Annotated in this window: 184 protein-coding genes, 4 tRNA genes, 22 pseudogenes and 2 riboswitches (2 of these 212 only partly in view); of the genes and pseudogenes, 110 read left to right on the top strand and 100 right to left on the bottom strand. The window is 62.5% G+C overall.

Annotated elements, in window-relative coordinates; all coding sequences use genetic code 11:
• On the top strand, positions 1-412 hold the end of the coding sequence (gene lldD / locus ACHMW6_RS15690; protein ID WP_395407995.1) for an FMN-dependent L-lactate dehydrogenase LldD. Its footprint begins 722 nt before the window's first position; only the last 412 of its 1,134 coding nucleotides appear in the window; its start codon lies off the left edge, out of view; it ends in the stop codon at positions 410-412.
• A gap of 136 nt (positions 413-548) precedes the next feature.
• Positions 549-1,457, top strand: a complete 909-nt coding sequence (locus ACHMW6_RS15695; RefSeq protein ID WP_395407997.1) for a hypothetical protein — start codon at positions 549-551, stop codon at positions 1,455-1,457.
• Between the two features lie 53 nt (positions 1,458-1,510).
• On the opposite strand, the gene ACHMW6_RS15700 is transcribed toward ACHMW6_RS15695, so the two are convergent.
• On the bottom strand, positions 1,511-1,765 hold the full coding sequence (locus tag ACHMW6_RS15700; protein WP_395407998.1) for a hypothetical protein: 255 nt from the start codon (positions 1,763-1,765) through the stop codon (positions 1,511-1,513).
• Positions 1,766-2,259: 494 nt separating this feature from the next.
• Here ACHMW6_RS15700 and tagH point away from each other — a divergent pair, with 494 nt between their 5' ends.
• From tagH to ACHMW6_RS15715, 3 genes are all read left to right on the top strand, one after another.
• On the top strand, positions 2,260-3,423 hold the full coding sequence (tagH, locus tag ACHMW6_RS15705; protein WP_395407999.1) for a type VI secretion system-associated FHA domain protein TagH: 1,164 nt from the start codon (positions 2,260-2,262) through the stop codon (positions 3,421-3,423).
• A gap of 29 nt (positions 3,424-3,452) precedes the next feature.
• Positions 3,453-4,187, top strand: coding sequence for a PP2C family protein-serine/threonine phosphatase (locus tag ACHMW6_RS15710; protein ID WP_395408000.1), 735 nt, complete (start codon positions 3,453-3,455; stop codon positions 4,185-4,187).
• 66 nt (positions 4,188-4,253) lie between these two features.
• Positions 4,254-4,796, top strand: a complete 543-nt coding sequence (locus ACHMW6_RS15715) for an OmpA family protein (RefSeq protein WP_395408001.1) — start codon at positions 4,254-4,256, stop codon at positions 4,794-4,796.
• Positions 4,797-4,803: 7 nt separating this feature from the next.
• On the opposite strand, the gene ACHMW6_RS15720 is transcribed toward ACHMW6_RS15715, so the two are convergent.
• The 4 genes from ACHMW6_RS15720 to ACHMW6_RS15735 form a co-directional block, all read right to left on the bottom strand.
• Entirely contained in the window at positions 4,804-5,226 is a 423-nt protein-coding gene (locus ACHMW6_RS15720) for a DUF4384 domain-containing protein (RefSeq protein WP_395408002.1), read from the bottom strand.
• Positions 5,108-6,472, bottom strand: a complete 1,365-nt coding sequence (locus ACHMW6_RS15725; RefSeq protein WP_395408003.1) for a serine/threonine-protein kinase — start codon at positions 6,470-6,472, stop codon at positions 5,108-5,110. Before ACHMW6_RS15725 ends, ACHMW6_RS15720 begins: the two co-directional genes overlap by 119 nt.
• A 134-nt stretch (positions 6,473-6,606) precedes the next feature.
• Positions 6,607-7,263 (bottom strand): hypothetical protein, encoded by a 657-nt coding sequence (locus ACHMW6_RS15730; protein WP_395408004.1) that lies wholly within the window; start codon positions 7,261-7,263, stop codon positions 6,607-6,609.
• Positions 7,264-7,500: 237 nt separating this feature from the next.
• The gene (locus ACHMW6_RS15735; protein WP_395408005.1) at positions 7,501-8,709 is read right to left on the bottom strand and encodes a caspase family protein; all 1,209 of its coding nucleotides are present in this window, start codon (positions 8,707-8,709) and stop codon (positions 7,501-7,503) included.
• Positions 8,710-9,004: 295 nt separating this feature from the next.
• Here ACHMW6_RS15735 and ACHMW6_RS15740 point away from each other — a divergent pair.
• The 3 genes and pseudogenes from ACHMW6_RS15740 (at position 9,005) to ACHMW6_RS15750 (ending at position 12,041) form a co-directional block, all read left to right on the top strand.
• Positions 9,005-9,983: pseudogene (locus ACHMW6_RS15740) on the top strand (tripartite tricarboxylate transporter substrate binding protein BugD).
• 78 nt (positions 9,984-10,061) lie between these two features.
• On the top strand, positions 10,062-10,523 hold the full coding sequence (locus ACHMW6_RS15745) for a tripartite tricarboxylate transporter TctB family protein (RefSeq protein WP_395408006.1): 462 nt from the start codon (positions 10,062-10,064) through the stop codon (positions 10,521-10,523).
• A 12-nt stretch (positions 10,524-10,535) separates the two neighbouring features.
• On the top strand, positions 10,536-12,041 hold the full coding sequence (locus tag ACHMW6_RS15750) for a tripartite tricarboxylate transporter permease (RefSeq protein WP_395408007.1): 1,506 nt from the start codon (positions 10,536-10,538) through the stop codon (positions 12,039-12,041).
• A 3-nt stretch (positions 12,042-12,044) separates the two neighbouring features.
• On the opposite strand, the gene ACHMW6_RS15755 is transcribed toward ACHMW6_RS15750, so the two are convergent.
• A complete protein-coding gene (locus ACHMW6_RS15755; RefSeq protein ID WP_395408008.1) occupies positions 12,045-13,811 on the bottom strand; it encodes a phospholipase D-like domain-containing protein in 1,767 nt (588 codons plus the stop codon).
• A 131-nt stretch (positions 13,812-13,942) separates the two neighbouring features.
• The gene (locus tag ACHMW6_RS15760; protein ID WP_395408009.1) at positions 13,943-17,062 is read right to left on the bottom strand and encodes a TonB-dependent receptor; all 3,120 of its coding nucleotides are present in this window, start codon (positions 17,060-17,062) and stop codon (positions 13,943-13,945) included.
• Between the two features lie 317 nt (positions 17,063-17,379).
• Here ACHMW6_RS15760 and ACHMW6_RS15765 point away from each other — a divergent pair, with 317 nt between their 5' ends.
• Both ACHMW6_RS15765 and ACHMW6_RS15770 read left to right on the top strand, forming a co-directional pair.
• Positions 17,380-19,254 (top strand): glycoside hydrolase 43 family protein, encoded by a 1,875-nt coding sequence (locus ACHMW6_RS15765; RefSeq protein WP_395408011.1) that lies wholly within the window; start codon positions 17,380-17,382, stop codon positions 19,252-19,254.
• Positions 19,255-19,316: 62 nt separating this feature from the next.
• The gene (locus tag ACHMW6_RS15770; RefSeq protein WP_395408013.1) at positions 19,317-19,748 is read left to right on the top strand and encodes an Hsp20/alpha crystallin family protein; all 432 of its coding nucleotides are present in this window, start codon (positions 19,317-19,319) and stop codon (positions 19,746-19,748) included.
• A gap of 26 nt (positions 19,749-19,774) precedes the next feature.
• Here ACHMW6_RS15770 and ACHMW6_RS15775 read toward each other — a convergent pair whose 3' ends face one another.
• Positions 19,775-21,736 (bottom strand): ATP-binding protein, encoded by a 1,962-nt coding sequence (locus tag ACHMW6_RS15775; RefSeq protein WP_395408014.1) that lies wholly within the window; start codon positions 21,734-21,736, stop codon positions 19,775-19,777.
• Positions 21,733-22,269 (bottom strand): YfiR family protein, encoded by a 537-nt coding sequence (locus tag ACHMW6_RS15780; RefSeq protein ID WP_395408015.1) that lies wholly within the window; start codon positions 22,267-22,269, stop codon positions 21,733-21,735. Before ACHMW6_RS15780 ends, ACHMW6_RS15775 begins: the two co-directional genes overlap by 4 nt.
• A 184-nt stretch (positions 22,270-22,453) precedes the next feature.
• Here ACHMW6_RS15780 and ACHMW6_RS15785 point away from each other — a divergent pair, with 184 nt between their 5' ends.
• From ACHMW6_RS15785 to fnr, 4 genes are all read left to right on the top strand, one after another.
• Positions 22,454-23,881: a hypothetical protein gene (locus ACHMW6_RS15785; RefSeq protein WP_395408016.1), complete on the top strand. Its 1,428-nt coding sequence runs from the start codon at positions 22,454-22,456 to the stop codon at positions 23,879-23,881.
• A 52-nt stretch (positions 23,882-23,933) separates the two neighbouring features.
• Complete coding sequence (locus ACHMW6_RS15790; protein ID WP_395408017.1) at positions 23,934-25,364, top strand: PAS domain S-box protein; 1,431 nt, start codon at positions 23,934-23,936, stop codon at positions 25,362-25,364.
• Positions 25,357-25,992, top strand: a complete 636-nt coding sequence (locus ACHMW6_RS15795) for a response regulator (RefSeq protein WP_395408018.1) — start codon at positions 25,357-25,359, stop codon at positions 25,990-25,992. Before ACHMW6_RS15790 ends, ACHMW6_RS15795 begins: the two co-directional genes overlap by 8 nt.
• A gap of 99 nt (positions 25,993-26,091) precedes the next feature.
• The gene (fnr, locus tag ACHMW6_RS15800) at positions 26,092-26,826 is read left to right on the top strand and encodes a fumarate/nitrate reduction transcriptional regulator Fnr (RefSeq protein ID WP_395408019.1); all 735 of its coding nucleotides are present in this window, start codon (positions 26,092-26,094) and stop codon (positions 26,824-26,826) included.
• On the opposite strand, the gene ACHMW6_RS15805 is transcribed toward fnr, so the two are convergent.
• Both ACHMW6_RS15805 and ACHMW6_RS15810 read right to left on the bottom strand, forming a co-directional pair.
• On the bottom strand, positions 26,823-27,185 hold the full coding sequence (locus ACHMW6_RS15805) for a bacteriohemerythrin (RefSeq protein WP_395408020.1): 363 nt from the start codon (positions 27,183-27,185) through the stop codon (positions 26,823-26,825). The genes fnr and ACHMW6_RS15805 overlap by 4 nt on opposite strands.
• Positions 27,186-27,235: 50 nt before the next feature.
• Positions 27,236-28,129 (bottom strand): LysR family transcriptional regulator, encoded by an 894-nt coding sequence (locus ACHMW6_RS15810; protein ID WP_395408021.1) that lies wholly within the window; start codon positions 28,127-28,129, stop codon positions 27,236-27,238.
• A gap of 96 nt (positions 28,130-28,225) precedes the next feature.
• On the opposite strand from ACHMW6_RS15810, the gene ACHMW6_RS15815 reads away from it, so the two are divergent.
• Entirely contained in the window at positions 28,226-29,167 is a 942-nt protein-coding gene (locus ACHMW6_RS15815) for a PhzF family isomerase (protein WP_395408022.1), read from the top strand.
• Positions 29,168-29,242: 75 nt separating this feature from the next.
• Here ACHMW6_RS15815 and ACHMW6_RS15820 read toward each other — a convergent pair whose 3' ends face one another.
• Positions 29,243-29,713: a DUF1854 domain-containing protein gene (locus ACHMW6_RS15820; protein ID WP_395408023.1), complete on the bottom strand. Its 471-nt coding sequence runs from the start codon at positions 29,711-29,713 to the stop codon at positions 29,243-29,245.
• Positions 29,700-31,986 (bottom strand): annotated as a pseudogene (locus ACHMW6_RS15825) (ABC transporter ATP-binding protein). Before ACHMW6_RS15825 ends, ACHMW6_RS15820 begins: the two are co-directional and overlap by 14 nt.
• A gap of 106 nt (positions 31,987-32,092) precedes the next feature.
• On the opposite strand from ACHMW6_RS15825, the gene cphA (ACHMW6_RS15830) reads away from it, so the two are divergent.
• Entirely contained in the window at positions 32,093-34,270 is a 2,178-nt protein-coding gene (gene cphA, locus ACHMW6_RS15830; RefSeq protein WP_395408024.1) for a cyanophycin synthetase, read from the top strand.
• 16 nt (positions 34,271-34,286) lie between these two features.
• Positions 34,287-36,860 (top strand): cyanophycin synthetase, encoded by a 2,574-nt coding sequence (gene cphA, locus ACHMW6_RS15835; protein WP_395408025.1) that lies wholly within the window; start codon positions 34,287-34,289, stop codon positions 36,858-36,860.
• A gap of 129 nt (positions 36,861-36,989) precedes the next feature.
• Here cphA (ACHMW6_RS15835) and ACHMW6_RS15840 read toward each other — a convergent pair whose 3' ends face one another.
• The gene (locus tag ACHMW6_RS15840) at positions 36,990-38,009 is read right to left on the bottom strand and encodes a LacI family DNA-binding transcriptional regulator (RefSeq protein ID WP_395408026.1); all 1,020 of its coding nucleotides are present in this window, start codon (positions 38,007-38,009) and stop codon (positions 36,990-36,992) included.
• Between the two features lie 231 nt (positions 38,010-38,240).
• Here ACHMW6_RS15840 and ACHMW6_RS15845 point away from each other — a divergent pair, with 231 nt between their 5' ends.
• From ACHMW6_RS15845 to ACHMW6_RS15880, 8 genes and pseudogenes are all read left to right on the top strand, one after another.
• Positions 38,241-39,491, top strand: coding sequence for an Hsp70 family protein (locus tag ACHMW6_RS15845; protein ID WP_395408027.1), 1,251 nt, complete (start codon positions 38,241-38,243; stop codon positions 39,489-39,491).
• 10 nt (positions 39,492-39,501) lie between these two features.
• Positions 39,502-40,134: a PolC-type DNA polymerase III gene (locus ACHMW6_RS15850; protein ID WP_395408028.1), complete on the top strand. Its 633-nt coding sequence runs from the start codon at positions 39,502-39,504 to the stop codon at positions 40,132-40,134.
• Positions 40,135-40,164: 30 nt separating this feature from the next.
• Entirely contained in the window at positions 40,165-40,509 is a 345-nt protein-coding gene (locus ACHMW6_RS15855; RefSeq protein ID WP_395408029.1) for a hypothetical protein, read from the top strand.
• Positions 40,510-40,601: 92 nt separating this feature from the next.
• Complete coding sequence (locus tag ACHMW6_RS15860) at positions 40,602-42,650, top strand: TonB-dependent receptor (RefSeq protein ID WP_395408031.1); 2,049 nt, start codon at positions 40,602-40,604, stop codon at positions 42,648-42,650.
• A 31-nt stretch (positions 42,651-42,681) separates the two neighbouring features.
• Positions 42,682-42,783, top strand: a pseudogene (locus ACHMW6_RS15865) (sel1 repeat family protein); the annotation flags it as partial.
• A gap of 77 nt (positions 42,784-42,860) precedes the next feature.
• Complete coding sequence (locus ACHMW6_RS15870) at positions 42,861-43,628, top strand: tetratricopeptide repeat protein (RefSeq protein WP_395408033.1); 768 nt, start codon at positions 42,861-42,863, stop codon at positions 43,626-43,628.
• Positions 43,629-44,190: 562 nt separating this feature from the next.
• The gene (locus ACHMW6_RS15875; RefSeq protein ID WP_395408035.1) at positions 44,191-44,469 is read left to right on the top strand and encodes a hypothetical protein; all 279 of its coding nucleotides are present in this window, start codon (positions 44,191-44,193) and stop codon (positions 44,467-44,469) included.
• Between the two features lie 137 nt (positions 44,470-44,606).
• On the top strand, positions 44,607-45,644 hold the full coding sequence (locus tag ACHMW6_RS15880; RefSeq protein WP_395408037.1) for a GGDEF domain-containing protein: 1,038 nt from the start codon (positions 44,607-44,609) through the stop codon (positions 45,642-45,644).
• Here the strand turns inward: ACHMW6_RS15880 and ACHMW6_RS15885 are convergent.
• The 3 genes and pseudogenes from ACHMW6_RS15885 to ACHMW6_RS15895 all read right to left on the bottom strand — a co-directional run bounded on the left by ACHMW6_RS15885 (position 45,641) and on the right by ACHMW6_RS15895 (position 46,984).
• On the bottom strand, positions 45,641-45,994 hold the full coding sequence (locus tag ACHMW6_RS15885) for a hypothetical protein (RefSeq protein ID WP_395408038.1): 354 nt from the start codon (positions 45,992-45,994) through the stop codon (positions 45,641-45,643). The two genes, ACHMW6_RS15880 and ACHMW6_RS15885, sit on opposite strands and share 4 nt — an antisense overlap.
• Before the next feature lie 65 nt (positions 45,995-46,059).
• Positions 46,060-46,582: pseudogene (locus ACHMW6_RS15890) on the bottom strand (L-lactate dehydrogenase); the annotation flags it as partial.
• Positions 46,583-46,984: a universal stress protein gene (locus ACHMW6_RS15895; RefSeq protein WP_395408040.1), complete on the bottom strand. Its 402-nt coding sequence runs from the start codon at positions 46,982-46,984 to the stop codon at positions 46,583-46,585.
• A gap of 55 nt (positions 46,985-47,039) precedes the next feature.
• Here ACHMW6_RS15895 and ACHMW6_RS15900 point away from each other — a divergent pair, with 55 nt between their 5' ends.
• The 8 genes from ACHMW6_RS15900 to ACHMW6_RS15935 all read left to right on the top strand — a co-directional run bounded on the left by ACHMW6_RS15900 (position 47,040) and on the right by ACHMW6_RS15935 (position 57,987).
• Positions 47,040-47,459 carry a hypothetical protein gene (locus tag ACHMW6_RS15900; RefSeq protein ID WP_395408041.1) on the top strand — a complete coding sequence of 140 codons (420 nt, stop codon included), beginning with the start codon at positions 47,040-47,042 and terminating at the stop codon, positions 47,457-47,459.
• A 78-nt stretch (positions 47,460-47,537) separates the two neighbouring features.
• The gene (locus ACHMW6_RS15905; RefSeq protein ID WP_395408042.1) at positions 47,538-48,350 is read left to right on the top strand and encodes a hypothetical protein; all 813 of its coding nucleotides are present in this window, start codon (positions 47,538-47,540) and stop codon (positions 48,348-48,350) included.
• Positions 48,351-48,493: 143 nt separating this feature from the next.
• Entirely contained in the window at positions 48,494-51,139 is a 2,646-nt protein-coding gene (locus ACHMW6_RS15910; protein WP_395408043.1) for a TonB-dependent receptor plug domain-containing protein, read from the top strand.
• A 26-nt stretch (positions 51,140-51,165) separates the two neighbouring features.
• Entirely contained in the window at positions 51,166-51,330 is a 165-nt protein-coding gene (locus ACHMW6_RS15915; RefSeq protein ID WP_395408044.1) for a hypothetical protein, read from the top strand.
• Between the two features lie 17 nt (positions 51,331-51,347).
• On the top strand, positions 51,348-54,062 hold the full coding sequence (locus ACHMW6_RS15920) for a heparinase II/III family protein (RefSeq protein ID WP_395408045.1): 2,715 nt from the start codon (positions 51,348-51,350) through the stop codon (positions 54,060-54,062).
• Positions 54,063-54,101: 39 nt separating this feature from the next.
• Entirely contained in the window at positions 54,102-55,184 is a 1,083-nt protein-coding gene (locus ACHMW6_RS15925) for a LacI family DNA-binding transcriptional regulator (protein WP_395408046.1), read from the top strand.
• A 60-nt stretch (positions 55,185-55,244) separates the two neighbouring features.
• Entirely contained in the window at positions 55,245-57,581 is a 2,337-nt protein-coding gene (locus tag ACHMW6_RS15930; RefSeq protein WP_395408047.1) for a hypothetical protein, read from the top strand.
• 49 nt (positions 57,582-57,630) lie between these two features.
• Positions 57,631-57,987 (top strand): hypothetical protein, encoded by a 357-nt coding sequence (locus tag ACHMW6_RS15935; protein WP_395408048.1) that lies wholly within the window; start codon positions 57,631-57,633, stop codon positions 57,985-57,987.
• On the opposite strand, the gene ACHMW6_RS15940 is transcribed toward ACHMW6_RS15935, so the two are convergent.
• Entirely contained in the window at positions 57,984-59,813 is a 1,830-nt protein-coding gene (locus ACHMW6_RS15940) for a GGDEF domain-containing protein (RefSeq protein ID WP_395408049.1), read from the bottom strand. The two genes, ACHMW6_RS15935 and ACHMW6_RS15940, sit on opposite strands and share 4 nt — an antisense overlap.
• 126 nt (positions 59,814-59,939) lie before the next feature.
• Between ACHMW6_RS15940 and ACHMW6_RS15945 the strand changes: the two genes are divergently transcribed.
• From ACHMW6_RS15945 to ACHMW6_RS15960, 4 genes and pseudogenes are all read left to right on the top strand, one after another.
• Positions 59,940-60,566, top strand: a complete 627-nt coding sequence (locus ACHMW6_RS15945; RefSeq protein WP_395408050.1) for a methylamine utilization protein — start codon at positions 59,940-59,942, stop codon at positions 60,564-60,566.
• Between the two features lie 8 nt (positions 60,567-60,574).
• On the top strand, positions 60,575-62,959 hold the full coding sequence (locus ACHMW6_RS15950; protein WP_395408051.1) for a putative bifunctional diguanylate cyclase/phosphodiesterase: 2,385 nt from the start codon (positions 60,575-60,577) through the stop codon (positions 62,957-62,959).
• A gap of 113 nt (positions 62,960-63,072) precedes the next feature.
• Positions 63,073-65,280, top strand: coding sequence for a prolyl oligopeptidase family protein (locus ACHMW6_RS15955; protein ID WP_395408052.1), 2,208 nt, complete (start codon positions 63,073-63,075; stop codon positions 65,278-65,280).
• Positions 65,281-65,384: 104 nt separating this feature from the next.
• A pseudogene (locus ACHMW6_RS15960) lies at positions 65,385-67,436 on the top strand (zinc-dependent metalloprotease); the annotation flags it as partial.
• Between the two features lie 417 nt (positions 67,437-67,853).
• On the opposite strand, the pseudogene ACHMW6_RS15965 reads toward ACHMW6_RS15960, so the two are convergent.
• A pseudogene (locus tag ACHMW6_RS15965) lies at positions 67,854-68,430 on the bottom strand (helix-turn-helix domain-containing protein).
• Positions 68,431-68,566: 136 nt separating this feature from the next.
• Between ACHMW6_RS15965 and ACHMW6_RS15970 the strand changes: the two are divergent.
• The 6 genes from ACHMW6_RS15970 to moaD all read left to right on the top strand — a co-directional run bounded on the left by ACHMW6_RS15970 (position 68,567) and on the right by moaD (position 75,410).
• Positions 68,567-69,769 (top strand): glycine C-acetyltransferase, encoded by a 1,203-nt coding sequence (locus ACHMW6_RS15970; RefSeq protein WP_395408053.1) that lies wholly within the window; start codon positions 68,567-68,569, stop codon positions 69,767-69,769.
• A gap of 21 nt (positions 69,770-69,790) precedes the next feature.
• Positions 69,791-70,753, top strand: coding sequence for an NAD-dependent epimerase/dehydratase family protein (locus ACHMW6_RS15975; protein ID WP_395408054.1), 963 nt, complete (start codon positions 69,791-69,793; stop codon positions 70,751-70,753).
• A 156-nt stretch (positions 70,754-70,909) separates the two neighbouring features.
• On the top strand, positions 70,910-72,289 hold the full coding sequence (locus tag ACHMW6_RS15980) for an L-serine ammonia-lyase (protein WP_395408055.1): 1,380 nt from the start codon (positions 70,910-70,912) through the stop codon (positions 72,287-72,289).
• A 161-nt stretch (positions 72,290-72,450) separates the two neighbouring features.
• The gene (gene thrC / locus ACHMW6_RS15985) at positions 72,451-73,926 is read left to right on the top strand and encodes a threonine synthase (RefSeq protein ID WP_395408056.1); all 1,476 of its coding nucleotides are present in this window, start codon (positions 72,451-72,453) and stop codon (positions 73,924-73,926) included.
• 4 nt (positions 73,927-73,930) lie between these two features.
• Positions 73,931-75,151 carry a gephyrin-like molybdotransferase Glp gene (gene glp / locus ACHMW6_RS15990; protein WP_395408057.1) on the top strand — a complete coding sequence of 407 codons (1,221 nt, stop codon included), beginning with the start codon at positions 73,931-73,933 and terminating at the stop codon, positions 75,149-75,151.
• A gap of 1 nt (position 75,152) precedes the next feature.
• Positions 75,153-75,410 carry a molybdopterin converting factor subunit 1 gene (gene moaD / locus ACHMW6_RS15995; RefSeq protein ID WP_395408058.1) on the top strand — a complete coding sequence of 86 codons (258 nt, stop codon included), beginning with the start codon at positions 75,153-75,155 and terminating at the stop codon, positions 75,408-75,410.
• Here moaD and ACHMW6_RS16000 read toward each other — a convergent pair.
• A complete protein-coding gene (locus ACHMW6_RS16000) occupies positions 75,407-75,640 on the bottom strand; it encodes a hypothetical protein (RefSeq protein ID WP_395408059.1) in 234 nt (77 codons plus the stop codon). The genes moaD and ACHMW6_RS16000 overlap by 4 nt on opposite strands.
• Positions 75,641-75,681: 41 nt before the next feature.
• Between ACHMW6_RS16000 and ACHMW6_RS16005 the strand changes: the two genes are divergently transcribed.
• Positions 75,682-76,890, top strand: coding sequence for a TIGR03862 family flavoprotein (locus tag ACHMW6_RS16005; protein ID WP_395408060.1), 1,209 nt, complete (start codon positions 75,682-75,684; stop codon positions 76,888-76,890).
• Between the two features lie 80 nt (positions 76,891-76,970).
• Here ACHMW6_RS16005 and ACHMW6_RS16010 read toward each other — a convergent pair whose 3' ends face one another.
• From ACHMW6_RS16010 to hpnC, 5 genes are all read right to left on the bottom strand, one after another.
• A complete protein-coding gene (locus ACHMW6_RS16010) occupies positions 76,971-77,786 on the bottom strand; it encodes a head GIN domain-containing protein (RefSeq protein ID WP_395408061.1) in 816 nt (271 codons plus the stop codon).
• Positions 77,783-78,574: a DUF1700 domain-containing protein gene (locus tag ACHMW6_RS16015; RefSeq protein WP_395408062.1), complete on the bottom strand. Its 792-nt coding sequence runs from the start codon at positions 78,572-78,574 to the stop codon at positions 77,783-77,785. Before ACHMW6_RS16015 ends, ACHMW6_RS16010 begins: the two co-directional genes overlap by 4 nt.
• 127 nt (positions 78,575-78,701) lie before the next feature.
• Positions 78,702-80,072 (bottom strand): hydroxysqualene dehydroxylase HpnE, encoded by a 1,371-nt coding sequence (hpnE, locus tag ACHMW6_RS16020; RefSeq protein ID WP_395408063.1) that lies wholly within the window; start codon positions 80,070-80,072, stop codon positions 78,702-78,704.
• Positions 80,065-80,898 carry a presqualene diphosphate synthase HpnD gene (gene hpnD, locus ACHMW6_RS16025; protein ID WP_395408064.1) on the bottom strand — a complete coding sequence of 278 codons (834 nt, stop codon included), beginning with the start codon at positions 80,896-80,898 and terminating at the stop codon, positions 80,065-80,067. Before hpnD ends, hpnE begins: the two co-directional genes overlap by 8 nt.
• Positions 80,899-80,930: 32 nt before the next feature.
• Positions 80,931-81,755: a squalene synthase HpnC gene (gene hpnC, locus ACHMW6_RS16030; RefSeq protein ID WP_395408065.1), complete on the bottom strand. Its 825-nt coding sequence runs from the start codon at positions 81,753-81,755 to the stop codon at positions 80,931-80,933.
• 158 nt (positions 81,756-81,913) lie between these two features.
• Between hpnC and ACHMW6_RS16035 the strand changes: the two genes are divergently transcribed.
• The 12 genes and pseudogenes from ACHMW6_RS16035 (at position 81,914) to ACHMW6_RS16090 (ending at position 95,483) form a co-directional block, all read left to right on the top strand.
• Positions 81,914-82,990 (top strand): efflux RND transporter periplasmic adaptor subunit, encoded by a 1,077-nt coding sequence (locus ACHMW6_RS16035; RefSeq protein WP_395408066.1) that lies wholly within the window; start codon positions 81,914-81,916, stop codon positions 82,988-82,990.
• Positions 82,987-86,073, top strand: a pseudogene (locus ACHMW6_RS16040) (efflux RND transporter permease subunit). The gene ACHMW6_RS16035 and the pseudogene ACHMW6_RS16040 overlap by 4 nt, the downstream one beginning before the upstream one ends.
• Before the next feature lie 227 nt (positions 86,074-86,300).
• Positions 86,301-86,387: transfer RNA gene (locus tag ACHMW6_RS16045), tRNA-Leu, on the top strand.
• Positions 86,388-86,422: 35 nt separating this feature from the next.
• A complete protein-coding gene (gene tig, locus ACHMW6_RS16050; protein ID WP_395408067.1) occupies positions 86,423-87,763 on the top strand; it encodes a trigger factor in 1,341 nt (446 codons plus the stop codon).
• 135 nt (positions 87,764-87,898) lie between these two features.
• Positions 87,899-88,516, top strand: a complete 618-nt coding sequence (clpP, locus tag ACHMW6_RS16055; RefSeq protein WP_395408068.1) for an ATP-dependent Clp endopeptidase proteolytic subunit ClpP — start codon at positions 87,899-87,901, stop codon at positions 88,514-88,516.
• Between the two features lie 137 nt (positions 88,517-88,653).
• A complete protein-coding gene (gene clpX / locus ACHMW6_RS16060; RefSeq protein WP_395408069.1) occupies positions 88,654-89,922 on the top strand; it encodes an ATP-dependent Clp protease ATP-binding subunit ClpX in 1,269 nt (422 codons plus the stop codon).
• 250 nt (positions 89,923-90,172) lie between these two features.
• Positions 90,173-92,581 (top strand): endopeptidase La, encoded by a 2,409-nt coding sequence (gene lon, locus ACHMW6_RS16065; protein WP_395408070.1) that lies wholly within the window; start codon positions 90,173-90,175, stop codon positions 92,579-92,581.
• Between the two features lie 271 nt (positions 92,582-92,852).
• The gene (locus ACHMW6_RS16070) at positions 92,853-93,125 is read left to right on the top strand and encodes an HU family DNA-binding protein (protein ID WP_055927923.1); all 273 of its coding nucleotides are present in this window, start codon (positions 92,853-92,855) and stop codon (positions 93,123-93,125) included.
• A gap of 41 nt (positions 93,126-93,166) precedes the next feature.
• Positions 93,167-93,242: transfer RNA gene (locus ACHMW6_RS16075), tRNA-Val, on the top strand.
• Positions 93,243-93,276: 34 nt separating this feature from the next.
• A tRNA-Asp gene (locus tag ACHMW6_RS16080) sits at positions 93,277-93,353 on the top strand.
• A gap of 20 nt (positions 93,354-93,373) precedes the next feature.
• Positions 93,374-93,450, top strand: a tRNA-Asp gene (locus ACHMW6_RS16085).
• 167 nt (positions 93,451-93,617) lie between these two features.
• Positions 93,618-95,483, top strand: coding sequence for a SurA N-terminal domain-containing protein (locus ACHMW6_RS16090; protein ID WP_395408071.1), 1,866 nt, complete (start codon positions 93,618-93,620; stop codon positions 95,481-95,483).
• 102 nt (positions 95,484-95,585) lie between these two features.
• Here the strand turns inward: ACHMW6_RS16090 and mnmH are convergent, their stop codons facing one another.
• Both mnmH and ACHMW6_RS16100 read right to left on the bottom strand, forming a co-directional pair.
• The gene (gene mnmH / locus ACHMW6_RS16095) at positions 95,586-96,641 is read right to left on the bottom strand and encodes a tRNA 2-selenouridine(34) synthase MnmH (RefSeq protein WP_395408072.1); all 1,056 of its coding nucleotides are present in this window, start codon (positions 96,639-96,641) and stop codon (positions 95,586-95,588) included.
• On the bottom strand, positions 96,638-97,270 hold the full coding sequence (locus tag ACHMW6_RS16100) for an arylesterase (RefSeq protein WP_395408073.1): 633 nt from the start codon (positions 97,268-97,270) through the stop codon (positions 96,638-96,640). Before ACHMW6_RS16100 ends, mnmH begins: the two co-directional genes overlap by 4 nt.
• Positions 97,271-97,322: 52 nt before the next feature.
• On the opposite strand from ACHMW6_RS16100, the gene ACHMW6_RS16105 reads away from it, so the two are divergent.
• On the top strand, positions 97,323-98,015 hold the full coding sequence (locus ACHMW6_RS16105) for an ABC transporter ATP-binding protein (protein ID WP_395408074.1): 693 nt from the start codon (positions 97,323-97,325) through the stop codon (positions 98,013-98,015).
• A 63-nt stretch (positions 98,016-98,078) separates the two neighbouring features.
• Here the strand turns inward: ACHMW6_RS16105 and ACHMW6_RS16110 are convergent, their stop codons facing one another.
• Complete coding sequence (locus ACHMW6_RS16110) at positions 98,079-99,581, bottom strand: NAD(P)H-hydrate dehydratase (protein WP_395408075.1); 1,503 nt, start codon at positions 99,579-99,581, stop codon at positions 98,079-98,081.
• Positions 99,582-99,665: 84 nt separating this feature from the next.
• Between ACHMW6_RS16110 and ACHMW6_RS16115 the strand changes: the two are divergent.
• A pseudogene (locus ACHMW6_RS16115) lies at positions 99,666-103,275 on the top strand (hydantoinase B/oxoprolinase family protein).
• A gap of 13 nt (positions 103,276-103,288) precedes the next feature.
• Here ACHMW6_RS16115 and ACHMW6_RS16120 read toward each other — a convergent pair.
• The 3 genes and pseudogenes from ACHMW6_RS16120 to ACHMW6_RS16130 all read right to left on the bottom strand — a co-directional run.
• Complete coding sequence (locus ACHMW6_RS16120) at positions 103,289-104,926, bottom strand: tetratricopeptide repeat protein (RefSeq protein WP_395408076.1); 1,638 nt, start codon at positions 104,924-104,926, stop codon at positions 103,289-103,291.
• 5 nt (positions 104,927-104,931) lie between these two features.
• Positions 104,932-106,026, bottom strand: coding sequence for a tetratricopeptide repeat protein (locus ACHMW6_RS16125; RefSeq protein ID WP_395408077.1), 1,095 nt, complete (start codon positions 106,024-106,026; stop codon positions 104,932-104,934).
• A 232-nt stretch (positions 106,027-106,258) separates the two neighbouring features.
• Positions 106,259-106,576, bottom strand: a pseudogene (locus ACHMW6_RS16130) (response regulator); the annotation flags it as partial.
• A gap of 379 nt (positions 106,577-106,955) precedes the next feature.
• Between ACHMW6_RS16130 and purL the strand changes: the two are divergent.
• Positions 106,956-111,000: pseudogene (purL, locus tag ACHMW6_RS16135) on the top strand (phosphoribosylformylglycinamidine synthase).
• Here the strand turns inward: purL and ACHMW6_RS16140 are convergent.
• The 8 genes and pseudogenes from ACHMW6_RS16140 to ACHMW6_RS16175 form a co-directional block, all read right to left on the bottom strand.
• Positions 110,990-111,367 (bottom strand): VOC family protein, encoded by a 378-nt coding sequence (locus tag ACHMW6_RS16140; RefSeq protein WP_395408078.1) that lies wholly within the window; start codon positions 111,365-111,367, stop codon positions 110,990-110,992. The pseudogene purL and the gene ACHMW6_RS16140 overlap by 11 nt on opposite strands.
• 9 nt (positions 111,368-111,376) lie before the next feature.
• On the bottom strand, positions 111,377-112,036 hold the full coding sequence (locus ACHMW6_RS16145) for a DNA alkylation repair protein (RefSeq protein WP_395408079.1): 660 nt from the start codon (positions 112,034-112,036) through the stop codon (positions 111,377-111,379).
• 104 nt (positions 112,037-112,140) lie between these two features.
• Complete coding sequence (locus ACHMW6_RS16150; RefSeq protein WP_395408080.1) at positions 112,141-112,914, bottom strand: peptidyl-prolyl cis-trans isomerase; 774 nt, start codon at positions 112,912-112,914, stop codon at positions 112,141-112,143.
• Positions 112,915-112,984: 70 nt separating this feature from the next.
• Positions 112,985-113,764: a peptidyl-prolyl cis-trans isomerase gene (locus tag ACHMW6_RS16155; RefSeq protein WP_395408081.1), complete on the bottom strand. Its 780-nt coding sequence runs from the start codon at positions 113,762-113,764 to the stop codon at positions 112,985-112,987.
• Between the two features lie 125 nt (positions 113,765-113,889).
• Positions 113,890-114,162: a BolA family protein gene (locus ACHMW6_RS16160; RefSeq protein ID WP_395408082.1), complete on the bottom strand. Its 273-nt coding sequence runs from the start codon at positions 114,160-114,162 to the stop codon at positions 113,890-113,892.
• Positions 114,159-114,788, bottom strand: a complete 630-nt coding sequence (locus ACHMW6_RS16165) for a septation protein A (protein ID WP_395408083.1) — start codon at positions 114,786-114,788, stop codon at positions 114,159-114,161. The genes ACHMW6_RS16160 and ACHMW6_RS16165 overlap by 4 nt, the downstream gene beginning before the upstream one ends.
• Positions 114,785-115,192 (bottom strand): peptide-methionine (R)-S-oxide reductase MsrB, encoded by a 408-nt coding sequence (msrB, locus tag ACHMW6_RS16170; RefSeq protein ID WP_395408084.1) that lies wholly within the window; start codon positions 115,190-115,192, stop codon positions 114,785-114,787. Before msrB ends, ACHMW6_RS16165 begins: the two co-directional genes overlap by 4 nt.
• A gap of 9 nt (positions 115,193-115,201) precedes the next feature.
• Positions 115,202-116,594, bottom strand: a pseudogene (locus ACHMW6_RS16175) (YdiU family protein).
• Positions 116,595-116,804: 210 nt separating this feature from the next.
• On the opposite strand from ACHMW6_RS16175, the pseudogene ACHMW6_RS16180 reads away from it, so the two are divergent.
• Positions 116,805-118,459 (top strand): annotated as a pseudogene (locus ACHMW6_RS16180) (3-(methylthio)propionyl-CoA ligase).
• A 34-nt stretch (positions 118,460-118,493) separates the two neighbouring features.
• Here ACHMW6_RS16180 and ACHMW6_RS16185 read toward each other — a convergent pair.
• Positions 118,494-120,323 (bottom strand): S8 family serine peptidase, encoded by a 1,830-nt coding sequence (locus tag ACHMW6_RS16185; protein ID WP_395408085.1) that lies wholly within the window; start codon positions 120,321-120,323, stop codon positions 118,494-118,496.
• A gap of 394 nt (positions 120,324-120,717) precedes the next feature.
• Between ACHMW6_RS16185 and ACHMW6_RS16190 the strand changes: the two genes are divergently transcribed.
• Positions 120,718-121,599 (top strand): PEP-CTERM sorting domain-containing protein, encoded by an 882-nt coding sequence (locus tag ACHMW6_RS16190; RefSeq protein ID WP_395408086.1) that lies wholly within the window; start codon positions 120,718-120,720, stop codon positions 121,597-121,599.
• Positions 121,600-121,656: 57 nt separating this feature from the next.
• Here ACHMW6_RS16190 and ACHMW6_RS16195 read toward each other — a convergent pair whose 3' ends face one another.
• From ACHMW6_RS16195 to ACHMW6_RS16205, 3 genes are all read right to left on the bottom strand, one after another.
• Positions 121,657-123,477, bottom strand: a complete 1,821-nt coding sequence (locus ACHMW6_RS16195; protein WP_395408087.1) for a S8 family serine peptidase — start codon at positions 123,475-123,477, stop codon at positions 121,657-121,659.
• Positions 123,478-123,581: 104 nt separating this feature from the next.
• Positions 123,582-123,670, bottom strand: a riboswitch (cyclic di-GMP riboswitch).
• 258 nt (positions 123,671-123,928) lie between these two features.
• Positions 123,929-125,326 carry a S8 family serine peptidase gene (locus ACHMW6_RS16200; protein WP_395408088.1) on the bottom strand — a complete coding sequence of 466 codons (1,398 nt, stop codon included), beginning with the start codon at positions 125,324-125,326 and terminating at the stop codon, positions 123,929-123,931.
• A gap of 1 nt (position 125,327) precedes the next feature.
• Positions 125,328-125,705, bottom strand: a complete 378-nt coding sequence (locus ACHMW6_RS16205; RefSeq protein WP_395408089.1) for a hypothetical protein — start codon at positions 125,703-125,705, stop codon at positions 125,328-125,330.
• A gap of 123 nt (positions 125,706-125,828) precedes the next feature.
• A riboswitch (cyclic di-GMP riboswitch) is annotated at positions 125,829-125,915 on the bottom strand.
• Between the two features lie 244 nt (positions 125,916-126,159).
• Here ACHMW6_RS16205 and ACHMW6_RS16210 point away from each other — a divergent pair.
• Complete coding sequence (locus tag ACHMW6_RS16210; protein WP_395408090.1) at positions 126,160-128,247, top strand: 3-hydroxyacyl-CoA dehydrogenase NAD-binding domain-containing protein; 2,088 nt, start codon at positions 126,160-126,162, stop codon at positions 128,245-128,247.
• Between the two features lie 43 nt (positions 128,248-128,290).
• On the opposite strand, the gene ACHMW6_RS16215 is transcribed toward ACHMW6_RS16210, so the two are convergent.
• Positions 128,291-128,797, bottom strand: a complete 507-nt coding sequence (locus ACHMW6_RS16215; RefSeq protein WP_395408091.1) for a GNAT family N-acetyltransferase — start codon at positions 128,795-128,797, stop codon at positions 128,291-128,293.
• A 37-nt stretch (positions 128,798-128,834) separates the two neighbouring features.
• Here ACHMW6_RS16215 and ACHMW6_RS16220 point away from each other — a divergent pair.
• Positions 128,835-129,074 (top strand): annotated as a pseudogene (locus ACHMW6_RS16220) (ABC transporter substrate-binding protein); the annotation flags it as partial.
• Positions 129,075-129,150: 76 nt separating this feature from the next.
• Positions 129,151-129,576: a hypothetical protein gene (locus ACHMW6_RS16225; protein ID WP_395408818.1), complete on the top strand. Its 426-nt coding sequence runs from the start codon at positions 129,151-129,153 to the stop codon at positions 129,574-129,576.
• A 110-nt stretch (positions 129,577-129,686) separates the two neighbouring features.
• Here the strand turns inward: ACHMW6_RS16225 and nadB are convergent, their stop codons facing one another.
• Positions 129,687-131,294, bottom strand: a complete 1,608-nt coding sequence (nadB, locus tag ACHMW6_RS16230) for an L-aspartate oxidase (protein WP_395408092.1) — start codon at positions 131,292-131,294, stop codon at positions 129,687-129,689.
• A gap of 130 nt (positions 131,295-131,424) precedes the next feature.
• Between nadB and prsR the strand changes: the two genes are divergently transcribed.
• Positions 131,425-132,768, top strand: coding sequence for a PEP-CTERM-box response regulator transcription factor (prsR, locus tag ACHMW6_RS16235; protein WP_395408093.1), 1,344 nt, complete (start codon positions 131,425-131,427; stop codon positions 132,766-132,768).
• A gap of 41 nt (positions 132,769-132,809) precedes the next feature.
• On the opposite strand, the gene ACHMW6_RS16240 is transcribed toward prsR, so the two are convergent.
• Together ACHMW6_RS16240 and ACHMW6_RS16245 are read right to left on the bottom strand one after the other, a co-directional pair.
• A complete protein-coding gene (locus ACHMW6_RS16240; RefSeq protein ID WP_395408094.1) occupies positions 132,810-133,199 on the bottom strand; it encodes a PEP-CTERM sorting domain-containing protein in 390 nt (129 codons plus the stop codon).
• Positions 133,200-133,554: 355 nt separating this feature from the next.
• A complete protein-coding gene (locus tag ACHMW6_RS16245; RefSeq protein WP_395408095.1) occupies positions 133,555-133,746 on the bottom strand; it encodes a hypothetical protein in 192 nt (63 codons plus the stop codon).
• A 431-nt stretch (positions 133,747-134,177) separates the two neighbouring features.
• Here ACHMW6_RS16245 and ACHMW6_RS16250 point away from each other — a divergent pair, with 431 nt between their 5' ends.
• From ACHMW6_RS16250 to ACHMW6_RS16260, 3 genes are all read left to right on the top strand, one after another.
• The gene (locus tag ACHMW6_RS16250; protein WP_395408096.1) at positions 134,178-134,678 is read left to right on the top strand and encodes an N-acyl amino acid synthase FeeM domain-containing protein; all 501 of its coding nucleotides are present in this window, start codon (positions 134,178-134,180) and stop codon (positions 134,676-134,678) included.
• A gap of 264 nt (positions 134,679-134,942) precedes the next feature.
• Positions 134,943-135,803 carry an FAD-binding oxidoreductase gene (locus ACHMW6_RS16255; RefSeq protein ID WP_395408097.1) on the top strand — a complete coding sequence of 287 codons (861 nt, stop codon included), beginning with the start codon at positions 134,943-134,945 and terminating at the stop codon, positions 135,801-135,803.
• The gene (locus tag ACHMW6_RS16260; protein WP_395408098.1) at positions 135,800-136,039 is read left to right on the top strand and encodes a hypothetical protein; all 240 of its coding nucleotides are present in this window, start codon (positions 135,800-135,802) and stop codon (positions 136,037-136,039) included. Before ACHMW6_RS16255 ends, ACHMW6_RS16260 begins: the two co-directional genes overlap by 4 nt.
• Before the next feature lie 221 nt (positions 136,040-136,260).
• On the opposite strand, the gene prsT is transcribed toward ACHMW6_RS16260, so the two are convergent.
• The 7 genes and pseudogenes from prsT to ACHMW6_RS16295 all read right to left on the bottom strand — a co-directional run bounded on the left by prsT (position 136,261) and on the right by ACHMW6_RS16295 (position 142,829).
• Positions 136,261-138,756 (bottom strand): XrtA/PEP-CTERM system TPR-repeat protein PrsT, encoded by a 2,496-nt coding sequence (prsT, locus tag ACHMW6_RS16265; RefSeq protein WP_395408099.1) that lies wholly within the window; start codon positions 138,754-138,756, stop codon positions 136,261-136,263.
• Positions 138,757-138,817: 61 nt separating this feature from the next.
• Positions 138,818-139,030, bottom strand: a pseudogene (locus ACHMW6_RS16270) (hypothetical protein); the annotation flags it as partial.
• A gap of 89 nt (positions 139,031-139,119) precedes the next feature.
• Positions 139,120-140,025, bottom strand: coding sequence for a LysR family transcriptional regulator (locus tag ACHMW6_RS16275; RefSeq protein WP_395408100.1), 906 nt, complete (start codon positions 140,023-140,025; stop codon positions 139,120-139,122).
• A 9-nt stretch (positions 140,026-140,034) separates the two neighbouring features.
• Entirely contained in the window at positions 140,035-140,544 is a 510-nt protein-coding gene (locus tag ACHMW6_RS16280) for a tetratricopeptide repeat protein (protein ID WP_395408101.1), read from the bottom strand.
• 253 nt (positions 140,545-140,797) lie between these two features.
• Positions 140,798-141,163 carry an Hpt domain-containing protein gene (locus ACHMW6_RS16285; protein ID WP_395408102.1) on the bottom strand — a complete coding sequence of 122 codons (366 nt, stop codon included), beginning with the start codon at positions 141,161-141,163 and terminating at the stop codon, positions 140,798-140,800.
• Between the two features lie 10 nt (positions 141,164-141,173).
• Positions 141,174-142,463 (bottom strand): alpha/beta hydrolase, encoded by a 1,290-nt coding sequence (locus tag ACHMW6_RS16290; protein WP_395408103.1) that lies wholly within the window; start codon positions 142,461-142,463, stop codon positions 141,174-141,176.
• Positions 142,464-142,532: 69 nt separating this feature from the next.
• Positions 142,533-142,829: a hypothetical protein gene (locus ACHMW6_RS16295; protein ID WP_395408104.1), complete on the bottom strand. Its 297-nt coding sequence runs from the start codon at positions 142,827-142,829 to the stop codon at positions 142,533-142,535.
• Between the two features lie 262 nt (positions 142,830-143,091).
• On the opposite strand from ACHMW6_RS16295, the gene ACHMW6_RS16300 reads away from it, so the two are divergent.
• Positions 143,092-145,230 carry a hypothetical protein gene (locus tag ACHMW6_RS16300; protein ID WP_395408105.1) on the top strand — a complete coding sequence of 713 codons (2,139 nt, stop codon included), beginning with the start codon at positions 143,092-143,094 and terminating at the stop codon, positions 145,228-145,230.
• Between the two features lie 86 nt (positions 145,231-145,316).
• Here the strand turns inward: ACHMW6_RS16300 and ACHMW6_RS16305 are convergent.
• The 5 genes and pseudogenes from ACHMW6_RS16305 to cynR form a co-directional block, all read right to left on the bottom strand.
• Positions 145,317-146,159: pseudogene (locus tag ACHMW6_RS16305) on the bottom strand (peptidase).
• A 40-nt stretch (positions 146,160-146,199) separates the two neighbouring features.
• A complete protein-coding gene (locus ACHMW6_RS16310; RefSeq protein ID WP_395408106.1) occupies positions 146,200-147,003 on the bottom strand; it encodes a transglutaminase N-terminal domain-containing protein in 804 nt (267 codons plus the stop codon).
• Between the two features lie 9 nt (positions 147,004-147,012).
• On the bottom strand, positions 147,013-147,945 hold the full coding sequence (locus ACHMW6_RS16315) for an alpha-E domain-containing protein (protein WP_395408107.1): 933 nt from the start codon (positions 147,943-147,945) through the stop codon (positions 147,013-147,015).
• 10 nt (positions 147,946-147,955) lie between these two features.
• Positions 147,956-149,365: a circularly permuted type 2 ATP-grasp protein gene (locus ACHMW6_RS16320; RefSeq protein ID WP_395408108.1), complete on the bottom strand. Its 1,410-nt coding sequence runs from the start codon at positions 149,363-149,365 to the stop codon at positions 147,956-147,958.
• 79 nt (positions 149,366-149,444) lie between these two features.
• The gene (gene cynR / locus ACHMW6_RS16325; RefSeq protein WP_395408109.1) at positions 149,445-150,326 is read right to left on the bottom strand and encodes a transcriptional regulator CynR; all 882 of its coding nucleotides are present in this window, start codon (positions 150,324-150,326) and stop codon (positions 149,445-149,447) included.
• A 106-nt stretch (positions 150,327-150,432) separates the two neighbouring features.
• On the opposite strand from cynR, the pseudogene ACHMW6_RS16330 reads away from it, so the two are divergent.
• The 3 genes and pseudogenes from ACHMW6_RS16330 to ACHMW6_RS16340 all read left to right on the top strand — a co-directional run bounded on the left by ACHMW6_RS16330 (position 150,433) and on the right by ACHMW6_RS16340 (position 152,599).
• Positions 150,433-151,094: pseudogene (locus tag ACHMW6_RS16330) on the top strand (carbonic anhydrase).
• Positions 151,095-151,125: 31 nt separating this feature from the next.
• Positions 151,126-151,596: a cyanase gene (cynS, locus tag ACHMW6_RS16335; protein ID WP_395408621.1), complete on the top strand. Its 471-nt coding sequence runs from the start codon at positions 151,126-151,128 to the stop codon at positions 151,594-151,596.
• Between the two features lie 103 nt (positions 151,597-151,699).
• Entirely contained in the window at positions 151,700-152,599 is a 900-nt protein-coding gene (locus tag ACHMW6_RS16340; protein WP_395408110.1) for a GAF domain-containing protein, read from the top strand.
• A 24-nt stretch (positions 152,600-152,623) separates the two neighbouring features.
• Here ACHMW6_RS16340 and ACHMW6_RS16345 read toward each other — a convergent pair whose 3' ends face one another.
• The 5 genes from ACHMW6_RS16345 to ACHMW6_RS16365 all read right to left on the bottom strand — a co-directional run bounded on the left by ACHMW6_RS16345 (position 152,624) and on the right by ACHMW6_RS16365 (position 155,928).
• Positions 152,624-152,974, bottom strand: a complete 351-nt coding sequence (locus ACHMW6_RS16345) for a CzcE family metal-binding protein (RefSeq protein ID WP_395408111.1) — start codon at positions 152,972-152,974, stop codon at positions 152,624-152,626.
• A 92-nt stretch (positions 152,975-153,066) separates the two neighbouring features.
• On the bottom strand, positions 153,067-153,360 hold the full coding sequence (locus ACHMW6_RS16350) for an ATP-binding protein (protein ID WP_395408112.1): 294 nt from the start codon (positions 153,358-153,360) through the stop codon (positions 153,067-153,069).
• On the bottom strand, positions 153,344-154,465 hold the full coding sequence (locus ACHMW6_RS16355; protein ID WP_395408113.1) for a histidine kinase dimerization/phospho-acceptor domain-containing protein: 1,122 nt from the start codon (positions 154,463-154,465) through the stop codon (positions 153,344-153,346). The genes ACHMW6_RS16350 and ACHMW6_RS16355 overlap by 17 nt, the downstream gene beginning before the upstream one ends.
• Complete coding sequence (locus ACHMW6_RS16360) at positions 154,462-155,133, bottom strand: heavy metal response regulator transcription factor (protein ID WP_395408114.1); 672 nt, start codon at positions 155,131-155,133, stop codon at positions 154,462-154,464. Before ACHMW6_RS16360 ends, ACHMW6_RS16355 begins: the two co-directional genes overlap by 4 nt.
• 45 nt (positions 155,134-155,178) lie before the next feature.
• Positions 155,179-155,928, bottom strand: a complete 750-nt coding sequence (locus ACHMW6_RS16365) for an alpha/beta hydrolase (protein WP_395408115.1) — start codon at positions 155,926-155,928, stop codon at positions 155,179-155,181.
• A gap of 173 nt (positions 155,929-156,101) precedes the next feature.
• Between ACHMW6_RS16365 and ACHMW6_RS16370 the strand changes: the two genes are divergently transcribed.
• Genes ACHMW6_RS16370 through ACHMW6_RS16380 form a run of 3 tightly spaced genes read left to right on the top strand, consistent with a single transcriptional unit; the run spans position 156,102 to position 157,884 of the window.
• Entirely contained in the window at positions 156,102-156,845 is a 744-nt protein-coding gene (locus ACHMW6_RS16370; protein WP_395408116.1) for a 3-oxoacyl-ACP reductase family protein, read from the top strand.
• 20 nt (positions 156,846-156,865) lie between these two features.
• Positions 156,866-157,444, top strand: coding sequence for a TetR/AcrR family transcriptional regulator (locus tag ACHMW6_RS16375; RefSeq protein WP_395408117.1), 579 nt, complete (start codon positions 156,866-156,868; stop codon positions 157,442-157,444).
• Positions 157,441-157,884, top strand: a complete 444-nt coding sequence (locus ACHMW6_RS16380; protein WP_395408119.1) for a GNAT family N-acetyltransferase — start codon at positions 157,441-157,443, stop codon at positions 157,882-157,884. The genes ACHMW6_RS16375 and ACHMW6_RS16380 overlap by 4 nt, the downstream gene beginning before the upstream one ends.
• On the opposite strand, the gene ACHMW6_RS16385 is transcribed toward ACHMW6_RS16380, so the two are convergent.
• Entirely contained in the window at positions 157,868-158,293 is a 426-nt protein-coding gene (locus tag ACHMW6_RS16385; RefSeq protein WP_395408120.1) for a DUF411 domain-containing protein, read from the bottom strand. The genes ACHMW6_RS16380 and ACHMW6_RS16385 overlap by 17 nt on opposite strands.
• 91 nt (positions 158,294-158,384) lie before the next feature.
• Between ACHMW6_RS16385 and ACHMW6_RS16390 the strand changes: the two genes are divergently transcribed.
• The 6 genes from ACHMW6_RS16390 (at position 158,385) to ACHMW6_RS16415 (ending at position 164,815) form a co-directional block, all read left to right on the top strand.
• On the top strand, positions 158,385-158,771 hold the full coding sequence (locus tag ACHMW6_RS16390; RefSeq protein WP_395408121.1) for a hypothetical protein: 387 nt from the start codon (positions 158,385-158,387) through the stop codon (positions 158,769-158,771).
• A gap of 75 nt (positions 158,772-158,846) precedes the next feature.
• Positions 158,847-159,608 (top strand): TolC family protein, encoded by a 762-nt coding sequence (locus tag ACHMW6_RS16395; RefSeq protein ID WP_395408122.1) that lies wholly within the window; start codon positions 158,847-158,849, stop codon positions 159,606-159,608.
• Positions 159,550-160,083 carry a TolC family protein gene (locus ACHMW6_RS16400; protein ID WP_395408124.1) on the top strand — a complete coding sequence of 178 codons (534 nt, stop codon included), beginning with the start codon at positions 159,550-159,552 and terminating at the stop codon, positions 160,081-160,083. Before ACHMW6_RS16395 ends, ACHMW6_RS16400 begins: the two co-directional genes overlap by 59 nt.
• Positions 160,080-161,333 carry an efflux RND transporter periplasmic adaptor subunit gene (locus ACHMW6_RS16405; protein ID WP_395408125.1) on the top strand — a complete coding sequence of 418 codons (1,254 nt, stop codon included), beginning with the start codon at positions 160,080-160,082 and terminating at the stop codon, positions 161,331-161,333. The genes ACHMW6_RS16400 and ACHMW6_RS16405 overlap by 4 nt, the downstream gene beginning before the upstream one ends.
• Complete coding sequence (locus ACHMW6_RS16410) at positions 161,330-164,455, top strand: efflux RND transporter permease subunit (RefSeq protein ID WP_395408126.1); 3,126 nt, start codon at positions 161,330-161,332, stop codon at positions 164,453-164,455. Before ACHMW6_RS16405 ends, ACHMW6_RS16410 begins: the two co-directional genes overlap by 4 nt.
• Positions 164,456-164,473: 18 nt before the next feature.
• Entirely contained in the window at positions 164,474-164,815 is a 342-nt protein-coding gene (locus ACHMW6_RS16415) for a YnfA family protein (protein WP_395408127.1), read from the top strand.
• Here the strand turns inward: ACHMW6_RS16415 and ACHMW6_RS16420 are convergent.
• On the bottom strand, positions 164,807-165,217 hold the full coding sequence (locus ACHMW6_RS16420) for a response regulator (RefSeq protein WP_395408129.1): 411 nt from the start codon (positions 165,215-165,217) through the stop codon (positions 164,807-164,809). The two genes, ACHMW6_RS16415 and ACHMW6_RS16420, sit on opposite strands and share 9 nt — an antisense overlap.
• A gap of 276 nt (positions 165,218-165,493) precedes the next feature.
• On the opposite strand from ACHMW6_RS16420, the gene ACHMW6_RS16425 reads away from it, so the two are divergent.
• The 4 genes from ACHMW6_RS16425 (at position 165,494) to ACHMW6_RS16440 (ending at position 169,003) form a co-directional block, all read left to right on the top strand.
• Positions 165,494-165,991: a DUF4157 domain-containing protein gene (locus ACHMW6_RS16425; RefSeq protein ID WP_395408131.1), complete on the top strand. Its 498-nt coding sequence runs from the start codon at positions 165,494-165,496 to the stop codon at positions 165,989-165,991.
• 50 nt (positions 165,992-166,041) lie between these two features.
• Positions 166,042-167,208, top strand: a complete 1,167-nt coding sequence (locus ACHMW6_RS16430) for a pyridoxal phosphate-dependent aminotransferase (RefSeq protein WP_395408132.1) — start codon at positions 166,042-166,044, stop codon at positions 167,206-167,208.
• Between the two features lie 317 nt (positions 167,209-167,525).
• Positions 167,526-168,506 carry a poly(3-hydroxybutyrate) depolymerase gene (locus ACHMW6_RS16435; RefSeq protein ID WP_395408133.1) on the top strand — a complete coding sequence of 327 codons (981 nt, stop codon included), beginning with the start codon at positions 167,526-167,528 and terminating at the stop codon, positions 168,504-168,506.
• A 20-nt stretch (positions 168,507-168,526) separates the two neighbouring features.
• Positions 168,527-169,003, top strand: a complete 477-nt coding sequence (locus ACHMW6_RS16440) for a hypothetical protein (RefSeq protein ID WP_395408134.1) — start codon at positions 168,527-168,529, stop codon at positions 169,001-169,003.
• A gap of 3 nt (positions 169,004-169,006) precedes the next feature.
• Here the strand turns inward: ACHMW6_RS16440 and ACHMW6_RS16445 are convergent, their stop codons facing one another.
• Positions 169,007-169,567, bottom strand: coding sequence for a TetR/AcrR family transcriptional regulator (locus ACHMW6_RS16445; protein WP_395408135.1), 561 nt, complete (start codon positions 169,565-169,567; stop codon positions 169,007-169,009).
• A gap of 88 nt (positions 169,568-169,655) precedes the next feature.
• On the opposite strand from ACHMW6_RS16445, the gene ACHMW6_RS16450 reads away from it, so the two are divergent.
• Positions 169,656-169,949, top strand: coding sequence for a DUF1330 domain-containing protein (locus ACHMW6_RS16450; RefSeq protein WP_395408136.1), 294 nt, complete (start codon positions 169,656-169,658; stop codon positions 169,947-169,949).
• A 2-nt stretch (positions 169,950-169,951) separates the two neighbouring features.
• Here ACHMW6_RS16450 and ACHMW6_RS16455 read toward each other — a convergent pair whose 3' ends face one another.
• Positions 169,952-170,452, bottom strand: a complete 501-nt coding sequence (locus ACHMW6_RS16455; RefSeq protein ID WP_395408137.1) for an Ohr family peroxiredoxin — start codon at positions 170,450-170,452, stop codon at positions 169,952-169,954.
• A gap of 194 nt (positions 170,453-170,646) precedes the next feature.
• Here ACHMW6_RS16455 and ACHMW6_RS16460 point away from each other — a divergent pair, with 194 nt between their 5' ends.
• From ACHMW6_RS16460 to ACHMW6_RS16475, 4 genes are all read left to right on the top strand, one after another.
• Positions 170,647-171,639 (top strand): LysR family transcriptional regulator, encoded by a 993-nt coding sequence (locus ACHMW6_RS16460; protein ID WP_395408622.1) that lies wholly within the window; start codon positions 170,647-170,649, stop codon positions 171,637-171,639.
• A 32-nt stretch (positions 171,640-171,671) separates the two neighbouring features.
• Complete coding sequence (locus ACHMW6_RS16465; protein WP_395408138.1) at positions 171,672-172,259, top strand: DedA family protein; 588 nt, start codon at positions 171,672-171,674, stop codon at positions 172,257-172,259.
• 111 nt (positions 172,260-172,370) lie between these two features.
• A complete protein-coding gene (locus ACHMW6_RS16470; protein WP_395408140.1) occupies positions 172,371-172,850 on the top strand; it encodes a carboxymuconolactone decarboxylase family protein in 480 nt (159 codons plus the stop codon).
• Positions 172,851-172,913: 63 nt separating this feature from the next.
• Entirely contained in the window at positions 172,914-173,573 is a 660-nt protein-coding gene (locus ACHMW6_RS16475; RefSeq protein WP_395408141.1) for a substrate binding domain-containing protein, read from the top strand.
• Between the two features lie 49 nt (positions 173,574-173,622).
• Here ACHMW6_RS16475 and ACHMW6_RS16480 read toward each other — a convergent pair whose 3' ends face one another.
• Entirely contained in the window at positions 173,623-174,615 is a 993-nt protein-coding gene (locus tag ACHMW6_RS16480) for an alginate lyase family protein (protein ID WP_395408142.1), read from the bottom strand.
• Between the two features lie 121 nt (positions 174,616-174,736).
• On the opposite strand from ACHMW6_RS16480, the gene ACHMW6_RS16485 reads away from it, so the two are divergent.
• Both ACHMW6_RS16485 and ACHMW6_RS16490 read left to right on the top strand, forming a co-directional pair.
• The gene (locus ACHMW6_RS16485) at positions 174,737-175,732 is read left to right on the top strand and encodes a LacI family DNA-binding transcriptional regulator (protein ID WP_395408144.1); all 996 of its coding nucleotides are present in this window, start codon (positions 174,737-174,739) and stop codon (positions 175,730-175,732) included.
• A gap of 190 nt (positions 175,733-175,922) precedes the next feature.
• A complete protein-coding gene (locus ACHMW6_RS16490; protein ID WP_395408146.1) occupies positions 175,923-178,412 on the top strand; it encodes a TonB-dependent receptor in 2,490 nt (829 codons plus the stop codon).
• Between the two features lie 91 nt (positions 178,413-178,503).
• On the opposite strand, the gene ACHMW6_RS16495 is transcribed toward ACHMW6_RS16490, so the two are convergent.
• Both ACHMW6_RS16495 and ACHMW6_RS16500 read right to left on the bottom strand, forming a co-directional pair.
• A complete protein-coding gene (locus ACHMW6_RS16495; RefSeq protein ID WP_395408148.1) occupies positions 178,504-180,072 on the bottom strand; it encodes a family 43 glycosylhydrolase in 1,569 nt (522 codons plus the stop codon).
• Positions 180,073-180,165: 93 nt separating this feature from the next.
• On the bottom strand, positions 180,166-180,807 hold the full coding sequence (locus ACHMW6_RS16500; RefSeq protein ID WP_395408149.1) for an HD domain-containing protein: 642 nt from the start codon (positions 180,805-180,807) through the stop codon (positions 180,166-180,168).
• Between the two features lie 53 nt (positions 180,808-180,860).
• Here ACHMW6_RS16500 and ACHMW6_RS16505 point away from each other — a divergent pair, with 53 nt between their 5' ends.
• The 3 genes from ACHMW6_RS16505 (at position 180,861) to ybgF (ending at position 184,193) form a co-directional block, all read left to right on the top strand.
• Positions 180,861-181,934 carry a GlxA family transcriptional regulator gene (locus tag ACHMW6_RS16505; protein WP_395408150.1) on the top strand — a complete coding sequence of 358 codons (1,074 nt, stop codon included), beginning with the start codon at positions 180,861-180,863 and terminating at the stop codon, positions 181,932-181,934.
• Positions 181,935-182,065: 131 nt separating this feature from the next.
• Positions 182,066-183,331 carry an epoxide hydrolase family protein gene (locus tag ACHMW6_RS16510; RefSeq protein ID WP_395408623.1) on the top strand — a complete coding sequence of 422 codons (1,266 nt, stop codon included), beginning with the start codon at positions 182,066-182,068 and terminating at the stop codon, positions 183,329-183,331.
• A gap of 253 nt (positions 183,332-183,584) precedes the next feature.
• Positions 183,585-184,193: a tol-pal system protein YbgF gene (ybgF, locus tag ACHMW6_RS16515; protein WP_395408151.1), complete on the top strand. Its 609-nt coding sequence runs from the start codon at positions 183,585-183,587 to the stop codon at positions 184,191-184,193.
• Between the two features lie 240 nt (positions 184,194-184,433).
• On the opposite strand, the gene ACHMW6_RS16520 is transcribed toward ybgF, so the two are convergent.
• The 5 genes from ACHMW6_RS16520 to ACHMW6_RS16540 all read right to left on the bottom strand — a co-directional run bounded on the left by ACHMW6_RS16520 (position 184,434) and on the right by ACHMW6_RS16540 (position 190,760).
• Complete coding sequence (locus ACHMW6_RS16520) at positions 184,434-185,021, bottom strand: hypothetical protein (protein WP_395408152.1); 588 nt, start codon at positions 185,019-185,021, stop codon at positions 184,434-184,436.
• 9 nt (positions 185,022-185,030) lie between these two features.
• Positions 185,031-186,218, bottom strand: coding sequence for a zinc-dependent alcohol dehydrogenase (locus ACHMW6_RS16525; protein WP_395408154.1), 1,188 nt, complete (start codon positions 186,216-186,218; stop codon positions 185,031-185,033).
• 66 nt (positions 186,219-186,284) lie between these two features.
• Positions 186,285-187,433 (bottom strand): glutathione-independent formaldehyde dehydrogenase, encoded by a 1,149-nt coding sequence (locus ACHMW6_RS16530; protein WP_395408155.1) that lies wholly within the window; start codon positions 187,431-187,433, stop codon positions 186,285-186,287.
• Between the two features lie 402 nt (positions 187,434-187,835).
• Entirely contained in the window at positions 187,836-190,028 is a 2,193-nt protein-coding gene (locus ACHMW6_RS16535) for an OsmC domain/YcaO domain-containing protein (protein ID WP_395408156.1), read from the bottom strand.
• A gap of 102 nt (positions 190,029-190,130) precedes the next feature.
• Positions 190,131-190,760, bottom strand: a complete 630-nt coding sequence (locus ACHMW6_RS16540) for a dihydrofolate reductase family protein (RefSeq protein ID WP_395408157.1) — start codon at positions 190,758-190,760, stop codon at positions 190,131-190,133.
• A 258-nt stretch (positions 190,761-191,018) separates the two neighbouring features.
• Between ACHMW6_RS16540 and ACHMW6_RS16545 the strand changes: the two genes are divergently transcribed.
• Positions 191,019-191,204 (top strand): hypothetical protein, encoded by a 186-nt coding sequence (locus ACHMW6_RS16545; RefSeq protein ID WP_395408158.1) that lies wholly within the window; start codon positions 191,019-191,021, stop codon positions 191,202-191,204.
• 120 nt (positions 191,205-191,324) lie between these two features.
• Here the strand turns inward: ACHMW6_RS16545 and ACHMW6_RS16550 are convergent, their stop codons facing one another.
• Positions 191,325-191,483, bottom strand: a complete 159-nt coding sequence (locus tag ACHMW6_RS16550) for a hypothetical protein (RefSeq protein WP_395408159.1) — start codon at positions 191,481-191,483, stop codon at positions 191,325-191,327.
• A 480-nt stretch (positions 191,484-191,963) separates the two neighbouring features.
• On the opposite strand from ACHMW6_RS16550, the gene ACHMW6_RS16555 reads away from it, so the two are divergent.
• Entirely contained in the window at positions 191,964-195,167 is a 3,204-nt protein-coding gene (locus ACHMW6_RS16555; protein WP_395408624.1) for a di-heme oxidoredictase family protein, read from the top strand.
• 30 nt (positions 195,168-195,197) lie between these two features.
• On the opposite strand, the gene ACHMW6_RS16560 is transcribed toward ACHMW6_RS16555, so the two are convergent.
• The 5 genes from ACHMW6_RS16560 to ACHMW6_RS16580 form a co-directional block, all read right to left on the bottom strand.
• On the bottom strand, positions 195,198-195,377 hold the full coding sequence (locus tag ACHMW6_RS16560; protein ID WP_395408160.1) for a hypothetical protein: 180 nt from the start codon (positions 195,375-195,377) through the stop codon (positions 195,198-195,200).
• 238 nt (positions 195,378-195,615) lie between these two features.
• Complete coding sequence (locus ACHMW6_RS16565; protein WP_395408161.1) at positions 195,616-195,846, bottom strand: hypothetical protein; 231 nt, start codon at positions 195,844-195,846, stop codon at positions 195,616-195,618.
• A 66-nt stretch (positions 195,847-195,912) separates the two neighbouring features.
• A complete protein-coding gene (locus tag ACHMW6_RS16570) occupies positions 195,913-196,728 on the bottom strand; it encodes a TonB-dependent receptor domain-containing protein (RefSeq protein ID WP_395408162.1) in 816 nt (271 codons plus the stop codon).
• Positions 196,643-196,996, bottom strand: coding sequence for a TonB-dependent receptor domain-containing protein (locus ACHMW6_RS16575; protein WP_395408625.1), 354 nt, complete (start codon positions 196,994-196,996; stop codon positions 196,643-196,645). The genes ACHMW6_RS16570 and ACHMW6_RS16575 overlap by 86 nt, the downstream gene beginning before the upstream one ends.
• Positions 196,935-198,080, bottom strand: a complete 1,146-nt coding sequence (locus ACHMW6_RS16580; protein ID WP_395408163.1) for a TonB-dependent receptor plug domain-containing protein — start codon at positions 198,078-198,080, stop codon at positions 196,935-196,937. Before ACHMW6_RS16580 ends, ACHMW6_RS16575 begins: the two co-directional genes overlap by 62 nt.
• A gap of 161 nt (positions 198,081-198,241) precedes the next feature.
• On the opposite strand from ACHMW6_RS16580, the pseudogene ACHMW6_RS16585 reads away from it, so the two are divergent.
• The 8 genes and pseudogenes from ACHMW6_RS16585 (at position 198,242) to ACHMW6_RS16620 (ending at position 210,036) form a co-directional block, all read left to right on the top strand.
• A pseudogene (locus tag ACHMW6_RS16585) lies at positions 198,242-200,213 on the top strand (U32 family peptidase).
• A gap of 128 nt (positions 200,214-200,341) precedes the next feature.
• Entirely contained in the window at positions 200,342-201,664 is a 1,323-nt protein-coding gene (locus ACHMW6_RS16590; protein WP_395408164.1) for an MASE1 domain-containing protein, read from the top strand.
• Entirely contained in the window at positions 201,600-204,515 is a 2,916-nt protein-coding gene (locus tag ACHMW6_RS16595; protein ID WP_395408165.1) for an ATP-binding protein, read from the top strand. The genes ACHMW6_RS16590 and ACHMW6_RS16595 overlap by 65 nt, the downstream gene beginning before the upstream one ends.
• 11 nt (positions 204,516-204,526) lie before the next feature.
• The gene (locus ACHMW6_RS16600) at positions 204,527-205,438 is read left to right on the top strand and encodes a diguanylate cyclase domain-containing protein (protein WP_395408166.1); all 912 of its coding nucleotides are present in this window, start codon (positions 204,527-204,529) and stop codon (positions 205,436-205,438) included.
• A gap of 181 nt (positions 205,439-205,619) precedes the next feature.
• Positions 205,620-207,089, top strand: a complete 1,470-nt coding sequence (locus ACHMW6_RS16605; protein ID WP_395408168.1) for an Hpt domain-containing protein — start codon at positions 205,620-205,622, stop codon at positions 207,087-207,089.
• Positions 207,090-207,179: 90 nt separating this feature from the next.
• Positions 207,180-207,662 carry a hypothetical protein gene (locus ACHMW6_RS16610; protein ID WP_395408170.1) on the top strand — a complete coding sequence of 161 codons (483 nt, stop codon included), beginning with the start codon at positions 207,180-207,182 and terminating at the stop codon, positions 207,660-207,662.
• Entirely contained in the window at positions 207,662-208,609 is a 948-nt protein-coding gene (locus ACHMW6_RS16615; protein WP_395408171.1) for a PAS domain-containing protein, read from the top strand. Before ACHMW6_RS16610 ends, ACHMW6_RS16615 begins: the two co-directional genes overlap by 1 nt.
• The gene (locus tag ACHMW6_RS16620; RefSeq protein ID WP_395408172.1) at positions 208,546-210,036 is read left to right on the top strand and encodes an EAL domain-containing protein; all 1,491 of its coding nucleotides are present in this window, start codon (positions 208,546-208,548) and stop codon (positions 210,034-210,036) included. Before ACHMW6_RS16615 ends, ACHMW6_RS16620 begins: the two co-directional genes overlap by 64 nt.
• 104 nt (positions 210,037-210,140) lie before the next feature.
• Here ACHMW6_RS16620 and fusA read toward each other — a convergent pair.
• From fusA to mltG, 10 genes and pseudogenes are all read right to left on the bottom strand, one after another.
• Positions 210,141-212,251 (bottom strand): annotated as a pseudogene (gene fusA, locus ACHMW6_RS16625) (elongation factor G).
• Between the two features lie 153 nt (positions 212,252-212,404).
• A complete protein-coding gene (locus ACHMW6_RS16630) occupies positions 212,405-213,763 on the bottom strand; it encodes a DUF2799 domain-containing protein (protein ID WP_395408173.1) in 1,359 nt (452 codons plus the stop codon).
• A 19-nt stretch (positions 213,764-213,782) separates the two neighbouring features.
• A complete protein-coding gene (locus tag ACHMW6_RS16635) occupies positions 213,783-213,977 on the bottom strand; it encodes a hypothetical protein (RefSeq protein WP_395408174.1) in 195 nt (64 codons plus the stop codon).
• Between the two features lie 123 nt (positions 213,978-214,100).
• Entirely contained in the window at positions 214,101-215,003 is a 903-nt protein-coding gene (locus ACHMW6_RS16640) for a methyltransferase domain-containing protein (protein ID WP_395408176.1), read from the bottom strand.
• 88 nt (positions 215,004-215,091) lie between these two features.
• On the bottom strand, positions 215,092-215,793 hold the full coding sequence (locus tag ACHMW6_RS16645; RefSeq protein ID WP_395408178.1) for an ankyrin repeat domain-containing protein: 702 nt from the start codon (positions 215,791-215,793) through the stop codon (positions 215,092-215,094).
• A gap of 16 nt (positions 215,794-215,809) precedes the next feature.
• Positions 215,810-216,590, bottom strand: a pseudogene (locus ACHMW6_RS16650) (TatD family hydrolase).
• Positions 216,591-216,613: 23 nt separating this feature from the next.
• Positions 216,614-216,992 (bottom strand): annotated as a pseudogene (locus ACHMW6_RS16655) (PilZ domain-containing protein).
• 9 nt (positions 216,993-217,001) lie between these two features.
• Complete coding sequence (locus tag ACHMW6_RS16660; RefSeq protein ID WP_395408179.1) at positions 217,002-218,018, bottom strand: DNA polymerase III subunit delta'; 1,017 nt, start codon at positions 218,016-218,018, stop codon at positions 217,002-217,004.
• Positions 218,015-218,630: pseudogene (tmk, locus tag ACHMW6_RS16665) on the bottom strand (dTMP kinase). Before tmk ends, ACHMW6_RS16660 begins: the two are co-directional and overlap by 4 nt.
• Positions 218,627-219,616, bottom strand: a complete 990-nt coding sequence (mltG, locus tag ACHMW6_RS16670; RefSeq protein ID WP_395408180.1) for an endolytic transglycosylase MltG — start codon at positions 219,614-219,616, stop codon at positions 218,627-218,629. The pseudogene tmk and the gene mltG overlap by 4 nt, the downstream one beginning before the upstream one ends.
• Before the next feature lie 155 nt (positions 219,617-219,771).
• On the opposite strand from mltG, the gene ACHMW6_RS16675 reads away from it, so the two are divergent.
• From ACHMW6_RS16675 to ACHMW6_RS16690, 4 genes are read left to right on the top strand one after another with little or no spacing between them, the layout of a single operon-like run.
• A complete protein-coding gene (locus ACHMW6_RS16675) occupies positions 219,772-220,779 on the top strand; it encodes a YgfZ/GcvT domain-containing protein (protein ID WP_395408181.1) in 1,008 nt (335 codons plus the stop codon).
• Between the two features lie 2 nt (positions 220,780-220,781).
• A complete protein-coding gene (locus ACHMW6_RS16680) occupies positions 220,782-221,075 on the top strand; it encodes a DUF4936 family protein (RefSeq protein WP_395408182.1) in 294 nt (97 codons plus the stop codon).
• Positions 221,066-221,317, top strand: a complete 252-nt coding sequence (locus tag ACHMW6_RS16685) for an NRDE family protein (RefSeq protein ID WP_395408183.1) — start codon at positions 221,066-221,068, stop codon at positions 221,315-221,317. Before ACHMW6_RS16680 ends, ACHMW6_RS16685 begins: the two co-directional genes overlap by 10 nt.
• Positions 221,259-221,918 carry an NRDE family protein gene (locus tag ACHMW6_RS16690; protein WP_395408184.1) on the top strand — a complete coding sequence of 220 codons (660 nt, stop codon included), beginning with the start codon at positions 221,259-221,261 and terminating at the stop codon, positions 221,916-221,918. The genes ACHMW6_RS16685 and ACHMW6_RS16690 overlap by 59 nt, the downstream gene beginning before the upstream one ends.
• Here the strand turns inward: ACHMW6_RS16690 and ACHMW6_RS16695 are convergent.
• The 8 genes from ACHMW6_RS16695 to ACHMW6_RS16730 are packed head-to-tail and all read right to left on the bottom strand — an operon-like array spanning position 221,915 to position 228,626.
• Positions 221,915-222,163: a hypothetical protein gene (locus ACHMW6_RS16695; protein ID WP_395408185.1), complete on the bottom strand. Its 249-nt coding sequence runs from the start codon at positions 222,161-222,163 to the stop codon at positions 221,915-221,917. The genes ACHMW6_RS16690 and ACHMW6_RS16695 overlap by 4 nt on opposite strands.
• Positions 222,164-222,175: 12 nt before the next feature.
• Positions 222,176-222,601 carry a GNAT family N-acetyltransferase gene (locus ACHMW6_RS16700; protein WP_395408186.1) on the bottom strand — a complete coding sequence of 142 codons (426 nt, stop codon included), beginning with the start codon at positions 222,599-222,601 and terminating at the stop codon, positions 222,176-222,178.
• Between the two features lie 21 nt (positions 222,602-222,622).
• On the bottom strand, positions 222,623-223,528 hold the full coding sequence (locus tag ACHMW6_RS16705) for an SDR family oxidoreductase (protein ID WP_395408187.1): 906 nt from the start codon (positions 223,526-223,528) through the stop codon (positions 222,623-222,625).
• Positions 223,528-224,517 carry an NADP-dependent oxidoreductase gene (locus ACHMW6_RS16710; RefSeq protein ID WP_395408188.1) on the bottom strand — a complete coding sequence of 330 codons (990 nt, stop codon included), beginning with the start codon at positions 224,515-224,517 and terminating at the stop codon, positions 223,528-223,530. Before ACHMW6_RS16710 ends, ACHMW6_RS16705 begins: the two co-directional genes overlap by 1 nt.
• 9 nt (positions 224,518-224,526) lie before the next feature.
• Positions 224,527-225,309: an SDR family oxidoreductase gene (locus ACHMW6_RS16715; RefSeq protein ID WP_395408189.1), complete on the bottom strand. Its 783-nt coding sequence runs from the start codon at positions 225,307-225,309 to the stop codon at positions 224,527-224,529.
• Between the two features lie 9 nt (positions 225,310-225,318).
• The gene (locus ACHMW6_RS16720; RefSeq protein ID WP_395408190.1) at positions 225,319-225,621 is read right to left on the bottom strand and encodes a Dabb family protein; all 303 of its coding nucleotides are present in this window, start codon (positions 225,619-225,621) and stop codon (positions 225,319-225,321) included.
• A gap of 8 nt (positions 225,622-225,629) precedes the next feature.
• Positions 225,630-227,432: an acyl-CoA dehydrogenase gene (locus tag ACHMW6_RS16725; protein ID WP_395408191.1), complete on the bottom strand. Its 1,803-nt coding sequence runs from the start codon at positions 227,430-227,432 to the stop codon at positions 225,630-225,632.
• A 15-nt stretch (positions 227,433-227,447) separates the two neighbouring features.
• Entirely contained in the window at positions 227,448-228,626 is a 1,179-nt protein-coding gene (locus tag ACHMW6_RS16730; protein ID WP_395408192.1) for an acetyl-CoA C-acyltransferase, read from the bottom strand.
• Between the two features lie 175 nt (positions 228,627-228,801).
• On the opposite strand from ACHMW6_RS16730, the pseudogene ACHMW6_RS16735 reads away from it, so the two are divergent.
• A pseudogene (locus ACHMW6_RS16735) lies at positions 228,802-229,909 on the top strand (MFS transporter); it runs 595 nt beyond the window's last position.

Genomic DNA, 229,909 nt, shown 5'->3' on the forward strand with positions numbered 1-229,909 from the left:
CGATGAGTGGGATGGCCCGATGGTCATCAAGGGTATCCTGGAGCCGGATGATGCGCGCGATGCGCTGTCCTTCGGCGCTGACGGCATTGTGGTCTCCAATCATGGCGGACGCCAGCTCGATGGCGCCTTATCGACCGCCCGCGCCTTGCCTGCGATTGCCGATGCAGTCAAAGGCAAAATGACCATCTTCGCCGACGGCGGCGCGCGCACCGGTACCGACGTCTTCCGCCTGCTGGCCCTCGGCGCCGACGGCGTCCTCCTCGGCCGCGCCTTCGTCTACGCCCTGGCGGTGCAGGGCCAGGCAGGCGTCGAGAAACTGCTGGCCATCATGGAGAAGGACATCCGCACCAATATGGTCCTGACCGGCGTGAAGTCCCTCAGCGAAGTGGGCCCCCATCTATTGACCCGCTAGGCACTGTGCTCATTCCATTCATCTGAATGTTGATGAAGCGCAGAAGCGGTGCCAATACATATTTGCCGCCTGGGTACGAGACTTATATTAGTAAGGGCGCGATTAAGCGCGCGTCTTACTTACACCGGGAGGCACTATGTCGAGCGATGAACCAATTAAAGCGGGACGTCCTACTACGGCCGAAAGTACAACATATGTACTTGCGGCCATCCCCAGCGAACGGGATGTCGATTTCAACGGAAAAGCGATAGTGGTTGTGGGACCACAACCTGACACGCTTAAACCAACGGTTAAACTCGATGGCGTTCACGGTGTTGGCAATGTGGATGGAAGTGGCGTCGTCGGTTTTGGGGCCGATGATGAAGGCACAGGCGTGGTGGGGCTTGGAGGAGGCTTTAACGGAGATGGCGGGCTGGGCGTGCACGCGATAGGGGGAAGAGCCGGGCGAGGCAAACAGGCCGGAGCCGGCGTGTTGGCGCAAGGCGGCAGGATGACGGCCAATGACGGGCGGATACCACATGGCCCAGGCGTCATCGCAATGGGCGGAGGGCACAAAATGCCGCTGCCGCCGTCAGAGCAGACCGGAAGCGTTGGCGTCTTCGCAGTCGGCGCCGAAGCCGAGGCCACCTCAGTAAGCGATCGTGGCGTGCACGTGGACCGCGGTCCATTATTCCCCGGCGCCGGTGTAGTCGGAAGGGGTGGGTTGGCATTGCCGCTGTGGGACGGCCGTCCGGGAGCTGCCGGAGTTATTGGCCTTGCAGGCGAATCACGCTTTCCGCCAATTGGAGAGACAGGGAATACCGGCGTGTACGGACGCGGCCCGATTGGCGTGCAGGGATTCGGCGAGAGTGACCGCGCCGGTATTTTCAATGCGAGGTTTCACGCGCAAGTTCGATTGGTTCCAAAAATCGCGACGACAATAAATGTCCTCGACGCCAAAATCGGCGATCTGCTTGCCGTCTCCGAAGTTACCAGGGACGGAAGGAGTTCGCGAGCCTTTGGTTCTGCAAGGAGGGTGGTGCGCCGGATCAGGCGGTATGGGTGAAAATCGCGTAATCTGCGTGCTGGCGCACATTGACGAATTAGCCGCGCCGAAGACTAATCAAGCACTGACAATTTCGTGCGGTAATCGGTAAGCAGCAGGGGCGCGACCGCGGGATCGGCGAACACATTGTCGCCATTGCCGGTGACGAGCACCAGGTGCTTCTTCGCTCCAGAATTGCGCCGGTCCTGCCAGGTCGATCTGGCCATCGCCGGCTGGTCCAGGTACTTTACTTCGAGCTGGTAAGTATTGCTTCCCTTCTGGACCATGAAGTCGCAAGCGTTCGAGCGCGCGGCAGAAGTCTGTTCCATATCGCTGCAGCATGCTCGCCACCAGGTTCTCGACGAACCGCAATGTGACGCCTTCGCGGCTTTTGTTGTCCATGATCTTGCTCAAATCAAACGTGTCAGGAGGGCGCTCTCTGCATCGACCACAAGCGCTCGACTTCCTCGTGTCCCCCGCCCGGTGCTGGCTTGCTTGTCGTGGTTTTAACCTAAAGGAAAAAGAACGGGCCGAAACGTTCGCTCGTCGAATCCAGCAGATAAACGATATAGTCGGCCACCTAGCAGGACAGCGTCAAACAGGACGGCGCCGCCATGCCTGTAAATTTCCCTAGATGCATGCCAATTGTACAATCCTACACGTGCGTTGCAACGGCCGGATTGCGGTTTCCCACGGCAGCATCGAGTGTCTTTTTTGGAGCCACTGTGGTTATTGCCATGACTGCTGCTAGAATTAATTCTGCTGATCATTTTCTTTGACTTAGAGCGTTTTCGCATGGTTGGACAGGGCGCCATGCAGAGAGATGGTGTGGCCGCTGATGATTACGATCAGAGCTGTTTCCTACAATGGCCAGCCCACGAGCACTCCCATCAATGGCGAGTTTGGCGAAGCGGGTGGAGTGATCGGTCGCGCCGACGGGAATGCGCTGGTCTTGCCTGATCCGCATCGTCACGTATCACGCATGCACGCGATGATCGTTTTCCAGAACGGCAGCTATATTATTCGCGACATCAGCAGCGCATCCCCGGTTTATGTGAACGGCAAACCACTGGGGCGCGGCAACGAAGCGGACCTGTCGGATGGGGACAATTTGTGCATCGGCGCCTATACCCTGAAAGTGGCTGAGGATAAGCCTGCTGGCCAGAAAGCGGGCAGGCAAAGGGCCGATCCGCTGGTGACCGTTGGTGCACGGCGCAGCGTCCCTGCGCCGAAAAGCATGGTCGTCTCGTGGCATGAGACCGATGAGACGGAAAGCAGCGACGGCATCAGGACAATGGTGGTGCAGTCGCCACACAAGGCAGCTCCAGGCGCACCCGGCATGGCGCCAGCCCCGGCGGCGGCAACCAGGACAACAGAGCAGGACTTATTGCACGCCTTCCTGGCCGGCGCAGGCGTGCCTGATCTGCACATGAAGGGCCCGCTCACGCCGGAGCTCATGCATATGCTGGGCCAGCTATTGCGCGAGTCGGCGCAGGGCACGCTGGACTTGCTGTTGGCCCGAACCTTGATCAAGTGGGAGATGCGGGCGGAGGTCACCATGATGGAGCCGCGCGATAACAATAACCCGCTCAAGTTCTCGCCCAATGTGGAAGTTGCGCTTGCCCATTTGCTGGCGCCGCGCGGTACGGGCTTCATGCCGCCGCTGGACGCGATCAGGGATGCCTACGACGATTTGCGCGCTCATCAGTTTGCCTTCATGGCGGGCATGCGCGCGGCGCTGCCGCAGGTGCTCAGGCGATTCGATCCGGAGTCGCTTGAAAAGCGCCTCACCGAGAAAAGTATCCTCGATTCCGTGCTGCCCCTAAACCGTAAAGCCAGGCTTTGGGGTTTGTACACCGAGATGCATTCCGCCCTTACTAAGGAGGCCGAGGACGAGTTCCATACCTTGTTCGGCCGCGCGTTCCTGAAGGCCTACCATGCCCAGCTGGACAAGCTGGCGCAAACGGGCAGGGATGCCGAACCCTGACCCGAACCGCGATGGAGCTCACAATATCCGTGCTGTCCCGGACCGGCGGGCGACCCACCAATCAGGATGCATACGGCTTTTGGCCTAACCATAACAACTGTTTTCTCGCGCTATCCGATGGAGCTGGCGGCCATTCGGGCGGCGACTATGCGTCGAAGCTGGCGGTCAAGGAAGCGCTTGAATTTTTTCAGCGCAATCCAGTTTGCAGCGTGGACAGTATCGCCGGCGCTTTGCGAGCCGCAAACGCAGCCATCGTCGAGGCCCAGCGCCAGACGCCGCAGTTTGCCGAGATGCACGCTACCGTCGTGGTTCTTGCGATTGACTCTGAAATCGGCACGGCGATCTGGGGGCATGTCGGCGATACCCGCCTTTATTGCTTCCGCAATCAGCGCATCCTGCTGCAGACGCGCGACCATAGTGTCCTGCAAACCATGGTGGACGCGGGCTACCTGCCGTCCGGGGAAGTACGCGGTTCGCCGCAACGGAATCTGCTGCTTGCCGCGCTGGGCGGTGCCAACGGATTTGAACCGTGCATCGAAGCCACAGCGTTTGCTGTGCAGGATGGCGACGTATTCCTTCTTTGCACGGACGGGTTCTGGGAGCATGTCGACGAAACCCAGATGGAGCAGGCGCTGCAGTCGTCGGCGTCGCAGGAAGATTGGCTGAGGCGGCTTGAGAGCCTGGTCATTGCGCATGGCGGCGAGGAACAGGACAATTATTCCGCCCTTGCCGTGTCCTGCAAAGCCCACGCCAGGGTCATTTGAGCCTTGGCAGTGCGAAGAGGCGTTCCTATACTTTATGGGATGCGTATATTCGCAGAGGAGGGCAAGATGAATATGAAAAATGTAGTCCTCATGATTTCCCTGGCTGCCGTACCGTTCCTGGCCCAGTCCCAGAACGGAAAGGTGTTAAAGCCGCAGGACATCACAGAAAGCGCGCTGATAGACGCACTGGCGCCCCCTACGGAAATGAAGACGCGCAGTATCCGCGTCATGGCGGATAGTCCGCCGGGAGGCGCGGCCACCGCACAAGCCAGTGCGGCCTTGTTGATCACTTTCGAGACCAATTCCGCCAATCTGACCCAGCGGGCAAAGCAGTCGCTGGATGTGGTGGGCAAGGCCCTGAGCTCGGAAAGACTGGCGCCGTTCCGCTTCGCGATCGAAGGCCATGCAGACCCGCGCGGCGCGCCCGATGCGAATCTTCACCTGTCGCAAGCCAGGGCGGAATCGGTGCGGCAATACCTGGTGAAGAGTACCCACGTCGAGAATGGCCGCCTGGATGCGGTCGGCAAGGGCGATCGTGAGTTGATCAACAAGGCCAATCCGATCGCGCCGGAGAACCGGCGTGTGACCATCGTCAATCTGGCGCAGTAGCCAGCCTTTAGCGGTATTCTCCGATCGAGAAGACGGCGGCTCCGTAGGCCTCGGAGCACGCCGTTCGCCCCGGCTCGCACTTGGCTTTTCCTGCATAGAGCGGCGTCTTTCCGGTGTGCGCCCGCTGCAGCTGCGCGGCCGAGGCGAGCGGGAATTCGGCGAAACGGTCGAGCCGCTTCAGGCCGGTATCCTGGAAATCCCGCGGCGAGTCCGAGACGATCGCCACAAACTGATTGGTTCCAGGCGGCCCGCTCGCAATCATATGCCACTTCGCGCGCGGCACGTCGAGCTCCTCGTTGGCTTCGATGTGGTTATTGGCATCGATCGCATTGGGGAACATGAGCCAGAAATCGGAGCGGCTGGTCCCCACCATCAGCACGTAGACATAGCCAGGCTTCGACGAGCGAATGGAGAACTTCAGCTTCTCCACGCCGATTTTCACCTGGGCCTGGTCGATCGATACCGTCACCGCGTGGTTGCGGTTGCGTGCCTGGAACACGTCGTCCAGCGCCTGGACCGGATCGAAGACCGCGTTGACGGGGGCGTGTGCGGCGGCAGGCGCCGGGGCATTGTCCCTGCGTGGCAGGAAAACGGCCGCGACCGCAACAATTGCTGCGATGGCTGCAATGGCAGCGGCCCCCGCGTAGAACTTGTGATGGTGCTTTGCCGGCGCAGGCTTGGCCGTTTTGGGTATCCGCCCCCTGATTCGTATTCCCGCTCGTCAGTTTGAGCAGCGACCGAAGCTCCGCGATGCTCTGTGGCCGGCTTTCCGGTTTCACGCTGAGTGCGAAATCTATCGCCCGCAGGAATTCCGGGCTGTATTTTCCGGCTACCTTCTTTTCGAGCGGCACATGGGGATCGTCGACCACGCGCGCAACGGAAGGCACGGGTTGGTGGCCGGTGATTGCGAGGTAGACGACGGAGGCCAGCGCATAGATGTCGGTCCATGGGCCTTGCGCTATCGTGCGGCTTGCCGCGTATTGCTCGACCGGCGCGTAACCCTGCTTGAGGATGACGGTGAAGGTGTTGGCTTTGCCTGCAATGGCGCGCCGCGCGGCGCCGAAGTCCAGCAGCAGCGGGCGGCCATCCTGGAGGATCAGGATGTTGTCAGGGGCTATGTCGCGGTGAAAGCATTGTTCGTGGTGGATAATATCCAGCGCATCCAGCAAGGGCGCCAGAAAGGCTTTCAGCCACGCCTCGTCGGGAGGCGTTGCGCGTGCGCGCAGGTATTGCTTGAGTGTCGGTCCCTGGTAGAAGGGCATCACCATATAGGCCGTGCCATTCGCTTCCCAGAAGCGGTAGACCTTGACCAGAGAAGGGTGATCGAACTGAGCGAGCAGGCGTGCCTCGTTGACGAAACTGCGAAGGCCGGCCTGGAAAGTGGACGCGTGCCGCGGCGACTTGACCGTGACATGCGTAGTCTTCGCGTGGGAGGCAAGGGCCGACGGCATGTATTCCTTCAGCGCGACGATGCGCTGCAGGGAATGGTCATAGGCACGGTAGACGATGCCGAATCCGCCTTCCCCGATCAGGCCGGCGATCTCGAATTCACCCAGGTGGGTGCCCGCGGGCAGGGCGTTATTCCCGCTTTCCAGCAATGCCGATGGATCGTGAAGCGGATCCGTCTCCGTATTCGGAGAGGTCATGGCCGGGTCATTGTCTGGTGGCTCGCTCATACGGTAGTGTCGACGCCTTCAGTGAGCCTAAGGGTGAGCAGTCTCTTCTCTAACGATAGTACATCCGATGAGATTCGGTAATTCTCACACATTCTCACCATGTTGCGCCGGTGAGAATGTGCGTGCGGCCGCAGCTAAATCGCGACATTCAGACTCGCGACAATCCCTTCGCGCTCGTCGCGATATATGCGGCGGCTATCGCGTGCCGGGCCGGTGCCCTTGGTCCTGACGACCTGGGATCGATAGCCCAGTCCGATGCTCGCTCCGCGGAAATATGCGCTTTCCATGCCGAGCGCATAACTGACGCCGAGTTCGCTGATTGCATAGCGCGTATTATTCGTGTCCGGCGGGTTGGCCAGGTTGAGGTAGCGTGTTTTGGCACGCCCCGGACCATAGGCAAGTTGCCCCGTCAGAGACAGTCTGTCGTAAATGGGGAAGGCCGCCGAGACGCCAAGCAGTATCACGCGTACGGTATTGTCGACAAAAGGAACGGGAGCAGCGCCGGCAAATGAGTAGCTGCGGTCTTCAGTGGCGTACTTGAAGCCAAGGCTTACCGCGACGTTGGGTACCACGAAGTATCCGGCGGTGACGTCGCTTTCCTTGCGTGTGACATGGTCGGAACGGGAGGTAACGATGTTGGGCGACCCCGGAATAACGGTGGGAATGACCGCGTTTGATGCGAAGAAATCCGACGAGTATCGCGCGTAGCTGGCGGATAATAAGAACTGATCCTTGCGCATGGACAAGCTCGGGATGACGGTCGTCTTATGTCTGCCGTCAACGAAGTCCAATGCCTCGCCAAGTGCGGGTGTGGGTGGAAGGGTAGGTCCGAATCCGGCCTGCGTGCTGGGCAAGGCCGTGGCCCATGAAGCACTCCATACTCTAAGGCCGACAGATACCGCGCCTGGACTCGGTTTCGTCCTGGGCGAAGCTGATGGTTGGATTGATGATGCTGGTGAGCGTTGCAAGTAGAAGGACATTATTTTTGGTCATTTTCACTTCATGCTCCACGCGGTCAATGATGCGAGTTAGAAGGAGGGGATGATGATGATGGGGCGCTTGGATTTAGGATCCGGCGGTGCTTCGATTTTACGGGTCTGTATCTCTTTATTCTTCATTTCTATGCTGGCTTGTTGCGCATTTAACGCATCGCGCATTTGATTCAATTCCTCCTGCTTCTTCAACAGCGTTGTCTTGATCGCCTCCAGTTCCAGCGCTTTTGACCTGGCCTGGTCGATGTCGGCGTCAATCGCTTTTGCTTCGGCGCTTCGCTGTTGCTGGGTGCGCTCGACGCCGAGCTTGATCTGGTCGATCTCGGTCTGCTTTTTCAGCAGAGCGGTCTTTTGCTCATCGAGTTCCGCCTGCTTGGCTTTGGTCTGCACGATCATTTCCTGCAGAGCCTTGAGTTCCTGTGTTTTCGAAGCGACTTGCGGGTCGCCGGTGACCAGAGGCGTCTCGACGCATCCCGCCATGCAGTAGCGGTCCGTATAAGACGTCGTGATTTGCGGCAGTTGCTGGCGGCCGTAGCGGCGCGCCTCTTCGCTGGTGCCGCCGCTGACCGATTTCAGCATGTCCTCCACCGTGATCCGCGGCGTGTTGATATGCTTCAAAAGATTTTTCGTGAAGGTTCCATTGCGGCCGATGCCGTCAAGCGACAGCTGGCCTGGCCCGGTGGACATCGCCAGGATGGTGTTGCTGGGCGTGTAGAGCTGCGAAGCCATGCCAAGGCGCGGAGCATAACCCCGGATCGGGCTGACGAAGGGGTTATCCCGGCAGGCGTCGAACAGGAAAATATTCAGCGCCGCATGGCGGCTTTCCAGTTCGGACATCAGGTAATTGATCTGGACGCTCTCGTCCTCGATATCGCTCTTGGTCCTTAAGGCCGCATCCGTTGGCACAAGGTAGTTCAGTCCATCGATCTGCAGCCCGTGGCCGGCGAAATAGAACAGGGCGAGTGTCTGGTCATTGGTCCGGCCGGTGAATTCGAAAATCGCATCCTTGAACTCGCGTTTCGTGGCCAGATTCAGCTTGCAGATGACCTCAAAGTTCAGCTGGCGCAGGGCGGCGCACACATCCGTTGCGTCGTTGGCCGAGTTTTCCAGGGGGCGGGCGTTGCGGTAGGCGGCGTTGCCAATGACGAGAGCGAGCTTGCGGAGTTCGACCTGGGGCGGTGCGTCAGTACTGCGTGCCTCATCCGCCCAGGCGCAATGCACCACGGCGGCGATGATGAATGCCAACAACGCTCGCAATATAGAGATCATGGAACTCTTCTGTGCTGACGGGTTGAGCCTGCCGATGTCGAATCGTCATCATAATCGCGCGGCAAGATTTAAAGTTAGCACGAAACGAAAGAAGGAGAACGATGAATTTTTGCTATCGTCGGTCACTATTTAATCGACAGTACGCCCGTCGAATTGCGGTTTCCCACAATTGCTCGTGGGCTAAGGGCTTGGTACAAGTAATATTACGTAGATATATAGATATCTTTCGTAGCAATATTCCATAAATGAACCAGAGAGAGGGAGACACTCAATGAAGTTCACAGTACTGCGTTCCGCCGCCGTTCTGGCCATGCTGGGTAGTGCGCTGGCCGCCCATGCACAGACCTATCCGACCAAGACCATCACCATGATCGTGCCGTTCGCGGCCGGCGGCCCGACCGATACGGTGGCGCGCCTGATCGCGCAGTCGATGGGCACGAAGATGAAGCAGACGATTATCGTGGAAAACGTGGGCGGCGCCGGCGGCACCATTGGCGCCGCGCGCGCGGCCAAGGCCGCACCGGATGGCTACACCATCTTCCTGCACCACATCGGCCACTCGACCGCGCCGTCCCTGTACCGCAAGCTGACCTATAACGCGATCGACAGTTTCGAGCCGGTCGGCCTGGTGACGGACGTGCCGAATGACCGTAGTTGCGCGTAAGGATTTCCCTGCCAGGGACTTCAAGGAAATGCTGGCCTATATCAAGGCCAACAAGGCCAAGGTCACTTACGCGAACGCTGGCGTGGGCTCGGCTTCCCACTTGTGCGGCATGCTGTTCATGACGGCCATCGGCACCGACCTGACCACCGTGCCATACAAGGGCACCGGTCCAGCGATGAACGACCTGCTGGGCGGCCAGGTGGACTTCATGTGCGATCAGACCACCAACACCACGAGCCAGATCAAGGGCGGCAAGATCAGGGCTTATGGCGTGACCACCAAGACGCGCGTTGCCGCCTTGCCGGACTTGCCGACGCTGAACGAATCGGGCCTGCCGTCCTTTGAAGTGGCGGTGTGGCACGGCCTGTATGCGCCGAAGGGCACGCCGAAGCAGGTGGTGGACACGCTGTCCGGCGCGCTGCAGGTGGCATTGAAAGACCCGGTCGTGAAGCAGCGTTTTGCCGACCTGGGCACGGAACCGGTGGCCGATAACCGCGCCACGCCGGAAGCGCTGCGTGCCCACCTGAAGTCGGAGATCGAGCGCTGGAACCCGATCATCGCCAAGGCCGGCGTCTACGCCGACTAAGCAGCACAGCGCCGCGTGGTAGCATTCACCGCGCGGCGTCTCACATAAACATAAAAACACCAAAGAGGGGACTTTCACGTGCCTGCCTTCATCCGTCATCCGAAAGACTTTTGGACCGGCGTTATCTTCCTTTGCATGGGCCTTGCCGCCGTCATCATTGGCCGCGACTATACGATGGGCACCGCCGGCCGCATGGGCCCCGGCTATTTCCCGACCATCCTGGGCGGCATACTGGCCGTCATCGGCGTGATCGCCATGATCCGCTCCTTCGCCCGTCCCGGCGAAGCGATCGGCCGTTTCTACATCAAGAACCTGCTGCTGGTCCTGGTCGCCGTGCTGCTGTTCGGCTTCCTGATGCGCGACGCCGGGCTGGTTCCCGCCATCCTGGCCGTGGTGCTGGTCAGCGCCTACGCCAGCCCTAAATTCACCTGGGGCCCGTCGCTGCTGATTGCGATCGGCCTTGCCGTGTTTGCGGTCGTGGTCTTCGTCAAGCTGCTTGGCTTGCCGATGCCGATTCTCGGCCCCTGGCTCGGTTTCTAAGGAGGAGGGGACATGGAAATCTTCGCAAACCTCGGACTCGGCCTGGAAACCGCCTTCACGCTGACCAACCTTTTGTACTGCCTGATCGGCGTCTTCGTCGGCACGGCCGTCGGCGTGCTGCCGGGACTCGGGCCCGTCGCCACGATCGCCATGCTGCTGCCGGCCACTTTCGGCCTGCCGCCGATTTCGGCGCTGATCATGCTGGCCGGTATCTATTACGGCGCACAGTATGGCGGCTCCACCACGGCCATCCTGGTCAACCTACCGGGCGAATCATCATCGGTGGTCACAGCGATCGACGGCTACCAGATGGCGCGCCAGGGCCATGCCGGCAAGGCCCTGGCGACTGCCGCGATCGGGTCCTTCTTCGCGGGTACCGTGGCGACTGTGCTGCTCGCGCTGTTCGCGCCGCCGCTCGCCGATCTGGCCCTGAAGTTCGGACCTGCCGAATACTTTTCGCTGATGGTGCTGGGCCTTGTGGCGTCCGTGGTGCTGGCCAGCGGCTCGCTGCTGAACGCCATCGGCATGGTCATCCTGGGCCTGATCCTGGGCCTGGTCGGCACCGACGTGAACTCGGGCGCGGCGCGCTATACCTTCGACCTGCCGCAGCTGGCCGACGGCATCAACTTCGTGATCGTGGCGATGGGCATGTTCGGCATCGGCGAGATTGTGCGCAACCTGGAACATGATGAATCGCGCTCGCTGCTGATGAAGAAAGTGTCCGGCCTGATGCTGAGCAAGGAGGACTTCAAGCGCATTATCGCGCCGGTGGTGCGCGGCACGGTGCTCGGTTCCGCGCTGGGCATACTTCCCGGCGGCGGGGCCATGCTGGCGTCCTTCGCTTCCTATTCCATCGAGAAGAAAGTCTCGAGGAACTCGGCGCAATTCGGCAAGGGCGCAATCGAAGGCGTGGCCGCCCCCGAATCGGCCAACAACGCCGGTGCGCAGACTTCCTTCATTCCAATGCTGACGCTGGGTATTCCATCCAATCCCGTGATGGCGCTGATGATCGGCGCCATGATCATCCAGGGTATCCAGCCCGGACCGGCCGTGATGACCGAACAGCCGGCGCTGTTCTGGGGCCTGATCGTCTCCATGTGGATCGGTAACTTCTTCCTCGTCGTGCTGAACCTGCCGATGATCGGGCTGTGGGTGAAGATGATCATGGTGCCGTATCACCGCCTTTATCCGGCCATCCTGATGTTCTGCGCGATCGGCGTGTTCAGCCTGAATAACGCGGAGTTCGACGTCTACCTGATGGCGCTCTTCGGCCTGTTCGGCTACATCTGCGCCAAGCTCGATCTGGAGCCGGCGCCGATGCTGCTGGGCTTTATCATCGGCCCGATGATGGAGGAATACCTGCGCCGCGCGCTGCTGCTGTCGCACAGCGACCCGACTGTCTTCGTCACGCGCCCGATCAGCGCCACGATGCTGGCACTGGCGGTGGCTGCGCTGGCCGTCGTGATGTCGCCGACCTTGCGCAGGAAGCGCGAGGAGGCATTCCACGAGGAGGAATGACGTTCAGGTCATGGCCTGGCGTGCCTTCGATTCAGGCGAGCCGTCCACGTAGTACTTTTTGGCCCAGCCTGAATTCGGTTGCAGCTTGAGCTTTTGTTTGGGAGCAGGATTGCCTAGCAATGCCTGCTCCTTTTGCTTGATGAAGATGGCTCGCGCCCGGTAGTGCTCATACAGGCGCATGAATTCCGCCAGGTATATGCGGGCAATGCGCTTGTCGCGGATCTCCAGCAGGTTCTCGTCGTTGTTGTGCTCCGAGTTTTCGCTCATATTGGCCGAGCCGGTATAAACCACCGGGTTGCTCGTTTCGGCATCGATGATGATGAATTTGTGGTGGATGACCACGGGCGGAATTTTCGAAGGCTTCTCGCCGGGGAAGTAGCGCCGTTCGGTTTCGAAGCCTTGTGGCGCGGTGGTGCGGGAGAAGTAGCTGCCTTCGATCACGTCCTTTTCGTTCTGGTTCCGGTGATACAGCTCCATATTGGCGAGTCTTGGTGAGGCGAGCGTTTCGCCGTTCGCTTCCGCCTGCTCGGCTGCGCGCGCCGAGTCCGGGGAGATGTTGTTCACCAGCCCGTACATCATCAGACCCTTGTCGCCAGCATCAAAGCAGGCCTTGCGTAGCGCCACGTCCGTCGGCGTGAAGATGCAGAAGAGAACGGAGCTCTTTGCGTTTTCGATCGCCTCTATGACGGTATCGATCTGGGTGCGCTGGTCCTTCGGTTCTGGGGAAAAGCACACGCGGACCCTGGCGGTACCGATGCTCACCGTATCGGACCAGCCGGTACTCAGTTCGGCAGTGTTTCCCTTAGTGGGATTGTCTCGCAGGTCATAGGCGCGTTCGTTATAGATCGCCGCCAGCGCGGGCGATTCGAAAAGGTGGAGCAGGTTCGCCTGCTGGGTCAGGCCGCCCGTCGTGAAGTTTGCGGAGCCGGCGACCACGCGCTGCGGCGTGCCGGGGGCCTTGGTGGAATCCGTGACGATGAACTTGTTGTGCATGATGGCGGTCTTGTCGCGCGGGTAGAACGTGGCGACTCCGGAGAGTTCAGTGATCGCATCCCTGTTGGGCGTGTCGCCAACCGTTCCATCTTCATTCTTCAGCTTGTGCGCATCGTAGACCACGCTCAATTGATTGCCGCCGGTGGCGAAGCCCTTGAAAGCGGGAATGGCCCAGAGCTTGTCGGTCAGATGGTAGATCGCGGATACCGCATCGGTGGCGCCCTGGAACGCGGTACCGAATACGTCTTCAAGGTCGTTGGCCAGCCACTCCCTGAGCGCGAGCGCTTTCTCCGGTGGTGGCGCAGTGTTGGCGTCGAGACCCATCGCTTTCAGCTTGCGCTCAAAGCCCTGTGAACTTAGTACCGCCCGATTGAACCAGGTGCCGATGCCTCCCTCGATATGGTTGGGAAGCGTGACGGTGAGCGTTTTCTGGGGGCCAAGTTGCAAAGCTGCCGGGGTCCCGCGCACCGCGTACACCGTGTAAGTGAAGGTCTTGTTCCTGTCTGCTGGCTCGATCCGCGCATCCCACCATTGGAATTTCTGGATGGGGGCGATATTGGAAGGGGCATCGGGAGTCCCTTCGGGTACCGGTCCGTCGAAAGTTACCCGGTTTGGGAGCCAGCTTTCTGGCTCGCGCGCCTGGCCATCGCTGGACAGGAAACCCGGCGTCCGCTTGATCGCGAAACCGAGGAAATCGTGGATGTCGTCGGCCCCGGGCCAGTCCAGCGCCAGAAGTACGAGGGTTGGGGACACGTATGCTTTTGCGTTGAGGCTCATGTAGACCTCCCTCTGTGCCGGCGGTTTTGGTGGGTGTGTTTGAGGAATCTCAATAAAGTTAACACGGATGATTGAAAATACAATCACCAATTGTCACAAAAGGGCCCGGCATCGCTGCCGGGCCTTCCTGCTTAGAACGCGGTACGCAGGGACAGCGTGTAGCTAGCGCCCGGCTTGTACTCGTCGAAGATGGCGTTGCTGAACTGCGTGTAGGTCTGGCTCTTCGCCTTGTTGATGTTCCAGGCGCTGAAGGTCAGGTCCGTGTTGTAGCGGAAGCCGAAGACCTGCTTCAGGTTAGCGCCGGCGGAGAGGTCGATCTGGTTGCGCTCCGTCGTGTAGGCATAAGCGCCGCCCGGCACGTTCAGGCCCGTGCTGGTGTTCACCACGTGGGCTGCAGTGTACTGGCGCTGGACGCGGAAGTTCAGGCCATTACGCTCGTAGTACAGCGTGACGTTGTTGGTGCGCGGCGGCACGCCTGCGACCGGCGGCGCGTTCGGTGCGTCGTCGGTCTGCTTGGCGTAGGTGAAGTTGGCGGTGTAGCCGAAGCCTTTCACCGGCAGCATGTCCAGCGGCTGCTGCCAGGTCAGCTCGATGCCGCGCACTTTCAGCTTGGTGTCGATGTTGTATGGCTCGGTGATTTCGACCAGGTGCTTGTCGCGGCCGCCGCTGGCATCCACGGCCTGCTGCTGCGCGGCGGTCAGGCCGATGGTGCCGAACATCTGGTCCAGTTGCGCCAGCGAGTAAGTGGTGATGCGCTGGCCCGGACGGCTGGTGATGTCCTTGGCGAAGGCGCTGGCGGACACATAGGCTTCACGCGTGAAGTAGTACTCCAGCGCGAGGTCCAGGTTGTTCGCCTCGAAGGGCTTCAGCTTCGGATTGGTCACCGAACCCTGGCGCGCGCCCTGGTCGCCCAGTGTGAGCTGGGTCTGTCGCAGGTCGGCCGGGTTGGCGCGGGTCAGGGACTTGGAGCCGGAAGCACGGGCAATCAGCGATGGCGTGAGATTGTAGGCCAGCGTGGCCGAAGGCAGGGTGTTGTTGTAGTACGTAGTCTCGTAAGTCCAGATCGGGATGCTGTCGTGCAGGCCGCCGTTCTGCAAGGTGCCGTTGCGCGGATCGACGCCCACGGTCAGCTGGCCGATGGTCTGCTTGGTGCGGGCGTAGCGCACGCCCGCGTTGTAGCGCAGGGTGCGGCCCAGCAGCTCGGCACGGCCGTTGGTTTCCGCGTAAGCAGCGCTGACGACTTCGCGGATATAACCGCCGCTGCCGTTCTGGAAGCCCTTGTAGATATTGTCGCGGAAGTACTGGTAGTCCGTGTCCGCCGCGAACTTGTTCCAGTCCACCGTGATGTAGCCGTGATCCGATGCCTTCGCATAGTTCGGAACTGCGGAATTCGGGATCACCGAGCCGAGATAGGTCAATGGACCCGCCCCGGCGCTTGAACCGGTGCCGAAGCCGGGATACGCCGTCTTCACATCCGTCACCGGACCCGGCGCCACGCGGCCATCGCAGCCAGGCTGGCGGATCTGCGTGTTGGGCTGCATGAAGCGGTAGTTCATATTGTTGCCGCAAGTGACGTTCATCCACGCGTCGGCCACGGAATAGCTGCGGTAGCGGCGCTCGATGTCGTCCCAGGAGCCGCCGATCTTGATGGCGAAATCGTTGTCGCCCCAGTTGATATTGAAGCGCGAACCCTTGGTTTCGTTGGTACGCTCGTACAGGTCCATGCGCAGGCCGGAGAGGCCCTGGCCCGCCTGGTACCAGCCGAAGTTGTTCGGATCGTTCACGTCCAGGTTACCGCTGTAGTTCGGTGTCTGGCCCGGAGTCGTGTTGTCATAGTTGATGACGGAGTTCGGCGACCTGGTAGCCAGCAGCACCGTCGGCATGTCGCGGTGGAAGGTGCTCTTGGTGGCGTTGAAGTGGCCGTCCACGGTCCACTGGTCGCTCGGGCGCCATTCGAAACCGGGATTGAAGCTGCGGAAGATGGTCTTTTCTTCCATCGGCCGGTATTCCAGCGACCAGAAAGTGTTGGCGAAAGTGGCCTTTGTCAGCACGCAGCCGACCGTGCAATCGCTGCGGTCGAATTCCATGCCGATCGGGATCACGGTGTTGGCGCGCGTGCCGGCGTTCATCGCCTCGTAGACCATGTTGTTCTTCTTCTGCGCGAACAGCGAATCGAAGTAGAAGTCCCACTGGTGGTTCGGTTGCCATTGCAGGCTGATGACTTCTCCGGCGCGTTGGCGATGGCCTTCATACAGCAGGTGGCGGCCCAGGCGGCCCATCAGGGCGTTGTCGATCTGCTTGATGTTGGCGCCAGGGTTCAGCGCGAGCAGCATGGCGCGGTCGATCTGCTTGCCCGGCACCAGGATGGAGCGGGCGTATTCGGGCAGGGCGCTCAGCGCGAGGCCGGACGGTACGGTGTCCGGCGTGGACTGGGAGCCGCCACCGGTGTTGTTGGGGTTATCGGCAGCGTTGGCCTGGAAGCCTTTCAGCTGCAGGTTGCGCATGTCGACGGTCTGGAATCCATCGGTCTTGTAGCGGGTCGAGCCCCATGCCACGCCGGTCAGGGCGCCGAACTTGCCCCATTCGGCGCTGTTCCAGGTATTGCTGATCAGGCCCGAGCCGGTCGAACCCCATTTGTCGTGCAGGTCGCGGTAGTTGCCGCTCAGGGTGAACACGGAGCGCAGGCCGGCCTTGTCGAAGGGGCGTACGCTGCGCATATTCACGGTGCCGGCAATGCCGCCTTCGATCAGGCTGGCCTGCTGGCTCTTGTAGACGCTCGCGCTGCGGAACAGTTCGGACGGCAGGACGTCCATGTCCACTTCGCGGTTGGCGCTGATGGAACCGCCCCAGCTGCCCGCGGATGCGGACGCCATCGGCGCGCCGTTCAGCAGCACGCGGGTAAAGGCGGCGCCCATGCCGCGGATGGAGATGTTCAGGCCCTCGCCGTCGATTTCCGCACGGCGTACGGTCACGCCGGGAACGCGGGACAGGGCGTCGGCGATATTCGGGTCGGGGAACTTGCCGATGTCCTCGGAGAATATGGTGTCGCTCAGGCCGATGTTTTCGCGCTTTTCGTTGGCGGAGAGGGCGAGGGAGCTTCGGTAGCCGGACACTGTCACGACATTGCCAGGGGTGGGCTGCTCGGACTGGGCATAGGCGCTGGAAACCAGCCCTGCGATCACCGTGGTTACGAAAACCTCGCGCCCACAGCTTCGCTTGCGCCTCGCGGCGCTCTTGGTGTTTTGTTGCATTGTTGTCTCCTGTTTTTTTGATGACCGCGCATCATTGGCGCGTTATTTCTTTGGTGTGTTGTCAGGCCATTCATCATTTTCAATCATGAAATGAATAGCGCTAACAATTGCAATATTGGCGCGTTCGCAATGGCTGGTCAAACGGGATGTAACTGATCGTTGTCCAAAAGATACAATACGATAAACTAGTTTTCAAAACGTTTAGATTGCGCAAACATGCTTGGTCTGAGGAGGCTAACAATAAATGATTGCGCTACCATTAGATACTTGCATTGCTGTTTAGCGGCGCTGCCAGCGCCGGGCCAAGGACGACCTGGATGGCCGACAACGGCAATGGCACTTACACCAATCCGCTTTTCTACGACGAGTTTTCGGATCCGGATATCATCCGCGTCGGTGAATACTTCTACATGACCGGCACCACGATGCACGCGATGCCCGGCCTGCCGGTGCTGCGTTCGCGCGACCTGGTGAACTGGGAGTTCCTGACCTACGCCAGCGATAAGCTCGATCTCGGCCCCGACCACCGCCTGGAGGATGGCAAGAGCGCGTATGGACAGGGCATCTGGGCCCCGTCGCTGCGCTACCACCAGGGCACGTTCTATATTTTCTCGAACGTGAACAGGCACACAACGCAGATCTTCACGGCGACCGACCCGCGCGGACCGTGGCAACGGCGCGCCATGAAGCGCAGCCTGCACGATCTGTCCGTGCTGTTCGACGATGACGGGAAGGCTTATGCCGTATGGGGTTATCAGGAGATCCACCTCGCGCAACTGAGCGAAGACCTGAGCAATATCGTTCCCGGTACAGAGCAGGTGATCATCCCGAAAGGCGCAGGCATGGGCGAGGGCCTGCATTTCTACAAGCTGGATGGCAAGTACTTCATCCTGAGCGCGGAATGGGATTACATGAAAATGCCGGCGGCGCGTGCGGACCGCATCACTGGCCCGTACGAAGTGAACAAGGCGATCAGCATCGACGAGGATTTCGGGCTGCGCCAGGGCTACCGGCTGGATGGGATGAAGCCGCGCGCCGCGCAAGCGCCGTTCAGGCACGGGGCAATGTCGATGCACCAGGGCGGCATCGTGCAGGCGCCGGACGGGAACTGGTGGGGCGTGTCCATGTTCGAAGGGAATTCGGTGGGTCGCCTCACGGCGCTCTCGCCGGTGACGTGGCAGGATGGCTGGCCGTATTTCGGCCTGCCCGGCAATCTCACGCGCTCGCCGCGCACCTGGGTCAAGCCAGTCGCCGGCGGCGCGCCTGCCGCTACCTACGAGCGCAGTGACGATTTCGCGGCGCCGTCGCTCAAGCCGGTCTGGCAATGGAATCATGTGCCGGTTGACGGCAAATGGTCGCTGTCCGAACGTCCCGGCTATCTGCGCCTGCACGCCTTGCCGGCAAAGGACTTCCTCGAAGCGCGCAATTCGCTGACCCAGCGCGCGATCGGCCCGCGCTCGACGCCAACCGTGCTATTGGACGTGGCTGGCCTGAAGCCGGGTGACGTGGCGGGCTTCGCGCTGCTGAACCGTCCCTACACGCGCATCGGCGTCGAGCGCACCGGCGACGGCCTGTTTGTCACGCGTTTCGATGAAGGCGGCATGCCGCTGCGCAAGCGCATCAAGGCCGGGCGCATCTGGCTGCGCGCCGAGTGCGATTTCCTGACCGAACACCACAGGTTGAGCTACTCGCTGGATGGGCGTCGTTTCGAAACGCTGGGCGAGGAATTCATCAGCGCCTACCAGCTGAAGACTTTCCAGGGCGTGCGCTATGCGCTCTTCGCTTACAACAGTGCAGGCGGGGACGGCGGCCATGCCGACTTCGATTCCATTGAAGTGCGCGAACCGGCGCCGCTGGGTGTGCAGCCCATCCCCTTTGGCCGCAAGCTGCGGCTGGAGCCTGCGCTGGGCGAGGTTACCTTGCTCGACCGCGGACAGGGGCGCGTTGCGATCGTTGGCAATGCCGGCTATCTGACCGTGTCGCCCGAAGGTACCGCGGCTTTCGCCGCCGAGGCGGCGAGCGATGCGCAAGTCTTCCAGTGGATCGAAACCTTAACCGGCGAAATCACGCTGATGTCGCTGCAGACCCACCGCTACCTGCGCGCCGCCGGCGCCGGCTTGCGTGCAGATAGTCCCGGCCCCGAGCCGGCGGGAGACGATGGCACCCGCTTCAGCGTGCGTGCAAAAAGGTAACGTGCTCGCCGCTTGCATGGATATGCGAGGGGACTATGATGTCAGATAAGGAGGGCACAGACATGGCTAATCTGATGCATTTCAACCCCTTCCGGGATCTCGCCCGACTCGATCCTCTGCGCGACTTTGAGGACATGTTCAGGCTGAGTAACTACTCGCGTGACGAGATGCAACCGATACGCATCGACGTTCACGAGAACGACCAGGCCTACACAGTGCGTGCCGATATTCCGGGCGCCAAAAAGGAGGACATCAAGGTAGACGTGGCCGGCAACCGCATCTCGATTTCCGCCGAGACGAAACGTGTGGAAGAAGAGAAGCAAGGTGGCAATGTAGTTCGTTGCGAACGCTACGTGGGCCAGCAGTATCGAAGTGTGACGCTGGACCATGAAGTGGACGAGGACAAGGCAATCGCCAGGTTCGAGAACGGTGTGCTTGAGTTGACCCTGCCTAAGCGAGCCCAGAATGGCGGCCGCAAGCTGACCATCAACTAAAGCACTGGGAAGGCCGCCGAAGTCCCTCAGGCGGCCTTTAATGGCAGCGTCATGACGAAGCTGGTGCCTTCGCCGAGGACGCTGCGCACATCGATTTTCCCGCCCAGCACCCCATACACGATGTTGTAGACGATGTTCAGGCCCAGGCCGGAACCGCCGCGCCCCAGCTTGGTCGTGAAAAAGGGATCGTAGATGCGGCCCATGTTTTCCGGCGCGATGCCCACGCCGTTGTCGCGCACGGTGATCTCGACCGCTTCTTCATCAACTTCCCGCGCGGTGATGACGATCTCGCCCTCCGTGCGGCCCTCGAAGGCGTGAATCAGGCCATTGTTGACCAGATTGATCAGCACCTGGCCGAAAGGGCCGGGATAGCTTTGCATCACAATGATCTCGGGGATTTCCTGGTACACACGGATGCCCGACTTCTTAAACGTGGGCATCAGCACCAGCAGGATTTCGGATGTGAGGTCGCGCAGGCGGAACTCCCGTCGCTGCGACGTGGCGCGGTCCACTGCTACCTGCTTGAAGCTGGCCACCAGGTCCACGGCACGGTGCAGGTTACGCAGCACGATCTGGTTGCCATTCTGCACGTCCGTTACATACGCTTGCAATGCGGAGCGGCGCACGCCTTCTGTGCAAGCCTTGTTGAAGGCGGCAGTCTGGTCGATCAGTGTGCTGACCGCCAGCAGGCTGTTGCCGATCGGCGTGTTCAGTTCATGCGCCACGCCGGCCACCAGGGAACCGAGCGCTGCCAGCTTTTCGCTGCGCACCAGCTCATCCTGCGCGCGGCGTATCGTCTCCAGCGACTCGCCCAGCTCACGGTTGGCTTCTGCAATCTGTTTGGTGCGCACTTCAACCAGGTCTTCCAGCCTGTCGCGGTACTGCATCAGTTCGATCTCGTTCTTCTTGCGGTCCGTGATGTCGGTGGACACGCCGCCCAGCGCCCAGATATGGCCTTCCTGGTCGATCAGCGGGAATTTCTCGGACAGGTAGGTGCGCTGTTCGCCGGTATGATCCGGCACCGTCTCCTCATAGGCGGCGGCCTTGCCTGAGCTGAGCACTTCGTGGTCGTTGCGGCGCACTGCCAGTGCGATGGCCGGCGTGAAGATCTCGGCGTCGGTACGGCCCATGGGCTCGGGGCTGCCGGGCGGCAGGCTGGCGTGATAGCTGCTGTTCAGCAGCAGATAGCGTCCGTCCAGGTCTTTCACATAAATGATGGCGGACGAGTTCTCGACAATATTCTGCAACAGCGACTGGCTGCGGCGCAGCGCGGCGTCGTGCGCTGCCACGGTCGCCAGCATGTCGTTGAATGCTTGCGCCAGTCGGCCTACTTCATCCTGGCCGGTGAGCGGCGCCCGCAAGTCGTAACGCTGCTCGCGCGTGACCTGGTCGGCGACTGTGTAAAGGCCTAGCAGCGGTTGGGTGACCAGCTTGCGTATCAACAGCGCGAACAGCATGCTGCCGCTGAACAGCGTCACCAGCACCACCGCCAGCACCAGGCCATACTGGCGCAGGCGCTCGCCGGGCGGCGGCAGTTTGTAATCGACCTGCAAATATCCAACGGTTTCGTGCTCGTAGCGAACGGGGGCGAGCATGGTCAGTGCATTACCGTGGAAGCGGTGGCCGGATTCCTGGAAGTGCCTGGGCCACTCGCAATCGATCTTGCCACTGGGAGTGTATTGGGCGAAGGGCTGGCGGATGGCGTCGAACAGGCAGGCGCTTTGCACGTCCGGACTGCTGCGCAGCGCTTCCAGGGTACGCTTGGCGGCGATGCGGTCGCCGAAGTTGAGGTCCACGTCCAGGTTCAGGGACAGCAGTTCCATGCGGCTCGCCAGATCCTGCGCCAGGCGGGGACGCACCACGAGAAAGTCATAGAAGCCCAGCGTGAGCAGGGCGACCAGCAGGGCGGCGCCGGTCGTCATCATGGAGACGAGCAGCAGCTTGCGCTGCAGGCCGAGATCGCGGAAGAAGGCGTGCAGCGCCTTCATTTGCCGCCTCCTATGACGCGCTCGGCGAGGGCCAGCAGGCGCGGGTTGAGCGTTACGCCCGAATGCCGGGTTGCTTCGAGATTGACTTCGAAACGCACGCCGCCATCCGCCTGCATCATGTGGATCATGCCTCCTTCACCGAGGAAGGTGGCGGAGTCGCCCATCGTCAGCACGGCCTGGTCGCGCAGGCGGGTCAGCAGCGCGGACTGGCTGGCGTCGCTCTGGCTGATATAGATTGCATTGCAGTGGTCGGCGTCTTCAGGCTTGTCGATCATCAACAGCTTGAGTGGACGGCTGCCGGCTGCGCGCTGCTGCAGCTGTCTCGCAACGCTCGCGGCGTTCTGGCCTGCCAGGCAAAGCACCAGCGGAGCATTGGGATCCGGATTATCCGGCCAGGTGGCGTAGCGGGTGAAGTTCAGGATATAGGTGGCCTTTACCTGCAATTCATGCGGTGTGGATTCTTCCGCGCGCACCATGGCCCCGCTGAGCAGGATTGCCGTGCAGCACAACCGAATGATTAATCCAGTCTCCATATTTGGCGCGCGTCACAGGTAGTTTTCTTATCGTAACAATCTTAGCCGGTTTGCTGTTGCGCCGCCAGCATGCAGCCGCGCTAGCTCGCGACATGGATTTGCTGCTTGCGTTAATGTTGTTTCCATGAACGATACGCGCATTGAACCCAGTTTGCAGAAAGCTTTTCCAGAGCGGCCGTTCGGCTTGGACGACGCCGCCAGCGGTGTCGCGCGCGCGCCACTGGCGGCTAAGCAGGAGCCGAGCGCCGGTCGCGAGCCCGCTCCAACGGAAGCGCCCGTGCCGCCCGTCCCGCCCCCATCGCCCGTTGCGCCGACCGCCGAATCCCAGCCGTCAGCCGCGCGCCCGCCATTGTCGGCCGCCCGCGAGGAGGTCGCAGCCGGGAAAGGCCTGGACGCGCCACCATCTGGTGGCAACTCGATAGACCTGCCGCGCATGGCCAGGAGCCACCATGATGTCCCTCCGCCGGGCGCCCGCATGCCGCGCCATATTCACGAACCCAAGCCGACACTCGGAACCCTGCCTCCTGGTGGCCGCCGTGCAACATCCACGCCGCCACTAAGGGACGCAACGCAAGTAAATCCGCAGTCGCTGCGCGGGCAGCCCGACGCGACGATACGCAGACCGGATGTGCAGGCATCAGTCGCCGGTGTGGCTGGAAATGCGGGAGTATCCGGCGCGGCGGGCAGGCAGGCCGCGTCGACATTGCACACGGCGCAGAACCAAGCAGCAGCGCCAGCGGCGGCGGGCGGGACCACCGCAAAATTCGGGCGGCGCGCCGAGGATCAAGCGGCCGCTGCGGCCGGACCGGCAGCAGGTGCGGCGGTATGGTCGGCGCGCCAGGGCGGCGGCGAGAGAGTCAACGCGGGCTGGGCCACTCCCGTGGGTGCGACCTCGCATCCGGAATTCAACCCCACGCCCACTAGCATCGACGGCTGGCCCGCCGATGGCGAAGAGCCGCCGCAAGTCAATTCAAAGGTCAAGAGCCCGGTGCTGTGGGGCGTCGTGCTGCTGATCGCCGCAGCGCTGACGTGCATTGCGCTTTGGATCAAGGGCAACGTCGCAACGGAACGCGACCTGGCTGCGCTGGCCCGCATCGCGCACCTCCCGGCGATGCCGGCAGAGGTCGCGGCACCCGCCGTGGCGCCGCGCACACCGCAGACCCCGGTCCCCGCAACACAGTCCGACCAGGCAGCAGCGCAACTGCCGCCGGCCGCCGCGCCGGCCTCGCCTCCGGCGCCGCTGGGTGAAAAGGTGGGTGACGTGGCGCCGAATACTGTCGCAGCGACACCACGCACCGTCCAGCCAATCGAAGCCGGGCCGCCACCCGCAACACAGGCTGCGGCGCCGGTACGCCAGCAATCCAGGCAAGCGCCGGTGCAAGTGCGGCGCGCACCCCAGCAGCCCGCACGCAACTTCACCGGAGCCCCGCAAAGTTCAGACAATGCCATCGCGCGCATGAGCCCGCGCGCCAAGGAATACCTGTACTCGCGTGTGTTCAGGCGCTGTCCCGCACCGGGCGCGCCCGGCGCGCTGCAATGCCGCAAGCATATCTGTAACGGCGCAGAAGGACGCAGTCCTGCGTGCTACCACATCAACCGCCTCAACCTCTAGCAGCGCACCGGTTACAATCGCACCGTTAGAGTGCAATTCAACCGGACCGATATTGAAGAACCCGACCATTGCTGAACGCAGCCTGGAATGGCTGCTCACCGCAGCCACCGACGCCATGCTGATCGTCGATGCGCATGGACACGTTGTGCTGGCCAACCCCGCACTGGAACAGCTATTCGGCTACCAGCACGGCGAGTTGACGGGCAAGACGCTGGAAAACCTGATCCCCGAGCGTTTCCGCCGTGAGCACGCCGGCCTGCGCAAGAACTACTTCAGCGCGCCTCGTCCGCGCCAGATGGGCGTGGGCCTGGAATTGTTCGCCACCCGCAAGGACGGCAGCGAGTTCCCGGTCGAGGTCAGCCTGTCGCCACTGCAGGGCGACGATACGCCGTCCATGGTGATGGCCACGATCTACGACATCAGCGCCCGCAAACAGGCCGAGCGCGCGCTGCAGGACTCCGAACAGCGCATGCGCGCCGTGTTCGAAACAGCGGTGGACGCCATCATCACGATCGATGACCGCGGCGTCCTGGAACGCCTGAACCCCGCCGCCCAGCGCATGTTCGGCTACAGCGAGGACGAAGTGCGGGGCGAGAACGTGTCCATGCTGATGCCGTCGCCCCACCGCGAACGGCACGACGGCTATCTCGAACACTACCTGCGCACCGGCGAGAAGCGCATCATCGGCATCGGCCGCGAAGTGCAGGGCCAGCGCCGCGACGGCAGCGTATTCCCGATGGAGCTTTCAGTCGCTGAAATGCGGGTCAGCGGGCGCCGCATGTTCACAGGCCTGGTGCGCGATATCACGGAACGCAAGCGCATGGAAAACCGCTTGCGCGAGCTGGCCGTGCACCAGGAAAAGATCAAAGAACAGGAACGCACCCGTATCGCCCAGGAGATCCACGATGAACTTGGCGGCCTGCTGACGGGCATCAAGGCGTATATCAATGTCGCGATCGAGCGCGCCGGCGAGCAGCCCGACCCGCTGTTGCTCGATGTACAGGGCCTGGCGCAGGACGCCATCGAAACCGTGCGCCGCGTGATCACGGACTTGCGTCCCAGTGTGCTCGATCAGCTGGGCGTGTGGGCCGCGCTGGAATGGTATGCGGAGCAGGTACAGCAGCGCACTGGCCTGCATTGCAGCTGCGAGATCGCGCCTGCAGTCGCTGAACTGGAACTGGATACGGAACGCAGCACCATGCTGTTCCGGGTCGCGCAGGAGGCGCTGACCAATGTAGTACGCCACGCCGATGCCAGCGAAGTGCGCCTTTCCGCCACGCGCGACAAAGGCGCTGTGCTGCTGACGATCGCGGATAACGGCAAGGGCATCGACAAGGCCCATCTCTTGACTAAGGAATCATTTGGCATCATGGGTATGCATGAACGTACGCGCGGCTTCGGCGGCGTCCTGACAATTACCGGCACTCCTGATAATGGCACCGTGCTGCGACTTCGACTGCCTCTGGAGGGCGGCCATGGGTGACCAGATCAGCGTGCTGCTGGTGGACGATCACGCCATCGCGCGCAACGGCGTTCGGCTGATGCTGGGCACCGCGCCCGATATCAGTGTCGAGGGAGAGGCCAGCAACGCGGTGGAAGCGATGGAGCGCGTGGCCGAACGCAGCTACGATGTGGCCCTGGTCGATATCAAGATGCCAGGCAAAAATGGGCTGGACTTGCTGAAATCCCTGCGCGCCGAATATCCGCGCATGGCCGTTTTGGTGCTGAGTACCTATTCGGAAGAGATCTACGCAGTGCGCGCACTGAAGCTGGGCGCGGCCGGTTATCTGACCAAGGATGCGCCGACGGCCACGTTGATTGAGGCGGTGCGCAAGGCGGCTTGCGGTGGCAAGCATGTGAGCCCGGCGCTGCTTGAGAAACTGGCTAGCCTGGTCGGCGGCGGATCGACGGGCGACCACGAGGCCCTGTCCAACCGTGAGCTGGAAGTGTTCAAGCTGATCGCAGCCGGCGAGTCGCTGGTGCGCATCGGCGAACTGCTGCACCTGAGCCCCAACACCGTGACCACCTATCGCAGCCGGATTCTCGAAAAAATGGGCATGGCCAGCAACGCGGACATCACGCGCTACGCCCTGGAACATGGCCTGATCTGACATTGTAGGGGAACCCCTACGCCAATTGCATGGCTAGCCCGATAGCGCTGTAGGGGGATTCGGACGATACTGCTGCTGTCTATAAGAAGGAGCAGCGAAATGTCTACCCCCCAGGCCACCAAATGTTCTCTGTGCAGTTTTAACAAGCTTTGTCTGCCGCAGGGCCTGAACGACGACGACATTGCGCGCCTGGATCAGATCATCGCGCGCCGCCGCCGTGTGCCGCGCGACGAGCAGCTATATGTGGAAGGCCAGCCGTTCCACCACCTGTTCGCCGTCCGCTTCGGCCATTTCAAGACCGTGCAGGTCAGCCAGCGCGGCGAGCAGCAGATCGGCGGTTTCCACATGGCCGGCGACCTGCTGGGCATGGAAGCCATCGGCACCGGCCAGCACACCGTCAGCGCCGTGGCGCTGGAAGACAGTGAAGTCTGCGAGATTCCGTTCGCCCGCCTGCAGGAGCTGGTGATGCAGGTGCCCGTGCTGCTGCAGCACTTCCACCGCACCATGAGCCGTGAAATCCAGCGCGAGCAGTCCGTGATGCTGTTCCTGAGCCATATGCGCGCCGAGCAGCGCCTGGCGCTGTTCCTCCTCAATCTCTCCGGCCGCTATGCGCAGCGTGGCTATTCCTCGACCAGCTTCCAGCTGCGCATGTCGCGCGAGGATATCGGCGGCTACCTGGGCCTCACCGTGGAAAGCGTAAGCCGTCAGCTGGCCCGCCTGAAGTCGGACGGCCTGATCGCCCTGAATAACCGCGACCTGCGTATCCTTGACCGTTCCCGCCTCGAGGCGCTCTCCAGCGGCATGCCTGTTGCGGAAGCCGCCTGCGCGGCCTAATTCCTCAGCGCGACTGCCAGCGCTGCATCCATCGTATCCATGTGCGCCTGCAGCCATACGGCCAGCAGGCGTATGGCTTTGCGCCCGTAAGCGTGGTCTTCGGCTTGCATCGCGTGGCGCAGGCAAGCCATGATCCGCATATGCTCGGCCGTGTGCTCTTCGCGGCGTTCATATGCGCTTGCCTTCATCAAGTCATCTTCGGCGCGCAAGTCTTCTTCCAGTGCGCGCATCAGTTCCTGGGTGCCGGAGGCGAAGTCTTCATCGGACGCGTCCTGCAATTGCGCCAGCATGTAGAACAGTTCCTTGTGCGCTTCGTCCATCTCCGGGATGCCGAGCGTGGTGTCGTTTGGCGTTTTCATGGATCCAGTGTGCGCGCGGCGGGCCTTGCGCGGCCATGATCCAGATCAAGTTACCAATGCACCGCGCCGAACTGGATGGCCAAGTGGTCGATGAAAAGGCGCGTGCGGGAGGGCAGGGCGCCAGCGCCGGGCCAGACTGCGTGGATAGGCACGGGCGGCGGTTCGAAGCCGCGCAGGATGGTTTCGACGCGGCCTTCGTCGAGCATGCGCCTGATTTGCCAATAGGGGGCCATGCCGGCGCCGAGGCCATTCGCCACGGCTTCGTTGGCGGCTGACGCATCGTTGACGCTGAAGGCGCCGTGGACCTTGATGTGGCGGACTTCGCCATCGACGTTGACGGGCCATTGCTTGCGGTCGGCGCCGGTGGTGCGCAGCACGCAGGGCAGGGCTGCGAGCGACTGCGGGTGCTCGGGGCGGCCGTGCTGCTGCAGCCAGGCGGGGGATGCGAAGAAGACGCGGCGCATGTCCGCCAGCTTGCGGGCGCGCAGGGTGGAGTCGGGCAGGTCGCCAAGCCGCACGGCGAGGTCAAGCTGGTCGGCGACCAGGTCGGCCTTGCGCTCGCTGAGCGCCAATTCGACTTCGATCTGCGGCCAGCGCTGCATGAACGCTGCTGTCATGGGCGTGAGCCAGGTTGCGCCGAGCAGCGCCGGCGCGGCCACGCGCAGCTTGCCTTTGGGCGCTTCGCCGTCGTGCCGGGCGGATTCGCGGGCGGCTTCGATATCGGCCAGCACGCGGCGCATGCGCTCGGCGAAGGCCGCGCCGGCGGGCGTGGCTTGCAGGCGGCGCGTGGTGCGCTGGATCAGTTGTGCGCCCAGTTCCGCCTCCAGTTCCGCCAGCGCGCGGCTGACGGCCTGCAGCGAGCGGCCGGTACGGCGGGCGGCTTCGGTCAGCGAGCCCGCGTCCAGGATGGCGATGAAGGTGGCGTAGTCGGCCAGGTCGGTCATGATTCTCCCATTTTAAGGGAGAGTGTATCGCAGGTGGTACGGATTGTCCCGATCTCGATCAATAATTAAGCTGACATCTCTATTTCGGAGGCCAGCATGATGCTTTATCACATTGATTCCTTCACCCGAACGCCATTTCGCGGTAATCCCGCCGGTGTTGTGCTCGATGCGGACGGGCTATCGGATGCGCAGATGCAGGACATCGCGCGCGAACTGAAACATTCCGAGACGGCCTTTGTGTTGCGGCCGACGGCGGCGGATCACGATGTCTGGGTGCGCTTCTTTACGCCGACCATTGAAGTGCCGGTTTGCGGGCATGCCACGATTGCGGCGCATTACGCCTTGGCTCATGCTCGTCGTCTTCCGCCGGGCAGCGTGACCGTGCAGCGCACCGGGGCGGGCCTGCAGCGCATCCGTTCCGTACGCGAGGGCGGCGATTGGCGCATCGAGATCGAGCAGGGGCCGATCTCCTTTGGCGAGCCGCTGGATGGTGCTTGGCGGGCGCGCGCGGCTGCTGCACTGCGGCTGGCGGGCGGCGTTTCAGCCCTCGATGCGGCCCGTCCGCTGCAGGTGGTCTCCACTGGGCACTCAAAAGTGATGGTGCCCCTGCGGGACGACTATCCGCTTGATTCCTTGGCACCGGATTTGCCGGCGCTGGCTTCGCTAAGCGCGGAGTTAGGCTGCAATGGCTGGTTTCCGTTCGTGATCAGCGGCCCGCGTCGCACCGATGGGCGCATGTTTGCGCCGGCTATCGGGATTGACGAGGATCCGGTGACGGGGAATGCCAACGGGCCGTTGGGGGCTTATCTCGTGCGCCATAAGCTCATGGCGCATGATGGCGTGTCGCTGGCTTTCGAGGGGCATCAGGGACGTGCGCTGCGGCGGGAAGGTGTTGTGCATGTGCGCGTGGATATCGCCGTCGGCGCCAACGGGGACGCCGCGCCGCAGCGAGTAACTATCGCCGGCGACGCGGCCATTTTGTTCCGCGCGCCGTTCGCGGTCCGCGCCGCCAGCCCGCACGCAGCGGCGGATCGATGATCGCCGTGTGTGCCAGAGGGCCAACGGCGTGTAGGGCGGATCATTGATCCGCCGTGCTTGCAGGCCTGGGACCTATCAGAGGAACCGATCCAGAATCTTCTTGCTGTGCTTATCCATCCCAAACTGATCGCGGATCAGGAAATTGATGCCATGTGTATCCGAGATCAACAAAGACTCCGTCCCCACGCGCCGAATATCCTCCTCCCCCCGCAGCACAAACTCCGTATCGCCGCGATTGGTGCGCACCGTCCACGTGCACGGCGTGGCGTAGCTCGAAACACTCACGATAGACGTCACCTCGGGCATGAACTCCCGCCCCGCCAGCTCCTCGCGCACGAGATCCGCCTGCGCAGCCGGCAGGTCGGAAAGCTGATCGAGCCACGCAATCTCCTTGCCATCGGTATTCACCAGTGCCAGGCCCTCCTCAGGCGCCTGAATAGGAAACGCGCGCACGGGCGAAATGCTCTCGTAGACCGTGCCGGAAGCGTCGGTCAGATTCAGGCGGCCGAAGGCGTCGCGGTGGAGGCTGAAATTAATTGTCGTCATGGCGGGTCTTTGCGTTGTCATCCAGGTCGGTATCGACGTTACGTGCCTGTGCCTGATACAGGCGGTAATAGGCGCCTTCCTGCGCCATCAGCTCGTCGTGCGGGCCTTCTTCGACCACCTTGCCCTTGTCCATCACGACCAGGCGGTTGGCGCGCTGCAGGGTGGACAGGCGGTGCGCGATCGCAATCGTCGTGCGTCCGGCGACCAGGTTGTCCAGCGCCTTCTGGATTTCTTTTTCGGTTTCCGGAATCGACGGAAGCGGTAGCCTCGTCGAGGATCAGGATCCGCGGATCGATCAGCAGCGCGCGCGCAATCGAAATGCGCTGGCGTTCGCCGCCGGACAGACCCTGGCCGCGCTCGCCGACCATCGAGTCATACCCTTGCGGCAGGCGCAGGATGAAGTCATGGGCATGGGCCGCACGGGCGGCTGCCATGATCTCGGCGCGCGTTGCGTCCGGTTTGCCGTAAGCGATGTTCTCGGCGATCGTGCCGAAGAAGAGGAAAGGCTCCTGCAGCACCAGGCCGATATTGCGGCGGTAGTCGGACACGGCGAGATTGCGCACGTCCACGCCATCCAGCAGGATCGCGCCTTCGGCCACATCGTAGAAGCGGCAGATCAGGTTCACCAGCGTAGACTTGCCGGAGCCCGAGTGGCCAACCAGACCAATCATCTCGCCGGCCTTGATCTCCAGGTTCACGCCGCGGTTGACGGCGCGGTTACCGTAGCGGAAGCCCACTTCGCGCAGCGTGATATTGCCTTCCACCTTGGCCAGCTTGGCAGGCTGCACCGGTTCCGGCACGCTCGAAACGTGGTCCAGGATATCGAAGATGCGCTTGGCGGCGGAGGCGGACTTCTGCGTCACCGACACGATGCGGCTCATCGAATCCAGGCGGCCATAGAAGCGGGTCGAATAAGTGACGAACAGCGTCAGTGTACCGACGGTAATGTTGTGCTGCGAAACCTGCCAGATACCGAAGACCCAGATCACCAGGATGCCCAGTTCGGTCAGGAAGGACACGGTCGGCGAAAACAGCGACCACACCTTATTCAGCTTGTCGTTGGCGGTCAGGTTGTGCCTGTTCGCCATGCGGGAAGCGGTTCGCCTCGCGCGTCTCCTGCGCAAAGGCCTTCACAACGCGGATGCCGGGAATGGTATCGGCCAGCACATTCGTCACTTCGCCCCAAACGCGGTCGATCTTTCGAAGCCCGTGCGCAGCTTGTCGCGCACCAGGTGGATCAGCCAGGCAATGACGGGCAGCGGCGCCAGCGTAACGAAGGCCAGCCACGGATCGATGGAGAACAGGATCACGCCCGTCATGATGATCATCAGGCAGTCGGAAGCGAAATCCAGCAGGTGCAGCGACAGGAAGACGCAGATGCGGTCCGACTCGGAACCGATACGCGACATCAGGTCGCCCGTGCGCTTGCCGCCGAAATATTCCAGCGACAGGCGCAGCAAGTGTTCATAGGTGGTCGTACGCAGGTCGGCGCCAATGCGCTCGGACACCAGGGCCAGCACATAGGTCTTGCCCCAGCCCAGCACCCAGGCCAGTACGGCGGAAGCGGTCAGGCCCAGCATATACATCGTCACCAGCTTCACATCGACCGGCTTGCCGCTCTGGTAGGGAATGAGCACATTGTCCATCAGCGGCATGCTCAGATAGGGCGGGATCATGTGCGCACCGGTGGACATCAGCATCAGCGCGAAGCCCAGGCCCAGCGACCAGCGGTAAGGTTTGGCGAAACGCCACAAGCGGAACAGAGTCCAGGTCGAAGGTGGTGTATAAACAACCTTGGTGCAGACGGGGCATTCTTCCTGGTCCGGTTCCAGCGGCGCCTTGCAGGTGGGGCAGGAGTGGTCGTCTTCCTTCTCGACCGGCCTGCCGGTCACGTGTGCTTCCACCAGCTTGGCGAAAGCCTCGGACAGGCGGATGGCCAGCAGGTTCTGGCCCAGCGTGAAGCGCCAGGAAACCAGGCGGCGCGTATCGTCCAGCAGTTCCAGGTGGCCCACACCGGCGTGGTCGTGAAGTTTTAGAATCATTCCACGGTGGTAGGTCCAGTCATGCCATACCGTTTCACCCGGAGCGCGTGCCATAATGCGCCGCTCTGTGAGAATGACCAGGCCTTTGTTGAAATGCAGGTGCGCATCGAGGTCAACCTCAAGAGCGTTCAGAACGTTTTCCCCAGAGGAAAGCTGCAACTGAGCTTCTGAGCGCCACACTTCCGGCAGTTCAGTCAAACTCAGTTCAGGGGAAAGTTGGTTTGTTATCATTATGAGACTTGCTCCATGCGATCCCTTTGCCAAGTGGCAAGAATCGCTAAACAGTGGGAAAATAGTGGACGGCGGAGTATACCGCAAGAGGTAGTAGAGCAAAAACATGACAAAAAAGAAAGATATTGAGTTTCTCCGCGTTACACACCTGCGTGGTCCGAACATCTGGACCTACCGGCCTGTGATCGAAACCTGGCTGGATATTGGCGAGCTTGAAAACCATCCTTCCAATAAACTCCCCGGCTTCTATGAGCGCTTGACGGGCCTGCTCCCAGGCCTGATGGAACACCGCTGCGGTGTTGGCGAACGCGGCGGCTTCCTCGAGCGTCTGCGCGACGGCACCTACGTCGGCCACGTGCTGGAGCACGTCGTGCTGGAACTGCAAAACCTGGCCGGCATGCGCACCGGCTTCGGCAAGACCCGCCAGACGGCTGAGGGCAGCGGCATCTACAAGATGGCATTCCGCACCCGTCAGGAACAGGTTGGCCGCGCCGCACTGGCCGCCGGCAAGGACCTGATGATGGCTGCCATCGAGGACAAGCCCTACGACCTCGCCGCGACCGTTGCCAGGCTGACCGATATGGTGGAATCGCTCTGCCTCGGCCCGAGCACCAGCAACATCGTCGATGCCGCCACCGACCGCAAGATTCCGCATATCCGGCTGACCGATGGTAATCTCGTTCAATTGGGCCACGGCGCACGCCAGCGCCGCATCTGGACCGCGGAAACCGATTTTACCTCCGCCATCGCGGAAGGCATCGCGTCCGACAAGGACATGACCAAGGACTTGCTGAAGTCCGCCGGCGTGCCTGTGCCGGAAGGCGCCCTGGTCAAGAGCGCCGACGAAGCCTGGGAAGAAGCCCAGGATATCGGCCTGCCGGTCGCCGTGAAGCCGTATGACGGCAACCACGGCCGCGGCGTGTCGCTGAACCTGATGACCGAAGCCGATGTGAAGATGGCCTACGATATCGCGGTCAAGCGCGGCGGCAGCCAGAGCGTGATCGTCGAGCGCTTTGTGCTCGGCAATGAACATCGCCTGCTGGTTGTCGGTCGCCGCGTGGTGGCTGCCTCGATGGGCGAATCGCTGTGGGTTACCGGCGACGGCAAGCTGAATGTGCAGGAACTGGTCGATTCGCAGATCAACACCGACCCGCGCCGCGGCACCACCGAAGAATTCCCGCTGAATATCGTGCAGCCGCGCGAGTCCGAAGAAGTGCTGCTGGACTTGCAGCGCCAGGGCCTGACGCCGGACTCCGTGCCGGATGCCGGCCGCAAGGTGCTGATCCAGCTGAACGGCAACGTGGCCAACGACGTCACCGACAATGTGCATCCGGCCGTGGCCGAAATGGCTGCGCTGGCCGCCCGCGTGGTGGGCCTGGACATTGCCGGCATCGACCTCGTGGCGCAGGATATTTCCCGTCCGCTGGAAGAGCAGGGCGGCGCCATCATCGAAGTGAACGCCAGCCCGGGCCTGCTGGCTCACCTGAAGCCCGCTCCGGGCGGCAAGGTGCGCAATGTGGGCGCGGCCATCGTGGACCAGCTGTTTGCGGCGGAAGAAGACGGCCGCATTCCGATCATCGGCGTCTCCGGCAGCCGCCACACTGCGCTCATCGCGCGCCTGACTTCCTGGCTGCTGCAGATGAGCGGCCGCTATGTGGGTACGGCCTGCGAAGAAGGCGTCTACCTGAACGGCCGCCATGTGGCGCGCGGCCCGCTGAGCGAATGGGAATCCGGCCAGCGCCTGCTGCTGAACAAGAATGTGGAGTCGGCGGTGTTCGCCAATGGCAACCGCATGATCCTGACCGACGGCTTCTCCTACGACAAGTGCAGCATTGGCGTGGTGACCGACGCCGGTGGCCATGAAGACCTCGGCGAGTTCTACATCAACGATCCGGAACAGATGCGCACCGTGCTGCGTACCCAGGTCGATGTGGTGCTGCCGGAAGGCTATGCGGTGCTGAACGCGTCCGACGCAGTGGTGGCTGACCTGGCCGAACTGTGCGACGGCGATGTGATCTTCTACGGCCTGGATGCCGAAGTGCCGGCGCTGGCCGCGCACCGCGAAGATGGCGAGCGCGCCGTCTTCATGAGCGCGAAGGGCTTCGTGATGGCGCAAGGCATGGATGAATTCGCGGTGCTGCCGCTGTCCTGCCTGCCGAAGGGCCATGCGAACAGCCAGGAGGCCGTGCTGGCCGCGATCGGCGCCGGCTGGGCCATGGGCCTGTCGCCGGACCTGATCGGCGCGGCGCTGCGCACCTTCGAGTGGAACACCAAGAAAAACTGAACAGGAACACCGTTAAATGGAAGTCATTCGCCTCCGCGCCCTGCGCGGTCCCGATCTGTGGAGCCATCACACCGCTGTTGAAGCCATCGTGTCCTGCCCGCCGGAAGATCGTGCGGTGGACAAGATCGCCGGCTTCGAGGTGCGCCTGCGCAAGCGCTTCCCGCGCCTTGGCCAGCTGCAGCCGGACGGCCATGCGGACGCCATCCCGATGGCCCACGTGCTGGAACTGGCAACGCTCGGCCTGCAGGCCGAGGCAGGCTGCCCGGTGACTTTCAGCCGTACCACGCAGACGGTGGAAGAGGGCATCTACCAGATGGTGGTCGAGTACACCGAGGAAGCTGTCGGCCGCCTGGCCGTGGAGCTGGCGGAAAAACTGATCAAGTCCGCGCTGGACGATACGCCTTTCGACCTGGCCGCCGCGCTGAATGAACTGCGCGACCTGGATGAGGATGTGCGCCTTGGCCCGTCCACCGGCGCCATCGTGTATGCCGGCGTGGCGCGCAAGATCCCGTTCCGCCGCATGACGGAAGGCTCGATGGTGAGTTTCGGCTGGGGCAGCAAGCAGCGCCGCATCCAGGCTGCCGAAATGGATTCCACCAGCGCCATCGCTGAATCGATCGCGCAGGACAAGGAACTGACCAAGAAGCTGCTGGACGCCGCCGGCGTGCCGGTGCCGACCGGCCGCTCCGTGGAAAGCGCGGAGGATGCATGGGCCGCCGCCCAGGAAATCGGCCTGCCTGTCGTGATCAAGCCGAAGGACGGCAACCAGGGCAAGGGTGTTACCGTCAATGTGACGACGCGCGAACAGACCATTGCCGCCTTCAACGCGGCCCGTGAATTCCGCGACGATATCCTGGTCGAACGCTTCCTCGCCGGCCACGATTTCCGTCTGCTGGTGATCGGCAACAAGCTGGTGGCGGCCGCTCGCCGCGACCCGCCCCATGTGGTGGGCGACGGCGTGCACTCGGTGCGCGAACTGGTGGACATCGTCAACGCTGATCCGCGCCGCGGCACCGGCCACGCAACGTCGCTGACCAAGATCCGTTTCGATGACATCGCCCTGGCGCGCCTGGCCCTGCAAGGCCTGGCTGCCGATTCCGTGCCTCCGCACGGCCAGCGTGTGATCCTGCGTAACAACGCCAACCTGTCGACCGGCGGTACCGCGACCGACGTCACCGACGACGTGCACCCTGAAGTGGCTGCGCGCGCGGTCGAAGCGGCGCAGATGATCGGCCTCGATATCTGCGGTGTGGACGTGGTGTGCGATTCCGTGCTGCGTCCTATCGAAGACCAGAATGGCGGCGTGGTGGAAGTGAATGCCGCACCCGGCCTGCGCATGCACCTGTCGCCTTCCTACGGCAAGGGCCGTCCGATCGGCGAGGCAATCATCAACGCCATGTTCCCTGAGGGTGAAGATGGCCGCATTCCAGTCGTTGCGGTGACCGGCACCAATGGCAAGACCACCACCGTGCGCCTGACTGCGCACCTGATCGCGGCGTCCGGCCTGCGCGTGGGCATGACCAATACCGATGGCGTGTACGTGAACGGCCGCCAGATCGATTCCGGCGACTGCTCCGGTCCGCGCTCCGCACGCAATGTACTGACGCACCCGGACGTGGATGCTGCCGTGTTCGAAACCGCCCGCGGCGGTATCCTGCGCGAAGGCCTGGCCTTCGACCGCTGCAAGGTCGCCGTCGTGACCAATATCGGCGCGGGCGACCACCTGGGCTTGAACTACATCACCACCGTGGAAGACCTGGCGGTGCTGAAGCGTGTGATCGTGCAGAATGTGGACGAGAACGGCGTCGCCGTGCTGAATGCCTGCGATCCTATCGTCGCGGCCATGGCCAACAAGTGCCGCGGCAAGGTGACCTTCTTCGGCGCCGACCGCTACCACCCGATCGTCGCAACCCACAAGGCGCAGGGGCGCCGCGTGGTGTATGTGGAAGACGGCCAACTTGTGGCCGCTGAGGGCAAGTTCGAGCAGCGCATCCCGCTGGCGGACGTGCCGATCACCTTCAATGGCACCATCGGCTTCCAGGTCGAGAACACCATGGCTTCGGTGGCGGCAGCGTGGGCTGCGGGCATTGACTGGGACTCTATCCGCAAGGGCCTGCGCACCTTCACCACCGACAGCCACAATGCGCCGGGCCGCTTCAACATCTTCAGCTATCGCGGCGCCACCGTGATCGCCGACTATGGCCACAATCCGGATGCCATGCTGGCACTGGTGCAGGCGGTTGAAGCCATGCCTGCCGCCGGTTCCCGCTCCGTGGTGATCTCCGGCGCCGGCGACCGCCGCGACGAAGATATCCGCCAGCAGACGGAAATCCTCGGCAAGTCCTTCGACTCCGTGATCCTGTACCAGGACGCCTGCCAGCGCGGCCGCGCTGACGGCGAAGTGGTCGCGCTTCTGCGCCAGGGCCTGGAAGGCGCCACCCGCACCAAGCAGATCGATCAGATTACCGGGGAATTCGTCGCCATCGACACGGCCATGGATCGGCTGAAAGAGGGTGATCTGTGCCTGATCCTGGTCGATCAGGTGGAAGCGTCCCTGGCCCACATCGACGAGCGTATCGCGGCCGGCTGATTTTCACCGGCGTCGGCGTCGACGCAGACACGGCGGATCAATGATCCGCCCTACGCGTCGGTGTCTTGCTTGGATACGCCTATGGCGTGTAGGGCGGATCATTGATCCGCCGTGCGTGCTCAGTCGCGGTCAGGCGACGAGGAAATCGGCCTCAATGCGGGAAAGACGAGCAGTGTCGCCGTCGACGAACTGCGGCAGGAAGATGCGTGACTCGTGCGGCGCTTCGCCCTCGGATTCAATCTGTGTGGACAGCAGATCGGCCGCCGCAAGCGCCATCTTCTGCATAGGCTGACGCAGGGTGGTCAGGCGGTAGCTGGCCCAGTTCGAAGGTTCGACCGCGTCGAAGCCGACCACGGACATCCGCCCAGGCACATCAATCCCCAGCTCATGCCGCGCGCAATCGAGTGCGCCAATCGCCATCACATCGTTGCAGCAAATCAGAGCGTCGGGCGCCTTGCCGAGGCGGGAAACCAGTTCGCGCAGGCCGCGCGCGCCGCTGGCGTAATCGAATTGTCCGGTGACGATGCAGGGCTCCGGCAAGCCCAGCTCGCGCAGGCACTCGATGGCGCCGTGCAGGCGTTCACGTCCCACGCTTGAATCGACGGGCCCGGCGATCACTCCGAACTGGCGATGTCCTGCTGCGGCGAGGCGGGAGGCGAGCATGCGCCCGCCCTCGTGCTGGTCACATACGACGCAGCTCACGCCCTGGTCGGCCGGCTTGCGGTTGAAGGCGACCACCGGCACGCGCCGGCGTGCGAATTCGGCCACCTGGGGGGCGCTGAGGCTGGCCGCAGCGATCACGCCGTCCACCTGGTATTGCCACACATCCGCCAGCACCTCTTCGAAATCGGACTCCTGCTGCATCGTGAACAGCAGCACACGTTTGCCGCGGCGGTTCAGTTGCTGGCTTAATTCGGAGAGGGCCTCCGGATAGTAGAGGTTGGCGACATTGGAGATCAGCACAGCGACCATATTCGAGCGCCGCGTAATCAGGCTGCGCGCGGCCGCATTTGGAATATAGTCGAGGCTTTCGGCGGCCTTCATCACCCGTGCATATGTATCGCGCGAAACACTGGCGCCCGGCTTGAAACAGCGCGACACTGCAGACTGCGACACCCCGGCCAGCAGCGCTACGTCATAGGACGTCACGCGGCGTCCATCACGCAGGAGAGCGGCTTTATGGTCCGCTGGGCTGAGCGCTGGTGGTGGTTTGGTTTTGCGCATCAATGGGCCTGCCTTTCCGGCATGTTGTCTTCTGTAAATAGATGTTTCGAGAATAACTGACAACTTACCACATGGCAATTTATTTCCCGGTTTTCAGCGCCATACTGTCGCGCGGGTGCTAAAATATCGCCCCTTTACCCAAACGGACGGACTTCCATGGCCAATGCATGCGGTGTCGACTTCGGCACATCGAACTCCACTGTAGGCTGGGTCCGTCCTGGCGAAGCGCCGATGCTGCCGCTGGAAGACGGCAAGGTCACGCTGCCGTCCGTGGTCTTCTTCAATGTGGACGACGATGAAGTCAGCTACGGCCGCGCGGCGCTGGCCGAGTACCTGGCCGGCTACGAAGGCCGCCTGATGCGCTCGATGAAGAGTCTGCTGGGCACAAGCCTGATGGAGGGCCAGACCGAAGTTGGCGGCCGCGCGCTGCCGTTCAAGATGCTGCTGTCCCAGTTCATCGGCGAACTGAAGCACCGCGCCGAAACGGCGGCGGGGCGCAAATTCGAGTCCGTGGTGCTGGGCCGCCCGGTGCATTTCATCGATGACAATGCCGCCGCTGACCAGACTGCGGAAGATACGCTGGCCGGAATCGCCCGCAGCGTCGGTTTCCGCAATATCGCTTTCCAGTACGAGCCGATTGCCGCCGCATTCGATTACGAGTCCCAGATCGACCACGAGGAACTGGTGCTGATCGCCGACATCGGCGGTGGTACTTCGGACTTCTCGCTGGTGCGCCTGTCCCCGGAACGCGCCAGACACGTGGAGCGCCTGGGCGACATTCTCGCCACCGGCGGTGTGCACATTGGCGGCACGGACTTCGACAAGTACCTGAGCCTGACCTCCGTGATGCCGCTGCTCGGCTACGGCTCGCAGCTGCAAGGCGGCGCCGAGATCCCGTCCAGCTACTACTTCAACCTGGCGACCTGGCACACGATCAACCAGGCCTACACCAAGAAGATGCAGGCGCAATTGGGCGAGCTGGTGCGCGACGCGCGCGAGCAGGACAAGCTGCTGCGCCTGCAGAACCTGATCGAAGACCGCGCCGGCCACTGGCTGGCGATCCAGGTGGAGGAGGGCAAGATCGGACTGTCCGATGCGGAAACCGTGCAGCTCAACCTGGACCGACTGCATCCGCCGCTCACGCTCGACCTGCAGCGCGCCTTGTTCGATCAGGCCATCGGCCACCTGGTCGGCTCCATCGAGCAGACCGTGAACCAGCTGCTGGCCGACGCGGGCCTGCGCGCGGAGCAGATCGACACGGTCTTCTTCACCGGCGGTTCAAGCGGCGTGAAGCTGCTGCGCGAGCGTATTGCGGCCCTGGTGCCTGGCGCGCGCAAGGTGGAAGGCGACCTGTTTGGCAGCATCGGCGCCGGCCTCGCGCTGGACGCAGTCCGTAAATTCGGTTGAGGAGCAAAGCATGCTGTCCAAACCCATTGTCATGCTCGACTTCGAAACCACCGGCCTTTCGCCTGTCATGGGCGACCGCATCACCGAAGTCGCCGCGCTGCGCATCGAAGGCGGGCGCGTGACCGAACGCTATGTGTCGCTGGTAAATTGCGGCGTGCGCATCCCGGCCTTCATCACCGGCCTTACCGGCATCACGCAGCAGATGGTCGATAGCGCGCCGCCCGCTTCCGAAGTGGTGCCGCGGCTGCTGGACTTCATCGGCGCCGACCCGCTGTCCGCCCACAACGCCAGCTTCGACGAGAAGTTCCTGCGTGCCGAAGCCGAACGCGTTGGCCGCGAACCGGGGCACATCGGTAGCATCTGCTCACTGAAGCTGTCGCGCCGCGTGTTTCCGGAGCTGGGCAGCTACAAGCTTGGCCAGTTGAGTGGACGGCTGGGCATCCAATTCCGCAGCGCCGCCCACCGCGCCGAGGCCGACGCCGAGGTGGCCGCCGAAGTGCTGCTGCATATCGGCCGCCATATCGCGTCGAAGTACGGCATCGCGGAAGTGGGTCCGGAGCTGCTGCTGGGCGTGAACAAACTGGCGGCGGCGAAGGTGCCCGCCTGGCTGGAGAAACAATGCGCTACACAGGCAAACTTGTGACAACTGTAAAAACATGCTTACAATAGCGGGATGAAGTTACGCCGCAACATCGTTTATGCATTGCTCTCGCTTCTGCTGGTGCTCTCCCAGCAGTTGGGGATCATGCACGCGGTGTCGCACATCTCCGCCTATCGCGAAGGTACCGAGCAGCTGGCGGACCGCGACGACTCCTCCAGTTCGAGCCGCGGCGCCGCGCTGGATCATAATTGCAGCCAGTGCCTGGCCTTTGCCCAGCTGGCGAACGCGCTCGACACACCATCCTTCACCTTCCCGACGATGGAGCACAAGGCTCCCGTCGTCGCCATTGCAGAAGTGCCGCAGGCTTGCCAGCGCACTGTCTGCGTCTTCAATTCCCGCGCTCCACCCCAAGCCTGACAGCTGTAGTCCGTAATCCCGCGTTTGCCGGAGCGTTCGCGCTCGTCCGGTTCGCGCAGCCTGTCCATTCAAAATTCGCTTGAGGTATTTGCATGAAGATTCAACGCACGCTGCTGGCCAGCGCCGTACTGTCCGCCATTTCCGCGCTGGCCCACGCCAGCGATGCCACCGACGCCGCCGATGCCGATGTCCAGAAGGTCGTCGTCACGGCCAGTGCTTTCCGTTCCAACGAGGGCGACCAGATCCTGGCGCCCGCCAAGGTGCTCACCGGCGATGAGCTGCGCGACAAGGTCGGCAACTCGCTGGGCGAGACGCTGTCGCAGGAACTGGGCGTCTCAACCTCCGCCTTTGGCGCAGGCGCTTCGCGTCCCATCATCCGCGGCATGGAAGGCTCGCGGGTGAAGATGATGGAAAACGGCATGGCCGTCTCGGATGTATCCGGCCTGTCCAACGATCACGCCGTTGCGGCGGAAGGCGCCGTGGCGCAGCAGATCGAAATCCTGCGCGGTCCTGCGGCCCTGCTGTATGGTTCGGGCGCGATTGGCGGCCTGGTGAACGTGGTCAACGAGCGCATTCCCACCGCGCTGGAACCGAAGCTGACCGGCCAGGCGGAAACCCGCTACAGCACGGTGGATGAGGGCCGCAGCGCATCCGGTACGCTGGATGGCGCGGTTGGCAAGTTTGCGCTGCACGCGGATGGCAGTATCCGCTACACCAGCGATTACAAGATTCCCGGCTACCGTGTCGAAAACGAGCCCGACTCGGGCGACGGGCGCCTGCCGCATTCGGCTACACGCTCGAAGAGCGCTGGTGTCGGCACGTCTTACATCGACGACTGGGGTTACGCGGGCTTTTCCGTCTCCACGCTGAAGAACGTGTACGGCATCCCCAGCGACGAGGGCTCGAAGATCGACCAGAAGCAGACCCGCTACGACTTCGACTCCCTGATCAAGGAACCCCTCACCGGTTTCGAGTCGGTGCGCCTGAAAGCCGGCTACACCGACTACAAGCACGCGGAACTGGGTGACGATGATGTGCCGGTGACGAAATTCACCAACCGCGCGCTGGAAACCCGCATCGAACTGGCACACAAGCCGCTGTTCGGCTGGCACGGCACCTTCGGCATGCAGACCGAAAATACCCACTTCTCCGCGCTGAGCGCCGATGGCGGTCCGGACACCGTGCCGGTCACGCATTCGACCTCGCACGCCGGCTTCATCGTCGAAGAAAGGGATTTCGGTCCCGTGCGCGTGAACGCGGGCGCGCGCTTCGAGAACGTGAAGCGTGAGCCGATCAGCGGCGTCGATCGGACCTTCGACCTGAAATCCGGCTCGGTGGGCGCGATGTGGCGCTTCATGCCCAGCTACGCGGTGGGCGCCACGTTCTCGCGCGCCGAACGTGCGCCGGCAACGGAGGAGCTGTATTCCGGCGGCCCGCACGACGCCACCGTCACCTTCGACGTGGGCGATCCCAACCTGCGCAAGGAAACCTCGAACAATATCGAGCTGAATCTGCAGAAGAACACGGGCCTGGTGCAGTGGAAGGTCAATGTGTTCCGCAACAGCGTGAAGAACTTCATCTACGGCCACATCACCGACCGCATGCTGGACGATGCGGGTGAACCGGGCGGCGAGTTCCGCGAGCGCTTGTTCCAGCAGGCAAACGCCACGATCCGCGGCGCGGAAGCCGAGATCGAATACAACCCGCATAACAACGGCTGGACGGGCCGCCTGTTCGCGGACACTTCGCGCGGCAAGTTCGATGACGACGGCAGCCTGCCGCTGCAGCCGGCTACGCGCTTCGGCGCCAGCGCCGGCTACAAGACGGAAGTGTGGCGCGCCGGGGTCTCGCTGACCCACGCCCAGTCGCAGGATCGCCTGGCGGTGTGGGAAACTTCGTCGACCGGCTCCTACAACCAGCTGAACGCGAACTTCAGCTATCGCCAGAAGCTGGCCGACTATGACCTGACCTGGTTCCTGATCGGCAAGAACCTGCTTAATGAAGACATTCGTGTCTCGACTTCGCTGCTGAAGGAGTATTTCGCCGCTGGCTGGCCGCAGCCTTGCGTTCGGCGTGCGCGCGAAGTTCTGAAACCATTGATTCTGCTCAAAGGCCGCACTGACTTCAAAATTAAACTTTAGATAACGGTTTGTTGTCTGAAGGGAGGCGGCCATGAGTGCATATTCGTGGTTCCTGGCAGCAGCGGAACGCGGCGATCCCTACGCCCAGTTCAACCTGGCCCTGTGCTTCAAGAAAGGGCAGGGAGTCGAGCGCGATGAACGCAAGGCATTCTCGTGGATGCGCCGCGCCGCTCAGCAAGGCATCGCCTTTGCACAGAACCATCTGGCGCCATGTATTTCAACGGCAGCGGTACCCGCCGCAACGACACGGAAGCCTTGCGCTGGTTTCGCTGCGCGGCGCGCCAGGGCGAGGCGTCGGCCCAGCAGAACCTGGGCCAGATGTACCGCAAGGGCCGCGGCGTGCCGCGGGATGATGGCGTGGCGGTTGCCTGGTTTTGCCGTGCAGCGGAACAGGGCGTGCCCGCTGCGCAATCGCTGCTGGGTGAGGCCTATCTCACCGGCACCGGCGTGCGGCGCAACTGCCAGCTGGCTGTTGGCTGGCTGCGCAAGGCAGCGGTGCAAGGCGAGGCGGCGGCCCAGTACCTGCTGGGGACCATGTACGCCAATGGCACCGGCGTCACGCGCGACCCGTCACAGGCGATGGCCTGGTATCGGTTGGCTGCGGAGCAGGGCGCGCCCAATGCGCAGTTCAGCGTGGGCGTGCTGTATGCGAACGGCGAAGGCGTGGCGAAGGATGATGCGGCCGCCGTGGCCTGGTACCGCAGCGCTGCGGAACAGGGCGACGCCAGCGCCCAGAACAATCTCGGCGTGATGTATGCCAACGGCCAGGGTGTGGGGCAGGACGATGCGGAAGCCGTGCGCTGGTACCGGAAGGCTGCCGAGCAGGGCCACGCCCTGGCGCAATACAACCTTGGTAGCATGTATGGCAGCGGACGCGGCGTGCGGCGCGACCCCGCCCGCTCCCGCATGTGGATCGCGCGCGCCGCTCAAGCCGGCGACGGGAGCGCCCGCCTGTGGCGCGTACAAGGACCCCGCTGAGGCTACGCGGGAGCGCCTGCGCCTGCGTCCGCGCGGCTGACAATGTCTTGCACGCGGCGCCTTCCCATCATGCACAGTACCGTCAGTCCCGCCAGCGTCATCCCAGAGCCGGCCCGGCTCCGGCACGGCCAGCGTTTCGTGCAGTTCGGCTGTTGATTGCCAGCTAAAGTCCACGGTTTCATCGCTGCGGTTATAGAGGGTGAGCGAAAACCATTCGTCCAGCGCTGTCGGCCCGCCCTGCAGGCCGAAGCTGCGCTGGTAGGTGGCCGTGCCGGCATTGCTGCTGGTCAGCAGCGTTGAGAAATCGGCGGAAATTTCGTTGCTGAAGTGGTTGATCTGGTTGCTGATCTGGGTGCCGACCAGATGGCCGAAAATGGTGAGCCCGGTGTTAGGCGTGACGCGCAGCGTCGTGTTCACCTCATATGAAGCCTCGAACAGTTCGTATGGTGTATGCGGATTGTCGATCTTCAGTTCAGCCGTGAGATTGCCCAGGTAGGAGTGACTTTCGATGTGGGCAAGGGCATCCCAAGGGTACTGTACTCCATCCGCGCTGAAGTAGAAGATGTCGGAGCCGGTCCGGCTTTCGCTGGCGTTGTGCAGCACATTGTCGGGCGAAGTGAAGCTGGCTTCGAAATGGCTGCTGCCGCCCCTGACCGACGCGGCGGCGGTGCCTCCGTCTGCGGAGAGTGAAAACGGCTGCAGGCGCAGGTCGGTGAGGTTCAGTTTCATATCGACCGTGCCGGGCCGTGGTAATTGTGCAGTCGCGGCGAAGCTCAGCGTGCAGGCCAGCGTGGCGAATGCGAAGCGGGAGGCTTTCATGATGGTCTCCAGAAGTGGTTAAAGGCCACTAGTTCAGGGTAGTCGCCGCGCCGCGCGCACAAATGCACACATCCTCACCGGCGGCTATATTTACCTGCAATTTGATGTGCATCAAATTGCGAGGATGACGGAACTGCCACAGCTTCGTAAATTGTCTGCATGGACCAGGAACTCGATGCTCGCCATGCGAAACAGTTACAGCACCTCTTTCCGGTGCTCGGGCCGCAATTCAGCCTGGCTATCCTGCTGTTCAGCATCTGGGATTTCTGGCGCGACCCCGCCAATGCGGGCGATGCGCTGTTGATCCGTTGCCTGCTGGTGGCGCTGGGCGCGCTGGTCTACCTGCCTCCCGCCGCGCGCTTGCCGCCGCTCTACCGTTGCGGATTCCTGTTCGTTACGCACATCTGCGCGCTGATCCTTGCTGAATTCATGCTGCGCGATGGCTTCCTGTACGGCCTGGCGGGCATCACGTCCTGCCTGTTCCTCGTTTCCGTGATGACGTTGCAGTTGCGCGCTTTCCTGGCAATCGTTGCCGTGCCCACTGTGCTGCTTGTGGTGCTGACCGTGCAGCGCATGCCGCTGGCGGAAACGGTGAACCAGCTGATGCTGTACGCCTTCGCCATCGCGCTGGCGCTCGCCCTGATGTTTGTGATCCGGTCCTTCGCGCTGCAGACATTGCAGCTGGAGGCTCAGCTCCTCAAGTCCGCGCGGCACGACGGCCTCACGGGCGTCTGCAACCGCGCCTACCTGTTCGAGCAGGCGGAAAACGCGGTAGCGTTGGCCCGGCGCCATCGCCGTCCGCTTGCCGTGGCCATGCTTGATATCGACCACTTCAAGAGAGTGAACGACACCTACGGCCATGCGGTCGGCGACAGCGTGATCCGGGCGCTGGCCGATACCTGCATGTCCGAGCTGCGGACCAATGACCGCTTCGGCCGCATCGGCGGCGAGGAGTTCGTGTGCGTGATGCCGGAAACGGACGAAGCCGAGGCGCTGCAATGCGCCGAGCGGCTGCGCAACCGTATTGGCGCGCTGGCGGTCGAAACGTCTGCAGGTCCACTCAGCTTCACGGTCAGCGTCGGAGTGGCGATGCTGAGGCAAGGCTGCGACAACTGGCCGGAGCTGCTGCACGCGGCCGATTGCGCACTGTACGGCGCAAAAGGCGCGGGACGCGACCGGGTCGTGCTGGCGGCCTAGGAACGAACGGTCATTGCCGCGTCCACGCTATGTTTGATGATGGAGGCGCAGGCATGGATGCCAAGGCGTTCCTGCTTGTCCAGCGCCGGCGTCAGGCGCTGCACAATGCCTTGCCTGTCCACGACCACCGGCAGGGACAAGGCCACATCGGGCACACCCTCGACTTCGGGCGCGACCGAACAGGCGGTAAGCACCAGTCGTTCATCCTGCAGGATGCAGCGCACCAGTGTGGCAATGGCGGCGCCGATGCCGAAATAGGTCGCACCCTTGCCGGCGATGATGCGCTGCGCCGCCTGCCGTACCGCCAGGTCCACTTCGGCGGTGGCATGCTCGTCAATTCGATGCCGCATCGGGCGGCGCATTCGTGCAGGGGCATGCCGGCCACGCGCGCCGACGACCAGACCAGCACTTCGCTGTCGCCATGTTCGCCCATCACGAAAGCGTTCACCGACGAAGGCGACACGTGCAGCCATGCCGCCAGCAGGGACTGGAAGCGCGCCGTATCGAGCATGGTGCCGGTGCCGATCACGCGGGAAGGCGGCAGGCCGGAAAGATTGGTAGTCACCTGCGTCATCACGTCCAAAGGATTGGTGGCGACGACCAGCAGCGCGTCGGGTGCGTGGCGCATGACCTTCGGCACGATGTCCGCAAACACGGCCACGTTCCGGCCTAACAGTTCCAAACGCGATTCGCCGGGCGCCTGGGGAACGCCGGCGGCAAGCACCACGACCGCGGCGCCGGCCAGCGCCGCATAATCGCCGGCGCGCAGATGGAGGGGATGGCTGAAAAGGCGTCGCGTGCAGCAGGTCCTGGCAGTGGGCGCTGGCCAGCTCGGGATGATGATCGACCAGCACCAGTTCACCGCCGATCCCCTGTAAAAGCATGGCGTAGGCGGCCGTGCTGCCGACCGCCCCGGTACCGACGATTCCTATCTTCATTTAATGCGCCAGCAGGACAGGAAGCGTCATCGTCGCGAGAATGGTGCGTGTGGCGCCGCCCAGCATCAGCTCGTGGAAGCGGCTGTGGCCATAGCAGCCCATGACCAGCAAGTCCGAATTCAGATCGGCGGCGAGGGAGAGGATGTCGTTGCCGATATCCAGCGGGCCTGGACGGACCGTCACCTCGACACTGACGCCATGCCGCGCGAGGTAGAGGGCGATGTCCGCACCCGGCTCCTCGCCATGCGCTTCGTCTCCCGAACGTGGATCGAAGATGGCGACCGTCACCTTGCCCGCGCGGCGCAGCAAGGGCAGGGCGGCGGTGACTGCACGCGCCGCCTGCAGGCTGCCGTTCCAGGCAACCAGGGGGCCGGATGCCGACGGTGGGAAACTCACCCGCATAGGGCACTACCAGGATCGGCCGTCCGGAATTGATGGCCACATATTCCGGCAGATCGTGCAGCAGGCCGCCGGCGTCGCGGTCGTCCGGATTGCCCTGGCCCAGCACCACCAGGTCGGCGTAGCGCGCCTGCAGGCACAGGCCGGAGTACTCGTCCTCTTCGCGCCGGCGCTGCTCGGTATTGCGCGCGCCGAAGCGCGCTGTAACTTCGCCGAAAAGCGCGAGCGATTCGTCGGCCCGCTTCGAGGCGAAGCGCAGGTAGTCGGAAATGATCACGCCGCTGCCTTCGAACATGCTGCCGGAATACATATAGCGGGGCACGCCGGTCATGGCGGCGCCCACGAGGTGGGCCTGCTCCTGCTCGGCCAGTCCGGCGGCCAGCTTGATGCGTTCGGCCGCATTGGCGGCTTTGTCCACATGAACCAGGATGGTACGGTAAGTCATGATTTCCTCCTTTGGCTGATGCAATCAGGCTAATGGGACGGCGTTGCCAATTCCATGATCTGAATCAAATGTGCTAGCATCTCAGATGTTATCGATAACTATGGAGCTCCCATGATAGACATCCGTTTTCTCGCCATTGATGAAGGCCGGCAGCAGCTTTCCCTGGTCAGCACGCGCGATAGCGTCTTCCACTGGTCCCTTGACCTGGCCGATTTCCCCCTGGCGCGCGATATGCAGCGTCTCGACGAAGAGCGCGTGCTGGTCGGCTATGACCATGGCTTCTTCGAACTGGAGTGGCGCACCGGCCGCATCCTCGCCAACTGCGATCGCTGGAACGAAGTCACCGCGGTCACGCGCCGGGAGGACGGCAGCACGCTGGTCACCGGCCTGGATCTGGACGCGCAGGGCGGCGTAACGGTGCTGACGCTCGATGCCGAAGAAAAGCTGGCAGGCACCGCGCGGCGCGAAGGTGACTATGTCCGCCTGATGCGCGTAACGCCGCAAGGCACGTATCTTTTGTGTACGAATGACCACATCAAGGAGACGGACGAGAACCTGGTCGAACTGCGCCGCTTCAGCGCTCCCGGTTTCGAGCATGCCTGGAAGGCCGAGCGCAGGGAAGACGGCAGCACCTGGGTGTCCGCCGGCTATGGCGCCTTCATCGCGGTGTTCGACGCCCATGGCCAGCTGGAGCGCCGTTTCGGCGCTGTGGGGCAGGTGCCGCCAGGCGTCGCGCCGTTTTTCTACGCGACATACAGCTTCCAGGCGGACGGTACGCTGCTGGTCGCCAACTGGCAGGGACATGGCGCTGACAATGGCGCCAAGGGCGCCCAGCTCCTGCAATTCGGCGCCTCCGGCGAGTTGCTTGCTACCTGGTCGGCCCCGGAACGCATCTCGTCGCTGCAAGGAATTCTTCCGGTGTAGGGATTGACAAGCTTTTTCAAGCAATATATTGTTATCGATAACGAGCGCGGCGGGTAATCTCTTCGCGCTTTAATTTTCAGAAGAAATGTTATCGATAACGGACCGACCCAACAGGTCCGCCATAAAATCTACGGAGACATGGAATGAAGAACGCACACGCACCGCGCGCGCTCGCGCCGCGCCGCACCACGCTTGCCGCAGCTGTCAGCCTGCTGGTGATGGGGGCTCCGGCCTGGGCCCAGGAAGCGGCCGAACCGGCGCCGGCGCCAGCAGCGGACAGCCGCAATCTCAAGAATGAAGATGCACCCGTCGTCGTGGTCACCGGCGTGCTGCGCAGCACGACGGCGGACAAGGCGGCGCTGTCGGTCACCAACCTGGATGAAGACCGCGTGCGCTCCGTGGTTCCGGTCAGCGCGGCGGACCTGCTGACCGAAATCCCCGGTGTGGTGGTCACGACCGATGCGGGCGAAGCGCGCAACACGGTCTATACCCGAGGTATTTCCAACGGCACCAGCGCCGGCACCGTTGGCTACTACTGGAACGCCCTGATGGAAGACGGCCTGCCGGTTATCGGTTCGCCGTTCTCCAACTTCTCGGCGGACATGTTCCTGCGTGTGGATGCCACGGTGCGCAGCGTGCAGGCCGTGCGTGGCGGATCGGCCGCAGTGACCGGCCCGAACGCCCCGGCGGGCTTGTTCAACTATCTGTCCAAGAATGGCTTCACGGACCAGGGCGGCATGGTCGGCACGCGCATCGGTGTCGAAAACGAAGACCATCCCGGCAATATCTACCAGAAGCATGACTTCTACTATGGCGCGAAAAACGAGGCGGGCGACTTCGCCTGGTCCATCGGCGGCCATTACCGCCACAGCTTCGGTTACCGCGATATCGAAAAGGCGCCAAACCACGGCGGCCAGCTGAAGGGCAATATGAACTGGCGTTACAACGGAGAATGGGGCAAGGGCGAAGTCCAGGTCTCGTTCAAACACCTCGACGACCAGGTGGCCTTCCTCGATATCGTACGCCCACTGGCACATGGCTGGGGACCAATCCAGTTCGATACGCCATTCGGCCGCAGCGCGAACTTCATTCCTTCCGGCGACCTGGCGCATACCATTCGCTCCGGCCTGAATGGCCGCACCGACAGCTGGGACCCGCAGAATTTTGCCCAGTTCCGCACCAATGCTATTGGCCTCAAGCTGGATCATGATTTCGGCAACGGCTGGAAGATCTCCAACAATCTGCGCGTACAAAGCAACCAGGTGCATCACAATGAGGCGGAAGGCGTCGGCTATCAGTCGATCGCATCGTCCACTGCGATCAACAACCTGGGTGTGGCCCTTGCAGGCCATGGCAATACGCCTGGCTACTATACCTTCAAGGACCGCGTGAGCGGGCAGGTGCTGGCGCGGGTCAACCAGCGCACTGCCGCTAGCGCGCTGACGGGAGGCGCCTGTTCCAGCCTGTGCCTGCAAAGCACGACGCCGAATGCGCTGCCGAACAGCTCCATCGAAGGCAATTCGCCTATCGCGACCGGAAATATGGTGCTGACGGTGAGCGCCCTGAACAACCGCATGCGCGGCAATGATGTCTTCGACCTGTTCACGGCCAACAAGACCATCGACTTCGGCACGGGCAACCAGCTTAGCCTGACCGCCGGCGCCTATATCGCCAAGATTCATTTCGTGCGTGACGCGCTGAACGGCGGCCTGGGACTGATGCCGCTGCAGAACAACCCGACCACGATGGATGTGAGCTTCACCACCCAGGCGGCCAGCCCCGTCACCTATCAGCTGACCGACCCGACCGGCTTTGCCGCCATCGCGGGCACCGGCGGCAGCAGCGTGGGCAGCCTGTATGATGATGTTCACACCCGTGAAATCTCGCCGCTGTTCGGACTGACCTGGGAAAAGGATAATTTCGTGGCCGATTTTGGTGCGCGCTATACCTCCTACAACTTCCGCGGCACGAATTACCGCTATACGACGAATCCGAACGCCACAAGCCGCAGCTTCGGCGGCATCGACGGCAATCCGCTGACGCTGTACGACAACGTCTATGCCATCGACCCGGGCGGCGCCATGACCATCCCATACGACAAGGATGTGCATTACTGGCAGTACACCGGTGCGCTGAGCTACAAGCTGGGCGAACGCCAGACCGTGCACTTCCGCTACACGCACGGACGCAAGAATGCCGAAGGTTTCTGGAACGGTTACGACCAGCAGTGGAAAGTGGATGCGCTGGACCAGAATAACCTGCCCGTCATCAATCAGGCGGAAATCGGCTACAAGTACCGCACGCGCGGGTTCAACATCGAGGTGGCGCCAGTACTATGTGGACCTGGACAAGGTGGGCGTCACCAGTTACAACACGTATGCCGATGGTGTGACCCAGTATGTGCGGCCCGTGATCTACAGCCACTTCAAGTCCTACGGCGTGGAAGTGGACAATACCGTTCGCATCACCAACTGGCTCGGCCTGCGCAATGTGCTCACGCTGAACCGCAGCCGCGCCGTGCAGGCAGCCTCCTGGATCACTGGCTGCGGCGGTCTGCTGAAAGCCTGCGCGCCCGGCGTGACCCCGTTCCCGGATACGCCGTCCTATGCTTCCGGTCCGCAGGAGCGCTCGTCGAAGGTCACCTACAACGGCACGCTGAACTTCGACTTCGAGAACTACGGCGCTTATTACCGCTTCCGCTACATCGGCAAGCGTCCTACGACCACGGCGGCGCTGGCGTATCTGCCGCCGAACAAGGTTTCGGACATTGGCCTGTACTGGAACTATAACGAAAAAGCTGCGCTTCGACTTTAACGTGAACAACCTGCTCAACGACCGCAATGCGACCCAGATCGGGCAGGTCGGCACCTTGCCGGCCGGCGTGACGCTGGACCAGTTCATTGCCCAGTATCCGAACTCGCTGGTCAATGTGCAGACCAACGCGCCGCGCTCCTTCTTGTCCGCCACGCTGCGCTTCTGATGGGGACGCGCAAATTCATGCGGACTGCCGTGTGCGCGGCAGTCGTCAGCCTGGCCTTTGGGGCGCACGCGGAGCAGGCGCCGCCCGGTGCGGTGGCCGGCTCGCCGTTGCCGCCGGTTTCGGCAGTGAGGGAGCGGGTCGCCGCCGATCCACAGGCGGCCGTGCAACTGGCGGCGCTGGAGAAGGGCGTGCGGCCTTACGTCGTGCGTCACCGCGAAGACCCGGCCTGGATCATCTCCCGCCTGCAAATGTACTGGCAGGGCCATCACACGCAGGTGTTCGTCAAAAACAGTGTGTATGACCATGCCGAGGGCAGGGCGCCTGTGCCGACCGTGCGCTTCACCGGCGCGCGCGACGCTGTTTCCGCCTATCTCACGCCGCGCCTGGAAGACGTGAAGCCCTATATGGGCGAGAACGACAAGCTCTGGCTGCAGCGGCGCGATGGCGGCCAGCCCTGGGAATGGGTGGAGCAGTCGAAGAGCGGACGCATCATCGAGTCCATCAATATGCGCATTGCCGAACTGGCGCGCGACGCGGCTTTCCTCTACTGGTATCAGGATGACGAGGCGGCGGGCCGCTTCGCCTACGACATCCTCGATACCTACCTCTCGGGCATGTTCTACCGTGAACTGCCATCCGACCTGCGCCATGGCCACGACCAGAACATCGTTGGGCTGCAATCGTTTGAAGTGATCCACGAAGACATCCTTGGACCGCTGACGGAAACCTACTCGTTCCTGCAGCGCTACGTGGCCCGGCGCGACCCGGCAAAGCGTCAACTGTTCGACGGCGCGTTAAGAAAATGGGCCGACGTGCTGCTGCTGAATGGCGTGCCCTGGAATAACTGGAACCTGATCAAGGCCCGTTTTGTCTTGCAGGCCGCATCGGTGCTGGGCGATGATGCTGCTTATTCGGACGGCAAGGGCCGCCAGTACTATGTGAACACCGTGCTGAACGGACACGGCCCGCGCCACTGGTCGCTGCAGCGGCTGATGGACTTCGGCTACGATCCGGCCAGTGGCATGTGGAATGAGTCGCCGGGCTATTCGATGAATGTGTTCGGCGATTTCACCGAGTGTCTCGAGATGCTGGAGCGCGTGTTCGGCATCGATTATTTCGCCAAGTTGCCGGCCTTGTCGCGGGCGGCAAAGGCGCTGCCGCAATATCTGCTGCCGAACGGCCGCACTGTGGGTTTTGGCGATACCCGTTACGAACTGCCGCGCGTCCAGGGCCTGGACCGCCTGCTGGACCACGCCGAGCGTCAAAACCTGCCGCAGGCGGGCGAGTATCGCAGGCTGCTGGCGGCGCTGCGCGATGGCGCGGATGGCACTGGCGACCGGCTGCGTCCCGTGCATGCGCTCGTCGCTGGCGCCGGACGCGAAGGCGCGCCGGCGGCCGCTGCACCTGTCAGCGCCTACCAGACGCCGACCTACTATTCCGCCAATACGAGCTGGCTGATCCAGCGCAACGGCTACGCAGCCAGGGACGCCGCGAATGAGGCGCTGGCCGTGTCCCTGGTCGGGTCGAACGGCAACCACGCCCACGCCAACGGCCTGGCGATGGAGATCTTTGCCAAGGGCTGGAGCCTGGCGCCGGAGAGCGGGCGCGGATCGGGCTATTTCCAGGCCGACTACGCGGATTACTACTCGCAGTTCCCCGCCCATAACACCGTTGTCGTGGACGGCAATTCAGCCTATCCCGCCATGAAGATCGCGCAGCCCTTCAAGCTGCTGGCTACCTATCCCGCGCCCGGCGCTGCGCTGGCGTCGGCCTATCCGGGCATCACCTTTGGCGAGGCGTCCTTTATCGAGCCAGCCACGCAGTCAGACCAGCGCCGGCTGCTGGCCACCGTGCGCATCGACGACAAACATGCCTATGTGGTCGATGTGTTCCGTTCGCGGCGGCGTGAGGGCGGCGACCGTTATCACGACTATCTGTACCACGGGCTGGCGCAGACCATGCAGCTCAGCGCCGGCGGCGCCGCGCTGCCGGCCGCGCCCACCACCGACCTGAGTTTCGCCGGTGGCGACCTGACCGGCTACGAATACTGGTACGACAAGCAGGAGCTCAAGGCCTATGGGCCGCTGCAGGCGAGGTTCGACCTGAAGCTGCCTAACGACGAACTGTCGATGCGGCTTTGGCTGCAGGGCGGCAAGGAGCGCCAGTTCTACAGCGTCAAGGCGCCGCCATCGACAGCCTGGGCGGCGGGCATGCTGCCCAAAGACCTGGCCCAGATGCCTTCGCCGACACTGGTGGTGCGTCAGCACGGGCCTGCATGGGCGCGGCCTTTCGCAGTCGTGATGGAGGCCAGCCGCAAAGGCGAGCAGGAAGCCGTGCAGCAGGTCACGGAATTTGTGCCGGGCGGCGGCGGCGGCGAGGCGGTCGGCCTGGACGTGCAGCTGGATGGGCAGCGCCGCCATACCGTGTTCTCCAGCGCCGATCCGGCCCGCGCGCTTACGCGGGGCAGCCAGAGCATGTCCGGGCGTTTCGGCATCGCCGGCGTGGGGCCGCGGGGGCTGGAGCTCCCTTTCCTCGGCGACGGCAAGCGGATCGGCGCCGAGGGGTACAGACTCGAATGCGAGGAGCGTGCCTGCTCCGCCGCGCTATGGCGCACGCAGGCCGGCTGGCAATACAGCGCCACGGGTGCAGTCCGCCTGCGCGCGCCGGCAGCCGCGCGAAAGAGGGAGTACCGGCTGCCGGCAAGTGCGCCGGCACCCTTGCCGGGCGCTTGATGTTACAATATTTATCGATAACATGAATGGGATGACTCCATGGCAATCGATAAAACGCGCAGCAACGGCACCGCCACCCTCTATGACGTAGCGGAGAGGGCCAATGTTTCCGGCATGACGGTGTCGCGTGTAATCAACGGCAGTGCGCACGTCAGCGAGAAGACGCGGGAAAAGGTAATGCAGGCAGTCGAGGAGCTGGGCTACCAGGTCAATGTGGCCGCGCGCGTGGCGCGGGTCGGCACGTTGCGGGTTGGGCTCCTTTACAGTAACCCCAGCGCCGCCTTCCTGAGCGCCTTCCTCGTTGGCGCCATGGGCCAGTGCAACCGCAGCGGGGCGCAGCTGTTCCTGGAGCACTGCGACGATATGAAAAGCCAGCGCAAGGCGATCGAGCGCCTGATTTCCCAGGGCGTGGACGGCATGCTGGTGCCGCCTCCGCTGTGCGACTCGCGTTCAGCGCTGAAGCACCTGAAGGAAATCGGCATGCCCGCCGTCGCCGTGGCGACCGCGAAACCGTCGCCGCAAGTGTCCGCCGTCCGCATCGACGACTACGACGGCGCGCGCACGATGACCCGCTACCTGATTGAGCAGGGTCACAGCGACATCGGCTTCATCAAGGGAGACCCGGAGCACACCCCGGCCCAGCTTCGTTATCAGGCATTCATGGACACGATGCACGAGGCGGGCCTGAACGTCCCTGCAGAACGCATCTCCCAGGGCCTGTTCACCTATCGTTCCGGCCTGCTGGCGGCGCGCGAGCTGCTGTCGCAGGCCACCCGGCCGACCGCCATCTTCGCCAGCAATGACGATATGGCGGCGGCGGCGATCTCCGTCGCCCACGGCCTGCACCTGCACGTGCCGGACGATATTGCCATCGCCGGCTTTGACGATACTCCCGTCGCCAGCACCGTCTGGCCCGAGCTGACCACGATTCACCAGCCGATCGGCGACATGGGCAGCGCCTCCGTGGAATTGCTGGTGGAGCTGATCAAGGGCCGCCGCAGCGGCGAGGCGCCGGCGATCCAGCACCGCCTGATGCCGTATACCCTTGAAGTGCGCGAATCGACCGTGGGCGGCGGATTAGCGCCAGCTTTCACCGTCCAGGTCGGGCCACAAGTTTCTTGACTTGCGCCGGCTGTGTCTTTAGAGTCCTCCGTTATCGATAACAATATTTGGAGACTTTGCATGATCCAGCAACAACGGGTGGCGTTTGCGGCCTTGCTCGTGGTGGCCTGTTTGCCTGCGTTCGCCGGCGCTACCACGGACCTGCTGCGCTTTGGCGATTCCGCCTCGGAGATGGCGCATGGCTTGCACGCGCAGGCCAGCAGCGTGGTAAAGGGATTGCTGGACCAGCCGGCACGGATATTCCTGCCGAACGGGGGCGGCGACTGGCGCGGCGGTTCGGCGACCTTCCGGCTGCGCGTGAACGGCAAGGCCCGCAATTATCTGAGCGCACGCTTTTCCGGTGAAGACGTTAGCGGCAACCAGGCCACGCTTTTCTGCGACGGCAAGCAGCTGGGTTATCGCCAGTTGAGCGATATCGACATCCTGGATCAGGGCACGAAGTATCCCGTTGCACCCGGCCGCTTCCATTACGTGACGCATCCGCTGCCGCGCCAGCTGACAGACGGCAAGCGTGAGATCCAGTGCTGCTTGCAGAGCAGCGGCCCGGTCTGGCGCTATGGCGGCGACTTCGCGACCTTCCAGAAACCGATGACCGAGGCCACGCGCGGCTTTTACGCGCTGATTGTCCACGGCGATAAGATGGTCCCGCTGGACGCGGTGGAGGGCCGCGCGCCGGCGTCGCCGGTGAAGCAGGGGGACGGAGCCCCCGTGCTGGATAAGGTAAAGGAGCGCGTCGACAGGCAGTTGGCGGCAATGTGGGCGCGCAAGGCGCCGCCGAACCAGCTGGAAATCGCCTTTCTCGCCAAGACCTATGAAACACCCTGGAGCCGCGGCTACCGTGAGCGCCGCAGCCTGGATCTGATCGCGGCCGGCATCGACGAAATGTGGAGCAAGTATAAAAGCGATCCGCGCATCGCCTACTACGACAAGAACACGCCTAACGAGGGCTGGTTTGGCCTGGGCCTGATCGGGCAGGCGCTCAAGCGCACCCAGGGCGCGCTTAACGCGGACCTGGACGTGCTGGCGCCGGGCGGCGATGCCGCGACGAGCCGTCGCAAAGCCCTGGAGCAGATTTTTGCCGACAGCCGCGAATGGAACAAGCAGCACCGCCGTCTCTACACCAACCAGTCCATGATCAAGGACCTGTATGGCATCTGGTACAACAACGAAGGCCTGATCGCGATCGGCAGTCAACTGGCGGAGCCGCGCGAAAAATTGCTGCCGCTGTTCTATCAGTCGCTGGGCCTTGAACCCTGGGCCGGCAGTTTCAACGCACAGGGCCAGCCGACTTATGCTGCAGCCGAAGCGGACGCGAAGTTCTCCGTGCCGAAGAACTATTTCCAGACCACGAAGAACGGCCTGACGAAGGAGCTGGGTTATGTGGGCGGCTATGGCGAGGTGCTGGACTGGGCTGCCGAGATTTACGAAGCCACCCGTCCCGCATCCGGTCAGCCGGGCGACCGCAAGGTACGCGACCAGCTGGTGACCATTGCGCAGGCCCGCAGTTATTTCCGCTACCCGCACTGGGACCATGAAGGCAAGCGCGCCATGCGGCTGGAAGCGGCGATCGGCTGGCGTGACTTGTACTATCCGAGCGACATCATGTATGCGCAGCGCGCATCCTGGGATGCCTCTCCGCTGCAAGTCGCAGTGGCGACTGCAGATCCGAAGCTGGTTGGCTATGCCCAGCAAATGATTGCCGACAACCAGTTCTTCGGCAGCGTTGAACATATGCTGGAAGCCGGCAGCTTGCGCGCAACCATTGGCCTGATTGACGTCGTTGGCGAGTACGACGCCCTCCAGGGCATGGCGCAGCAGCCGTTCAAGCTGCCAATGAGCGACGGGCAGCCGGATTTCGCGTTTGCCGATGCCGAAAACGGCGTCGTGGCGCTCCGGCGCGGCAATGAGATCCTGTATGCCTCGCTGTACTGGCGCGCGAACTACGGCATCTCGGGCCTGGCGCGCGTGCATTATGTGACGCCTACGACCGACCGCACGGCGACCGTGGCGCTGGACAGGGAGGAGTTCGAGCCCAGTGGCCTGTTCTACGCTCGCCCGAACAATCCGCATGTGAATGGCCACCGCTTCAGCATCCGTTACCCCGGCGACGGCGACGTGTGGACGGCCGGCGAGCGCCAGCCCGTGGCGAAGCTGCCGGAGGGCGTCAAATATGTGCCGGGCGAGGATAACGCCTTTGCTGGCCGCGCCGATTACTACCAGCTGCGCTACGGCCCTTATCTGATTGCGATGAACAGCTCCCGCGACAGGCAATTCAGCCTGGCGCTGCCGAAGCGCAAGGCCGCCGCGCGAGAACTGGTTTCCGGTGCCGTCGTGCCGGCCAGCGCCAGCGCGATCCCGGTGGGGCCGGGCGAAACAGTGGTCGTCGCGCTCGAGTAGGGAGTGCTGGGGCGTTGTCAGCCGGCACGTTCCGTGGCAGCATAGCGGGATGCTATTTCGTCTACTTTTATTGCTGGCCGCGCTGCCGGCCTTCGCGTCGGCCGCGCCGGTCAATTGCGGCGCGCTGCTCGTTGCCAGCCGCGCGGAGCAGGTGAAGGTGCCGCAGTGGCAGGCGAGCCGCCGTGTCGGCGGCGAGGGCCGCCTGTACTTCCATACCGCGCCGGACGGCGCCTGCCGCCAGCGCGACCTCTTCGTCGTCCCCGGCGATGCGCTGGAAGCGCACTTCGAATATGGCACTTATACTGAAGTGGTCTACGTGCACCCGAAGACCGGCCGCGAATCGACAGGCTGGGTGGAGACGGGCCGGCTGCAGGAATCGATGGGCGGACGCGGCGCCAGCCGTTAGCGCGGCACGAAAGGTTCGCGACGGCGGTCTAGGAACAGGCTGTTGCCGTGGATTTTCTTGGCCTGCTTCTTCGCTTCCGCCGCGCAGGTGGCGATCTGGTGGTGCGAGTAGAACTGGTGTGGTTCGACCTTGATCGCGCCCAGCGAAAGGCTGATCAGGGAATAGAAAACCTTCTTGCCCTGGCGGTCCTCGCTGATATAGCCGCCGCGCTCTCGGTCTTCGATGCTGTAGAAATCGCTGATGGCAGAGCCGAATTCCTCCAAAACGGTGCGGCAGCGCTCTTCCCAATCCTCGCTCTGGAACAGCAGCATGAAATCGTCGCCCCCGATATGGCCGACGAAATCGCGGTTCGGGTCCGTGTGGCGGCTCAGGATGCGGCCCGTCAGCTGGATCACATCGTCGCCGCGGCGGTAGCCGTAGACATCGTTGAAGGGCTTGAAGTTATCCAGGTCCACATAGCAGACCCAGAAACGCGTGCCGCTTTCCAGCAGACGGTCGATGTGCTCATTGATCGGCACATTGCCCGGCAGCTGGGTCAGGGGATTGGCGTAGCGCGCGGCGTTGATCTGCATCTGCGTGATTTCGCGCATCAGGTCGTGGCCGGTGCCCATGCCGATATAGCGGCCCTCGTCGGTGATGATGAAGCCGTTGAACAGGTGGTGTGCGTCCGATTCGGCCATGCGGCAGGAAAGGTCCTGCAGGCTGGTATCCTTGTCCGCGATCAGGGGCTTGCTGTCCATGAAGCGGGTGCAGGGCTTCTTGCCATACAGCTCGCGCTCATAGGGGCGGGCGAAGTGCTCGATCATGTCGAAGCGCGAGATCAGGCCAAGGGGCTTATCCTGGTCCACGACCGGGATGATCAGCAGCTTCGGGTCGGCCAGGAAGATCTCGTAGACCTCATTATTGTTCATGCTGGGCGGGACGGCGGCCACCTCATGCAGCAGCTTCTGGATGCTGACCGAGTTCTTGGCGGTACGCTGGGGGTACACTGCCACTCCATTGCGCGACAGCGCCTTCACCACTTCAGCCGGCGCAGCCTTGGCCGGTTGGGCGTGGGGCCGTCCCAGGTGGTAGCCCTGAGCGTAAGCGACGCCGAGGTCGCGCAGGACCAGCAACTCGGCCTGCTTTTCGATGCCCTCGGCGATGACCAGGGTATTGGACTTGTCCGCGATCTCCTGGATCGAGCGCACGAATTGCAGCTTCACCGGATCGGCATTGATGCCCTGGATGAAGTGCATGTCCACCTTCACGTATTCCGGGCGCAGCTCGGACCACAGGCGCAGGCTGGAAAAGCCTTCGCCCAGGTCGTCGATGGCGATCTGAAAGCCCATATTGCGGTAGTGGAGCACCGCCTCGCGCATCAGCTCATAATCGTAGGTCGGCTGGTTTTCCGTCAGCTCGATGATCACATTGGCCGGATTGATGCCGATCTGCTGGATGTAGCCCAGGGTTTCGCCGCCGCTGCCATCCTTGGACAGCACCAGGCTTTCCGGGCTTACGTTCAGGAACAGCTTGCCCGGCAGTTGCAGCTCAGCGAACCGCTCCAGCACAACGCGGCGGCACAGATATTCCACTTCGCGCGCCAGGTTGTTGGCGCGGGCCGCCTTGAACAGGTTCATCGGCGAGTGTAGCGGACTGTCGGAGGGACCTCGGATCAGGCCTTCGTAAGCGATGATGTCGCCGGACTTCATGTCCACGATGGGCTGGAAGAGGGCGGTCAGCTGGCGGCGCGCGATAATGTCCAGCAAATGCTGGCCCAGCTGCTCATCCGGAGTGGGACGCAGGTAGCTCACGTTAGACGGCAGGAGGGCGGAAGGAGGGCTCATGCGCGGAATGTTAATTTCCTAATGTGACAATATGATGAAATTTGGCAAGAGAATTTCTTGTTGCCCCCTATGCAAGCGGCGCTACAATAGGGTTTCATTTACCTGACAGAAACGCTAATGTCTAGCATGCCAATTTTACATTTTGTCTTTGCGGCAACTTTATTGGCCGCCAGCGCTGCCGGCGCCGCCGTCACGGTGCAGGTGACTGATGCGGCCGGCAAGCCTGTGCCGGACGCCGTGGTTTATGCGGAAGCCGAGTCCGGCCAGAGCCTGCCCGCCACCCGCAAGCCCGGAGAAATCGTCCAGCAGGGCATGAAGTTCATCCCATTGGTGACAGTCGTCCAGGCCGGCAGCAAGATCTTCTTCCCGAATAACGACAAGGTCCGTCACCACATTTATTCCTTCTCCCCGGCGCACAAGTTCGACCAGAAACTGTACAGCGGCACCACCGCGGAGCCGCAGGTATTCGAAAAGGCCGGGACCGTGGTCCTGGGTTGCAACATCCATGACAAGATGATCGCTTATGTGCGTGTTGTGGAAACGCCATATTTTGCCAAGACCGATGCCCACGGCGCAGCCTCGGTGGATGCGCCGGCCGGCAAATATGTGCTGAAAGCGTGGCATCCTGACATCACCGGCGGCCAGCCCCTGGAGCAGGCGCTGGCCGTGAAAGCCGATGCGCCGGCCAACGCCAGCTTCAAGATGACGTTGAAAGCTGTAGTGCGCGACGCGGATTCCTTTTCGACTTACTAAGAAAGCCTATGCGTTTTCGCAGCCTTGAAAGCCGGATCGTTACCCTGTTCCTCGTCCTGCTGGTCGTGGTGCAGGTGGTCGGCTTGCTGGTGATTCAGCGCGGGATCAATACCAATGCCCGCAATTCGATCAGCGCCGAACTGGTTAACGGGGCCAAGGTGTTTTCGCGCCTGCTGGACCAGAATGCCCAGAATCTGCGCTCCGGCGCTCGCCTGCTGACGCGCGATGCAGGTTTCCTTTCCGCGGTGGGAAGCACCGATGAAGACGACCGCGCCACGATCGAGTCCGTGCTGGCCAACCATGGCCGCCGCATCAAGGCTTCGCTGTCGATGCTGATCAATGCCGAACGCAAGGTCACGGCGTCCACCAACAATGAGCAGTCGGCCGGTCTCGAGAAGATGGTGTTCGGCATGCTGGATCAGGCGGAGCAGGCGGACGGCGCGATTGGCATCGCCATCGTGGACCGCCGCCCGTACCAGGTTGTCGTGATGCCGGTGAAAGCGCCGATCACGATCGGCTGGGTGGTGATGGCATTCCCCATCGACGAGCGCCTGGCGCGCGAAATGCACGAAATAACGTCGCTGCAGACCACGATCCTGACTGAGAACGCCAAGGGCGGCTGGTTGCCCGTGGCGTCCACCCTTCCGGCATCGGCAGTGGCCAGCATGACCAGCCAGATGGACGGCGCAAGCGGCGAAGTGTTTGACCTCAACCTGGGCGGGGACCGCTACAGCGTGCGTATGATGCGCATCGGCGAGGACGATGGCCAGCGCGCCGTCGTGGTGCTGGGCCGTTCGATCGACGAAGCCACCGCTGAATATGCACGCCTGGAGCGCTGGCTGGTGCTCCTGACCGTTGCAGGCCTGCTGGTTTCCGCTGTCGCCAGCGTGCTGACGGCCAAGCGCATCGCGCAACCGCTGACCGAACTGGCCGGCACCGCCAAGCGCCTGGAACAGGGCGATTACAAGGCCCAGGCCGATGTGCGGGGCGAAGATGAAATCGGTGCGCTGGCCGTCGCCTTCAATACCATGCGCGACGGTATCGCCAAGCGCGAACAAGAAATCCGCCGTCTTGCGTACTGGGACCCGCTGACGAATTTGCCGAACCGCGCCCAGTTCCTGCTGCTCTTGAATGATTCCATCGAGCTGGCGCGCAAGCGCGGCGAGTCGATATATGTCCTGATGATGGACCTGGACCGCTTCAAGCACGTGAACGACGTGATGGGCCACAGCTTTGGCGATGCACTGCTCAAGCAGGTCGCCGGCCGTCTGCTGCACCAGCTGGCGAACCGCCGGCATACGGCTGCGCAGGTGGCGCGCCTCGGCGGGGATGAATTCGCCGTGTTGCTGCCGGGCGCGGACCTGGATCATGCGATCGTGATTGCGGCGGAAATCCTGCGGGCGCTGGAAACACCGTTGTCGCTGGACGAGCAGACGGTCGATATCGGCGCCGGCATCGGCATCGCCGGCTTTCCCGAGCACGGACAGGATGGCGAGGCGCTGCTCAGCATGGCCGAGGTGGCAATGTACGACGCCAAGCAGCGCAGCGAAGGCGCCGTGGTTTACAGCTCGGAGATCGACAAGGGCAGCGAGCAAAGCCTGTCCCTGCTGACGGAGCTGCGCCACGCGCTGGAGCGCAACGAATTCCGTCTTTGGGTGCAGCCGAAGATCGGCCTTGGCAACGGCCATGTGATCGGCGCCGAGGCGCTGGTGCGCTGGGTGCATCCGGTACGCGGCAACGTCTTCCCTGACCAGTTCATTCCCTTCGCCGAGCAGACCGGCTTTATCCGCGTGCTGACGCAGTGGGTGCTGGAGCGGTCGGCGGAGCTGTGCCACGAGCTGGCGATGCGCGGCATCCACATCAAGATTTCCGTAAACCTTTCCACGCGCGACCTGCTGGACCAGGAGCTGCCGTTCAAGTTTGCCGGCATCTTCGCACGGCACCAGGTGTCACCGGGCTCCTTCTGCCTGGAGATCACCGAGTCGGCCATCATGGACGATCCGGTGCGCGCCCAGCAAACGCTGGAGCGCCTGCACGCCATGGGTTGCGACCTGTCGATCGACGATTTCGGCACCGGTTACTCCTCGTTGGCCTACCTGAAGCGGCTGCCGGTCGATGAACTGAAGATCGACAAGTCCTTCGTGCTGAATATGGTGGAGGACGTGGGCGACGCCAAGATCGTGCGCTCCACCATCGACCTTGGCCACAATATGGGCTTGCGCGTGGTGGCCGAAGGCGTCGAAAGTCGCGAGGCCTGGGACATGCTGGCGCGCCTGGGCTGCGACCAGGGGCAGGGCTATTTCATGTCGCGCCCCATTGCCGCCGATCAGCTGGCGGGCTGGGTCGAGACCTGGCGCGCGTCCACGCACGCAACAGCCACTTTCGCCGAATAAAAAGCGCCGCATGCCCCGGCGGAAAGTTTCAAATTCGTTATATTTCACGCTATGATCCGTCGACCGCGGCGGCCCACGAGGCACGCTGCGCATTACTCTTATAAGGACAATCGATGCAGATCAAGCGTGCTACCCTCGTTCTTTCCCTTCTCGCGGCATTCGGCACCAACGCCATCGCCCAAAGCTGCCCCGGTGGCGCTTCCAGCTTCCACTACCCGCTGACCAAAAAGGTCGACCAGCAGGACAACTACCACGGTACGATGGTCGCGGACCCTTACCGCTGGCTGGAGGACGCGAACAGCGCCGAGACCAAATCATGGGTCGAGGAACAGAACAAGGTAACACAGGGCTTCCTGTCGCAGATCCCGGCGCGCGAAGCCATCAAGTCGCGCCTGACCAAGCTGTGGAACTTCGAGCGCTTCAGCGTGCCGTACAAGGAAGGTGGCCGCTATTTCTACAGCCGCAACGACGGCCTGCAGAACCAGTCCGTGCTCTACACCGTGAAGTCGCTGGGCGATACGCCGCGCGTGCTGCTGGACCCGAACACGCTGGCTGCTGATGGCACCGTGGCGCTGGCCGGCCTGGCCGTGAGCCCGGATGGCAGGCACCTGGCCTACAGCATCGCCGCTTCCGGCTCCGACTGGAATGAGATCAAGGTGCGCGATATCGAAACGGGCAATGACCGTACCGACCATATCAAGTGGGTGAAGTTCTCCAATACCGCCTGGGCGCATGACGGTTCCGGTTTCTACTACAGCCGCTATGACGAACCTACCGAGGCGGCGAAGCTGTCCGGCATTAACTACTTCCAGAAGGTCTATTTCCACAAGCTGGGCACCGAGCAGTCGGCTGACGTGTTAGTCTACGACCGCCCGGACCAGAAGGAGTGGGGCTTCTCGGCCAATGTGACCGACGATGGCCGCTACCTGGTCATCAGTTCCTCCCAGGGCACGGAACGCAAGCGCCGCATCTTCTACAAGGACCTGAAGGCGAAAGATGCGAAGGTGGCCGGTCTGCTGGAAGCCTTCGATGCGGATTATGATTTCATCGATAACGATGGTCCGGTGTTCTACTTCCGCACCGACAAGAATGCGCCGAAGTCGCGCATCGTGGCGATCGACGTGCGCAAGCCAGCCATCGGCGACTGGAAGGAAGTTGTGGCCGAGGCGTCGCAGACGCTGACCAATGCGGGCATCGTCAACAGGCAGCTGGTGCTGAACTACCTGACCGATGCGCATAGCGCCGTCAAGATCGTCGACCTGAAGGGCAAGCCGGTGCGCGAAGTGTCGCTGCCGGGCATCGGCTCGGCGGGGGGCTTCGGGGGCAAGCGTGGCGATAGCGAGACCTTCTATTCCTACACAAGCTTCACCACACCGACGACCATCTATCGCTACGATATGAAGACCGGCCAGAGCACGGTGTTCCGCCAGCCGAAGGTGGACTTCGATCCGGCTGCTTATGAGACCCGCCAGGAATTCTTCACTAGCAAGGATGGTACGCGCGTGCCGATGTTCATCGTGTCGAAGAAGGGCATGAAGCTGGATGGCAGCAATCCGACCTACCTGTATGGCTACGGCGGCTTCAATATCTCGCTGACGCCTGCCTTCTCCGTCGCCAACCTGGCGTGGGTTGAAATGGGTGGCGTGTATGTGATGGCCAACCTGCGCGGCGGCGGCGAGTACGGCGAGGCCTGGCACAAGGCCGGCACCAAGCTGCAGAAGCAGAATGTGTTCGACGACTTTATCGGTGCGGCCGAGTGGCTGGTGTCGCACAAGGTGACTTCGCCCTCGAAGCTGTCGATCGGTGGCGGCTCGAATGGCGGCCTGCTGGTGGGTGCGGCGATGACGCAGCGTCCGGACCTGTTTGCGGCGGCGCTGCCGGCGGTGGGCGTGATGGATATGCTGCGCTTCCACAAGTTCACCATCGGCTGGGCGTGGACTTCGGACTACGGTTCGTCCGATAACGCGGACGAGTTCCAGGCGCTGGTCAAGTATTCGCCGCTGCATAACCTGAAGGCGGGCGGCTGCTATCCGGCGACCATGGTCACGACCGCTGACCACGATGACCGCGTGGTGCCGGCGCACAGCTTCAAGTTTGCCGCGGCGGCGCAGGCTGCGCAGGCCGGTGCTTCACCGATCCTTATCCGCATCGAGACCAAGGCGGGCCACGGGGCGGGCAAGCCGACTTCCAAGCAGATCGAGGAAGTGGCCGACAAGTGGGGCTTCCTGTACCGCACGCTGGGCATGGACGCGGCCAGCACCGCCACCGCCGCCCCGGCGGCTGCCCCGGCCGCAGGTTCCGGTACGGCAGGCGCGCAGTAATGGCCCCGCGCGCCGCCTCCCGTCCCGCCCCGCACTGCGCGCCAGGCGGCGCAGCGGCGCTTCCTCCCGCGCGTCGCGCCGGCCTGGCAATGGCGCTGGCCGTCATGTTCGCGCCAATCGCCGGCGTCCATGCGGCCGACGCACCTCCGGCGTCCTACGCCGAGCAAACGCGCGCCCTGCAAGTTGTTCCTGGCTTCGTCGACCTTTGGCGCGACGAAGAAAAGGGCAGGGTCCTGCTGTCGGTCAGCCAGCTCGACCAGCCCTTCCTGCTCCTCAGTTCCCTGCCATACGCCCTGGGCAGCAATGATGTTGGCCTGGACCGGCGCCAGCCCGGTGACCTGAAACTGGTCCGCTTCCAGAAGCATGGCAAGCGCCTGTTCCTGGTGCAGGACAACACCCGCTTCACAGCCAACTCGAAGGACGCCGCCGAGCGCGAGGCGGTTGCGCAATCCTTCCCGAGCGCCGTTCTCTGGTCGGGCGACATCCTGGCGTCAGACCAGGGCAAGCACCTCGTGGACTTCTCCAGCTTCCTGCTGGCCGACCAGCATGGCGTCACCCAGCGCCTGCAGGACGCGAAGCAGGGCGCCTACAAAGTCGACGAGAAGCGCAGCGCCGTGCTGCCAAAGGAAGCAAAAGCCTTCCCTGAAAATATCGAGCTGGAAGCGATGCTCACCTTTGCCGGCCCGGGCGAGGGTGAATTCGTCAAACAGGTGGCCGCTGACCCGGCCAGTCTCACGCTGCGCCAGCACATCAGTATGGTGCGGCTGCCCGAGGCAGGATACCAGCCGCGAGCCTACCATCCCGCATCCGGCGGTTTCGACACCGGCTACTACGACTTCGCTGCGCCCCTCGCGGCCAGCCTGGACGTGCGCTGGCAAGTCTGCCACCAGCTCGAAAAGACCGACCCTGCGGCGGCGCTCAGCCCCGTGAAGAAGCCCATCGTCTACTACCTGGACCGCGGCGCACCGGAACCAGTGCGTTCCGCGCTGATGGATGGCGCCCGCTGGTGGGCCGCCGCCTTTGAAAAGGCCGGCTTCAAGGACGCCTTCCGCGTCGAACTGATGCCCGAAGGCGCCGACCCGCTGGACGTGCGTTACAACGTGATCACCTGGGTGCATCGCGCCACGCGCGGCTGGTCCTACGGTAACGCCATCACCGATCCGCGCACCGGCCAGATCATCCGCGGCGCCGTCACCCTCGGCTCGCAGCGCGTGCGGCAGGACATCCTGATCGCGGAAAGCCTGCTGGCGCCTGATGGCAAGTCCACGCCCGCCGACCGCAGGCAGCTCGCCGAACAGATGGCGCTTGCCCGCCTGCGCCAGCTGGCCGCGCATGAAGTGGGCCACACGCTGGGCTTCGCCCACAACTTCGCGGCCAGCCAGCATGGCAACGGTTCGGTGATGGACTATCCCCATCCTGTACTGAAGCTCGGTGCCGACGGGCGCATCGACCTGGCGGATGCCTACGGCACCGGTGTCGGAGCCTGGGACGAGTACATCGTCAAATACATCTACGGCCAGTTTGCGGACGAGGAGGGCGCACTGGCCGGCTTGCGTGCGGAAGCCCGCGCCGCCGGCATGCAATATGTGAGTGATCCCGATGCGCGTTCCGCCGGCTCGGCCCATCCGAACGGCCTGCTGTGGGACTTCGGCCCCGATTCGCTGAAAACCTGGGACCAGCTGGGCGCCATCCGCCGCAAGGCGCTGGATGCGTTCTCGCTGGATGTGCTGCCGAACGACCGCCAGTCCGGCGAGATCGAGGCTCGCCTCGTACCCGTGTATCTGCTGCAGCGTTACCAGGGCGAGGCGCTGGCGCGCCTGATCGGCGGCGGTGCTTTCGATTACAGCACAAGCGGCGACGTGAAAGCCGGCCTGGCGCAGGGTGGAGTGCGCCCCGTTCCTGCAGCCACCCAACGGGCGGCTCTCGGCCGTCTGGCCGATACCTTGCGGGCCGAGTACCTGGCGCTGCCGCCGTCCGTGCTGGACGTCCTGACACCACCCGGCCAGGGCTTTGAGCGTAACAAGGAGTATTTCGGGACGCGCATGAACAGCGTGTTCGATGCCCTGTCAGCCGCCGAGGCTGGGGCGGCGCAGAGCGCGCAGTTCCTGTTCGACACTTCGCGCCTGAACCGCCTGGCGTGGCAGCATGCGCGCGACGCTGCGCAGCCGGGCGTGGAGGAAGTGGTCGGCGCGGTTCTCGCCCGGACGTGGAAGCGCGATGGCGTGCCGTCCTCGCTGGCCGGCGGAGAAGCGGTGCAGCTGGCGGCAAACTGGGTGGTGCTGGATGCGTTGCTGCGCGCGGTGGATGGCGGCGGGCTGCATGCGAATGTGGAGGCGGAGGTGCGCGGACAGCTGAGGGAGCTGGCTGCGTGGCTGCGGAAGAATCCCGGGAAGGGCGTTAGCGCGGACAGCCGTGTGCAGGCGGCTGCACAGATCGCCGGCTTATCTGGCGGATCCGCGCAGCGTCAAGCTTCGCCCCTTGCCCGCCATCCCGCCCGGGGCGCCGATTTAAACCCAAGGCGTAACCCAAGTGTCAGGCGCGATGTGCCTGACACTAGCTTCACGCCGTGGGTTTCAGCGGTGGATAACGACCAGCAAGCCCTTGGCCTCGGTCTTGCCCGTATTGCGGATCGCATGATGCTGGTCCGCCGGATAACGCGCGGTAGCGCCGAGCTTTACCTTCTTCTTGCTGTTCGCAACCTCCAGTTCCATGGACCCGTGCAGCAGCGTCAGATGCTCGGTCGTCCCCGGATCATGCGGTTGCGACACCAGTTCGCCGCCGGGGGCCAGGGTCAGCTCATACCACTCATATTTTCCGGCCAGCTCCATCGGCCCCAGGATGCGCAGGATGTAACCCGCATGGGCGCCGGGCAACGTCGGCGTTTCGTGCGCGTCGATTATTCTTATTGTTTCAATATTCTTTTTCTACATCCGCCAGTAATTCGCCGATGGCCACGCCCAGCGCGTTGGCCAGGCGCCAGGTGATGGCAATGGTCGGATTGGCCTTTTCGCGCTCGATCTGAGACAGCATCGACTTCGAAACGCCGGCAATTCGGGACAAGTCTTCCAGGGTCAGGCCGCGCGCCAGGCGCAGGCGCTGCAGGGCGGCCCCTACTTCGGGTGGTGCATTGTTGGCAACAGTCGGTTTCACGCTTGCAAAGTTCAATATAGTAAAGTAGGATTCGTTATATTGAATCCGTGTTCAAGATAGTGGATTTCTGAAGGATCAGTGGATCAAGAGTAAACTTTAGCTCCCACCCGGTCAATACATATATAGAGGGAAGATCATGAGCCAAGCGACCAATGCGTTTTACAGCGGACTGCAACAGAACCTGGAAAAGCTGCGCCAGGATGGCCTGTACAAGCCCGAGCGCGTGATCGCATCCCGCCAGGGCGCCGAGGTAGTCTCGGAAGACGGCCGGACCCTGATCAATATGTGCGCCAATAACTACCTGGGCCTGTCCGGCCAGGAGTGGGTGGCCCAGGCTTCCATCGCCGCGACCGAGAAATACGGCTACGGCCTGTCCTCGGTGCGCTTCATCTGCGGTACCCAGACCGTTCACAAGCAGCTGGAGCAGGCAATCTCGAAATTCCTCGGCACCGAAGACACCATCCTGTACGCCGCAGCGTTCGACGCCAACGGCGGCGTGTTCGAACCGCTGTTCGATGAGAACGACGCCATCATCTCGGACGCCCTGAACCACGCTTCCATCATCGACGGCATCCGACTGTGCAAGGCCGCGCGCTTCCGCTACGCCCACAACGACATGGCCGACCTGGAAACCCAGCTGAAGGCCGCTGCAGACAAGCGCCACAAGGTCATCGTGACCGATGGCGTGTTCTCCATGGACGGCACCATCGCCCAGCTGGACAAGATCGTTGAACTGGCCGGGAAATACGGCGCTCTGGTCATGATCGACGAATGCCACGCCTCCGGCTTCATGGGCAAGACCGGCCGCGGCACGCACGAACACCACAATGTCGTCGGCAAGATCGACATCATTACCGGCACCCTGGGCAAGGCCCTGGGCGGAGCGATGGGCGGCTTCACCTCCGGCCGCAAGGAAGTGATCGACACGCTGCGCCAGAAGTCCCGTCCTTACCTGTTCTCGAACACCCTGGCGCCTTCGATTGCCGGCGCCTCGCTGGAAGTGCTGAAGCGCCTGTCAGAATCGACCGAACTGCGCGACCGCCTGCATGAAAACACTGCTTACTTCCGCAAGGAGATCGAGCGCATCGGCTTCACCATCAAGCCGGGCACCCACCCGGTAGTGCCGGTGATGCTGTTCGATGCGCCGGTGGCGCAGAAGTTCGCGGCGCGAATGTATGAGCTGGGCGTGCTGCTGTCGGGCTTCTTCTACCCGGTGGTGCCGATGGGCCAGGCGCGCGTGCGCGTGCAGCTCTCCGCTGCCCACACCCGCGAGCAGCTGGAGAAGGTACTGGCGGCATTCGAACAGGCCGGCAAAGAGCTCGGCATCATCAAGAATTAAACGGAAATACAGGAATCGAACATGGAACGCATCCTCGTCATCGGCGCAAATGGCCAGATCGGCAGCGAACTCGTTGAAGCACTGGCTGGCAAGCACGGTGTTGACAATGTCATCGCGACCGATATCAGCCCGAAGAATCTCTATAACGCGGCCCGCTATCAGGTGCTGGACGTGATGGATAAGGCGGCCCTGGAAAAGCTGGTGGCCGACGAGAACATCACCCAGGTCTACCAGCTGGCTGCGATGCTGTCCGCCACGGGCGAGGCGGCGCCGCTGAAGGCGTGGGACCTGAACATGGACGGCCTGCTGAATATCCTGGAAGTGGCGCGTGTGCGCGGCGAGCAGGGCAAGCCTGTGCGCGTATTCTGGCCTTCGTCGATCGCGGCATTCGGCCCGAATACTCCGCAGCAGAACACGCCGCAGATGACGGTGATGGACCCAACCACCATCTACGGCATTTCCAAGCTGGCCGGCGAGCGCCTGTGCGAGTACTACTTCCTGAAATATGGCGTGGACGTGCGCTCGATCCGCTATCCGGGCATCATCAGCTTCAAGTCGCCTCCGGGCGGCGGCACCACTGACTATGCGATCGCGATCTTCCACTCGGCCCTGCGCGGCGAGCGTTACGACTGCTTCCTCGGCCCGAAGACTACGCTGCCGATGATTTACATGCCTGATGCGATCCGCGCCACCATCGAACTGATGGAAGCGCCGGCGGAATCGGTGAAGATCCGCTCTTCGTACAACGTGGCGGGCGTGTCCTTCAATCCTGAGGAGCTGGCTGCGGCAATCACCCGCGCCGTGCCGGACTTCAAGATCGCCTACAAGCCGGACTCGCGCCAGGCCATCGCCGACAGCTGGCCGCAGAGCCTGGACGATTCGAAGGCGTTCGCCGATTGGGGCTGGAAGGCACGCATCGGCGTGGACGAGATGGTCAAAGATATGCTGGCCAATATCGACGTGGCCCTTGGCCAGGCCGCGTGACGGGACGCACGGCGGATCAATGATCCGCCCTACGCATTGCGGTTGTTCACGCCACCGTGTTGCGTCCCATGATCCGACGAATGGCGTAGGGCGGATCATTGATCCGCCGTGCATGCGTCACAACGAACATAAAATATAAATGGGAGACAAAATCCAATGGACATGAGCGTTTTCGACCTCTTCAAGATCGGCATCGGCCCCTCCAGCTCGCACACCGTAGGCCCGATGGTCGCCGCGCGCCGCTTCCTGGTCGAAAACAGCCCTCTGGATAGTGTTGTAGAAGTAGAAGCAGAACTTTTCGGCTCCCTGGCCCTGACCGGCGTCGGCCACGGCACCGACAAGGCGGTAATCCTCGGTCTGATGGGCGAAACCCCACAGGGTGTGAATCCGCACGCGGTGAATCAGATGCTGGCATCCGCCGAAGAAGCCAAGGAACTGAAGCTGCTGGGCGAAAAAACCGTCCCCTTCACAGCCGCCGCCAACCTGATCTTCCACAAGACCGAAAACCTGCCCGAGCACCCGAATGGCATGCGCTTCACGCTGAAACGCGCCGATGGCGACACCGTGCGCAAGGTCTACTATTCGGTCGGCGGCGGCTTTATCCGCGCCGAAGGCGAGCAGGCAGCCACCAACGGTGCGCCGAAGGTGGAAATCCCTTATCCTTTTGATACGATGGCCGATCTGCTGGCGCACGGCCAGCGCACCGGCCTGTCCATCCCGCAGATGCTGCGCGCCAATGAGCTGACCCGTGTCAGCGAGGCGGAACTGGACGCGGGCCTGGACCGCATCTGGAACGTGATGCGCGACTGCATCCAGCACGGCCTGGAAACCGACGGCCAGCTGCCGGGCGGCCTGCACGTGAAGCGCCGCGCGGCCAGCCTGTGGCGCCAGGCGCAGAAGCCGGACCGCGCCGACCATCTGCCGCATGATGCGCTGAACGGTGTGAGCCTGTATGCGATGGCCGTTAATGAAGAAAACGCCGCCGGCGGCCGTGTAGTGACTGCGCCAACCAATGGCGCGGCGGGCATTATCCCGGCGGTGCTTAAATATTACGCAGAGGATTGCAAACCGCTCGATCCGGTGTCCGGCGTGCGCGTGTTCCTGCTGACCGCTGCGGCCATCGGCATGCTGTGCAAGCGCAATGCGTCCATCTCCGGCGCCGAAATCGGCTGCCAGGGCGAAGTGGGCGTTGCCTGTGCCATGGCGGCTGCCGGCCTGGTTGCAGCGCTGGGCGGGTCCAACCTGCAGATCGAAAATGCCGCCGAAATCGGCATCGAGCACCACCTGGGCATGACCTGCGACCCGATCGGCGGGCTGGTGCAGATACCTTGCATCGAACGCAATGGCATGGGGGCGGTGAAAGCGATTACGGCTGCTTCGCTGGCCTTGAAGGGCGACGGAACCCATTTCGTGTCGCTGGATGAGGTGATTGAAACCATGCGCCAGACGGGCGCTGACATGCAGGCCAAGTACAAGGAAACCTCGCTCGGCGGCTTGGCCGTGCACGTGGTGACGGTTAACCACCCCGCCTGCTGAGAAAACCCAGGGCAAAACCTGGTGGCTGCCACGGCGTGGCAGCCACCTGTTACGCGGCGGTGGCTTAGGTGGCTGCCACATCGTGGCTGCCACCAGGGGTTACCGGTTTGGCACTATAATAGGGATCCGTCGAACCATGCTCAATCCGGATTTCCTAACTTATGCAATACGTGTCTACCCGTGCCGATGCATCGGCTGCAGCAAAATCCCCTCAGCATTTTTCCGACATCCTTCTGGGCGGCCTGGCACCTGATGGTGGCTTGTACCTCCCGTTTGAGTATCCTCAGATTAGCGACGCCGAGCTGACCGCCTGGCGCAAGCTGTCCTACGCCGACCTGGCCGTAGAAATCCTGAAAAAGTTCGCCACCGATATCCCGGAAGCAGACCTGAAGGCGCTGGCCCACAAGACCTACACCGCCGACGTATACCGCAACGCCCGCAAGGACGAGAAATCTGCCGACATTACCCCGCTGCGCGTACTCGAAGAGAACGCCGGCAAAAAACTGGTGCTGCAAGCGCTGTCCAATGGCCCCACGCTGGCCTTCAAGGACATGGCGATGCAACTGCTTGGCAACCTGTTCGAATACACGCTCGCCAAGCATGACGCCCAACTGAACATCTTTGGCGCCACCTCCGGCGACACCGGCAGCGCCGCCGAATACGCGATGCGCGGCAAGAAGGGCATTCGTGTCTTCATGCTGTCGCCGCACAAGAAGATGAGCGCCTTCCAGACCGCGCAAATGTTCTCGCTGCAGGACCCGAACATCTTCAACATCGCCATCGAAGGCGTGTTCGACGATGCGCAGGACATGGTCAAGGCAGTCTCGAACGACCTGGAATTCAAGGCCCGCCAGAAGATCGGCACCGTCAACTCGATCAACTGGGCGCGCGTGGTCGCGCAGGTCGTGTACTACTTCCGCGGCTACCTGGCTGCCACCACGGCCAACGACCAGAAGGTGTCGTTCACCGTCCCGTCGGGTAACTTCGGCAATATCTGCGCCGGCCATATCGCCCGCCAGATGGGCCTCCCGATCGACAAGCTGGTGGTCGCGACCAACGAGAACGACGTGCTGGACGAATTCTTCCGCACAGGCGTCTACCGCGTGCGCAAGTCGGCCGAAACCTACCACACCACCAGCCCGTCGATGGACATCTCGAAGGCATCGAACTTTGAGCGCTTTATCTTCGACCTGACTGCCGGAGACGGCAAGCGTGTGCGCGAACTGTTCCACAAGGTTGAATCCCAGGGCGGCTTCGACCTGTCCGGCAAGCCGGGCAGCGATGGCGACGAGTTCAAGCTGGTGGAGAAGTACGGCTTCAGGTCCGGCAAGTCCACTCACGCCGACCGCGTACAGACCATCCGCGACGTGGCCGACGACTACGGCATCGTGATCGACACCCACACCGCCGATGGCATCAAGGTCGCCAAGGAGTACATGGAACCTGGCGTGCCGATGATCGTGCTGGAAACCGCGCTGGCCGCGAAGTTCAATGAAACCATCCTGGAAGCGCTGGGCGAGGATGCCGAGCGTCCGGCTGGTTTCGAAGACATCGAAAAGCTGCCGCAGAAGTTTGTCGTCATGCCGCCGGACGTGGATAAGGTGAAGGCCTATATCGCTTCCAACACTGGACTGTAAAACGATGAACAAACCGCAAGCGAAGCCCATGCTGGCCGTGCAGGAAGCCCTCGACTTCCTGCTGTCGGCCGCAGGTCCCGTGAAAGAGACTGAGACCGTCAACACCCTGGCCGCAAATGGCCGGGTGCTGGCCAAGTCCCAGGTCTCGGGCATGAACGTGCCTGGCGCAGACAATACGCAGATGGACGGCTACGCCGTGCGTTCCGCGGATTGCGCCAGCGGCAACGCTTCGCTGACGGTGTCACAGCGCATCCCGGCCGGCCATGTCGGCCAGCCGCTGTTGCCAGGGACTGCGGCGCGCATCTTCACCGGCGCTCTCATTCCCGAAGGTGCAGATGCGGTCGTGATGCAGGAGCAGTGCGAACTGAATGGCAATGTGGTGACGGTACGCCACGCGCCTAAGCCGGGCGAATGGATACGCCGCGCAGGCGAAGACATTACGAACGGCAGCGTGATCCTGCCGGCCGGCACGCGCCTGCGCAGCCAGGAAATGGGCCTGGCCGCTTCGGTCGGACTGGCCGAGCTGCCGGTCAGGCGCAAGCTGCGCGTGGCGGTCTTCTTTACCGGTGACGAACTGGCGATGCCGGGCGAGCCACTGGCGCCGGGCGCAATCTATAACTCCAACCGCTTCACGCTGCGCGCGCTGCTGGAAAACCTGGGCTGCGAAATCAGCGATTTCGGCATCGTGCCCGATTCGCTGGACGCGACGCGCGCCGTGCTGCGCAAGGCTGCGGACGGCAATGACCTGATCATCACTTCCGGCGGCGTATCCGTCGGCGAGGAAGATCACATCAAGCCGGCCGTGGAAGCGGAAGGCAAGCTGAATATGTGGCAGATCGCCGTGAAGCCGGGCAAGCCGCTGGCCTTCGGCGAAGTGCAGGAGGCCTTCTTCCTCGGCCTGCCGGGCAATCCGGTGTCGAGCTTTATCACCTTCCTGCTGTTCGTGCGTCCTTTCATCCTCAAGCTGCAGGGCGTCACGGAAGGCGAGGGGGCACGCGGATACGAGCTGCGCGCCGATTTCAACTGGCCCAAGCCGGATCGCCGCAATGAATTCCTGCGCGTGAAAATCAACCAGAAGGGTGGCCTGGACCTGTTCCCGAACCAGAGTTCAGGCGTGCTGACGTCTACCGTATGGGGCGACGGGCTGGTGGATAATCCGCCGGGCCACGCTATCCAGGCGGGCGACGTGGTGCGCTTCATCCCCTTCAGCGAATTGTTGTACTGAGATGGAAATCAACCTGAAATACTTCGCCAGCGTGCGCGAAGCCATTGGCCAGCCGGGTGAGCGCGTGGCGCTGCCGGATGGCGTGAACACGGTGGGTGAAGTGCGCGCCTGGCTGATACAGCGCGGTGCGCCGTGGGCGGAAGCCCTGTCCGAAGGCCGCGCCTTGCGCATGGCCTGCAACCAGGTCATGTGCACGGCGGAGACGCCGGTAGCGGCCGGCGCCGAGGTGGCGTTCTTTCCGCCGGTGACGGGCGGCTAATTCTTCTTGCGGGGCTGCGTGATGTCGTCGCACATCGGGCAGTCCATCGCTTTCTTGTAGCGGCGGTACGCTGCGCCGACAAAGATCGCTGCTGCAACCGCGGCCCATACGGCTGCGCTGAGGTAATCTACAGCTGTCGCGCTACCCTTCAGGTATTCGATTACCGCGAGAATGGCAAACAGCGGCACTGCTGCGAGCAGGTAGCGTTTGACCCAGAATGCTGCGCCCATCGATATCTCCTTCATTGTTGTTAAGGCAGTATGCCTGATTTATGAGCAAATTAGAACAATCCATTGCCGTCATTGGCGGCGGCCCGGCGGGCCTGATGGCGGCGCAGGAACTGGCCGCGGGCGGCGTGCGCGTTGACGTCTACGACGCCATGCCTTCCGTCGGACGCAAATTCCTGCTGGCCGGGCGCGGCGGGATGAATATCACGCATGCCGAGGACTATGCGAAATTCGTCACGCGCTATGGCGCCCGCGCGGGCGTGTTGCGTCCGATGCTGGATGCGTTCGGGCCGCAGCAGGTGCGCGACTGGGTGCATGCGCTGGGCATCGATACTTTTGTCGGCACGTCGGGCCGCGTGTTCCCCACGGAGATGAAGGCGGCGCCCCTGCTGCGCGCCTGGCTGCACCGCCTGCGCGAGAGCGGCGTACATTTTCATCAACGCCATCGCTGGCTAGGCTGGAATGAGGACGGTTCGCTGCGCATCGAGTCGCCGCAGGGTGAGTTTGCCGTGCGCGCCGATGCGGTGGTGCTGGCCCTGGGTGGCGCGAGCTGGGCGCGTCTTGGCTCCGATGGCGCCTGGGCGCCGGTGCTGGCCGGGCGTGGTGTGGACGTGGCGCCGCTGGCGCCGGCCAATTGCGGCTTCGATATCGGCTGGAGCGAGCATTTCGCTTCACGCTACGCGGGGCAACCGCTGACCACAGTCGCTGTCGGCGGGCGCAAGGGGCAGATGGTCGTGACTGCGACAGGCATCGAGGGTGGGCTGGTTTATGCATTCGCCGCACCGTGGCGGGACCGGATTGCTGCCGGTGGCAGTGCGGTAATCGAGCTGGATCTACTGCCGGACTTGTCGCATCAGCGCGTGCTGGATGAGCTGAGCCATCCGCGCGGGTCGCGGTCCATGTCCAGCTTCCTGCAGAGCCGCCTGCATATCAAGGGGGTGAAGACCGGGCTGCTGCACGAGGTCTTGAACAAGGACGAGTTCCATGACGTGGAGCGGGTGGCGAAGGTGCTCAAGGCGCTGCCGTTGCGGCTTCGTTCGACGCGTCCGATCGACGAGGCGATCAGCAGTGCGGGTGGGGTCAGGTTTGAATCGCTTGATGGGACGATGCTGCGCTCGATGCCGGGGGTGTTCGTCGCTGGCGAGATGATGGATTGGGAGGCGCCGACGGGTGGGTATTTGCTGACCGCCTGCTTCGCCAGCGGGCTCCAGGCGGGACGCGATGCGCTCAAATGGGTCTCGCACCGAGCTTGAGGGCGGTGACGTTCTTAGAACCAAATGCATAAATCCGGTGGCTGCCACGATGTGGCAGCCACCTGTTTCACGCCGTTGGTTTAACGCTCCCAGGTAACGCTGCCGGACCCGGACCGGCTCACATTGCGATCGCCCGGATTGCCGTAGACTAGGATATTGCCCGACCCGCGCACGGTCACGTCCGCACTCTGCCGGGCAAATACATTGGTGGTCCCTGACCCGTCCAGCTTCACGGTCACCGCATCGGAAGCCAGGTGCTGCGCATCGAGGTCGCCGGACCCCGTCAGCTCAGCGGTCAAAGTCTTGCAGCTGCCGCTGGAAGTAATCGCACCCGACCCCACCATCTCCAGCGCCACCGACTCGCTATTCCCCGTATTCAGGCTAAGATCCCCGCTGCCATGCACGCCCGCCTCAACCTCCCGATAGCGGCCGTTGAAGGACAGGTTGCCGGAACCTTGCAGTTGCACCGCCAGGCGCTCGCCGCTGAAGCCATTCACGCTGGAATCGCCGCTGCCATTGACCACCAGCTCCTGCAGCGAAGGCAGCACCAGCTCGATCTGGATGGGGCGGCGGTGATGGAAGAGCATGCCCTTGGTGCCGATGCGCAGGGTATTGCCGTCCATGGACGTGTCGATATTGCCCAGCAGGCGCTGTTCGCCGCGCACTTTCAGCGACGGCACGTCGCCCTGTTTCAACGTCAGATCGATCGGACCGACCAGTTCCACGGTATGGATGCCCGCATTGATTTCGCGCATTTCGGTGCGCGGCGCGCGGCCGGCCGCGCTGGTGGGATTGGCGACACCGTTCGCCCGCAGCGCCGCGTAGGACACGCCGGTCAGCACAATGGCCAGCAGCAGCAGGCTGAGGCCGATCTTGACGAGGGAACGGATGCTCATTTGCGTTCTCCTTTGAGCAGGGCGAAGTTCATCTGCACATAGCGCTTGAAGCCGACCACGGTGAATTTGGTGACGACAATGCTCAACAGGCTAAGCGCGATCCCCAGCAGCACAAAGCCGGTGCCGATGGCGGTCTGGGTGGTGCGGGAGGCATTGTCGAGATCCGTGGAGAAGCGTACGCCGCTGCCGGCGACTGCTTCAGCGCTGTCCAGCAGTTTCTCGGCGCGGCTGGTTTCTTCGTCGAGCTGCGCCTGCAGGCCGGGAGACGGTTCCTGGAAGACCTGGATGCCGTCGTGGCCGATGGACACCTTGGTCTGCATGCTGACGCCGGGTTCGCTGTCGCCGTCCTCGTACGCAATCAGGTGCTGGAACGGGCCGCTCAGCACCAGCTCATTGGCGCCGGCCAGGCCGCTTGCAGTAATGGCAATGCCGCTGACGTAAAACGCGAAGGCGCAGGCATAGATGCTGACCAGGATGGCGCCGTACACCATTGCCGGAATGACCATGAACAGGTTGAAAATGGCCAGACCCACGAAGGAAACCAGCATGCGCATGGCGTTGACGGGGTTTTTCTTTTGTTCGAAAGCGCTCAGGTGGGCATTGGCGCGCAAGGTCATGGCGATCTTGCGGGGCTCATCCAGGTCGGCGGCGATCTCCTGCTCGCTGCGTCCGGCGGCCAGGCCATCAATGAAGCGCTGTTCGTAGTAGGCCAGCGTACGCGCGGCCGTTTCCGGCGGCAGCCCGGCCATCGCTTTCTTCAGTGCTTCGAGGTACTCATACTTGCCCATTAACAACTCCAACTGGCTGATGCTCCATGCTGACAATGTAAGGATTTGTAGCGTGGCGTGCGCGTTGCATGCGACAGGCTGCAGTTTTGGGGGAGCAGGCGACCATATCGGGGGACAGCCGGGGGCGTCACTTCAGCGCTTTCGCCGCCGCCACCCCGCTGCGGACAGCCATTTCAATCGTGGCCGGGTATTCGCCCTCGGTATAGTCGCCGGCCAGCACCAGGCCGGGGAGCGGCGTTTCAGTGGCAGGACGGGCGAGGCCGGGCGTGCAGGCGTAGGTGGCGCGCTTTTCCGTGATGACCTTTGACCAGCCCGGCACTTTCAGCTCGGGGCGATGGAATACTTCGGCCAACTGGGCGGCGACCGCTGCGACCAGCGCCTCCTGGCCTTGGGCGACGGCGGCTGTCGATGCGCTGACGACCACCGCGAGCAGGCCTTTCTGGCTGGCGTCCAGCTGGGCGCGGTCGAAAACGAACTGGCCCCAGCGCTGGTTTTCCGGATCGTCGATCAGGGCGTAGAAGGGCAAGTCAAGATGGATGCCTGGGCCGTATTGCAGGTAGCAGGTGGTGATGGGCTCGTGCTCGAAGGCCGACAGCTGGCTGGCCAGAGCGGCGGTTTCCGGGTGCTGCTGGAGCAGGGCGGACGTGGCGACGGTGGAGCCGGCCAGCACGACAGCATCGTAGTACGAAGTCCAGTTGCCGCCGACCGCCGATCCGCTGGCTTCGATACGCCACGGCTGGCCGGCCGCGTTCGGATCATCGGGCGACGCACCGACGCCGGCACGCAGGACGCCCGAGACTTTGGCGCCGAGGCGGATCGATGCGCCGCGCGCGGTGAGCCATTTGGCGGCTGCGTCCGGAAAGAGGGCGGACAGGTCGGCGCGCGGGATCAGCATGTCGGACGCCGAACGGCGCGCGCCCAGGCTGTCGCGCAGCACGGCCAGGAACACGTTGGCGGAGGCCCGCTCCAGCGGTGTGTTGAGCGCCGCCAGGCAGAGAGGCCGCCACATCAGCTGGATCAGGCGCGTGGTCTGGTCGAAGCGCTCCATCAGTTCAGCCACGCTGCAATCGGCAGCCAGTTTCCAGCCCATCCAGCGCGCCGTGGTCGAAAAGCGCGCGAGACTCAGCTTGTCCTCGCGCGACAGGCCGGTGGAACGCAGCAGCGCGATCGCCACATGCAGCGGCGCGGGCAGGCGCGGCGCCACGAAGTCCATCCCGCCGGAACCGGCCGGATAGCGCATCTGCAGCGGCAGCGTGAGCAGGGCGGCGCGGAGATCCACGCCCACCTGGCGCATCAGCCGCAGCGATTCGGAGTACGCGCCCAGCATGATGTGCTGGCCGTTATCGAGGTCGCAGCGGTCGGTGGAGATGCGGCGCGCGCGGCCGCCCAGCGTGCGGGCGGCTTCGAACAGCGTTACATGGTGGCCCGCCTGCGTGAGTTCGACAGCGGCAGTGCAACCTGCCCAGCCGCCGCCAACGACGGCGATCTGCTTAGCCACGGACCCAGGTCTTCCACGCCAGCCACAGCTTGCGGATCGGCGTCAGCGAGATGCGCTGCTTGAGCACGTGGTAGCCGTCCTCCTGGATTTCATCGAGTAGGGTGCGGTAGATGGCGGACATGATCAGGCCCGGGCGCTGGGCGCGGCGGTCTTCCTTCGGCAGCAGCGCGAAGGCTTCGTCATAGGCTTTCTGCGCGCGGTCGGCCTGGAACGCCATCAGCTTGGCGAAGTTCTCGGTTTCGCGTGCGTTCAGCAGGTCGGCTGCGGTCACATTGAACTGCTGGAGTTCATTGATCGGCAGGTAGATGCGGCCCTTACGGGCATCCTCGCCCACGTCGCGGATGATGTTCGTGAGCTGGAAGGCGTGGCCCAGCTTTTCCGCGTACTGCAAGGTCTCGGGACGCGTAGCGCCGAAAATGCTGGCGGACAGGATGCCGACCACACCGGCTACGTGCCAGCAATACTTGCTCAGGCCCGCGTAATCGAGGTAGCGGGTCTGGTTCAGGTCCATCTCCATGCCATCGATGATGGCCTGCATATGCTCCTGCCTCAGGTCGTAGGCCGTCAGGTGCGGCTGCAGCGCCAGCGTGACGGGGTGCGACTGCTTGCCCTCATACATCTGGGCGATTTCGTTGCGCCACCAGGCCAGCTTGATGCGGGCCAGCGATTCATCCGTGCATTCATCGACCGTGTCGTCCACTTCCCGGCAGAAGGCGTAGAGCGCCGTGATGGCGCGGCGGCGCTCCGGCGGCAGGAACAGGAAGCTGTAGTAGAAACTGGAACCGCTTGCTGCGGCTTTTTGTTGGCAGTATTCGTCTGGGGACATGGAGATGATGCCTGGATGTCAAAGCCGCTATTTTATAGGTAAGCGCTGCGCATTCGTAATGCCCGCCATAAAACTTTGATCCAGTCCCGTTTTTCCAGCTTGGGACGGCGGCGGAAGACATCGTATTCGTTCTCCTCGATCGCTTCCAGGATGCGCAGGCCGCCCTGGACCACCATGCGCAGCTCGAGGCCGATGCGGCCTTTCAGGCGCACGGCCAGCGGGGCGCCGCTCAGCATCAGTTCGCGGGCGCGCTCGACCTGGAACTTCATCATGGCGCGCCATTTGGCATCATTGTCCGGACGGTCCATATGGGCCGGCAGGATGGCGAAGCGCGTCAGGTCCTCCATCGGAAGGTAGATGCGCTCCTTCTGTTCGTCGATGGCGACGTCTTGCAGGAAGTTGATGATCTGCAGAGCCGAGCAGATGGCATCCGAGTCGCGCACATTGCGTTCGTCCGCTTCGCCGTACAGGTGCAGCATGAGGAGGCCAACCGGGTTGGCCGAGCGCGCACAGTAATCGAGCAGGGCTTCGTAATTGGCGTAGCGCGTCACTTCCACATCCTGCTTGAAGGCGGACAACAGGTCGTAGAAGGGACGCAGCGGCAGTTCGTATTTGGCGATGGTAGCCGCCAGGCGCGTGAACATCGGGTCCAGGCCGTCTTCCTTGCGTTCGATGCGGGCGAGGGAGGCTTCATAGGCGCTCAGGGCGGCCAGGCGCTGTTCGGGCGTGGCGTCGCCTTCGTCGGCCAGGTCGTCGGCGCTGCGGGCGAAAGCGTAGATCGCCTCGACTGCCGGCACCAGACGGCGGGGCAGTAAAACGGAAGCGACGGGGAAATTCTCGTAGTGGTCAACAGGCATAGAGGAAGTATTCTAAATAAATGACGCGAAAGTCATTTTCAATGTAGGTTGACCCAACTATAATTTTTACCTTACCGGAAAGTCAGTTAACTCGCCGGACCAGAAATAATAATTGCAATCTGACATCCTCGCAATTACGAATGTGAAGGAAATACATCGTGTTTGTCGCAAAAAAACTTCCCGTGGCGCTGGCTGCAGCCTTGCTGCTTGCCGCGTGTTCCAAGACCGAGCCGAAGACCGAGGAGATCCGGCCCGTCCGTGCAATGGTCGTCCAGAGCAGCAATATTGACGTCAACGCCGAATTTTCGGGCGAAGTACGCTCCCGTGTCGAGTCCCGGCTGGGATTCCGTGTGGGCGGCAAGATCGTTTCGCGCAAAGTGGATGTCGGTTCCGTGGTCAGGCATGGCCAGGTCCTGATGGAACTGGATCCGCAAGACCTGAAACTGTCCCAGGCCCAGGCCCTTGCGGCGCTGCGCGCGGCGGAGACCAACCGCGACCTGGCGTCCTCCGAGCTGAAGCGCTACCAGGAACTGCGCGACAAGAACTTCGTCAGCCAGGCCATCCTGGACGCCAAGCTGTCTGCCGCCAAGTCGGCGCAGGCCCAGGTCGATTCGGCGCAGGCGGCTTACCGCGGCCAGTCCAACCAGGCGGGCTATGCGCAGCTGCTGTCCGATATCGATGGCGTGGTGACGGCGGTCGATGCGGAAGTCGGGCAGGTGGTTTCGCCCGGCACGCCGGTAGTGCGCGTGGCAAAGTCGGACGAGAAGGAAATCGTGTTCGGGGTGCCTGAAGATAAGGTCGATACGCTGCGCAAGATCGAGGATGTACAGGTGCGCCTGTGGGCGGACCCGGAGAAATCCGTGCCCGGCAAGATCCGCGAAATCTCGCCCGTGGCCGATCCCTTCACCCGTACCTATGCGTTCAAGGTGACTATTCCGCAGTCCCTGACCGAGGCCAAGCTGGGCATGACGGCGGTCGTGGCCTTCGCCTCGAAAACCCCGGTCCCACAGATCAAGGTGCCGCTCACGGCCCTGTTCCATGAGCGGAATGCGACCTCGGTCTGGGTAGTGGAGAACGGCGCCGTGAAGCTGGTGCCGGTCACCGTCACGGGTGTGCAGGGCAATGACCTGGTACTTGGCAGCGGCATCAAATCGGGCCAGACCATCGTTACGGCGGGTGTCAACCTGCTGAAGCCGGGCCAGAAGGTCAATATCCTGGGAGCCGCGGCTAAATGAAGGATTTCAATCTCTCGCGCTGGGCGCTGGAGCACATCCCGCTCACGCGCTACCTGATTGCGGTGCTGATGATAGGCGGCCTGCTCGCCTACAAGAACCTGGGCAGGACGAAGACCCGCCGTTCACCTTCCGGGCCATGGTGGTGCAGGCTTTCTGGCCGGGCGCAACGGCCTTGCAGATGGCCGAACAGGTGACGGACAAGCTCGAGAAGAAGCTGCAGGAAACGCCGTATATCGACGAAATCACCAGCTATTCCAAGCCGGGCCAGTCCGTCATCCTCGTCAACCTGCGCGAATCCGCGCCGCCGAAGGAGGTGGCGCAAGCCTGGTATCAGGTGCGCAAGAAGATAGGCGATATTTCCAATACCCTGCCGGCCGGTGTGATCGGCCCGGCCTTCAACGATGAATTCGGCGACACCTACGGTTCCATCATTGCGCTCTCCGGCGACGGCTTCACCTATGCCGATATGAAGGACTATGCGGACTTCGTGCGCCAGCAGCTGCTGAATGTGCCCAAAGTGTCGAAGGTGGAGCTGTTCGGCGTGCAGGACGAGAAGATCGATATCGAGTTCTCGCACAAGAAGTTCGCCCAGCTCGGCCTGACCGTCGAACAGATCGCCAACCAGATCGCCACGCAGAACGTGGTGGAAGCGACTGGCGTGGTCGTCACCCCGACCGACAACCTGCAGGTGCGTGTTTCCGGCGCGCTGCGCACGGTGAAGGACCTGGAAGAACTGGAACTGCGCGCCAACGGCACTACTTTCCGGCTGGGCGACTTTGCCGCCATCAAGCGCGGCTACCAGGACCCGCCGCGCGACAAGATGCGCTTCAACGGCAAGGAAGTGATCGGCCTGGGCATCTCGATGGAGAAGGGCGGCAATATCATCGAGCTGGGCAAGAACCTCGAAAAGACCGTCTCTGAACTGAAGGCCAAGCTGCCGGTCGGCATTGAGCTGGACCGCGTGGCCAACCAGCCGGCGGCGGTGACGGCGTCGGTTGGCGAATTCCTGCGCACGCTGATTGAAGCCGTGGTGATCGTGCTGGCCGTGAGTTTCCTTTCGCTCGGCCTGCACACCAAGCCCAAGCTGCGCCTGGATGCGCGCCCCGGCCTGGTGGTGGCGCTGACCATCCCGTTGGTGCTGGCCGTGACTTTCCTGTTCATGCGCATACTGGATATCGACCTGCACAAGATCTCGCTGGGCGCGCTGATCATCGCGCTCGGCCTGCTGGTGGACGACGCCATCATCGCCGTCGAAATGATGGTGAGGAAGATGGAGGAGGGCCACTCGCGCTTCGATGCGGCGACCTACGCCTACAAATCGACCGCGCTGCCCATGCTGACGGGGACCCTGATCACGGTGGCGGGCTTCCTGCCGATCGGCCTGGCCGCCTCCGCTGCGGGTGAATACACCTTCTCGCTGTTCTCGGTGAATGCGATCGCACTGGTGACTTCCTGGGTCGTGGCCGTGGTGTTCACGCCTTACATCGGTTTCGTGCTGCTGAAGGTGAAGCCGCATGCGCCCGGCGAGCATGGCCATGAAGTGTTCGATACGCCGGGCTACCAGAAATTCCGCCGCCTTGTGAACTGGTGCGTGGAATGGCGCAAGACAACGATTGCGGCCACGCTGCTGGTGTTCGCACTCGGCGTCTATGGCTTCAACTTCATCGAGAAGCAGTTCTTCCCGGATTCCAGTCGTCCCGAGCTGATGGTGGAGCTGTGGCTGCCGGAAGGCTCGTCCTTCGAGCAGAGCGAAAAGCAGGTGAAGAAGTTCGAAGCTTTCATCGGCAAGCAGCAGGGCGTGGCCAGCGTGACCAGCTATGTGGGTACGGGCAGCCCGCGCTTCTACCTGCCGCTGAACCAGATCTTCCCGCAGACGAATGTGAGCCAGCTGGTGGTGCTGGCCAAGGACCTGAAGTCGCGCGAGGAGCTGCGCCAGAAGATCACCGAAATCTTCAAGACCGACTTCCCGGAAGTGCGCGGCCGCGTGCAGTTGCTGCCTAACGGGCCGCCTGTGCCGTATCCGGTGCAGTTCCGCGTGACCGGCACAGAAGTGGCGACCGTGCGCGCCATCGCCGACCAGCTGAAGGATGTGATGCGCGCCAATCCGAACACGCTGGGCGTGAACGACAACTGGAACGAGTCCATCAAGGTGCTGCGCCTGGACCTGGACCAGGACAAGATGCGCGCCCTCGGCGTCACTTCGCAGACCGTGATGCGTGCGGCGAACACCATCCTGTCCGGCACGCCGATCGGCCAGTTCCGTGAAGGGAACCGCCTGATCGACATCCAGGTGCGCCAGCCTGTCGAGGAGCGCCGCACCATCGCTGTGCTGAACGACACCTATATCCCTACCGCCAGCGGCCGCTCGGTGCCGATTTCGCAGCTGGCGCGCGTGCAGTTCGTGTGGGAGCCGGGCGTCGTTTCGGCGCGAGGGCAGGGAATGGGCGATCACCGTGCAGTCGGATGTGGCGGAAGGCATACAAGGCCCGACCGTCACCGGCCAGATCAATCCGAAGCTGGACGAGTTGCGCAAGAAGTTGCCGGCCGGCTACAAGATCACGGTCAAGGGCGCGGCCTCGGATTCGAGCGCGGCGGAACAGTCGATCGCGGCCAACCTGCCGCTGGCGATCTTCATCATCTTCACTCTGTTGATGCTGCAGCTGCACAGTTTCTCGCGCTCGCTGCTGGTCTTCCTCACCGGCCCGCTGGGCGTGGCGGGAGCGGCGATGGCGCTGCTGATCATGGGGCGTCCGCTGGGCTTTGTGGCAAACCTGGGGATTATTGCGCTGTTCGGTATGATTATCCGCAATTCGGTCATCCTGGTGGACCAGATCGAGCAGGATATCAAGCTGGGCGTGCCGGCCTGGAATGCGATCGTGGAAGCGGCCGTGCGCCGCTGCCGGCCGATCATCCTGACGGCGGCTGCGGCGGCGCTGGCGATGATTCCGCTGTCCCGCTCCGTGTTCTGGGGGCCGATGGCGGTGGCGATCATGGGCGGGCTGATCCTGGCGACGGCGCTGACGTTGCTGTTCTTGCCGGCGCTGTATGCGGCCTGGTTCCGCGTGCCTAAACCTACGGCGTGAAGCTGGTGTCAGGCACGATGTGCCTGACACCCGGCAAGCGGCGCGGAACGGGTGTCTGCCACCTTGTGGCAGACACCAGCATTCGGTTTGGGTTTTAAATGTTGTGTGAGAGATAAAAAACCCTTCCACACTCTGAAAAAAGTTGTAAAATGCCGCGTTGAAGTTGAAAGCCCTGGGCGACCCTGTTTTCACTTAAAGGTCGCCCTTTGCTTTTGTGCAAATATGCCGCGAGGATGGCGAAATTGGTAGACGCACCAGGTTTAGGTCCTGACGCCAGCAATGGTGTGGGGGTTCGAGTCCCCCTCCTCGCACCATAACAGTACTAACATTTTTTTGGACGATTTTGATAATGGCAACTGCTGTCGAAACCCTGGGCAAACTCGAACGCCGCATGACGATTTCCTTCCCGCTGTCGGATGTACGTTCCGAAGTGGAAAAGCGCCTGAAGGTGCAAGCCCGCAGCGCCCGCGCGCCTGGCTTCCGCCCGGGTAAAGTGCCGATGAAGATGGTCGCTGCACAGTACGGCTATCAGATCGAAACCGAAGTGCTGAACGACAAAGTCGGCCGCGCTTTCAACGACGCCGCCAACGAAAACCAGCTGCGCGTTGCCGGTTTTCCGCGCATCGAGCCGAAGCAGGACGCACCGGAAGGCCAGCTGTCTTTCGACGCCACCTTCGAAGTCTATCCGGAAGTCGAAATCGGCGACCTGACCTCCGTTGAGATCGAAACCGTGAAGTCCGCAGTGACCGACGCCGAAATCGACAAGACCATCGACATCCTGCGCAAGCAGCGCGTGCACTTCCACACCAAGGGTGAAGAAGGCGAGCATGGCACCGGCGGCGAAGCCGTGGCTGCCAATGGCGACCGCGTGACCGTGGACTTCGTGGGCAAGATCGACGGTGAAGAATTCCCGGGCGGTAAGGCCGAAGGCTATGCTTTCGTGCTGGGCGAAGGCCGCATGCTGCCTGAATTCGAGGCCGCGACCGTGGGCCTGAAAGTGGGCGAGTCCAAGACCTTCCCGCTGGCCTTCCCTGAGGATTACCATGGCAAGGACGTGGCCGGCAAGACCGCCGAGTTCACCATCACCCTGCAGAAGCTGGAATGGGCGCACCTGCCGGAAGTGGACGGCGAGTTCGCCAAGTCCCTGGGCGTGGCTGACGGCGACCTGGCCAAGATGCGCGACGATATCAAGGTCAACCTGGAGCGTGAAGTCGCCGGCCGCGTGAAAGCACGCAACAAGGAAGCCGTGATGGACTCCCTGGTCAAGACCGCCGCCCTGGAAGTGCCGCAGTCGCTGATCCAGCAGGACACCGAGCGCCTGGCCGAAATGACCCGCCAGGACATGGCAGCCCGCGGCATGAACGTAAAAGATGTACCATTCCCTCCGGAGCTGTTCAAGGACAAGGCTGAGCGCCGCGTGCGCCTGGGCCTGATCCTGTCCAAGCTGGTGGCCGACAACAACCTGCAGGCAACCCCTGAGCAGGTGAAAGCGCAGATCGAAGACTTCGCACAGAGCTACGAAGATCCGCGCGAAGTGCTGAAGTACTACTACAGCGACCGTCGCCGCCTGGCCGAAGTGGAAGCTCTTGTATTGGAAGAAAACGTCGTTACTTATGTACTGGGCCTGTCCAAGAACGTTTCGAAAGAACTGCCTTTCGACGAACTGATGGGAAGCGCAGCACAAGCTTAATTGCTTCTGCTCAATTAAAACCACAGGCATAATCTGGGGTCAGACACTCAGTCAGAGATAGTGGACGAAAGCCGCTTAACTGAATGTGTGTCTGACCCCTGTTTCACGCTGGTGGTCCTAGCAAAAGGAAATGGAATGAACCGTAATCCCGCACTCGATACGGAAATGCTCGGCCTGGTGCCGATGGTGATCGAACAAAGCGGCCGCGGCGAGCGCTCGTATGATATCTACTCGCGCCTGCTGAAGGAACGCGTGATCTTCATGGTGGGTCCGGTCAACGACCAGATGGCCAACCTGATTGTTGCCCAGCTGCTGTTCCTGGAAAGCGAAAATCCGGACAAGGACATTTCGCTGTACATTAACTCTCCGGGCGGCTCCGTTTCCGCCGGCCTGGCGATCTTTGACACGATGCAGTTCATCAAGCCGGACGTATCGACCCTGTGCACCGGCATGGCAGCCTCGATGGGCGCCTTCCTGCTGGCGGCCGGCGCCAAGGGCAAGCGTTTCTCGCTGCCGAACTCGCGCATCATGATTCACCAGCCGTCGGGCGGCTCCCAGGGCCAGGCTTCGGACATCGAAATCCAGGCCAAGGAAATCCTGTACCTGCGCCATCGCCTGAACAGCATCCTGGCAGAGCGCACCGGCCAGACGATCGACCAGATCGCCAAGGACACGGACCGCGACCGCTTCATGTCTTCGGAAGAGGCGGCCGAATACGGCCTGATCGACAAAGTGTTGACCAGCCGCGCTTGATTAGCGTCCCAAGATAAGACGCCCGGACGCTACAACGTTCGGGCGTTTTGCTTTTATTTCGGGTAGCATGGTGGTTGTGTGCAGGACTTCTTTCCACGACACATTGCAACCTTGGCTACATACTAAAGAAAAGTCCCATGTCAGAGAAAAAATCCTCCAGCGGCGAAAAACTTCTGTACTGCTCGTTCTGCGGCAAGAGCCAGCACGAGGTGAAGAAACTCATCGCCGGTCCATCCGTCTTCATCTGCGATGAATGCATTGACTTGTGCAATGACATCATCCGCGACGAGACCTCCAGCATCGAATCTGTCACGGGCGCCAAGTCGGACCTGCCAACGCCGCAGGAAATCACCGACCTGCTGAACCAGTACGTGATCGGCCAGGAGACCGCGAAGCGCATCCTGTCCGTGGCGGTGTACAACCACTACAAGCGCCTGAAGCACCTGGGCAAGAAGGATGACGTCGAGCTGGCCAAGTCCAACATCCTGCTGGTGGGCCCGACCGGCTCCGGCAAGACCCTGCTGGCCCAGACCCTGGCGCGCATGCTGAACGTGCCTTTCGTGATCGCCGACGCGACTACCTTGACCGAAGCCGGCTATGTGGGCGAGGACGTCGAGAATATCATCCAAAAACTGTTGCAGAGCTGCAACTACGATGTTGAGAAAGCTCAACGCGGCATCGTCTACATCGACGAGATCGACAAGATCTCCCGCAAGTCCGACAACCCGTCGATCACGCGTGACGTGTCCGGCGAAGGCGTGCAGCAGGCCCTGCTGAAGCTGATCGAAGGCACCATGGCTTCCGTGCCGCCACAGGGCGGCCGCAAGCACCCGAACCAGGACTTCGTGCAGATCGACACGACCAACATCATGTTCATCTGCGGCGGGGCCTTTGACGGCCTGGCCAAGATCATTTCCAACCGTTCCGAAAAGTCCGGTATCGGCTTCTCGGCAGTGGTGAAGAGCAAGGAACAGCGCGCCAACAGCGAAATCCTGATGGAAGCGGAACCGGAAGACCTGATCAAGTTCGGCCTGATCCCCGAGCTGGTTGGCCGTCTGCCGGTGGTGGCGACCCTGTCGGAACTGACCGAGGAAGCCCTGATCCAGATCCTGATCGAGCCGAAGAACGCGCTGGTGAAGCAGTATTCCAAGCTGCTGGAAATGGAAGGCTCGGAGCTGGAGATCCGCCCGGCTGCGCTGCACGCCATTGCCCGTAAAGCCCTGGCGCGCAAGACCGGCGCCCGCGGCCTGCGTTCCATCCTGGAACACGCTCTGCTGGACGTAATGTTTGAATTGCCGAATCAACAGAACGTTACAAAAGTCGTTATTGATGAAAATACGATTACCAGTGGCGCAAAACCCCTGCTGATTTATCAGGAAACCCCGAAGGCGTCGGGGGAAAATTAAAAAGGGTTTTGCATCCCTGAGGCAAGGCGGTACAATCAAAAACTATAAAAGAACGCAGGCTTCAGTCGGAAAGCCACTCGCGATTGCCAGTCGCGCGTGGCTTTTTTTATTTGCTGAATCCCGTTTTTTTACAGTGGCCGCCTATATTTTCAGCAAATCTTAATTTTTCTGAGAAATATTTACGGTTGCAGGTCTTGTGATCTGGCTGCGAGGGCCTACATCATAACCATGCTTTTACATAGGGTACGCCATGACAACTTCCAAATTAACTGAGCAAACTCAACTGCCGTTGTTGCCTCTGCGGGATGTCGTCGTTTTCCCGCATATGGTGATTCCGCTGTTTGTTGGCCGCCCGAAATCAATCAAGGCACTGGAAGCCGCTATGGAACAGGGCAAGAGCATCATGCTCGCTGCCCAGAAAGCTGCTGCCAAGGACGAACCGTCCCCATCCGATATTTATGAAATCGGATGCGTCGCCAACATTTTGCAAATGCTGAAACTGCCCGATGGCACCGTAAAGGTGCTGGTCGAGGGTTCCCAGCGAGCACGTATCCGCAAGATTACCGATTCGCCCACCCACTTCATCGCCGACCTCGTGCCGCTGGAGTCGGAAGTGGGCGATGAATCCGAGATCGAGGCCATGCGCCGCGCGATCGTTCAGCAGTTCGACCAGTACGTCAAGCTGAACAAGAAGATCCCGCCTGAAATCCTCGCATCCCTGTCGGGCATCGACGATGCTGGCCGCCTGGCCGACACCGTGGCCGCCCACCTGCCGCTCAAGCTGGAGCAGAAGCAGGTGATCCTGGAGATCTTCAACGTCGCCAAGCGCCTGGAGCACCTGCTCGGTCAGCTGGAAGGCGAGCTGGACATCCTGCAGGTGGAAAAGCGCATCCGTGGCCGCGTCAAGCGCCAGATGGAAAAGTCGCAGCGCGAGTACTACCTGAACGAACAGGTCAAGGCGATCCAGAAGGAATTGGGCGAAGGCGAGGAGGGCGCCGATCTCGACGAACTCGAGAAAAAGGTGGCCGCCGCCAAGATGCCAAAGGAAGCGCTGGAAAAGGCCCAGGCCGAGCTGAAGAAGCTGAAGCTGATGTCGCCGATGTCGGCCGAAGCAACCGTGGTGCGCAACTATATCGACACCCTGGTGTCGCTGCCATGGAAGAAGAAGTCCAAGGTCAACAACGATCTGGCCAATGCCGAGAAAGTGCTCGAAACCGACCACTACGGCTTGGAAAAGATCAAGGAACGCATCCTGGAATACCTCGCAGTGCAGCAGCGCGTGGACAAGCTGAAGGCGCCGATCCTGTGCTTCGTGGGTCCTCCAGGCGTGGGTAAGACCTCGCTGGGCCAGTCCATCGCCAAGGCGACCAACCGCAAGTATGTGCGGATGGCGCTGGGTGGTGTACGCGACGAAGCCGAGATCCGCGGCCACCGCCGCACCTATATCGGCTCGATGCCGGGCAAGGTGCTGCAGTCGCTGTCGAAGGTGGGCGTGCGCAATCCGCTCTTCCTGCTGGACGAAATCGACAAGATGGGCGCGGACTTCCGCGGCGATCCGTCGTCGGCCCTGCTGGAAGTGCTGGATCCGGAACAGAACCACACGTTCTCCGACCACTACATCGAGGTCGACTTCGACCTGTCCGATGTGATGTTCGTGGCGACTTCGAACAGCTACAACATCCCGCCGGCACTGCTGGACCGTATGGAAGTGATCCGCCTGTCGGGCTACACGGAAGATGAGAAGACCAACATCTCCCTGCGTTACCTGCTGCCCAAACAGATCAAGAACAACGGCCTGAAGGAAGGCGAGATCAGCATCAGCGAAGCTGCTGTGCGCGACATCATCCGCTACTACACCCGTGAAGCGGGCGTGCGTTCGCTCGAGCGTGAAATCTCGAAGATCTGCCGCAAGGTCGTCAAGCTGCTGCTGCTGAAGAAGTCGGACCGCAAGGTTACCGTGACGCCGAAAAACCTGGACAAGTTCCTGGGCGTGCGCCGCTTCGACTTCGGCGTGGCCGAGAAGACCAACCAGATCGGCCAGGTGGTCGGGCTGGCATGGACCGAAGTGGGCGGCGACCTGCTGACCATCGAGTCCGTGAACATGCCTGGCAAGGGCAATGTGATTCGCACCGGTACGCTGGGCGACGTGATGAAGGAATCGATCGAAGCGGCCCGCACCGTGGTGCGCAGCCGTGCTTCCCGCCTCGGCATCAAACCCGAAGCGTTCGAGAAGCAGGACATCCATATCCACGTGCCTGAAGGTGCCACGCCGAAGGATGGTCCATCGGCCGGTATTGCGATGACCACCGCCCTGGTGTCGACCTTCACCGGTATTCCGGTGCGCGCCGACGTGGCCATGACCGGCGAGATCACACTGCGCGGCGAGGTGCTGCCGATCGGCGGTCTGAAGGAAAAACTGCTGGCGGCACATCGCGGCGGCATCAAGACCGTGCTGATTCCGGAGCAGAACGTGAAGGACCTGGCCGAAATTCCGGACAATGTGAAAAACAAGCTGGAAATCGTGCCGGTGCGCTGGATCGACAAGGTGCTCGAAGTCGCGCTGGAGCGCCAGCCGGAGCCGATCACCGAGGTGCAGGCCGTGGAGGCTGTTCCTGCTGCCGCTACCAAAAGCGACGGCCAGGAAGTCGTGAAGCACTAAACCGGAAGAGCTGGTGTCAGCCACGATGTGGCTGACACCTTGGCACGCGGCGCTGGCTTAGGTGTCTGCCACATCGTGGCAGACACTAGCTTCACCCGGTTTTAAGCAAATAAACAGGCGCCAATCGGCGCCTGTTTTGCTATTTACCCTTGACACAGCGCAACCCCCGCTTGTTTAATACGGCCTGAGATTTTTCTCGCAATATTTTTCTGCCTTAATAAAAGGCATTAAAACGGTATAAACGATATAAACCTTTGTGACGGGGACTGCTTTGAACAAGACTGAACTGATCGACCACATCGCTACTTCCGCTGACATCTCGAAAGCGGCAGCTGCGCGCGCTCTGGACGCAGTGATCGATGGCGTTACCACCACCCTGGCCAAGAACGACAGCGTCACCCTGGTCGGCTTTGGCACTTTCTCCGTGAGCGAGCGCGCTGCCCGTACCGGCCGCAATCCGCGCACGAAAGAAGAGATCAAGATTGATGCAGCAAAAGTTCCTAAATTTAAGGCTGGTAAAGCCCTGAAGGATGCTGTACAATAATGGCCTTCGGTAAGCAGTGATGCTTACCGGGCAGTTTAACCGGGCGCTTAGCTCAGTTGGTAGAGCGGATCCCTTACAAGGATTAGGTCGGGAGTTCGACCCTCTCAGCGCCCACCAGTTAAACGTGTTGTAGTACCGTGTTGTGTTTGCAGGAGCGGTAGTTCAGTTGGTTAGAATACCGGCCTGTCACGCCGGGGGTCGCGGGTTCGAGCCCCGTCCGCTCCGCCAGCAAACGCACACAACTACCTGGAGCGGTAGTTCAGTTGGTTAGAATACCGGCCTGTCACGCCGGGGGTCGCGGGTTCGAGCCCCGTCCGCTCCGCCAGAATTCCCGAATAGCCCCGCACTTCGAAAGAGCTGCGGGGCTTTTCCGTTTACGCGTCTTGCTCTGTGGGCAAGTGACCTGTAAAATCGCGCGAACATTTACGTAGCATCCACAAGATTGGAAACCAGCTGACCATGTTTGATTTTGTTCGCACGCATCAAAAACTGATGCAGATTATTCTGGCGATCCTGATTGTTCCGTCGTTCGCCCTGGTGGGCATCAGCGGGTACAAGAGCTTTGGCGACGACGCCAACACGCTCGCCAAGGTCGACGGCCATCCGGTGACGCAGCAGGAGCTGGACAACGCACAGCGCAACCAGCTGGAGAACTTCCGCCAGCGCCTGGGCCCGCAATTCGACCAGAAGCAATTCGAAACGCCTGAATTCAAGCAGAACGTGCTGGATACGCTGATCGCCGAGCGCGCAGTGAATTCCGAAGTGCGCCGCGCCCACCTGACCGTGAGCGACGCCACCCTGCAGCGCCTGATTCTCGAAATCCCGGGCCTGGTGAATGACCAGGGCAAGTTCGATGTCGAGCGCTACAAGGCCGTGCTGGCCGCGCAGGGCATGTCGCCTGAAATGCACCAGGCGCGCCTGCGCCAGGACCTGTCGCTGCAGCAGCTGACCGGCGCCATTGAGCTGAGCGGCTTCGCACCGCGCACCGTGAGCAAGATGATTTCCGACTTCGGCGCCCAGGAGCGCGAAGTGCAGGAACTGATGCTGCCTGTGGCGTCCTTCGTGCCGCAGGTGAAGGTCACCGATGAAATGGTGAAGGCCTTCTATGACAAGAACGCCAAGCTGTTCGAAGTGCCGGAGCAGGCGAAGATCGAATATGTGGTGCTGAACGCTGCCGCCATCGCGGACCAGGCCACTGCCACCGACGAAGAGATCGCGTCCTTCTACAAGAACAATGAAAAGCGCTACAGCGAAGAAGAATCCCGCCGCGCCAGCCACATCCTGATCAAGGCCGGTACCGACAAGGCGGCTTCCAAGGCCAAGGCCGAAGCCATCCTGGCCGAAGTGCGCAAGAATCCTGGCGACTTCGCCAAGATCGCCAAGGCCAAGTCGGACGACCCGGGTTCCGCGGAGCAGGGCGGCGACCTGGATGTGCTGGTCAAGGGCACTTTCGTGAAGCCGGTTGAAGATGCGATCCTGAGCCTGAAGCAGGGCGAGATCAGCAACCTGGTGGAGTCCGAGTTCGGCTGGCACATCATCACCGTGACTTCGCTGAAGCCTGCGCACACCAAGCCGCTGGAAGAAGTGAAGGGCGAGATCGCCGCCGAGATCAAGAAGCAGAAAGCCGGCAAGATGTACTCCGAGGCGGCTGAAACCTTCACCAACACCGTGTACGAGCAGGCCGACAGCCTGAAGCCGGTGGCCGACAAGCTGAAACTGAAGATCGAAACCGCCAATGGCCTGAGCCGCAACCCGTCGCCGGCCCTGGGCCAGGCGCCGTTCAACAACGCCAAGTTCCTGACTGCGGTGTTCACCGACGACGCGATCAAGAACAAGCGCAATACCGAAGCCGTTGAAGTCGCGCCGAGCACCCTGATCGCCGGCCGCATCGTCGAATTCAAGCCTGCCTCCAAGCGTCCGCTGGCCGAAGTCGATGCAGCGATCCGCCAGCGCGTGACCATGGAAGAAGCGCTGAAGCTGGCGCACAAGGCGGGCGAAGAAAAACTGGCTGCAGGCAAGAAGTCCGGTGATGCCGCCGGCTTTGGCGACGCCAAGGTGGTGTCCCGCGCCAAGCCGGACTTCAACCCCGCCGCCTTCCAGGCTGTGATGCGCGCTGACGTGTCCAAGCTGCCTGCCTATGTTGGCGTGGACGTGCCGGGCGTTGGCTACGGTGTCTACCGCATCGGCAAGGTCCAGCAGCCTGCGACCGAAGACGCTGCCCGCCGTGACATGGAAGCATCGCAGATCGGCAATATGGTCGCGCAGCAGGAGATGGTCGGTTACGTGGAAGTGCTGAAGCAGAAGGCGAAAGTGAAGATCGTTCGCCCGATGAACGCGGCCCCAGCGAAAGCCGAGTAAGTCCGGGAAAACCCAAGGCGTGAACCGGGTGTCAGGCACGATGTGCCGGACACCAGCTTTTGGCCTCGGGTTGAAAAAAAGCCGCCATCAGGCGGCTTTTTTTTATTCGCGATGCAGTTGCCGCGCAGCCGCCAGGAACGACTCCGGCGAAATATCCGCCAGCTCCACCACCTGCGCCTTATCGTATTGCGCGAAATTCCGGTTAATGGATCGCAGATAAGCCGGGTCATAATGATCGACCAACAGCTCGTCCACCAGCGACGGCATCTGTCCGCCGTTGGACATCCCCTGCCAGCGCTCGATCTTTTCCTTGCCATGCAGCGGAGTCAGGAACTCCAGCTGTGCATTCAGCGCCGGTGCATTGCAGGCGAAATGCTGATAATCCTCGATCAGCAACTTCACGCGATCCCCGCGCGCAACCTGCATCGCGATGCAAGGCGAAGCGCGCATGCGGTCCATCAGTGCGGCCGGTACGCGCAAATCGCCCACCTTCTTGCTCTCCGACTCCACGAACACCGGCAGTGACGGATCGAAGCGGCGCAGGCGGTCCCAGATCGACGTTTCAAATGCCTTTTGCGTAGGCTGCGGCTGGCACGGAATATTGCCCAGCACCGAACCGCGATGCGCCGCCAGTTGCTCAAGGTCCAGCACTTGCGCGCCGATCGCCTCCAGCGTATCCAGCAGGCGCGTCTTGCCGCTGCCCGTGGTGCCGCAGATCACGCGGAAATCCAGCTCCGGCGTCTTTTCCAGCTCAAGGTTGATCTGGTTGCGGAACGCCTTGTAGCCGCCGTCCAGCTGCACCACGGGCCAGCCGATCTTGGCCAGCACATGGGCCAGCGAGCCGCTGCGGTTGCCGCCGCGCCAGCAGTAGACGAGAGGCTTCCAGTCGCGCGGCTTGTCCAGCCACAGCGTCTCGATGTGATAAGCGATGTTCTTCGACACCATCGCCGCGCCTACCTTCTTCGCCTCGAAGGAGCCAACCTGCTTGTACATCGTGCCGACGGCGATGCGCTGCTCGTCGTCCAGCACCGGGCAGTTGATCGCGTTGGGCAGGTGGTCCAGTGCGTATTCGGAAGGGCTGCGGGCATCGATGATCGTGTCGAATTCATCGAGGCGCGGCAGTACGTCTTCAATCTTCAGTAGTTCGGGATACTTCATTTTGTTTTAAGTATGGGAAGCAGGTGGGGCCAGATATTGGCCAGGATAATCGGGTGGGCTTCCGCCAGCGGATGCAGGCGGTCCGGCTGGAACAGGTCGGGCTTCTGCGCCACGCCATCCAGCATGAAAGGAGCCAATGGCACATTGACCGACTTGCTCAGCGTGCCGTACATGGCGAAGAATTTGTCCGCATAGTCGCGGCCATAGTTCGGCGGCATGCGCATGCCGACCAGCAGTACCTGGGCGCCGGCCTTGCGCGAGGCTTCGACCATGGCGCGCAGGTTCGCTTCGGCGGCCGGCACGGGCAGGCCGCGCAAGCCGTCGTTGGCGCCAAGTTCAATGACCACCACATCGGGCTTGTGCTTGCTCAGCAGTGCCGGCAGGCGCGTGCGGCCGCCGCTGGTGGTCTCGCCACTGACGCTGGCGTTGACGATATTGGCATCGAGCTTTTGCGTCCTGAGTTTCTGCTCCAGCAGGGCCACCCAGCCGGTGCCGCGCGCCAGGCCGTATTCGGCCGACAGGCTATCGCCCACCACGAGCAGGGTTTTTGGTGCAGAATAGGCGTTTGCCGCGCTGACCAGCAGGAGCAGGGCGGCCATGGCCAGTCGCAACTTATTAAACAAGATCATGCCCGATTTCCCTCAAGCGTCTACCACCAGTTTCATTCCTGACGCGCCGGCCATGCCGGCAGCGCGTGTATCCGTGTCGCAGGCTGCCATCGCGGTATCGGGCCTGAGCAAGCGCGTGGCCGATGCCAGCGGCGAGCTGACAATCCTGCATAGCGTGGATTTTACCGTGCAAAAGGCCGAGACGCTTGCCATCGTTGGCGCCTCCGGTTCCGGCAAATCGACCCTGCTTGGTCTGCTGGCCGGCCTCGATACGCCGTCCGAAGGCACCGTGGTGCTCGATGGCGTGGACATCTTCGCCCTGGATGAAGATGGCCGCGCCGCGCTGCGCAAGGAAAAACTGGGCTTCGTGTTCCAGTCCTTCCAGCTGCTGCCGCACCTGACGGCGCTGGAAAACGTGATGCTGCCGCTGGAACTGACCGGTGATTCGAATGCACGCTTGAAGGCGGAGGTCATGCTGGGCCGTGTAGGTCTTTCCAGCCGTTTGAATCATTATCCGAAGTTCCTGTCCGGCGGCGAGCAGCAGCGCGTGGCCCTGGCCCGCGCCTTTGTCACCGAACCGCCACTGCTGCTGGCGGACGAACCGACCGGCAGCCTCGATGCGGCAACCGGGGAAGCGGTGATCCAGCTGATGTTCGAGCTGAATCGCGAGCGCGGCTCGACCCTGGTGCTGGTGACGCACGATCCGTCCATCGCGGCTCGGTGCTCGAGGACCATCACGATCGCTGCGGGCCGTTTGGTCCTTTAGAACCCACGGCCAAAACCAGGTGTCTGCCACGATGTGGCAGACACCAGCTTCATGCCTTGGGTTCTAACGGCTGCTGTGGCTCGCGAGGCGATTGAGGGCGGTGCGGATTGCGGGTATCAGTTCACCAGCGGTAAGCCCGGCCGGGCCTGCGCCCTCGGCGACCAGCACATCCGCCGCCATCCCATGCAGCCAGACCGCGCCGACGGCTGCCTCCCATGCCGGCCATCCCTGCGCCAGCAAACTGCCGCACAGGCCCGCCAGCACGTCTCCGGTGCCCGCGGTGGCCAGTGCCGGATTGCCCGTCGTATTGACCACCACCGCGCCATCGGCGGCCGCAATCACAGTGCCGGACCCCTTCAGCACCACGGTCGCGTTAAGTGAAGAGGCCAGCCGGCGCGCGGAACCAAGCCGGTCGGCCTGCACGTCGCCGGTCGTGCAGCCCAGCAGCCGGGCCGCTTCGAGTGGATGGGGCGTCAGCACGGTGGGCGGCTTGCGCGCTGCCAGCAATTCGCGCAAGCGCGCATCGGCCGCGCACAGGTTCAGCGCATCGGCGTCCGTCACCAGCGCGTTGTGGCTGTGCAGGGCGTTGATCAGCATCTCCGACGCGGCAGCGGACATGCCCAGCCCCGGCCCCGCCACGGTGACAGCGATGTCGAAATCATATTCCTGGGCACTGCGGCACATGAGCTCCGGATGGGCTGGGTCGAAGGCGGGCGGCTCGCCGACAAAGCAGGCATAAACCCGCCCGGCGCCGCACATCAGCGCCGTGCGCGCCGCGAGAATGGGCGCGCCCGCCATGCCGCGCGCCCCGCCCAGCACCGCCACATTGCCGAAGCTGCCCTTGTGCGCGCTGTGCCGCCTGCGCTGGGCGCAATGGACAAACAGCGCCGCGTCAGACAGTTGCGCCGCCGTACGCGCAAAGAGGGCGCCGTCGATGTCCAGGTTGGAAACCAGCACCAGCCCCGCATGGTCGCGTCCTTCGCATGTGTGCAGGCCCGGTTTGTCGCCGAGGAACGTGATCGTATGCGTCGCGCGCACGGCCACGCCGTCGCCGACCAGGGCGCCCGTATCGGCATCGAGCCCGCTCGGGATATCCAGCGCCAGGACAGGACAGTGCAGCGCATTCACGGCCGCAACCAGCTCCGCTGCGATGCCGGACAAAGGGCGTTTGAGGCCAATACCGAACAGTCCGTCGATGACCAGGTTCCACTCCGCGCCGGCAACGGCTGCTGAATCCGGCGGCAGGATACGCAAAGGCGCGCCGCGCGCCCGCTCCAGTGCGTGACGGCGCTCGGCCGACGGCTCGCCGGACGGTTCGAAGTGAAGCAGGGTGACCTGGGCGCCGGCGTGGGCCAGGTGGGCCGCGGTTTCCAGTGCGTCGCCGCCGTTATTGCCGGGGCCTGCAAGCACCAGCACCCTGGCCTTGGACGTCGTGAAGGGCAGCAGGTCCAGCGCCTCGTTGGCGCCCGCCTGGCCTGCGCGCTGCATCAGGGCGCCCTCGGGCAGCCGCTGCGCGGCGGCGCGTTCGATGTCGCGGATCTCGGCAACGGTATAGAGAGGAGTCATGCAGGCAATAATAGCATCGGAAGTGCGCCCGCCAACCGGCCGGCGCACTACAATATGCCTCTATCGACGTAAGCGAGGCATGCAATGGACTGGCAATTCTGGATCGACCGCGGCGGCACTTTCACCGATATCGTGGCGCGCATGCCCGATGGGCGGCTGCGCACACACAAGCTGCTGTCCGAGAGCCCCGAACAGTATCGCGACGCGGCCATTGCCGGCATCCGCCACCTGATGGGCGTAGCCGCGGGTGGCCCGATTCCCGTGGAGCGGATCGAAGCCGTAAAGATGGGCACCACGGTCGCCACCAATGCACTGCTGGAGCGTAAGGGCGAACCGACTGCGCTGGCCATCACGCGCGGCTTCCGCGATGCGCTGCGCATCGCCTACCAGAACCGTCCCCGCCTGTTCGACCGCCATATCGTGCTGCCCGAGCTGCTGTACCGGCACGTGATTGAAATCGATGAGCGCATGGGCGCGCATGGCGATGTGGTCACGCCCCTCGATGCCGAGGCGGCCCGCGCCGGGCTGCAAGCCGCCTACGACAGGGGCCTGCGCTCGCTGGCCATCGTCTTCATGCACGGATACCGCTACACTGCGCACGAAGAAGCCGTGGCGGACATCGCCCGCACGATCGGCTTTACGCAGATTTCGGTGTCCCATCACGTAAGCCCGATGATGAAGCTGGTGGCGCGCGGCGATACGACCGTGGTGGATGCCTACCTGTCGCCCATCCTGCGCCGCTATGTGGACCAGGTGGCGCGCGACATGCCGGGCGTGAACCTGCAGTTCATGCAGTCGAATGGCGGCCTGACCGACGCGCGGGCCTTCCAGGGCAAGGACTCCATCCTGAGCGGTCCGGCGGGCGGCATCGTGGGCATGGTGCGCGCCAGCCGCGCAGCGGGTTTCGAGAAAGTGATCGGCTTCGACATGGGCGGCACATCCACCGACGTGTCGCACTTCTCGGGCGAGTTCGAGCGCGTGTTTGAGACCCAGGTTGCCGGCGTGCGCATGCGCGCGCCGATGATGAGCATCCATACCGTGGCGGCGGGCGGCGGCTCGATCCTGCACTTCGACGGCAGCCGCTTCCGTGTGGGGCCGGACAGCGCCGGCGCCGATCCAGGCCCGGCCAGTTATCGCCGTGGCGGACCGCTGGCGGTCACCGACTGCAACGTGATGCTGGGGAAGATCCAGCCGGACAATTTCCCCAAGCTGTTCGGCCCGGGCGGCGACCAGCCGCTGGACGTGGCCACCGTGCGCGAACGTTTCGCGGTGCTGGCGACGGAGATTGAATCCGCCACCGGCGCGCCATCGTCGCCGGAGCAGGTGGCCGAAGGCTTCATCGAAATCGCCGTCGGCAATATGGCCAACGCCATCAAGCAGATTTCCGTCCAGCGCGGCCACGACGTGACCGAATACGCGCTGACCAGCTTTGGCGGCGCAGGTGGCCAGCATGCCTGCCTTGTTGCCGATGCACTGGGTATGAAAACGGTATTCATCCACTCGCTGGCGGGGGTGCTGTCCGCCTACGGCATGGGACTGGCCGACCAGACCGCGATGCGCGAAGCTGCGGTGGAATTGCGCCTGGCAGCGGACGCTCATGCGGAGCTCGAAGGCCGCCTGGAAGCGCTGGGCGAGCTGGCATGCAGCGACCTGGTGGCGCAAGCGGTGGCGCCAGAACGCATCAGCATCGTGCGCCGCGTCCACCTGCGCTATGAGGGTACGGATTCGGCGCTGATCGTGTTGTTCGGCACCGTCGAAAGCATGAAGGAACAGTTCGAAGCCGCGTACCGCAAGCGCTTCTCGTTCCTGATGCCGCACAAGCCGATGATCGTGGAAGCGGTGTCGGTGGAAGCCATCGGCAAGTCCGACGCCCCGGCGGAAGCGCCACCGCAGGCCGCGCCGCGCCATGCGCCGCTGCAGCCGCAGCGCGTGGTGCCGATGTACAGCGCCGGCCAGTGGCGCGATACAGGGCTGTTCCTGCGCGAGTCCACCCGCATTGGCGACATCATCAAGGGCCCGGCAGTCATCGCGGAGGCCAATGCCACCACGGTGGTGGAGCCGGGCTGGCAGGCCGAAGTCACGCCGCAGGACCATCTGGTGCTGACACGCATCGAAGCGCTGCCGCAGCGCCGCGCCATCGGCACCACGGCCGATCCGGTGATGCTGGAAATCTTCAATAACCTGTTCATGTCCATCGCCGAGCAAATGGGCCTGCGCCTGCAGAACACGGCTTATTCGGTAAACATCAAGGAGCGGCTGGACTTCAGCTGCGCCATCTTCGATGCGGACGGCAACCTGATCGCCAACGCGCCGCACATGCCCGTGCACCTGGGTTCCATGGGCGAGAGCATCAAGACGGTGATGCGGGAGAACGCGGGCAAGATCGGGTGCCGGGGACGTCTATATGCTGAATGATCCGTACAACGGCGGCACGCACCTGCCGGACGTTACGGTCATCACGCCGGTCTTCGATGAGGCGGACGAGAACATCCTGTTCTATGTCGGTTCGCGCGGCCACCATGCGGACATTGGCGGCACCACGCCGGGCTCGATGCCGCCCGATTCGCGCCTGATCGAGGAAGAGGGCGTCCTGATCAACAACTTCAAGCTGGTGGACGGCGCGTCCGGCGGCCAGTTGCGCGATGCCGAAGCGCGGGTGCTGCTGGCTGGCGCCAAATATCCGGCCCGCAATCCGGATCAGAACATGGCGGACTTCCGCGCCCAGGTGGCTGCCAACCAGAAGGGCGTGGAAGAGTTGCGCAAGATGGTGGCGCATTTCGGCCTCGACGTGGTGCAGGCCTATATGCGCCATGTGCAGGATAACGCGGAGGAAGCAGTACGGCGCGTGATCAGCGCCCTGCGCGACGGCCACTTCGCGCTCGACCTGGATAATGGCGCCCGCATCGAGGTTGCCGTGCGCGTGGACCAGGCTTCACGCAGCGCGGAAATCGACTTCACGGGCACGTCCGCGCAGCTGGACAACAACTTCAATGCGCCGTCCGCCGTTTGCATGGCGGCCGTGCTGTATGTGTTCCGCACGCTGGTGGACGACGAGATTCCGCTGAATGCGGGCTGCCTGAAACCGCTGCACGTGATCATCCCGCCCGGTTCCATGCTGAATCCGCACTATCCGGCGTCGGTGGTGTCCGGGAATGTGGAGACGTCCACCTGCATCACCAATGCGCTGTATGGCGCGCTGGGCGTGCAGGGCGCTTCGCAGGGGACGATGAATAACTTCACCTTCGGGAATGAACGCTACCAGTATTACGAGACGATCAGCGGCGGCTCGGGCGCAGGCGATGGCTTCGATGGGACGGACGTGGTGCAGACGAATATGACCAATTCGCGGCTTACCGATCCGGAAATCCTTGAGTTCCGCTTCCCGGTGCGGCTGGAGAGCTACGAGATCCGGCACGATTCGGGCGGTGCGGGGCGCTGGCACGGCGGCAATGGCGGCGTGCGCAAGGTGCGCTTCCTGCAGGAGATGACGGCGGCGATCTTGTCGAATAACCGTGTTTATGCACCGTTCGGGATGGCTGGCGGGGAGGCGGGGGCGTTGGGGCGGAATACCGTCATCCGAGCCGACGGCGCCCGCGAGACGCTCGGCCACATCGGCAAGACCGTGATGGCGGCGGGCGATGTGTTCGTGGTCGAAACGCCAGGCGGCGGCGGATTTGGCACGGCGGATCAATGATCCGCCGCGACCGTCACGCGGCCGTCGAAATACCGTATTTACGCTGCGTGCCGGTGTATTGCGCTAATAATGACGCCAACTGCGGATTGTCCGGATCCAGCCGGCGGATACGGTCGATCAGGCTGGATGCCTGCTCGGCGAGCGGCGCTTCCCAACCCAATTCGTCAAGCTGCTTGATAATGGCCTGCGCCGCGGCGTAAAGCACGGGCAGATTGCCCGGCGTACGGCGCAGCGCCTGGTTGAGGGTGATGACGGCGGAACGGTGGTCGCCCACGCGGGTCTTGTCGGCCGCGTCGGACAGCATCTCCGTGACCTGGTGGCTGATCCGGTCGCCCACGCCGCGCGCCAGGTCGTGCCGGCCCGCCTTTTCGAACACGCCCACCGCCTGGTCCATTGACAGGCCGCTCTCCGGATCATTCATCATATTCAGCATGACTTCGGACGCATCGCTGTCCAGCCGATGCCGGAGGCAGGCGTGCACCAGTCCAATGCGCAGCTGGCTGGAAAGCCCGCGCGCCATGCCGACCGCAGTCACGGCATTCGACAGCTCTTCCGCCGCCTCATTCTCCTTGCCCGTCAAATCCAGCAGCAGTGCATTGGAAATGGCGCGGCAGGCCTCCGTATTGGCGTTGCCGCGCAGGGAGCGCTCCAGGTCGCGGATCACGCCGCTGGCCTGGCTGGCATCGCCCTTGCGCACCAGCGCACGCACCAGGTTCACATGGTCCTCGGGATCGCGGAATTCCGAATAACGGGCTTTGGCCACGACCTGCTTGAAAGCCTTTTCGGCCCCGCTGATGTCGCCTGACTCGAACGCCACTTCGCCGAGGTGGCGCAGCCGCTGGACCAGATGGGGCGACAGGGCCACCGCGTCCTCCAGCACCTTTTTGGCCTGCACGTTCTGGCCCATGGCTGCGTAAGTTCGGGCCAGCAAGTCGTAGGCCGCCATCAGCTGCGGATTCATTTCCAGCAGGCGCTCCAGCGTATCGCGCGCCTCGTCGTGGCGCTGCTGGGCGAACTGGCAGCGGGCCAGTCCCAGCTGGGCCCAGCCCGAATGGCGCGTGACCACGACGCCCTGGTACACAAGTTCGGCGTCGGACAGCTCGCCCAATTCGACCAGCAGCTCGGCGCGCAGGCGGGCGAAGTCCGTGGCATAGCGGGCGTGGGTGATTTCGGCTTCGCGGCAGGCTTTCACGGCTTCGCGCAGCTGGCCATGTGCGATCTGCTGATAGATGGGCAGGAAGAGGGCGCGGCGGTCCACGGCGCGGGTGATACGCTGCAGCAGCGTGTCCACCGTAAAGGGTTTCAGCACATAGTCAGACGGCGTCAGTTCGGCGGCGCCAATCACCTTGCTGTGCACGCCCTCGGACGTGAGCATGATGAAAATGGCCGAGCGGTCGATCAGCTTGTGGTGGCGCAGGTCTTCCAGCAGCTGCTGGCCATCCTGGCCGCTATCCTCGCTGCCATTGCCCAGGTCATATTCGCACAGGATGATGTCGAAACGCTTGTTGCTCAACTGGCGGATGGCCGTGCCGGCACTCACTGCATACTCGATGCGCGTGATCGAGGACTGGCTGAGCATATTGTGCAGATTGCCCCGCATCGCCGGATTCGGGTCGACAATGAGAACGGACAGGTCGCTGGTCAATGGCATCGTGCTTACTCCGCGCTCGAGATGGCGCTTGCTTGGTTGGACTTGGTACGCAATGAGATGTACTGGGATGACAGCCCGGCCAGCATGGCGTGCTGGGGATCGGCCTTGCGCAGGCGCACCAGCAGGCCGGCGCACTGCTCGGCCAGCGGGCCATCCCAGCCGCTGTCTGCCATCAGGCGCAGCATGGCGGAGGCGAGGGCGGACATCAGCCCCGGATTCTCGGGACGCCGCTTCACGGCCGCCTTCAGCACCTGCACGGCGCCGCGCTGGTCGCCCTGGCCGCTGCGCAGGGCGGCCTGCTTGACCAGGTCATCGAGATAGCGCTCAACGCTGTCGCCCTCATTGTGGGCCAGGTCGCTGCGGCCGGCTTTTTCGTACAGGGCCTGGGCGTCGGCGTGGGTGATGCCGCTGGCCGAATCCTCGGTCATCGCATCGAGCATCTGCATGGCTTGCTGATCCAGCCCATTTTCGAGGCAGCTCTTCACCAGGTTCAGCTTCATGCCGCGCGACAGGCTGGCGCAAGCCTCCAGCGCCTTGGCCGCATTCGCCAGTTCAGCGGCTGCCGCTTCGCCGTTGCCGTTCAGTGACTGGATCAGCGCGGCCGAGTAGGCGCGGCAGGCATCGGTGCCGGGACCGCTGCGGGACGAGCGCTCCAGATCGCGCAGCACACCGGCTGCACCGGCTGCGTCGCCTTTGCTGACGAGGGCGCGCACCAGGTTCAGGTGATCTTCGGGATCGCGGAATTCCGAGTACTTGGCCTTGGCGACCACCTGCCTGAAAGTTTTCTCGGCCGCTGCAATGTCGCCGGTATCGAAAGCCACCTGGCCGAGGTGGCGCAGGCGGCGCACCATGTGGGGCGAGATCGACACGGCCGCTTCCAGTGCCTTGCGCGTTTCGTCCGGCTGGCCCATGGCCTCGTGGGTGCGCGCCATCAGGTCGTAGGCGGCCATGAATTTCGGATTTTCGTCCAGCAGCGACTGCAGGGTTTCCAGCGTGGCCGTGTAATCGCCGTCCGCGAACTGGCAACGCGCCAGGCCAAGCTGAGCCCAGCCAAGGGAGCGCGACTCCAGCAGGCCGGCGTACACACGCGCGCGCCTCAAGTGTCCGCCCGAGTGCGAACCAGGCTTCGGCGCGTAGGCGGGCGCACTCCGTCGCATAGCGCGCATGGCCGGCTTCGGCGCGCTCGCTGGCTTGCACGGCCTCTGGCAGGCGTCCCTGTTCCAGCATTTGGTGCACCGGGAGGAGGGCGTTGCGGCGGTCCACGGCGCGGGCGATACGCTGGGACAGCACGTCCACCGTGAAGGGTTTCAGGATGTAATCCGTGGGTGTGAGCTCGGCGGCGCTGACCACCTTGCCGTACATACCCTCTGTGGTCAGCATGATGAACATGGCCGACTGCGGGATGACTTTGTGGTGGCGCAGATCTTCCAGCAGCTGCTGGCCATCCTGGCCGCCGTCATCCGAGCCCAGGTCGTATTCGCACAGGATCAGGTCGAAGTTGCGCTTATCCAGGTTGCGGATCGCCGTGCCGGCGCTGACGGCATGCTCGATCTGGCCCACATCCAGCTGCGAAAGCATATTATGCAGGCCCGCGCGCATATGCGGGTTCGGATCGATGATCAGAACCGACAGGTTGTTATAGGCTTGCATTGTGGTCGCGCGAGGCTGTCATAGGGAAGGAGCATACTCCAAGCCCACCCCGAAATCGGCGATTTAGCACGTTTTGGCTGAAAATGTTGCTCCAATGCCATTGTAGGCGGATCCGGCATTCGGGGTCAGCTCTGTCATTCGGACACGCAGCGCCGATGTTTGAGCCAGCTCAATACGGGAAATAGGCCGTTTTTGCGTATTGAGGTAGCTCAAAAGCTAGCGCTAGCTGTCCAAATGACAGAGCTGACCCCGAATTGTGGGGTGGGAAGAGGGGGCTGAAACCGGTATAATGTCGGCAAAGGAAATTCCGCAAGACCATTCAGCTCGTGCCCAGTATTCTTTTAATCCGCAGCCAAGCTGCATCTACTGCCTCCCAACCATGTTGATTTTGCCGGGTTCAAACGCCCTGTCCGCATTCCGTAGCCAACGTCTTTTAACCCAACTGCAAGCCGTTCTGCCGTCGATCAGCTCTGTGCAAGCGCGCTATATCCACTTTGTGGACTCCGCTTCCGAGCTTTCCGCCGACGACAAGAACCGCCTCAACGGCCTGCTGACCTATGGCGAACCGGCGCTGCCGGAGCACGCCGAGGGCGTGGTCGAGGAATTCTTCGTGATTCCGCGTTTCGGCACCATTTCGCCGTGGGCGTCGAAAGCCACGGACATCGTCCACAACTGCGGCATGGCCCACATCCACCGCGTTGAGCGCGGCGTGGCCTATCGCGTGAACCTGAAGGGCGGCATCCTGGGCACCGGCCTGGGCGCGGCCAAGAAGCTGGCGCCGGAAGAGGCGCAAGCCGTGGCGGCCCTGCTGCACGACCGCATGACCGAATCCGTGCTGCGCCACCCGGACCAGGCGGCAGGCCTGTTCAGCAGCCTGGAAGGGAAGGCCCTGGAATTCATCGATGTGCTGGGCGCCGGCCGCCATGCGCTGGAAAAGGCGAATACGGACCTCGGCCTGGCAATGTCCGACGATGAAATCGACTACCTGCTGAACGCTTTCACCACCGCACAGCGCAATCCGACCGACGTGGAACTGATGATGTTCGCCCAGGCGAACTCGGAGCACTGCCGCCACAAGATCTTCAACGCCGATTGGACCATCGATGGCAGCGCGCAAGACCGTTCGCTGTTCAAGATGATCAAGAACACGCACGAGAAGAACCCGCGTGGCACCGTGGTCGCCTATTCGGACAACTCCTCCATCATTGAAGGCGCCGAAGTCACCCGCTTCTACCCGCGCGGCGACAGCCACGAATACGCACCGTCCACGGAATTGGTGCACACCCTGATGAAGGTGGAGACCCACAATCACCCGACCGCGATTTCCCCATTCCCTGGCGCCTCCACCGGCGCGGGCGGCGAGATCCGCGACGAGGGCGCGACTGGCCGCGGCGCCAAGCCGAAGGCGGGCCTGACCGGCTTCACCGTGTCCAACCTGATGATCCCGGGCGCCGTGCAGCCTTGGGAAAACGCGGCCAATGTGACCGCACCTGCGGGCAAGCGCGATGAATCCCAGGTTTACGGCAAGCCGGAGCGCATCGCTTCGCCGCTGCAGATCATGATCGACGGCCCGCTGGGTGGCGCCGCTTTCTCGAACGAATTCGGGCGTCCGGTCCTGGGCGGCTACTTCCGTACCTACGAACAGAATATCGGCCAGCAGTTCGCCGGCGCCATCGACACCGTCTTCGGCTATCACAAGCCGATCATGATCGCGGGCGGCATCGGCAGTATCTCGGCATCGCACACCCACAAGAACGACATCCCCGTCGGCAGCCTGCTGATCCAGCTGGGCGGCCCGGGCATGCGCATCGGCATGGGCGGTTCGGCCGCTTCCTCGATGGCGACCGGTACCAACACCGCGGACCTGGACTTCGACTCCGTCCAGCGCGGCAATCCGGAAATGGAACGCCGTGCCCAGGAAGTGATCAACGGCTGCTGGCAGATGGGCGACGCCAACCCGATCATCTCGATCCACGACGTGGGTGCGGGCGGCCTGTCCAACGCTTTCCCTGAAATCACCAACGACGCCAAGCGCGGCGCAATCTTCGACCTGCGCAAGGTGCCGCTGGAGGAATCCGGCCTGGCGCCGAAGGAAATCTGGTCCAACGAATCGCAGGAACGCTATGTGCTGGCGATTGCGCCGGCCGATCTGCCGAAGTTCCAGGCCCTGTGCGAGCGCGAGCGCTGCCCGTTCGCCGTGGTTGGCGTCGCGACCGAAGAGCGCCAGCTGAAGGTGATCGACCAGGAAATGGGCAACAACCCCGTCGATATGCCGATGGAAGTCCTGCTGGGCAAGCCGCCGAAGATGCACCGCGACGTGAAGCATGTACAGAACGAGCTGCCGGCGCTGGACCTGACCGGCATCCAGCTGGAAGAGGCGGCGCGCCGCGTGCTGCTGCTGCCGACCGTGGCCGACAAGAGCTTCCTGATCACCATCGGCGACCGTACCGTGGGCGGCATGTCCGTGCGCGACCAGATGGTTGGTCCGTGGCAGGTGCCGGTTGCCGACTGCGCTGTCACCGCAATGAGCTATGAAGGCTATGTGGGCGAGGCGATGGCCATGGGCGAGCGCTCCCCACTGGCCGTGATCGATGCGCCGGCTTCCGGCCGCATGGCCGTGGGCGAAACCGTCACCAACCTCGCTGCCGCGCCGATCGCAGATCTCGGACATCAAGCTGTCCGCCAATTGGATGGCCGCCTGCGGCCAGCCGGGCCAGGATGCCGCGCTGTTCGACACCGTGAAGGCCGTGGGCATGGACCTGTGCCCGGCCCTGGGTCTTTCCATCCCGGTCGGCAAGGATTCCCTGTCCATGCGCACCACCTGGAAGGACGAGGGCGCGGACAAGGCCGTGATCTCGCCGGTTTCCCTGATCGTTTCCGGCTTCGCACCCGTGTACGACGTGCGCAAGTCCCTGACCCCGCAAATCCGCACCGACCTGGGCGAAACCGCCCTGATCGTGATTGACCTGGGCCGCGGCAAGAACCGCATGGGCGCTTCCGCGCTGTCGCAGGTGATGGGCCAGCTGGGCAACGATGCGCCGGACGTGGACGCGCCGGAAGACCTGAAAGCCTTCTTCACCGCCATCCAGCAGCTGAACAAGGATGGCAAGATCCTGGCCTACCACGACCGTTCCGACGGTGGCCTGTACACCACCCTGGTGGAAATGGCCTTCGCCGGCCGCGCCGGCCTGTCCGTGAACCTGGACATGCTGACGCTGGAATCCGAGCACGCGATGGACCAGGGCGACGCCAAGAACTGGGCCGGCCAGATCGCCGAGCGCCGCAACGACTTCACGCTGCGCGCGCTGTTCAACGAGGAACTGGGCGCCGTGATCCAGGTGCGCGCGGACGAGAAGTCGGCCGTGATGGATGTGCTGCGTTCCTTCAACCTGGGCGCCTGCAGCCACATCATCGGCAAGCCGAACGACCGCGGGGTGGTCGAATTCACCCGCGACGCAAAGACCATCTACAGCCAGCAGCGTTCCGCGCTGCACCGCCTGTGGAGCGAAACCAGCTGGCGTATTTCCCGCGTCCGCGAAAATCCTGCCACCGCCGATGCGGAATTCGACCGCCTGTTGGACGAAGCCGATCCTGGCATGCAGCCGAAGATCACTTTCGACCTGGCCGAAAACGTGGCCGCGCCGTTCCTGGCGTCCGGCGCACGTCCGCGTGTCGCCATCCTGCGCGAGCAGGGCGTGAATTCGCATATCGAAACGGCGTGGGTGATGCACCAGGCAGGCTTCGCCGCCATCGACGTGCACATGAGCGACCTGATATCCGGCCGCGTGAAGCTGGATGACTTCCAGGGCGTGATTGCCGTGGGCGGCTTCTCCTACGGCGACGTGCTGGGCGCGGGCGAAGGCTGGGCCAAGTCCATCCTGTTCAACCCGGAGATGTCGGAGCAGTTTGCGCGCTTCTTCCAGCGCAAGGATACTTTCGGTCTCGGCGTCTGCAACGGTTGCCAGATGATGGCCAACCTGAAGCCGCTGATCCCGGGTGCACACGCCTGGCCGAAGTTCACGACCAACAAGTCGGAGAAATTCGAGGCGCGCTTCTCGATGGTGGAAGTGCTGGATTCGCCGTCCATCTTCTTCCAGGGCATGGCCGGCACCCAGACGCCGATCGCCATCGCCCACGGCGAAGGCTATGCGGACTTCAGCCAGACCGGCAAGATCGGCGAGGCCATCGCTGCGATGCGCTTCGTGGACAACCGCGGCGCCGCCACCGAAGCCTACCCGTTCAACCCGAACGGCTCGCCGGGCGGCCTGACCTCGGTCACCACGCCGGACGGCCGTTTCACCGTGATGATGCCGCACGCCGAGCGTGTCTTCCGCACCGTGCAGAACTCCTGGCATCCCGATGGCTGGGGCGAGGAATCGCCGTGGATGCGTATGTTCCGCAACGCGCGCAAGTTCATCGGCTGATGGTCTCGGCTATCGGCTGGCCTATCATCAGCCGGTGGCCATCGGGCGTGCGCAATCCGAATTCGCGGATGGCGCATGGCTCGTTGCTCAGGTCCTTGAAGATTTCGGCGCGTGCATCGATCGCGCGCCGGTAGTATTCGTCGATCTTGTCGACCACCAGATAGGCGAAGTAGGCGTGGTCGCCCAGATCGGACGGCGGCATGGCTGCGGGGCGCGAGGCCGCCATAATGGTGCAATTGCCATTAACGAAGATGCGCCAGTCCGGCTCACCCATTTCATGGACTTCGAAACCGAGGACGCTGCGGTAGAACGCGGCGCATCGCGTGAGGTCCGGCACAGCAATCACGAACATGGATTGCGTAATCATCCTGCCTCCCTATAGATGCCTGGCAGCCTCCCGATAACTGAGCGGGGCGAGGCGGGCCCTGTGCTCGTTCAGGAATTCCTGCACCGTGGCGGGGGCGTGGCGTGCGTAATCGCGCAGCGCCCAGCCGATCGCCTTCTGGATGAAGAATTCCTTCTCATGGCTTAAGGCTAGCGCATAACGGAACAGGCGTGGCGCATCAACGGCATCGCGCCAGCCGAGCTGGTGGAGCAGGGCGATGCGCCGAACCCAAAAGTCGCTGTCGGCCAGCGCCTGGTCCATCCCTACGTGCGTGCCACGCAGCACATCGCCGACAATGGCGGCGACGCCGTCCACCGTATCCCACCATGACTTTTGCCGCGCCAGGGCGACCAGGGACGGCAACTCGGCGGCTTGCAGCGTTTTCCAGCGGGCCGCCAGCAGGTCGAGGGCGGCGTATTGGTATTCGCGCTGGGGCTGCAGCCAGAGTGCTTCGGCCAGCGCCAGCAGCTCATTCGCGTCGGCGCCACGCAGCGGGGCCAGGACGGGCTTCAGGGCGGCGCGGCGCTGGGGAGTGGGGATGCCAAGAAAGTCGAACTGGCCGCGCATATAGGCGCGCATCGCGACAGCGCGCTCGCTATCGGCGTGCGGTGCGAGGGCTGCAATGACTTCGGCGAGAGTGTCGTTTCGCATGCAGAACCAGAGGCGTAAATCTAGTGTCTGCCACGATGTGGCAGACACTTGCTCTTGCCGTGGGGGTGAAAAAAAAGCGCTCCGAAGAGCGCCTTTCTGGGGAATTACTGAATCTTAGCCTTCTTGAACAGCTCATCGCGGTAAGCGGCAACTTTACGCTGCGTCAGCGCTTCAGCAACCTGGCCCTTGACTTCTTCCAGCGCCGGCAGCTTGACCGGACGAGTGCCGTCCAGCTTGATCACGTGCCAGCCGAACTGGGACTGCACCGGCTTGTCGGTGTACTGGCCATCCTTCAGGGCGACCATGGCGTCGGAGAAAGGCTTCACGTAGTTGCCCGGGCTGGCCCAGTCCAGATCGCCGCCGTTGTTGGCGGAGCTGTCCTTGGACACCTTGGCCAGTTCTTCGAACTTGCCGCCGGCTTTCAGCTTGGCGATGATGTCCTGGGCTTCCTTCTCGGTGCCGACCAGGATGTGGCGTGCGTGGTATTCCTTCTCGCCGCGGGAAGCCTTGTGCTCGTCGTAGGCAGCCTTGATTTCAGCATCGGTCACCGGATGCTTCTTCACGTAGTCCTGCAGCATCGCGTTGATGATGATGGTCTGGCGCGCGTTTTCCAGCGCAGCCTTGACTTCCGGCTTGGCGGCGAAGCCTTGCTTGTCGGCTTCCTGGATCAGCACTTCACGGCCGATCAGGTCCTTCTTGATCATTTCGCGCAGCTGGGGCGAATCCTGCTGGCCGCCCTGGGCTACGACTTGCTTGACCATCGCGTCCACGCGGGCAGCCGGAATCGGCTTGCCGTTTACGGTGGCAACGTTTTGTGCGAATGCTGGTGCGGCGACCATGGCGGTCAATGCTAACAGCAGGCGGGCTGGCTTCAACATATTGTTTATTCCTAATATATGAAATGCAAAACCGGCGCCTCAGGGGCGCCGGATGGACCGGGTCAGCGGATTACTGAACCTTGGCTTTCTTTACCAGTTCTTCCTGGTACGCTTGCAGCTTCTTCTGGATCAGCGCGTCGGTGATTTGCGGCTTGGCTTCATCCAGGGTCGGCAGCTTCACAGGACGGATGTCGTCCACTTTGATCACGTGGAAACCGTTCGGGGTTTGCAGTGGCTTCTCGGTGATCTGGCCTTTCTGCAGGCCGACGAAGGCGTCAGCGAACAGTTTCGGGAAATTGGAAGGGGTGCCCCAGTCCAAGTCGCCGCCGTTGGCCGCGGAACCGGCATCCTTGGAGGTCTTGGCCAGGTCTTCGAACTTGGCGCCGCCCTTCAGCTTGGCGATCACGTCATTGGCCTGGGCTTCGGTTTCGGTCAGGATGTGGCGCACGTGGTATTCCTTGTCGCCGGTGGCAGCCACCACGCGGTCGTACTCGGCCTTGACTTCAGCATCCGCTACCGGGTGCTTTTTCACATAGTCGGCAACCAGGGCGTTCAGGATAATGGCCTGACGGGCGTTTTCCAGCGCCTGCTTCACCTGCGGGTCGTTACCGAACTTCTGTTTTTCCGCTTCCTGCATCATTACTTCACGGCCGATCAGGTCCTTCTTGATTGCATCACGCAGCTGCGGGCTGTCTTGTTGTTGGCCCTGAGCCACCAGCTGCTTGACGATGGCGTCAACACGAGAGGTCGGAATGGCTTTGCCGTTGACCACAGCAACGTTCTGAGCAAAGACAGGTGCAGACGCAACGGCGATGAGTGCGAGCAGCAAATGGGCTGGCTTGAAAGTCATTGATTTAATTCCTAAGGGAAAGTTACTCGAAAAACGCGGGGAGTTGGGGCTGGATCGCCGAGATGTCTCTACTATTCAATTTGTGATCAGTCTTCTTGATTACTTAACCCAAAACTCCGCGCATATCATACTTCGGACGGTGCCAGTGCGGTAATGGCCAATGCATGAATTTCTTTATGCATCATATCGTGCACGGAATCATACACCAGACGATGGCGTGTGACGAGTTTATGACCCTGGAATTTATCGGAGACGATACGGACCCGGTAATGCCCGCCGCCGGAGGCTGCCCCGGCATGCCCCGCATGCATGGCGGATTCGTCTTCAATGGTGATGTCAGCGGGGCCCAGAGCGGCTTCCAGGCGTTCGCGGATCTTGGCCAGGCGCGGATCGCTCATGCTTCGTCCTTGATATGTTTCGAAAGGTAAAAAGCCTGGGCAATAAAGAACAACAGCATCAAACCGGTAACCCCGAATACCTTGAAATTGACCCAGGCGCCGTTATCGGCCTTGAATAGCACGAAGGCGACAAACAGATTCACAAAACCCAGCACGAGCCAGAAAGTAATCCAGGCGAAATGCAGGCGAATCCAGACCTGCTCCGGCAGACTGACCTGTTTTTCCATCGCTGCCTTGATCAGGTTCTTGTCAAAGAAGCGGTAGGCCACCAGCATGGCGGTGGCAAAACTCCAGTAGATAATCGTGGGTTTCCATTTGATGAAGTCTTCATCGTGGAAATAAATGGTAAGGCCGCCGAAAAACACGAAGACCACCATGGATACCCACAGCGCACCGTCCACCTTGCGGCCGCGCACCAGCAGATAGCCGATCTGCAGCATGGTGGCGACAATGCCGACAATGGTGGCGACAATGATCGGCGCCTGCGAAGCCGTGACGGCGCCGCCCGAAATGATCGCGCTCAGGTGGTTATTGATCAATTCCTGGGCCGCTTGTTCGTGGGCCCCGGCGTACTTATAGCTGCCGAAAAAGACCAGCAGCGGAAAAATATCAAACAGAAATTTCATTTGTTCTCAGGCGTCGGTTCAAACTCCAGCGAAGCCGAATTAATGCAAAAGCGCAATCCGGTCGGTGGCGGGCCATCGGGGAAGACGTGGCCCAGGTGGGCGTCGCATACTCCACAGATGACTTCGGTGCGCAGCATACCATGCGAACGGTCGACCTTCTCGATTACCTTGTCCGGATCGAGTGCCGCGAAGTAGCTGGGCCAGCCGCAGCCGGAGTCGAATTTGGTGTCAGAGGCGAACAGCGCGGTACCGCAGCAGACGCAGCGGTAGATGCCGTGTTCGTGGTGGTCCCAGTATTTGCCCGTGAAAGCGCGCTCGGTGGCCGCGTGGCGGGTCACCTGGTATTGCATTGAGTCAAGTTGGGCACGCCATTCGGCGTCGGATTTGATCAGTTTGTCGGTCATTTGGTTCTTTCAGGAGGAGCAGCTGACTTCCAGATGGCTGGCCCAGTCCGGAGGCAAGGCTGCATAGTGTTCGTTCTCTGGCTGTTCGTCGAACGGGTGCTCCAAAACTGACAAAAGGCGCTCAACTTCCGAGAAGTCTTTATTTTGCGCCTTTTCGATAGCGACTTGAGCTAAATAGTTTCGCAGGACGTATTTGGGGTTGACCCCATCCATTGCAAGCTTGCGCTCGGCATCGACACTGGCTTCGGCCTGCAGGCGCTCGCGGTACTGGTTGGCCCAGGTGTCGAAGGCGCCGCGGTCGATGAACAGGTCGCGCAGGGGCTCGTCGCCTGCCGTCGAGTCGGATTGCAGGCCGCTCAGGCGGCGGAAGAACAGGGTGAAATCGATATGGTTGTGCTGCATGATGGCAAACAGGCCATCCAGCAGTTCGCGGTCGCCGTCGTGGAAAGCCTTCAGGCCGAGCTTGGCGTGCAGGAGCTTGTCGATTTCGATGGCGAATTCCGGCTGGTACACGTCCAGCGCCTTCTGCGCCAGTTCCACTTCTCCGATCAGGGGCAGCAGGGCCTGCGCCAGCGCGTAGCAGTTCCAATGGCCGATCTGCGGCTGGTTGGCGTAGGAGTAGCGGCCCTGTTCGTCCGTATGGTTGCAGATATGCTGGGCATCGAAGGCTTCCATGAAGCCGAAGGGGCCATAGTCCAGGGTCTGGCCGAGGATGGACATTTGTCGGTGTTCATCACGCCGTGCATGAAGCCGACCGCCTGCCATTGCGCGATCAGGCGCGCGGTGCGGCGCGCGACTTCTTCCAGGAAGGCCGCGTAGCGGTTGGGCGCGTCCATCAGTTCGGATAGAAGCGCTCGATGACATAATCGGCCAGCTGTTTCAGTTCCTCCGGCTTGTTGCGGTAGAACCAGTGCTCGAAGGAGCCAAAGCGCACAAAGGTAAGGCGCCATGCGGATCACCACCGCGGCCGATTCGATCGATTCACGCACGATGCCCTGGTCCGAACCCACGACCGACAGTGCGCGCGTGGTCGGAATGCCCAGCGCATGCATGGCTTCCGAACACAGGAACTCGCGGATCGAGGAACGCAGCACGGCGCGGCCGTCGCCCATGCGCGAATAGGGCGTCAGGCCGGAACCTTTCAGCTGCAGCTCGATCGGACCTTCGGCCGTGGCGACGTCGCCCAGCAGGATGGCGCGGCCGTCGCCAAGCTGGCCAGCCCAGACGCCGAACTGGTGTCCGGAGTACACGGCGGACAGCGGCTTCGACCGGTCCGGCACCGGTTGCCGATCAAGGTGGCGACTGTGTCTTCATCGCGCATAGCCTGGGCGTCCAGCCCCACCAGCGTAGCGGCCTTCGGGCTGACGGCGACCAGGTACGGCGCAGGCAGCGGCGTGGGCATCAGCCGCGTGTAAAAGGCGGGCGGCAGGCTCGCGAAGGAATTGTCAAAGGGGAGGGCGGCGGCAGTAATGGCATTTCCAATCATCAAACGAACAGGCGCATTTTAGCGCAGCGCGCCGCATTGCATGTTTTGCTGCGGTGCGCCATTGAAATCCGTTGACGCTGGGATGGCCACAGCCACATGCTTGTCAAAAACTAAAGGGAGACTGTTATGCAGGCATATCCGAAGAGTCCGCTGATGGGCCAGATGATGGACCAGCCGCTGCTCATTTCCAGCATTATTGAGTTTGCCGCCCGCCATTACGGCGCGACGGAAATCGTTTCCCGCCGCGTGGAGGGTGATGTACACCGCTATACCTGGCGGGATTGCCTTGCCCGCACCCGGCAACTGGCCAATGCGCTGGCGTCCCTTGGGGTGAGCATGGGTGACCGCCTCGCCACCCTGGCCTGGAATGGCTACCGGCACCTGGAGGCGTACTATGCCGTGTCCGGCTGGGCGCCGTGCTGCACACGATTAATCCGCGCCTGCATCCGGAACAGATTGCCTACATCGTCAACCACGCGGAAGACCAGTTCCTGCTGTTCGACCTGACCTTCCTGCCTCTGGTGGAAGCCATTGCCCCGCATTGCAAGGGCGTGCGCGGCTGGGTGCTGATGGCGGACGAAGACCGCCTGCCGGCCGAAACGAAGATTCCCAATCTGATGAGTTATGAGTCGCTCCTGGCAGGCCAGCCTTCAATCTCCGAATGGCCGCTGTTCGACGAGAATTCCGCCGCCACCCTGTGCTACACCTCGGGTACCACCGGCCATCCCAAGGGCGCGCTGTATTCGCACCGTTCGACCGTGCTGCACGCCTACGGCTCGGCGATGCCGAATGCGCTGGACGTAGGCGCCCGCGATACCGTGCTGCCTGTGGTGCCGATGTTCCATGTGAATGCCTGGGGCCTGCCATACTCGGTGCCGCTGAGCGGGGCCAAGCTGGTTTTCCCTGGCGCGGCGCTGGATGGCAAGTCGCTTTATGAGCTGTTCGAAGCGGAAGGCGTGACCTTTTCGGCCGGCGTGCCTACTGTCTGGCTCGGCCTGATCAACTATGCGCAGCTGAACAAGCTGAAGTTCTCGACCTTCCGCCGCACCGTGATTGGCGGCGCGGCCTGCCCGCCAGCCATGATGGATACGCTGATCGACGAATTCGGCGTGGACGTCGTGCACGCCTGGGGCATGACGGAGATGTCGCCGCTGGGAACGACTTGCGGCTTGCTGGCACGGCACACGAAGTTGCCGCTGGAGGAGCAGCGCAAGGTCTTGCGCAAGCAGGGGCACGCTATCTATGGCGTGGACATGCGCATCGTCAGCGATGAAGGCGAGGAGCTGCCCTGGGACGGCAAGACTTTCGGCCACCTGCAGGTGCGCGGCCCCTGGATCATTTCCTCCTACTTCAAGCAGGAAGGCGGTGACGTGCTGGACCGCGGCTGGTTCCCGACCGGAGACGTGGCCACCATCGACGCAGACGGCTTCATGCAAATTACCGACCGCAGCAAGGACGTGATCAAGTCCGGCGGCGAGTGGATCGGCACCATCGACCTGGAAAACATCGCGGTCGCGCACCCGGCGGTGATGCAGGCAGCCTGTATCGGCATCCGCCATCCAAAGTGGGACGAGCGTCCGTTGCTAGTGGTCGTGTGCCGGCCCGGCATGTCCGTCAGCCGGGAGGAGCTGCTTGGCTTCTTTGAAGGGAAGATTGCGAAGTGGTGGATGCCGGACGACGTGGTCTTCGTCGAGGCGCTGCCGGTAGGCGGCACCGGCAAGATCCAGAAGAACAAGCTGCGCGAGCAGTTCAAGGACTACAAACTGCCGACAGCCGGATAAAAAAACGGCCGCATCGCTGCGGCCGCAAGGCTGATTACTTAGTGACCCTGACGGTGGCATAGGCCCCGTTATTCGACGCATCACGGACCAACGCATAGATCATGTGGGAGCCGGCCGCGATATTGGTCGTATCCCAGGCGTAAGACATGGAACTGCCGGAACCGGTGGCGCGCAATGCGCCGTCAACATACAGCTGAATTTTAATGCCGGCCGGGCCCATATTGTCGGATGCCTCAACCTTTACGTTGACCAGACCGCTGACCTGGCCGCCGACCGGGTTGGTGATCTTGACCACTGGCACGATTGTATCGTTTACCGGGGCTGGCGCCGGGGCAGGTGTTGCGTTTGCCACATTCACCGACACTGGCGTGGACGAAGCCACGTTGCCGGCAGCGTCGTACGCCACGGCGGTCAGCGACACCAGCCCATTTGCAACGCCCTTGGTATCCCAGGAGAAGGAATACGGTGCCGCGGTGTCGGTCGCGACCACGGTGCTGTTCACTTTCAGCTCCACGCGGGCCACGCCCACGTTGTCGGCGGCGTTCACGTTGACCGTGGCGGTGCCGGAAACCGTGCTGCTGGCGGCCGGGGAAGCGATTGCTACGGTCGGCGCGGTCGTGTCCACTGGCGTGCTTGCGGCAATCGCGGCGTTCACGGCAGCGGCGGCATTCACACGGCCGTAGCCGAAGTAGATGTCACGGCCGGGCGAGCCCAGGTCGGTGGCGGTCGAGAAGAGCAGGCTTTCGATCTTGTTCGCGTCCAGAGACGGATTGGCGGACATCATCAGCGCGGCAACGCCTGCAGCCACGGGGCTCGCGAAGGAAGTGCCGTTCCAGCCGCCGTAAGAGCCGCCGTTGACGGTCGAATAGATCCCAGAACCCGGTGCGGACAGGGAAACGAAGCTGCCATAGCTGGAGAAGCTGGAGCGGTTGTCGGCGCTGTCGGTCGCGGACACGGCGATCATCGTCGTGGTCGGCGTGAAACCTTCGTCGCGGTTGGAGTTGCCAGCCGAGACGAATAACAGGCCGCCCTTGCTGCGCAGGTATTGCGCGGCGCTCTGCACGGCGGCGCTGGTCGGCACGCTGGCGTAGCTGATATTGGCTACGCGCGCCCCGTGGTCGGCTGCATAAGTCACGGCGCTGGCCATGGTCGAGAAGTAGGCATAGCAGCTGCCGGTGGCAGCGTCCTTGTACGCGATACGCAGCGGCATGATCCTGGCCTGTCCGGCCACGCCCGCCACGCCGGCGCCATTGTTCATGGCGGCAGCAGCGGTGCCGGCGACGGCGGTGCCATGGCCGCAGACGTCGCTGGTGTCCGCATTATTGTTGTAGACGTTCCAGCCCGGTACCAGGCGCGAAGCCAGGTCGGGGTGGGTCGGGTCCACGCCGCTATCCAGGATGGCGATGGTGACGCCAGCGCCCTGGGCCTTGTCCCACGCGAGGTTGGCGCCGATCTTGGCGAGGTGCCATTCGCTGCCGTAGTAGGGGTCGTTCGGCACAGCGGTCAGCAAGACCTTGCGGTCCAGTTCCACGGCCTTGAAGTCAGGATTCTTGCGCAGGGCGGCCAGCACGGCTTTTTCATTGCCGGAAGCGATGTCCACGATGTTGATATTGCTCTGGCCCATCTTGCGGCGCTTGCCGCCATGCGGACGGATAGCGTTATCGAAATTGGCCGAGGTCACACCCTCGCGAGGGATGACCAGGATGCGGCCGCGGGCGAATTCGCCGTCGGCCAGGTCTTCGTCAGCGGCGCCATGCTTGGCGTGCGCTGCCGGCGCCATCGCGCTCAGGGCAGCGGCGACAGCGAAAAAGGATGCGGTGATGAGGGTGTTGCGGGGCAGGGAGATTGCAGATTGCTTGGTCATTGAGTCTTTCAACGCGGTGATGAGATAACTCAAGTGATCTTAATGGAGCACTTTTTGAGGAGTAATCAAAATTTCTTTTGAACAGAAAATATGTGGCTTATTATCCTGGACGTTTTGCAACTTTATTGCTGAGTTAAAAAATGAACTGAACACATAAACCATCTGTTGCCATTTTTTACTACATTGTTTCTTGTGCATCGCTTAGTTCTCAATATTAATTTAACTGGCTCTATGGCATGCCTATGTCATTGATTTAAAACCCATAATGTCGAATTTTCTTACAACTGCTGACTGCGCATGCAAAAGGATAGCTGTAACTAATTGATTACACGTTGATTAGAGGTTTAGGCATATTTTATGCATTATATTTTTGCAGACAAAAAATGGGGATGTCATGAAGACATTTAAAAGGAAGCTGGGAACTATCGCTGGAGCAATAGGAATGCTGTTCAGCATGAGCGCGCATGCAGATCTGGCATTGGACCTGACAAGTGCGGGCGCGTCGGGCACGCTCGGTACCGCTTTTTATAAGCAAGTGCCCGCGCAACCAACCGGCAGTGGGGTGATAAAGTCATTCGTGCGTGTGCGCGACGCGAGTGCGACGGTCGTGCAAGGCTATAACACCACGGTTTCGGGCACCTATAATAACGACGGCACCGATACCTATAACCATGAAATTACGGTCGGGCAAGTCGGCCTGATCGACACCACTCCCGGGGTTCCGGGTGGCGAAGTGATGCGGTTCCTGCTTGACATCAACCAGACCGGAGCCAATCCCAAGCTGAGCCTGGATGAATTGCAAATCTACATTTCGACTAACCCGAATCAGTCGCTCACGCCGACTATGAATCAAGGTACGCTGCTCAACCCGCTCAACAGCTTCCTTGTGTACCAGATGGATTCTGGCAGCCAGAATAATCGGGTCGATCTTGACTTCTCACTTAATAGCGGCAGCGGTAGCGGCGATATGACGGTAGACATCCCCGTTGCGTTACTGAATGCCGCGTTTACTGCAGGCGGCATGTTGTTCGATACCCTTGCCGAAAGGAATGGCGCGTATATTTACCTTTACTCACGCTTTGGTCAAGTATGGCCGAATAACGACGGCTATGAAGAATGGACCTACCTGAAAGGTGGTCCGCTGGACAATCCTTGCGTTCCGTCCCCGGGCAACCCCTGCGGCACGCCACCGCTGGAAACGCCCGAGCCAGGAACTCTCGCGCTGCTGGGAGCCGGCCTGTTCGGCCTGGCCTACAGGCGCCGGCATTTGTTCTGACCGCAGGTCAATAAAAAACCGGCAGCCTTGGCTGCCGGTTTTTTTATTGCTTGAAGCTTACCTGCTCGACACGTTCACCGTAGTGGTGGAAGTGTTGCCAGCAGGATCTTTCGCAACTGCCTGGATCGAGTGGCCTCCGCTGCCGGACTTCTTCGTATTCCAGCTGTACGACAGGCTGGAGCCGGAACCCGATGCTTTCAGGGCGCCATCCACATACAGCTGCAGGGAGATGCCGGAATTGCCGCTGTTGTCAGTTGCGTTCACAGTCACGTTCACATTGCCACGCACCGTGTTGCCATTCGATGGATTGGTGATCTTGACCGATGGTGGCGTAGTGTCGACGGCTGGAATTGGAGCAGTGACGGTGTTAGCGACGTTCACGGATACTGGCGTCGACGATGTCACGTTGCCCGCAGCGTCGTATGCAACTGCAGTCAGGGTCGCCAGACCATTGGCTACGCCGTTGGAATCCCATGCGAAGGCAAACGGCGCCGAGCTGTCGGTGGCGACGACGGTGCTGTTGACCTTCAGATCGACGCGAGCCACGCCCACGTTGTCCGCTGCGTTGACGTTGACCGCCACGGAGCCGGAAACGGTGCCGTTGGCCGATGGCGAAGTGATTGCCACGGTCGGGGCGGTGGTGTCCGGAGCCGGAGTGGTGGACGAGCCGGCGGCTGCTTGTACGGCAGCAGCGGCGTTCACGCGGCCATAGCCGAAGTAGGGGTCGCGGCCGGCGGCGCCGAGATCCACGGCGGTCGAGTACATCAGGCTTTCGATCTTGGCATTGCTCAGCGACGGATTGGCGGCCATCATCAGGGCCGCCACGCCGGCTGCCACGGGGGCGGAGAACGAGGTGCCGTTGACGCCGCCGTAGCCGCCACCCTGTACGGTGGTGTAGATGCCGGCGCCCGGAGCGGACAGGGACACGTAGTTGCCGTAGCTGGAGAAGCCGGCCTTGGCGTCGGTGCTGTCGGTCGCGGACACCATGATCATGCTGGTGGTCGGCGTGAAGCCTTCGTCGATATTCGAATTGCCGGCCGAAGCGAACATCAGGCCGCCCTTGCTCTTCAGGTAGTTGGCCGCGCTGATGATGGCCGAGCTGGTCGGCATTGCAGCGTAGCTGACGTTGACGATACGGGCGCCGTGATCGGCGGCCCAGGTGATGCCGCTGGCGATGGTCGAGAAGTAAGCGTAGCAGCCGTAGGTCGGGTCGACATAGGCAATACGCACCGGCATGATCTTGGCCTGGCCAGCCACGCCGGCCACGCCGGCGCCATTGTTGGCAGCTGCTGCAGCCGTGCCGGCGACCTTGGTACCGTGGCCGCAGACGTCGGCGGTGTTGGTGTTGTTGTCGTAGATGTTGTAGCCGGGCACCATGTGCGGGGCCAGGTCAGGGTGGGAGCCGTCCACGCCGGAGTCCAGGATCGCGATGGTCACGCCGCTACCCTGGGATTTGTCCCAGGCCACGTCGGCGCCGATCTTGCTGATGTGCCACTCGCTGCCCAGGTAAGGGTCGTTGGTGGTGGTGGCGATCGGAACGCGCTTGTCCAGTTCAGCGTATTTGAAGTTGGGGTCGTTCTTGAGCTGTTCCACAACTTCCTGTTCCGAAGCGCCGGCAGGCAGGTCGACGATGTGCAGGTTGCTCTGGCCCAGCTTGCGGCGCTTACCGCCTTTGGTTTTCAGAACTTTGTCGAAGTTTTCTTCGGTCAGGCCGGCGCGCGGCTCAACCAGGATGCGGCCGCGGGCGAAACTGCCATCAGCGTCCGGTTTTGCGGCATAAGCCGACGGAGCCAATGCAACGAAGGCGGCGGCTACGGCGAAAACGGTGAGGGAGGTTTGGGAGACGAGGGAGGATGCTGCAATGGAACGATTCTTCATAGATGGTAGTCCAGTTTTCGAAGTTACAGAAAAGCGGACTGCCGCGCCAGGTCTTGCGACCCGCGTGAAGAAGACATCTCCTCGGGTGTCCCCGATGAGTTGCATCTGGCAGTCCTGCCGTCATAGGGACCGGAGCCCCTTTAGACCGTAGACTTTGCGACCCATGCTTTCGCATGGTTTGCCTTTGTCAGATTTCTGCCCAGATATTAATTAAGGAATTTACGGCTGGCAACCGCAATCTTTAATTAATTTTTCTGTTGTTGCACATTAGTCTGATCACTATGCAAAGTTGGTTGGCGTAATTTTACTGGGCGAAACATTGAACGTATACAATGCCTTACAATAACTTACATCAATTATGCATAGCAACTTTTCTAATGCAAGTAACAATAATACTCAAAATAAAAGCCAGGTATTTAACCTGGCTTTTTATTTAGCAAGAGCTATTATCTCAGCGGCTATTCACTTGCACTTGGGTATTAGTGGTATTACCCGCCTTGTCGCGTGCCACAGCCTGGATGGTGTGGACGCCGCTGCCGGCCTTCTTGGCATTCCAGGAGTAGCTCATCGAGGAACCGTTGCCGCTGGCCTTCAGGGCGCCGTCGATGTAGAGGGACATCGAAATCCCTGCTGCGCCGCTGTTGTCCGAAGCGTTCAGGACGATGGATACATTGCCGGTGACCGTGCCGCCGTTGGTCGGATTGGTGATGGCCAGTGCCGGCGCGGCGGTGTCAACGACCGGCGCAGCAACGGTGTTGGAGACGTTCACCGAGACCGGGGTCGAGGATGCGACATTGCCGGCGGCGTCATAAGCCACGGCAACCAGCGAATTCATGCCGTTGGCGACGCCATTCGAATCCCAGGAGAAGCTGAACGGGCCGGAGGTGTCCGTCGCCACTACGGTGTTGTTGACCTGGAGCTCGACGCGCGCCACGCCGACGTTGTCGGAAGCATTGACGTTGACGACGACGATGCCCGATACGGTGCCATTGGCGGAAGGCGACGAAATCGCCACCGACGGAGCGGTAGTGTCCGGCGCAGGAGCATTCGCGGCGGCGGCCTGTACTGCAGCGGCGGCGTTCACACGGCCATAGCCGAAGTAGGGGTCACGGCCAGCGGCGCCAAGATCCACGGCGGTCGAGTACATCAGGCTTTCGATCTTGGCATTGGTCAGGGACGGATTGGCGGCCATCATCAGGGCAGCCACGCCGGCTGCCACAGGGGCGGAGAACGAGGTGCCGTTGACGCCGCCGTAGCCGCCGCCCTGCACGGTGGTGTAGATGCCGGCGCCCGGAGCGGACAGGGACACGAAGTTGCCGTAGCTGGAGAAGCCGGCCTTGGCGTCGGCGCTGTCGGTCGCGGACACCATGATCATGCTGGTAGTCGGGGTAAAGCCTTCATCGATGTTGGAGTTGCCGGCCGAAGCGAACATCAGGCCGCCTTTGCTCTTCAGGTAGTCAGCCGCGCTGATGATGGCCGAGCTGGTCGGCATTGCAGCGTAGCTGACGTTGACGATACGGGCGCCGTGGTCGGCGGCCCAGGTGATGCCGCTGGCAATGGTCGAGAAGTAAGCGTAGCAGCCGTAGGTTGGGTCGACGTAGGCAATACGCACCGGCATGATCTTGGCCTGGCCCGCTACGCCTGCCACACCGGCGGCGTTGTTGGCGGACGCGGCGGCGGCGCCGGCGACCTTGGTACCGTGGCCGCAGACGTCGGCGGTGTTGGTGTTATTGTCGTAGATGTTGTAGCCGGGTACCATGCTGCCGGCCAGGTCGGGGTGGGCGCCGTCCACGCCGGAGTCGAGGATGGCGATGGTCACACCGGCGCCCTGAGTTTTGTCCCAGGCCACGTCAGCGCCGATCTTGCTGATGTGCCAGCTCGCTGCCCAGGTAAGGGTCGTTGGTGGTGGCGGTGACAGGCACGCGCTTGTCCAGTTCGGCGTATTTCAGGTTCGGGTTGTTTTTCAGCAGCGCGATAACGGCTTTTTCGGACGCATTGGCCGGCAGGTCGACGATGTGCAGGTTGCTTTGGCCCAGCTTGCGGCGCTTGCCGCCGTGCGGTTTCAGGATCTTGTCGAATTCGTCTGCCGTCAGGCCGGCGCGCGGTTCGACCAGGATGCGACCACGGGCGAAGTCGGTGTCGTCCTTGGCGGCGAAGGCTGGGGCGGCGAGGCTTGCGAAGGTAGCAGCGATGGAAGCGGCGGCGATGGTGGTAGCGAATTTCTTCATTTTGAGGAGTCCTGTATTTTCAAAAGTTTCTGAAAAGAGGACTGCCCCTCGGCCCAAAGGACCGATTGAAGACGCCGCCGGCGGCTCGTAAAGACGAGTCACATGCGTGTACAGAGTACTTAGTCTGGCAGTCCTGCCGTCATAGAGCCGAAGCCCCTTAGACCGATGACTTTGCGTCCCGCGTTTTCGCACGGTTTGCCCTTATCAGCTAATTGCTGGAGAGAATGTTAGACGATGGATTTCTGCATGGCAAGCATTTTTTCGTGAATTCTTTCCGGTGTTGGATTTAATATTTTTCTGAGGCAAATCAATGACTTAGAAAATATCAAGTTTTCTTAAAAATAAGTAACAAGTATTAATACAATGTCCATTCTTCATAACAATAGCACGGCCGTTCACTTTTGCGGTATAGTAAGCGTTGGAGACACCCATCACTCACAGATAAGGAAGCGAAATGAGCGCAGAATACGCAGTCCAGGGATCCGTAGCCGTCATCACGCTGAATAATCCGCCCGTCAATGGCCTCGGCCACGCGACGCGCACGGCAGCCGTCGAAGGCGTGCGGCGCGCGCTGGACGATGCTGCCGTCAAGGCCATTGTCATCACGGGCGCCGGCAAAGCCTTCTCTGGCGGGGCCGACATCAAGGAATTCAATTCGCCCAAGGCGCTGCAGGAACCCACGCTGCACTCGCTGATCCGTGTCGTCGAGAATTCGACCAAGCCCGTTGTGGCCGCCATTCACAGTGTGGCGATGGGCGGCGGCCTGGAGCTGGCGCTGGGCGCGAACTACCGCGTTGCGCTGCCGGGCGCCCAGATCGCCTTGCCTGAAGTGAAACTGGGCCTGCTGCCCGGCGCCGGCGGCACACAGCGCCTGCCGCGCGTACTGGGTCTGGAAATGGCGCTGAACATGATCGTGTCCGGCGCGCCGATGCAGTCGGAAAAATTGGCCGGCACCGGCATCTTCGATGAAATTTTCCCGGCCGGGACCGACTTGATTGCAGCGGCCGTGGCATTTGCCGAAAAGATCGCCGATGTGCGTCCGCTGCCGAAAGTGCGCGACCGCAAAGTCGATTACCCCAACCACGAAGCCTTCCTGCAATTCAGCCGCAATACTGTAAAGGCCGTGGCGGGGCCTTTCCCGGCGCCGCTGGAGTGCGTGGAAACCGTCGCTGCGTCGATCACGATGAAATTCGAAGACGGCCTGAAATTCGAACGCGAACGTTTCCTGCACCTGATCCAGACGCCGGAATCGAAATCCCTGCGACACGCCTTCTTTGCAGAGCGCGTAGCCAGCAAGGTGCCGGATGTGCCGTCGGACACGCCTGTGCGTGAAATCCGCAAGGCGGCGGTGATCGGCGCCGGTACCATGGGCGGCGGCATCGCAATGAACTTCGCCAACGCCGGTATCCCGGTCATGCTGCTGGAAACGAAGCAGGAGGCGCTGGACAAGGGCATCGCCATCATCCGCAAGAATTACGAGAACACCCTGAAGAAGGGCAAGCTGACGCAGGAGAAGTTCGAGCAGCGCATGGCGGCCATCAGCGGCACGCTTGATTACGCCGCCATCGCCGATGCGGACATCGTCATCGAAGCCGTATTCGAGGACATGGTCGTGAAGGAAACCGTGTTCCGCAAGCTGGATGAAGTGATGAAGCAGGGCGCCATCCTCGCCTCCAACACGTCCACGCTGGACCTGGATAAGATCGCCGCCTTCACGAAACGCCCGCAGGACGTGATAGGCCTGCACTTCTTCTCGCCGGCCAATGTGATGAAATTGCTGGAGATCGTGCGCGGCAAGGAAACGGGCAAGGATGTGCTGGCGACGGCGCTGGCGCTGTCCAAGAAGCTGAAGAAGACGGGCGTGGTGTCCGGCGTGTGCGATGGCTTCATCGGCAACCGCATGATCGAACAATACTTCCGCCAGGCCGGTTTCCTGCTGGAGGAAGGCGCGCTGCCGGAACAGGTGGACAAGGCGATCGAGAAGTTCGGCTTCCCGATGGGCCCATTCCGCATGAGCGACCTGGCCGGCAACGATATCGGCTGGTACATCCGCAAGCGCCGCTACGTGGAGAAGCCGGAAATCGCCTATTCCAAGACCGCCGACCTGCTGTGCGAAATGGGCCGCTTCGGCCAGAAGACGAGCGCCGGCTGGTACGACTACAAGGAAGGCGACCGCAAGGCCTATCCGAGCACCGTGGTGAACGATATGATCGTCAAGCATTCGGCTGATATTGGCGTGCAGCGCCGCAAGATCAGCGATATGGAAATCGTCGAACGCCTGGTGTTTGCACTGGTGAACGAAGGGGCGCTGATCCTGGAGGAGGGTATTGCCTTGCGCGCCTCCGATATCGACATGGTTTACCTCACCGGCTATGGCTTCCCGCTGCACCGCGGCGGCCCGATGTTCTATGCCGACACGGTGGGCTTGCCGAATGTGCTGGCGGCCATCGAAGGCTTTGCCAAGGGACGCCACGGCGAAGCCTGGCAACCTGCGCCGCTGCTGCTCAAATTGGCCGGCGAAGGCAAGGGCTTCAACGGCTGATCAGGCGATCAACTTATGCGCTTGCGCATGCGGGACAGCGGCACTAAGACGTCGTCCGGCAGCGCAAGCGAGAATTCTCCACCACTTCAAAACCGCATGCCTGGTAGAGCGGCACGCCGGGCATTGTTGCGGCCAGTTCCATCACCCCAAACCCTGCGCGCGCCGCCTCGGCCTCGCAATGCTCCATCAGGCGGCGTCCCAGGCCCTGGCGCGGCACGGCAGGATCGACAAAAAAGGCGCGGATGCGCGCAGGCTCGGTCGCTGGATCGAGCAGCGGATCGGCGCCCTGTTTGGTGCGGTCGGCGCCGAACAGCGTCGCGCGCTTGCTCCAGCCGCCGCAAGCCAGCAGCTCGCCGTCCCGTTCAATCACAAAGTAGGTCTGGTCTTCCACCAGTTGCGTGTCGACGCCGAACACGTACTGCGTAACCGCCGCCGCCTGTTCGGGCGTGTAGAAACCACGGCTCAATTCGATGCCGGAGCGCCGGATCAGCGCCTCCATGCGCGGGATGTCGTCGCGGCAGGCTGGCCGCAGTAGGGCTGGAGAGGTCATGCGCCGATGGTATCATGCTCCTTCCGTCGGAGGACCCATGCGCAAGTTGGCCGCGATCCTGATTTTCCTGTTCTGCCTGCCCGCGACTGCGCGAGAGCTGCTGGTGATCGGCTCGCATTTTGAACGCGTGTATGAGCGGGGGCAGGAGGATCAGATTGTCGGCCTGGGGCCGGAAATCGTGCGCATCATCGCCGGGCGCCTTGGGCACAAGGTGCGATTCGAGCTCTATCCCTGGGCGCGTGCCCAGGCCATGCTGGTACAGGGCAAGGCGGACATTCTGGTCGGCCCGTACAAGAACATGGAACGCATGCAGACCATGGCGTTTTCCGCGGCTACCGTTCTACCAGGATCAGATGGTGTTCTATGCACGCAACGGCACGCCGATCGACTGGAACGGCGACTTCACCACGCTGGGCGAGGTGCGCATCGTGACGCTGAATGGCTGGGCATACGGGCCGGCCTTCGACCGCGCCAGGCCGCAGCTACGCCTGAGCGTTGCCAATAGCGTGGAAAGCGGCTTGAAGATGGTGGCGCACCAGCACGTGCAACTGTTTGCCAGTAACCGGCGCAATACGGAACCCGTGCTGGGCAGGATAGGGCTGGCGGGGCAGATCACCATGCTGCCGCGCGTGATCGAGGTGCAGGATGGCTATTTCGCCTTCCCGCGCCGCGTGTCATCCGACGCGCTGCGCAAGGAATTCGATGCGGAATTCCAGCGCTTGGTCGACAGCGGCGAATTGAAACGCCTCGGCCAGCGGCATGAGGTGAATGTGCCTTAACGGGACACGCGGGTGGCGGCGCGCGGCGGATCAATGATCCGCCCTACGCCGCAACACGACATCCAGTTTGAGTCCCGAAGGGATGTAGGGCGGATCATTGATCCGCCGTGTTAGCGTCGCGACGGCGTCAAAACGCTCGGCAACGCCTTCGGCAACGTCTCCGGATAATCCCTGCTGAAATGCAGCCCGCGGCTCTCGCGCCGCTGCAGCGCGCTATTGACAATCAGCGACGCCACATCCACCAGGTTACGCAGTTCCAGCAGATCCGGCGTGATGCGGAAGTGAGCGTAATACTCGTCGATCTCCTCCTTCAGCAGAGCGATGCGGTGCTGGGCGCGCTCCAGACGCTTGGTGGTTCGCACGATACCCACATAATTCCACATGAAGCGGCGCAGCTCATCCCAGTTATGGGCGATCACCACTTCCTCATCCGCATCGGTCACCCGGCTCTCATCCCAGTCCGGCAGGAAGGGCGCGCCTTCGCGCGGCTTGGCGAGGATGTCCTGAGCGCAGGCGCGTCCGATCACCACGCACTCCAGCAGTGAATTGGAGGCGAGACGATTGGCGCCATGCAGGCCCGTATACGCCGTTTCGCCCACCGCGTAAAGGCCCGGCAGGTCGGTACGGCCCACCAGGTCCGTGACGATGCCGCCGCAAGTGTAATGCGCGGCGGGCACGATAGGGATGGGTTCCTTGGTGATGTCGATGCCCAGTTCCAGGCAACGCGCGTAAATGGTCGGGAAGTGTTCGATCAGGAATTCAGCCGGCTTGTGGCTGATATCCAGGTGCACATAATCCAGGCCGCGCTTCTTGATTTCGAAGTCGATGGCGCGCGCCACCACGTCGCGCGGAGCCAGTTCGGCCCGGTCGTCATGCGCCAGCATGAAGCGCTGGCCGGCGGCGGGGCCGGCTTCCGGCGGCAGTTTCAGCAAACCGCCTTCGCCGCGGATCGCTTCCGTGATCAGGAAGGACTTGGCGTATGGGTGGTATAGACAGGTTGGATGGAACTGAATGAATTCCATGTTCGACACGCGGCAGCCTCCGCGCCAGGCCATGGCAATGCCGTCGCCGCTGGCGGTGTCGGGGTTCGTGGTGTACAGATAGACCTTGCCGGCGCCGCCCGTGGCCATGATCGTATGCTCCGCGGCGAAAGTGTGCACCTGGCCGCTGTTCACGTCCTGCACATACAGGCCGTGGCAGCGCGGCTGCCGATGCTGCGGGTGGGGAGCGATCTTGTCCGAGGTAATCAGGTCGATGGCGCAGTGATGCTCGAACAGCGTGATGTTCGGATGCGCGCGCACCTTTTCTTCCAGCGTCACCTGCACGGCGTGGCCGGTGGCGTCGGCGGCGTGGATGATGCGGCGCTGGCTATGGCCGCCTTCGCGGGTCAGGTGGAAACCCAGTTCCGCCGATTCGTCGCGGGTGAAGGGTACGCCCTGGGCGATCAGCCATTCGATGGCCTCGCGTCCGTGTTCGACGATGTAGCGCGTGGCGCCTTCGTCGCACAGGCCGCCGCCGGCAACCAGGGTATCGGAGATGTGCTGCTCGTGGCTGTCGCCGGAATCGAGCACCGCGGCGATGCCGCCCTGCGCCCAGTTGCTGGCGCCGTCCAGCAGTTCACGTTTGGAAATAATGGCAACCTTGCGGCTTTCCGCAAGATGCAGTGCTACCGACAGACCGGCCAGGCCGCTGCCGACAATGGCTACATCAAATTTCATGGTGATTCGTGTTTTCGTGCGGTCAAGATCAACACTATAGACCATTTGGCATCCTTGCGCTGCCTTGCGGCCGCTCAAAATCATCCGGTTGCGCGTGCGGCATCATGGATGAGCGAAAGGAGCGCGCCTCATGAAGAAGAAGCTGCTGGTGGTGGAAGACGATCCGGGGCTGCAAAAACAGCTGCGCTGGACGCTGGATGCCTACGAGGTCCTCTTTGCGTCCGAGCGCGAAATGGCGCTGAACCAGCTGCGCCGCCACCAGCCGGCCGTTGCCACCATCGACCTAGGCCTGCCGCCTGAAACCGACGGCGCGGGCGAGGGGCTGGCACTGCTGAAGCAGATGCTGGCCATCGCGCCCCAGATGAAGGTGATCGTCCTCTCCGGTAACCAGGATCGCGCCAATGTGCTGAAAGCGATGGCGCTCGGTGCATACGATTTTCATCAAAAGCCGATGGACGCCGATGCGCTGCGGCTGATGACCGAGCGCGCCTTTTTCCTACATGCGGTCCAGCAGGACAACCGCCGCATGATGCAGACCGAGGCCGATTCCCCGCTGGCCGGCATCATCACGCGTGATCCCGGCATGCTGCGGGTGTGCCGCAGCGTGGAAAAAGTGGCGCCGAGTTCGGCAACTGTGATGCTGCTGGGGGCGTCCGGCAGCGGCAAGGAATTGCTGGCGCGCGGCCTGCACAGGCTCAGCGCGCGACAGGGAAAGAGATTCGTCGCCATCAATTGCGCCGCGATTCCCGAGCAACTGCTGGAGAGTGAGCTGTTCGGCCATGAAAAGGGCGCCTTCACCGGCGCCGAACGCCAGTCGCCGGGCAAGATTGAAATGGCCGACGGCGGCACTTTCTTCCTCGACGAAATTGGCGACATGGCCATGCCGCTTCAGGCGAAGCTGCTGCGCTTCCTGCAGGAGCGCGTGATCGAGCGCGTCGGCGGACGCGCCGAGATCAAGGTCGATGTGCGCGTGGTCTGCGCCACGCACCGCAACGTGAAAGCGCTGGTGGACGCGGGCTCGTTCCGCGAGGACCTGTTCTACCGCCTGAGCGAAATCGTCTTTGTGATCCCCCCGCTGCGCGAGCGGATCGGGGACGGCATGCTGCTGGCGCAGTACTTTCGCCACCGCTTCAGTGTTGCCGAGCATCGTCCTTCGATGCCGTTCAGCGCCGATGCGCTGGCCGCCATCGAAGTCCACGGCTGGCCGGGCAATGTGCGCGAAATGGAGAATTGCATCAAGCGCGCGGTCATCATGGCGGAGGGGCCGCAGATCACGGCCGCCGATCTGGGCTTGCCGCCGGTCGCGATCCAGGCCGAAAGCATGGACCTGCGCGAGGCGCGCGGCGCGGCCGAGTACCGGGTCATGGTGCGCGCCCTGGCACGCACCGGCGGCGATATCGCCCGCGCCGCCGAGCTCATGGGCGTCAGCCGGCCGACGCTGTACGATCTGATGAACCACCACGGCATCAAATAGGGCCCGTGCCTGCCGGCCCGGGCCCTCCATGCACGCTGTGGCTACTTCTGCTTACGCCGGCGCATCACCAGCGTCATCCCCATGAGGCCCGCCCCCAGCACCGCCAGCGTCCCCGGCTCCGGCACTTCCTGTTGCAGCGCGTTGGCCTCGGTCTCGTGGCCAACTGTGAGCTGGTAATCATGTCCCGTGAGCAGCGCCATTCTCGTAGTAAATGAGTATGAGAAAGTGCTCAGACCCGGGTTGTAGAGGACGTTGGCAGGAGCACCGTCGGTCGCGCTACGAGACTGGTTAATATCGTCTGGGCTTTCGTTTAGCAATGTGTTGTTGGCAGTTAGGTCGAGAATGCTGATATTCCAGTGGAGACTGGCGTTGGCATTGGAATCCTGGGCTGCCCCCCGGCGATACGAAAGCCTGCAGGAAGGGAATTGCATCGAATTCAACCGTCATAGAACCTGGAGTGGTGACCGTGAACCGGAAGGTCGTAGACGTGCCCACATTCGAGGAACCGTTGGCATCGTTGGGTGACGAGACAGTGCCTGCATCAGCGCGTGTAAATGCGTTGGCGCCGGGCGCCGGGCCTCCATTCGGTGCGATGGAAGAGCCCGTCAGCAATTCATCAGCATGGGCGAAGTTAGTGCCAGGGATAGCGATGGGGAGTAGCGTATTTTTGGCCCGTCGGGCACGGTCCGGCGCATTTCTGCAGCAGGTTCGGCGGTGTGGGTGACATGATATTTACTGAAGCCTGGTCTTGCACTTGTACGCCATTCAGAATTGCGGGCTCTCGCGTCATTGGTACCGGTCAGCATGCTGAAGTCCGAAACGACGGAAGTCCGGTCCGCCCGGTGCGTGGCGCAAGGTGAAGTTGTTGATCCGCAGGATCGCGGAAGCGAAGGTGTCGGCGTGCGCCGCCGGGAGCATGCCCAGGCCCATCGCCGCTGCCGCAGCCGTGGCCAGTAAGGTCTTTTTCAGCGTTTTCATGGCTTGCTTCTCCTCAGGGTTGGTGACGGCGGGCTGCCGCCGCCCTCCGATCAGCAGCATCCGTGCCACGCGGTTTTTGCCCGCAAAATCAGGCGCTTACCCCGCGCTTGGCGGGCGGCAAAGGGCGCATGAAAAAAAGTCCGACGCTCGGGAACTTTTTGCAGCGCACTCCGCTCTGAATCGGCATGAGCCATGATCACGACACCATCGTTACCTTCGAGGCGGAGCCTGGCCTGCGCGACCTGCTGATTGGCGAGCGCGGATGGACCCCGCCCTGAATCACGAGCTGGATAGCCAGCTCTTTCATATCCGCATGGCGGACACGGCCGGCCGTCGCAAGGCCGCAGGCCTGCTGATACAGAAGATGTACGGCTGGCGCGGATACCAAGTCGACCCGTACGACGAGCACGCGCCCAATCGCATCACCCTGTATGCGGAGAGCGGGGGGCGAGACCGTCGGCACCATGTCGTTATGCCTGGACGACCCCAGCGTCGGCTTGCCGGCCGATGAAAACTTTCGCGACAAGCTCGATGCACTGCGTACCGAAGGCCGCCGCCTGTGCGAGCCCTCGCGTCTGGCGATCGACAAGCACGTGAGCAAGCGCGTATTCGCTTCGCTGATTCACATCTCCTACATCTACGCGCACAACATCCACGGCTACACCGACTACGTCATCGAAGTCAATCCGCGCCATGTGATGTTCTACAAGCGCATGCTGGGATTCAGCGACTTTGGCGGCGAACGCCACTGCGGCCGCGTGCAGGCGCCCGCCGTGCTGCTGCGTCTGGAACTGTCATATATGGGCGAGCAGATCGACAAGCATGGCGGACTGATGGAGCAGCGCGGCGGCGTGCGCTCCTTCTACCCCTTCTTCTTCTCACGCGATGACGAGCCCGGCATCACGACGCGCCTGATGCAGGGCAGGGATTAAGCTCATGGACCCCGCATCCGCCCTCAGCCAGTGGGAAGCGCTGCTCGGGCGCGGCCGCGTGCTGACTGACGCAGGCGGACTGGCGCCTATAGCGCAAGCACCGCCGCGCGGCACGCAGCCGCTCGCCCGTGTTGAGGCCGCTAAGCACGGAGGAGGTCGTGTCCGTTGTCAGGATTGCGGCCCATCACCGCATGCCGCTCTACCCAATCAGCCTCGGCCACAACTGGGGGCTATGGCGACGCCTGCGCGGTCCGCGACGGCAATGTGATCGTCGACTTGAGCGGCATGCAGCGCATCCTCGAATCCAGCGCCGATCTGGCATACGTGGTCGTCGAGCCCGGCGTCACGCAGGCGCAACTGTCGGAATATTTAATCAGCCAGAACTTGCCGCTGTGGATGGACAGCACGGGCGCTGGCCCGGACACCAGCCTGGTCGGCAATATCATGGAGCGCGGCTTCGGCCATTCGCCATACGGCAACCGCTTCCAGAGCGTGAGCGGCATGCGCATTGTGCTGGCAAATGGCGACGTGCTGAACACCGGCTTCGGCCATTTCCCAACAGCGGTGAACCAGCGCGTCTTCCCCTATGGCGTCGGGCCTTTGCTGGACGGCCTGTTTACCCAATCGAACCTCGGCATCGTCACCAGCCTCGGCCTGTGGCTGATGCCGAAGACCCCGGCCATTAATCATTTCCTGTGCATGGTGCCTGAGCACGAGGACATTGGCCCTGTCGTTGATGCCTTGCGCCCCTTGCGCCTGGGCGGCGTGTTGCGCAGCATTCTGCATATCGGCAATGACTTGCGCGTGATCTCCGGCGGCATGACGTTTCCGCATCAGCTGGCGCCCGGCGTATCGCGCCTGCCCGACTCGTGCGCTTGCAATTGCGGACGTCCGTCGGCATCGGCGCATGGACCGTGTCAGGTGGCGCTTTACGGCGCCGGCCCGCAACTGGCCTATGCGCGCAGCGCCGTGCGTGCCGCATTGGCGCGGACGCGAGCGCGGGTGCAATTTCTAGATGAACGCAAGCTCGCTGGGGCGAGGCGGCGGCCCGCCTGCTCGGTAACTCTGCGGCGGGACGCAAGCTGCGCGCCCAGGTCGCGCTTGGCCGTTCGCTGTTCGAGATGAACCGCGGCATCCCGAACGGCCGCTTCCTTGCCGGCGCCTACTGGCGTCGTCGCGGCGGACTACCGCCGGGATTTCCCGCCGGCGCCAATCCGGCACTGGATAACTGCGGCCTGCTGTGGGTGTCGCCCGTGCTGCCAATGCGGGGAACGGAGATGCTGCGCGCCTACGCGCTGGCTGATCCCGTCTTCCGTCGCCACGGCTTCGACCTGTTCGCCCACCTTCAGCATGATCAATGAACGCGCGCTGGGTGGGGTGCTGACCATTGCGTTCGACAAGGAGGATCCGGGCAGAGACCGCTCGTGCCCACTCCTGTCATGACGAACTCTTCGAGGAGATGATCGGCAGGCTACATACCGTATCGTGTTGGCCGGCAGTCGCTGGACAGGCTCGATAACGGCGACGACAGCTACTGGCGCGCTGTCGCCCGCATCAAGCATGCCCTGGGACCCGGACCACATTATCGCGCCGGGGCGCTATGGCCCTGGCTAGAGCCGTGCCAGCAGGGCTTTGACTTCCGCCAGTTGCGGGATGTCGCGCATGGCGAGCAGCTGTTCGCATTGTGCGCGCGCAGCGGTCTTGTCGCCGGTCTGAACAGGGCTCGGGCATAATGCAGGCGGATTTCAGGCGACGCGGGCACCAGGTCGAGAGCCTTCTTCAGCAGCGGCACGGCGCGCGCCGCCTGGCCCTGGCGCGTGAGCACGGCGCCCAGCGTATCGGCGACGGCCGGATTTTGCGGGGCCAGCTTATAGGCGCGTTCAGCGTTGGCCTGGGCGCGCCCGTCGGCCAGCTGAAGGTAGCACCAGGCCAGGTCATTCAGCGCCACCACATTGTCCGGGTTGGCTTGCAGGATCTGCTGGTATTGCTGGCTCGCGGACTTGTAATCGTTGTCCTGCAGCAGGGCGCTGGCAAAGTAGAGGCGTGTGGGGGCATCCGTCGGATTTTTTTCCAGCCATTGCTCCACACGGGTGGCAGCCGCGGCCTGCTTGCCCGCAGCGCGCAATGTGCGATGAATGGAGATGACCAACGGTCCTGAGCCCATCAGTTCGAAGCCCCGCTCATACCGCTTCAGCGCTTCTTCGTGTTTGCCCTGGGCTTGCAGCGCGTCGCCTTCCAGCTTGAAGCCCAGCGCGTCTTTCGGACGGCGGCGCTGTACGCCTTGCGCCAGGGCGACGGCTTCAGGCAGGGCGCCCTTGTCTACCAGCAGCCCGGAGGCAAGCGCCAGTGCGTCATCGCGCTCCGGTTCCAGCGCCAGCGCCCGCCGCACGGCGGCCAGCGCTTCGTTGGTATGCCGCAGGGCCATTTGTGTGGCGGCGATGCGCAGTTGAACGGCGGCGGACGATGGGCGCATAACGGCCAGCCGCGAGTAACTTTCGAGGGCCCTGGCATGTTCGCCGCTATCGGACTCGGCCTGGGCCAGCAAGGCCAGCAGCTCTGGCTTGAAGGGATTGGCAGTGTGCAGTTTGCGGGCAATGCTCATGGCCTTGTCGGGCGCGCCGCTGCTCAGATAAAGCGCAACCAGCGCCGCCGCGGGCTCGATCGCGTCCGGCTTCGCCGCATGGGCACGCTCCATCCATTCGACGGCTTCTGCGCTCCGTCCCAGGCTGGCGGCCAGGCGGGACAGGGCGCTCAACATGCCGATATTCGCCTTGTCCCTGCTCAGGGCGGCCAGGAGGCGCTGGCGGGCCTGGCCGCCATGCTTCTCGGCCAGGTCGAGCTGGGTCAGGTTTTCATGGGCGGGCTGGTACAGCGGGTCCTGCTGCAGGGCCTGTTCCAGGGCGGCGCGTGCGCCCCGGGTATTGCCGCCAGCAGCCAGGGCGCCGGCGCGCAGGTTTTGCAGCATGGGATTGTCGCCCCTGGCGATCAAGCCATCGATGTGCTGCAGGGCCTTGGCGAATTCATTGCTGCGCATATAGGTGAGGATGAGCAGCAGTCCGGTGCGCGAGCGGGCGCCATCCCTGGCGGCCGCCCGCTCCAGTTCCGCGACGGCGCGCTGGTTCTCGCCCATGCCAAGCCGGCTCAGTCCCAGGCCGGTGCGCAGCCTGGCCGAGTCCGGATTCAGGCTGGCGGCGCGTTCGTAATAAGCGGCCGCCTGTTCGAACCGGCGCGACTGCATGGCCGCATCGCCGGCGAGTGCCAGCAAGTCCGCATTCTCGTCCTCGCCTTCGAGCAGGGGCTGCAACAGGCGCAGCGCTTCCGCCGGCTGCTTCGAACGGATAGCAATCTGGGCCAGCAGGCCGGTCGCATAAGGATGACCCGGCGCGGCCAACAGGAATTTTTCCAGGTGCAGGCGGGACTGGGTCAGGTCATTCAGCGCCAGTTCGATGGAGGCTGCCAGCAGCAGGGTGGGCGGATGGTCGGGCGCCGCGCGCAGCGTGTGCTGCACCTGGTCGCGGGCGCCCTCATAGCGTTGCTCGCGAAAGTCCAGCATGGCCTGGGCATGGTGGATCAGCAGGCTGTTGGGCTGGGTCTTGCGGGCAGCGGCGATCTGTTCGCGGGCCTGGTCCAGCTGGCCGGCGTCGATGGCCAGGCCGGCAATGTCCACTCGGGCCTGGACATTGTTCGGCCGCAGCTTGAGGATGCTTTCGTACACGAGCCGTGCCGCTTCCGGCCGGCCTTGCGCACGCAGCAAGTCGCCTTTGAAGCGCAGCGCCTCGATCTCCCTGGGCTGGGCGACGATGGCCTGATCCGCATAGCGCATGGCTTCCGGCTGCTGGTGACGCGACAGGGCCAGGCGGGCCAGGCCAAGCAGGGCTGGCACGCTGGCCGGCTGCAACTGCAGCGCCTGGCGGAACAAGGGCGCGGCGAGGTCCGGCTTGCCCAGGCCCAGCTGGGCTTCGGCGCGCAAGGCCAGCACGGGGGCGCTGTCCGGCTCGGAGACCAGCTCGAGCAGCAGACGATGGAAGGCGCCCTGCAGCAGCACGGCCTTGCCCAACGCGGGGAAGGACGTCGGCACGCGGGCGGCCAAGCTCGACTGCGCGTCGCAATTCTTTTTCTGCCGGCGCGGCGTCTCCCTGTTCCACATACAGTTCGCCCAGCATTTGCCGCGCCAGCGCATTGTCGGGCTTTTGCTGGACGGCGGTCTTCGCCTGGATCACCGCGGCGCGCAGGTCGCCCTGGACCCGGTATTGGCGCGCATCCTCCAGCAGCTTTTCGGCAGGCTGCAGGCGTTCGCACGCGACCAGGGCGACGAGCATGAGCCCGGCGCCTACGGTAATCCGGTGGGACATGGAATTCTCCTGTGCAGGGAAAGACTCCAGCGTAGGGAAGTGCCGAACTGAGCTATTGAGGCTGCGCAAAGGAATGGAGCGACTGTTGCTCAGGAGATGCGGTCCCAGGGCGGCGTGCCGTCGAATTCCTTGACCAGGAAGTCGATGATGGCGCGCACCTTGGCGCTCAGGTGGCGGCGGCTGGCGTAGACGGCCATCACATCAATGTCCGGCAGGCGGTAGCCGGGCAGCACAGGCTGCAGGCGGCCGGCGCGCAGATCGGCGCCAATCAGGAAGGTCGGTTGCCAGATGATGCCCAGTCCGCCCAGGGCGGCGGCGCGCGCCGTGTCGCCATTACTGGTATGCATGATGCCGCGCACGCGCACGGGATGCAGCTTGCCCGTGGCATCCGTGAACTGCCACTCCTCGCCGGAATACGTGTAGACGATGCAGTCGTGGTGCAACAGGTCGGCCGGCGTCTGCGGCACGCCGCGCCGGGCCAGGTAGTCGGGCGAAGCGCAGGCGATATTGCGCGAGGTAGCCAGCTTGCGTGCCACATTGCTCGCGGAGCCGGCGCGCGAAATGCGGATCGCCATGTCGTAGCCTTCTTCCACGATGTCCACCACGCGGTCGATCAGGGACACATCGAGCTGTACGTCCGGATGTTGCTGCATGAAGCGCGGCCACAGATGGGCCAGGTGCAGAACGCCAAAACTGAGCGGTGCGTTGATGCGCAACACACCGCGGGGATGGACGGCGGCCGAGGAAACGATGGCTTCCGCTTCGTGCACATCCTCCAGAATGGAGCGGGCGCGCTCGAACAGCGCTTCGCCGCTGGGCGTTAGCGACATCTTGCGTGAGCTGCGGTTCAGCAGCCGGGTCTGCAAATGGGATTCGAGGTCGCTGATGTAGCGCGTGACGTTGGCGGGGGATGTGTCGAGGGCTTCCGCGGCGCGGGCGAAACCCTCCTTGCGAACGACTTCGACAAATACTTCGAGGGCGCGCAGTCGATCCATGCGCCGGCTTTATTTCACATGGCCGGCAGCCGCCAGCCATTTCGCCACTTCCGCTTCGCTGCGGGCCGCACCTTCGCCCGTGCGGGCGAGGGAGGCCAGGGTCAGGGCCGCCCGCGCATGGCGGTGTTCTGCGGCTTGGACATACCACGGCCAGGCCTTGTCGGCCTCGTCAATGGTGCCGACGGCACCGGTGCGATACATTTCCGCCAACTGGAAGGCGGACTCGGGATCGCCGGCTCGGGCGGCTTTTTCAAACAGGCGCATGGCATCGCCGCGCTTGGCCACATCGTTGCGGTACAGCATGCCCAGTTCGCGGGACGCAACGGTCGAACCCTGGTCCGACCATTCGCGCAGGCGGCGCTCGGCGGCAGCGCCACCGTGCTTGCCCAGTTGCTGCGCCAGGGCCTGGACTTCCGGCGCCGACGGCACCAGGTCATCCCGCGCCTGGCAGGCAATCAGGCTGCCCACCATCACGAGTACCGACGACAACAGCACGCCGGACTTGTTAAATAATTCCATATTCTTTTTTTCCACAAGGGAACAGCACTATACCAGAATATTGCCTAGAATCAACATTGGCCTTAGCATTTCACTATTGTAGCCATACTCATCATAAGATGGCGCACGATGAAAACAAGGCAGCAACACTGGCAAAAACCTAAAACGTTGCCGATGGTAGCACGCAAATATTGCGGCGCATCATAGCAACGTTACGGGAGCGGGTAAGATTTGTAACAAGATTTAACGGGCGCTGGCACGTCCGGCATGACGGTCAAGCCAGGCGCCGGCGTGGTCCAGCACCAGTTTCAGCTCGCCCTCGAGGGCCGTAAACAGAGGGCACTTCCATCATGCGGCCTTCCTGCAAGGCCAGTTCCAGCGCCAGCGAAGCCGCAACGAAGCGCTTGGCGCCGAGGGCGCCGATGGTTGCCCGCAAATTGTGCAGGATGCGGCGGGCCTCCATGAATTTCTCGTCCCGGATCGCTTCGCCTGCCAGGTTCAGCGGTTCCACGCCCGGGCCGATGCCGTCCCGCACGATCTTGACGACGTTTTCGATGGCCCGTTCGTCGTCGCCCATATATTGCATCAGCTTGTCGACACAGAAGATGGCCTCGTCGGAGGCGCTGGCATAACTGGTCATGATGCTCTCCTCAGTCGCGGAATACCCAGTAGCGTCCCGCTTCACCGTCCACCGGCGCCAGGCCGAAGCGTTCGCCGGCCCGCGTGTGCTGATGGATCAGGTAATACATATCACTCAAGGCCGAGCGCCGCTCGGCATAGTAGGAGTGCCTGATGAAGCCGGTATCGACACCGGTCGCATCAATCGTCTCCACGCCCGGGGCCACCACCAGGCTGGAACCGCTTTCTCCGGCGCGCGGGTAGCCATGCACGCGTTTCGATACCTGCAGCGCCGTATCATCCGACGACGCGTACAAGGTGATCGGACTGGCCGCCTTTGTCAGCGCGGGCGCGATCTGCTTGCGGAACACGTCGGCATCGATGTCCGGCGCGCTCAGGATGATTTCGCGGATCTTGTTTGCCAGGTCGGGCCGGGCTTCTACCAGGCTGGCCAGGGCCCGCCCCACTGCGCGGTTGCCCATGCTGTGCGCCAGCAGGTAAACATGTTCGGCGCCGCTGCGTTCCAGGAAATCAGTGAGGAAGGCCGTCAGGTCCGGCAGCGTCCATTCGACATCGGCTTCATCCACTATATAACCGGCAAGCTTGCCTTGCGAGGGCCAACTGTAAAAAACGGGGACGCCCTGGTAGCCCAGGTCATAAGCCAGCTGGCCGGTGCGGCGCGCAGCATCCTCAAAGGTCACGCGGTAGCCGTGCACGAAGAGCAGGGCGGTCTTCTCGCCGCCGGCCGCCACCGCATCCTTCAACTGGCTGAAGTACGCGCCGCCATCCATCACTTCGGCGGCGGTCAGCACGACATGGTGGTCCGGGTTTTCGCGCACTTCCAGCCGCAGCAGGGACGGCGATTCCAGTTCGCCCATGCGATGCTCGCGGGGAATGCTGACCTCGCAGCTGCCGTAGCGCAGCTGGCCGCGCGCGCCGCCGAACAGGCGTGCAGGGTGGCGGTCGCCGGTTAGCTCGCGGTCGGTGGCGAACCAGATCTTCATCACGGCGTGGTCGGGACCGGGCGCGAGGCCGGTGCCGGCCAGCTGCGTGGACATGCGGGCCTGGCGCCGCCGCTCGACTTCATCGATCAGGTTGCGCGCGGCCGCCCGCAGATAGCGGTCGCCCGCGAGGCCGGCCGCCGCCAGCGCATCGGACAGCGCGAACTGGCGGGACTTCGATCCGGGGTCTTGTTCAATATCGGCAATCGCGTCCGCGACGGCGGGGGAGTTGCCCGCCAGCCGGGATTTCAACATCTGGTAGGCCGCGCTGATGCCGCCTTCGCTGGCACCAGCCGTCACTGCAGTAGTGATGACATCCATGCGATTCTCCTGGCTCCGTTAATGCATATCTGACCACAGTGACTGTGGCAAGTCCAGCCCCGCGCGCACCTAGCGCATGGGCCGCAATTCGAGGCGGTTGATGCGTGCCGCCTTGTTGTAATCGACTTCCAGTTGCCAAGTCTGTTCGCCGCAATCGACCCGGTACAGGTACTGGCGGTCCTCGCCGTTCACCCGGCGGTCCATCAGGCGCAGCGAGGGGGCGGGGCAGCTGCGTAGCTGGCGGGCGGCGGTGCCGCTGGCCAGCGTCATCGCAGCCCCGCGTTCCGTGAAGCGTTCCTGTGGCGTGTCGCCGGCGGCAATGCGCGACAGGACCTCGGTGACTTCCGCCGTCACTTGCGGTTCCATGTCCTGCGGCTGCGCGCCGGCGCAACCGGAAATTACGACCCCAGCCAGCGGCAATATAAAAATTTTCGCCATAACACCCCCGAATGTTGCGTGCGCGCACTTGACGCAATATAAAAACGACACTTTATGATTTTAATCAAAATTTTCAAAAATATATTCTAATTTTTCGCCTTATACTCGCCCGACGCATTTAACCAGTGAAAGTCCCGGCGGGGAAAGTAATAAAGTAGATAAATTAATATTTTCAGGAGATAACAAAGATATGCGGAAGACATCACGCACCACGATCGCCACAATGATCATGCTGGCCTGCGCAAGCTTTGCGAACGCGGCCGACAAGAGGGTCGACAACCTCACCTTCTTCAGTGGTACGAAAGCCGCCTCGGCCGACCAGGCCCTGCGCCAGAATGCCGATCGCTTCGGCCTGCCCGCCAGTCTCGACAACCTCGTGCTGACCCGTGTGCAGGAATCGCTGAGCGCCACCCACTACCACTACCAGCAGGTCCTGCGCGGCCTGCCGGTGGATCGCGCCGAGATCATCGTCTCGATCGGCAAGAAGGGTGAGCTGTTGAAGATCTTTAACGAAACACGCCACATCGCGGCCGCGGTCGATGCGGACGCGGTCAACCAGCTCTATAACAAGGCCCAGATCAGCGACGAGCAGGCGCTGGACAAAGGCTGGAAAAATATGAAGGTCCAGCATCCGCTGGTGAGCGTGCCAAGCAGCACCCTGGTCTGGGTGCCGACCAAGGATGGCGTGCAGCTGGCAAAAAAGGTGCAGATTGAAGCGGAAATGCCGACCGGCGGCTTCGTCCAGCTGCTGAATGCGCATGACGGTACGCTGCTGGATTCCTACAGCACTTCGCTGCCGCGCAAGGGCGGCGAGCGCAGCATTGAAGCTCGCGCCAACGTGGCGGGCGGAACGCTGGACCGCGCCGCCGCCACGGCTGCCGCCAAGGCCCAGGGCAAGAGCCAGTCCGGCGCGTCGAAACCTGCGGCAACGGCGGCGGTAGCTGCAGCGGTCGCGTCCGGCATCAACGGCAGCGGCCTGGTCTTCGACCCCGATCCGCGTACCGCACTAAACACGGACAGCCTGACCGATACCTCGGCGGCATCGGCCTTCGATCCGGCCTACGCCACCAAGACCCTGCTGGACCTGACGGTAACCGCCGGCGTCTACAAGCTGAGCGGCCCGTATATCAACATCAAGAACATCGAAGCCCCCAACACCGCGCCCAGCACCACGACCAATGGCGTGTGGACAGCCAAGCGAGGCAACAATGCCTTCGATGATACCAACGTCTACTTCCACATCGACCAGAACCAGCGCTATATCCAGTCGCTGGGCTTCACCGGCACCAAGTCCATCATTAACCGTCCGCTGGACGTGGATACCGATGGCGTCAACGGCGACGACAACTCCCACTACAGCGGCGGCGCCTCCGACTACCTGGCCTTCGGCCACGGCTGCGTGAACGACAGCGAAGACGCGGACGTGATCCTGCACGAGTATGGCCACGGCATCCAGGCCAATATCAACAGCAGCTGGTCCGGCGGCGACACGGGCGCGATGGGCGAGGGCTTCGGCGACTATTGGGCCGCGTCCTACTCCTACAGCACGCCCAACGGCAGGACCTACCACCCTGAGTGGGCTTTCAGCTGGGACGGCCACGGTTCCTGCTGGGCCGGCCGCATGCTGAACCGCACGGACGCCAAGTACAACAGCGCCAAGTCCTATGCTGCGCACACTTCGGTGACCGAGGGTGGCGTGACCTTCCAGTCCGATGAACTGTGGTCGGCGCCGCTGTACCAGTCCATGGTGGCCCTGATCGCAGCCGGCAAGCCGCGCGCCGATATCGACAAGATCATCCTGGAAGCGCACTTCGGCCTGGGCGCCAACGTCAAGATGCCGGCAATGGCCACGGCCATCGTGAACGCGGCCAAGACCCTGTTCCCCTCCGACCTTGGCTATGCCAACACCTTCCAGGCCAAGTTCGAAGCGCAGAACATCCTGAGCGCCAGCCAGCCGCCGGGTCCGACGATCAGCGAAACGGAAAGCAATAACACCATTGCCACCGCCAACGCGCTGACGCAGTCCAACACCACGGTGAACGGCACGATGAGCGCTTCAACGGACGCGGACTACTTCAAGGTCACCCTGCCAGCCGGCAAGACCCTGACCGTGACGATGACGCCCAATGCGACCTCGGACTACGACCTGGAGCTGTACAACGCGTCCGGCACCAAGCTGACGTCGAGCGTGAAAGGTACTGGCCAGGTGGATACCGTTACCCGAGCCAATACGGGAAGCGGCGCGGTCGATCTTTATGCGAAAGTGATTTATTACAGTGGCGGCACCGGCGCCACGAGCGGTAAATATACTCTGAATGCAAGCTGGTAATTTAAAAGCTGCCGATAAACTGTCCGGTTTTTAACCGGGCAGTTTATTTTTTAACGGTTTTTAATAAAATGTCTCATTTAAGACATTTATTGTTGCCCATTATTGAATTGCTGAGCAAAAGTCTGTAGCGCCTGGGCTTCACCATTGCCCGGCTTGGCTTCCGGCGGCAGCATGCGCACCGGCTGTGCCCGGGCCGAGGTAGCGGCCTCCCAGTGCGGCGCCTCGATCGAATCGAACACCGTCCTCAGCTGCTGGCCCCAGGTGCTGCGGATCATCTGGAAGTAGGCATTCTTCTCGTCAATCGTCACGAAGCGGCTCACGGCCAGGCTGTTGTTCTCGTAGACCAGCAGGTCCAGCGGCAGTCCGACGGAAATATTGGACTTCAAGGTGGAGTCCATCGAGATCAGCGCGCACTTGGCGGCCGCATCCAGCGAAGTCTCGGGCGTGACCACGCGGTCGATGATGGGCTTGCCGTACTTGGACTCGCCGATCTGGAAATAAGTGTTCTCGTTGTGGACTCGATGAAGTTGCCGGCCGAATAGACCTGGAACAGGCGGCAGCGCTCGCCCTTGTATCTGTCCGCCGAAGACCAGGCTGACGTTGAAGTCGATGCCGAAATCGCTGAGCGCCTTCGCTTCGCGCTCGTGAATCACGCGCACCGCCTCGCCCAGCACGCGCGCCGCCTCATACATATTGGGCGCGTTCCACAGCGTGTGTCCGCTGGAACCTTCGAACTCGTTGACCAGCTGGCGCACCGACTGCGAAATGGACAGGTTCCCCGCTGTCATCAGCACCATGACCCGCTCGCCAGGCTGTTCAAACACGCTGAGCTTGCGGAAGGTGCCGATCTGGTCAACACCGGCATTGGTTCGGGAGTCGGACAGGAACACCAGCCCTGCATTGAGGCGCATGCCAACACAATAAGTCATAAAGCAAATCCGGAGGAATGGAATGCCGATTCTACACCGCTCATTGCTGCAGGACCTTCACTTGCACGGCAAGCGTTTCCAGGCCGCCGCCGCGGCGAACGCCGCGCACGGGCGCTGCGGAATCGTAGTCGCGCCCGACTGCCAGGCGGCAATAGGCGTCTGTCATGAGGCGGGCGTGGGTCACATCGATGCTGACCCAGCCTTCGTAATCGGCGTCGGTGGCCCAGGCATCGATCCAGGCATGGCTGGCGGCGTGTTCGCTGTCGCCCGGATCAATGTAGCCGGACACATAGCGCGCAGGGATGCCCTGGGCGTGGCAGCAGGCGAGGAAGATGTGGGCGTGGTCCTGGCAGACGCCGCTACCCATGTCCAGCGCGTCGCTGGCCGGCGTGTCCACTTCGGTTGCACCGCTTTGATACCTGACCGCACCAAAGATGTGCTCGGCCAGACTCAGCAATTGCGCCGTTTGCGCCTTGCCGTGGGGTAAAGAAAGCGCCGCCAACTCGCGTATGCCGTGCGTCGGAGAGGTGAAGCGGGTAGGCACGGTATACACGAGTGGCGACAAAGCGTCCCCGTTGGCTATGCGGCCACGCGCGGGAGATCGCGTTTCCACCTGGCCTTGGGCGACGATGGTGAGACCGTTATGCGGCCGGGACAATGTCAGCATATGCGATTGGTTGCCATATGCATCGGCAAAAGCATGCATGTTGCCGGCCGCCGACAACTGCCAGGACAGCACGTGCTGGTGCTGCTCGACACGCGGTGTCAGGTGCAGCAGCTGGATGGTGTAGCCCAGCTCGGCGCTGTAGCTGTACCGGGTTTCATGTCGGATCGACAGTTGCATTAGCTTCCCCTAGGCGGCCAGCGGCACGAGGAAATCGCGGCTGACGCGGTTGCCCAGCTCGTACACGCGGGCCAGGAATTCGGTCAGCGTGTCGTGCAGGCCGACGCGCAGGATATCGTCGATGCGGGCGAACTGCAGGTCGGCATGCAGCTTGCCGGCGAAGCGCTCGGTGTCGACGGAAAGATCATTGCGGACGGAACGCAGATTGGTCACCACTTCTTCCATGCAGGCCAGCAGGGAGCGCGGCATGTCGGCCCGCAGCATCAGCAGCTCGGCCACGCGGGCCGGCGTAATCACGTCGCGGTAGACCTTGCGGTAGATTTCGAAGCCGGACACGGAGCGCAGTAGCGCGGCCCAGTAATAGAAATCGCGCTCGCCCTGGGCCGCATCGGCATGGAACTTCACGTCCAGGATGCGAGCCGTGTTGTCGGCGCGCTCCAGGAAGGTGCCGAGCCGGATGAAATTGATTGCCTCATCCTTGAGCATGGTGCCGACCGTGACCCCGCGCGACAGGTGGGAGCGGTACTTGACCCAGTCGAAGAATTTGGACGGATCGTGTTCCAGCAAGCCATTGCGCAAGTGCTTTTGCATGTCCAGCCAGGTCTGGTTCTGGATTTCCCAGACTTCGGTGGTCAGGGTGCCGCGCACGGCGCGCGCATTCTCGCGTGCTTCGCGCAGGCAGGCTGTGATCGAGGAGGGATTGCAAGGATCGCGCACCATGAAATCGATCACCTCGCGCGGCGTGACGGCCTGGTACTTGTCCGCATAGGCGTTCTGCAGCTCGGAAATGCCCAGCACGGCCTGCCAGCTGTGCTCCGTGTCCGCATCGGACTGGGGCAGCATGGCTGTCTGCACCGTCACGTCCAGCATGCGGGCCGTGTTTTCGGCGCGCTCGGTGTAGCGGGCCATCCAGAACAGGTGATCGGCGGTTCGGCTCAGCATATTTTTCTCCTTATTTTTCGAGGACCCAGGTGTCCTTGGTGCCGCCACCCTGGGACGAGTTGACCACCAGCGAGCCTTCCTGCAGCGCCACGCGCGTCAGCCCGCCCGGCACCATCGCCACGGTCTTGCCCGACAATACAAACGGCCTCAGGTCGATGTGGCGCGGCGCGATACCTTCCTCCACGAAGGTCGGGCAATTGGAAAGGGCCAGCGTTGGCTGGGCAATATAGGCGTCCGGCCGCGCAATCAGGCGGTCGCGGAAGGCCGCCACCTGTTCGCGCGTGCTGGCTGGACCGACCAACATGCCGTAGCCGCCGGCGCCATGGACTTCCTTGACCACCAGCTCCGGCAGATGGTTCAGCACATAGTCCAGGTCTTCCGGCTTGCGGCACTGCCAGGTCGGCACATTGTTGAGCACGGGTTCTTCGGACAGATAGAAGCGAATCATGTCCGGCACATAAGGATAGATCGACTTATCGTCCGCCACGCCGGTGCCGATGGCGTTCGCCAGCGTGACCCGGCCCGCGCGGTAGACCGACAGCAGGCCCGCTACGCCCAGCGTGGAATCCGAGCGGAAGGCAAGGGGATCGAGGAAGTCATCGTCCAGCCGCCGGTAGATCACGTCCACCCGTTTCGGCCCGTGCGTGGTGCGCATATAGACGGCGTTGTCGTTGACGAAGAGATCCTTGCCCTCGACCAGTTCCACGCCCATCTGCTGCGCCAGGAAGGCGTGTTCGAAGTAGGCCGAGTTGTACATGCCCGGCGTCATCACGACCACCGTGGGATCGCTCACGCCCATCGGCGCCACCGAACGCAGATTATCCAGCAGCAGGTCCGGATAGTGATCGACGGGCGCGATGCGGTTGCGCGCGAACAGTTCGGGGAAGAGGCGCATCATCATGCGGCGGTCTTCCAGCATGTAGGAAACGCCGGAGGGCACGCGCAGATTATCCTCCAGCACATAGAACTCGCCTTCGCCGGCGCGCACGATGTCGATGCCGGCGATGTGGGCGTAGATATCGCTGGCCACGTCAATGCCCTGCATCTCCGGGCGGTACTGGGCGTTGCGGTAGATCTGCTCGGCGGGAATGATGCCGGCGCGGACGATGTCCTGCCCGTGGTAGATATCGTGGACGAACATGTTCAGCGCCTTCACGCGCTGCACCAGCCCGGTTTGCAGCTGCGTCCATTCCGCGGCAGGGATGATGCGCGGGATGATATCGAAGGGGATCAGGCGTTCGGTGCCGGCATCGTCCCCATACACGGCGAAGGTGATGCCGACGCGGCGGAAGGTCAGGTCGGCTTCGGCCCGCTTGCGGGCGACGCTTTCAGGCGGCTGCTTTTCGAGCCAGCGGCAGAACTCGGCGTAATGCTCACGCGTAACGCCCTCGTTCGACATTTCGTTGAAGAATTTTGGCATGGCTTGCTTCCCCAGTTTTTTTATCAGGAGAACAATCAAGATCCGTGCCAGCTATCTTGCACCATGCAGGTGCGAAGCGCTAGCCGTACATGCGCATGCAGAGGGCGGCAAAGGCTTGCGCTGCGGCGGATTGATAGGCATCGCGGCGGTAGAGCAGGGTAGCGGTGCGGGGCTCGGGTTCCGGCGTGATCGCCACATTGTGCAAGTCCGGGTGCTGCAATCCGATGGCCTCGGGCAGGATGGTCACCACATCGCTGCGCCGCACCACTTCGGTCAGGGCGCTGATGGTATTGGCCTCGATCGCTATCGCCGGCGCGATGGACTGCGCGCGCAGGTAGTCATCCACATGCTGGCGTGTCGCGAAATCGGGGCTGAGTACGCCAAGGCGCTCATTGGCAAGCTCGGCTGGCGTGATTGGACGGCTGCGGCCGGCAAACGCATGATGTGCGCCGACGACCACGCTGAGCCGCTCAACCAGCAGCGGCTGGCATTCGATATCGGCAACCGGCCTGGAGACGGCGAAGGCGATGCCCAGGTCGACCTCGTCCGCTGCGACCGCCGCCGCGATCGTATCCAACGACATTTCTCTCAGCCGTAAGGCTACCCCGGGATAGCGCGCGTGGAAATCCGCCAGCAGCGGCCCCACCAGATAAGCCGTGAACGTTGGCGTGGTCGCGAGCCGCAACTCGCCGCGCGCCAGGTCCTGCACGTCATGTATCGCGCGCCGGCCCGATTCCAGTTCCCGCAGGGCCCGCCGTGCGTGCTCGATATAGACCTGGCCGGCATCCGTGACCTTTACTGAGCGTCCGCTGCGATCGAGCAGGGCGACGCCGAGCGCATCCTCCAGCTGGATGATTTGCTGGGACAGCGTGGGCTGCGAAACGTGCAGCGCTTCGGCGGCGCGCGTGAAGTTGCCGTGTTCGGCGACTGCGAGCAGGTAGCGGATATGGCGCAGTTGCATGGGTTGAGCTATTGGTTTTGCCTATGGACTCCATTCTAAACCGGTCTTGGACGTAATAGCTGCGCGCTGCGATGATGAGTTCAACGCACAGCAAAGAGGCAAAGAAATGAAACAATTCATTCAGGGCGCGCTGAAATTTCAGGACGAAGTCTTTCCGGGCATGTCCCAACTGTTCAGGCAACTGGCCAACAGCCAGACGCCCGGCACACTGTTCATCACCTGCTCGGATAGCCGGGTCGTGCCTGAACTGCTGACCCAGCAGCAGCCCGGCGACATCTTCGTCATCCGCAATGCAGGCAATATCGTCCCGTCGTACACATCCGAACCGGCGGAGTAACGGCCAGCGTGGAATACGCAGTTGGCGTGCTGGGCGTGACCGACATCGTGGTCTGCGGCCACAGCGACTGCGGCGCAATGACCGCGATCGCGCAGTGCGCCTGCATGGACCATCTGCCCGCAGTTTCCAGCTGGTTGCGCCATGCCGACGCGGCAAGAGCTGTCAACGAAGCGCGTACGCACGCGTCGCCGGCAGCGAAAGTGAACGGCATGGTCTATGCCAACGTAGTCGCGCAGCTGACCAATATCCGCACTCATCCCACGGTGGCGCTGGCGCTGGAGCAGGGGCGACTTGCGCTGCACGGCTGGGTCTACGACATCGAGAGCGGCGGCATCCATGCACTCGATGGCACGCGTCATGCTTTCGTCAACCTGGCGCTTCATCCGGACACCGTGGCTTTCCAACCCAAACGGCAGCTGCAGGCTGCCTGAAATGATCCCCAAACCTGAAAGGATCGACCTCATGCTGCAATCGAACGTAACCCAGGATGCGCGCGTTGCCATCACTTCGCGCGTTATCGCCGCCAAGGCCATCAAGGACCTGAGCTTCGCGCAACTGACCGAAGGCACCGGCCTCAGCGTCGCTTACGTGACCGCCGCGCTGCTTGGCCAGCACGCCTTGCCGAAGGCTGCCGCCGAGCTGGTCGCCGACCGCCTCGGCCTCGATGCCGCCGACGCCGCGCAACTGCAGGCTGTGCCCCTGCGCGGCAGCATCCCCGGCGGCGTCCCGACCGATCCGACCATCTACCGCTTCTACGAAATGGTCCAGATCTATGGCACGACGCTGAAGGCCCTGGTGCACGAGCAGTTCGGTGACGGCATCATCAGCGCTATCAATTTCAAGCTCGATATCCAGAAAGTGGACGACCCGGAAGGCGGATCGCGCGCCGTGATCACGCTGGATGGCAAGTTCCTGCCATATAAGCCGTTCTGATTTCGACGATGCTGTCTTAGCCATTCGAGCCGTCCCAGACGGCTCATTTTTTTTGCACGCACTGGTATCATGGTCATGAAGACAATGAAAGGAGTGCATGCCCATGGAACAACTATCCCCGGCCACACTGCTCGACATCATTGAGGCGCAAGCGCGTCTTGTGGGCCTTGGCACCAATCTGAGCGCGGTGATCGATGAAGCGTCGCGCGTGGCGGTGAGTCTGACCGGTGCGGATGGCGCGGTTGTGGAACTGCTGGAAGGCGAGGAGATTGTCTACCGTTCCGCGTCCGGCATCGCGGAAGCGCAGCTGGGGCTGCGCATGCCGGTGGCGAACAGCCTGTCAGGCTATTGTCTTCTCAATAAGATCGCGGCTACCTGCATCGACAGCGAAACGGACGAGCGAGTGAACCGTGAGGCCTGCCGCAAGGTCGGCCTGCGCGCCATGGTCATCGTGCCGCTGATTGCAGGCGGAAAGGCGATTGCGGTCATGAAGCTGGTCTGGCGTGAAACCCGCCCGCTGGACAGGAACGAAGCGGACATCGCCCAGCTGCTGGCCAATATGTGCGCGGCGCTGATGCACCAGGCATCGCTGGAAGGGAACGACGTCATGCATCGCCGCCTCACCGTGGACGAGGACACGGGCGTGGCAAACCGCAACTACTTCTTCGAAAAGCTGCGTGCGCGCCTGCTGACAACGGAGCACGTGGGCGTCGGCCTGGTGCGGATCGATACCGACTACGCGGCTAACCTGATCCTGAGGTGCATTGAAACAGAGTGCAGGGAAGGGGACTTTGTGGCGCGCGTTTCGTCCAATGAATTCGCCATCATCATGAGCATGGCGGTGCGGCGCTCGGTGGTCATGAGCCAGCTGCTGAGGATTTCGCACGCCGTGTCGCGTGCCGGCTTTGGTGCGGTGCGCAGCGGTTCCGCATTCTCGCCGGATGACGGTACGTCTGCCGCCGACTTGTTCTATGCGGCGACGGCCGCGCTCACGCGTTCGTGAGCGCCGGGCCGGCGCAAGAGCCGCTCAGTTGCGGTACATGGCGCGATATTCAGGGCTCTCGCTTACGTAGACTTTCACGCCCGTCGCCTGCAGGTCAGCCGGGAGGATTGTTGCCAGATCCAGCACGCCTTCCTGGTGGTACAGGTCGAACTTCCAGGTGAACGGTGCGCCGTTGATGTTGAACTGGACGGTCTCGCCATTCGTCACCTGCACCGATTTGGTGTCCGGCGTGATTTCGATAATGCGTTGGGCGGCGCTGGCGGTGGCTGGCGCGCCATAGATTTTCGGGGTCACGTCAAACACGCCTGCGTTGGCGTTCATGGCGAAAGCGGATGCGGCAAAGGCGAAAGCGAACAGGGATTTGGTGAATTTCATGGTCAGGCTCCTTGGAAGTTTGTATGTTTTCGACGCGTCGTCGATGGATACAACTTTAGAGCCCGGCCCCCAACGCTCCTATGACGGAAGGATTACAAAGTGGTGACATCCGGGAAGAAGATTTCAAACCGGGTCACGCCGCTTTCGCTGAACGCGCGCCAGCTGCCCTGGTGCAGGGACATGATGCTGCGCACGATGGACAGCCCCAGCCCGCTGGACTCGGCGCTGCCTGTGCGCGAGGCGTCCGCGCGGTAGAAGCGGTCGAAAATGCGCTCCAGGTGGGCCGGCGCGATGGTCGGTCCCCGGTTTTCGACGGTGAATGTAGTGCCTTCGCTGGTCTGTTCGGCCCTCAGCTTGATTTCGGAGCTCTCATTGGCATAGCGCACCGCGTTCGCCAGCAGGTTGGCCAGCGCGCGCCGCAGCAGGTTCGGGGTCCGCCCACACCGTGCCTGAACCTTCGCAAACGACGCGGACATGACGGTCCTCGGCCGGACCTTCGAAGTATTCGCATACCCGCTCCAGTTCCTCGTGCAGGTCCAGCGTCTTGCGTTCGATGGCGTGGTCCGCGTGTTCGGCGCGGGCCAGGAAGAGCATGCTGTCCGTCATGCGCGCAAGGCGCTGCAGTTCCTCGAAGGTGGACCCGAGCAGCTTCTGGTAATAGTCCGTGTCGCGGCGGTGGCCGAGGGCGACTTCGATCTGGCCCAGCATATTGTTGACGGGCGTGCGCAGGTCGTGCGCCATGTCCGCCGACACCTGGCTCAGTTGCGAAAAGCCTGTTTCAAGGCGCCCCAGCATGCCGTTGAAGGAATCGATCAGGGGCAGCAGTTCGCGCGGCGCCTGCTCGGTTTCGATGCGGCGCGACAGGCTACGCACGCCGATGGACGCGGTCTGTGCCGCCAGATGGCCTACCGGCGCCAGCGCCTTGCGCGCGAGCGCAAACGCCAGCAGCGCCGAAAGGAAGCCGCCGCCCAACGCCATGAAAATCACGCGGTTGCGATATTCGGCCAGCATGCGCGTGCGCTCCGCCATCACGCGGCCGGAGATGACGACCAGGTCGCGCTGCGGATCGGTGGTCTTGGCAAGGGCGGACGTGACGCTGAAGGGGATATTGTTCGTGACGTGCGCGTGGTGCACGTCGCGCAGGGCCAGCGCTTCATGGGCGGGCACCGGCACCAGGTCCGGAATCGTGGCCCGGGCAGGGTTGATTTCGATCAGTGGCTGCTGGCCGGCGTACTTCACGACCAGCAGGGCTTCCTGGTTGCCCAGCATATTGGCGAAGAGCTGGGGCTTGGTGCCGATCAGCTCCATTGCATCTTCGTCGCGCAGCAGGGTGCGGATCTGGTCGATGCGGGCGATAAGGGCGGTGTCGTCGCGGACGCTGAGCTGGGTGTACAGGCGATCGTAGAGTAAAAAGCCAATCGCCCCGGCGGCCATAAAGGTCAAAAGGGCGAGCGCGAGAGAGAGCCGGGTAACGAGGGAGGGACGTCTCATTCCTCTTCCTCGCAGCGGTAGCCGACGCCGTAAACAGTATGTATCAGTTTGATTTCGAAGGGATCGTCCACCTTCTGGCGCAGCCGGCGCACGGCCACGTCGACCACATTGGTATCGCTGTCGAAGTTCATGTCCCAAACGCGGGAAGCAATGAGGGAGCGCGAAAGCACCTGGCCCTGGTTCTGCATGAAGAACTGCAGCAGGTTGAATTCCTTGTTGGTCAGCGTGAGCTTGGTTGCCCCACGCGTTACGCGGCGTTTCTGCACGTCGACCTGCAGGTCGGCGATCTGCAGCACATCGTCCTGCTTGACCTGGCGGCCGCGGCGCAGCGCGACGCGGATCTTCGCCAGCAGCTCGGCAAAGGAGAAGGGCTTGACGAGGTAATCGTCCGCGCCCAGGTCCAGGCCTTTCAGGCGGTCCTCCAGCGTGCCGCGCGCGCTGAGGAAGAGCACCGGCGTTTCCTTGCCGCTGAGGCGGCGCATCACGTCCCAGCCGTCCATCTCGGGCATCATCACGTCCAGCAGGATCAGGTCATAGCGGAATTCGTTGGCCATGTGGAGGCCATCGCGGCCGTTGCGGGCCACGTCCACCACATAGCCGGATTCCGTCAGTCCGTTCTGGATATATTCGGCGCTCTTGAACTCGTCTTCAACGACAAGAATTCTCATGCTGTTCGCACTTTCGCTTGTTTCATAGCCGGAGGATAGCACTTATCAGTTCCCCAGTTTGACAGCCGCCTGCTCGATCAGGGCTGCCACTTCCCTGGGATGCGAGATGTAGATGGCGTGGCTGCCGGGCACTTCCACCGTCGTCGCTTTTGCGCGCGCCGCGTACATGCGCTCCAGCTCCGGATTGATGGCGCGGTCCTCCTTTGCCACCATGTACCAGCTGGGCTTATTGCGCCAGGCCGGATTGCTGATGGTGGTGGTATTGACCCGCGCATTGGGCGGCATCTGCGAGCGCGCCATGAATTCGGCGTCCGCCTTTGGCAGATCGGCGGCGAAGTCCTCATGGAAGTGGACCGGATCGACGAAAACATAGCCATCCGGCGTGAGCTGCGTGCGGATCTGGCCCGGGATTTTGTTCTTGTTGCTGGCCGTGGACTCGCCATCGTCCGGTGCATGGGCTGCGATATAGACCAGGCCCGCTACATACGGATCGTTGCCGGCCTGGGTGATCACGGCGCCGCCGTAGCTGTGGCCGACCAGGATGCTGGGGCCGGGCTGGCGGCGCAGCACGCGCACCGTGGCGTTCACGTCTTCTTCCAGGGAGGTCAATGGCTCCTGGACCATGTTCACGTTGTAGCCGTCTTTTGTCAGGATGTCATAGATCGCGCGCCAGCCGGATGCGTCGGCAAACTGGCCATGCACCAGCACAATATTTCGGACTGGTTCGGCGAAGGCAGGCGCAATCATGCCAACAGCTAGGGCGGCGGAAGCGAGGACTTTCATCGTGAGACGCATAACGGGGCTCCATATTGAGTGAACTGGTTTCAGTATGTCCACCGGCCGCCCACGAAGCTCTGACGGAATCATTACAAACCGATTACAGTCGCCGAATAGTACTTGACTGACTGATCCAGAATGCCTATCCTGTTCTGGACTAGTCAATCCATAATCTCATTGAAGGAAACGGTATGAACAAGAATTTGCAAGGCAAGGTCGCCCTGGTGATGGGCGGTACCCGCGGCATTGGCGCTGCCATCGTGGAGCGCTTGGCGCGCGAAGGCGCGTCGGTAGCGTTTACTTACGCGGCGTCGGCTGGCACGGCGCAGGACCTGGAAGCGACGATAACGGCTTCCGGCGGGCGCGCGCTTGCGATCCAGGCCGACAGCGGCGATGCGGAGGCGGTGCGCGGCGCTGTCGCGCAGGCTGCAGCCCACTTCGGCCGGCTGGACATCCTGGTCAACAACGCCGGCATCCTGCGCCTGGCGCCAATGGAAGACTTTCCGCTGGAAGACTTCGACCGCATGGTCGACGTGAACGTGCGCGGCCTGTTCGTGGCGGCGCAGGCGGCAGTGAAACATATGGGCGAGGGTGGCCGCATCATTTCGATCGGCAGCATCGCTTCCGTGCGCGTGGCTTTCCCGACATCGAGCGTGTATTCGATGACCAAGGGCGCCGTGGCCGCAATGGTGCGTGGCATGGCGCTGGACCTGGCGCCACGCGGCATCACGGTCAACAATGTGCAGCCCGGACCGACTGAAACGGACATGAACCCGTCCGACGGTCCTCATGCCGAGGCAATTAAGGGTATGATTCCGCTGCGCCGCGTGGGCCGTCCCGAGGAAATCGCGGGAATGGTCGCCTACCTGGCCGGTCCGGAAGCGGCTTTTGTCACCGGCGCCAGCCTGACCATCGACGGCGGCTATACCGCTTGATAAAGGAGTGAAGCACTGCCATGGCAAGACCGAGGGAATTCGACCGCGCGGAAGCGCTGAACAAGGCCATGGCTGTGTTCTGGCTGAAGGGTTACGCGGGCACGTCCACCGCCGACCTGCTGGAAGCGATGCAGATTGGTCGCCAGAGCATGTATGACACCTTCGGCGACAAGCATGCACTCTACCTCGAAGCGCTGCGACAGTATAACGAGAGCAGTGTCGGCGAGTTGCTGCGCAGCCTGCAGGCTGGGACCGCGCTGGAAGGGTTGGCGAACATGCTGTTTACTTTCGCTGCGCGGCCAGAGAAGGACAATGCCAAAGGCTGCATGGGCGTGAATGCCGTATGCGAGTTCGGCCTGGGCGACCCCGATGTCAATGCCTTGCGCGACGCCAGCAGTAAAATGTTGAACAAGGCGGTCGAGCAGGTGCTGCGCGATGCTGTGGCGGCGGGCGAAATGCGTGCCGACGCCAATATTGCGGAGGCAGTGGCCTTCATCGCGTCGACGCTGTCCGGCATGAAAGTCAGCGCCAAGGCCGGCGCCAGGCCGGCGACCTTGCTCGCCATCGCCAACCTTGCTATCAGCGCTTTGAAATCATGAAGATAGAACTTGCCAGCCCGGCCGATGCCGGCCAGCTGTTTGAGGTGTGGGAGCGGGCAGTGCGCGCCACCCACCATTTCCTGGGTGAAGAGGGCATCCAGCACCTGGTGCCGCTGGTGCGCCAGTTGCTCGGCGAATTCACGCCGATCCATTGCGTGCGCGACGAACAAGGGACGATCGTCGCCTTCATGGGCTGTTCAGGCGACAGCCTGGAAATGCTCTTCGTCGATCCGGCTCAGCATGGGCGGGGCGTCGGCAGCGCCTTGCTGCGTTACGCGATTGAGGAGCTGGGCGCGGTGCGGGTCGATGTCAACGAACAGAATCCCCAGGCCGTGGGCTTCTACCTGCACAAGGGCTTCGCGCTGGCCAGCAGGTCGGAGCTCGACGGCTTCGGTCATCCTTATCCGATCCTGCACCTGGAACTCAGGAATAACGCTTGAAGACCTTTACGGGTTTGCCGGCTGCGACCAGATAAACGTTGTACGCATCCTTGCGGTCGGCTTCCATGCCGGGAGAGCCATGCGGCATGCCGGGAACGGCGAGGCCGATGACCTTGGGCCTGGATGAGAGCAAGCGCTTGATGTCTGCTGCCGGCACATGGCCTTCGATGGCATAGCCTTCAACCACGGCGGTGTGGCAGGAACCCATTTCTTCTGGCATACCCATTTTCGCGCGCATTTCGCCGGGGTTGGCAACATCGTGTGCAGCGACTTCCAGGCCATTGTCCCGCAAATGCTTGATCCATGCGCCGCAGCAGCCGCAGGTGGGTGACTTGTACACGTTGATGATGGGCGCGGCGCTGGCCGTGGCGGAGATGGCGATCATCGCTGCAAGAATGAGTTTCTTCATGACGGTCCTTTCTTAGGTAACGCTTAATATAGACCTTCCCACGGCAGGAAGGTCAAGCACAAAAGGGGATGGCCGTGGTAGCATCCCGGCCATGAGATTCTGTCGCCGCACCCGCTGGTTCGCAGTCGTACTCGCCCTGTTTGGCATGCTGTGCATGCAACTGGCGGTGGCGGCCTATGCCTGCCCGAAAGTGGACACCGCGGCGCAGGAAGAGATGATGGCGAATATGCCCGGTTGCACCGGCATGGACGAAACCCAGCCTTCGCTCTGCAAATCGCACTGCCAGCCCAAGCAGCAATTGTCCGACAAGGCCGAATTGCCGCCCGTTGTGCCAGTCGCGCCAGGCGGACTAGCATACCTTGCTGGCGTCGCAGCGGAGCCATCCTTTCCGCAAAGAGCCGATGGATTCGCCCATCCGCAGCTCGCAAGGGCTACGGCGCCGCCGCTGGCCATAGCGAACTGCTGCTTCCGCATTTGACACCTCCGATCGCCTGACGGAGCGCCGTCGCCATTGGCGATGCGCGCCTTATCAACGCTTCGGAGCTGTCTCACCATGTATATTTCCTTGCGCGCGCTGTCGGGCGCGTGTTGCCTGTTCGCCGTCGCCGCCTGCGCGACTGCATCCGACATTCTCACCCTTGAATCCGCCCAAAGGCTGGCCCTGGCCCGCTCGCGCAGCCTGCCGGCCCAGGACTTTGCAGCCGCCGCCGCACGCGATCTGGCTGTCGCCGCGGGCCAGCTGCCCGATCCCGTCCTGAAGGCCGGCATCGACAACCTGCCGGTTTCCGGCGCCGACCGCCTGTCGCTGGGCGCCGATTTCATGACCATGCGCCGTATCGGCATCTCGCAGGAGCTCACCAGCAGCGAGAAGCGCCGCTGGCGCGCAGAGCGCTACGAAGCCGAGGCGGCGCGTGCACTTTCAGAGAAGCGTGCGCTGTCCGCCGCCCTTGAGCGCGATACGGCGCTGGCCTGGCTGGAACTGTATTTCGCACGCGAGAGCGACAAGCAGCTTGCCACACTCGAAGTCCAGTCGAAGCAGGAAGTCGATGCGACGCGCAGCGCCTTAAGCGGCGGGCGCGCCACGCTGGCCGACCAGGTCTCAGCCGAGATGGGCGTTAGCCAGATTGCCGAGCGCCGTATCGAATCCGCGCGTCGAGTTCAGGTGGCACAGACCGCGCTGCGGCGCTGGGTCGGCGATGCTGGACTGGAGAAGTTGGGACCCCTTGCCGGACATGAGCGCCGGCGCGTCGCCAAATGTGTGGGACCATCCGCATCTCGCGGCCCTGCATGGCCAGGAGCAGATCGCCAAGGCTGAAAGCGGCCTGGCACAAGCCGCGCGCAAACAGGACTGGAGCGTCGAAGTGGCCTTCCAGCAGCGCGGGTCGGGCTATTCAAACATGGTTTCCTTCGGGGTGTCCGTGCCGCTGCAGTGGGATAGGGACAAGCGACAGAATCGCGAGATTGCGGCCCGCCGGCTGCAGGAGCAGCAGGCGCAGGCCGAACTCGAGGAAGCGCAGCGCGAGCTGGCGGCAATGGCGCAGTCGCAGTTGGCCGAATGGCAGGCCGGCGTTGCGCGCGTGACGCAGTACCGCGACACGACGCTGCCGCTGGCTGAGCGCAGGCAGGAAGCCGTGCTGGCCGAGTACCGCGGCGGCAAGGCTGCTCTCGCCGATGTGCTGGCGGCACGCCGCGCAGCGGTCGATACGCGCCTGCAGGCGGTCGACGCCGAGGCGGCGATGGCAAAGGCCTGGGTGCAGTTGAATTATCTGAAAGCGGGAGGCCAGCCATGAAACGCGCGGCGATTATTTCCGCTTCCGTCGCTGCCGCACTGGCTGCAGTCGGCGCCGCCTATTGGGCTGGACTGCAGCACGGACAAGGCGCACAACCCGCACCGGCGCAGGCATCGGCGCCGCAGGATGCCCGCAAACCGCTCTACTGGCACGATCCGATGGTGCCCGGCCAGCGCTTCGACAAGCCGGGCAAGTCGCCTTTCATGGACATGCAGTTAGTCCCCGTCTATGCCGGCGAAGGCGCGGCGAGCGGCGTGGCGATCGACGCCCGCACGCGCCAGAATCTCGGCGTGCGCACCGCGGAGGTGAAGGAAGGCCAGCTCGCCTCCGCCGTGGACGCGGTAGGCACCGTGGCCTGGGACGAGAGCCGGATGTTCCTGGTGCAGGCGCGCAGCGCAGGCATCGTAGAGCGACTGTTCGTGCGCACGCAGTTCGCGCAAGTGCGGAAAGGCCAGCCGCTGGCCGAGCTGTATGTGCCGGACTTTGTCGCAGCCCAGGAGGAATACCTTGCGGCGCGGCGGCTGCAGGCGGACGGAATAAGCGGCATCGCCGATGCGGCCCGCCAGCGCATGCGGCTCGCGGGCATGACGGAAGAACAGATCCAGTCCGTGGAACGCAGCGGCAAGGTCAACGCGCGCGTCACGGTCACAGCGCCGGAAAGTGCCGTGGTGGCCGAACTTGGTGCGCGCGAAGGCATGACCGCCAGCGCGGGTGCGCCGCTGTTCAAGTTGAATGGCACCGGCAGCGTCTGGGTCCATGCGGAGGTCGCTGAAAGCGCCGGCGCGGCGCTGCAGCCAGGTGTTAAAGCGCAGGTGCGTACCGCTGCGATGCCGGGACAGACGCTTGAGGGCCGCGTATCAGCGGTGCTGCCCGATATCGATCCAGCCACGCGCACGCGCAAGGTGCGTATCGAGCTGTCCAATCCCGGCATGCGCCTGGTGCCGGGCATGTTCGCCAACGTGAGTTTTGCCCCGGCGGCCGCGCGTACAATGCTGCTGGCGCCATCGGAGGCCGTCATCCGCACCGGCAAGCGCAGTGTGGTGTTCATCGAAAACGATGAAGGGGGCTTTGAGCCAGTCGATGTTGAACTGGGCGCGGAAAGCGGCGGCCAGGTGGAGATACGCGCCGGCGTGAAGGCGGGCCAGCGCGTGGTGACATCGTCCCAATTCCTGGTGGACTCCGAAGCCAGCCTGCGCGGCGTGGAAGCGCGCATGGCGGCGCCGGCCGAAGGGCATGGAGACCATAAATGATTGCGCGCCTTATCCGATGGTCGATCGCCAACCGCTTCCTGGTCCTGCTGGCGACAGTAGTGCTGGCTGCGTGGGGCGTGTGGGCTCTACTGCGCACGCCGCTGGATGCGATTCCGGACCTGTCGGACACGCAAGTGATCATCCGCACCAGCTATCCGGGCCAGGCGCCGCAACTGGTCGAAAACCAGGTCACCTACCCGCTGACCACGACCATGCTCTCCGTGCCGGGAGCCAAAACGGTGCGCGGATATTCCTTCTACGGCGACTCTTTCGTCTATGTGCTGTTTGACGACCGCACGGACCCGTACTGGGCGCGATCGCGTGTGCTGGAATACCTGAACCAGGTGCAGTCGCGGCTTCCGGCCCAGGCGCGGCCTTCGCTGGGGCCGGATGCCACCGGTGTCGGCTGGATCTTCGAATACGCCCTGGTCGACCGCAGCGGCAAACTGGACCTGGGCCAGTTGCGTGCCTTGCAGGACTGGTTCCTGAAATATGAGCTGAAGACCGTGCCCAACGTGGCCGAAGTGGCGAGTATCGGCGGCATGGTGCGGCAGTACCAGATCCAGCTCGACCCGGTGCGCATGCGGGCGCTGAACGTCACGCATGCGCAGGTGGTGGAGGCAGTGCAGCGCGCCAACCAGGAAAGCGGCGGGTCTGTACTGGAAATGGGCGAAGCCGAATACATGGTGCGCGCATCAGGCTACCTGAAATCGCTCGACGACTTCCGCCAGATCCCGCTGAACGCAAACGCCGCCGGCGTGGCTGTAACGCTGGGCGACGTCGCTACCGTCCATATCGGGCCGGAGACGCGGCGCGGCGTGGCGGAACTGAACGGGGAGGGCGAAGTGGCGGGCGGTGTGATCGTCATGCGTTCGGGGAAGAATGCGTTGGAGACGATAACGGCAGTGAAAGCCAAGCTGGAACAGTTGCGCGCCAGCCTGCCCCGAGGGGTGGAAATCGTGACGACTTACGACCGCTCGCAGCTGATTCGCGGCGCGGTGACGAACCTCGAACACAAGCTGCTGGAGGAGTTCGTGGTCGTTGCCATCGTCTGCGCGCTGTTTCTGCTGCACGCACGCTCGGCCCTCGTGGCGATCATCACGCTGCCGCTGGGCGTGCTGGCTTCTTACCTGATCATGCATTACCAGGGTGTGAATGCCAATATCATGTCGCTGGGCGGCATTGCGATTGCGATTGGCGCGATGGTGGATGCGGCCGTGGTCATGATCGAGAACGCGCACAAGCATATCGAGGCCTGGCGTCACGCCCACCCGGGTGAGGAGCTGGCGGGTGCTGAGCATTGGCGCGTGATCGGCGACGCAGCGATTGAAGTGGGGCCGGCGCTCTTTCTTTCCATGCTGATCATCGTGCTGTCCTTTATTCCCGTGTTCACGCTGGAAGCGCAGGAAGGGCGCCTGTTCTCACCGCTGGCCTTCACCAAGACCTACGCGATGGCCGCCGGCGCCATGCTGTCCGTGACGCTGGTGCCGGTGCTGATGGGGCTCCTGATTCGCGGTCCGATTCCGGCCGAGTCCCGCAATCCGCTGAACCGCTGGCTGGCGGCCGCTTATGCGCCCCTGCTCAGGGCCGTGCTGCGCGCTCCGAAATTGACGCTGGTGTTCGCGGCGCTGTTTGCCGTGCTCTCGCTGTGGCCCTTGTCGCGCCTGGGCGGCGAGTTCATTCCGGCGATGGACGAAGGGGATTTGCTGTATATGCCGAGCGCCTTGCCGGGCATCGGCATCGGCAAGGTCTTGGAATTGCTGCAGCAGACGGACCGCCTGATCCGTACCGTGCCTGAAGTGGAAAGCGTATTCGGCAAGGCAGGCCGCGCGGAAACGGCAACCGATCCGGCGCCGCTGGAAATGTTCGAGACCACGATACGCTTCAAGCCGCGCGAGCAATGGCGGCCGGGCATGACGCCCGATAAGCTGGTCGAGGAACTGGACCGGATCGTCAAGGTGCCAGGCCTTTCCAACGTCTGGGTGCCGCCTATCCGCAATCGCATCGACATGCTGGCCACCGGCATCAAGAGTCCCGTTGGCGTGAAGATCGCCGGCACCGACCTGGCCGAGATAGACCGGATCGCCTCGCAGGTCGAGCATGCGGTGCAAGGCGTGCCGGGCGTGCGCTCGGCGTTGGCCGAACGGCTGACGGGCGGGCGCTACGTGAATATCGACATCGACCGCCGCTCTGCTGCGCGCTATGGCCTGAATGTGGCGGATGTGCAGAGTGTGGTGGCCAGCGCCATCGGTGGTGAAAATATCGGCGAAACGGTGGAGGGCCTGCAGCGCTTCCCGATCAATGTGCGCTATCCGCGGGAGTGGCGCGATTCGGTCGACGCGCTGCGCCGGCTACCGGTGCTCACGCCAAAAGGCGCGCAGATCCAGCTGGGCGATGTCGCCTCTGTGCGGATCGAGGATGGGCCGCCAATGATCAAGAGCGAGAACGCGCGGCCGTCCGGCTGGGTCTACATCGACATCCACGAGCGGGACCTGGGGAGCGCCGTGCGCGACATGCAATATGCCGTGGCGCAGAAAGTGAAGCTGCCGCCGGGCTACTCTATCGCCTGGTCGGGCCAGTTCGAATACCTGGAGCGGGCCGCGGCTCGCCTGCAGATCGTTGTTCCCGCCACCCTGGCAATCATTTTCCTGTTGCTCTACCTGACCTTCCGCCGTGTGGATGAAGCGCTGCTGATCATGGCTACGCTGCCGTTTTCGCTGGCCGGCGCAGTGTGGCTGCTGTGGATACTCGGCCATCACTTGTCGATTGCCGGCGGCGTGGGCCTGATTGCGCTGGCCGGCGTGGCGGCGGAATTTGGCGTGATCATGCTGCTTTATCTTAAGCATGCCTGGGAGGCCCGGCTCGATGCAGCCGACACCGGCGATGCGGGGCTGCGCGAAGCGATCGAGGAGGGCGCCTTGCTGCGTGTGAGACCGAAGGCGATGACAGTGGCCGTGATCGTGGCTGGCCTGATGCCCGTCATGTTCGGCCATGCGCCCGGCTCGGAGGTCATGCAGCGCATTGCAGCGCCGATGGTTGGCGGTATGATTACGGCTCCGCTTTTGTCCATGCTCGTGGTTCCGGCTGCGTACTACCTGCTGCGCCGCTGGCGGCCCCGATAAAACCAATGTGAATAACGCATGACCGATATCCCTGCGCTGCTGCGCGCCATTGGCCTTTTCTTCGCGACGGCCATCGCGGAACTCATAGGTTGTTACCTGCCGCTGCTGTGGCTGAGCGGAAAAGGTCCCGTGTGGCTGGTGCCGATCGCCGCGGTCAGCCTCACGGTCTTCGTGTGGCTCCTTACGCTGCATCCGGCGGCCAGCGGCCGGGTGTACGCGGCTTATGGCGCGGTGTACATTGCGTCGGCAATCGGCTGGCTATGGCTGGTGGATGGGATCACCCCGAACTGGCGCGACATCGCCGGTGTCGGGCTGGCACTGGCCGGCGCCGCGGTTATCGCTTCGGGCAAGTCAGCTTGAAGACGGGGATGATGGCTGCAAGGGCAGTTCAGCTTCGGCCAGCGGCGCGATCTTCATGGCGGACATCAGCTGGTCGAATTGCAGCGGCTTGTTCAAGACAATACTGAAGCCCGCCGCCATCGCCTGGTCTGCAACGCCCTGATCGTCCCAGCCCGTCAATGCGATAAGGATGGGGCAGCGCTCGCCGTAGGTGCGCCGCAGTTCTTCGGCCACGTCATAACCGCTCATGCCCGGCATGGCGAGATCCGAAATGACGTAGGCCGGCATCAGCTGGGCAACCGCTGCGATGCCATCGCGGCCGTTGTAGGCGCGTTCGGTCAGCCAGCCGTGCTGGATGAACAGGGCAGTCAGGGTGTCAACAGTGTCGCGGTTGTCGTCAATAATCAGTACTACATTTTCCATAGCTGCGTAACCTGCAAAGCTGTGGGGACATAGTCCCCCAGTCAAAAGTCTATTCCCGGTAACACAACAGAGTCATCAGCCACACGCCCGCGGGCGTGTCAGCGTAGTCCTACCCGGCGTTGGGAACTTTTCGTATGCTATTGATTATTATTAAAAATAAATGCTTTATTGGTTACATTTGGCGAGACTTCTCCGAAATAAAACCAAGCAAAATGGCTGCTCAGTCTTAGCTGATGCGTGCGTAACGCTGAGCGCCAATTTAGAGGAGACCTCACCGTGTCACATAACGTCATACAGTGCAGTTTCCAGGCCGGAGCGATCAGGAAACGGCGCGGCATCGTCCAGCGCCAGGCCAATGGCAGCGCCTTGCTGGTGCCGGTCCGCCTGGCTGGTTCAGGCAAGGTCAATGGGCAGCCTTTGCCTTCGGCTGTCCTGCACAAGATGGAAGCCGCCTTCGGTGCGACCTTCTCCGACATCAGGGTGCACGTCGGCCCCGAAGCCGGCGCGATCGGCGCCGTAGCCTTTGCGCGCGGTTCCGACCTCTATTTCGCACCGGGCCAATATGATCCGTACTCGATGCGCGGCCAGCAACTGCTGGGCCATGAACTGGCGCATGTGGTCCAGCAACGGGCAGGGCGCGTACGCAACCCGTTCGGCGCCGGCGTGGCCGTGGTTGAGGACCGGGAGCTCGAGGACGAGGCGGACCAGATGGGACGCGCGGCGGCCAATGGCCTGGCGGCGCACCCGCGGCTACGCAGAAAACGCTGGCCCTGATGCAGTTTGGTACACTCGGGGTAGTAAGATCAACGCCTCGCAGGGACCAAATGAAACTGGCAGATAGAACCGACGCCGTTGCGCCATTTTTCGCAATGGAGTTCGGCAAGCATGCGGCCGCGCTGGAAGCGCAGGGCCATCACATCATCAAACTGAATATCGGTGAACCCGACTTCGACGCGCCGCCGCTGGTTGTAAAAGCGATGCATGAAGCAATCGAAGGCGGCCACACTTCCTATACCGCGGCGCTCGGCATTCCGCCGCTGCGGGCAGCCATTGCGGACTTTTACCGCTCCAACTACGGCGTATCCGTAGACGCTTCGCGCGTGGTTGTTACCGCCGGCGCGTCGGCGGCGCTGCTGCTGGCTTCCGCCGCGCTGGTCAACCCTGGCGACGAAGTGCTGGTGGGCGATCCATCCTATCCCTGCAACCGGCACTTCATGTCCAGCTTTGGCGCCCAGGTCAAGCTGGTGCCCACCACGGCGGAAAGCCGCTTCCAGCTCAATGAAGAACTGGTGCGCAGCCACTGGAGCGCGCAGACGCGCGGCCTGATGATCGCCACGCCGTCCAACCCGACCGGTACCTCCGTGCCCGAGGCTGAACTGGCCGCACTGTGTGCGTTCGCAAAAGAGCGTGGCGCCTGGCGCATCGTTGACGAAATCTATCTCGGCCTGACCTACGGCGACCATCGTGCCCTCAGCATCCTGAAGCAAGATCCAGAAGCCATCGTGATCAACAGCTTCTCCAAGTATTTCGGCATGACAGGCTGGCGCCTGGGGTGGGCCATCGTGCCGGAAGAAATGGTGCCGGTGATGGAACGCCTGGCGCAGAATTACTATATCTGTCCCTCGGCGCCCACGCAGTATGCGGCGCTGGCCTGCTTCGAGCCTGAGTCGCTGGCGGTATGCGAGGAGCGCAGGGCGGACCTCGCGCGCCGCCGTGAACTGATCGTCACCGGTCTTAAACGCATCGGCCTGAATGTACCGGTCGAACCGGACGGCGCCTTCTATGTCTATATCGATGTCAGCCAGACGGGCCTGAATTCCATGGACTTTTGCGAGCGTGCGCTCCACGAAGCCCACGTCGCGCTCACGCCGGGCAACGACTTTGGCCAATGCTCGGCTGCCGACCACGTGCGCCTCTCATACGCCGCCTCCACCAGCGAACTGGAACTCGCGATCACCCGTCTCGCCCCCTTCATCCAAAAACTCCTCTAAGGCGTAGGGCGGATCATTCGATCCGCCGTGCATGCCTTGCCTTCAGCGCCTGCGCTCTTCCAGTGAAAATAATTCAGCTTGCATTTCATAGACTTCGGGTATCTTGATAAATCGCAAAGTCCTTCATCAAGCTGATAGCAGAATACCGCTTCACCCTCGGCTGCTTCACACAGGCCAAGTCACCCGCAAGTTTTCTTCGCAAGCTAATCAGGAGGATCACGATGGTTGCAAATGCAAACGGGAAGATTGTCCAACTAGGATCGTATAAAGCTTCAAAACGGAATAACTCGATCTCCGGTCTGTCGTCCGGAGCGTTCATGACCGTGCAGCTGCACCTGGCGCATTCGTCCAGCTTCGCCGGCGCCGGCATCATCGCCGGCGGTCCTTTCCGCTGCGCCGAAACCTATCGCAGCAACGAGCTGGTGACAGCGGAGGACTCCTGCATCGAGAACTCCCTGTATATCTGCATGAATCCCCTGATCCCGCAAACCACGCCGGATGCAAGCCGTCTGGTGAATATGGCGCGTGAAACCGCCAGGGCAGGCCTGATCGATGACGTGGAAAACCTGGCCGACGACCGCGTCTACATCTTCACCGGCAGCGCCGATGAAGTGGTCTATTCGGATGTGGTGGCGAGAACCCGCCAGTTCTACGAAATGCTGGGCGTGAAGCAGGACAGCATCATCTATCACGACAATGTGCCGGCGGGCCACAGCATCATTACGGACAATCCCGAAGACTCCGAACTGGCCGCGAACCAGCCCCCGTACATCAACAACGGCGGCTTCATGCAGTCGCATGACATCCTGCGCCACATCTACTCCGGCCTGAAACCGGCCGCGGAACACTTGACCGGCCAGATGGTCCGCTTCGACCAGACCGAATTCCTGGGCGAGGATATGCCCTGGGCCAGCATGAGCCGCTTCGGCTATGCCTATATTCCATCGCGGGTGGTGACCGGCGACGTGAAAGAGCCGCGCGTGCACATCGCACTGCATGGCTGCAAGCAGGGCTACAACTACACCGACTACGTCAACGGCCGCGCCGACATCTCCAACCAGCCGCCGTACGGCAACCGCTACTTCACCACAACCGGCTACAACCATATCGCGGAAAGCAACGACATCATCGTCCTCTACCCGCAGGCCGAAGGCACCGATAACGGCGAAATCCAGAACCCGGACGGTTGCTGGGACTGGTGGGGCTACACAACGCGGGACCCGAAGACGCCTTACTATTCGCGCAACGCTGTCCAGATCAAAGCCATTCACGCCATGCTCGACCGCCTGCGCGGTTAAGCAGCTCCCAGGAGGATGTCATGAGCAAGCTTCCCGTCGTTGTTGGATTGAACTCTATCGATAAACCCGGCGTGCCGGCTGAACATGCGCTGTTCGCTGCCGGCGCAATGGCGCCGGTCGCGCACGCGATGGCCACGCAAAGGCTGGCGCAAAAGCAGGCCGCCCGAGCCTTGAGCAACGGGGCGCTGACCATGGGCCTGGCAATGCGCCTCTGGGACCCGGTCGTCTGGAATGAATGGATGCAGTTGCAGGCTGCGGTCGTGAAGCGTCTGCAGATGCAAGCACAGGACTGGAAGCAGGGCTGTGCGATTCTCGCCGAGGATTACGCCCAGATCCGTCAGGCGAACACCATGTCGAAGCTGATGGAAAAGCACTGCAACCTGATGTCGCAATCGGCGGTGCTGTTGACCAATCAGGCCACGAATCTGGTGGCCCTGATGGAAAACATCGACGTCGATTACGGCTACTGGGCAAGCCAGAAAGTAGGGCGGGCCTGAGTTTCAGGTGCGTTGCATGCCCAGGACCATGATGTCCACCAGGCCCTGGGCGCCGGCGCCACGGTCGGCCCTTCCGCCGACATTGACCACGCCGGCGATGGCAGCGAGCATTTCGGGCCCGGTCAACGGCAACTGGCGCCCGGATTTTCCTTCGGCATTCGCAACCAGCAGGTTGACTGCTTCGTTCAATTGCGGCCCCGCCGCCGGCGAAGCGTTGACCGCTTCGGACATCAGCTGCTTGTTTGCGAGGTAGTCAGCGAACAGCAGCAGCCATTGGCGCAGCGCTTCCCAGTGCGGATGTCCTTCCTTCAGCGAGTGCGCCGCTGCGGCCAGCTGGTCGCTCTCATTGCGATAAACCTGTTCCAGCAAGGCCTCACGCGTGGGGAAGTGGCGGTAAAGCGTGCCGATGCCGACACCGGCCGCCTTCGCGATTTCATCCAGCGTGGCGGCGCCGCCTTTCACCGCGAACTTGGTCTTAGCGATATCCAGCAGCAGTTGACGATTGCGCTCTGCATCGGCGCGTGGTTTGCGGCCGCTTTGCGGCGTGGCTTCCGTGTCGGTCATTGTTGTCTTTGGCAAGCGGAGATGGGCTCCGATTATAAACGGCCTGCCAGTTTGGACCTATACTCTTATTTTCCTCAAGGAGCCCAGCATGTCCGCTTACATTTTAATGATCCGCGATAAGACCACCGATCCAGCCGAATTCGCGCAGTACGCGCAGTTGGCGCCGAACGCGCGCCATGGACACGACATCTCGCGCGTGGCGTTCTACGGAACGATGGAAGTATTGGAGGGGCCGGCGGCGGAAGGCGTAGCCATCCTCCGTTTCCCGGACATGGCTGCCGCCAAAGCCTGGTACAACAGCCCGGCCTACCAGGAAGCGCGCGAGCACCGCTTCAAAGGCGCGGAGTACCGCATGCTTTTGGTCGAAGGCAGCGACGTCTGACCTTATCCGTCAACGTGCACCGCAACCACGTTGACGATGCCTTGCCGGGCCATCTTCGCATAGGGGCAGATGCGCTCCGTACTGCGCACCAGCTGCTCGGCGATTGCGCGCTGGATGCCCGGCAACTGGACGCGGACTTCGACGCTGAGGGTGTAAAGGCCATCAACCGGGTCGCGGCCAAATGTGACGGAAGCATCGACCGCGGCATCATGAAGTTCAATACCGTTCTTGGCAGCGACCAGTACAAGGGCGCCATGGAAGCAGGCCGCATAGCCCGCCGCAAACAGTTGCTCAGGATTCGTGCCGCCGCCCGGACCGCCCATGGCTGCCGGCAGACGCAAATTCAGGTCCAGGGTGCCGTCATCCGAGCGCACTACGCCCGATGCCCTGCCATGTTCGGCTTCGCCACCCGTGACGCGAACGCGGCCCGTGTATAGCTCTTCAAACTCGTGACCGCGATATTTGTCGAGCAGTGTCAGTGGGGGAGGGGTCAGCTTGTCCATGAGGGGATTGTAATCTCCTGGCTCAGTTCGCAGGGGCATCGGGAGGGAATCATAGTGTTGCCCGGCGGGCGACAATCGTTGGCGCCGAGCGTTTCCGTTAAACCAGTCGCTTTTTTCTTGTAATAAATATCATTCCGGGTATAAAGTAGCGCTATCAAGAGCTGAAAGATTGACTGCGAGTGCCTATCTCGACCATGTTGACCACTTCTTCTCCACCCGCCAGCGATGACTCGCTGGCGTCCAGTTTCGCCACCAGCTACGCTGGCGTAATTGCTTTCCTTGCCGTCGTCAGCGAAGGGAGCTTTGCCAAGGCCGGAGACCGGCTGGGTATAGGCCGCTCGGCGGTAAGCCGGAATGTGCAGAAGCTCGAAGCGCAGCTCGACACGCGCTTATTCCTGCGCACCACGCGCAGCACCGCGCTTACACCCGAGGGCGAGCTTTTCTACCAGAACTGCAATCCCGGCGTCGAACGCATCGTCCAGGCACTCGAAGACATGAAAGAACTGCGCCAGGGCCCGCCACGCGGCCAGTTGCGCATCTGTTCCACTCCCGGCTTCGGCCGCAAGGTCATCGCGCCCTTGCTGAACGGTTTCTACGCCACCTATCCGGAGATTGCGATCGACTTCTTCCTCAAGGAAGGCCCGCCGGACTTCACTTCCGAACGCATCGACGTCGCTTTCCGCGATGGAAAAATGGACGACAGCCAGATCGTCGCCAAGCAGCTGATCCCGATGCAGATGGTCGTGTGCGCCTCACCCGAGTATGCGAGCCTGCACGGCTTGCCCTGCACGGTTGAAGATCTGGAGGCTCACAACTGCATCAACTACCGCCTCGCCTCGGGGCGCATCGCCGAATGGGAGTTCAAGGTCGGCGGCATCTGCCAGAAAGTCTGCCCCAAGGCGAAGCACATCTTCAACGACGCGGAACTCATCGTCCAGGCAGTACTGGACGGGCGCGGTATTGCGCAGCTGCCGGCCTACCAGGTTCACACCTTGCTGCACGAGCGCCGGCTGATCGCCTGCCTCGCGCAAAACTCACCCGACGATCGCGGCCACTACGCGTGCTACCTGAGCCGCAAACACCTGCCGACACGAATCCGCGTTTTCATCGACTACATGACCGAGCAAATCCGCATGCTCGACCTGCACAACTCCACGGACGTCATTCCCATTAGCTATTGCGCATGATTGTCAACGCAATGACAACACCGTGAGTCCCTTTGCGGGGCTACCGGCGCGGAAGCTTCACGCCTACGATTTCTCCAAGGGGCATTGCCACGCAAACTGAGGAGAACATCATGCCGTCCCATGAATTATTGACGCATTATGGCGTTCTGATTGTATTCATCAATGTCTTCGGCTCCTCATTGGGCCTGCCGATACCCGCCACACCGACTTTGATCATGGCCGGAGCCGCGATAGCGCTCGCCGCGGAAGGCTTTTCGTCCGCCGCGGCCGTGTTTGGCGTCGTGCTGGGGGCGGCCGTGATCGGCGGCGCGCTCGCCGACATCGTCTGGTTCCATGGCAGCAAATGCGGCGTGCTGATGCCACGGCGACTCGACATGAGCGATAAGCTCTCGTCCCTGGGCCGCTGGGGCGTGCGCACGCTGCTTATTGCACGTTTCGTACCGGGACTTGCCTTTATTGCGGTGCTGCTGTGCGGAAGGCGCGCTGTTTGCCTGCGTTCCTTCATCCTGCATGACTGTGCGGGTATTGGCCTTTGGGCTGCTGCCGCCATGGCTGCCGGCGCGCTTTCGGCCCCGCACATCGAAACCACCTATGCCGCGGCCTGGCAATTTATCTGGTAAGCGCTGATTGGTGCGCAGCGCGCAACACAGTGAGTACGTCATCGCATCTACCGCCGTTGCTCTTGTCTGCCTAACATGCTTTCTACCACCCCACCTCCGAAGGAGAAGATCATGACGCAGCGTATCAACTACATGCAGCAATCCCCGCAGCTGTTCAAGAAGTTCGTTGAATTCAGCAATCTCCTGAAGGACGGGACTATCGAACAGACCATTCGCGATCTCATCGCCATCCGCGCTTCGCAAATGAATGGCTGCGCATTTTGCCTGGACATGCATGTGAAGGAAGCGAAGATCCACGGCGAGCGCGAATTGCGTGTGCATCACGTGGCGGCATGGCGCGAATCCCCATTGTTTGCGCCGCGCGAACGCGCCGCGCTGGCGTGGACGGAAGTGCTCACCAAACTGCCTGAGCAGGGCGTGTCGGATGAGATCTACGAGCGCGTGTGCACGCAGTTCTCCGAAAAGGAACTTTCGGACCTGACCTACGACATCATGGCGATCAATGCATGGAACCGCGCGAACGTCGCCTTCCGCACCGTACCCGGATCCGCGGACGCGGCCTGGGGCCTTAACAAGGCCAATCTCGCTTGATATCCACCGGAGACCGCACCATGATACCGGACCAGCACTAAGGAACAGTGACGATACCGGACCATGTCCGATCCAGACTCCTGGCCGCTCTGCGGCCATCTTCGCATTCTTGCACCGCCCGCATGCGGCCGCAGGATCGTGGCCCCATTGCTGAACGGGTTTGAGGCCAGATATCCGGCCATCGCGCTGGAACTGCTCCTGAGCGATCGTCCCGCCGATTTCTCGGCAGACCATATCGACATTTTATTCAGCCACGATCGCATTGTGCAGCAAGGAATCGCAGCCTTGCTGCTGCTTCCTGTGCTCATGGTTAGCTGCGCTTCATCCGCCTATGCACAGGCGCATGGCCTGCCACAACAGGTCGGCGACCTTGCCAATCATCGCTGCATCGTCTTCCGCAGTCCGCGTGGCCAGATCCAGGAATGGGAATTCAGGATCAACGGGTTCCGGCAGCGATTCGTGCCGTTTGCACGGCACACCTTCAATGACGCGGATCTGATCGTGCGGGCAGTGTGCGCCGGCCTCGGCATCGCGCAATTGCCCGCGTATCAGGTCGACGACCTGCTCGCCGAAGGAAAGCTGGTGCGCTGCCTCACGCAATACGCGCCGGAAGACGGTGCTCTTTATCTATGCCACCCGTACCGCCAGAAAGCGGCAGCGCGCCTGTTTGCCGTCTACGTATCGGAAGCCGCGCGTATTGGTGCGCAGAAGTCAACAGTGTGAGTTCGGGATGCAATCTCTTTGCAGCAGCACGTGCGGCGGGCGTTAAACATCATGTGGCGCGGCAGCCCGGCGTATCCAGCCGGGCCGGCGCTGAATGCTCCAGCGGATTCGCCAGGCTCAAGTCACCGCCGAGGCGGGGCTGCCAGTTCGTTGCCGAGGCGGGGGACATCGGGCCGCAAGTATGGCGCTCGTAGATGGCTTTCCAGCTGATTGGTTCGTGCGGCCGCTCCTGCGCAAAGCCGGTCTTCGCTTCGATGTAGGCCGGGTCGGCGACGCCATCCAGCGTAAACTTCGCCAGCCGGTCCAGCTTCGGTGACTGGACGTCCAGGATGGACGCCATCATCACCAGCGGCGTCACCGCAAACAGGTGGTAGTGCAGGGCTTTCACTGCGCGATCCATCTCGCGGGGCAGGGAACCGTCGGCGGCCACCTGGGACATCGCCTCATCGAACACCTTGCGGCCCCAGGCCAGATAGCGCGCATCGCCGGTAACGCCGCCTACGGCCGTCACCGCCAGGCCCTCCCAATAGTAGTGATTGTTCCGCGCGCCGGTGTACGCATCGGAGTACGCCACGGTGGCGTCAGCCAATAGTCTCAGCCACGCTTCGATGCTTTGCTTCTGCGCCTCGCTGGCCGCCGGCTTCAGTTTCGCGTAGCTCAGGGCCAGTCCGCCGAGCGTCCACTTGCGCTGGTAGTAAGCCTGGTTGCTCGACATTTTGCCCAGCAGGGCCTTTTGATCGGCCCAGCTGACCATCCAGGACAAACTGCATTGCGCATCACCCAGCGTCTTTTCAGGCGAGGCCTGGAAGCTGCTCGCGGCGCGGGCTATTGCGTCCAGAAACGTATCGATAGGTTTGACGGCCGCGATATTGCGCGCCCGGAGCACCGGGTCGATGACGGAATTGTGCTTGTCGGTGTAGTAGCGGTTGGCTTCGATATCGATGACCGCCGCCGGCGGCGCCGCGCAGGCGAGGGCGTTTCCTCCAGCCAGGGACAACAGCAAGCCTGAAACCCAGAATGCGGTGCGAACGTTTTGCGACATGGCGGCGGATCTCCTGTGGCGTTAAGTTAGGTAATCGTTTAACCTAGTTTACCCCAATCACTCATCTCGTCAACCTAATTCCATGGCGCAAGTTAAACGTTTCCCACATAATTGATATCAAATGACCATTAAACCGCCGACCATCCACGATGTCGCCGCCGCCGCAGGCGTATCCACTTCCACGGTGTCGAAGTATGTAAACGGCATCCAGCGCTTCTCGCCGGTGGTCGAGGCGGCACTCAAGTCCGCGATCGAGGCGCTGGGCTACCGCTCCAATCCGCAGGCGCAATCCATGATCACGGGGCGGACGAAGTCCATCGGATTGTCCGTCCTGGACATCAGCAATCCTCACTTCACGGCGATCGTGAAAGGCGCCAATCGCGTAGCCCTCGCTCACGGCTACACCTTGCTGCTGGCCGATGTCGATGAAACGCCAAGCCGCGAACGCTCCCTGCTCGAAGCGCTCAGCCGGCGGGTGGATGGACTCCTGGTGTACTCGCGCATTCCTGAGGAGGAGATGTCCTGGATGATCGGGCTTGGCAAGCCGTTGGTTTTTTTCGGCCGGCTCGAGCACACGCAACTGCCTTGTGTCAGCGGCGACGATCGCCGCGCCGGCTATATGCTGGCGCAGCACCTGGTGACGAAAGGGCACAAGCGGGTTGCGTACCTGGGCTTCTCCCGTTCGAATCGAAACCGCGAACGCATGGACGGAATCCGTGAATGCCTTGCGTCACACGATCTGAGCTTGCTCGTGTTCGACTGCGAAGCACCCGCCGCAGTCGCGAGTGAGCTTGCCAGCGCCTCGATCATGCTCGGCCAGGAGCCGCCAGACGCCATCGTCTGCTACAACGACCTGATGGCCATCGGCCTGATGGCGGGCATACAGAGCCTGGGTTTCCGCGTGCCGCAAGACATCTCGGTCGCTGGCTTCGACAACATCCCCTTTGGCCGCTATACGATGCCTCCCCTGACCACGGTAGACCAGCAAAGCGAGCGGATGGGGGAGGTGGGCATGCACAAGCTGCTCACTGCAATTGCCGGCGACGCAAACTGCGACGTGACCACGCTGGCGCCACAACTGATTGTTCGTTCATCGGTACAGGGGCGGGTGGAGTGACAGAGTTAAACGCTTAACTTGGAAACGATCCCGAATCACCGCCGGTGTAGCCAGTTTGCAACTCGTTCCCAAATAATTGCAGCAATCTAGTTAAACGCTTACCTAAATCTGGCATTTCCTGTAATATGGAATCGTCAATGATTAACCATCTTCATTGCAGCAGTACCAGATAAATAAGAGGGAGACAGCAGTGCTTGACAACAAATTCAATCGCATCAACAGCCAGTTAAAGCCAATCGCGGCGCTGGTATCGCTGGCCTTGCTGGGCATGGCGAACGGCGCCTCGGCGCAAGAAGAAGCATCAAAAAGCGGGCAACTCGAAACGGTCGTCGTGACCGCCAACAAACGTGTGGAGAAACTCGAATCCGTGCCGATGGCGATCTCGGTGCTGAGCGAAGCCGAAATCACCCGCAACAATATCCGTGAAATCGAAGACGTGATCGCGCTGACGCCGTCGTTGACCATGTCCGCCGGCACAACGGCTGCCAATAACGCGCTGTTCATGCGCGGCATCGGTACCGTTTCGGTCGGCATCGGCGTGGAGTCCGACGTTTCGGTGATCATTGACGATATCCCGATCGCCGTGCAGTTCCAGGCCTTCCGCGACCTGGCCGACGTATCGCGCATCGAAGTGCTGAAGGGTCCGCAAAGCACGCTGTTCGGCAAGTCCGCAGTGGCAGGCGCGATCAATATCGTGACCAAGCCGATCAGCGGCCCGATGGTGTACCGCGGCACCACCTACTACACGGACGATGGCGAATGGCGCCTTGGCCTGTCGGCCGGCGGCAATGTGTCGGATACGTTCGGCCTGCGTATCGCCGGCAGCAAGACACGCATGCCGGGCAACTTCCACAACCTGACCACCGGCAAAGACGTGAACGGCTCGTCCGGCACGACCTTCATGGCCAAACTGTCCTGGCACCCGATCCCCGGGCTGGACATCGATCTGCTGCCGCACTATAACGAGCAGGCCAATTCGCGCGGCGTGACCGCAGTCAACGGCTTCCGTCTCGCCAACGGCTCGGACGCTGATGTCAATACGGCCTATTTGAACGGCAATCCGCTGCTGCCGGCATCGGCGGTATTGGCCGGCATCGATCCGCATGACAAGAACAACCGCAATGTGCGCCGCGATTTCCCTACCGGGATCGACTCGCGCACCGTGGGCACGGGCCTGAAGTTCTCGTACACCTTGCCGAATGACGCCGTGCTGATGTCGATCACTTCGTACGAGCGCTACAAGGCCAACGACTACCGCGACCAGGACTTCACCGATGTGCCGACCCTCGCGCGCCCCGGCGTGCCTGGCCTCACCGTGGGTAACAACCAGTTCGGCACCTATGATATCCGCGCCAAGACCCAGGAACTCCGCCTCGTCTCGCCGGATCAGGGCAACTTCCGCTACGTGGCAGGCCTGTGGTGGGCACGCAATGACATCGACCGCCACTTCATCCGCGGCTTCTGCGTTGCGCCGACCGTCTGCAGCGGCTCTTCACCGTCCAGCCCGACCAATTACTTCACCGATATCTACAACATCAACAAGGCGGTGTTCGGCCAGGCCACCTGGGAATTCGTGCCGAGCTACACCCTCGTGGCCGGCCTGCGCTGGAATCACGAGGAATCCGGCTTCCATTACAAGCGCAACTTCTACACCGACCAGCTCGACCTCGCGAGCTTCAAGCCGGGCCCTGTTGGCGTGGACCAGTTCCAAAGCACGGGCAATACGGACAAATCCGTCACGGGCAAATTGAGTATCCAGAAGCAGATCAATGCGGACTGGATGGTGTACGCCATGACGGCCACTGGCCACAAGGGCAAGGCTTACGACGTGACCAGCGGCCTGCAGGCGGCGGCGGCTTTCCCTGTTGATCCGGAGCGCAGCGAGACTTATGAACTGGGCGCGAAGGCGAACCTGTTCAACAACCGCATGTCGCTCGCGGCTACGGTGTACAACACCGAGTTCTACGGCTATCAGCAGAACGTGTCCTTCGTGCTGCCGAATAACCCGACGATCTTTACGCAGCTGAATTCGATTCCGAAAATCCGCACGCGCGGCTTCGAAATCGACACGCACCTGCAGGTTGCGCCGGGCTTCGTGCTGAATGGTTCGCTCGCCTACACGCGCCCGACCATCGAAGAGTGGAAGAATGGTCCGTGCTATAACGACGCGACCAACGTTGCAATCGGCAATACCGGCCTGGGCGAAAACGGTTCGCTGGTTGGCCGCAACCGCACCTGCTTCCCGATCACCAAGGGTTCGACCACCGGCATCCAGGACCTGACCGGCGCGATCTTCCCCGGCACGCCGAAGCTGAAGGTGAATCTCGGCGGCCAGTACGATGTGAAGCTGCCCGGCATGCCTTTCGGCGGATTCATTAACGCCAATGTCCGCTATCAGAACGAGTACCAGACCAGCATTGCCAACGATCCGCGTACCTTCAACAAGGGCTACAGCATTACCGACCTTGGCTTCGGCATTCGCGACAACCGCGATCGCTACAAGCTGAGCTTCCGGATCAACAACCTGTTCGATCGCTTCTATATTCCGAACGCCAATGCCAGCGGACCATCCTTCCGCGCCGGCCCATCGTCCACCGCGCCGAACATCACGGTGGACAGCTGGGTGCCGCCACGCGATGTATTCCGCTACTTCAGCGTGCGCCTGGACGTGAAGTTCTGACCGTTAGCCCGCGCCGGCGTCAAACCCGGCGCAGGGCAGGGCGGCGCCAAGTGGAGAGGGGCTCCGATTGCAAAGGGAGCCCCTCTCCGTTTTATGGCAAGGCCTGATAGCGGAAGTCCGTGAATTTCACTTCACCCTGGCCAGCCGCATAGATCGCGGGACGCAGGCTGATAAAGCCATCGGCAACATTGTGGTGGTAGCCCGAGACTTCGATGACGGGGTCATACCGCATCCATTCCTTGCCGTCAGCGCTGGTGTACATCGTGACGGTGTTGCGCTTGTTGACCAGGCGCAGATGCACCTTGCGTGGCAACGCAGCCTTTACCGGCTTGTTGGTGCCATAGCGATGCGTGATAAAGCCGTCGCGGTCGAAACCAACGCCCGCATACAGCTTCTCGTTATAGAAGACAAGCAGCCCGGCCTTGGCGTTCTCGCTGATCTCGGCCTCGATTTCCACCTGGTAGGAGTGGTCACCGGCGATGAAGGCGAGGGGAGCACAATTCTCCGGCGAGCTGCCTTTGCCCTGCAGGATCAGGGCCTTGTCCTTGTAGCGGTAGCGTGCAGTGTCTTCCGCCGTGCCGCGATGGAAGCCCCACTGGATGCCCATCTTGTTGGTGCTGAAATCGTCGGATAATGTCATGCCATGCGGGACCGCCTCATTTCCGGGCTTCCTGATCGGCTTCGCCACATCGTAGCCGGAAGACTTGATCCAGCCGTCGGCGGTCCATTCGACAGGCTCCAGCAATGTCTGGCGGCCAAGAGTCCAGTAGCCGTTTTCGTAGGCGTGGTACATCACATACCATTTGCCATCCGGGCCTTCGACGAGGCTGCCGTGGCCTTTGGACCACCACTTTTCATCGCGGCTCCAGGTGTGCACGATGGGATTGTAAGGCGAATTTTCCCACGGTCCGTCGAGTGACTTTGCGCGCGCCGAAGCAACCATATGGCTTGTTGGCGGGCCCGCCGTTCCGCCCTGCGCGACCAGCATATGGTAGTAGCCTCCGTGGCGGATAAGCTTCGGACCTTCGAGCGCGAAAGCAGTAACGACCCAGTCCGCCGGGTACTGCCAGCCTGAGTACACCTTCTTCAGTGGCCCCACGACCGAGAGCCCATCGTTCGCCAGTTGGATCTTGCCGCCGGCGCTCATGAACAAATAGCGCTTGCCGTCCTGGTCGACCACGTGGCCGGGATCGATGTCGCCGATGTTCAGATCGACGGGCTCGCTCCATGGCCCGCGAATATTGTCCGCATAAACGACGTAGTTCGATACGCGGCCGTTTTTCAGGCCCGGGAAGTAGATGTAGTAGCGGCCCTTGTGCTTGACCAGATCCGGCGCCCAGACTGAACCGACGTCCGTGCGCAGCGCGGCAACCAGCGGCTCCCAGTTCACCAGATCCCTTGAGTGCCATATCAGCAGGCCGGGATAGGTGAAGAAGGACGAATGCGTCATGTAATAGTCGCTGCCATCCTTCAGCACCGTGGGGTCCGGGCGGTCGCCGGCGAGGATCGGGTTGAGATAGCTGCCGTTGCCCAGATCCGCCTTGCGCTGGTTTTCAATGCCGCGCGCCCAGAAGAGGGCGCTCGCGTCTTCCGCCAGGGCTTGTGTGGCGAACAGATACAACACGCAGGCCGCTGTCACACGGCGCAGTTTTGCCATCATAGTCATACTGCGGATTTTATGCCGAGACTTACCGGAGATATCCTCCGCAACGGCAAATAATCACTGCAATGAGCCGATGCATGCGCCTCTGATTCAGCTGTCGAACGGCGCGTGATCGATCAGGTCGCAGACATTGGGGCAGTCGAAGCCATGCACGTGCCGCCGGCCGACATCTACCAGGCCGGTGCCAAGGGCCAGGTGAGGCTTCTTTCGCACGACGTTTGCAACAGCCTCAGTGAACGCGGCCTTCATGCCGATGCGCGGGTAAAGGCCAAGCGTTTCGTCAATCAGCTCCGGCGAGATTTCCTCCAGCCGAAGGCCGAATATGTCCACGTGCGCGCCCATGCTGAGTAGTGCGATTTCCGGCGCCTTGAGCTCGGCGATGCCGGTGCTCGAGTGCAGGGCGATCGCATCCCACACCATTTCAGCCTTCTGTTCACTATAGCCATGCGCGACCAGGAAGTTACTGGCAGCGTAAGCGCCGTCGACTTCGAACCGGTGTTCGCCGCCGAATTGCTCGGTGAGGCCCAGGTCGTGCAACACGGATGCGAGATAGAGCAGTTCGCGGTCATATTTGAGGCCGCGGCGTTTGCCGAGGAATTCCGAGAACCACCAGGTCCGATGGACGTGGTGGAGCATTGCCTTATTATGGACTCCTTCGGCCAGTGCATTGGCTTGCCGAGTGAGTTCCGTATCCGGCGCGGCGATGCCGGCGATGATAATTGGTGTATTCATATGTGCTCCATGACTTGGGAAACGTTGATAGAGCCATCTTAGGAAAATAGGCCTTGGCGTGTTTGTCTGTTTTCCGTCTTTTTGTGCCAATATGGAGCTTTCCCGAAGGGCCTGCGATCTTGAAAAAGCGTCCCCAAGCGCTCGCGCCAACCGCCGCCGGGCAGCGGCGCATAATCATATTGGCAATGCCGCCGGTCGACGCGCTGGATGTGATTGGCCCAGCGGAAGTCTTCACTTACGCAAATCGTATGGTGGAGGGGCGGCAGAAGCCGTATTCGCTGGAGCTGGTAGCCGCCGGCAGCAATATTCAGCTGGATAGCGACACCGGCATCGCCCTCACAGCACATAAGACGCTCGAACAGGAGCGTCACGCAGCCAAAGCAATCGACACGCTGATCGTGGCCACCGGTTTCGGCGCACTCGACCAGCTGGATGGCACCGCGATCGAATGGGTGCGCAAGCGCGCAGCCAAGGTGCGCCGCGTTTGTTCGATCTGCGTTGGCGCATTCGTGCTGGCGGAAGCAGGGCTCCTCGATGGCCGCAAGGCGACCACGCACTGGCGAATGGCGCCACGGCTGGCGGAGCTCTATCCAGATGTGCAGGTCGATCCTGCGCCGATCTGGATCGCGGACGGAAATGTCTACACGTCGGCCGGGGTGTCTGCGGGAATAGACCTGGCGCTGGCCCTGGTCGCCGAAGACCTGGGCGATGAACTCGCGCTGGAAATCGCCAAGAATCTGGTGCTGTACTTGCGGCGGCCGGGCGGGCAAGCCCAGTTCAGCGTGACCTTGCGCTCGCAGCGCGCCGCCAATACGAGCCTGGACAAGCTATGCCTTTGGATCGGTGAGAACCTGGACGCGGATTTGACGGTCGACGCGCTCGCTGCAAGAACCTTCACAAGCGTTCGCACGCTCATACGGATGTTCCAGCGCGAACTCCAGACGACACCCGCCAAATATGTGGAAGACGTGCGGCTCGAATCGGTCTGCCGCGCCATTGAACTGGGCGGCCGCTCGATCGAGGACATTGCCCGCAAAAGCGGCTATAGCAGCGTTGACGTCCCGCGCAAGGTGTTCATGCGGCGAATTGGCGTCAGTCCGAAGGAATACGCCGAACGCTTTGCTTGACATAGCGCCTGCGCCCGCCGAAATTGAAATATGACGCTCATCGTCATCGTTCATTTGAGGAGGATCTCTCTATGAATTGGCATCCCAATACGACATCGCTATCGCGCCGGCGTTTTATTGCGATGGCCGCGATGTCAAGCGTCGCCGCCGCCATGGGCGGCACGGCCTATGGCCAGTCGACTACAAGTGCGATCCGGCCGTTCCAGTTCCACGCGCCCGAGGCGCAGTTGAGTGAATTGAAGCGGCGGATCAAGACAACCCGCTGGCCCGAACGGGAAACGGTGGCGGATGATAGCCAGGGCATTCCGTTGGCCACGATGCAGGCGCTCGCGCAGTACTGGGCCGGCGCTTATGACTGGCGCAAGTGCGAAAATCGCCTGAATGCCTATCCACAGTTCGTGACCGGGATCGATGGGCTGGACATTCACTTCATGCACATCCGCTCGAAGCACGCGAATGCCATGCCGCTGATCGTAACGCACGGATGGCCCGGTTCCGTACTCGAGCAGTTGAAGATTATCGATTTGCTGACGAATCCCACCGCGCATGATGCATCGCCATCCGACGCCTTCCATCTGGTGATCCCATCGTTGCCTGGCTACGGATTCTCCGCCAAACCCGGTAAAACTGGCTGGGGTCCGGAACGTACCGCGCTCGCGTGGGTCGTTCTGATGAAGCGCCTTGGTTACGACAGGTTTGCCGCTCAGGGCGGCGATCTGGGTTCCGTCGTTTCCCAGGCCATGGCTGTGCAAGCACCGCCGGAGCTGATCGGCATTCACATCAACTTCCCGTCGGCCGTTCCGCCGCAAATCCTGATGGCTGCGCAAAACGGAGATCCCGCGCCGGCGGGTTTGGATGAGGAAGAAAAACGGGCTTATGCCTCACTCAGCATTCAGTTCAAAAAGCGCCGTGCCTATTCGGCGTTCATGGCGACACGCCCGCAAACCTTGTATGGCCTGGCTGATTCGCCCGTCGGCCTGGCGTCGTACTTGCTCGATCACGGTGATGGCTGGGGCCAGCCCGCTGCGACCATTACGTCTGCCCTGGCCGGCCACGATGTCGGCGGCTATTCCGCAGGCACGCTGACTCGCGATGACCTGTTGGATGGCATCACGCTTTACTGGCTGACGAATACGGGCGTTTCCGCAGCCAGATTCTATTGGGAGTCCCATACAAACTTATACCTGGCTCCAGGGATCAAGACTCCCGTCGCCGTCAGCGCTTTTCCTGGTGAGATCTACCAGGTTCCACGGCGCTGGGCGGAGACTGCCTATCCCAACCTTATTTACTATGGGCACCCGGACAAAGGCGGTCACTTTGCCGCTTGGGAGCAACCGGAACTATTCTCCGAAGAGGTTCGCGCCGGATTGAGACCACTGCGGCGCTCAAGCAGTTGATTGGCAGAGCAGGGGAGATTGACAGCAGCGTATCAGGCGGTGGAGACTACAGCCGCCCGATGCCATTCCTGCAACTCACCCAGAAAGAGCCAGTGCCATGAAACTGTCCCGAACCTGCTTCAGCGCTGTCTGCTTCGCCTTATGCGCTCATCCGCCTTACGCGAACGCCGGAATATTCGACGATGACGAGGCGCGCCGCGCCATCGTGGTCTTGCAGGGCAAGGCCGAAGCGATAACACGCGAACTAAACGCCATGAGCGCGAAGATCGACGCCAAATCGGACAAGTCGACTGCGATCGACATGCTGAACCAGCACGAACAGACCGAACAGGGAATCGCCAGGCTGTACGGCCAGCTTGAAGAGTTGAAGCACGAACTGGAGGCGGCCCGGAAGGACCAGAAATCCCTTTACGCCGACCTCGATGCACGTATCAAGAAGCTTGAGCCGCAGCAGACGAACATCGACGGTAAAATCGCCGACGTCCTGCCGATTGAAAAGCTGAACTTCGACGCGGCCTGGGATCTGTTCAAGTCGGGCGACTATAAGGGCGCCAGCGACGCGTTGGCGGATTTCGTCAGGCGTTATCCGGCCTCAGCGTATGCGCCTGGCGCGCAGTACTGGCTCGGCAGCGCGTACTACGCGCAGCGTGATTACAAGGGTGCGATCGCGGCCCAGGAGGTGGTGGCGAGGAACTACAAGGACAGCGTCCAGGCCCCGGATGCAATGCTCAACATTGCCAGCAGCTACACGGGACTCAATGACAAGAAGGCAGCGAAAAAGATCCTGCAACAGCTAATCAGCGCATTCCCGGCATCGCCGGCAGCGCAGGAGGCCAGGAATAGGCTGGCCGCATTGAAATAGCGCCGGCAAAGGCGGGTGCACTAAAGATCGCATTTGACATAATATAAATTATGCGAAGTGCTGGTAATTAGTGCGGCGTAAACCCGGAGCCTGATCGACTGCGTGTCAACGCCAGGCCCCTTACTGATCCGGACGATTTCGGTCGCCTGCTTCGGCCGCAGCCCCGACGAACTGCACTTTACTTTCTGCGTCGAATGCTCGCCCATGTAGATCTGCGTTGGCTCGTTGATCGCGGGATCACTAACCCTTACGGCGGTTCCGTAAGGCCACGATTACGCCCACCACCGCAGTGGCGATGACCGCCTTGCGCACCAGGCCGCCCGGGTTGTAGCGCAGCTCGGAGCGGATACCCATTTCCCCAAGCACATTGGGCACGTGGCCGTGCGCCACGTCCTCGACAATGCCTTCGACCATGTTGACGCGGTCCGCGGCGAGCAGCATCAGCCAGTGACGCACGTCGTTCTCCGGCAGCTTGTAGGCCAGGCGCCGGATTACGCCCGACAGCCACTTCGGCGGCTGGGCCGTTCCAAAGATCGGCGTGATGCCCGGCCGCTCCGTCGAGCAGAACACTTCGACGGTCTGGGCCTGCTGTACCGGCTGTCCGGCCGGTACGTGGATGAAGCGTGGCGGCGTACGCTCCATCGGCACGGCCGGCCGGTTCTTGCGGTCGAGGTCCGAGCCCCAGCCCGGGATGTGCTGCAGCTCCTCGCGTGGCGGACTGTGCCGGTTCAGGTCGTAGTCGATCTGGCGTTCGTAGTCGACGTGGCCGTGGTGATGTGGGTGATGCCGCTGCTCGGCAAGATCGCGGCGGTTGGTTTCGGTATCCATGGCGCCTCCTTATGAAATGATGCTGGAAGCCGTCGCACGCGCCGAGCCTGCGCGCGGTGGGATCAGCACGGTTTTGATGCAGTTGTCGTACTTGCTCGAGAAGATGTGATAGGCATCCGAAACCTCTTCCAGCGGCACCCGGTGAGTAATGATTTCCTTCGGGTTCAGGTGCCCCTGGCGAATGTGCTCGATCAGGTGTGGCACATGGCGCTTGACGGCAGCCTGGTTCATGCGCATCGTGAGGCCCTTGTTCAGCGCGTTGCCGATCGGGACGGCGTTGAAGGTTGGCCCGTAGACGCCAACAATCGATACATTGCCGCCCTTGCGCACCGAGTTGATGGCCCAGAACAGAGCGGTCGCCGAGCCGGCCTGCAGCATGGTCCAGCGCCCGGTGATGGTTTGGGCGAGGCTGCCCGCGGCTTCGCAACCGACGGCGTCGATGCACACGTCCGCGCCCAGCCAGTCCGTCATTTTCTTGATGTGCATGGCCATGTCGTTCACTTCGCGGAAATTGATGATCTCGCAGGGGGCGTAGCGCCGCACGAAGTCGAGCCGGTAATCGACATGGTCGACCACGATGACGCGGCCGGCGCCGAACAGCCAGGCCGATCTGGCCGCGAAAATGCCAACCGGGCCCGCGCCGAACACCACCACGGTGTCGCCTTCCTTGATGTCGCCCATCTCGGCGGCCTGGTAGCCGGTCGGCAGCGCATCCGTCAATAGCACTGCGTCATCGTCCACAATGTCTTCGGGGATCTTGTACGGCCCTACATCCGCCATCGGCACGCGGACGTACTCGGCCTGACCACCGTCGTAGCCACCGGTCGTATGCGAGTAACCGTAGATGCCGCCGCCAGCCGCCGTCGCTTCGGCGTTGGTGTTGTGGCAGTTGCTGTACAGCTCTCTCTGGCAGAAGAAGCAGGAGCCGCAAAATATGTTGAACGGCACCAGCACGCGGTCGCCCGGCTTGAGCGTCTCGACCGCCGAACCGACCTCCTCCACAATGCCGACGAATTCATGGCCGAAGGTATGCCCGACGCGCGTGTCCGGTACCAGGCCGTGGTAAAGGTGCAGATCCGAGCCGCAGATGCAGGCGCGCGTCACGCGGACGATGGCGTCGCCCGGGTGCTCGATCACGGGATCCGGTTTTTGCGATGCCCGGATACGGTATGGTCCACGATAGTTAGTTGCTAGCATAAAAAACCTCCTATTCGGATTAGCCCGCGCAAGCGCGGGCGGTTTTCAAATGACCGCCCTGCTCTGCTAGGCGCCGGGATGCAGCACCACCTTGGTCCAGCCGTGGTTGCGCACGTCGAAGTTCCGGTAGGCGTCCGGCGCCTGATTCAGTTTCAGCTCATGGGAAACGATGAACGAGGGCTTGGCGCGGCCGGCGTGGATCAGGTCGCGCAATTGCCGGTTGTAAGCCTTGACGTTGCACTGACCGGTGGCGACGCGGTGCCCCTTGAACCAGAGCATGCCCCAGTCGAGCGCGAGCTTGCCCTCTTTCTCCAGGTCGTCCGGGCCGTTGGGATCCTGGGGAACGAACACGCCGACCACGCCGATCCCGCCGGTAAACTTGACGGAGTTGATCAGGTTGTTCATCGTGAGGTTGGGACGCTCTTGCCGGTGATGATGGTGGTCGTGGCACTGATAGCCGACGCATTCGCAGCCCACGTCCGCGCCAAGCCCGCGGGTCAGGTCCATGACCCGCTGCACCGGGTCCTCCTTAGAAAAATCGATCGCGATCGCGCCGATCGACTCCGCCAACTTGAGCCGGTCGGAATGGCAGTCGACCACCATCACCTTGCTGGCCCCCTTGATCATCGCCGAGTGCGCGGCCATCAGGCCCACCGGGCCGGCGCCATAGATGACCACTGCGTCGCCCGGCTTCATGCCGGCCAGTTCGGTTGCATGCCAGCCGGTCGGGAAGATGTCGGCACACATCACATAGTCGGTCTGCTTCTCGTCCGCGTCCGGCGGCAACTTCAGGCACATGAAGTCAGCCCAGGGCACGCGCAGGTATTCGGCCTGGCCGCCCGGCCACGGCCCCATGTCGGCAAAGCCGAAGGCGCCGCCGGCCATGCCCGGCTTGTTCGCCCGAAGGCAATACGCTGTCAGGCCGCGCTCGCAGTTCTTGCAGTGGCCGCAGCTGATATTGAAGGGCATGCAGACCCAATCCCCGGGCTTGATGCGCTCGACCGCCGGCCCGACTTCCAGGACCAGGCCCAGGTTTTCGTGGCCAAAGATACGGCCCTGTTCGAAATCGGTCCGCCCCTCATACATGTGGAGGTCGGAGCCGCAGATGTTGGTGCTGGTAATCTTGACGATGGCATCTGTAGGACGTTCGATCTTCGGATCTGGCACGTCCTCGACACTTACTTCGTTGGGTCCTCGATAGACAACTGCTTTCATATTGGTGCTCCAGTGATCCGCCAGGATAGAGCCCACCCTGCCCCACAGGACGCAGCAAGCCGTCCCGGCAGTTATTGATGAAACCCGCAAGAAGGTCGTGCGAGTACCTTTACCAAGCGCGGGAGCATCGGCCCGCCGCAGGTTAAGAACCTACAGTGAACGCGCACGGTTCAATAACAAGGGGGGCTGCTAGATTATCTTTTCGCATCGATCTGCCCATTCGGATAGCGCCTGCGCGCAATTCCTGGGCTAGATCGACAGTGGTCCCGGCAAGTTGCGCCGCGTGGCAGCGCTTGCCGGACAGTGGAAGGTGGGTGAACTCGGAGTGGGCCTAACAAGGAACGCAAGGCCTTACGCCGCCGACGGTTCGTTGCTCCATCGGCGGCGGAATGTCATCGTTGACTACTGTGCCCTGGAGCGCGCCAGGTGCAATTTCTTGTAGCTGTCCAGCAGGCGCTGATGTCGATCGAGGCCCTCGAGTTTCATGCTCGTCGGCGTCAGGCCGAAGAAGCGGATGCTGCCGTCCACGGACCCCATTACCGCATCCATGCGGACGTTGCCGAACATCCGACGGAAATCGAAAGCGTAATCCTCGAGTTCCATTTCGTCATCCAGCACCACCTCCAGCACCGCGTTCAAGGCTTGATAGAACAGCCCGCGTTCGACCGTGTTGTCGTTGTACTGCAGGAAGGCTCCCACCAGTTCATGCGCCTCTTCAAATTGCTTCAAGGCGAGATGAATCAGCAGCTTCAACTCCAGGACCGTCAGTTGTCCCCAGTCCGTGTTCTCGTCAAACTCAATGCCGATCAATGTGGCAATGTCGCCGTATTCATCGAGCTCATTGTTCTCCAGCCGTTCCAGCAGCGCTGCCAGGCTGGCATCGTCCAGGCGATGCAAGTTCAGGATATCTGCGCGGAACAACAACGCCTTGTTCGTGTTATCCCAGATCAGGTCTTCCACTGGATAGACTTCCGAGTAGCCTGGCACGAGAATGCGGCATGCGTTGGCGCCCAGCTGGTCGTAAACCGCCATGTACACTTCTTTGCCCAAATCTTCGAGAATGCCGAACAGCGTCGCGGCTTCTTCGGCGTTGGAATCCTCGCCGTGGCTGGAGAAGTCCCACTCAACGAAGTCGTAATCCGATCTGGCGCTGAAGAAGCGCCACGAGACCACGCCGCTGGAATCGATGAAGTGCTCGACAAAGTTGTTGGGCTCGGTCACTGCATTGCTTACAAAGGTGGGTGGAGGCAAATCGTTCAGACCCTCGAAACTGCGCCCTTGCAGCAACTCGGTGAGGCTGCGCTCCAGCGCCACCTCCAGGCTTGGGTGCGCCCCAAACGAGGCAAACACGCCGCCTGTACGCGGGTTCATCAAGGTCACGCACATCACCGGGTATTTCCCGCCCAGCGACGCGTCCTTCACCAGCACCGGGAAGCCCTGCTCTTCCAGTCCCTTGATGCCGGCCACGATGCCTGGGTACTTCGCCAGCACTTCCAGAGGGACATCGGGCAAGGCGATTTCCCCTTCCAGGATTTCGCGTTTGACCGCCCTTTCGAAAATCTCCGACAGGCACTGAACCTGGGCTTCGACCAGCGTATTACCGGCACTCATGCCATTGCTGACGAACAGGTTTTCGATCAGGTTGGTCGGGAAATACACGACTTCGCCATCCGACTGCCGCACATACGGCAGCGAACAAATGCCGCGTTCCACATTGCCGGAATTGGTGTCGTACAGATGTGAGCCGCGTAGCTCGCCATCCGGATCGTAAATTTCCAGGCAATATTCATCCAGGATTTCGGGCGGCAGCGCGTCTTCCGGACCAGGCTTGAACCAGCGCTCGTTGGGGTAATGCACGAATGCAGCGTTGGCAATGTCTTCGCCCCAATACACGCCGGCGTAGAAGTGATTACAACTCAGCCGCTCGATATACTCGCCCAGCGCAGACGCGAGCGCGCTTTCCTTGGTCGCGCCTTTGCCATTGGTGAAGCACATTGGCGAGTGTGCGTCGCGGATATGCAGGGACCACACGTTGGGAACAATATTGCGCCACGAAGCGATTTCAATCTTGATGCCCAGGCCCGCCAGAAGCCCCGACATATTGGCGATGGTTTGCTCCAACGGCAAATCCTTGCCAAGAATATAGGTGCTCGCGTCAGAGTCCGGATTCAGGGTGAGCAGGGCCTGGGCATCGGCGTCCAGATTCTCTACTTCTTCAATCACGAAATCGGGACCCTCCTGCACGACTTTCTTCACCGTGCAACGGTCGATGGAGCGCAAGATGCCCTGGCGGTCTTTGTCGGAAATATCCGGTGGCAGCTCGACCTGGATCTTGAAAATCTGCTTATAACGGTTTTCCGGGTCAACGATATTATTCTGCGACAGGCGAATGTTATCGGTAGGAATATTGCGCGTATTGCAATACAACTTTACGAAGTAAGCCGCACACAGGGCCGACGAGGCCAGAAAGTAGTCGAACGGACCAGGCGCCGAGCCGTCACCCTTGTAGCGGATCGGCTGGTCGGCGATCACCGTGAAGTCGTCGAACTTGGCTTCAAGGCGAAGCTTGTCGAGAAAATTGACCTTAATTTCCATGAAAGAATTCCAAATAATGCCCAAAATTAGCTTGGCCACTATTATCCGTTCTTTCGGCCGCCCGGCATAGGCCGCAGCGGACGCCGCAGCCCAATTGGCAGTTCAGGCAGGCTCGTAGACGGCAGCGACGATGCCTGAGTGGAATGAAGTCGCGCTGATCAGCCGAAGATCGGCTGGACGCGGCACTTCGGCGAACAGCGCCTGGCCGTGGCCCAGTATCGCTGGATGAATCACCAGCCGGTATTCGTCAATCAGGCCGGATGCAGCCAGGCTTTGGGCAAAGCGCGCGCCGCCGTGGGCGAGGATGTAATTGCCCGGCTGCTGCTTCAGCCGGAGAATTTCCTCCCTCAGATCCCCGCTCGCTACCGTGGGCGCGGCCCAGGACTGCAGCACCGCCGCTGTCGGCGTGACGCCTGGACGGCCCGTTCGATCGCCCTGCGTGCCGTTCTCGATTCCCGTGCGCGAGAAAATGACCTTCGGGATATCGTTCATCGGCACTGCTATTGGCGAATCCGAAAACGGCCAGAACGCCGCCATGTCCGTGTAGGCTCGGCTGCCCATGATGTGCGTGCCGGCGCCGCGGAGCGTATTGAGGATCCAGTCCGCGGAATCGTTGCCGCCGATCGTCTTGAAGACCCAGTCCACTTCGCCATTCGGCCCGCTGACAAAGCCGTCCAGTGAGACGGATATCTTCAGTACCAGTTTTCTTTGCGCCGCTGTTGAGCTATCCATGATTTCTCCGCTTTGGGTTCGTTGGTAAAGCTACGACGAGCGGCGGCAGCGCTTTTCGACACGCGCTGGCTGGCACCGACAAACATTTTTCACGGGATAGTTGGCCGCAGCCCCACAGTTCAGCGGGCCAATACCACGTGTTTGCCCTTGCGAGCGGCCATTTGGCGCCTGGCCCGGGTTTTGCTGAATAGAGATCGGGAAGTTGAAAAACATCTCAAGCATCCAAAACCGACCAAAACCGACTCGAAAGGAATCATCATGAACATCCAGAAACATATGGAATTGATCTTCGTCTCCGTGCTGACGATCCTGGGCGTAGGCACCCTCGCAATGGAAAACCTGCCCAAGGCTTTTGCGAAAGCGAAGCCAGCCGTCGCCAACGATATCGGAACGCCGACCAATATGGCTGTTGTGGTGATTCGCGCCCCTCGCGGCAAGGCTTGAGCTTGAATCCGCGCCAGCGGCCCGGCAAGACATCCGGGCCGCCAGCACGAAAACGGAGCGCCCCTCCGCTCAGGGTGCAATCTCTTGGGCGCTGCTATCCCAGTCTGTAATACCAATATCTTAATAGCGTACGGGTGGCCCCTGGCCCCAGCCGTTGACGGCGATGATGCGCGGCGACAGGCCCGAGCGGCGGCACAATTCGCACGCCACGTCGAGCCCGCTCATCCCGGGCATGCCGATATCGGGCAGGATCACCTGCGGCCTGAACTCGAAGGCCACACTTAAGCCTCCGGGGCCCGGCGCAACATAGCCGCGCCCGGCGTAGAAGCCCACGTCCCGCCGCGGAGACCGCCCATTGACTATAGCGGCCGATATTGAAGGCAGCGGCGTAGCGCCCGCTGCTTCGGCAAGCACACTGAGCGGGCTTGCCGCAAAATAGGCCCGCGATCGCGCCGCCGATACAGTTTTTTACTTGACTAGGCCAGTTACAGGGACTATGTTACCGATAATATTGCCGTGAGGCAATTAAATGAATCGCCTCGCGCATCATAAAAATCGGGAAACGTCGCCTGTTTCAACAGAGCGACGTCAGCAGTAAAAGTAGTGCAGAATGCCGACCGCCTCCGTCCAGCCGCCCTGAAAAGCGGCTTTTCATTGGCTAGCAAAGATGATGAGTATCATCATTTAGTGAACGATCGGTTTTTTTCGATCTACTAGTTTAAGTAACGCACCAAAACAAGGGAGGTACAAATGGAAACGATGCCAATCCGGCATAGATTGAAAACTGGGCAGCTGCGCAGCCTGTCTACCAGGGGCATACCTCTCGCCCTGGCAGCGCTGCTGGCCGCCTGCGGCGGCGGTGAGGGTGATACATCCTCCATCGGCGGCAGCATGAAGCGTCTCGCGGCTGCGGTCGTGCAGTCCGAAGTGGCCCTGACTGCGGTCAGCGCCACGGCCAGTTCGTCCGAACGCGGCGACCTGGGCCCGCAAGCCGCCATCGACCACGACGACCGTTCGCGCTGGAGCAGCGGATTCACCGACAATGAATTCCTGACCCTGGATTTCGGCAAGTCCGAGACCATCAACCGCGTGCGCATCGACTGGGAAAACGCCCACGCCATCGTGTATGAGCTGCAGGTGTCCGACGACAACGCCAACTGGACCACGATCAAGTCCGTGGACAACAGCGCCGGCGGCACCGAAGACCTGACCGGCCTGAACGGCCAGGGCCGCTACCTACGCATGAAGGGAATCAAGCGCTCGAGCAACTACGGCTACTCGATCTTCGAGATCCAGGCCTTCTCCGGCGGTGAAGTACCACCGCCGCCACCGCAAACGGACCCGTCACCGCCTCCAACGATCGACCCGACTCAGCCAGGCGTGCTGGTCAAACCGGTTGCGGCCACTTCGTCCGCAGTGGAAGGCGGCCTGTCGGCTGCCCAGGCCATTGACGGCAAGGCCAACACCCGCTGGGGCAGTACCTTCGAGGATGGCGCCTGGATCACCTTCGACTTCGGCGCCAAGACTTCCATCGGTTACATGAAGCTGCTTTGGGAAAATTCCTACGGCAAGCAATACAACCTGCTGACTTCTGACGACGGCCAGACCTGGTCGCAGATCCGCGCCGTTACCAACGGCCAGGGCGGCACCGAGGAATTCTTCAACCTCAACGTGAACGCCCGCTACATCAAGCTGCAGGGCGTGCAGCGCGCCACCGGTTATGGTTACTCGCTGTTTGAAGTGGAGTTCAAGAGCCCGGGCAGCGATAACACCCTGCCCTCCAACGCCACCTCGGGTTTCAGGTATCCGGCCAGCGGCAGCGGCATGGCCAACCTGCCGACTTACGCCGATCCGATCGAAACCATTCAGTTCACCCTGGCCGACGGCACCCTGGTCACCCGTTTCGGCGCGCGCGGCATGGCGCGCCATGGACGGGAGCGCGGCGAGGAATGGAACGAGATCGGCTTTGGCCCGAACGAAACTGTGGACCCGGCCACCGGCCTGCCGGTCGATAAGGGTCCGGGCAATTTCCTGACTTTCGTGCCGCAGTACTTCAAGAACCGCACCTGGGGCGTCGAGATCATCGACAACAGCCGCGTCGCCGGCGTGACCAAGCCGCAGCTGATCGTGAACCAGTACACCACGGTGGACTTCCTCAAGGGCGGCATCGCCTTCTTCCGCGCCATCGACCGTCCGGGCGTGACCGGCTACGGCTGGATGGCGCCGGGCCAGCTGGTGGACGACAATGTGCCGATCTGTAATCCGATACCCTATCCCGCCAACGGCAAGCTGGCCAACCCGACCGGCATCAACAACGGCTGCTCGATCCTGGTCAAGGAATATCCGGGCATGGATGGCCTGGGTGCGGATGGCTTCCCGAACGGCACGCACATCAATGCGCGTCCCCTGGTGACGGGTGACGTGATCGAGGTGTCGCCGTCCATGTTCTCGACTACGCAATCCATGCAGGCCAAGGGCGATAACGGCGGTATCCGATACTACTCGGCTGAGTGGACCTATGTGGTGGGTACGGGCCTGCGTCCATGGTATGGCGTGCAGCCGCGCCTGATGAATTCCCCGCTGCCGGCGGAAACGCTGCAGGGCGGCATCGGTTCGGTGTCCTATGACTACGCCGACAACAGCGATTTCATGTTCCAGCAGCCGCAGAACAATATCGGCATGCAGAACATGCAGCGCTTCGTTGAAGGCCGCCGCCTGGTGCACACCAACTTCACCACCGGCATGCACAACGAGCCGGGCAACGACCGCTATGATCCTGCAGTCGGCCTGCAGGGACAGCGCTACAACCAGTCGGCCTGTATCGGCTGCCACGTGAACAACGGCCGCAGCCCGGCGCCGATCGCCGTCAACCAGCGCCTGGATTCCATGTCCGTGCGCGTGGCGGTGACCGACGCCAACGGCAACCAGCTGCCGCACCCGCAGTATGGTACGGCGGTGGCGATGAACGCGGTGTCCTCGACCGGCGTGCCGCAGAACTGGGGGACTGGTGTGCGTGTGTCGGGCTTCGACAGCCGTACCGCGAAGCTGGCCGATGGCACTTCCGTCGAACTGCGCAAGCCGAAGCTGGCCTTTGAAGGTCCGGTGCCGGATACCGTCTCGCTGCGTGCCGCCCAGCCGATGCTCGGCGCCGGCCTGCTGGAAGCGATTCCTGAAGCGGACATCCTGGCCCGTGTGCGTTCGACTCCGGACGCAGACGGCGTGAAGGGCGTGGCGAACTACGTCTACGACCCGGAAAACGGCGCCGTACGCCTGGGCCGCTTCGGCTGGAAGGCATCCAAGGCTTCGCTGCGGCACCAGACTGCGGCTGCCCTGCTGCTGGACATGGCGGTGACCTCGCCTGTGTACCCGAACCGCTCCTGCTCCACCGATCCTGCCGGTTGCGCATCGGCCGGTGCACAGAAAGGCGTGTCCGACTCGGAACTGAAGCTGATCACCCAGTACCTGCAACTGGTTGCAGTGCCGGCCCAGCGCAGCCTGCCGAGCGGCTTCCCGAAAGGCGTCGCTCCGTTGGAGCCGCTGAAGGTCGATGCAGCCCAGGTCAGCCTGGGCGCCAAGGTGTTCGACGGCATGCGTTGCGCTGCCTGTCACACCGTGGACCAGAAGACCGGTCCGGGCCACCTGTTCGCCGAACTGCGTAACCAGTCCATCAAGCCTTATACCGACCTGCTGCTGCACGATATGGGCGATGACCTGGCCGACAAGTTCGTCGAAGGCCAGGCCAAGGGCAGTATGTGGCGTACCGCGCCGCTGTGGGGCATTGGCTATACAGACAAGGTCATGGGCAACAGCGCCAAGGTGGGCTACCTGCACGATGGCCGTGCACGCAACCTGACCGAAGCCATCATGTGGCATGGCGGCGAAGCTGAGCGTTCGCGCCAGCGCTTCGAGCAGCTGTCGAAATCTGACCGTGACGCGTTGCTGGCGTTCCTGAAGTCCCTGTAATCAGGCAGGGTTCCGAGGCCGCCGCACAGTTCAGCTGCGTGGCGGCCGTTTGTTTTTGGGCTTCGCCGCGTCGGTCTGCAGATTGCCGGCCTGCTGCGATTCCCCACGGTTATCCGCTTCCGCACGGCTGCTGAGCCGCACCGCCTGCTGGCGTGCGCCCCATCCCGTCTGTTGCGTGCCCGTGCCGCCGCGCGTGCCTTCATTGCTCACGCCCGGCAGCGCCTGCCGTGCCGATTGCTCGTTACGCGTATCGAGTGGCGCCGACCAGGCGCCCGGCTCATCAAGCTGCCAGCTGCGATCGGGTTGGACTTTTGTCTTGACCTTGGACGTGTCTTGTCGTTCATGGTTTCACCCTCCAATGCATGAAAACCATGATGCGCGCCGGCCGCGCCGCCCCGTATCGGCGCAGCGGACGCCGGCTTGTAGGACTGGCCCTACCCGCGCTGTTTCACTTCGGCCTGGACTTGACTGCCGGTTTCTTGCTTTGGGCGGCATCAAAAATGGCTTTTGCGTCCTTGTGCGCCTGGTCGACGTTTCGGAGGTTCTTGTCGTCGTCGTGCCTGACGAAAAACTCTTTGTTTTGCGCGGCCATCACCAGCTTGATGGCCGCGGCTTCGCTCACGCCGAATTTTTCGAAAATCAGCGTGGTGACTTCGTCCAGGTATTCTTCGTAGGTCATGCGGGTGTTCCTTATAAATCAAACCAACATCCTACACTCCCCACGCAAGGCCCAGCCAGTGTCACATCAGAATTTCATCTCAAGGTTGGCCTGGAAGCGCGGCGAGTCCGCGCTGCGGCTCCAGCTTTGGCTGGTGCCATTCACGTCGACATAACGAGATTCGCTGCGGTTGTCTTCGCCCAGTGCATTGTTTACCGCAAGGCGCAGTTGCAGGCTGGGTTTGAACTTGTACAGCAAATACGCTTCCAATTCGCGGCGCGGGAACAGGCGGCGGTACTGCTGTTCCGAGACGCGCACCGGACCGCCGTCACGGAACACGAAACTGCCGCCGGTGCTGAACTTGTCGGCACGGTAGTCCAGGCCCAGGTTCGCGGTGAGCGGGATCTGGTCATCCAGGCGGTTGTCCGGGCCCGGCACGGTGTCGACCTTGGACCAGTTGCGGTTGAAGCTGGCGCGGAAGTCGAATGGCAGCGCTTTCTCATCCGTTAGGGCTTTCAGCGGGAATTTCAGCTCCACGTCGAAGGTACGCACGGTGGCGTTGCCATCGTTGACAGGCTGGATCAGCCAAAGGCCGCGCCGGTCCTGCGTCAGCGTGCTGCGAATGTAATCGGTGATGCGGCGCTGCGATGTGCTGACCGAGAACACTGCGCCGGGATACCAGAAATGCTCATAGGTCAGGTCGATACCGGTGGCCAGTTCGGGCTTCAGGTCCGGATTGCCGCTGCTGTCCGGATTGAAGCGCGTGTTCTCGTCCGCCTCGAAGCGGCGCGCAGTCAGCTGATTGGTGTTCGGCGCCTTATATGTTCGCGTCAGTGCAAGGCGCAGCTGGCGGCCGCTCTTGTCCGGGAACTTGAACAGGGTTTGTGCGACGGGGCTCAGCACATGGCTGCGCGATCGCGTCGTTATCCAGGCCCGTGCCTTCGCTGTCGGTACGGATACCTTCCCAGCGGGCGCCCAGATAGACGGACCAGTTCTTGTCGATATTCCACTCATCCTGCCCATAAGCGGCGTAGCGCGTCACGCGCGGCTTGAAGACTTCGATGATGTCCAGAGGAGTAGTGCCGACGAGGCCTTCCACGCGGTGCACGTCATCCTCGGTGCGCTGCTGGTTGACCTCCCAGCCCGCCGCCAGCGCGTGCCCTTCGAACAGCGTGCGGCTGTATTTGCCGGTGCTGCTGTAGGTGCGGAAGTGGTTGGTCGTATCCCGCATCGCGTCGCAGCACGGTTCTGCCGCCGAGGGTACTGGATAGCGAGCGGCTGTCGGCGCTAAAGCGGCCATTGTGGGCTGTGACCTTGGCATCCAGCTTGCCGCCGGCGATCTTGCCGATCCAGTTGACTTCACCACCGAGGAAGCGGCCATCGCTGTCCGTATGGTTGCTCATGTCGAGGTAATCCGGATTGCCGAAGCTGCCGATGCGGTTCGTGATGTGATTCTCAAAGCCGCTTTCGCCGTTGAACACTTGGATGAAACCGCTGAAATTCAACTGGTCTTCGTTCGGCATTTTCCAGTTCAGGCGTGGCTGCAGGCCGCCAAAGGTATTGCGGTTGGTGGATATGCGTGCCGAATCCCGCAGCTGGCTCACCTGGCCGTTGGGCAGCGTGAACTGGTCGGTACCGAAGGACGGCGCTTCGCGCAGGTTACGCCCGGCCACCGGGTTCAGGTAATAGGACAGGTTGTCGACCTTGTCCGCTATCGTGCCGAACAGGACCAGGTTCTTCTGCTGATCCGAACGGGACGTGTTGATACGGAAGTCGCGCTGCGGCTTGCTAACGACCTTCTTCAGAATGATATTGATGGTGCCGGCAATGGCCTGCATCGAATGCTCGGCCGTCGCAGCGCGCACTACTTCAATACGGTCGATTTGCTCGGGCGGCAGCGTCTCGAGCGAGAACCCAGGCGGCGGGCGCTCGCCGTTCACGAGAATCTGGGTGTAATTGCCGCCCAGGCCGCGCATGCGGATCGTGTTGCCGATCACCGTCACGCCCGGCGCCCGCTTCAGCACTTCGTAGACATTGGTATCGCCATACTTGATGATTTCTTCGTGATTGATCACCGTCTTGCTGGCCGTGTCGTCGCGGCGGGGATCGTAATCCTTGGCGGTGCCCTTGATTTCGACCTTGGTGATGGCCTGTTTCGCGTCCGGCGTGGAAGCAGCCGCGTCCTTCGGCTGCTGTTGGGCGAGCGCCGGTATGACGATGCTCAGCAGCGCCAAAGGGATGATGCGTAGTTTCATTTGCCTGTTTGTAAGTTGCAAACTATGCAATTATGAACGATGCTTTTCGGAAATTGCAATAACAAATGAAATAATCACCCGCCTGATCGGACAATTTCACGTCGCGGGCGGCCATGGGGGCAGGTATAATTTCCGCCTTCATCTGTAAGGAAGCCGCTGCCATGTCCCTGCTTGATCACCAGTTAGAACTGCTGTCGCCAGCCAAGACCGCCGAAATCGGCCGGGAAGCCATTCTCCATGGCGCGGACGCGGTCTACATCGGCGGCCCGGCATTCGGCGCGCGCCACAATGCCAGCAATCCGCTGGAGGATATCGCCAGCCTAGTCGAATTCGCCCACCGCTACCGCTCGCGCATCTTCGTCACGATGAACACGATCATGCACGACTCGGAACTGGACCTCGCGCGCAAGCAGATCTGGCAGCTGTATGAAGCCGGCGTCGATGCGCTGATCGTGCAGGATATGGGCCTGCTGGAAATGGACCTGCCGCCGATCCAGCTGCACGCCTCCACCCAGTGTGATATCCGCACGCCGGAGAAGGCAAAGTTCCTCGGTGATGTCGGCTTCTCCCAGCTGGTGCTGGCGCGCGAGCTGACTATCGACAAGATCAAGCAGATCAAGGCGCAGGTCGATACGCCGCTCGAATACTTCATCCACGGCGCGCTGTGCGTGGCCTTCTCCGGCCAGTGCTATATCTCGCATGCGGACACGGGCCGCAGCGCCAACCGCGGCGATTGCTCGCAGGCTTGCCGCCTGCCGTATACGCTGTCCGACGGCCAGGGCCGCGTGGTGGCTTATGAGAAGCACCTGCTGTCCATGAAGGACAATGACCAGAGCCGCAACCTGGAAGCCCTGATCGATGCCGGCATCCGCTCCTTCAAGATCGAAGGCCGCTACAAGGACATGGGCTACGTAAAGAACATCACGGCCCATTACCGCCTGCTGCTGGATGAAATCCTGGAGCGCCGCCCGGAGTACCGCGCGCGCCTCCAGCGGACGCACCGAAATCCTGTTCACGCCGGACGTGGACAAGACCTTCCACCGCGGCCACACCGATTACTTCGCCCAGGGCCGGCAGGACGATATCGGCGCCTTCGACTCGCCCAAGTATGTGGGCGTTGAGCTGGGCGCGATCAGCCGCCTGGGCAAGGACCATTTCGACATCGTCACCAATGCCTCGATGGCGAATGGCGATGGCCTGAACTATATGAACAAGCGCACGACCGTCGGCATCCAGGCCAACAAGGTCGAAAAGCTGGGGTGAGGACGAAGAAGGCCAGCGCTGGCGCGTGTTCCCCAACGAGCAGATGGGCGCCCTGCCCGGCCTGAAGCCTGGCACGGTGGTATCGCGCAACCGCGACCACCACTGGGAAGGGGCGCTGAACAAGAAATCGTCCGACCGCAAGGTTCAGCTCCATCTCGCGCTGAGCGAGTGCGACGGCGGCCTGCGTCTAAGCGCGACCGACGAAGACGGTATCACTTCGATTACGGATGCCGCGATCGAACTGCAGCCGGCACGCGAAGCCGCCCAGGCGGAATCCGGCCTGCGCTCGAACATCGCCAAACTGGGCAACACCATGTTCGAGGCCGGCGAGGTATCGCTCGCGCTCTCGCAGCCATGGTTCGTACCCTCGTCCGCCATCAATGCGCTGCGCCGCGATGCGGTAGCCGCCCATGAAGCCGCGCGCCTCGCCGCCTGGGACCGCCCGCAGCGCAAGGCACCCGTGGAGCCGCCGGCCGCCTATCCCGAGACGCAACTGAGCTACCTGGCCAACGTCTACAACGAAAAGGCGCGCGCCTTCTATCACAAGCACGCCGTGCAGCTGATCGACGCGGCTTACGAAGCGCACGAAGAGCCGGGTGAAGTGTCGCTGATGATCACCAAGCACTGCCTGCGCTTCTCCTTCAACCTCTGCCCCAAGCAGGCCAAGGGCGTGCAGGGCGTGCAGGGCCAGGTCAAGGCCGAGCCGATGACGCTGGTCAGCGGCAATGAAAAATACACCTTGCGTTTCGACTGCAAGCCTTGCGAAATGCACGTGGTCGGCGCCATGAAGCCGGGCATCCTCAACAGCCCGCCGCCGTCCGCCGTCCCCTACAGCCCCTCGTCTTCCACCGCTCCCGCCCCCGCGCCTAGATCCGCCATCGTAGTGTGCTGGCCTCGGGGGGCGGGGCGTGATATAAAGTCTGTAATTTAGGCAACCTTATCTAAGTTGCATGGCTGAAGTTAATCGCGCGCCCTTGCGGGCCTTGCTCGGCTTGTTTTTGGCTACGGCAGCCTATTACGCGCTCGCGCGTGTCGGCTTGCTGGTGGCGGTCGGCCAGAGCAATGCGAGCGCGATCTGGGCGCCTTCCGGACTCGCCCTGGCGCTGGTTCTGCGCTGCGGACTGCGTATCTGGCCCGCCATCTTCGCCGGTGCAACCCTGGCCAATCTCGCGGTATTCGCCCAGAACCAGGCGGGTGCGCCGCTGCTGGTGAGCGCCGTTTCGCTCGGCATGGCAGCGGGCAATACGCTGGAAGCGCTGGTCGCCGCCTGGCTGGTCACCCGCTTTGTTGACACGCAGTTGCGCCTCTCGACGCCACGCAGCGTTTATCTGTTCACGTTCGCCATCGGTGCAGCAGCCCTGGTCGCCGCCGTGAATGGCACGACCGAGCTCTGGCTCAGCGGGATCATCCAGAAGGAATTGATCGGCAGCGTGACGGCTACCTGGTGGATCGGCGACTTCCTCGGCATGCTGCTGGTCGCACCCATGGCCCTGGCGCTGATGCAGGGCTGGCGCCGCCTGCTCCGGCGGCCGGCCGCCCCGGTGCTGCTCCTCTTGACCCTGACCGCGCTGTGCACGGCAGGCGTCTTCTTCGGCAAGCCGGAAGTGCTTGGCGCAGCCTTACCGCCCTACATTCTGCTGCCGCTGCTGGCCTGGGCGGCGTTGCGCCACAGCCGCGATGTGGTGCTGCTCACGCTGGCCATCATGGTGGCCATCGCGGTACCGGCTACGGCGAACGGATTCGGCCCCTTCGACTCCGGCCTGCTGCAACATTCCCTGCTGGACCTGTGCCTGTTCATCGGCATCAGCACCCTGATCGCCTGGGTCCTGGCAACCGACGGCAGCGCCCTGCCCCGTTTCTCGCCAATTCCCCTGCTGGCCCTGGCCGTCTGCATGACGCTGACCGTGATCACTGCGGAATGGGTCAGGTCGAACATTTCCCGCGACGCGCAGGAGCGCTTCGACCGCTCCGCCATCGCAGTCGGCAATACGCTCAGTCAGCGCATGGATGCCTATGAATCACTGCTGCGCGCCTGTTCCGCCCTGTTCGAATCGTCCAACCGCGTCGAGCGCCGCGAGTGGCGCAATTTCGTCGCCGGTATGCATCTGCCGAGCGAGTATCCGGGGGCACTGGGCCTGGGCTTCGTCAGCTTCTTTCCCTCGCAGGACCTGGAACGCTCTGTCGCCGCGATCCGCGCCGACGAACGCCCCCGGCTTCCGCATCCGGCCGGAAGGCAAACGCGAGTTCTATGCACCCGTGATACTGCTGGAGCCGGAAAACGCCCGCAACCTGCAGGTGATCGGTTTCGACATGCTGGCTGAACCTGTGCGGCAGCGAGCCCTCATGGCTTCCATGCAGAATGGACGGATGACGGTAACGGGCCCGATTGTGCTCGCCCAGAACTCGCCAGGCGACAAGAGCCTCGGCTTCCTGATCGTCAATCCGGCCTATGCTGCGCCGGAGGAAGGCAGCTCCGGCCGCCACCTGCTCGGTTATGTCTACGCGCCACTGCGCATCAGGGAGCTGATGGCGGGCACCTTCGGCGACCAGCTGAGCGAATTGCGGCTTGAGGTGTTTTACGACTCCCTGCACAGCGATCCGATTTTCACGAGCACGCTGCCGGCCCGTGGCGCCAGCTACCTCGGCCTGGAAAACGTCCAGAGCGTACTGGTTGGCGATAACGGCCAGCAATGGATGCTGCGCGTCACACCCACCGCCCTGTTCGACGCAAGCATCGACCAGGACAAACCCTTCCTGCTGCTGATGCTGGGCACGACCATCAGCCTCCTGTTCTTCGGCATCAGCCGCAACCTCGTGCGCGAACGGCAGCTTGCGCAGATGGCGACAGACCAGTCGGTGGCCCGCATCCGGGAACAGGAAGCCAGCCTGCAGGTGTCCGAAGCGCGCTTCCGCCTGCTGACGTCCGCCATCAAGAACCACGCCATTGTGCTTCTGGGGCCGGACGGCACGATCTCCACCTGGAACGAGGGTGCGCGCAAGTTGTTCGGCTATGAGGAGCAGGAAATCATCGGCCGTCCCTTGACGCAGCTGCACGTGCCGGGCCATGCGGACCGCGGCTTGCAAACCGCCATGGAACTCGGCCAGTACGAGGAAATGGGCCTGCGGCGCCGGCGCGACGGCAGCACCTTCCTTGGACTCGCCCAAATTTACGCCATCCGGGATGAGCAAGGCCGTTGCATAGGCTTTGCCAAGATCGTGCGCGACGTGACCGACGAAAAGGCCGCCGAAAAGGAACTGAGCGACGCCAAGACCCTGGCCGAAGCGGCCAGCGCCGCCAAGAGCGCCTTTGTCGCTAATATCAGCCATGAATTGCGCACGCCGATGAACGCCGTGCTTGGCCTGGCCCAGGTGCTGGCGCGCACGCCGCTCAGCGCTGACCAACGGCAGTACCTCGAAATGATTTCCGGCGCGGGCAAGTCGCTGCTTGCCCTGCTCAACGATGTACTCGATTTTTCCAAGATTGAAGCGAACAAACTCGATCTGGAAGACGAGGACTACCAGCTGGATGATGTCATCGACGCGATTTCCTCCGTCATGGCCGTCTCCGGCGGTGACAAGGGCCTGGCCATGGCCATCCGCGTCGACGTGGAAGTGCCCGCCAGCCTGCACGGTGATGCACAGCGGGTACAGCAGGTGCTGCTGAATCTCGTCAGCAACGCGGTGAAGTTCACGGAGAGCGGCAGCGTGTGCCTGCATGTGCATCTCGATCCAGTACGTCCCGGCCATGTGCGCTTCGATGTGGCGGACACCGGCATTGGCATCGAACCGGAACAGATGGAGCGCCTGTTTACCCCCTTTAGCCAGGCGGATGCTTCGATGGCCCGCAAGTTCGGCGGCACCGGCCTGGGGCTGGCGATCTCCAAGCGTTTTGCGGCCATGATGGGCGGCGTGATCGATGTGCAGAGCCGTCCCGGCGCGGGCGCTACGTTCAGCTTCAGCATCCCGCTGCGCACCGGCATGCTGCTGGACAAATACCAGCTGCCGGCGGCGCTGCGCGGCATGCGCATCCTGTACGTTGACCCTGCCCGGTCCGGCCGCGCGGCCTTCGCCGAGCTGGCGCAGCGCTGGAACTGCGCCTGCGATGTCGCCGGAAGCGCGCTGGAACTGTCGGCGGCGCTGGCGCCCGGCGCCTCCTATACTCTCGTGGTTTGCGATACGCACTTCGCGCCGCAGGCGGTGCAGGCAGTGCCTTCCGGCGCCCTGTTCGTCACGGTCGGGCGCGGTGCACAGCCGGAAGCCGAACTGCGTCATCCGGTAACCCGCTCTGCCATCTGGCGCATCGTCGCAGACAGCAGCGAGGGCCTGAGCGTGCCGGCGCAGCCGCAAGTCCAGGCAACGGCGGCGCCCGCAGCGCCTGCGGCCGATACCTCGCTGGCCGGGCTGATCCTGCTGCTGGCCGAGGACAATCCCCTCAACCAGGTGGTCGCGAAAGGCTTGCTCGAAAGCGCTGGCGCCCGTGTGGAACTGGCCGGCAATGGCGAGGAAGCGCTCGCCGCCCTGCGCAGGGATGCGGCGCGCTTTGACCTGGTGCTGATGGACGTGCAAATGCCCGTCATGGATGGTTTCACCGCTACGCGCCGGATTCGCCAGGACCTGAAGCTGGACCTGCCCATCGTGGCGATGAGTGCGGGCGTATCGCTGGATGAACGGGCCGCCTGCCAGGCTGCCGGCATGGACGATTTCGTCGCCAAGCCGGTGGACCGTGCGGCGCTGCTCTCGGCTATCCTGCGCCATGCCCGCGGCGGATCGCCGGCAGTTGCAGCCCGCACCGCCTCGGCGCAGGATGGCGCCTTCAACGTCAGTCACCTGGAAGACCTGGCGGCGCGCGGGCTGGGCAACCATGCGGCGCTGGTGGAGATGGTCGCGCGCGCACTCGAACATGGTACGGCGACGGCCGAACGAGTCCGTGCCGACGTGGCGCGCGGCGATTTCACCGGCGCCGCCGGCGGCCTGCACTCGCTGCGCGGCACGTTCGGCACGCTGGGCGCGCGCCGCGTGGTACAGGCCACGCAGGCGGCCGAGGTGCTCCTGCTGGCAGATCCGCCCGGCGCACCGGGCCCCGAGCTGGAAGAAGTATGGCGCGAGCTGGCGCAGACAGACACCATCGCGCGTGAATGGCTGCAACGGCAGCCGACATTGAATGACCAATAGAAGGTGAGCCATTGAGCAGCATACCCAATCAAACGATTCTGATCATCGATGACAGCCCGGAAGTGATCCGCTTCCTGTCCATGCTGTTGAACGACCAGGCGACCATCAATTTCGCCACGCGCGGCGAGGAAGGCCTGGCGCTGGCGCGCAAGCTGCAGCCGGACCTGATCCTGCTCGATGTGGCGTTGCCCGATATCGACGGTTTTGAGATCTGCCGCCGGCTCAAGGCGGACTCCGATACCTCCGGCATCCCCGTTCTCTTCGTGACGGCCGGCAGCGATGTGGCCTCGGAAGTCATGGGCCTGGAAATCGGGGCGGTGGACTTCATCGCCAAGCCGCTTAATCCACCAATCGTGCGGGCGCGCATCCGCACCCAGCTCGCGCTGCGTGCGCAGCAGCAGCAATTGCAGGCAATGGTGAACAAGGATGGGCTGACGGGCATCTTCAACCGCCGCTACCTGGATGCACAGCTGGCCAGCGAAGTGGCGCGCCACCGCCGCCAGCGCCTGCCGATGGCCGTGGCGCTGATCGACGTCGACCACTTCAAGCGCTATAACGATTCGCTCGGCCATCAGCGCGGCGACGATTGCCTGCAGGCGGTGGCGCGCGCGCTCGAAGCGGCCAGCCGCCGGCCCGGCGAAACCGTGGCGCGCTATGGCGGAGAGGAATTCGTGGTCCTGATGCCCTCCTGCGGCGCGCCGGAAGCGGACCGTTACGGGTATTGGGTGCGTGAGCGCGTTGCGGCGCTGAACCTGCCGCATCCGGATTCCCCGACTTCTTCGCGCGTCACCATCAGCGTCGGCATTGCGGCGGGCGTGCCGGATGGCGCCCACGATCCGGCGTCCATCCTGGCGCTGGCCGACCAGGGTCTGTACACGGCCAAGCACGATGGCCGCGACAGGCATCGGCTCTGCACCTGGTAGGCTGCCATGCGCAAGCTCTCGCCTCGTCTCGTCCATGCCGCCCTGATCGCCGCCGTGCTGCTGGCGGTGATTGCAGCACTCACCGCGGTGGCGCTGCATGCGCTCATGCGCGATGTGCAGGCGGCTCTCGGACGGCAGGAGCAGTTGCGGGCGCAGGGCATGGCGCAGCGCCTGGATCGGCATGCTGGCGGCGCGCAGGCTGGCCCTGGCCACGCTGGCCGAGGCTTTGCCGGGACCGGCCGGCCGCACCCCCGTCATGTTGCAGCAGGCGCTGGCGGCGCAACATTCCTTGTCCGGGGCATTCCTGAATGTGGCGCTCTTTGCCCGTAACGGTGACCTGGTCTACAGCGCCCGGCCGCCGGTGTCGCGGCTGTATGCGGCAGGCACGCGGCCCTACTTTATCGAAGCCGTGCTGCAAAAGCGCGAGCTGTTGTCGCAACCCTTCACCAGCGCGCTCACCGGCACGCCCGTTGTGGTCTTTGCGCTGCCCCTGACTGATGCGCACGGCCAGGTGGAGTATGTGCTGGCTGCCAGCCTGGCCCTGGCCGAGGCGCCGATGACAGCGCAGGCCGAGGGAGATGGCCGCCTGTCCTATGTGATGACTTCCGACGGTTACCTGGTGAGCTATCCGCAACGGGCACGCCTGACGCACCATGTAAATGAGGTGCCGGAGCTGAATCCGGAGGCCGCGCTGGGCTTGCAGGGCTATCAGGGGTGGCGGCTGTCCGACGACGCCAGCCGCGTGACTGCCTTCGCCCGCTTGCGCCAGGCGCCCTGGATTGTCGGGCTGCAGGCGCCGGAGAACCTGGTGTTTGCGCCGCTCTTGAAGCTGCGCGAAGAGCTGCTGCTTGCTGCCTGCATTCTTGCCGCACTGTCGATCCTGGCGGCCTGGCTGCTCAGCCGCTTCTCAGTGCATGTGGCCGGGCCGGCGTCTACTGCGGCCGTCACACCCGTCCCCGCCCCTGTCACGCCTGGCAGCCAGGTCATTGAGAAGCCAACTGCGCTGCCCTCGCCGGCGCCGCCTGGGGACACTGCGGTGGCCCAGTCGCCGGTCCGCAAGCCGGAACTCGACCTGGATGCCTTCCTTCAGGCGAACTTCAGCGGCGACGAGCAGCGCCAAGCCTTCGTTTCGACATTGTCGGCCAGCGTACGCAAGCTGCCGGCCGAAGTCGCCGCCGTCGGCGACGCAATGCGCACCGAGCCGGCGCGCGCGACGGCAATCCTGCACACGCTCAAAGGCGCCTGGGGATCGCTGGGCGCGCGCGACTTCGCCGAATCGGCCGCGGCGTTGGAAACCGCAATCAAGACCGAACGGCCAACTTCCGCGATGCGCACGGAATTCCAGGAACATGCCGCACGCTTGCGCACCGAACTCGAATCCTGGCTGGCGAACCATGAAGCCGGACCGGCGATGCAGCCTGGCACGCAGCCGAGCGCCGATCTGCTGCCGCTGCTCCGCGAGCGAAACATCGGCGCCGCTACCTTGTACGAAACGTCCCGCCCTCACTGGGACAAGCTGCTGGGCCAGCATGCTGTGAAATTCGCGGCAGCGATGGACGCGCTGGATTTCGAAACCGCAGAACGCCTGCTGGCCAATGCGCACGCGCCCACTGAAGAAACGCAGCGATCACAGCCGGTTTCGCCACGTTAATTAACAAAATCTCACGCTTTTTCACCGGGGCGCGGAGGTGTCGTGGCTATAATGGATAATTCAAGATTAAATAAGCGATAAGGAACTTGCATGCACAAGAAGCTGCTCGGCGGCCTGTTGGGGCTGGCCATTGCGGGCACTGCCCAGGCCAATCCGTTCGAGACCATCGAAAATCAGCCTTTGAACGAACTGTGGCTTAATGCCGGGTTCTATTCGCGCCACTTCCAGCGCGACAAGGGCCTCGATGACACCAACCCAGGCTGGGGCGCCGAGTATCGCTTCTCCACTGTCGCGTCAGCGACTGCAGGACGCTTCCATAACAGTGATAGAACCATGTCCAACTACGCCGGTATCTACTACCAGCCGTGGTCGATCGGGCCCTTCCGCCTGGGCGCTGTGATTGGCGGCTTCAATGGTTATCCGAAGATGCGCGACGGCGGCTGGTTCCTGGCCGCGATCCCGGTCGCCAGTGTCGAATATCAGCGGGTTGGCGTTAATTTTGCTATCGTACCTACATATAAAGAGCGCCTGCACGGCGCATTTACGGTGCAGCTGAAGCTGAAATTGTTCTGATGATGAACACAATTGCTTCCAAAGAACAACTGCAGACAGCGCCCGAAGACGCGCTGCAGGACCTGGCACGCCTCGCCTCTTTCATTTGTGGCGTGACCGTGCCATCCGATGCCTTGCTCGATGGTAAGCAATTGTTCGCCCTGCTCCCGAAGGGACGTTCGGCCGCCCAGCGCCAGGCGTTGTCCGATCTGCTGCGCACGGCCGAATCACAGGCCACGCTTCGCCAGCAACTGATGCGTGCCCAGGGCTTCCTTTCCGGTTTTGCCGAGCATTCCCCTTCCCCGCTGTGGATCAAGGATAACTCGGGCAACTATGTGATGGGTAATGCGGCCGTCCACAGCTTCTTCGGCGTCGAGCAGCACAGCATCGTGGGCAAGGACGACAGCAATTTCTGGCCAGATGACCGCCGCCGCTCCATGGAAGACCAGGACCGCGCCGTGCTGGAGAATCATGAAGTCATCAAGACCATGGAAACCACGCATGAGGGCGCGCGCCACTGGCTGGTCCACAAATTTCCGATCGACGTCGATGGCGAAGCCTTCCTCGGTGGTTCGGCCATCGACATGACAACAGAGGTCGAAAAGGAACGAGCGCTGATCCGCCACGACAATTTCTACGTGCTGCTGTCGCGCATGAGTGCCATCGTGCCGCGCGCCCGAACCGTCGAACAATTGTGCCTGGATGCCTGCCGCGTCGCAGCCCATCAGCCGGGCCTGGACCTGATTGATATCTGTCGCGTGACCCAGGATGGCGCCCTGTCGATGGTGGCTTCTGCCAGCCGCGATGGCGCCGAAACGAGCCGGTCGCCGGACGATGGCGTCTGCCACTCGCCGGCCGATGGTTTGTCGCCGAACTGGCGGCCAAGACCGTCGCGACGGGCAAGATGCAATGTTCGAATGCCCTGCCGGCCGGCTGCGCCAAGCGCCGGCTCGCTTCGTGCATGGTGATTCCTCTTTTCGTGAACAACAAGTGCTGGGGCGTGGTCTGCTTCTATTCACAGCGCCCGCAGTTCTTCGACCACTTCTATCGCGAGCGGGCCGGGGAGTTGAGCAACGAACTCAGTTACGGCCTGGAGCGCCTGATCAATGCCCAGGAAATGCACCGGCTGGCGCGCACCAATACGCTGTCCGGCCTGCCGAGCCGCCTGCAGTTCGAAGAGGACATCGCCCGCCTCGCCGCCAGCGGCGCACAGGGTACCGTGCTGCTGGTGAACATCAACCGCTTTGACGAAATCAGCTCCGCGTATGGCAACGCCGCCGCGGTCGGCCTGTTGCGCGCGATATCCCAGCGCCTGCGCACCGCCGTCACGGAAGATATGCTGCTGGCCCACGTCGGCGTCGGCCGCTTTGCCCTGTTCCTTCCGGCCAGCGAACCGCAGGCGCCGGCCGACTTCGTCCGCAGCACCGTGGCGCCCATGCTGCAGGGTGCATACCAGGTCAAGGAGCACAAGATCTGGTGCACGATCAATGCCGGCGGCGCCATGCTGGCGGAGGACGGCTCGACCGCCGACGAATTGCTGATCAAGGCCTGGGATGCGCTGGCCGAGGCGCGCGACAAGGAAGCGCGCTTCGGCATGTACGACCGCGACGCCGACCGCGTGATGTCGCGCCAGATCAGCCTGGAGGTCGAACTGCGCGATGCACTGGAGCGGCGCGAATTCGTCAATTATTACCAGCCCAAGGTCGATCTGCGCACGGGCAAGCTGGCGGGCGCCGAAGCGCTGGTGCGCTGGCATCATCCGGTGCGCGGCATTATCGAGCCGAACGAGTTCGTGCCGGTGCTGGAGCGCACGGGCCTGGTGATTGCCGTCGGCCGGCAAGTCATGCAGCGGGCCATGGAAGACTGGCGCAGCTGGTATGAGGCGGGGCTGGAGCCGCCGCAGATTGCGGTCAATGTGGCGCCGGCGCAGTTTCGCTGCGATTCGCTGTTCAGCGATATCGAACGTGCGCTCAACACGGCGGGCGCGCACATGCAGCCGCTGTCGATCGAGATTACCGAATCCAGCCTGGTGTCGGACCACAGCCGCGTGATCGATGTGCTGAGCCGCGTGCGGGCGCTGGATGTGCCGGTGGCGATCGACGATTTCGGGACGGGTTATTCATCGCTGGCTTACCTGGTGACGCTGCCGGTGGATGTGATGAAGATCGATCGCTCCTTCGTGATGAAGATGTCGCAGGATGCGGGGTATATGGGGCTGGTCAGCACCGTCGTCACGCTGGCGCATAACCTGGATCTGAAGGTGGTGGCCGAGGGGATTGAGACGGAAGAGGAAGCCAAGCTGCTCAAGCTGCTGCGCTGCGAGCAGGGACAGGGGTATCTTTACAGCCGGCCGGTTCCTGCGGACGAATTTGCGGCGCTGCTTAAAACCCACTGAGAAAGGCTGGTGGCAGGCACGATGTGCCAGCCACCTGTTTGTGGCCGCGGACTTCGAACGGGTGGCTGGCACATCGTGCCTGCCACCAGGTTCTGCCTTGGGTTCTAATCCTTTCTGGCCTTGGAAGTCGCGATCTGGTCGAGGATATGCTTCGGCACGGCGGCGTAATGCTGGAACTCCATCGTATACGTCGCCCTGCCCTGCGTCAGCGAACGCAGGGTGGTCGAATAGCCGAACATCTCCGCCAGCGGCACCGAAGCCTTGATCAGCTTACCGCCGCCGCCAGGGATCTCGTCCATCCCCTGCACCATGCCGCGCCGGGTAGTCAGGTCGCCCATCACATTGCCCATGAATTCCTCGGGTGTTTCCACCTCCACGTGCATCATCGGCTCCAGCAACTGCGGGTCGGCCTTGCGCATACCATCCTTGAACGCCATCGAGCCTGCCATGCGGAAGGCATTTTCGTTGGAGTCCACGTCGTGGTAGGAACCGAAGGTCAAGGTCACGCGCACATCGACCACCGGATAGCCGGCGAGCACGCCTGATTGCAGGGTTTCGCGCACGCCCTTGTCCACCGCCGGGATGAACTCGCGCGGCACCACCCCGCCCTTGATCGCATCTACGAACTCGTAGCCCTTGCCGTGCTCCATCGGCTCCAGCTTCAGCACCACGTGGCCGTACTGGCCCTTGCCGCCGGACTGCTTGATGAACTTGCCCTCGATATCCTGCACCGGACGCTGGATGGTTTCGCGGTACGCCACCTGCGGCTTGCCGACCGTCGCTTCCACGCCGAACTCGCGCTTCATGCGGTCCACCAGGATTTCCAGGTGCAGCTCGCCCATGCCGGACATGATGGTCTGGCCCGATTCCTCGTCCGTATGCACCCTGAAGGACGGGTCTTCCTGCGCCAGGCGGTTGAGGGCAACGCCCATCTTTTCCTGGTCCGCCTTGGTCTTCGGTTCCACGGCCTGCGAAATCACCGGCTCGGGAAAGATCATCTTTTCCAGCACGATCACATGGTCCGGAGAGCTCAGGGTGTCGCCCGTGGTCACGTTCTTCAGGCCCACGGCCGCCGCGATGTCGCCGGCGAACACCTCCTTGATTTCCTTGCGTTCGTTGGCGTGCATCTGCAGGATGCGGCCCAGGCGCTCCTTTTGTTGCTTGGTCGGGTTGTACACTGAGTCGCCCGAATTCACCACGCCCGAATAGACGCGGAAGAAGGTCAGCTGGCCCACGAAGGGGTCGGTCATGATCTTGAAGGCGAGCGCGGAGAACGGCTCATCGTCGGACGGATGGCGCTCGATTTCCTTGTCGTTCTCATCGTGGCCGGCAATAGCGGGAACGTCCACCGGCGACGGCAGATACTCGATCACAGCGTCCAGCATGGCCTGCACGCCGCGGTTCTTGAAGGCGCTGCCCGCCAGCATGGGCACGATCTCGTTGCGGATGGTGCGCGCCCGCAGGCCGGTCTTGATCTCTTCCTCCGTCAGCGGCTCGCCGTTCAGGTATTTTTCGGTCAGCTCATGCGAGGCTTCCGCAGCCGCTTCGACCATATGGTCGTGCCACTTCTGCGCCAGCTCCTTCAGGTGGGCCGGGATGTCCTCGTAAGTGAACTTCACGCCCAGGGTCGCGTCGTCCCACATGATGGCGCGCATCTTCACCAGGTCGACCACGCCGTGGAAGTCTTCTCCGCGCCGATGGGGATCTGGATGGGCACAGCCGTGCCCTTCAGGCGATCCTTGATCTGGGCCTGCACACGGAAGAAGTCCGCGCCCACGCGATCCATCTTGTTGACGAAGGCGATGCGCGGGACCTTGTACTTGTTTGCCTGGCGCCAGACGGTTTCCGATTGCGGCTGCACGCCGCCCACGGAGTCGTACACCATCACCGCGCCATCCAGCACGCGCATGGAGCGCTCGACCTCGATGGTGAAGTCCACGTGGCCGGGGGTGTCGATGATGTTGATGCGGTGCTCGGGGAAGTTACCGGCCATGCCCTTCCAGAAGGCCGTGGTCGCGGCCGAGGTGATCGTGATGCCGCGTTCCTGTTCCTGCTCCATCCAGTCCATGGTCGCAGCCCCGTTGTGCACCTCGCCAAGCTTATGGTTGACGCCAGTGTAGAACAGGATGCGTTCCGTCGTGGTGGTCTTACCCGCGTCGATATGGGCGCTGATGCCGATATTGCGGTAACGCTCGATAGGTGTCTTGCGGCTCATCACAATTCTCCTTGAACGATGCCTTGGAGGCATCTTTGATTCTAGCAGTAATGGAGCTCAAAGGTTGGGCAAGCCAGCAAGAATTCAAGGCCCCGTGTAGGGCGGATCATTGATCCGCCGTGCATGCGCCGCCGAAACGCCAACACGTCCGCGTTAAGGAAGGCGCAGCGCATCCATCTCCCGGTAATGCCGGTCCGCGCTGCGGCGCGCCTCGTCCCGCTCACGCTCGGCCCGCCGCATATCGCCCTCGGCATCGCGCCGCTCGGCTTCCAGGCGGCGGATGGTTTCGTCGCTGGGCGGTTTGTCCTTGCGTTCACGTTCGGCGCGGATATCGCGCTCGGCGCGCTCCATGCGGCGGCGCTCATCGCGCACGCGGCGCTGGAAGTCGTCGGCGCGGTCGTTGGCGCGCTCGTAACGGATGCGGACCTGGGTGTACTCACCGCCATTCAGGTAGGCGCGTTGCAGCATCCCCTGCAGCGGAGGCTGGCAGACCTCGATGGCCATGGGCTGGCTGGTGCGGCCCCATTCGAAGGCATTCGCCGGAGTGCAGTACTGGGCATTGCGCGCCGTCCAGGCTTCCTTGTAGAGGGCGCGGGAGTTGTGAATGACGAACACGCCGTCGCGGCTGGCGTTGGCGACGCGCGCTTCCAGCTGGTAAGGCTGGCCGAAGCCATCCTGTTCGCCGGCCTGGCGCCAGTAGTCGGCCAGGCGGCGCTCCCACGCGTCGATATAGTCGCGCTCCAGTACCTTCAGTCCGCGCTGCTGGGCTTCGCGCTTGCGGACGCCGAATTCCTTGCCGCTGGTTGCGTCCTGGGTACCGAGCTTGCGCCAGTAGTTGATCAGCTCCGCGTTCCAGGCCGTTCTGTAGACATCTTCCTGGACCTGGACACCGGCGGCGCGCGCCTTGGCGGCGCGGGCCTTGAATTCGCTGTCCGGCACGCCGCTGCGGGCGTCCGAGTATCCGGCATCTTCCCAGAAAGTGCGGTTGCCGGCCTGCCAGCCGGCGCCGTAGGCGCTGTCGTCGTAGCGGATATTCGCCGCCGCAGCCTGGCTGCGTGCGCCTTCGCGGGCGGTCAGCGGCTGGCCGGACGTACCGTCTTTTCGGCCCAGGTCTTCCCAATGGGCGCTATTGCCCTGCGTCCAGCCGGCCTCGTAGGCGGCACGGGAGGGCGGCGTGCCCTTCTTGCGGACTTCCTCGCTGGCGGCACGGGATTCCCATCCAGCGCTCAGTTGCAGCGCATTGCGTCCGTCGGAGTTGCCGCGGCTGGACCAGAAATCGGCATTGCCGGCCGTCCAGCCGTCCGCATAGCGGGCAGGCGCGTCGGCGGCGGGCGCGGTGTGGTCGTCGCAGAAGTCCTTGCGTTCGGCAAAAGCGGCTTTTTCGCCGGCGGCGCCGTCCTTTTGGCCGATCGCGCGCCAGTCGCCGGTCTTGCAATCGGCGATGCGCTGCATGGTGGACTGGCAGCCGGCCAGGGTCAGAGTGAGAGTGAGGAGGAGCGGTACGAGTCTCAAGATGATTGTTTTTATGTTGTTATCGGCCACCGCCCAGGACGCGGGCCGGCAGCATCACAATGGCGCGCAGCAGTTCGAAAACCGCCTCGACGCCGATGCCCAGCAGGCGGAACGGCAGCAGGATCAGCCAGACCAGAGGATACAGGACGAGCGCCAGCAAGGCGAGCGGCCAGCAGATGAACAGCAGCAACAACCAAAGCAGAAAGCCCAGCATGGCGATATCTCCCGTTTTCTTGTTGTCCAGACTTTAAAGCGGACGTCCGGGGCGGACAATCGCCATGCGACCAAATGCAGAATGGGCGGATGGATGGTGAAATCGCGGGGGGCGAAACGTCCGCTAGGCGTGCGCGGCTACCGGCGCGGCGACCACATCAGCGCGCATGGCCGACTGGAGCGACTGGATCTGTCCGCCGGCGCGGTAGGCAAAGCTCACCTGCACCCGATCGCCGGCTCGAACGGACCGGGGCTCGGCCAGCGGCAAGGTCATGTAGTGATTCAGCCAGTCGATGGTGGACGACCGCTCCGGCACGACCGCCAGGATGTTCTTGGTCACGAAACGCAGGGCATTCAGCACGCCGTCGCGCTCGATGGCAATGTGGCCCTCCCAGCGGTAGGCCAGATCGTTCGGTTGCGTAAAGTCGATCAGCGAATATACCGCCGGCTGGCCGAGTTCCAAAGTGCCGGGATGCACGACGCCCGGCTGCTGGAATTGCACGATGGGCGCGTAGAAGCCTTCGAAATCGTATTCCTGCTGCACCGGCTGCACGGCCATCAGGACTGCCTCGGGCAGGAACAAGGGCAGCGGGCCGCCGAACTGCTTCAGATAGCGCTGCTTGAAATTCTCGATCACTTCAACCTGCTTTTCGCGCAGCATGGCGACGTGGATCATTTCGCAGATCACCACATCCACCGGTTCCGGCGGCAGGTATTCGAAAGCGTCGGCGTGGATCACTTCAACGCGATCGCCTCCCTCGTTCATGGCCAGGAATTTGCTCGCCTCGCGCACCATGTCCGGATTGAATTCCACGCAGTAGACTTTGGACGCCTTGCGCGCCGCAAAGCAGGACAGCACGCCGGTGCCGCCTCCCAGTTCCAGCACTTTCATGCCAGGCTTCACCGCGTATTCGATGGCCGCCTTGAAGTTGACCATCCGGTTGGCGTCCATCAGCATATTGTGATGGTAGTGGACGGGAATAAATTGGCCGAGATAGCAGCTCTCGATTTCGCGTTCGTTCAGCATGGCGGTTCCATAGGGTTTGCGACAAGTCTATTGTCGCGGGAACCATGCTACGCCAAAGCGGTGAGTTCTGGGGTGAAAGTGGCTTAGTTCAGCGTTTAGCCGCGAGGTGGACGCGGATGGCGTCCGCGATCCATGGCTTGTGCGCGCGCTCGGCGAATTCGCCGGCGGTGGACTTGAAGCCACGGTCGCGCAGATTGGCGTCCGCGCCTTCGGCCAGCAGCATCTTGACGGCATCTTCCATGCCTTCGCGGGCGGCGATCATCAGCGGCGTCATACCGGAGGGGGACTCCGCATCGATATAGGCGTGCTGGTCGAGCAGGATGCGCATGATTTCGGTCTGGCCGGACGCGGCCGCATAGTGCAGCGCTGTCCAGCCGGGACGGTTGACCTGCGCGCCCTTCGCCAGCAAGGCATGCACGGCTTCTTTGTTGCCTTTGAAGGCGGCCATCATGAGAGCCGTGTTGCCATTGTCGGCCGCGGATTCGAGCTGTATGTTGGGCTGGGACAGCAGCAGATTGAAGACCTTCATGGCGTCGTAGCGCAAGGCTACGATGATGCCGGTTTCGCCCCGCTCCGGCTCGCGGGTGTTCGGGTTCAGGCCGCGCGCGAGGATGGGCTTGATGCTGCCGGCATCGTCCAGCTGGGCGGCGCGGAAGAAGCGCACTGCCTCCTCGCCCTGCGCCGGCAGCTCGGGCGCGCCATGCGCCATGCCGGTAATGGATGCCAGTGCGACTGCCAGGGCCACCGCGCGGGCTTTCAGGCGCCGGCGGACAAAGCGTACACGCATCATCAATCCCATTAAGAACCTACCGTATGATGTTGAATAATTTGAAGAAATTCGCCGTCGTCTGCTCCGCAACCTGCTCCAGCGGAACACCGCGCAGCCTGGCGATGAACTCGGCCACATGCGACACATAGCCGGGTTCATTCATTTTGCCACGATATGGCACCGGGGCGAGATAGGGCGAGTCGGTTTCGATCAGCATGCGCTCCAGCGGCACTTCCAGGGCTACGTTCTGCAGGTCCCTGGCGCTCTTGAAGGTGACGATGCCGGAGAAGGAAATGTAGAAACCCAGCTCCATGGCGGCGCGCGCGACTTCGAGCGACTCGGTGAAGCAATGCATGACGCCGCCGACACCGCCGTCCTGCGGCGCGGCGCCCTCTTCCCGCATGATGCGGATCGTGTCTTCGCTGGCGCTGCGGGTGTGGATGATCAGCGGCTTGCGCGTAAGGCGCGAGGCCCGGATGTGGGTGCGGAAACGCTCGCGCTGCCACTCGAGGTCGCCTTCCAGGCGGTAGTAATCCAGTCCGGTTTCGCCGATGGCGACGATCCTTGGATTATTGGCGAGCTCGACCAGCTGTTCTACCGTCGGCTCGGGCGTGTCTTCATAGTCCGGGTGAACGCCGACCGAGGCGTAGATATGCGGGTATTGCTCGGCCAGCGCGAGCACGCGGGGGGAAATCCGGCAGGTCAACCGACACGCAGAGTGCGTGGCTGACCTTGTTTTCCTCCATCTTCGAGAGGATTTCAGGCATCCGGACCGAGAGTTCCGGGAAGTCGATGTGGCAGTGGGAATCGATAAACATCCCACAATTTTACCAAAGCCGAATCAAAGCGTATGGGTGGCGCGGGACGAGCGCAGCGCGGCGCCCAGGATTTCCTCGATGCGCAGGCGCGTGCGCTGGCCGGTTTCATCGTCCGGAAAGTGCACGCCGATGCCTTGCGTCTTGTTATTGTGGGCGCCGGTGGGCGTGATCCACGCAACCTTCCCCGCGATCGCGTACTTGTTCGGATCGTCCATCAGGGTCAGCAGCAGATAGATCTCGTCGCCGATCTTGTACGGTTTCTGGGTCGGCACGAACATGCCCCCCGTTTTTCAGGAAGGGCATGTAGGCCGCGTACAGGGCAGCTTTTTCCTTGATCGCCAGCGACAGCACCGTAGGCCGGTTGATCGGCACGGTGTTCGGATCGGTTGGGCTAGCGCTCATTTATTCCTCTCACGTACAGCACGCAGTATAGTCAAGCAGCATATCCTCTATAAAAAGCTTGGGGGAGAGCGGATGATCCGCAACCGCTCGCCGCTCATTGGCGCCTTTCAGCGCAGCCATCAGCCGGCTGACATGAATCTTGTCGGCCAGGCCAGCGAGCTCCCGCTGGTACCGTGGATAATAACGGATGTTTCCAGCCAGTTTGTACGAAAAAACGTCATAAAGCCAGCGCTGTTGCCAAGATACAAGTGCCGACAGTGGCACTTTTTGCAACTTGTCCGCTGTCCGTAACGCGCCTTCCACGCTGGGATGGGCCAGGTATTGCAGGAAACTGTCCATCTCTTCGCGGTTGCCCTGCTCGGCCTGGGCCGCCGCCGCCAGCGGCGAACCGCCCTGCTCGCGCAGCCAGGAATCGGCGTCCGGCACGCCCTGCTCTTTCAGCCAGGCCAGCGCCTCGGCATGGGACGGCATCGGCATGGCGAATTTTCGGCAGCGCGACAGGATGGTCGGCAGCACGCGGTCCAGCGAATTCGACGACACCAGGAAGACGGTGCCGGGCGGCGGCTCTTCCAGTGTCTTCAGCAGCGCATTCGAGGCGGGCATGTTCAGCCCCTCGGCGGGATACAGCACGACCACGCGCAAGCCCTGGCGGTGGGTCGAGATGTTCATGAAGTCGGCCAGGGAGCGGATCTGCTCGATCTTGATCTCTTTGGACGGGGTCTTGGATTTCTTCTTGTCCTCGCCCCCCTCTTCGTCCGCGACTTCATCTTCCATGGATTCCGGACGAATGCGGCGGTAGTCGGGGTGGTTCTGCTGCGCGAACCAGCCGCAGGACGCGCACTGGCCGCAGGCATGGCCATCCGGCAACGCGCTCTCGCACAGCAGGGCCTGGGCGAACTGCTCGATGAAGTCCGCCTTGCCGATGCCGGCTGCGCCGTGGAACAGGATGGCGTGCGGCATACGCTGGCGCAGGGTTTGCAGCTGCTGCCAGGCGTCCTGCTGCCAGGGGTAGGTGCGGCCGCTCATGCAAGCTTGTCCACGATGTCGGCCAGTTCGCGCTGGATGTCCAGGATGCTGCGGGTGGAATCGATCACGCGGAAGCGCTGCGGGAACTCGGCGGCGCGGCGCAGGTATTCGTTGCGGGTGGCGTTGAAGAAGTCCGCCTTTTCGCGCTCGAAGCGGTCCAGTTCGCGGGTTGCATCCAGGCGCGCCCGCGCCACTTCCAGCGGTACGTCGAACAGGATGGTCAGGTCCGGCTCCAGCTGCGGATGTACCCAGTGGGCGAGGATTTCCAGCTTTTCGCGGCTCAGCCCACGGCCGCCGCCCTGGTAGGCGAAGCTCGCATCGGTGAAACGATCGGAAATGACCCCAGGCGCCGCGCTCCAGCGCGGGCTGGATGACCTGGGCGATGTGCTCGCGGCGGCTGGCAAAGACCAGCAGGGTTTCCGTTTCCACGTGCATGGCCTCGTGCAGCCACAATTCGCGCAGCTTTTCGCCCAGCGGCGTACCGCCCGGTTCGCGCGAACTGACCAGTTCCACGCCGCGCGCCTTGATCAGGTCGCCGACGAACTGGATGTGGGTGGATTTGCCGGCGCCGTCGATGCCTTCGAAGGTGATGAATTTACCGCGTTGGGTCATTGTCTCTGGTACTGGTTCACCGCCCGGTTATGGTCGGTCAGGTTGTCTGAAAACTGGCTGGTGCCGTTGCCGCGCGAAACGAAATACAGGGCGCCGGATTTGGCCGGCGCCATGGCCGCCATCAGCGACTGCACGCCCGGCAGCGAAATCGGCGTCGGCGGCAGGCCGGTGCGCAGGTAGGTATTGTAAGGGGTGTCCGTTTCCAGGTCCTTCTTGCGGATATTGCCGTCGAACCTGGCGCCCATACCGTAAATCACAGTGGGGTCGGTCTGCAGCAGCATGCCCAGCTTGAGGCGGTTGACGAAGACGGCCGCGATCATCGAGCGCTCGGATTTCTGCCCGGTTTCCTTCTCAACAATCGATGCCATGGTCAGCGCCTGGTATGGCGAGGAGTAAGGCAAGTCCGCCGAACGCTTCTCCCACGCCTCCTGCAGGCGCTGGATCAGCATCTGGTGCGCCTGCTTGAAGATCTGCAGCTCGCTGGATCCCTTGGCGAACAGGTAGGTGTCCGGGAAGAACAGCCCTTCCGGGTCCTTGAAGTCCGGATTCACGCGCTCCATCAGTTCCTTGTCGCTCAGCTCCGCGGTATCGTGCCTGAGGCCCTTGTGGGCGGCAATGGCGGCGCGCATCTGCTTGAAGGTCCAGCCTTCGATGATGGTCAGCGACTCTTGCGCGAACTCGCCCCTGACCAGCTGGTCGATCAGGCGCGCGGGAGTAGTGTTCGGCTTCAGCTCATAGGAGCCGGCTTTCAGCTTATTGCTCTTGCCCGTAAAGCGGGCCAGCATATTGAACATCAGGGGCTGGATCGGCACCCCGGCCTGCGCCATCTGCTGGCCGGCCGCGCCTGCGGTGCTGCCCTTGGAAATCGTAAACTCGATCGCCGGTTCTTCGGTGGTAATCGGCTGCTCCGACCACCAGGCGAATCCGCCCGCGGCGCCGGCCGCCACCAACATCCCCAGAACAAAGGTCTTTTTTATAAATGCCATGTGACTAGTTTATTGCGAATGCCCGTTCGATAACCGAATATTGAACCAGTTTCACTCCCGATGTAAGCAATTTCGGAGCGTCCGGCGCAAATTTCGGGAGATCACTATAATGAGCCCGTAATGATACTGCCTTCAGGGTCGAAATATAGGAATTTATGAATAACTGGAATCAACTTTTAACACAGGAACAAGAGCCGTTGACTGCGGCCAAGCTGGCCGTCGGTTTTGTCGCCCCCGTCACTGACCAGGGCCTGATCGCTTTCATCGGCGAGGAATCCGCCAGCTTCCTGCACAATCAGTTGACCAATGACGTCGAGCACCTGGGTCAGAACGAAGTTCGCCTGGCCGCCTACTGCTCGCCCAAAGGCCGCATCATGGCGTCCTTCCTGATGTGGCGTAACGCTGATTCCATCTTCCTGCAGTTGCCGCGCGCCATCCAGGCGCCCATCCAGAAGCGCCTGCAAATGTTTGTGCTGCGCTCGAAAACCAAGCCGGCCGACGTCAGCGACGCGCATGTCACCCTCGGCCTGGGCGGCAGCCTGGCGGAAGCCGTGCTGCAGACCTGGTTCGATGTGCTGCCGGATCGTCCGTATTCAAGGGTAGATCACCCGCTGGGCACCCTGCTGCGCGTGGCGAACGCCTTTGGTGCGCCGCGCTACCTGTGGCTGACCACCCCGGAAACTGCCACCATGGCGGCGCCCCTTCTGGCGGACCGCCTTGTGGTGGGCGGCAATGAAACCTGGCGCCTGTCCGAAATCCATGCGGGCGTGCCCCAGATCGGTCCATTCACCCAGGAGCAGTTCGTACCGCAGATGGTGAATCTTGAGCTGCTGGGCGGCGTCAATTTCAAGAAAGGCTGCTATCCGGGCCAGGAAATCGTGGCTCGCAGCCAGTATCTGGGCAAACTGAAACGCCGCACGGCGCTGGTGACGATTGCCGACCCCTCGGTGGTCCCGGGCGCCGAAGTCTTCTCGCCGGCCGATCCCGACCAGCCTTGCGGCATGGTCGTCAACACGGCCCCCAATGGCGAGGGCGGCGTGGATGCGCTGGTGGAGATGAAACTCGAAGCCATCGAGCAGGCGGATGTGCGCCTTGGCTCGGCCAACGGCCCTGCCCTGGAGTTCAAGCCCCTGCCCTACGTGCTGGATAAGCTCGAAGTCTGAGCATGTTCGATCTATACGTTTATTACCAGGTGCGCGAGGCCGACGCCGGCCGTTTGCTGCCCCTGGTCGCGGCCATGCAATCCGGGCTGGCCGCGCGCTACTCCCTGGCGCCGCAATTGAAGCGCCGCCCGCAGGCCAAGGATGGCTTGCAGACCTGGATGGAGGTGTATCCCGCGACGCCGGAGGGCTTTGAGGCCGTCCTGGCGCAGGCTGTAGCTGAGGCGGGGCTGGTAGCGCTATGCGCCGGTCCGCGTCACGTTGAAGTGTTTACGGATTTAGATTCAAGATGTGTCTGATTGTCTTCGCCTGGCAGGTGGTGCCTGGCGTGCCGCTGATTGCTGCGGCCAACCGCGACGAGTTTTATGAGCGCGCCGCCGCGCCGGCCGCCCCGTGGCCGGAATTCCCTCATGTGTTCGCAGGCCGTGACCTGAAGGCCGGCGGCAGCTGGATGGGCATTACGCCGCCCGGCGGCGGCCTCCGTGGACGCCTGCACCGCGGACCAGCCGCCGGTGCGCGCCAACTGCCCCGGCGCCGATGATCCCAGCCCTGCCGCACTGGCGCCGGCCGAGTCGGGCGCCGCATTGCTGACGCCCTCGCGCTTCGCCGCCATCACGAACATCCGCAATCCGCTGGACCACCGTGCCGACGCGCCCAGCCGCGGCGCCCTCGTCACCGGTTTCCTGCAAGGGGACATGACGGCGCGCGAATACGTGCGGCAGATCGCGGGCGACGCGCAAGCCTACAATGGCTTCAACCTCGTCTTGTGCGACGGCCAGGAACTGGTCTGGTATTCGAACAAGGCGGAAAACGACCCACGCAACGGCCAGCCGCTGGCGCCGGGCGTTTATGGCCTGTCGAACGCCCTGCTGGACTCCGCCTGGCCCAAAGTGCTGAAGACCAAGGCGCAATTTGCCAGCCTGCTGTGCCTGGGCGCGCCGGAAGACGCGTACTTCGAAATGCTGTCCGATACGACGATTGCACCGGACATGCGCCTGCCCGACACGGGCGTGCCAATTGAATGGGAGCGCCTGCTCTCGGCCGTGAAAATCGAGTCGCCCGCCTATGGCACGCGCAGCTCGACCGTGGTGAAGCTGTATGCCAGCTCACCGGGCGTGCTGCATGAAGTGACAATCCGTTAAGGCAAGGGCTCGCGCAGGCAGGACGGCTTGTTGCCGTCCGACTTGCACCAGACCAGGGTGCGCGTGCCCGTGTCCACCAGGTAGAACTGCGTTGCCCCGCCCGAGCCCGGCGTCACGGCTGCTGCCGGCCAGGCGCCGCCGCCGCCAATCTGCGCCTGGGCGTTGGGGAAGCTGCTGAGGGAACCCGCGATATAGCCGGCGCCGAAAACGGCGCAGACGGCCAGCACTGCCAACACGCGCTTCATGACTACCTCCAATCAGAAGTAGAACTCCATTTCGATATGGGGAATGCCTGCTTCGTGAAACACATCGCCTTTGGCTGAAAAGCCGTGGGCCAGGTAAAACTCCGCCGCGTGGGTCTGGGCGCTGAGCACCACGCACTCGTCGCCGCGCTCCTCGGCCCTGGCCATCAGGCCTTTCAGCAGGGCGCCGCCGACGCCGGTGCCGCGCGCCGTGCGCAATACGGCCATGCGGCCGATATGGCCATCCGGCAGCAGGCGGCCGGTGCCAACCGCCTTGCCGTCGACATAGGCCACCGCGTGCAGGCACACGGCATCCTTGTCATCCATTTCCAGATCGGCGGGAACGTTTTGTTCCTGCACGAACACTTCCAGGCGGATCGGTCTGGCATCCGCCTGCATGCTGGCCCAGTCGCCGAAGCGAATTTCATGTTCTGTTTTCATGGGCCAGATTGTAGAAGGATTTCACCGCGGGCGCATCATCGACAGCAGCGCCTCGCGAACCTGCGGCGTGGCCGCATAGGGATCGGTCGGGTTGCGCTGGGAGACCATGTCCGTCATGCGCTGCTCTACGCCGCCGAGGGCCTGCGGGTGGGTGAAAACGTAGAACTGGCCATCTTCGACCGCCTTGAAGGTCAGTTCGGCGACGCCGCTGGCCGTCATCTTGCCGGAGCTGACCGCCTTGTCCACCAGGGACTGGGCGGCCAGCTGGCTGACGGTAGGCGCTTCGGTCATTTTCACGTCCGCCGGACGGTTGCGGTGCGACTGGCTGATCCCTGTCGGCACGAAATAGGGACACAGCACGGAAGCGCCGATCGGCGCCTGCACCAGCTGCAAATCCTGGTACAGGGTTTCGCTCAGCGTGACCACCGCATGCTTGGACACGTTATAGACGCCCATGGCCGGCATGCTCATCGTACCCGCCATCGACGCCGTGTTGACGATGTGCCCCTCGTAGTCCGGATCGTTCTTCGCGCATTCGAACATCAGGCGCGTGAAGATGCGCACGCCGTGCACCACGCCCCACAGGTTCACGCCCAGCACCCATTCCCAGTCCGCCTCCGAGTTCTCCCAGATCAGGCCACCGGAACCCACGCCCGCGTTATTGAACACGAGATGGACGGCGCCGAATTCCTTCATCGTGGCGTCGGCCAGGGCCTGGACCTCCGCGCTCTTGCGCACATCGCAGACAAGGCCGAAAACACGGGCGCCCTGCTCGCGCAATTCCTGCACGGTGTGGTCCAGCGTATCGCGCTGCACGTCGGCGAGCACGATCTTCATGCCCAGTTGATGGGCCTTGAAAGCGAATTCGCGGCCGAATCCGCTCGCGCCGCCGGTGATGACGGCTACCTTGTCCTTGAAATTTTTCATCAGATGAGCTTTACGAGTTGTTTGCCGAAGTTCTTGCCCTGCAGGAGACCCATGAACGCTTCCGGCGCGGAGGCCAGGCCTTGCGACACGGATTCGCGGTACTTCATCTTGCCGCTGGCGACCAGCTTGCCCACTTCCGCCAGGCCCTGCGGCCACAGGTCCAGGTGCTCGGTGACGATGAAGCCCTGCAACTTCACGCGGTTGGTCAGCAGCAGGCGCGGATTGCGGATCGGGATATCCTCGCCGCTGTAGCCGGCTGCCATGCCGCACAGGGCGATGCGCGCGAAGGCGTTGGTGCGCGCCAGCGCCGCATCGAAGCATGCGCCGCCGACGTTCTCGAAGATGCCGTCTACGCCATCCGGCGTCGCCGCCTTCAGGCCGGCATCAAGACTGCCGGCGCGGTAATCGACGCAAGCGTCGAAGCCCAGCTCATTGACCACGTAATCGCACTTTTCCTTGCCGCCCGCAATGCCGACCGCGCGCGCGCCCGCCAGCTTTGCCAGTTGCCCGACGGTGGCGCCCACGGCGCCGCTGGCGGCGGAAACCACGATGGTTTCGCCGGCCTTCGGCTCGATGATCTTGTTGATGCCATACCAGGCGGTCATGCCCGGCATGCCGACCACACCCAGATAGGCGGATGCGGGAATGATCGTGGTATCGACCTTGCGCAGCAGCGTGCCGTCGGAAACGCCCATTTCGGACCAGCCGAACATGCCGACGACCCAGTCGCCCTTGGCAAATTTAGGATTCTTCGATTCGACCACTTCGCCGACCGTGCCGCCGATCATGGTCTCGCCCAGTGCCTGCGGCGCCGCATAGCTCTTGGCGTCGCTCATGCGGCCGCGCATATACGGGTCAAGCGACAGGTAATGGTTGCGCACCAGGACCTGGCCCTCGGCCAGTGCGGGAACCTCCGCCTTCTCCAGGCGGAAGTTGGAGGCTTCGACCGCGCCCGATGGGCGGGAAGCCAGGACGATACGTTGGTACATTGCGCCTCCTTATACTGCGGACACGCCGCCGTCCACGGCCAGGGTCTGGCCTGTGATGTGGCGGCCGGCATCGGATGCGAACAGCACCACGGCGCCTTTCAGGTCTTCATCTCCGCCCAGGCGGTGCAGCGGGGTTTCAGCGGCCAGCTTTTCTTCACCAATGGATTTCAGCACGCCCGCGCTCATCTTCGACGGGAAGAAGCCCGGCGCCAGCGCGTTCACATTGATGCCGTATTCGCCCCATTCGCCGGCCAGCGTGCGGGTGAAGTTGATCACGGCAGCCTTGGAAGTATTGTAGGCGATGGTCTTCATCGTGCCGGGCGCATTGCCGGCCATGCCCGCAATGGATGCGATATTGATGATGCGGCCGGTGCGGCGCGGGATCATGGACTTGCGGCCCACGGCCTGCGACAGCAGGAAGATGCTGCGCACGTTGAGGTTCATGACCTTGTCCCAGGCTTCGACCGGATATTCTTCCGCCGCGGCGCCCCAGGTTGCGCCGGCATTGTTGATCAGGATGTCGATCTGGCCGAGGTGGGCCATGGCGCCATCGACCAGCGGCTCGACCGCTTCTTCCCTGCCGAGATCAGCCGCGATGGCGTGGGCTTCGATGCCATGCTCGCGCAGCGTGGCGACAGCTTCGTCCAGTTCCGCCTGTTTGCGGGCCGAGATCACGACTTTCGCGCCCTGCTCGCCCAGCGCCAGCGCCATTTGCAGGCCGAGGCCGCGCGAGCCGCCGGTAACGAGTGCGGTTTTGCCTTTGAGGCTGAAGAGATCCTGGGTAGTACGCATTATGTCTCCTTAAACGGTGTAATCCATGCACTGGCGGGCTTCACGCACCGCGCCAAAGAAAGGTTTCAGGGCCGCGTGCTGCGGGTGGACCTGGTAAGCATCCAGCGCGGCCTTGTCGCTGAATTCGGAATACAGCACGACGTCATAAGTCGCCTCGAGGCCCGGTTCAGCTACAGCCACTTCCAGCTTCAGGATGCCAGGCACGATGCCGTCGCAAGCTTCCAGCAGCTCTTTCATCTTGCGCGCATTGGTGGCGCGGTCGGCGCCTTCGGCGTAGTCCTTCAGCTTCCACATCACGATGTGTTTGATCATTTGAACTCCTAAAACCACGCATCGCGCATATCGAGCGTGGTGGTATCGAGGCTGGCCAGCAAGTCCAGTTGCGAATGGACCTTCGGCAGCTCCCAGTTGTAGAAATAGCGGCAGGCTTGCAGCTTGCCGAGGTAAAAATCGTCCGGCGCGGCGCGGGCGGCCACCAGCGCCTGTTCGAGCCAGATCCACGCCACGACAACGTGGCCGACGGCTTCCAGATAAACGGTGGCGTTGGCCAGGGTCTTGTTCATGTCGCCGGCGGCGTACAGGGCCCGTGTGACTTCCTCGACGCGGCTCCAGGCGGCATCGAGCGCTCCGGCATGGCCGGCCAGCTCGCCACCGTCTGCTGCGCGGGCGCGGCTTACGGTGGCGCGCAACTCGGCAGCGTAAGACTTGAACAGGGCGCCGTCCTGCAGTGCCACCTTGCGGCCCAGCAGGTCGAGGCCATGGATGCCGTGCGTGCCCTCATGGATCGCATTCAGGCGGTTGTCGCGGTAGAACTGCTCGACGTTGTATTCGCGGGTGTAACCATAACCGCCGTGCACCTGGATGGCAAGGCTGTTGGCCTCCACGCACCATTGCGACGGCCACGACTTCGTGATCGGCGTCAGGAATTCCAGCAAGCGCGTGGCGCGTTCACGGGCTTCCGGCGCTTCGGCCGTGTGCTGCTCATCGACCAGGCGGGCGCTGTACATCACGAGCCCCAGCGCGCCTTCCACATAAGCCTTCTGCGCCAGCAGCATGCGCCGCACGTCCGTATGCTCGATGATGGGCAACTGCGGTGCGGACGGATCCTTTGCGGCAGGATGCCGGCCTTGCGGACGGTTGCGGGCGTAGTCCAGTGCGTGCAGGTAGCCCGTATAGCCCAGCATTGTCGCGCCGAGCCCGACGCCGATGCGCGCCTCGTTCATCATATGGAACATATTCGCCAGGCCCTGCTGCGGCTGGCCCACCAGCCAGCCCACGGCGCCGGGCTTGCCGCCGGGCCGACGACTGCCTTCGCCGAAGTTGAGCAGGCAGTTGGTGGTGCCGCGGTTGCCCATCTTGTGGTTCAGGCCCGCCAGTGCTATGTCGTTGCGCTCGCCGCCGGGCAGGAATTTCGGCACAAGGAAGAGCGAGATGCCCTTTACGCCAGGTACCAGCTTGCTGTCGGGGCCGGGAATCTTGGCTAGCACCAGGTGGACGATGTTCTCCGCCAGCTCATGCTCGCCGGCCGAGATCCACATCTTGTTGCCGCTCAGGCGGTAGCGCCCTTCCCCATCCGGCTCGGCGCGCGTGCTGATGTCGGACAGGCTGGAACCCGCCTGCGGTTCGGACAGGCACATCGTGCCGAAGTAGCGCCCTTCCAGCATGGGCTTTACGTACGCCTCGATCTGCTCCGCAGTGCCGCACTTGAGCAGGGTGTTGGCATTCGCCATGGTCAGGAAGGTGTAGGCCGCAGTGGCGACATTGGCGGCCGTGAAGTAGCCGGCCAGCACGCGCTCCACCGTGTAGGGCAGCTGCATGCCACCCATCTCGTAATCCTGGCCCGCAGCCATCAGGCCCGCCGCGCTGAAGGCGTCCAGCGCCTGCTTCACTTCGGGGATGATCTGCACGACGCCACCAGGGCCGACGTGCGGCTCCTGCTGGTCGTTCTTCTTGTTGTGGGGGGCGAACAGTTCGGTCGCGATCTGTTCGGCGGTATCGATGGCCGCGTCGAAGCTCTCCCGGTTGTGGTCGTGGAAGCGGAGGCGCCTGGCCAGCGCCTCCACATCCAGCCATTCGTAGAGGAGAAATTCGACGTCCCGGCGCGACAGCAGCTTGGATTGCATGGCGCCTCGCGACGGTCAGATCACTTCGAACAGGCCCGCCGCACCCTGGCCGCCGCCGATGCACATGGTCACGACCACATATTTCACGCCGCGGCGCTTGCCTTCGATCAGGGCATGGCCAGTCATGCGGGCGCCGGAGACACCGTAAGGATGGCCCACCGCGATGGCGCCGCCGTTCACGTTCAGGCGGTCCATCGGGATGCCCAGCTTGTCGGCGCAGTAGAGCACCTGCACGGCGAAGGCTTCGTTCAGCTCCCACAGGCCGATGTCCTCAACCTTCAGGCCCGCCTTCTTCAGCAGCTTGGGCACGGCAAATACAGGTCCGATGCCCATTTCATCCGGCTCGCATCCGGCGACAGCGAAGCCGCGGAAGATGCCCAGTGGCTGCAGGCCTTTGGCGGCGGCGACGCGGTCGCTCATCAGCACGGCCACGGAAGCGCCGTCCGAGAACTGGCTGGCATTGCCGGCCGAAATCACGCCGCCGGGGATGGCGGTGCGGATCTTCGAGACGCCGTCCAGCGTTGTGTCGGCGCGGATGCCTTCGTCGGCAGTGATGGTCACTTCACGGGTGCCGAGCGTGCCGGTCGCCTTGTCTGCCACGCCCATCACGGTGGTCATCGGCACGATCTCGGCATCGAAACGTCCTGCGGCTTGCGCAGCGGCGGCGCGCAGCTGGCTTTGCACGCCATATTCGTCCTGGCGCTCCTTGCTGATGCCGTAGCGCCTGGCGACGACTTCGGCCGTCTGCAGCATCGGCAGGTAGATTTCAGGCTTGTGCTGGTCCAGCCAGACTTCCTTGTACATGTGCATATTCATCTCCTGCTGCACGCAGGAGATCGACTCCACGCCGCCGGCCGCATAAATCTCGCCTTCGCCCGCGATGATGCGCTGGGCCGCGGTAGCGATGGTCTGCAGGCCGGACGAGCAGAAACGGTTGATCGTCATGCCCGGCACAGTGACAGGGGCGCCGGCGCGGATGGCGATCTGGCGGGCGATATTGCCGCCGGTCGCTCCTTCAGGATTGGCGCAGCCGATGATCACGTCTTCCAACTCGCCCGCTTCGATATTGGCGCGGTTGATGGCAGCCTGCAGCGCGTGGCCGCCAAGCGTGGCGCCATGCGTCATATTGAAGGCGCCTTTCCAGGATTTCGCCAGGCCGGTACGGGCGGTCGAAACGATCACGGCATCAGTCATTTGAATCTCCTTGAAGGTTATTTCTGAGCAGAATAGCACGAATTAGCACGGTCGTTCGATATTTATTTTTGTAAGTTTTGCGTAAGTTTCATGCAAGCATGACGTAAGGTTAAGAGGCCAGACTCCATCATGCCGGTTATGAATATGGCATTTCAATTATATGGAGACACACATCATGGCAATAACCTCTGGCACTGCGGACATGCGTAAGTCGGGGAACGGCAAGTCCGCTCCCATGACCGCAGAAGAGAAGAAGGTGATTTTTGCTTCTTCCCTGGGTACCGTGTTCGAATGGTATGACTTTTACCTGTACGGCTCGCTGGCTTCGATTATCGCGAAGCAGTTCTTTATCGGCGACCCGACCACCACCTTCATTTTCGCCCTGCTCGCGTTTGCCGCAGGTTTCATCGTCCGTCCTTTCGGCGCCATCGTGTTCGGCCGCCTGGGCGACATGATCGGCCGTAAATACACCTTCCTGGTGACGATCCTGATCATGGGTATGTCCACCTTCATCGTCGGCCTGTTGCCAAGCCATACCTCGATCGGCATCGCCGCGCCCATCATCCTCGTTGCCCTGCGCCTGTTGCAGGGCCTGGCGCTGGGCGGCGAGTACGGCGGCGCCGCAACCTATGTGGCGGAGCACGCCCCACACGGCAAGCGCGGCCTGTTCACCGCGTGGATCCAGACCACGGCGACCCTGGGCTTCTTCCTGTCCCTGATCGTCATCCTGGCCTGCCGTTCCTCGATGGCGCTGGCTGATTTCGAAGCCTGGGGCTGGCGTATTCCCTTCCTGGTTTCCGTCGTCCTGCTGGGCATCTCGGTATGGATTCGCCTGTCGATGAACGAGTCCCCTGCCTTCGCCAAGATGAAAGCTGAAGGCAAGACTTCCAAGGCTCCGCTGAGCGAGGCTTTCGGCCAGTGGAAGAACCTGAAAATCGTGATCCTGGCGCTGATCGGCCTGACCATGGGCCAGGCAGTGGTGTGGTACACCGGCCAGTTCTATGCTCTGTTCTTCATGCTGCAAATCCTGAAGATCGACATCGCGACCGCCAACATCCTGATTGCCGTCGCGCTGATCCTGGCGACGCCGTTCTTCATCTTCTTCGGTTCGCTGTCCGACAAGATCGGCCGCAAGTGGATCATCCTGGGTGGCTGCCTGATCGCTGCCGCGACTTACTTCCCTCTGTTCGGCGCCCTGACCCACTATGGCAACCCGCAACTGGAAGCCGCGCTGAAGAATTCCCGGTGGTAGTCGTCGCTGACCCGAACTCCTGCCACTTCCA

It is taken from the genome of Pseudoduganella sp. UC29_106, from assembly GCF_044055365.1.
In the GTDB taxonomy this organism is placed as follows: domain Bacteria; phylum Pseudomonadota; class Gammaproteobacteria; order Burkholderiales; family Burkholderiaceae_D; genus Rugamonas.

What these genes read in the sequence shown, in the direction of transcription:
- ACHMW6_RS15695 (WP_395407997.1), top strand. Translation starts at nt 549, where the DNA reads ATGTCGAGCGATGAACCAATTAAAGCGGGACGTCCTACTACGGCCGAA.
- ACHMW6_RS15700 (WP_395407998.1), bottom strand. Translation starts at nt 1,765, where the DNA reads ATGGAACAGACTTCTGCCGCGCGCTCGAACGCTTGCGACTTCATGGTC.
- tagH (WP_395407999.1), top strand. Translation starts at nt 2,260, where the DNA reads ATGGTGTGGCCGCTGATGATTACGATCAGAGCTGTTTCCTACAATGGC.
- ACHMW6_RS15715 (WP_395408001.1), top strand. Translation starts at nt 4,254, where the DNA reads ATGAATATGAAAAATGTAGTCCTCATGATTTCCCTGGCTGCCGTACCG.
- ACHMW6_RS15725 (WP_395408003.1), bottom strand. Translation starts at nt 6,472, where the DNA reads ATGAGCGAGCCACCAGACAATGACCCGGCCATGACCTCTCCGAATACG.
- ACHMW6_RS15750 (WP_395408007.1), top strand. Translation starts at nt 10,536, where the DNA reads ATGGAAATCTTCGCAAACCTCGGACTCGGCCTGGAAACCGCCTTCACG.
- ACHMW6_RS15755 (WP_395408008.1), bottom strand. Translation starts at nt 13,811, where the DNA reads ATGAGCCTCAACGCAAAAGCATACGTGTCCCCAACCCTCGTACTTCTG.
- ACHMW6_RS15760 (WP_395408009.1), bottom strand. Translation starts at nt 17,062, where the DNA reads ATGCAACAAAACACCAAGAGCGCCGCGAGGCGCAAGCGAAGCTGTGGG.
- ACHMW6_RS15765 (WP_395408011.1), top strand. Translation starts at nt 17,380, where the DNA reads ATGGCCGACAACGGCAATGGCACTTACACCAATCCGCTTTTCTACGAC.
- ACHMW6_RS15770 (WP_395408013.1), top strand. Translation starts at nt 19,317, where the DNA reads ATGGCTAATCTGATGCATTTCAACCCCTTCCGGGATCTCGCCCGACTC.
- ACHMW6_RS15775 (WP_395408014.1), bottom strand. Translation starts at nt 21,736, where the DNA reads ATGAAGGCGCTGCACGCCTTCTTCCGCGATCTCGGCCTGCAGCGCAAG.
- ACHMW6_RS15780 (WP_395408015.1), bottom strand. Translation starts at nt 22,269, where the DNA reads ATGGAGACTGGATTAATCATTCGGTTGTGCTGCACGGCAATCCTGCTC.
- ACHMW6_RS15795 (WP_395408018.1), top strand. Translation starts at nt 25,357, where the DNA reads ATGGGTGACCAGATCAGCGTGCTGCTGGTGGACGATCACGCCATCGCG.
- fnr (WP_395408019.1), top strand. Translation starts at nt 26,092, where the DNA reads ATGTCTACCCCCCAGGCCACCAAATGTTCTCTGTGCAGTTTTAACAAG.
- ACHMW6_RS15805 (WP_395408020.1), bottom strand. Translation starts at nt 27,185, where the DNA reads ATGAAAACGCCAAACGACACCACGCTCGGCATCCCGGAGATGGACGAA.
- ACHMW6_RS15810 (WP_395408021.1), bottom strand. Translation starts at nt 28,129, where the DNA reads ATGACCGACCTGGCCGACTACGCCACCTTCATCGCCATCCTGGACGCG.
- ACHMW6_RS15815 (WP_395408022.1), top strand. Translation starts at nt 28,226, where the DNA reads ATGATGCTTTATCACATTGATTCCTTCACCCGAACGCCATTTCGCGGT.
- ACHMW6_RS15820 (WP_395408023.1), bottom strand. Translation starts at nt 29,713, where the DNA reads ATGACGACAATTAATTTCAGCCTCCACCGCGACGCCTTCGGCCGCCTG.
- cphA (WP_395408024.1), top strand. Translation starts at nt 32,093, where the DNA reads ATGACAAAAAAGAAAGATATTGAGTTTCTCCGCGTTACACACCTGCGT.
- cphA (WP_395408025.1), top strand. Translation starts at nt 34,287, where the DNA reads ATGGAAGTCATTCGCCTCCGCGCCCTGCGCGGTCCCGATCTGTGGAGC.
- ACHMW6_RS15845 (WP_395408027.1), top strand. Translation starts at nt 38,241, where the DNA reads ATGGCCAATGCATGCGGTGTCGACTTCGGCACATCGAACTCCACTGTA.
- ACHMW6_RS15850 (WP_395408028.1), top strand. Translation starts at nt 39,502, where the DNA reads ATGCTGTCCAAACCCATTGTCATGCTCGACTTCGAAACCACCGGCCTT.
- ACHMW6_RS15855 (WP_395408029.1), top strand. Translation starts at nt 40,165, where the DNA reads ATGAAGTTACGCCGCAACATCGTTTATGCATTGCTCTCGCTTCTGCTG.
- ACHMW6_RS15860 (WP_395408031.1), top strand. Translation starts at nt 40,602, where the DNA reads ATGAAGATTCAACGCACGCTGCTGGCCAGCGCCGTACTGTCCGCCATT.
- ACHMW6_RS15870 (WP_395408033.1), top strand. Translation starts at nt 42,861, where the DNA reads ATGTATTTCAACGGCAGCGGTACCCGCCGCAACGACACGGAAGCCTTG.
- ACHMW6_RS15875 (WP_395408035.1), top strand. Translation starts at nt 44,191, where the DNA reads ATGTCGGAGCCGGTCCGGCTTTCGCTGGCGTTGTGCAGCACATTGTCG.
- ACHMW6_RS15880 (WP_395408037.1), top strand. Translation starts at nt 44,607, where the DNA reads ATGGACCAGGAACTCGATGCTCGCCATGCGAAACAGTTACAGCACCTC.
- ACHMW6_RS15885 (WP_395408038.1), bottom strand. Translation starts at nt 45,994, where the DNA reads ATGCGGCATCGAATTGACGAGCATGCCACCGCCGAAGTGGACCTGGCG.
- ACHMW6_RS15895 (WP_395408040.1), bottom strand. Translation starts at nt 46,984, where the DNA reads ATGCGGGTGAGTTTCCCACCGTCGGCATCCGGCCCCCTGGTTGCCTGG.
- ACHMW6_RS15905 (WP_395408042.1), top strand. Translation starts at nt 47,538, where the DNA reads ATGATAGACATCCGTTTTCTCGCCATTGATGAAGGCCGGCAGCAGCTT.
- ACHMW6_RS15910 (WP_395408043.1), top strand. Translation starts at nt 48,494, where the DNA reads ATGAAGAACGCACACGCACCGCGCGCGCTCGCGCCGCGCCGCACCACG.
- ACHMW6_RS15920 (WP_395408045.1), top strand. Translation starts at nt 51,348, where the DNA reads ATGCGGACTGCCGTGTGCGCGGCAGTCGTCAGCCTGGCCTTTGGGGCG.
- ACHMW6_RS15925 (WP_395408046.1), top strand. Translation starts at nt 54,102, where the DNA reads ATGGCAATCGATAAAACGCGCAGCAACGGCACCGCCACCCTCTATGAC.
- ACHMW6_RS15930 (WP_395408047.1), top strand. Translation starts at nt 55,245, where the DNA reads ATGATCCAGCAACAACGGGTGGCGTTTGCGGCCTTGCTCGTGGTGGCC.
- ACHMW6_RS15935 (WP_395408048.1), top strand. Translation starts at nt 57,631, where the DNA reads ATGCTATTTCGTCTACTTTTATTGCTGGCCGCGCTGCCGGCCTTCGCG.
- ACHMW6_RS15940 (WP_395408049.1), bottom strand. Translation starts at nt 59,813, where the DNA reads ATGAGCCCTCCTTCCGCCCTCCTGCCGTCTAACGTGAGCTACCTGCGT.
- ACHMW6_RS15945 (WP_395408050.1), top strand. Translation starts at nt 59,940, where the DNA reads ATGCCAATTTTACATTTTGTCTTTGCGGCAACTTTATTGGCCGCCAGC.
- ACHMW6_RS15950 (WP_395408051.1), top strand. Translation starts at nt 60,575, where the DNA reads ATGCGTTTTCGCAGCCTTGAAAGCCGGATCGTTACCCTGTTCCTCGTC.
- ACHMW6_RS15955 (WP_395408052.1), top strand. Translation starts at nt 63,073, where the DNA reads ATGCAGATCAAGCGTGCTACCCTCGTTCTTTCCCTTCTCGCGGCATTC.
- ACHMW6_RS15970 (WP_395408053.1), top strand. Translation starts at nt 68,567, where the DNA reads ATGAGCCAAGCGACCAATGCGTTTTACAGCGGACTGCAACAGAACCTG.
- ACHMW6_RS15975 (WP_395408054.1), top strand. Translation starts at nt 69,791, where the DNA reads ATGGAACGCATCCTCGTCATCGGCGCAAATGGCCAGATCGGCAGCGAA.
- ACHMW6_RS15980 (WP_395408055.1), top strand. Translation starts at nt 70,910, where the DNA reads ATGGACATGAGCGTTTTCGACCTCTTCAAGATCGGCATCGGCCCCTCC.
- thrC (WP_395408056.1), top strand. Translation starts at nt 72,451, where the DNA reads ATGCAATACGTGTCTACCCGTGCCGATGCATCGGCTGCAGCAAAATCC.
- glp (WP_395408057.1), top strand. Translation starts at nt 73,931, where the DNA reads ATGAACAAACCGCAAGCGAAGCCCATGCTGGCCGTGCAGGAAGCCCTC.
- moaD (WP_395408058.1), top strand. Translation starts at nt 75,153, where the DNA reads ATGGAAATCAACCTGAAATACTTCGCCAGCGTGCGCGAAGCCATTGGC.
- ACHMW6_RS16000 (WP_395408059.1), bottom strand. Translation starts at nt 75,640, where the DNA reads ATGGGCGCAGCATTCTGGGTCAAACGCTACCTGCTCGCAGCAGTGCCG.
- ACHMW6_RS16005 (WP_395408060.1), top strand. Translation starts at nt 75,682, where the DNA reads ATGAGCAAATTAGAACAATCCATTGCCGTCATTGGCGGCGGCCCGGCG.
- ACHMW6_RS16010 (WP_395408061.1), bottom strand. Translation starts at nt 77,786, where the DNA reads ATGAGCATCCGTTCCCTCGTCAAGATCGGCCTCAGCCTGCTGCTGCTG.
- ACHMW6_RS16015 (WP_395408062.1), bottom strand. Translation starts at nt 78,574, where the DNA reads ATGGGCAAGTATGAGTACCTCGAAGCACTGAAGAAAGCGATGGCCGGG.
- hpnD (WP_395408064.1), bottom strand. Translation starts at nt 80,898, where the DNA reads ATGTCCCCAGACGAATACTGCCAACAAAAAGCCGCAGCAAGCGGTTCC.
- hpnC (WP_395408065.1), bottom strand. Translation starts at nt 81,755, where the DNA reads ATGCCTGTTGACCACTACGAGAATTTCCCCGTCGCTTCCGTTTTACTG.
- tig (WP_395408067.1), top strand. Translation starts at nt 86,423, where the DNA reads ATGGCAACTGCTGTCGAAACCCTGGGCAAACTCGAACGCCGCATGACG.
- clpP (WP_395408068.1), top strand. Translation starts at nt 87,899, where the DNA reads ATGAACCGTAATCCCGCACTCGATACGGAAATGCTCGGCCTGGTGCCG.
- clpX (WP_395408069.1), top strand. Translation starts at nt 88,654, where the DNA reads ATGTCAGAGAAAAAATCCTCCAGCGGCGAAAAACTTCTGTACTGCTCG.
- lon (WP_395408070.1), top strand. Translation starts at nt 90,173, where the DNA reads ATGACAACTTCCAAATTAACTGAGCAAACTCAACTGCCGTTGTTGCCT.
- ACHMW6_RS16090 (WP_395408071.1), top strand. Translation starts at nt 93,618, where the DNA reads ATGCAGATTATTCTGGCGATCCTGATTGTTCCGTCGTTCGCCCTGGTG.
- mnmH (WP_395408072.1), bottom strand. Translation starts at nt 96,641, where the DNA reads ATGAAGTATCCCGAACTACTGAAGATTGAAGACGTACTGCCGCGCCTC.
- ACHMW6_RS16100 (WP_395408073.1), bottom strand. Translation starts at nt 97,270, where the DNA reads ATGATCTTGTTTAATAAGTTGCGACTGGCCATGGCCGCCCTGCTCCTG.
- ACHMW6_RS16105 (WP_395408074.1), top strand. Translation starts at nt 97,323, where the DNA reads ATGCCGGCAGCGCGTGTATCCGTGTCGCAGGCTGCCATCGCGGTATCG.
- ACHMW6_RS16110 (WP_395408075.1), bottom strand. Translation starts at nt 99,581, where the DNA reads ATGACTCCTCTCTATACCGTTGCCGAGATCCGCGACATCGAACGCGCC.
- ACHMW6_RS16120 (WP_395408076.1), bottom strand. Translation starts at nt 104,926, where the DNA reads ATGCCATTGACCAGCGACCTGTCCGTTCTCATTGTCGACCCGAATCCG.
- ACHMW6_RS16140 (WP_395408078.1), bottom strand. Translation starts at nt 111,367, where the DNA reads ATGATTACGCAATCCATGTTCGTGATTGCTGTGCCGGACCTCACGCGA.
- ACHMW6_RS16145 (WP_395408079.1), bottom strand. Translation starts at nt 112,036, where the DNA reads ATGCGAAACGACACTCTCGCCGAAGTCATTGCAGCCCTCGCACCGCAC.
- ACHMW6_RS16150 (WP_395408080.1), bottom strand. Translation starts at nt 112,914, where the DNA reads ATGTTGAAGCCAGCCCGCCTGCTGTTAGCATTGACCGCCATGGTCGCC.
- ACHMW6_RS16155 (WP_395408081.1), bottom strand. Translation starts at nt 113,764, where the DNA reads ATGACTTTCAAGCCAGCCCATTTGCTGCTCGCACTCATCGCCGTTGCG.
- ACHMW6_RS16160 (WP_395408082.1), bottom strand. Translation starts at nt 114,162, where the DNA reads ATGAGCGATCCGCGCCTGGCCAAGATCCGCGAACGCCTGGAAGCCGCT.
- ACHMW6_RS16165 (WP_395408083.1), bottom strand. Translation starts at nt 114,788, where the DNA reads ATGAAATTTCTGTTTGATATTTTTCCGCTGCTGGTCTTTTTCGGCAGC.
- msrB (WP_395408084.1), bottom strand. Translation starts at nt 115,192, where the DNA reads ATGACCGACAAACTGATCAAATCCGACGCCGAATGGCGTGCCCAACTT.
- ACHMW6_RS16185 (WP_395408085.1), bottom strand. Translation starts at nt 120,323, where the DNA reads ATGACCAAGCAATCTGCAATCTCCCTGCCCCGCAACACCCTCATCACC.
- ACHMW6_RS16190 (WP_395408086.1), top strand. Translation starts at nt 120,718, where the DNA reads ATGAAGACATTTAAAAGGAAGCTGGGAACTATCGCTGGAGCAATAGGA.
- ACHMW6_RS16195 (WP_395408087.1), bottom strand. Translation starts at nt 123,477, where the DNA reads ATGAAGAATCGTTCCATTGCAGCATCCTCCCTCGTCTCCCAAACCTCC.
- ACHMW6_RS16205 (WP_395408089.1), bottom strand. Translation starts at nt 125,705, where the DNA reads ATGAAGAAATTCGCTACCACCATCGCCGCCGCTTCCATCGCTGCTACC.
- ACHMW6_RS16210 (WP_395408090.1), top strand. Translation starts at nt 126,160, where the DNA reads ATGAGCGCAGAATACGCAGTCCAGGGATCCGTAGCCGTCATCACGCTG.
- ACHMW6_RS16215 (WP_395408091.1), bottom strand. Translation starts at nt 128,797, where the DNA reads ATGACCTCTCCAGCCCTACTGCGGCCAGCCTGCCGCGACGACATCCCG.
- ACHMW6_RS16225 (WP_395408818.1), top strand. Translation starts at nt 129,151, where the DNA reads ATGGTGTTCTATGCACGCAACGGCACGCCGATCGACTGGAACGGCGAC.
- nadB (WP_395408092.1), bottom strand. Translation starts at nt 131,294, where the DNA reads ATGAAATTTGATGTAGCCATTGTCGGCAGCGGCCTGGCCGGTCTGTCG.
- prsR (WP_395408093.1), top strand. Translation starts at nt 131,425, where the DNA reads ATGAAGAAGAAGCTGCTGGTGGTGGAAGACGATCCGGGGCTGCAAAAA.
- ACHMW6_RS16240 (WP_395408094.1), bottom strand. Translation starts at nt 133,199, where the DNA reads ATGCAATTCCCTTCCTGCAGGCTTTCGTATCGCCGGGGGGCAGCCCAG.
- ACHMW6_RS16245 (WP_395408095.1), bottom strand. Translation starts at nt 133,746, where the DNA reads ATGAAAACGCTGAAAAAGACCTTACTGGCCACGGCTGCGGCAGCGGCG.
- ACHMW6_RS16250 (WP_395408096.1), top strand. Translation starts at nt 134,178, where the DNA reads ATGCGGAGAGCGGGGGGCGAGACCGTCGGCACCATGTCGTTATGCCTG.
- ACHMW6_RS16260 (WP_395408098.1), top strand. Translation starts at nt 135,800, where the DNA reads ATGAACCGCGGCATCCCGAACGGCCGCTTCCTTGCCGGCGCCTACTGG.
- ACHMW6_RS16275 (WP_395408100.1), bottom strand. Translation starts at nt 140,025, where the DNA reads ATGGATCGACTGCGCGCCCTCGAAGTATTTGTCGAAGTCGTTCGCAAG.
- ACHMW6_RS16280 (WP_395408101.1), bottom strand. Translation starts at nt 140,544, where the DNA reads ATGGAATTATTTAACAAGTCCGGCGTGCTGTTGTCGTCGGTACTCGTG.
- ACHMW6_RS16285 (WP_395408102.1), bottom strand. Translation starts at nt 141,163, where the DNA reads ATGACCAGTTATGCCAGCGCCTCCGACGAGGCCATCTTCTGTGTCGAC.
- ACHMW6_RS16290 (WP_395408103.1), bottom strand. Translation starts at nt 142,463, where the DNA reads ATGGATGTCATCACTACTGCAGTGACGGCTGGTGCCAGCGAAGGCGGC.
- ACHMW6_RS16295 (WP_395408104.1), bottom strand. Translation starts at nt 142,829, where the DNA reads ATGGAACCGCAAGTGACGGCGGAAGTCACCGAGGTCCTGTCGCGCATT.
- ACHMW6_RS16300 (WP_395408105.1), top strand. Translation starts at nt 143,092, where the DNA reads ATGCGGAAGACATCACGCACCACGATCGCCACAATGATCATGCTGGCC.
- ACHMW6_RS16310 (WP_395408106.1), bottom strand. Translation starts at nt 147,003, where the DNA reads ATGCAACTGTCGATCCGACATGAAACCCGGTACAGCTACAGCGCCGAG.
- ACHMW6_RS16315 (WP_395408107.1), bottom strand. Translation starts at nt 147,945, where the DNA reads ATGCTGAGCCGAACCGCCGATCACCTGTTCTGGATGGCCCGCTACACC.
- ACHMW6_RS16320 (WP_395408108.1), bottom strand. Translation starts at nt 149,365, where the DNA reads ATGCCAAAATTCTTCAACGAAATGTCGAACGAGGGCGTTACGCGTGAG.
- cynR (WP_395408109.1), bottom strand. Translation starts at nt 150,326, where the DNA reads ATGCAACTGCGCCATATCCGCTACCTGCTCGCAGTCGCCGAACACGGC.
- cynS (WP_395408621.1), top strand. Translation starts at nt 151,126, where the DNA reads ATGCTGCAATCGAACGTAACCCAGGATGCGCGCGTTGCCATCACTTCG.
- ACHMW6_RS16340 (WP_395408110.1), top strand. Translation starts at nt 151,700, where the DNA reads ATGGAACAACTATCCCCGGCCACACTGCTCGACATCATTGAGGCGCAA.
- ACHMW6_RS16345 (WP_395408111.1), bottom strand. Translation starts at nt 152,974, where the DNA reads ATGAAATTCACCAAATCCCTGTTCGCTTTCGCCTTTGCCGCATCCGCT.
- ACHMW6_RS16355 (WP_395408113.1), bottom strand. Translation starts at nt 154,465, where the DNA reads ATGAGACGTCCCTCCCTCGTTACCCGGCTCTCTCTCGCGCTCGCCCTT.
- ACHMW6_RS16360 (WP_395408114.1), bottom strand. Translation starts at nt 155,133, where the DNA reads ATGAGAATTCTTGTCGTTGAAGACGAGTTCAAGAGCGCCGAATATATC.
- ACHMW6_RS16365 (WP_395408115.1), bottom strand. Translation starts at nt 155,928, where the DNA reads ATGCGTCTCACGATGAAAGTCCTCGCTTCCGCCGCCCTAGCTGTTGGC.
- ACHMW6_RS16370 (WP_395408116.1), top strand. Translation starts at nt 156,102, where the DNA reads ATGAACAAGAATTTGCAAGGCAAGGTCGCCCTGGTGATGGGCGGTACC.
- ACHMW6_RS16375 (WP_395408117.1), top strand. Translation starts at nt 156,866, where the DNA reads ATGGCAAGACCGAGGGAATTCGACCGCGCGGAAGCGCTGAACAAGGCC.
- ACHMW6_RS16380 (WP_395408119.1), top strand. Translation starts at nt 157,441, where the DNA reads ATGAAGATAGAACTTGCCAGCCCGGCCGATGCCGGCCAGCTGTTTGAG.
- ACHMW6_RS16385 (WP_395408120.1), bottom strand. Translation starts at nt 158,293, where the DNA reads ATGAAGAAACTCATTCTTGCAGCGATGATCGCCATCTCCGCCACGGCC.
- ACHMW6_RS16390 (WP_395408121.1), top strand. Translation starts at nt 158,385, where the DNA reads ATGAGATTCTGTCGCCGCACCCGCTGGTTCGCAGTCGTACTCGCCCTG.
- ACHMW6_RS16395 (WP_395408122.1), top strand. Translation starts at nt 158,847, where the DNA reads ATGTATATTTCCTTGCGCGCGCTGTCGGGCGCGTGTTGCCTGTTCGCC.
- ACHMW6_RS16405 (WP_395408125.1), top strand. Translation starts at nt 160,080, where the DNA reads ATGAAACGCGCGGCGATTATTTCCGCTTCCGTCGCTGCCGCACTGGCT.
- ACHMW6_RS16410 (WP_395408126.1), top strand. Translation starts at nt 161,330, where the DNA reads ATGATTGCGCGCCTTATCCGATGGTCGATCGCCAACCGCTTCCTGGTC.
- ACHMW6_RS16415 (WP_395408127.1), top strand. Translation starts at nt 164,474, where the DNA reads ATGACCGATATCCCTGCGCTGCTGCGCGCCATTGGCCTTTTCTTCGCG.
- ACHMW6_RS16420 (WP_395408129.1), bottom strand. Translation starts at nt 165,217, where the DNA reads ATGGAAAATGTAGTACTGATTATTGACGACAACCGCGACACTGTTGAC.
- ACHMW6_RS16430 (WP_395408132.1), top strand. Translation starts at nt 166,042, where the DNA reads ATGAAACTGGCAGATAGAACCGACGCCGTTGCGCCATTTTTCGCAATG.
- ACHMW6_RS16435 (WP_395408133.1), top strand. Translation starts at nt 167,526, where the DNA reads ATGACCGTGCAGCTGCACCTGGCGCATTCGTCCAGCTTCGCCGGCGCC.
- ACHMW6_RS16440 (WP_395408134.1), top strand. Translation starts at nt 168,527, where the DNA reads ATGAGCAAGCTTCCCGTCGTTGTTGGATTGAACTCTATCGATAAACCC.
- ACHMW6_RS16445 (WP_395408135.1), bottom strand. Translation starts at nt 169,567, where the DNA reads ATGACCGACACGGAAGCCACGCCGCAAAGCGGCCGCAAACCACGCGCC.
- ACHMW6_RS16450 (WP_395408136.1), top strand. Translation starts at nt 169,656, where the DNA reads ATGTCCGCTTACATTTTAATGATCCGCGATAAGACCACCGATCCAGCC.
- ACHMW6_RS16455 (WP_395408137.1), bottom strand. Translation starts at nt 170,452, where the DNA reads ATGGACAAGCTGACCCCTCCCCCACTGACACTGCTCGACAAATATCGC.
- ACHMW6_RS16460 (WP_395408622.1), top strand. Translation starts at nt 170,647, where the DNA reads ATGTTGACCACTTCTTCTCCACCCGCCAGCGATGACTCGCTGGCGTCC.
- ACHMW6_RS16470 (WP_395408140.1), top strand. Translation starts at nt 172,371, where the DNA reads ATGACGCAGCGTATCAACTACATGCAGCAATCCCCGCAGCTGTTCAAG.
- ACHMW6_RS16475 (WP_395408141.1), top strand. Translation starts at nt 172,914, where the DNA reads ATGTCCGATCCAGACTCCTGGCCGCTCTGCGGCCATCTTCGCATTCTT.
- ACHMW6_RS16480 (WP_395408142.1), bottom strand. Translation starts at nt 174,615, where the DNA reads ATGTCGCAAAACGTTCGCACCGCATTCTGGGTTTCAGGCTTGCTGTTG.
- ACHMW6_RS16485 (WP_395408144.1), top strand. Translation starts at nt 174,737, where the DNA reads ATGACCATTAAACCGCCGACCATCCACGATGTCGCCGCCGCCGCAGGC.
- ACHMW6_RS16495 (WP_395408148.1), bottom strand. Translation starts at nt 180,072, where the DNA reads ATGATGGCAAAACTGCGCCGTGTGACAGCGGCCTGCGTGTTGTATCTG.
- ACHMW6_RS16500 (WP_395408149.1), bottom strand. Translation starts at nt 180,807, where the DNA reads ATGAATACACCAATTATCATCGCCGGCATCGCCGCGCCGGATACGGAA.
- ACHMW6_RS16510 (WP_395408623.1), top strand. Translation starts at nt 182,066, where the DNA reads ATGTCAAGCGTCGCCGCCGCCATGGGCGGCACGGCCTATGGCCAGTCG.
- ybgF (WP_395408151.1), top strand. Translation starts at nt 183,585, where the DNA reads ATGAGCGCGAAGATCGACGCCAAATCGGACAAGTCGACTGCGATCGAC.
- ACHMW6_RS16520 (WP_395408152.1), bottom strand. Translation starts at nt 185,021, where the DNA reads ATGGATACCGAAACCAACCGCCGCGATCTTGCCGAGCAGCGGCATCAC.
- ACHMW6_RS16525 (WP_395408154.1), bottom strand. Translation starts at nt 186,218, where the DNA reads ATGCTAGCAACTAACTATCGTGGACCATACCGTATCCGGGCATCGCAA.
- ACHMW6_RS16530 (WP_395408155.1), bottom strand. Translation starts at nt 187,433, where the DNA reads ATGAAAGCAGTTGTCTATCGAGGACCCAACGAAGTAAGTGTCGAGGAC.
- ACHMW6_RS16535 (WP_395408156.1), bottom strand. Translation starts at nt 190,028, where the DNA reads ATGGAAATTAAGGTCAATTTTCTCGACAAGCTTCGCCTTGAAGCCAAG.
- ACHMW6_RS16540 (WP_395408157.1), bottom strand. Translation starts at nt 190,760, where the DNA reads ATGGATAGCTCAACAGCGGCGCAAAGAAAACTGGTACTGAAGATATCC.
- ACHMW6_RS16545 (WP_395408158.1), top strand. Translation starts at nt 191,019, where the DNA reads ATGAACATCCAGAAACATATGGAATTGATCTTCGTCTCCGTGCTGACG.
- ACHMW6_RS16555 (WP_395408624.1), top strand. Translation starts at nt 191,964, where the DNA reads ATGCCAATCCGGCATAGATTGAAAACTGGGCAGCTGCGCAGCCTGTCT.
- ACHMW6_RS16565 (WP_395408161.1), bottom strand. Translation starts at nt 195,846, where the DNA reads ATGACCTACGAAGAATACCTGGACGAAGTCACCACGCTGATTTTCGAA.
- ACHMW6_RS16580 (WP_395408163.1), bottom strand. Translation starts at nt 198,080, where the DNA reads ATGAAACTACGCATCATCCCTTTGGCGCTGCTGAGCATCGTCATACCG.
- ACHMW6_RS16605 (WP_395408168.1), top strand. Translation starts at nt 205,620, where the DNA reads ATGCTGGCGGCGCGCAGGCTGGCCCTGGCCACGCTGGCCGAGGCTTTG.
- ACHMW6_RS16610 (WP_395408170.1), top strand. Translation starts at nt 207,180, where the DNA reads ATGCACAAGAAGCTGCTCGGCGGCCTGTTGGGGCTGGCCATTGCGGGC.
- ACHMW6_RS16615 (WP_395408171.1), top strand. Translation starts at nt 207,662, where the DNA reads ATGATGAACACAATTGCTTCCAAAGAACAACTGCAGACAGCGCCCGAA.
- ACHMW6_RS16620 (WP_395408172.1), top strand. Translation starts at nt 208,546, where the DNA reads ATGCAATGTTCGAATGCCCTGCCGGCCGGCTGCGCCAAGCGCCGGCTC.
- ACHMW6_RS16635 (WP_395408174.1), bottom strand. Translation starts at nt 213,977, where the DNA reads ATGCTGGGCTTTCTGCTTTGGTTGTTGCTGCTGTTCATCTGCTGGCCG.
- ACHMW6_RS16640 (WP_395408176.1), bottom strand. Translation starts at nt 215,003, where the DNA reads ATGCTGAACGAACGCGAAATCGAGAGCTGCTATCTCGGCCAATTTATT.
- ACHMW6_RS16645 (WP_395408178.1), bottom strand. Translation starts at nt 215,793, where the DNA reads ATGATGCGTGTACGCTTTGTCCGCCGGCGCCTGAAAGCCCGCGCGGTG.
- ACHMW6_RS16660 (WP_395408179.1), bottom strand. Translation starts at nt 218,018, where the DNA reads ATGAGCGGCCGCACCTACCCCTGGCAGCAGGACGCCTGGCAGCAGCTG.
- mltG (WP_395408180.1), bottom strand. Translation starts at nt 219,616, where the DNA reads ATGGCATTTATAAAAAAGACCTTTGTTCTGGGGATGTTGGTGGCGGCC.
- ACHMW6_RS16675 (WP_395408181.1), top strand. Translation starts at nt 219,772, where the DNA reads ATGAATAACTGGAATCAACTTTTAACACAGGAACAAGAGCCGTTGACT.
- ACHMW6_RS16680 (WP_395408182.1), top strand. Translation starts at nt 220,782, where the DNA reads ATGTTCGATCTATACGTTTATTACCAGGTGCGCGAGGCCGACGCCGGC.
- ACHMW6_RS16685 (WP_395408183.1), top strand. Translation starts at nt 221,066, where the DNA reads ATGTGTCTGATTGTCTTCGCCTGGCAGGTGGTGCCTGGCGTGCCGCTG.
- ACHMW6_RS16695 (WP_395408185.1), bottom strand. Translation starts at nt 222,163, where the DNA reads ATGAAGCGCGTGTTGGCAGTGCTGGCCGTCTGCGCCGTTTTCGGCGCC.
- ACHMW6_RS16700 (WP_395408186.1), bottom strand. Translation starts at nt 222,601, where the DNA reads ATGAAAACAGAACATGAAATTCGCTTCGGCGACTGGGCCAGCATGCAG.
- ACHMW6_RS16705 (WP_395408187.1), bottom strand. Translation starts at nt 223,528, where the DNA reads ATGAAAAATTTCAAGGACAAGGTAGCCGTCATCACCGGCGGCGCGAGC.
- ACHMW6_RS16710 (WP_395408188.1), bottom strand. Translation starts at nt 224,517, where the DNA reads ATGTACCAACGTATCGTCCTGGCTTCCCGCCCATCGGGCGCGGTCGAA.
- ACHMW6_RS16715 (WP_395408189.1), bottom strand. Translation starts at nt 225,309, where the DNA reads ATGCGTACTACCCAGGATCTCTTCAGCCTCAAAGGCAAAACCGCACTC.
- ACHMW6_RS16720 (WP_395408190.1), bottom strand. Translation starts at nt 225,621, where the DNA reads ATGATCAAACACATCGTGATGTGGAAGCTGAAGGACTACGCCGAAGGC.
- ACHMW6_RS16725 (WP_395408191.1), bottom strand. Translation starts at nt 227,432, where the DNA reads ATGCAATCCAAGCTGCTGTCGCGCCGGGACGTCGAATTTCTCCTCTAC.
- ACHMW6_RS16730 (WP_395408192.1), bottom strand. Translation starts at nt 228,626, where the DNA reads ATGACTGATGCCGTGATCGTTTCGACCGCCCGTACCGGCCTGGCGAAA.